Origin of the sequence: Xanthomonas sp. AM6 (assembly GCF_025665335.1) — a bacterium.
Lineage (GTDB): Bacteria > Pseudomonadota > Gammaproteobacteria > Xanthomonadales > Xanthomonadaceae > Xanthomonas_A.
Genome location: NZ_CP106869.1, coordinates 3,812,687 through 4,043,372 on the forward strand (window position 1 = coordinate 3,812,687; position 230,686 = coordinate 4,043,372).

The following is a 230,686-nucleotide window of genomic DNA, read 5'->3' on the forward strand; positions in this document are numbered from 1 at the left end:
TCGGCGGCCAGGTGCTGGACACCATGGCGATCGAGAACTTCATCTCGGTGCAGGAGACCGAAGGCCCGAAGATGGCCGCGGCGCTGGAGCAGCACGTGCGCCAGTACGACGTGGACATCATGAACCTGCAGCGCGCCGAGCAGCTGGTCCCGGCCGGCGCCGACGGCCTGGTCGAGATCCGGCTGGCCAATGGCGCGTCGCTGAAGTCCAAGACGGTGATCCTGTCCACCGGCGCGCGCTGGCGGCAGATGAACGTGCCCGGCGAGGACCAGTACCGCAACAAGGGCGTGGCCTATTGCCCGCACTGCGACGGCCCGCTGTTCAAGGGCAAGCGCGTGGCGGTGATCGGCGGCGGCAACTCCGGCGTGGAAGCGGCGATCGACCTGGCCGGCATCGTCAGCCACGTCACCCTGGTCGAGTTCGACGGCAAGCTGCGCGCCGACGAGGTCCTGCAGCGCAAGCTGCGCAGCCTGGGCAACGTGGACATCATCGTCAACGCGCAGAGCACCGAGGTGCTCGGCGACGGGCAGAAGGTCACCGGCCTGGTGTACAGGGACCGCGTCGGCGGCGACGTCCATCGCGTGGCGCTGGAAGGCATCTTCGTGCAGATCGGCCTGCTGCCCAACACCGAATGGCTGCAGGGCACGGTGGCGCTGTCGCCGCGCGGGGAGATCGTCGTCGACGACCGCGGCCAGACCTCGCTGCCCGGCGTGTTCGCCGCCGGCGACGCCACCACGGTGCCGTACAAGCAGATCGTCATCGCCATGGGCGAAGGCTCCAAGGCGGCGCTGAGCGCGTTCGACCACCTGATCCGCAGCAGCGCGCCGGTCAGCAGTTCGGTCGCCGAAGCGGCCTGAGCCGATTGCCCCGCGCCGCGACCCGGCGCGGGGTCTATGCTGTTCCGGGGCGACCGGCCCCGCGCTCGCGCCGACCGCACCGCCAAGGAACCTGCCGATGAACCTGCGTGATCTGAAGTACCTGGTGGCGCTGGCCGATCACAAGCATTTCGGGCGCGCCGCGGCGGCCTGCTTCGTCAGCCAGCCGACCTTGTCCACGCAGATCAAGAAGCTCGAGGACGAACTGGGCGTGCCGCTGGTCGAGCGCGCGCCGCGCAAGGTCATGCTGACCCCGGCCGGGCGCGAGGCGGCCAGCCGCGCGCGCGGCATCGTCGCCGAGGTCGAGCAGATGAAGGAGGCGGCGCGGCGCAGCCAGGACCCGGAAGCGGGCACGGTGCGCCTGGGCATCTTCCCGACGCTGGGCCCGTACCTGCTGCCGCACGTGATCCCGAGCATCCGCGCGCGCTTCCCGCAGCTGGAACTGCTGCTGATCGAGGAAAAGAGCGACGTGCTGCTGAGCCGACTGCGCGAGGGCCGGCTGGACGCCGCGCTGCTGGCGTTGCCGCTGCACGACGACCAGCTGCACAGCGAGTTCCTGTTCGAGGAACCGTTCGTGCTGGCGGTACCGGAACAGCATCCGCTGGCGCAGCGCGGCGATACGCTGAGCATGAGCGAGCTGCACCAGCAGCGGCTGCTGCTGCTCGAGGACGGCCATTGCCTGCGCGACCAGGCGCTGGACGTGTGCCACCTGTCCGGCGCGCTGGAAAAGGCCGAATTCCAGGCCACCAGCCTGGAGACGCTGCGGCAGATGGTCGCCGCCAACGTCGGCGTCACCCTGCTGCCGCTGCTGGCGGTGCAGCCGCCGGTGGCCAGCCCCTCCAATATCCGGCTGCTGCGGTTCGACGACGCCTCCGGCCCGAGCCGGCGCATCGCGATGCTGTGGCGCCGCAGTTCGGCGATGAACGATTTCCTGGAGCAGCTGGCGCGCCTGTTCAAGGCGCTGCCCGAAGCGCTGTTCGTGTTGCCGCCGCAGGCCCCTGTCGCGGCCCCGGCAAGCGGCAAAGCGGCGGCCTGATTCAGCCGCGGCATCGCATCGGCGCCGGCTTGCTTGCACAATGGGCCGGGGGCGGCAGGTGCCGCCTTCGTCTTGTGCCACTACCGGAGTTTTCCCATGTCTTCGCAACACCGCAGCGGCCTGCCGCCGTCGTTGATCGTTTCCAGCCACGACCTGGCCCGCCTCGAGGCCTTGCTCGAATCCCCTGCATTGCAGCAACACCCTGCCGCGCTCGCGCTCGCCGCCGAACTCGGCCGCGCCACCGTGATGGCGCCCGAACAGATTCCCGCCGGCATCGTCACCATGCACTCGCGCGTGGAGTGCGAGGACGAACTGCACGGCGAACGCCACCAGCTGACCCTGGTCTATCCGCACGAAGCCGATGCCGCGCAAGGCCGCATCTCGGTGCTGGCGCCGGTCGGCAGCGCCCTGCTCGGCCTGGCCATGGGCCAGTCGATCGACTGGCAGGCGCCCGGCGGCCGCGCCCTGCGCCTGCGCGTGACCGCGCTGCACTATCAGCCCGAAGCCGCAGGCGACTTCACGCACGCAGCGGGTTAACGTGCGCGGGCTTATCCTCCATTTCATCCGTTACGAGAACTGCCGATGATGTCTTCCGCTCCTTCCAAGCTGGCCCAGCTGCGCGAGTTGTCCGTGGTCGTGGCCGATACCGGCGACTACGATGCGATCAAGCGGCTCAAGCCGGTCGATTGCACCACCAATCCGACCCTGGTGAAGAAAGCCCTGGATCTGCCGGTCTACGCCGAGCTGATCGACGAGGCCCTGGCCTGGGCGCGCAGCCAGGACGGCGACCATGCCGCGCTGGTCGACGAGATCGCCGACCGCCTGACCATCGGCGTAGGCAGCAAGCTCAGCGCACTGGTGCCCGGGCGCGTGTCCACCGAGGTGGATGCCGACCTGGCCCACGACACCGCCGCGACCATCGCCAAGGCGCACAAGTTTGTGGCCATGTACGCCGAGCGCGGCGTGCCCAAGGACAAGATCCTGATCAAGGTCGCCGCGACCTGGGAAGGCATCGAGGCCGCGCGCCAGCTGCAGAAGGACGGCATCGACTGCAACCTGACGCTGATCTTCAACCGCACCCAGGCGCTGGCCTGCGCCGAGGCCGGCGTGTTCCTGATCTCGCCGTTCGTCGGCCGCATCCTGGACTGGTACGTGGCCAACGGGCAGACCCCGGCCACCATCGACGAGGACCCGGGCGTGCGGTTCGTGCGCGGCGTCTACGACGAGTTCAAGCGCCGCGGCTCGCAGACCGTGGTGATGGGCGCCTCGTTCCGTTCCACCGCGCAGATCGAGGCGCTGGCCGGCTGCGACCGCCTGACCATCTCGCCCGAACTGCTGGAGAAGCTCGACGCCGACCACGGCGAGCTGCCGCGCAAGCTCTCGCCCGGCCAGGCCGACGGCGCGCAGATCGTGCAGATCGACGCCAAGCAGTTCGCCGCCGACCTGGCCGCCGACCCGATGGCGACCGAGAAGCTGGCCACCGGCATCGACACCTTCGCCAAGGACCTGCAGGCGCTGCGCGACACGATCCGGCAGAAGTTGGCGGTCTAGCCGCCTGTCGCGGGTGCACCGATCTGGAGCGGCGGCGACGTCGCTCTTTTTTTTGGAAATGGGAACCGGGAATGGGGAATGGGGAACAGCGGTGGCCGCTTCGCTGCCGTTTGTTTCGCTTGCCGATCGATCGGGGACCGTCCAGGTGCGAGGGGTACGGCGCAGGTGCGGGTGCGTAGGCGCCGCGGAACGGTGCAGCCAAGCGCCGACGCGATGCGGCGCGCTGAGGGCGCCGGCCGCGCGACGTTGGCGCCGCCGCAACTTTTCGCCGGCTATGCTGCGCACTCCACAGCGCAAGGGGCGGCAATGGCAACGATCGCAGTCGTGATGGTCGACGGGGTGGCGGACTGGGAGATCGGCACCATCCTGCCGGCGGCGCGGGCCTGGTTCGGCGACGAGATCCAGGTCGCCAGCATCGACGGCAAGCCGGTCACCTCGATCGGCGGGCTGGACCTGCATCCGCAGTTCGCCTTGTCGGATCTGGCGCCGCTGGATGCGGACCTGTGGCTGCTGCCGGGCAGCGACCGCTGGCAGGCCGGCGAGATCCCCGGACTCAGCGCGCTGCTGCAGCAACGCATCGAGGCCGGCCGCGCGGTCGCGGCGATCTGCGGCGCGACCCTGGCGCTGGCCTACGCCGGGCTGCTCGACACGCGGCCGCACACCAGCAATTCCGAAGCGTTCCTGCGCGAATACGTGGGCGTCTACGCTGGCGCCGCGCATTACCGGGAGCAGAAGGTCGTGAGCGCGGACGGCCTGATCACCGCGCCCGGCACCAGTCCGGTCGGCTTCGCGGTGGCGTGCCTGCGCCAGCTGCATCCGGAGCGCGAGGAACAGATCGCGCAGATGCGGCAGACGTTCGCCGCCGAATTCGGGTGACAGCGCGCGCCGGCCTGGAGCCGGCGCGCGTGGCACTGCGGCGCACGGGCGCCGCGCCGGCTCAGGCCTCCAGGCCGAGCGGGCAGCTGACGCCGGTGCCGCCGAGCCCGCAGTAGCCGCCCGGGTTCTTGGCCAGGTACTGCTGGTGCTCGTCCTCGGCGTAGTAGAACGGCGGGGCCGGGAACAGGATCTCGGTGGTGATCTCGCCGTAGCCGGCCGCGCGCAGGCGCTGCTGGTAGGCGTCGCGGCTGGCGATCGCCGCGTCGTACTGTTCCTGCGTGCTGCAGTAGATCGCCGAACGGTACTGGGTGCCGGTGTCGTTGCCCTGGCGCATGCCCTGGGTCGGATCGTGGCTTTCCCAGAAGGTCTGCAGCAGCTGCTCGAAGCTCAGCGCGTGCGGGTCGTAGACCACCAGCACCGCCTCGGTGTGGCCGGTCTGGCCGGAGCATACTTCGCGGTAGGTGGCGTTGGGCGTTTCCCCGCCGGCGTAGCCGACCGCGGTGCTGAACACCCCCGGCAGCGACCAGAACTTGCGCTCGGCGCCCCAGAAGCAGCCCAGGCCGAACTGCACCTGCTGCATGCCGGCGAAGGCGTCGCGCAGCGGGTGGCCATTGACGAAATGGCGGTTGTGCAGCGGCAGCGGCTCGCTGCGGCCGGGCAGGCTCTCGCCCGGGCGCGGCAGGCGCTGCTTGAAGGCACCGATTCCCAACATGGCGCGGACTCCTGGCATCGAAAGGGATGCCTTGTGGATGGCGTTGCCGGGGGCCGGTTTCAAGGTGGCGGCCGGGATTCGGGATTCGGGAATGCAGCATGCGGACCAGGCAGGGCTCGGCGTCAGACGATTTGGCAAAAGCGTCGCCTGCCAAGGAGAGCGGGCTGTCTGTGGGAGGGGCTTCAGCCCCGACGCGCTACCGGTAAAGCGTCGGGGCTGAAGCCCCTCCTACAGAAGCCAGCCGCAGCGCACCTGCCAATCCCAATCCCGATCCCAATCCCGGCCCCTCACATCTCGCGCGTCACCCGCCCGCCCAGGCCCAGCGCCATCAGCACTTCCTGCGCCTTTTCCAGCAGTTCGTCGGCCACGCACACCTGCACCACGCCGAACGGCAGTTCGCCGGCGCCGCCGAGCAGCGCCTCGCCGAACACGAACGCGGTGATGCCGGCGTCCTCCAGCGCATGCTTGGCCAGGTGCGCGTCGATCAGGTGCTGGGCGCGATAGGCGATCTGCATGGCCCGCCCTCAGCCGCGCGCCGCGACTTCGGCGGCGGCGCCCACGCGCCATTCGCGCATGGCCGGCAAGGCCTCCAGGGCGGCCAGGTACTCGGCGGCCTGCGCCGGCACCTCCACGCCGTAGCCGGCGAAGCGCACCGCCACCGGCGCGAACATCGCGTCGACGATGCCGAACTCGCCGCACAGGAACGGGCCGCCGGCGCCATGCGCGCTGCTCAGCGTGTCCCACAGCTGCACGATGCGCTCGATGTCCTCCTGCGCCTCGGCGTCCCAGCGGCAGCCGTCGGGCCGGCGGCAGGCCTGCATCGGCAACTGCCGGCGCAGCGCCAGGAAGCCGGAGTGCATCTCGCACGCCGCCGCGCGCGCCTGCGCCCGCACCGGCAGCGCCGCCGGCCAGCCGCGGCCGTCCAGCCAGCGCTCGTTGGCGTACTCGCAGATCGCCAGCGAATCCCAGATCTGCAGCGCGCCGTCCCACAGCGCCGGCACCCGCCCGGTGGGCGAATAGTCGCCGATGCGTTCGGCGAACTCGGGCGTATCCAGCGGCAGCGGCACTTCCTCGAACGGCACCGCGAAGTGCCGCAGCAGCAGCCACGGGCGCAGCGACCAGGAGGACAGGTTCTTGTCGCCGATGACCAGACGGGGAAGCGGCATGACGAAAATCTCGGGCGTGGACGAACCGGCAGCGTACGCGGCGGGGCGGCGGCCGGCCAGCTCGGCTAAACTTGCGCTTTACTTATCTGCTGAAGCGCGCATGTCCGAGACCCCCGCCACCGACGCCACCGCCCCGGCCGAGAAGAAAGACTTCATCCGCCAGATCGTCCGCGAGGACCTGGCCAGCGGCAAGCACGCGGCCATCCGCACCCGCTTCCCGCCCGAGCCCAACGGCTACCTGCACATCGGCCACGCCAAGGCGATCTGCCTGGATTTCGGCCTCGCCGCCGAATTCGCCGGGCGCTGCAACCTGCGCTTCGACGACACCAATCCGGCCAAGGAAGACCCCGAATTCGTCGCCGCGATCCAGGACGACGTGCGCTGGCTGGGCTTCGACTGGGCCGAGCTGCGCCACGCCTCGGACTATTTCGAGGTGTACTACCTGGCCGCCGAGAAGCTGATCCGCGACGGCCACGCCTTCGTCTGCGACCTCTCCGCCGAGCAGGTGCGCGAGTACCGCGGCACGCTCACCGAACCGGGCCGCAATTCGCCCTACCGCGAGCGCAGCGTGGAAGAGAACCTGGACCTGTTCCGGCGCATGCGCGCCGGCGAGTTCCCGGACGGCGCGCGCACCCTGCGCGCCAAGATCGACATGGCCAGCGGCAACATCAACCTGCGCGACCCGGCGCTGTACCGGATCAAGCACGTCGAGCACCAGAACACCGGCGACGCCTGGCCGATCTACCCGATGTACGACTTCGCGCACTCGCTGGGCGATGCGATCGAAGGCATCACCCACTCGCTGTGCACGCTGGAGTTCGAGGACCACCGCCCGCTGTACGACTGGTGCGTGGACAAGGTCGACCTGGCCGCGCATCCGCAGCTGCTGCAGCCGCTGCTGGACAAGGGCCTGCCGCGCGAGGCGGCCAAGCCGCGGCAGATCGAGTTCTCGCGCCTGAACATCAACTACACGGTGATGAGCAAGCGCAAGCTGACCCAGCTGGTGGCCGAACAGCTGGTCGAGGGCTGGGACGACCCGCGCATGTACACGCTGCAGGGCCTGCGCCGCCGCGGCTACACGCCGGCGGCGCTGCGCCTGCTGGTGGACCGGGTCGGCATCAGCAAGCAGAACTCGGTGATCGACTTCTCGGTGCTGGAAGGCTGCCTGCGCGAGGACCTGGACGCGGCCGCGCCGCGGCGCATGGCGGTGATCGACCCGCTCAAGCTGGTGCTGACCAACCTGCCGGTCGGCCACGGGGAGACGCTGACGTTCTCCAACCATCCCAAGGACGAATCCTTTGGCCAGCGCGAGGTGCCGTTCTCGCGCGAGCTGTGGATCGAGCGCGAGGATTTCGCCGAAGTGCCGCCCAAGGGCTGGAAGCGGCTGGTGCCGGGCGGCGAAGTGCGCCTGCGCGGCGCCGGCATCGCCCGCGTCGACGACGTGGTCAAGAACGATGCCGGCGAGATCGTCGAGCTGCGCGGCTGGCTGGATCCGGAATCGCGCCCGGGCATGGAAGGCGCCAACCGCAAGGTCAAGGGCACCATCCACTGGGTCAGCGCCCCCCATGCGGTGCAGGCGGAAATCCGCCTGTACGACCGCCTGTTCTCGGTGGAGAAGCCCGACGACGAGTCGGAAGGCAAGACCTACCGCGATTACCTCAATCCCGACTCCAAGCGCAGCGTGCGCGGCTACGTCGAGCCGGCCGCGGCGCAGGCGGCGCCGGAGCAGGCGTTCCAGTTCGAGCGCAGCGGCTACTTCGTCGCCGACCGCTACGACCACCGCACGGACGCGCCGGTGTTCAACCGCAGCGTGACCCTGCGCGATACCTGGACCGGCGGCCAAGGCGCGGGGTGAGCGCCACCGCACCGCAGGCGGCGGCACCGTTCCCGGTGCTGCGCCATCCGCTCGTGCGCCTGGTCCTGATCGCCTCGGTCCTGGCCCTGGCGCATTACCGCTGGCTGCCGTTTCCATGGCGGATGCCCGCCGTGGGCCTGCTCGGCCTGGGCCTGGTCTGGCTGGAGACGCGCTCGCTGCAGGCGTGCGGCCTGCAGCGGCGCGCGCCGCGGGCATGGCTGGGATGGACGCTGCTGCTGTTCGCGCTGGTCGTGGGCGTGGTCGATCCGTGGCTGGAACCGCTGATCGACCGGCTCACCGGCACCGCCGCCGACTACAGCGGCTATGGCGCGCTGCACGGCAACCTGCCGGCGGCGGCGAAGCTGGTCGCGCTGGCCTGGCTCAGCGCGGCGATCGGCGAGGAACTGGTGTTCCGCGGTTTCCTGATGCACCAGCTGAGCGCGCTGCTGCATGGTTTCCGCGGCGCGCGCACGGTCGCCGCCCTGCTCGGCGGCATCGCGTTCGGATGGATGCACGCCAGCCAGGGCCTGTCCGGCATGGTGCTGACCGGCGTGGTCGGCAGCCTGTTCGGCTACGCCTACCTGCGTTCGGGCCGGCATCTGGGGGCGATGGTGCTGGCGCACGGCCTGATCGACAGCTGGGGCGTGGCCACCCTCTACCTGGGCTGGCATTGAGCGCCGGGCGGGCAAACGCGGAGACGCCGACGGCCCGGTCGCACAACGCCTCGCGGCATCGCGGCGCCGGGCGGCCAGCCGGCGCGGAGCGGTGCGTGCCGCGCTGAAGACCAATCGGAACGGGACACGGCATGCGCGAGCGTTTGTGGGCGGGAGTGGGCAGCGGCATCGCCGCCGGCGCGCTGTGGGGACTGGTGTTCCTGGCGCCGCAGGTGCTGGCCGGATTCTCGCCGCTGCAGCTGTCGGCATCGCGTTACCTGGCCTACGGCGCGGTGGCCGCGCTGGTGCTCGCTCCGCGCTGGCGCGCCGCCACCGGCACGCTCGGCGCCGCGGAATGGTGGGCGCTGCTGCGGCTGAGCCTGCTCGGCAACATCGTCTACTACGTGCTGCTGGGCTGCGCCGTGCAGTGGGCCGGCGGCCCTGCCACCGCACTGATCATCGGCCTGCTGCCGGTGACGGTCACCGTGTTCGGCGCGCGCGCGGCCGGCGCGATGCGGCTGCGCCGGCTGGCCGCGCCGTGCGCGCTGTGCGTGGCCGGCGTGGCGCTGGTGGCGGCGCAGACGCTGGGCAGCGCGCCGCATGCGCACGGCGGCGTGGGCACGCGCGCGGCCGGGCTGGCCTGCGCGAGCGGGGCGCTGGCGTGCTGGACGGCCTACTCGCTCAGGAATGCGCGCTGGCTTTCGCAGCGGCCCGACATCTCCGGCAGCGACTGGTCGCTGCTGACCGGCGTGGTCACCGGCACGCTGGCGCTGGCCCTGGCGATTCCCGCGTTCGCGTTCGACGCCACCGCGCACGCGGCCGCGGACTGGGCGCGCTTCTGGGGCATGGCGATGCTGCTGGCGGTGTTCGCCTCGGTGATCGGCAGCGCCTGCTGGAACCGCGCCAGCCGGCTGCTGCCGCCGACCCTGGTCGGGCAGATGCTGGTGTTCGAAACCGTGTTCGCGCTGCTCTACGGCTTCGTGTGGGAAACGCGCTGGCCCACACTGCTGGAAGCCGCGGCGATCGCCTGCCTGCTCGGCGGTGTGCTGTGGTGCACCTGGCTGCATGCACCGCCGGGCGCCGATCGCCGGCGCGGTCCTGGATTAAGACACGGCGCCTAGACTGGCACCGTCGTCCACCAGGATCGGGAAACCGCCGATGTCCGCTGTCTTCCGCACCTGCTGCGCCGGCCTCGCGCTGGCGGCGCTGCTTGCCGGCTGTGCCAGGGCGTAACCTCCGCCGCGGCGCAGGCAAGTGCGACGCCGTGCCCGACCAGGCCTACGACCTGCCCCTTGCGCGCTTCGACGAAACCGCGCAACGGCTGGCCCACGCCACCGGCTGCGGCATCGTCTACGACGATCCGTCGCTGTCGTCGATGCGGGTCGACGCGGTGCGAGGCCGGATCGGCATCCGCCAGGCGAACCGCCGAGCCCGCGGCGATACCGCGATCCGGATCGCGCAGGAGATCGCCGACACCATCGGCGTCGGCCCCCGCTGAACCGGGCCCGCGGCCATGCGCGCTACCATGGCGGCGTCTCTCGCACGGAAGGCCGCCATGTCCCGTCGTCTCGCGCCGTTGCTGTACTGCCTGTGCCTGTTCGCCTGCACCCTGCTGTTCAGCGCCTGCGCGCGCAGCGAAGGCGCCAGGCCCGCCGCCTCCGGCCTGCCGGTGAAGGTCGACGCCAGTTGCCGCAGCGACGCCGACTGCGCGGTGAAGAACGTCGGCAACTGCTGCGGCGCGATGCCGGCGTGCGTCAACCGCGACAGCCCCACCGACCCGCAGGGCGTGATGGCGCAATGCCAGGCCAGCGGCCGCATGAGCGTGTGCGGCTCGCCCGCGATCGCCGGCTGCCAGTGCGTGGCCGGGCGATGCAGCGCCCAGGGCGCGCAAGCCGATACACTGCGCGCCCCGCAGCCTGCCGAACCCGTCCGCTGATGCTCTACGCGCAAGTCCACCTCACCCTGCCCGCCTGGATCCACGACGCGGTCGATCCGCAGGCCGTCTATCCCGGCGATGCCGACAAGGTCGCGCTGGCGGTGGAACTGTCGCGATTGAACGTGGACGCCGGCAGCGGCGGGCCGTTCGGCGCGGCGGTGTTCGGCCCGGACCACCGCATCGTCTCGGTCGGGGTGAACCGGGTGGTGCCGCAGAACACCTCGCTGGCGCACGCCGAGAACATGGCCTACATGCTCGCCCAGCAGCGCCTGCAGACCCCGCGCCTGAACGCGGCGCTGTCGCCGGTGACCCTGGCGACCTCGGCGCAGCCGTGCTGCCAGTGCTACGGCGCGACCATCTGGGCCGGCATCGACCGCCTGCTGATCGGCGCCAGCGCCGAGGATGTGATGGCGTTGACCCCGTTCGACGAAGGCCCGCTGCCGGCGGACTGGATCGGCGAACTCGAGCGCCGCGGCATCGAGGTGGTGCGCGGCCTGCATCGCGACGCCGCCTGCGCGGTGCTGCGCCGCTACGGCGAGCTCGACAGCCCCCGCTACTGACGCCGCCCGGCGAAGGCTTTCTGCATGTCCTCCCTGAACGGCCTGCTGTGCTACTGCCGGCAAGGCTTCGAGCCCGAACTGGCGGCCGAACTCAACGACCGCGCCGCGCGCGCCGAGCTGCCGGCCTATGCGCGCACCGAGCGCAACAGCGGCTACGCATTGCTGGTCTGCGAGACCGCCTTGCCGCCGCGTGCGCTGCCGTGGCGCGGGCTGATCTTCGCGCGGCAGAAACTGCGCCTGCTGGCCGAGCTGCGCGAACTGGATCCCGCCGACCGCATCGGCCCGATGCTGCAGGCGCTGGCCGGGCACGGCCGTTTCGGCGACCTGTGGGTCGAGCATCCGGACTCGGACGAAGGCAAGCAGCTGTCCGGCCTGGCGCGCAGCTTCGGCAATGCGCTGCGCCCGGCGCTGCGCAAGGCCGGCCTGCTCAGCGACAAACCGCAGCCGGCGCTGCCGCGCCTGCACGTGTGCTTCCTCGCCGGCACCCACGCGCTGCTGGCCATCGCCGACAGCGACGACAGCGCGCCGTGGCCGCTGGGCATCCCGCGCCTGAAACTGCTGTCGGACGCGCCCTCGCGCTCGGCGCTGAAGCTGGAGGAAGCGCTGCTGGCGCTGCTGGCGCCGGACGAGCGCGAGGCGCTGCTCAAGCCCGGCATGCGCGCCGCCGACCTGGGCGCCGCGCCCGGCGGCTGGACCTGGGTACTGACCCGCCAGCACCTGCACGTGACCAGCGTCGACAACGGCCCGCTGCGCCAGCACGTGCTCGACAGCGGCCTGGTCGATCACCTGCGCGCCGACGGCTTCCACTGGAAGCCGCCGCAACCGCTGGACTGGATGGTCTGCGACATGGTCGAGCAGCCGCGCCGCGTCGCCGAGCGCATGGGCACCTGGTTGCGCGAGGGCTGGTGCCGGCACGCCATCTTCAACCTCAAGCTGCCGATGAAGAAGCGCTGGGACGAGACCCAGCTGTGCCTGGACCTGTTCGCCGAGCGCGCCGGGCGCCCGCTGCAGATCCGCGCCAAGCAGCTGTACCACGACCGCGAAGAGATCACCGTGCTGGCGATGCCGGCCTGAGGCGCTGCGCCGGTCGTCGCGATCACGCGTCGATGCGAAGCACACACTGAGGCTTCTAGCGCATTCGGCTCGGACGCTTACAGCTGGCGCGGTGTTGTGGGAGCGACTTCAGTCGCGACGGGCATTACCAGTAAAGCCCGTCGCGACTGAAGTCGCTCCCACAAAAGAAACTCGCGCTGGCCTTGGCCATCCGCGGGCACGGATCCACCGCGCCGCTACAGCACGATGCGCTTGCCGCCCTCGCGCGCCGAGCGGTGGATCGCATCGATCACGCGCATGTCGCGCAGGCCTTCCTCGCCCGGCGCGCGCAGCGGCGTGCCATTGAGGATCGCCAGCGCGTCCTCGTCCATCTGCAGCGCCTGCTGGTGGCGCACCGTCGCCTCGAACACGCGCCCGTCGCTGGCGCGGCCGCGGATGCCGTCGTAGCTCTGGAACGGCGCCAGTTCGTACCAGCCGCGCTCGCACTCGGCGCGCAGCCGGTTCATGGTGCGGCCGAAGCTGGTGGCGCAGTCGGCCACCACCTCGTGCGGGAATTCCAGCTTGAACTGCATGTGCTCGTCGACCTCGTCGAACAGCGCCGGGCGGTCGGTGCTGCGCGTGGCGCTGACCGCCAGCGGCTCGGCGCCCACCGTGTAGCGCGCCGCGTTGAGCGGATACACGCCCATGTCGTACATCGCGCCGCCGCCGAACTGCGCGCGCAGCCGCCACGGCCGCTGCGCCGGATCGGTGTCGCCGTAGCCGTTGTAGCCGGCCTCGGCGCGCACCGTGCGCATCGCGCCGAACGGGCGCTCGCCGGCCAGGGCGATGATCCGCCGCGTGTTCGGCTCGTGCTGCATGCGGTAGCCGATGCTCAGCCGCACCTTGTTGCGCGCGCAGGCGGCGATCATCGATTGCGCCTCGTCGGCGTGCATCGCCATCGGCTTCTCGCACCACACGTGCTTGCCGGCGGCGGCCGCGCGCAGGGTCAGCGGCGCGTGCAGATGGGTCGGCGTGACCACGTAGACCACGTCGATGTCCGGGTTGTCGGCGATGCGCTCCAGGTCGTCGTAGCTGTAGACGTTGCGATCGGGAATGCGATGCCGCGCCTGCCACTGCGGAATCTTGTGCGGCGAGCCGGTGACAATGCCGGCCAGCCGGCAATGCTTGGTCAGCGCCAGGCCGGGCGCCAGGCGGTTGCTGGCGTAGTCGCCCAGGCCAACCAGCGCCACCCCCAGCGGCTTGGTGCGCTTGCCGCGCGTGGTCGCCCACAGCGGCGATCCCAACAGGCCTGCGCCCACCCCGGACAGCCCGGCGAGCAGGACACGGCGACGACTCGGCGAGGACAGCGACATGCGGATCTCCCTGATGGCCGGACACGAAGTGCCGAAACCTTAACGCATCCCCCGCCCGGCGATGTGAGCGCTATCCCGGTGCCGCCGGTGCGTCTGGCACACTCCCCGGCCCCTGCTTCGCACCGGATCGCGCCATGCCCGCTCGCCTGCCGTTCCTCGCCGCCAGCGGTGCCGCGTTGCTGCTGGCCTGCACTGCGGCCGCAGCGGCACCGGCCGCGGACACCGCGTTGTTCCGCGCCCGCGACCTGATCGGCGACGGCGTGTTCACCCACGGCATCGAGGGCCCGGCCAGCGGTCCGGACGGCGCGCTGTACGTGGTCAACTTCGGCCACGACGGCAGCATCGGCCGGGTCGGCTTCGCTGCCGACGGCCACGCGACGGCGGCGCTGTTCGTGGACCTGCCCGCCGGCAGCATCGGCAACGGCATCCGCTTCGACCGCGCCGGGCGCATGTACGTGGCCGACTACGCCCGGCACCGGATCCTGCGCATCGCGCCGGACAGCAAGCGCATCGAGGTCTATGCCACGCTGCCCGGCGCGTTCCAGCCCAACGACATCGCCATCGCCGCGGACGGCACCCTGTACGCCAGTGACCCGGACTGGAAGGGCAGCGGCGGCCAGCTGTGGCGCATCGGCCGCGACCGCAGCGCGCACCTGGTCGAGACCGGCATGGGCACCACCAACGGCATCGAGGTCAGCCCCGACGGCACGCGCCTGTACGTCAACGAGAGCGTGCAGCGTAAGCTCTGGGTCTACGACCGCGCCGGCGACGGCACGCTGTCCAACAAGCGCCTGCTGCGGGCGTTCCCCGATTTCGGCCTGGACGGCATGCGCTGCGACGCGGCCGGCAACCTGTACCTGGCCCGCTACGACGCCGGCAAGGTGCTGGTGCTCGCTCCGGACGGCACGCTCCTGCACGAGATCGCGACCAAGGGCCGCAAGCCCACCAACGTGGCCTTCGGCGGCAAGGATGGGCGCGACGTCTACGTGACCCTGCAGGACCGCGGCGCGATCGAGACCTTCCGCAGCGATCTGCCCGGACGCGAACACGGGCGTTAGTTCGGGCGGCAGCGCATCGGAGCGCCGCTGCCGATTCCGCGCCAGGCGATCCTTCGGAGCGGGGATGCGGGATGGGAGATCGGGAATTGGGCGGAGCGGGGCGATCCGGGAAGCCAGACGGCGCACCGGACACGGCAAACCCGAAGGCCCTAGAATGCCGCTGGGATGCGCATCGCATCGCCGTCTCAGTCCGCGCAATCGGCGTCGGGCATCCTGCCTGCACTGACTGGAGGGCGCGCACATGCAGCCGATCGAACTGAAAGACCCGGCCGGCTTCGCCGACGAATTCCTGCGCCTGACCCTGTTGCAGGGTTTCCAGTCGTTGACCAAGCGCGACCTGGAGTTGCTGATCTTCGTGTTGCTGGAACGCGACGGCGCGATCTCGCGCAGCGATTCCAACAACGCGGTGGCGCTGCGCCTGCGGGTGACCCCGGCCAAGGTGAAAGGCCTGCGCCGCGACGGCTATGCGCGCTGGCGCGCGCTGGTGCCCGAGGACGGCGAGGCGGCGCTGGAGCGCATCGTGGCCACCGTGCTCACCGAGGACAACCTGCGCGCGGGGGCCAAGCACGTCAGCGAGCGCAGCAAGAAGGAAGGCTTCCTGGCCATCCGCATCGAGCACCCGGACGACCAGCAACGCTTCGAGCAGGCGATCGTCGACGTCGGCGCGATGCCGGTGTACGAGCGCAACCGCGACGTGGTCGCGGTGCGCTTCGACACCCTGCTGAAGATCGCCGAGCGCTGGGGCTACCTGCAACCGGAGCCGGACAAGGTGGTGCGCGAGTTGGAGAAGCTCACCCCCACCGCCGAGGAAGTGGCCGACCTGTTGAAGAAGGACGTGGGCAAGCTACGCTGGGAGGATGTGCGCCGCGCGCTCAACAGCCTCGGTGCCAAGGCCATCGCCAGCACCGCCGAGGGCGGGCTGAAGGGACTGCTGAAACTGGCGTTCCCGTTCATCCCCGGCTGAGCCTGCGGCGCTTTCCCACCATTCGCACCATCGGAGTCCGTTGTGTCCATGCCTCGCCGTTCGTCCCTGCTCCTCGCCCTCCTGCTCGCGGCCGCCACCGGCCCGGCCGCCGCGCAGAACCTGCAGTCCACCTCCAGCGCGGTCACCGAACCGTTGCGCGACGTCCCGGTCGGCGTGGTCTCGCAGCCGCTGAACAGCGGCGAGGTGACCCACCAGGTGCAACTGGACGTGCCGCAGGGCCAGGCGCCGGTCACCGTGCGCACCATCCAGCCCGACCGCGTCGCCGGCAACTACCGCATCGACTTCGACGCGCTGGACAGCGACCACGACGGCTACCTGAGCCGCAGCGAGGCGCAGGCCAATCCCGCGCTGGCCGACGAATTCGACGCACTGGACACCCGCCGCAGCGGGCGCCTGAGCCGCGAACAGCTGGCCGGCTGGCTCAAGTAATCCTCGCGGCCTTGTAGGAGCGGCTTCAGCCGCGACGAGCGAGCAGCGGACCTGCCGGCTGCGGATCATTGGGGCTGACGCCCCCGGTGCAACCGGCCGCTTCGCCGCAAGTTTCCTGTGGGAGCGACTTCAGTCGCGACGAGCGAAACATGCAGACCTGCTGGCACCGAACGGCATCGTCGCTGAAGTCCTCTCACAATGACTCAGCCGACGCTCCGCCGCACCTGCAGGAACGGCTGCAACCATGACCGCAGAGCGATGAAAACGCGGGCGCGCACTGGCCCATGGCCCCCGAAAGCGCCCCCTACGACAGCTGCACCTGTCGCTCCCCGCAGAAACGACGCAAGCCACTCTCACCCCGCTCCGAACCGCTACACCCCCGAAGCGCGCTTCCAGAACCCGTGCATCAGCATCGGCAGCTTGCCGGCCAGGCCCAGCAGCGGGCCGCGCAGCAGGGTCAGGTGCATCTCGTCGTTGGAGAACAGCCGGTTGATCGCATCGAATCCGTAGGCGGCCACGGTGTTGTCGCTGCGGCGGCCGCGCGCCCAGCGCGCCAGCCGGTGCGGCGCCGACCAGTCGACCCGCCGCGCCTGCGCCTGGCGCACCTGCGCGGCCAGCGCGGCGACGTCGCGCAGGCCGAGGTTGACGCCCTGCCCGGCCAGCGGATGCACCACGTGCGCGGCGTCGCCCAGCACCAGCAGGCGGCCGCGGTGGTAGTCCTCCACCAGTTGCCGGCGCAGCGGGAAACCGACCCGCGGCGACAGCGCGTGCACCGCGCCCAGCCGCGCGCCGAAGGCCTGGGTCAGCTCGGCGCCGAACGCGGCATCGTCCAGCGCCAGCACCCGCGCCGCCTCGGTCTCCGGCAGCGTCCACACGATCGAACTGCGGCCGTCGGCGAACGGCAGGAACGCCAGCGGCCCGCCAGGCAGGAAGCGCTGCCAGGCGGTGTCCTGATGCGGCAGGTCGGTCTGCACGAAGGCGACCACGCCGCGCTGGCCGTAGTCGTGCGCCGGCGCATCCAGCCCGGCCAGGCCGCGCAGGGTGGAATCGGCGCCGTCGGCGGCGATCGCCAGGCGCGCGTCGAGCCGGCTGCCGTCGTCCAGGCGCAGGCGCACGCGTTCGTCCGCCAGCTCCACCGCCTCCACCCGCGCCGGGCAGTGCAGCTGCACCCCGGCCGCCGGCAGCGCCGCCCACAGCTGCTCGACCAGCAGCGCGTGCTCGACGATCCAGCCCAACTGGTCGCGGCCCAGCGCGTCGGCATCGAAGGCCAGCTCGCCACCGCCGGCGGCGTCCCACACGCGCATGCGCCGGTAGGCCTGGGCGCGCCACGCCAGCACCTGCGGCCACACCCCGAGCGCCTGCAGCAGCGCGGCGTTGTCGGGCGCGAAGGCATAGACCCGCAGGTCCGGTTCGGCCGCCGACCAGCGCGGCGGCTCGCGGCCCTCGACCAGCGCCACCGCCAGGCCTTCGCCGGCCAGCGCCAGCGCGCAGGCGGCGCCGACCACGCCGCCGCCGACCACCACCACGTCCAGCACGCCGCGCCGGCTCATGGCGTCGCCTCCCGGCACAGCTGCGGCACGTCGCCGCGGAAGCCCATCGCGCCGCCGACCAGGAACGACTGCAGCGGCGCGGCCTGCGCGGCCGCCAGCAGGCCCAGGCTGCGCAGCGGGCGCAGCAGCGGCGCGGGGTTGGCGGTCAGCCGCGCCAGGCCGCCGGAGAAAGTCACGGTGCGCTGCCGGTCCTGCTCGCGGCGCTGCGCGTACTGCTGCAGTAACGCCGGCGCGCCCGGATCGGCGCGGTCGCGCTCGATCAGCTCGGCCAGGGTCAGCGCATCGCGCAGGCCCAGGTTGAAGCCTTGCGCGCCGAGCGGGTGCAGGGTCTGCGCGGCATTGCCGAGCAGCACCGCGCGCGCGTCCGTCAGGCGCTCGGCCAGCACCTGCACGATCGGGTAGGCGCTGCGCTCGCCGCTGCCCAGCAGGCGCCCGACGCGCCAGCCCAGCGCGTCCTGCAGGCGCTGCAGCCAGGCGGCCTCGTCGAGCGCGGCCACCGCGTCGGCGTCCTCGGTGGCGACGGCGTGGACCGCGCCGTAGTGACGGTCGCCGCGCGGCAGCAGCGCGGTCGGACCGTCGTCGCGGAACCGCTCGTAGGCGGTGCCGTCGGGCTGGCGGCTGCCGCGCACCCGCGCCACGAACAGGGTCTGGCGGAAATCGTGGCGGGCGGCATCGATGCCGAGCGCGCCGCGCACCGCGCTGGCGCTGCCGTCGGCGCCGACCAGCAGCCGCGCCTGCAGCACCTGGGTGGCGCCGTCCTGGACGATGCGCAGCTGCCGCAGCGACGCATCCTCGCCAGCTTCCAGCCCCAGGAACTGCGCCGGCCGGTACCGGCTGACGTGGGTCGCCTCGGCCAGCCGCGCCTCCAGCGCCTCGCCGAAGTCGCGCGCCACCACCACCTGCCCGAACGCCTCGCGCCCGTAGTGGGCCGCGTCCAGCCGCACCCGGCCGAAGTCGCCTGCGCGGCTGACGTGGATGCGCCGGATCGGCCCGGTCGGCGCACGCAGCCGCTGCATCACCCCGAGCGCGCCCAGCGCGTTGACCGTGGCCGCGGCGAAGCTGAGGTTGCGCTGGTCGAACACCGGCGGCAGCGCGCCTGGCGGCGCGGCCTCGACCAGGCCCACGTCCACGCCCAGCCGGTCCAGCGCGATGGCCAGGCTGGCGCCGACCAGGCCGCCGCCGACGATCACTACGTCATGTCGTTTGCTCATCCGGGCATGATACGACCGGCGCCCGGATCGTCGGTGATCGGAGCGCGCTGCGCCGACGCCGCCCGCCCGCAGCGCAGCGCCCGACCGGCCGGCGCCGCCGGTGCGGGCCGCGCCGGCCTCACTCCCGGGCGCGCGGCTTCCAGTAGAATCGGCGGTCTCCGTACCGGTGCCCGCCTGCCATGACGCCTTCCACCCACCGCCTTCCCGCCCTGCTCCTGCTGGCATCGCTGCTGGCCGCGACCCGCATCAACCACTTCGGCGCGATCCCGGATGCCTCGTGGGCGGTGTTCTTCATCGGCGGCTTCTACCTGCGCGGCTGGACCCGCTGGGCGTTCCCGGGGCTGATGGCGCTGGCGGTGCTGATCGACTACCTGGTGATCCGCAGCCAGGGCCTGAGCTTCTGGCAGCACTACTGCGTGTCGCCGGCCTACTGGTGCCTGATCCCGGCGTACTTCGCGCTGTGGGCGGGCGGCAGCTGGCTGGCGCGGCGCTATCGCGGCGCCGACTGGCGCGCGCTGGGCCTGGCCGCGGCCAGCCTGGTGGTCGCGGTGGCGGTGTGCCACCTGATCGCGCAGGGCAGTTTCTACTGGGTCAGCCGCAGCGTGCCGAACCCGACCGTCGCCGGCTGGTGGCAGAACTACGGCGACTGGCTGCTGCCGTACCTGGGCAGCGCGGCGCTGTACACGGCGCTGGCCGCGGCGATCCAGGTCGGCGTCGAGCAGTTGGCGCGGCTGGGCCAGCGCGGCCAGCCCGCCGGCCACTGAGCCTGGCAGGCCCTGACCGGCGATGGGCAACCGCCTTTCCAAGATCTACACCCGCACCGGCGACGACGGCAGCACCGGCCTGGGCGACGGCAACCGGGTCAGCAAGGATTCGGCGCGGGTGGCCGCCTACGGCACCGTCGACGAGGCCAACTCGGCGATCGGCGTGGTCCTGGCCTGTCCGCTGGCCGAGGACGTGCGCACCCTGCTGACCGCGATCCAGCACCAGCTGTTCGACCTCGGCGGCGAGCTGTGCATCCCCGGCCATGCGGCGATCCACGACGCCGACATCGACGCGCTCGAACAGCACCTGGACCGCTACAACGACACCCTGCCGGCGCTGAAGGACTTCATCCTGCCGGCCGGCGGCGAGGCCGCGGCGCGCTGCCACCTGGCGCGCACCATCGTGCGCCGCGCCGAGCGCGAGACGGTGGCGCTGTCGCGCCAGGACGCGGTGCGGCCGGAGGCGGTGCGCTACCTCAACCGCCTGTCCGACCTGCTGTTCGTGCTGGCGCGGGTGCTGGCGCGCGCCGACGGCCAGGGCGAAGTGCTGTGGCGCCACGACCGCCGCCAGGCCTGAGCGGCAGGCACGGCGCGCGCGGCGGGGGCAAGCATGTTGATCTACACCCACCCGGCCTGCCTGGGCCATGAACCGGGCCCGGAGCATCCGGAACGGCCGGAGCGCCTGCGCTCCATCACCGAGGCGCTGCGCGGGGCGTTCCCGGATCTGGAATGGCGCGAGGCGCCGCTGGCCAAGCTCGGCGACCTGGCCCGGGTCCACGAACGCGAGCTGATCGACAGCGTCCTGGCCGACATCGACGGCCAGCGCATGCTCGACGTGGACACGGTGATCTCGCCCGGCTCGCGCGCCGCCGCGCTGCGCGCCGCCGGCGCCGGGCTGGCCGCGGTGGATGCGGTGATGCGCGGCGAGACCGACACCGCGTTCTGCGCCGTGCGCCCGCCCGGCCACCACGCCACCGCCGCCACCGCGATGGGCTTCTGCCTGTTCAACAACGTCGCCGTGGCCGCCGCGCACGCCCGCGACACGCACGGCCTGGAACGCATCGCCATCGTCGATTTCGATGTGCATCACGGCAACGGCACCCAGGCGATCTTCGAGCGCGACCCGCGCGTGCAGTACCTGAGCACCCACCAGTCCGGGCTGTTCCCGCACTCGGGCGGGGTCCACGACCGCGGCGTCGGCAACCTGCACAACGCGCTGCTGCCGCCGGGCAGCGGCGGCTTCCGCTTCCGCAACACCTGGGCCGACCAGATGCTGCCGCTGCTGGACGCGTTCAAGCCGCAGCTGCTGCTGGTCTCGGCCGGCTTCGATGCGCACATGCGCGACCCGCTGGCCGACCTGATGCTGGACGCGGAGGACTTCGCCTGGCTCACCGCGGAACTGCGCGCGCTGGCCGAACGGCATGCGCGCGGGCGCGTGGTGTCGCTGCTGGAAGGCGGCTACGACCTGCAGGCGCTGCGCGAATGCAGCGTCGCCCACGTCGACGCGCTGCGCTGACCGCGCCCGGGCGGATGGCCCGGGCGGATGAACCCCGTCCCCCGCCCCGGGGACGCCTTCATTGCCCCTATGCATGGGATGGGGCAAGCTAGCGGTCGTTTTAGCCCGATACCTGACGCGCGTGCGCCGAGCCCTCCGCCTGCTACCCCTTCCGTTCAGTATCGCCCTCTGCCTGCCGGCGATGGCGGCCGACAAGCCACCGAACTGGGGCCTGTGTCCGACCCCGGACGTGCTGCCCAAGTTCGACGACGCGCCCCGGGCCGACCCGAAGCTGGCGGCGATCCGCAACCAGCAGCCGACCAACATCGAAGGCGACCAGTTGTCGGGCACCACCGCCATCCCGAACTACACCGGCAACGTCGCGCTCAAGCGCGGCGACCAGTTCATGGGCACCGACAACCTGCGCGTGGACACCGAGACCGGCAATTACATCGCCGAGGGCCACGTGCGCTACCAGGACTCCTCGATCCGCATGGTCGCCGACCGCGCCGAGGGCAACCAGGACACCGACACCCACAAGATCAGCAACATCCGCTACCAGCTGATCGAACGCCGCGGCAACGGCAAGGCCGACTCGGTCGACCTGCAGGGCGCGCTCGGGCAGATGCACCGCTCCACCTACACCACCTGCGATCCCTCGCAGCAGGTGTGGGAACTGCATGCGCCGGAGATCGACGTCGACAACGACGAGGGCTTCGGCACCGCGCGCAACGCGATCCTGAAGATCTACAACGTGCCGGTGCTGTACGCGCCCTGGTTCAAGTTCCCGATCGACGATCGCCGCAGCAGCGGCTTCCTGTTCCCGGCCGTCGGGTTCTCCGGTCGCAACGGCTTCGACTACATGCAGCCGTACTACCTGAACCTGGCGCCGAACTACGATGCCACCCTGTATCCGCGCTACATGAGCTCGCGCGGCTTCATGCTGGGCAGCGAGTTCCGCTATCTGTACGAAGGCGGCAAGGGCGAGCTCGAGGCCGCGTACCTGCCTTCGGACAAGCTGCGCGACAAGGACCGCGGCAAGTTCGAATACCAGGGCTACCACAACATCGATTCGCACTGGCAGGCGCGCGCGTCCGTCGCCTGGGTCAGCGACGAGCGCTACACCGAGGACTTCTCCAACCGCCTGCTCGGCAACGCGATCTCCAACCTGCAGAGCACGGTCGGCGTCTACGGCACCGGCGAGACCTGGACCGCCGGGCTGATGGCCGACCGCTGGCAGCTGACCGACTACACCCTGACCGAAGCGGCGCTGCCGTACAACCGCCAGCCGCGCGCCTTCTTCAACTGGGACCAGTCGTTCGGCAACTGGTTCGAGGCCGGCGTCTATTCCGAAGCGGTGCGCTTCGTGCACGACGACATCCACGTCAAGGACGCCGAGTTCGAGCGCACCGGCGTGGTCACCGAGATGCCGGGCGGCACCCGCCTGGACCTCAAGCCCTACCTCTCGATGCCGCTGGCCGGCGCGGCGTGGTTCCTGAAGCCGACCGTGGCCTGGCGCTACACCGCCTACCAGCTGGACAAGGACCTGGCGGCGACGCTGAACGGCGACACCTCGCCCAGCCGCAGCCTGCCGATCACCACCGTCGATGCCGGCCTGTACTTCGATCGCGACGCCAAGTTCGGCGGCACCAGCTATCTGCAGACCCTGGAACCGCGGCTGTTCTACCTGTACACGCCGTACCGCAACCAGGACAACCTGCCGATCTTCGACACGCGCGAATTCACCTTCAGCTGGGGCCAGCTGTTCCGCGACTCGCGCTACACCGGCGCCGATCGCCAGAACGACGCCAACCAGCTGACCATGGCGCTGAGCTCGCGCCTGCTGCGCCAGGGCGACGGCAAGGAGAAGCTGTCGGTCAGCTTCGGCCAGATCCTGTACTTCAACGATTCCAGGGTCAGCCTGCCGGGCAGCAACACCACCATCGAGCAGGGCAAGTCGGCATGGATCGCCGACGCCAACTACATGATCAACGACCGCTGGACGATGGGCGCCACCTACCAGTGGGATCCCAAGTACCGGCGCAAGGACCTGGCCAGCTTCCGCACCCGCTACCTGCTGCCGGGCGACGGCATCATCAACGTGGGCTACCGCTTCCGCCGCGACCTGCTGGAACAGACCGACGTGTCGTTCCTGTACCCGATCAACCCCACCTGGAGCGTGGTCGGCCGCCACTACTATTCGCTGGAAGACAAGAAGCCGCTGGAAGTGATCGCCGGCGTGCAGTGGGACAGCTGCTGCCTGGCCGTGCGCGCGCTGGCGCGGCGCTACGTGCGCAACCGCGAAGGCGACCTGGACACCGCGCTCCAGATCGAGTTCGTGCTGAAGGGGCTGTCCTCGCTCGGCCAGGACACGGACCGCGTTCTGCGCCGTGCTATTCTCGGCTACAACCGCGACGACCTGTACTTGGTCCCGCCCAGCAACACCACGACCGATCCGGACGATTACGATCCGAACCTGATTCCATGACCAATACCTTCTCTGCTTTCCTCGCCACCTTGCTGGCGATCGCCGGCGTGTCCGCTCCGGCCGCCGCGCAACAAACCCAACCGCTGGACCGCATCGCCGCGGTCGTCGACGAGGATGTCGTGCTGCAGAGCGAACTGGATCGTGCCGTTCGCAACGTGAAGGGGCAGTATTCCGGCCGCGAGGCGCAGCTGCCGCCGGACAACGTGCTGCAACGCCAGGTGCTCGAGCGCCTGGTGCTGGTCAAGCTGCAGGTGGCGCGCGCCAACAGCACCGGCATCCGCGTCGGCGACGACGAACTGAACCGGGCCATCGGCAGCATCGCCCAGCAGAACGGCACCGACGTGGACGGCCTGCGCAAGAAGCTCACCGCCGACGGCATGGCGTTCGACGACTTCCGCAACTCGGTGCGCGACGAGATCACCGTGCAGCGTCTGCGCCAGAGCTTCGCGCAGAGCCGCATCAACGTCAGCGAGAGCGAAGTGGACGCAGCGCTGGCGCAGCAGGCCACCACCGGCGCGCAGTACCACCTGGCGCACATCCTGGTCGGCCTGCCGGACGGCGCCACCGCCGACCAGATCAAGACCGGCCAGAGCAAGATCGAAGGGGTCAAGAACCTGATCGACAAGGGCGAGATCGACTTCAGCGCGGCCGCGGTGCGCTATTCCGACAGCCCCAACGCGCTGGAAGGCGGCGACCTGGGCTGGCGCAGCCTGGACGAGATCCCCAACGCCTTCGCGCAGCTGATCCGCGACATGAAGCCGGGCCAGGTCGCCGGCCCGCTGCGCGGCCCCAGCGGCTTCCAGCTGCTGAAGCTGGTCGAAGTGCGCGACGCCTCGGCCAACCCGGAAAAGAAGACGGTCACCGAATACCACGCCCGGCACATCCTGATCCGGGTCAACGAGGCGCAGCCGGACGCGGCCGCCAAGGCCAAGATCGAGACCCTGCGCGCACGCATCACTGGCGGCGCCGACTTCCAGGCCGTGGCCAAGGAATCCTCCGACGACGCCAACAGCCGCGGCCAGGGCGGCGACCTGGGCTGGTTCCCGGCCGACGCGTTCGGCCCGGACTTCGGCCGCCAGATCGAAGGCCTGAGCGACAACCAGGTCTCCACGCCGTTCCGCACCGAGGCCGGCTGGCACATCGTGCAGCGCGTGGCCACGCGTCAGACCGACGTCACCAGCGACACCCAGCGCGCCCAGGTCCGCGAGACCATCGGCCGCCGCAAGCTGGAAGAGGAATACAACCGCTTCCTGCAGGAAATGCGCGGCGAAGCCTACGTGAACCTGCGCGTCGGCGGCGACAGCGCCGCCGCGCCGGCCGCCGACGCCAGCGCGCCGGCGACGCCGGCACCGGCCGCCACCAAGCCGTAGGCCGTGCTGCCCGCGCTCGCGCTGGTACCGGGCGAGCCGGCCGGGATCGGCCCGGAGTTGTGCGTGCGGCTGGCGCAACAGCCGCGCCGCGACTGCCAGCTGCTGGCCTTCGCCGATCCCGACACCCTGCGCGCCGCCGCCGCGGCGCTGGCGCTGCCATTGCGGCTGCTGCCCGAATCCGCCCCCGCCGTCGCCCCCGGCGACCTGCGCCTGCGCGCGGTCGGCAATGCCGTGCCCAGCCGGTTCGGCCGCACCGATCCGGCCAATGCCGGCGCGGTGATCGGCGCGCTGACCCAGGCCGCCGACGCCTGCCTGCGCGGCGAACTCGCCGGCCTGGTCACCGGCCCGGTGCACAAGGCCGCGATCAACGACGGCGGCATCGCCTACACCGGCACCACCGAACTGCTCGCCCGCCACGCCGGACGCGAGGTGGTGATGATGCTGGCCAACGACATCGTGCGCGTGGCCCTGGCCACCACCCACCTGCCGCTGCGCGCGGTCGCCGACGCGCTGACCCCGGCCCTGCTGGAGCGCAGCCTGCGCATCGTCCACGCCGCGCTGCGCAGCGAGTTCGGCATCGCCGCGCCGGTGATCGCGGTGCTGGGGCTGAACCCGCATGCCGGCGAGGACGGCCATCTCGGGCGCGAGGAGCTCGACGTCATGCGCCCGGTGCTGGACGCCCTGCGCGCCGAAGGCATGCGCCTGCTCGGCCCGCTGCCGGCCGACACCGCGTTCCTGCCGCAGAAGCTGGCCGGCGTCGACACGGTGCTGGCGATGTACCACGACCAGGGCCTGCCGGTGCTCAAGTACAGCGGCTTCGAGCAAGCGGTGAACCTGACCCTGGGCCTGCCCTACCCGCGCGTGGCGGTCGACCACGGCACCGCGCTGGAGCTGGCCGGGCGCGGCGTCGCCGACCCCTCCAGCCTGTTCGCCGCGGTCGCGCTGTGCGCGCAGCTGGCCACGCGCAAAGCACCCCTGTAGGAGCGGCCTCAGCCGCGACCTTGGCCTTACCGGTAGAGCCAGGTCGCGGCTGAAGCCGCTCCTGCAGGGCGCCGCGCGCGCCATCCGATAAGATGCACGCATGACTTCTCCCCACGGCTTCAGCGCCCCGGCCAAGAAATCGCTTGGCCAGCACTTCCTCAGCGACCGCGACTACATCGACAGCATCGTGCGCGCGGTGAACCCCAAGCCGGACGACCTGCTGGTCGAGATCGGCCCCGGACAGGGCGCGATCACCTTCCCGCTGCTGCGCCGACACGGCCGCCTGACCGTGATCGAATTCGACCGCGACCTGATCGCGCCGCTGACCGCGGCGGCGGCCGGCGTCGGCGAACTGACCATCCTCAACCGCGACGTGCTGTCGGTGGATTTCGCCGAACTGGCCGCCGGCGGCCGCATCCGCCTGGTCGGCAACCTGCCCTACAACATCTCCTCGCCGATCCTGTTCCATGCGCTGGACCACGCCGCGGCGATCGCCGACATGCACTTCATGCTGCAGAAGGAAGTGGTCGACCGCATGGCCGCCGCGCCGGGCAGCAAGGTCTACGGCCGGCTCAGCGTGATGCTGCAGGCGTACTGCGAGGTGACCTCGCTGTTCGTGGTGCCGCCGGGCGCGTTCCGGCCGCCGCCGAAGGTGGACTCGGCGGTGGTGCGGCTGGTGCCGCGTGCGCCGCAGGACATCGGCATCGCCGACCCGCGGCGCTTCGCCGACGTGGTGCGCGCGGCCTTCGGGCAACGCCGCAAGACCTTGCGCAACGCGCTCGGCGGCGTCTGCGATGCGGCCCAGTTCGAGGCCGCCGGGGTACGCCCGGACGCGCGCGCCGAACAGCTGGAAGTGGCCGATTTCGTGCGCCTGGCCAACGTGCCGGCGAGCGCCTGAGCGGCACCGGTATCGGCATCGGGCCGTCCCGCGTGCCGGCCTCGGCCGGATTGCCGCGGGATGCACCCGCACCTCGGCCTGCGCTCCGGTCGAACCCGATCATCGGCGGCACCGGCACCAGCAAGACTACGATCCTCGAAGCCATGCGCCCGATGCATGGCCGCCGTTTTCCGCGCACGGGTCCGGCGCGTTTCCTGCCGCGACGCCGGACCGCCTCGGCAGCGGCCGCGGCCGGACCGCGCGCGATGTCGGCGCGAGCGTCCTCCCGTCGCACGCAGCATGCCGGGCCGCCTGCGCTGCATTGCCGGTGCGGCGATCGGCGCAGGTTACTGGTCCCTTCCTGCACCGGCTTTGCTTACACTGTGGGCATGAACGATGACGCCCCCTACAGGATCGAGGTCGAAGTGTCGCCCCGGTTCCTCGACGACCAATCGGCGCCGGAGGACGGACGCTACGCGTTCGCCTACACGATCCGCATCCACAACCGCGGCCGCGTCGCCGCGCGGCTGATCGCCCGGCACTGGGAAATCACCGACGGCAACGGCCGCGTGGAGCGCGTGGACGGCGACGGCGTGGTCGGCGAACAGCCGCGGCTGCGCCCCGGCGAGGATTTCCGCTACACCTCCGGGCTGATGCTGGAAACCGAGCACGGCACGATGCGCGGCCACTACGACATGGAGGCCGACGACGGCACCCATTTCGTCGCCCCGGTCGCTCCGTTCGTGCTGACCGTGCCGCGGACCCTGCACTGATGGCGCCCGCATGAGCGTGTGGGCCATCGGCGACCTGCAGGGTTGCTACGACGTCACCCAGCGGCTGCTGGAGAAGATCCGCTTCGACCCGGCGGTGGACCGGCTGTGGTTCTGCGGCGACCTGGTCAACCGCGGCGGGCAGTCGCTGGAGACCCTGCGCCTGGTGCACTCGCTGCGCGCGCACAGCGAGGTGGTGCTGGGCAACCACGACCTGTCGCTGCTGGCGATCGGCGAACGCAGCCCGGACGAGCAGCGCAAGGTCAATCCGGACCTGCAGCGCATCGTGCTGGCCGAGGACCGCGACGAGCTGCTGACCTGGCTGCGCATGCAGAAGCTGCTGCATGCCGACCGCGAGCTGGGCTGGATGATGATCCACGCCGGCCTGGCGCCGAAGTGGACCACCACCCTGGCCGAGAAGCACGCGCGCGAGGTCGAGCAGCAGCTGCACGGCAGCGGCTACCGCAAGCTGTTCCGCAACATGTACGGCGACCGCCCGGCATGGTCGCCAGGCCTGACCGGCTACGACCGCTCGCGCGCGATCATCAACCTGTTCACCCGCGCCCGCTACTGCACCCCGCGCGGGCGCATCGCGATCGAGGAGAAAGGCACGCCCGGCACCCAGGCGCAGGGCCTGTACCCGTGGTACGAAGTGCCCGGCCGCGCCGAGCGCGACCTGAAGATCGTCTGCGGGCACTGGTCCACGCTGGGCCTGACCATCACCCAGGGCGTGCACGCGATCGACACCGGCGCAGTGTGGGGCGGCAAGCTGACCGCGCTGCGGCTGGACAGCGAAGACCTGCAGGTGGTGCAGGTGCCGGGACGCCCGGTCGAAGGACCGGCGCCGGTGCCGCGCGCGCGGCCGCCGCGGCGTCGCTCGAGTGGTGGACGCGGTGCAGGCGGTGGTGGTTCGCCGCCGCTTGCTCAGGACTGACGGCACCGTCCGAAGCGTTCCGGCCGCGACGGCATCATTTGTGGGAGCGACTTCAGTCGCGACGGGCGTTACCGGTAAGGCCCGTCGCGACAAGTCGCTCCCACAACGCTTCGCCGGCTGCAACTACCCGGCCGGAAATGCTCCGAGCAAAGGTTTCGCCTGGCGCGATGCCTGCTGTGGAAAAAATCCTGATGGCTTCAGGCCATCGCCTCCATCGGCGCAACATCGGCCACCAACGCCGTTCCGCTACGGCGCGCTGCTCCTGCGCCGGTAATCGACGAACTCGAACGCCAGCGCATGCTTCGCGTCGGCCGCGTGCGCCTGCCGCGCCACGACCTCCCACTGCGCCGGATCGAACGCCGGGAAATGCGCATCGGCGCGCTCGACCAGCGTGTCCAGGTGGGTCAGGTACAGCATCTCGGCTTGCGGCAACGCCAGCGCGAAGATGTCGCCGCCGCCGATCACCGCCAGTTCCTCGGCTCGGCTGGCCTGGGCCACCGCGATCGCCGCCTGCAACGAAGCCACCGCCTGCATGCCCTCGAACGGCACCTGTCCCGAACGCGTCATCACCAGGTTCAAGCGCCCCGGCAGCGCGCGTCCCAGCGACTGCGCGGTCTTGCGCCCCATCAGCACCGGCTTGCCCAGGGTCAGCGCCTTGAAGCGCTTCAGATCGTCCGGCAGCCGCCACGGCAGGTCGTTGTCGCGGCCGATGGCATTGCCGCGATCGAGCGCGGCGATCAGGGTCAGCCGGGGCTCGCGACCCGGGACCCCGGATCCGTCCACATCCGCCCCCGCCGATACCGCGGCGTTTCCCGACTCCCGATTCCCCATTCCCGATTCCCCGCCGCTCACACCGCCACCGGCGCCTTGATCGCCGGATGCGGCTCGTAGCCTTCGATCGCGATGTCGTCGTAGGTGAAACCGAACAGGTCGGTGACCGCCGGATTCAGGCGCAGCGTCGGCAGCGGCCGCGGCGTGCGCGACAGTTGTTCGCGCGCCTGGTCGTAATGGTTCGAATACAGGTGCGCGTCGCCCAGCGTGTGCACGAAATCGCCCACGCCCAGGCCGGTGGCCTGCGCCACCATGTGGGTCAGCAGCGCGTAGCTGGCGATGTTGAACGGCACGCCGAGGAAGATGTCGCCGCTGCGCTGGTACAGCTGGCAGCTGAGCTTGCCGTCGACCACGTAGAACTGGAACAGGCTGTGGCACGGCATCAGCGCCATCTGCGGCAGCTCGGCCACGTTCCAGGCGCTGATCACCAGCCGCCGCGAATCGGGATTGCGCTTGATCTCGTCCACCAGCCATTGCATCTGGTCGATCTCGCGGCCGTCGGCGCCGGTCCAGCGCCGCCACTGCTTGCCGTACACCGGGCCGAGTTCGCCCTGCGCGTCGGCCCATTCGTCCCAGATGCTGACCTTGTTGTCCTTGAGGTAGGCGATGTTGGTCTCGCCCTTCAGGAACCACAGCAGCTCGTGCACGATCGAGCGCAGGTGCAGCTTCTTGGTGGTCACCAGCGGGAAGCCGGCGTTGAGGTCGAAGCGCATCTGCCAGCCGAACACGCTGCGCGTGCCGGTGCCGGTGCGGTCGGCCTTTTCCGCGCCGTGCTCGAGCACGTGGCGCAGCAGGTCCAGGTAGGCCTTCATGCCTTGCCCCCGGCCACCGCCGGCGCCGGCTGCAGCACCGGCGCATTGCGCGAGCGCCACAGCAGGAACAGGCCGAGCAGGATGAGCGGCGTGCTCAGGATCTGGCCCATGGTCAGCCAATGGAACGCCAGGTAGCCGATCGGCGCATCCGGCACGCGCACGAATTCCACCGCGAAGCGGAACACGCCGTACAGCAGCGCGAACATGCCCGACACGGCATAGCGCGCGCGCGGCCGCAGCGAGAACGCCCACAGCGCCACGAACATCACCAGTCCCTCGAGCACCGCCTCGTACAGCTGCGACGGATGCCGCGCGAACCTGTCCAGCGCGCCACTGGCGTACTGCGCCTGGATCTGCGCCAGCGGCCAGTCCTGCAGTTCCGGCGTGCGCGGAAAGATCACGCCCCAGCCGGCGTTGGTGAACTTGCCCCACAGCTCGCCGCCGACGAAATTGCCGACGCGGCCGAAGCCCAGCCCCAGCGGCACCAGCGGCGCGACGAAATCCATCGTGTCGAAGAAGTGCAGGCGCGACTTGCGCGACCACCAGGCCGCAGCCACCAGCACGCCGATCAGGCCGCCATGGAAGCTCATGCCGCCGTCCCAGACCTTGAAGATCAGCAGCGGATTGCCGAGGAAATCGCCCAGCGCATAGAACAGCATGTAGCCGATGCGCCCGCCGAGCACCACGCCGAGCATCGCGTAGAACAGCAGGTCGGAGAACCCGTCCATGTCCACGCCGGGGAGGCGGCCGGCGCGGATGCGGCGGCGACCCAGCCACCAGGCCGACGCGAAGGCGGCCAGGTACATCAGCCCATACCAATGCACCTTCACCGGGCCGAGCGAGAAGGCGATGGGGTCGATCTGGTGGAGATAGGTCATGCGGGGGCGTCGGCCGGAGGGCGAAGGTCGCCTATTCTGCCATCGGCGCCGGTCCCTGCCGTGGTCTGGCCGACGTGGACGGCGCCAGGCTTCATCTGCCGGCAGGCGCAAGCGTCTGCCACCGGCGCCGGTCCCTGCCGTGGTCTTGGCCGACGTGGACGGCGCCAGGCTTCATCTGCCGGCAGGCGCAAGCGTCTGCCACCGGCGCCGGTCCCTGCCGTGGTCTGGCCGACGTGGACGGCGCCAGGCGTCATCAGCCGGCAGGCGCAAGCGTCTGTCATCGGCGCCGGCCGCTGCCGCGGTCGCGATCGACAAGCGCGACGCTACGCTTCCATGTGTGCGGTCAGGCGCGAGCATCTGGTTCGGCGCCAGCGCTCGCCCCGGGCGCGGCCGGAGCAGACGCCTCGCGCTTCGGCGCTGGCCAGGCACGGCCACACCGCGACGGCGGCATGCCGCAGCGGCGCTCAGTCCAACCGCTGCGGCCGGTTCGGCAGTTCGTCGTGCCCGGCTTGCCCGGGCTGCGCCGGGAAATGCGCGGCCAGCAGCGCCGAGACCGCCGCCACGCCGGCGATCACCGCCTGCTCGGGCTGGCCGGCGCGCATGTCGCGTTCGATCAGCGCGCAGACCTCGCGCCACTGCGCTTCGTCCACGCGCGCGTGCAGGCCGCGGTCGGCCACGATCTCGATGCGATGGTCGGCCAGCAACAGGTAGATCAGCACGCCGTTGTTGGCCTCGGTGTCCCAGGTGCGCAACTGCGCGAAGGCCTGCTCGGCGCGCGTGCGCGGCGCCATGCCGCGCAGCAGCGCCGCCGGCGCCAGCGCCGATTCGACCGCGAACATCACCTGCCCGCGGTGCAGCCGCTCGCCGTCGGCGATCGCCGCGCCGATGCGCTCCAGGCTGGCGTCCGGGAACAGGCTGCGCGCCGACGGCGCGAACAGATGACGAAGCAGGCGCATCACCAACTCCCCGAGGCGCCACCGCCTCCCGAACTGCCGCCGCCACCGCCCCAGCCGCCACCGCCGCCGAAGCCACCACCTCCGCCGCCCCCACCGAAGCCTCCGAAGCCGCCACCGAAACCGCCGCCGCCCCAGCCGCCGCCACCCCAACCACCGCCGCCGCCGCCGACCGAGCGGCCGGGAGAGATGCCCGACAGCAGCCCCAGCACCAGCCCGATCGCGCCGGTCAGCGCGCCGACGAACAGCGACAGGCTCAGCAGCAGACCGACGCCGCCGCCGGCGACCGCCGCCAGCACGCCGCGCAGCGGCCGCGGCGCGCGCGCGAACAGCACCTGCGCGACGAACGCGGCGAACAGGCCGCCGAAGAAGCCGAGCGGCAGCTTGCCGCCGGAGCGCCCTTCGGCGACGTGGGTGCTCACCGGCGCCGGCAGCTGTTCGCCGTCGATCAGCTTGACCAGCATCGCGGTGGCCTCGGCGATGCCGCCGGCGTAGTCGCCGGCCCGGAAGCGCGGCGCCAGGTACTCCTGGATGATGCGGTTGGCGGTGGCATCGGGAATGGCGCCTTCCAGGCCGTAGCCGGGCTGGATGCGCACGCGCCGGTCGTCCTTGGCCACCACCAGCAGCACGCCGTCGTCCACGCCCTTGCGGCCGATCTGCCACTGGTCGAACACGCGCTGGGTGTATTGCTCGATCGTCTCCGGCGCGGTGCTGGCGACCACCAGCACCTGCAGCTGGCTGCCCTTGCGCTGCTGCAGCTGCACCGCCTGCTGCTCAAGTTGCAGGCGCTGGGTCGGCTGCAAGGTGCCGGTGGTATCGACCACCGGCGTGTCCAGCGGCGGGATCGGCGCCTCACCGGCCGCCTGCGCCCAGGCCAGCAGCGGCAACAGCGCCAGCAGCAGCGCCCCGAACCAGGCATGCCGGCCGCGGCGCGCGTGGCGCTGGCGGATCGTCGCATCGTTCATTGCGGACTCCTGCCGACGCATTCGCGCGCGGCATCGAAGGAAAGGAACGCAGCGGCGGCGTGAGCGGGCACGAGAGCGACACCGCGCGCCGCTGGCCCGCCCGCCGCCGTCCAGCCGTAGCCGCAGCGCAGGCAGAGTGCAGCGGTGCCGTCGTCGGCGCCGCTGCGCGCTGCTTACTGCGCGGGCGCGGGCTGCGGCGGCTGCTGTGACGCTGGCGGTTGCGGCGCCTGCTGCGGCTGCGCCTGCGGCGCGGTCTGCGCCGGCTGGCCGCCGAAGTTCACCGCCGGCGCCTCGGAGATCTGCGCTTCGTTGGCCACGCTGAAGTTCGGCTTTTCCTTGTAGCCGAAGATCTTCGAGGTGATCACCTGCGGGAACGAGCGGATGTAGGTGTTGTAGTCCTGCACCGCCTGGATGTAGCGGCCGCGCGCCACGGTGATGCGGTTCTCGGTGCCTTCCAGCTGCGCCTGCAGGTCGCGGAACGACTGGTCGGACTTGAGGTTGGGATAGTTCTCGGTGACCACCAGCAGCCGCGACAGCGCGCTGGACAGCTCGCCCTGCGCCTGCTGGAACTGCTGCAGCGAGGCCGCGTCGTCGGCGTTGACCTGGACCTGGCCGACCCGCGCGCGCGCATTGGTCACGTCGGTCAGCACCTGCCGCTCCTGGTCGGCGTAGCCCTTGACCGTGTTGACCAGGTTCGGGATCAGGTCGGCGCGGCGCTTGTACTGGTTCAGTACCTCCGACCAACTGCCCTTGACCGCCTGGTCCTTCTGCTGGATCGCGTTGTAGCCGCAACCGGACAACAGCGCCACCACGGCGGCGAGAAACAAGGAACGGGACAACAGGCGCATGGCGCTCTCCGGCGTGAAGACAGGGCGCAGCTTGCCACGCCCCCTGTGAAAACGCAGCCCCGCCGGGCTCAGCCGTTCACCATTGGCCGGCGCCGGGCACGTGGTGGGCGGCGGCGCGGCGGCGCATCAGCAGGTTCAGCCACTCCACCAGCACCGAGAAGCCCATCGCCGCGTAGATGTAGGGCTTGGGCACGTGCACGTCCAGGCCGTCCAGGATCAGCACCACGCCGATCATCAGGATGAACGCCAGCGCCAGCATCTTCACCGTCGGGTTGGCGTCGATGAAGCGGCCCAGCGGGTTGGCCGCCAGCAGCATCACCGCCACCGCCAGCAGCACCGCCGCCACCATCACCGGGATATGCTGGGCCATGCCGACCGCGGTGATCACCGAGTCCAGCGAGAACACGATGTCGATCACCGCGATCTGCGCGATCACCATCCAGAACACGCCCGAGGCCTTGCTGGTGGTGGGATCGGCATCTTCGCCGCCGGTGATCATCTCGCGGATCTCCATCGTGCCCTTCACCAGCAGGAACAGGCCGCCGACGATCAGCACCAGGTCGCGCACCGAGATGCCCATGCCGGCGACGCGGAACAGTTCGCCCTGCATCCGCGCCAGGAACGCCAGCGACACCAGCAGCGCGATGCGGGTCAGGCACGCCACCGCGATGCCGAACTTGCGTGCCGCCGGGCGCTGCGCCTCCGGCAGCTTGCCCACCGCGATGGAGATGAACACCAGGTTGTCGATGCCCAGCACGATTTCCAACGCGCTCAGCGTCAGCAGCGTCAGCCAGGTGTTGGGATCGGCGAGAAACTCGAAAGCCATGGGGTCGAATCCTTTAACGATAAGAAAGACAAGCGGTCACAGCACGCGCGGCAGCAGGATCAGCCCCCAGCACAGCACCACGTTGGCCAGCATCAGCAGCACCGCGGCCGAGCCCATGTCCTTGGCGCGGCCGGCCAGTTCGTGGTGCTCGGGCCCGTAGCGCTCGATCACCGCCTCGATCGCGGAATTGAGCAGTTCCACCGCCAGCACCAGCAGCAGCGAGCCGATCATCAGCGCCTGCTGCACCGGCCCCTGCCCCAGCCACAGCGCCAGCGGCGCCAGCAGCACGCACAGGCACACCTCCAGCCGGAACGAGGACTCGTGCAGCCAGGCCGCGCGCAGCCCCTGGCAGGACCAGCGCAGCGCCATCAGCATCCGGCGCGGTCCGCGCGGCAGGTGCCCGAATTGGTCGGCCATGCGTCAGGCCCGGCCTGGGGAGCGAGGACGCGACGGCGACGGCCGGAAGGGAACGGTCATGGGCGATGGCGAAGCGGGCTAGGCGCCAATTTTGCCACAAGCCCCCGCCCGCCGCTGCGCGCGGCCGGCGCCGGCGTCGATTTGCCTGCGGTGCGGCGCCTGCGGCACCATCGCCGCTCCCGTCGCATCTGGAGGCGCCCCATGCCCCGTTCGCCGCTGCGCGCCGCGCTGCTCGCCACCTGCCTGTTCCTGCTGGGCCCGCATTCGGCACTGGCGCTCACCCCGCCCGCTCCGCCGCAGATCCCCGAGCAGGTCTCCAATCCGGCCTGGGAAGAGGACATGGCGCGCTTCGCCCAGGCCGACGCCGCGCATCCGCCCAAGCCCGGCGGCGTGCTGTTCGTCGGCAGTTCCTCGATCCGCTTCTGGCAGTCGCTGGCCAGCGACTTCCCCGGCGTGGACACGCTCAACCGCGGCTTCGGCGGCTCGGAGATCCGCGACAGCACCTGGTACGCCGACCGCATCGTGGTGCCGTACAAACCCCGCCTGATCGTGTTCTACGCCGGCGACAACGACCTCAACAGCGGGCGCAGCCCGCAGCAGCTGCGCGCCGATTTCCTGGCCTTCGTGGCGCGGGTGCGGCGCGACCTGCCCGGCGTGCGCATCGCCTACATCGCGATCAAGCCCAGCCCGGCGCGCGCGGCGCTGCTGCCGAAAGTGGCCGAGGCCAACGGACTGATCCGCAAGGCCGCCGCCGGGCTGAAGCAGGTCGAGTTCATCGACGTGTACACGCCGATGCTCGGCAAGGACGGGCAGCCGCGCGCCGAGCTGTTCGGCCCGGACCACCTGCACATGAACGCCGCCGGCTATGCGCTGTGGCGCGACATCGTGCGGCCCTACCTGAAGCGCTGAGGCACCGCGCCGGCGCGGCGCACGCCGCTGCGCGCCGACCGCTCCGGCCGGTTCACCTGGCCGGATCGAACCTGACCGTGGCGGTGGTGCCGCCGCCCTCGGCGCTCTCCAGCCCGATCCGCCAGCCGAAGCGCTCGCACAGCCGGCGCACGATCGACAGGCCCAGCCCGGTGCCCTGCGGGCGGTCCGGTTCGGCGCGGAAGAACGGTTCGAACGCGCGCTGCAGCGCTTCGGCGGACATGCCGATGCCGGTGTCGCGGATGCTGATGCGGTCGGTGCCGATCTCGACCTCGATGCTGCCGGCATCGGTATAGCTGCAGGCGTTGCGCAGCAGGTTGCTGACCACCACGTGCAGCACCCGCGGCGGCGCGTGCAGGCGGGCGACGGTGAGCGCCTTGACGGTCAGGGTCACCGGCTTGCCGGCCAGCAGCTCGCGCGCGTGCTCCGCCTCGTACTCGACCACCTCGGCGACGTCGAACGTCTCGCTCTGCGGCACCACGTCGGCTTCGCGCGCCAGGATCAGGAACGCGTCGATCACCGCCTCCATGTCGCGCCCGGCGCGCTGGATGCGCTGCAGGCTGCGGCCCAGCCGCGGCGGCAGGTCCGGATCGGTCATCGCGATGTCGCTGGCGACGCGGATCACGGTCAGCGGCGTGCGCAGCTCGTGGCTGGCGTCGCGGGTGAAGTTGCGCTCGCGCGAGACGTGGTCGGTGACGCGCAGGGCCAGCGCATGCAGCGCGGCGGCCAGCTGCCGCGATTCGCCCTGTACGTCGGCCGGCAGGTTTTCCGGCGCCAGGTCGGCGGTGGACGGATGCCGCGGATCCCACTGCGACACGCGCCGCGCCAGCCAGTTCACCGGCGACAGCAGGCGCCGCGAGGCGCGGTGGGTCAGCCAGCCCACCACCACCACCGCGACCAGGGTCAGCAGCGCCGGCACGATGCCGAACCAGAACGCCAGCCGCTGCGCCTGCGCACGCAGGAACACCAAATACAGGCGCCCCTGCTCGGTCTCGTCGACCAGCACCATCTCCCCGCCCGGGCGGTTCTCGTGCATGCCGCGGGACAGGCCGCGCAGGTTCGCCGGCAGCGCCGCCTCCGATTGCCCGGCCGGCAGCAGGTAACCGCGCAAGGTATGGCTGTTGGGCGGCGGCTGCGTCGGCGATTGCGCGTGTAGGCGCCAGTAGTGCGCGGCTTCCTGGCGCATCACCGAACCCACCAGCGAATGCTGCACCACCGCCACCACCACGTAACTGCCCAACGCGACGATGCAGCCCGCGAACAGGATGCGGGCGATCAGGGCAAGGCGGATTTTGCGCGGCAACCCGTGCGGCATTACAGCTTCCGTGTTTCTTCGCCGCGATTATAGGAGGGCGGATCGTGAATCAGCCGTGCAAGCAGGCCCCGTTCCTGGGGCCTGTTGCGCAGCAAACGCGGCGTCGCTCAGCTCATCGGCTGGGCGATGTCGGCGATGCGGTAGCCGGCGCTCTGCACGGTGTGCAGCAGCGGCCGGTCGAACGGCTTGTCGATGATCTTGCGCAGGTTGTACAGGTGGCTGCGCAGCGTGTCCGAATCCGGCAGGCCGTTGCCCCAGATCTCGCGCTCGATCTCCTGGCGGGTGACCACGCGCGGCGATTCGCGCATCAGGATGGTCAGCAGGCGCAGGCCGATCGGCGACAGCTGCAGCTCGGTGCCGGCACGGGTGGCGCGCATGCTCACCGGGTCCAGCACCAGGTCGGCCACCTTCAGCACTTCCGAGCCGACCTGGCGCCGCTCGCGGCGGATCAGCGCACGCAGGCGCGCTTCCAGTTCCTGGATCGCGAACGGTTTGGTCAGGTAGTCGTCGGCGCCGAAGCCCAGCCCGGTGAGCTTGTCGTCGAGCGTGTCGCGCGCGGTCAGCATCAGCACCGGCGTGGACTTGCGCGCGTCGTTGCGCAAACGGCGGCACACTTCGATGCCGTCCAGGCGCGGCAGCATCAGGTCCAGCACCACCACGTCGTAGCTGTTTTCCGCCGCCAGGCGGTAGCCGTCCAGGCCGTCGCAGGCGTAATCCACTTCGAATCCGCGGCCTTCCAGATACTCGCCGATCATCTCGGAGATGTTGCGGTTGTCCTCGACGACCAGAACGAGTCCGGAGGTTTCCTTGGTCTGACGCATAGAGCTTCCTCAGTCTTCAGCTTTGTGAAACATGCCGGAAGCGGGGTGGTGACGGCGTGAAGAACGCTTCATGTGCCTGACGGGTTCGAAAATCACCCGCCGATCAAGGGTTTGAGCTTGGGCCACACGTTGTCCAGGACCTTCGGCTGGCCGGCGGCGGTGGGATGCAGGCCGTCGTCCTGCATCAGCGCCGGGTTCAAGGCCACGCCTTCCAGCAGGAACGGCAGCAGCCCGGTCTGGTACTGCTTGGCCAGGTCCGCGTAGACCGCCCGCAGCCGCTGCCGGTAGGCCGGCCCGTAGTTCGGCGGCACGTCGATGCCCAGCAGCAGCACCTTGGCGCCGGCGTTGCGGCTGAGCACGATCATCTTTTCCAGGTTGCCGCGCAGCTCCGCCGGGGTCAGCCCGCGCAGCGCGTCGTTGCCGCCGAGTTCGATCACCACCACCGCCGGGCGGTGCTTGAGCAGCAGCGCCGGCAGCCGGGTCAGCGCGCCGGAGGAGGTCTCGCCGCTGATGCTGGCATTGACTACGGCCGGTGGCGCCTGCATCTGTTGTTGCAGGCGCCGCTCCAGCAGCGCCACCCAGCCGGCCTGGACCGGGATGTTGTGCGCGGCGCTGAGGCTGTCGCCGACCACCAGCACCGGGCCGGGCGCACCTTTGGCACAGGCGATGGCGGGCAGCAGCAGGCACCATGCCAACCAGGCCCATGCCCAGGCGCTGTGCGTCCAGGCCGGCGTTCCTTTCGTTTCGTTGCCACGCATCCGGAGATTCCTCATCGACAGTCTGGCCCCCACTCCCCGCACCGGTATCGCGATCGACGTCCGCGATGTCGGCAAATCCGTCAGCGGACCGGAGGGCACGGTCCACATTCTCGACAAGGTCGGATTGACCATCGGTGAAGGCGACAGCGTCGCCATCGTCGGCGCCTCCGGGTCGGGCAAGACCACCCTGCTCGGCCTGCTCGCCGGGCTGGACCTGCCGACCCAGGGCGAGATCGTCCTGGCCGGGCAATCGCTCAACGCGCTGGACGAGGAGGCGCGCGCGGCCCTGCGCGCGCGCGAAGTCGGCTTCGTGTTCCAGAGCTTCCACCTGCTGCCCTCGCTGACCGCCGCGGAAAACATCGCGCTGCCGCTGGAACTGGCCGGGCGCGAGGACCCGGCGCGGGTGCGCGAGGTGCTGGAGGCGGTGGGCCTGAGCGCGCGGGCGCGGCACTACCCGCGGCAGCTGTCCGGCGGCGAGCAGCAGCGCGTGGCGCTGGCGCGCGCGTTCGTGGCGCGGCCGCGGATCCTGTTCGCCGACGAACCCACCGGCAGCCTGGACCAGGCCACCGGCCAGCAGATCAGCGACTTGCTGTTCGCGCTCAACGCCGGCAGCGACACCACCCTGGTGCTGGTCACCCACGACCTGCGCCTGGCGCAGCGCTGCGAGCACCGCTACCGGCTCGACCGCGGGCGCCTGGGCCCGGCCGAAGCGGTGGCCGCGGCATGAACGTGCTGCGCCACGCCGGGCGCGCGCTGCGCCGCGAACTGTTCGCCGGCGACCTGCTGACCGTGTTCGCCGCGCTGGTGCTGGGCGTGGCGGTGATGACCGCGGTCGGCACCCTGGTCGACCGCGTCACCCTGGCGCTGACCGGCAGCGCCGCCGAGGTGATCGGCGGCGACCTCGGCGTCACCGGGCGCCAGGACATCCCCGCCGCGTTCGCCGAGGAGGCGCAGCGCCGCGGCCTGCGCAGCGCGCGCCTGGTCAGCTTCCCCAGCGTGCTGTTCCACGGCGAGGCCAGCCAGATGGCCAACATTAAGGCGGTCGGCGCCGGTTACCCGTTGCGCGGCGAATTGCGGGTGGCGCGCGACGCCGCCGGAGCCGGCAGCGAACGCGCCGGTCCGCCGCCGCGCGGCCAGGCCTATGCCGACCCGCGCCTGCTCGAGGCGCTGGGGCTCAAGCTCGGCGACGACCTGGAATTCGGCGCCGGCACGCTGCGCGTGACCCGGGTGCTGCGCGCCGAACCGGACGCTTCCGGCGAACTGATGCAGCTGTCGCCGCCGTTGCTGGTCAACCGCGCCGACGTCGACGCCGCCGGCCTGCTCGGCCCCGGCAGCCGCGCCTCGTACCGGCTGATGTTCGCCGGCGCGCCGGGCGAGATCGCCGCGCTGCGCGAATGGCTGGCGCCGCGCGCCAAGGCGTTCCGCCTGGTCGGCATCGAGGACACCCAGCGCGGCGTGCGCGGCGCCTTCGACCGCGCCGGCCGCTTCCTGGCCCTGGCCGCGCTGCTGGCGGTGCTGCTGGCCGGCGTGGCCACCGCGCTGGCGGCCAACCGCTTCGCGCTGCGCCGCATCGACACCGTCGCGGTGCTGCGCTGCCTGGGCGCGCGCCAGCGCGACATCCTCGGTGCGCTGGCGCTGCAGTTGCTGCTGCTGGCGATCCCGGCCTGCGCGCTCGGCGTGGGCCTGGGCATGCTGGCGCAGATCGGCCTGGTCGAGGCGCTGGGCAGCCTGATCCCGAACCGGCTGCCGCTGCCGCAGGCGACCCCGGCGCTGGCCGGCGCCGGCATCGGCCTGTTGCTGCTGCTCGGCTTCGGCCTGCCGCCGCTGCTGCGGCTGCGCGACGTGCCGCCGATGCGCGTGCTCAACCGCAGCTTCGCCGCGCTGCCGCCGACCTCGCTGCTGGTCTACGCCGCCGCGCTGGTGGCCACCGTGGTGCTGGCGGTCTACGCCACCGGCGACGGCCTGCTCGCGGCCTGTGTGCTGGGCGGGCTGACCCTGCTGGCCGCGCTCGCCGCGGCGGTCGGCGCGCTGCTGCTCGCCCTGCTGCGGCGGCTGCAGTCGCGCCTGCGCGGGCCGTGGAAACTGGGCCTGGCCGCGCTGACCCGGCGCCGCGCGCTGAGCGTGGTGCAACTGGTCGGGCTGTCGCTGTCGCTGTGCGCGTTGCTGCTGCTGGCGGTGATCGGGCCGGGCCTGCTCGGCCAGTGGCGCGACCGCCTGCCGGCGGACACGCCGAACTATTTCCTGATGAACATCCAGCTCGACCAGGCCGAGCACGTGCTCGGCACGCTGCGCGGGCTCGGCGTGCGCGACGCGGCGGTGGAACCGTTCAGCACCGGCAAGCTGGTGGCGATCAACGGCAAGCCGCCGCAGCGCCAGGACCAGGGCCCGGAAGACGACGGCGACGGCGTCGACCGGCCGATCAACTTCTCCTGGCGGCATGCGTTTCCCGCCGCCAACCGCCTGCTGTCCGGACGCTTCTGGGCCGCCGACAGCACCGCGGCGGAAGCCTCGGTGGAGGAGGCCTGGGCGCAGCGCTACGGCCTCAAGCTCGGCGATCGCATCACCCTGCTGCTCGGCGAACAGCAGCGCAGCTTCACCGTGACCAGCGTGCGCAAGGCCGACTGGGATTCGTTCCGGGTCAACTTCTTCCTGCTGCTCAACGCCGGTGCGGTGCAGGATGCGCCGTACAACCTGATCTCCGCGTTCCACCTGCCGCGCGGTTCCGCCGCGCAGCTGAGCGGGCTCAGCCGCACCTACCCGAACGTGTCGCTGCTGGACATCGACGCGATCCTGGGCCGGGTGCGCGAAGTGATCGACCGCGTGGCGCAGGCGGTGCAGCTGGTGATGGGCTTCAGCCTGCTGGCCGGCGCGCTGGTGCTGCTGGCGGCGCTGCAGGCCACCGCCGGCGAGCGCCGCTACGACAGCGCGGTGCTGCGCACGCTGGGCGCGCGCCGCGGCCAGCTGCGCGGCGCGGTACTGGTGGAATTCGGTGCGCTCGGCCTGCTTGCGGCGATCCTGGCGGTCGGCGCGGCGGCGGGCATCGGCGTGGTGGTGGCCAAGCAGGCGTTCGAGCTGACGCTGTCGCCGCCGTGGCCGGCGTTGCTGCTGGGCGGGCTCGGCGGCGTGCTGCTGAGCCTGCTGGCCGGCTGGTCGGGCACGCGCCGCATCCTGCGCACGCCGCCGGCGCTGGCGCTGCGCGAGAACTGAGCGCGTTGCGGCCCGGCGCGCCGGGCCGCCGCACATATGCCGGTTGCGTATAAGCACCATCCGAATCGTTGCTTCAACGCGCGCCTGGCGCTGCCTACAGTGGAATCGACGCCGCGTGCCGTGCGCGCGGCGTCGATTCCTCCGCAGACGAGGCCAGACGCATGGCGCGCGCATCCACCGCAACACGGCCTGCCCCCACCGCGGCACCGGCGGTCCGCATCGAACCGTTCGCCGCGCCGCTGGGCGCGCAGGTGCTGGGCCTGGACCTGGCGCAGCCGCTGGACGCGGCCACCTTCGCGCTGCTGCACCGCGCGCACCTGCACTACCACGTGCTGGTGTTCCGCGACCAGCGCATCACCCCGGCGCAGCAGGTCGCCTTCAGCCGTCGCTTCGGCCCGCTGCAGATCCACGTGCTGCGCCAGTTCCAGCTGCCCGAGCAGCCGGAAGTGCTGGTGGTGTCCAACATCAAGGAGAACGGCCAGCCGATCGGGCTGGGCGATGCCGGGCACTACTGGCACTCGGACCTGTCGTACAAGCCGACGCCGAGCCTGGGCTCGATGCTGCTGGCGCAGGAACTGCCGGCCGAGGGCGGCGACACCCTGTTCGCCAACCAGCACCTGGCCTGGGACACGCTGCCGCCGGAGCTGCAGCGCGCGGTCGACGGGCGCCTGGCCGAGCACAGCTACCTGGCCAAGTACGAGGAGCTGCGTGCGCGCAATCCGTGGCGGCCGGCGCTGACCCAGGCGCAGATCGACGAGGTGGCGCCGGTGCGCCACCCGATCGTGCGCACCCATCCTGAAACCGGGCGCCGCGCGCTGTTCGTCAGCGAACATTTCACCACCCGCATCGTCGGCCTGCCGCAGGACGAAAGCGACGCGCTGCTGCAGGCGCTGTTCGCGCACAGCAGCGCCGATCCGCTGGTCTACCGGCATCGCTGGCAGGCGCACGACATGGTGTTCTGGGACAACCGCTCGGTCACCCACCTGGCCGGCGGCACCCCGGACCACCTGCGCCGGCGCCTGCACCGCACCACCATCGAAGGCGACGTGCCGTTCTAGGCCGGCGCCAGCACACCGCATTGCCCCGCAACGTAGCCCTCCCCCCGCAACGGAGCGACGCATGACCGCTTTCGATTCGCCTGCTTTTTCCCCGGCCGCAGCGCCGTCCGTTGCCACGCCGCGGCGCCGGACGCTCTGGTGCGCCGCCGCGCTGCTGGTTGTCGCGCTGTTGCACAGCCTGCCCGCGCGCGCCGAAGGCCGGCTGCGCATCGCCAAGCAGTACGGCATCGTCTACCTGCTGCTGGACGTGGCCCAGGCGCAGAAGCTGATCGAGAAGCACGGCAAGGCGGCCGGCATCGACATCCAGGTCCAGACGCTGCAGCTGTCCGGCGGCGCGGCCGCCAACGATGCGCTGCTGTCCGGCTCGATCGACGTGGCCGGCGCCGGCGTCGGCCCGCTGTTCACGCTGTGGGACCGCACCCGCGGCCGCCAGAACGTGCGCGGCGTGGCCTCGCTGGGCAACTTCCCCTACTACCTGATCAGCAACGATCCGCGGATCAGGACCCTGGACGACTTCGGCCCGCGCGACCGCATCGCGGTGCCGGCGATCGGCGTGTCGGTGCAGTCGCGGCTGCTGCAGCACGCCTCCGCGCAGCGCTGGGGCGAGAAGGCCTACAACCGGCTGGATGCGCAGCAGGTGGCGTTGCCGCATCCCGACGCGGCCGCGGCGATCATCCGCGGCGGCACCGAGATCACCGCGCACTTCGCCAGCCCGCCGTTCCAGGAACAGGAGCTGGCGCGCAATCCGAAGGCGCACATCGTGCTCGATTCGTACGCGATCGAGGGCGGCCCCACCTCGGCCACGGTGCTGTACGCCACCGAGAAGTTCCGCCGCGACAATCCCAAGACCTACCAGGCCTTCGTCGCCGCGCTGGCCGAGGCGGCGGTCTTCGTGCAGCGCCAGCCGGAACAGGCGGCGGACCTGTTCGTGCGTGCCAACGGCGGCAAGATCGACCGCGCGCTGGTGCTGCGCATCCTCAAGGACCCGAAGGTGCAGTTCAAGACCGCGCCGCAGAACACGCTCAAGCTCGGCCAGTTCCTGTACCGGATCGGCGCGATCAAGCAGGCGCCCGGCGCGGTCAAGGACTATTTCTTCGACAGCGCGCACGTCGCCGGGGGCAGCTGAGATGAGCGCATTCGCCTTGGCGCCTGCGCCGCTGCTGCAGGTCGATCGGGTCAGCCTGGAATACGCCGGCGGGACGCGCGTGGTGCGCGCCACCCACCAGGTCAGCTTCGACGCGTACGCCGCCGACCGCCTGGTGCTGCTCGGCCCGTCGGGTTGCGGCAAGTCGACCCTGCTCAAGGCCATCGCCGGCTTCGTCGCGCCCGTCCAGGGGCAGATCCGCCTGGACGGGCAGACGCTGCGCGCGCCGGGCCCGGACCGGGTGGTGGTGTTCCAGGAATTCGACCAGCTGGCGCCGTGGAAGACGGTGCGCCAGAACGTCGCCTTCGGCCTGCGCGCGGCGCGCAAGCTGGGGCGGCGCGAGGCGGCCGAGCGCGCGCAGCATTACCTGCAGAAAGTCGGGTTGTCTGCGTTCGCCGACGCCTATCCGCACACCTTGTCCGGCGGCATGAAGCAGCGCGTGGCGATCGCGCGGGCGCTGGCGATGCAGCCGCGCGTGCTGCTGATGGACGAGCCGTTCGCCGCGCTCGACGCGCTGACCCGCCAGCGCATGCAGGAGCAGCTGCTGGAGCTGTGGGACGAAGCGCGCTTCACCCTGCTGTTCGTGACCCATTCGATCGACGAGGCCTTGCTGGTCGGCAACCGCATCGTGCTGTTGTCGGCGCATCCGGGCCAGGTCCGCGCCGAACTCAACAGCCATGGCTTCGGCCCCGCCAGCGTCGGCAGCGCGCCGTTCCAGCAGGCCGCGCAGCGCATCCACCGGCTGCTGTTCGATCCGCCCGGCGACAGCGGCGCCGACACCGCGGCCGCGGCCGCGGCGGTCGCCGGCAACGTGGCGCCGTTGCGCCGGCGCGCGCCGCTGCGCGAGGCCGCGCCATGAGCGCCGCCGCGCCGCTGCGGCCGCCGATCCGCGCCGAGTACGAGCGCCCGGTCGTTGCCTACGTCGCGACCGCATCGGCGCCGGCGCTGCCGCAGCGGCGGATGCCGGACTGGCTGCGCCAAACGCTGATCCTGCTCGCGCTGGCCGGATTGTGGGAGGCGGCCGCGTACTGGCTCGACGACGACCTGCTGCTGCCGGGCTTCATGCAGACGGCACGCGCGTTCGCCGACGGGCTGTGGTCGGGCGAACTGCTGGGCCGCGTCGGCGCCTCGCTGCGCATGCTGGCGCAAGGCTATGCGCTGGGCGTGGTGCTGGCCTTCGCGCTGACCGCGCTGGCGGTCTCGACCCGGATCGGCCGCGACCTGCTGGGCACGCTGACCGCGATGTTCAATCCGCTGCCGGCGATCGCCCTGCTGCCGCTGGCCCTGCTGTGGTTCGGCCTGGGCAACGGCAGCCTGGTGTTCGTGCTGGTGCACGCGGTGCTGTGGCCGCTGGCGCTGAACACCTATGCCGGCTTCCAGGGCGTGCCGGAGACGCTGCGCATGGCCGGGCGCAACTACGGCCTGCGCGGCCTGCGCTACGTGGTCGCGATCCTGGTGCCGGCCGCGCTGCCGGCGATCCTGTCCGGGCTGAAGATCGCCTGGGCCTTCGCCTGGCGCACGCTGATCGCCGCCGAACTGGTGTTCGGCGCCACCTCCGGCCAGGGCGGCCTGGGCTGGTACATCTTCCAGAACCGCAACGAGCTGTACACCGACCGCGTGTTCGCCGGGCTGGCGATGGTGATCCTGCTCGGCCTGCTGGTGGAAGGCGCCGGCTTCCGCGTGCTGGAGCGGCTTACCGTGCGCCGCTGGGGCATGCAGCGCTGAGGCTGGAGACGGCCGGGGCTGGAGGCGGCTGCGAGAACGAGGTCGCCGCCCTGCTGCGCGCCGCGGAGATCGCCCGGCTAAGCCACTGCTGGCAGCGCGGCCTGATCGAATCGTTTAGCTTGACCTGAGCGGGTTGTCGATCGGCTTGCCGTTCATCGTCACCCTGCGCGAGCGCAAAGGCCTGGGCTATCACCCGGTGACCGACCTGCAAGGCCGTCGCCGCGGCGCGGCGCATGCGCCGGGGTGCATGCGCGGCCAGTGACGAAAAAAGGAAGGCGCGACGCCGGCCGCCTTCCCACCCTGGTTTCGCGCCGGCGCTTGCGCTCAGCGTTCGGCGGGCGCCGGTTCCACCCATTGCGCGAACACTGCGGCGATCTTCGCATCGGCCACGGGCTTGCCCTGCTGCACCGCCTCGGCCTGCTCGAACAGCGGCATGATCATCGCCATGCCGTCGAGCTTGGTCTTCAGGCGCACGCCCGGCGGCTTGCCGAGGAAGGCGTCCCAGTGCGCGCGCACCTTGGCCCAGTAGCCCTGCGTCGCCTTCCAGTAGGCGTAGGCCGGGGCGAAGTCGACCTCATTGGTCTTGACGTAGTCGTTGAAGCCGAATTCGCGCGCGATCGGCTGCTGGCTGCCGTCGGGCTTGCGCAGCACCTTGGTGTTGAACTGCTCGTGGGTCCAGCCGGCGGGGGTCAGCGTGTGCCGGTTGATCACCGCCAGCGCGTTGTAGTCGCTGCGCTTGGTGTACTCGCGCCGCGGCAGCGGACGCCAGCTCAGGTCGCTGGTCCAGGTCGGGTGGCCGTCGGCGTAGTCCCAGCGGCCGGTGCCGCAGTAGCGCGGCGCATCGCTGACCTCGTACACGCACTGGGTCCAGGCGCCGCGGGTGGCCGCCGCGGCGAGCGGGCGCACCTGCCAGGTCTGGTCGGCGCTGAACTCGAACCGCTGCGGCGCCTCGTAGTTCCAGTCCTGGCGCCAGTGCTTGGTCACGTGGCCGCTCTTGGTGTCGACCAGCAGATGCTGCAGCACCACCTTGCGCGGGCTGTCCTCGACCACGATCACCACTTCGTTGGCGCCGCTGCGCATCGCCGGCGCGCGCTCATAGCCGGGCTTGAGCAGCACGGTCTCGTCGAAGGCGAAATCCACCAGGTACTCGCCCTGCATCGCCAGGATGCTGGCGCGGTCGCGTTGCGGATCGGCGTCCTGGGCTTGGGCCAGGCCGGTAGCGGCGAGCAGGAGCAGCAGAAGCGGTGATTTCATCGTCGTGGTCGGTCGCGGTAGCTGAGGAAGAAAGGAGAAATACGCCCTACAGGCGCAGCAACGGCCAAGGCCGTTGCGGATCGTGGCGCGCGGCCGGCTGGCCGGTGCGGGCGCAGCAGCAGTCGTCGACCAGCACCTCGCCCTCGGCCGCTTCCAGCCGCGCGATGCGCCGGGCGATGCTGGCGCCCAGCGGCGAGACGCTGGCGACGCTGGCCGCCAGTTCGCCGTCGCTGGCGTGCAGGCGCAGCGCCCGCGCGCGCCAGCCGTCGCCGCTCAGGCGCCCGGCCACGCGCCGCCACAGGCGCTCGGCGACGCCGGCCTCGGCGCCGCCGCCGTGGATCGCCGGCAACGCCGACAGCAGCGCGTCCCAGGCGACGAAATCGCTGTCCGGCAGCAGGTACAGGCGCCAGCAGCAGCGTTCGTTGCGGTCGTAGAAGCACAGGCTCTCGAGCAGGCCGTCGCTGTCCACGCCCAGCTGCGCGCCGACCCGCCACGCATGGTTCCAGCCCATCAGTTCCGCGCCCAGCTGGGCGCGGTACAGGCACAGCACGGTGCCCAGCGCCGCCAGCTGCGCCGGGCGCGGCAGCGGCGCGGCTGCGGCGATCCGGGCCGCGTCGGTGGTCGCTGGCGCCGCCTTGCCCATACGCCGCTACCAGTCCAGCGCCAGGCTGACCGAGACGTTGCGCCCGGCGCCGGTATAGCGGTCGAGCACCGCGCTGCTGGCCAGGGTCGCGCTGGGCAGGGTGTTCCAGTCGATGTAGCGGCGGTCGGCCAGGTTGAACACGCCGACGTTGAGCCTGGCGCCGGGAGTGAAGTTCCAGTGCGCGAGCAGGTCCAGCGTCGCGTAGCCGGGCGGCGTGTAGTAGGTCGCCGACGCCGGGCGCTTCTTCTTCGCCACGACGGTGCCGACCAGTTGCGCGCCCCAGGTCTCGCGGTCGTAGGCCAGGCCGAGCACGCCGCGCAGCGGGTCGATCGTGTTCAGCGGTGCGTCGTCGGTCTTGTTGTCGCCGCGCGCATAGGCGGCGCTGGAATGCAGCGACCAGCCTGCCCAGCGCTCGGAGAGCGCGCCGAAGTCGACGCCGGCCTTGGCCTCCACGCCCTTGATCACCACATGATCGACGTTGCGCGACTGGTACAGCATCAGGCCGTCGGCGTTGAAGCCGACGAAGCTGTAGGACTCGATGAAGTCGCGGTAGTCGTTGTAGTAGCCGCTCAGGCCGAAATAGCCGGCCGCGGCGGTGTAGCGCAGGCCGAGTTCGGCGCCCTTGCTGGTTTCCGGCTTCAGGTCCGGATTGGCGATCGCGGTGTAGCCGACCACCAGGTTGGTGAACCCGATGTTGACGTCGTTGTACGGCGGCGCGCGGAAACCGTGCGCGTAGTTGGCGTACAGCGACCAGGCGTCGTCGATGCGCCAGATCGCGCCGAGCTTGGGCGAGACGTTGCTGTCGGTGACCTTCTTCGCCGCCACGCCGGGATTGTCGGCGGCGAAGATCGCGTCCACCTGCGGCGACAGCCGGTAGTAGTCCACGCGCAGGCCCGGGATCAGGCTGAAGCGGCCATCGGCCAGGCGCATCTCGTCCTGCAGGTAGGCGCCGGCCTTGGTGGTCTCGGTGACCGGGAAGTCGCGCACCGGGAACGTCTCCAGGCCCACCGTCTTGCTGATCGCGCCGGTGCCCAGGTTCTGCGTGTAGCCGTCGCGCTTTTCGTGGGTGTCGCTCCACGACAGGTCGATGCCGTAGCTGAAATCGTGGACCACGCGGCCCTGGTCCACCTGCTTGTGCAGGTTGGCCTGCAGCCCGTACAGGCGCTGGTCGAAGTTGTGTTCGGTATGGCGCAGGGTGTTGTTGCTGCGGCGCTCGTCGGTGCGCTGCAGGCTTTCGCTGTCCTGCCGGTACAGCTGCCACTGCAGGTCGTCGGCGAACGCGGCGTCGAGCTGGTCCACTTCGTGCGCCAGCGACACGCGGGCGCGGGTCTGATGGTCGCGGCCGCGCTGCGACAGGATGCTGGCGGTGACGTTGCTCAGCGCATCGATGCGGGAATAGTCCTCGTTGCCGTCCACGGTCAGCTTGAAGCGCTGGTTCGCGCTCGGCGCGTAGACCAGCTTGCTGAGCAGGCTGCGGCCGTCGCTGCTGAGCGGGTTGGGCGCGGTGCGCGCCGCGCCGGTGCTGCGGTTGTCGCCCTGGGTCTCGCTTTCCTGGCCCTGGCGGTGGCTGACCGCGGCCATGCCGCTCCAGCGCTCGCCGCCGAAGGCGACCAGCGCGCCGCCGAACAGGCCGTCCCATTCGCTCTCGTAGCCGAACTTCAGCCCCACGTAGCTGTGCTTGCCCGGCGCCAGGTAGTCGGCCGGATCCTTGGTCACGTAGGCGACCACGCCGCCGAGCGCGTCCGAGCCGTACAGCGAGCTGGCCGGGCCGCGCACGATCTCGACCCGCTTGAGCGTTTCCATGTCGACGAAGTTGCGGTTGGCGTTGAGATAGCTGCCGAAGCTGAAGCTGTCCGCGACCGGGATGCCATCGGTCTGGATCAGCACGCGGTTGCCGTCCAGGCCGCGGATGCGGATGCCGCCGATGCCGCTGAAGCGGCCGCTGTTGCCGGTGACCGAGACGCCGGGCGTATAGCGCAGCAGGTCCTTCAGGTCGTGCACCAGCTCCTGGTCCATCTGCTCGCGGTCGATCACCTCGACGCTGCTGGGCACGTCCACGATCGCGCGCTGGGTGCGGGTGGCGGTGACCTGCAGGCGGTCGAAATCGCGCGGGGTGGCGGCATCGGCAGGCGCGGCAGCGTCTGCGGGGGCGGGAGCGGCATGCGCGCAGGCGGCCAGGGCCAGCCACAGCGCGCCGGTGAGCGGAGCGGTACGGATCATGGAAGTCATCGGTGGGTCGCGAAAGACCCGGCCACGCCGGCACACAGGCCGGCGCAAGGGCCGGGGGAGAGAAACGGTCGCGACTGCGGGCGGCCGCGGCGGACGCAGCGGTCCGGCCAGGTGGCGGCAGTGTCGAACGGGTGGCCTGGCCGCGCGTTGCGCGGCCGGGCGGGTCACTTGGTCAGGATCAGCTTGTCGTTGCTGGTATGGCGCAGGCGATAGACGCGGTCGCCATGCTGGATCAGCACCTCGCGGCGCCCTTTCAGCAGCGCCTCGCTGCTGATCGTCTCTTCGGCCGGCACTGCGCGCGGCAGCGCGCGCTCGCGCAGGCTCAGGGTCTCGGGATGACGCAGCAGGACGGGTTGAGCGGTCATGGTCGGGCTCCGTACACAGGGGTCGATACGGATGATAATGATTCTCAATAATTAAGCAAGAGCCGTTCTCGTTTGCGTCGATTCAAGCTACGGATCGAAATTCGGTCATCGAAAGTCAAAACGAATCGCCTGCCCCGCTCGGCGCCTTCCCACTCGACCGCCGCCGACGGCGCGCCCGCTCAGGCCACCGCCGCCTCGACCTGCGCCCACCACGCCGGGTCTTCGCGCTCGGCCAGCGGCAGCGCGTCGAAGTTCTCCAGCAGCTGCGCCACGCGGCTGGCACCGAGGATCACCGTGGACACGTGCGGATTGCGCAGGCACCAGGCGATCGCCAGCGCCGCCGGCGCCACGCCCTCGGCGGCCGCCAGCGCGGTGAACGCGCGCGCGCGCTCGACGCGGCGCTGCGCCGGCGGCCCGATCACCTCCTCGTGCAGCCAGGCGTTGCCGGCCTGGCCCAGCCGCGAGGCCGGATCGATGCCGTCGTTGTACTTGCCGGTCAGCAGGCCCGAGGCCAGCGGCGACCAGATCGTGGTGCCCAGGCCGAGTTCGGCGTACAGCGGCGCGTACTCGCGCTCCACGCGCTGGCGATGCAGCAGGTTGTACTGCGGCTGCTCCATCGACGGCCCCTGCAGGCCCAGCGCCTGCGCCAGCTGCGCGGCCTCGCGGATGCGTTCGGCCGGCCATTCGGAGGTCCCCCAGTACAGCACCTTGCCCTGCCGGATCAGCGCGTCCATCGCGCGCACGGTTTCCTCCACCGGCGTGTCGGCGTCGGGGCGGTGGCAGTAGTACAGGTCCAGATAGTCCACCCGCAGCCGCTTGAGCGCGGCGTGGCAGGCGTCGGTGACGTGCTTGCGCGACAGCCCGCGCTGGGTCGGGCGCGGCGCGTCGACCGCGCCGAAGTAGACCTTGCTGGACACGCAATAGCCATCGCGCGGCAACCGCAGGTCGGCGATCACGTCGCCCATCACCTGTTCGGCGCGGCCGCGCGCGTAGACCTCGGCGTTGTCGAAGAAGTTGACGCCGTGGTCCCAGGCGGCGGCGATCAGGTTGCGCGCTTCGTCGCGGCCGATCTGTCCGCCGAAGTTGATCCAGGCGCCGAACGACAGCGCCGACAGCTGCAACCCGGTGGCGCCGAGGCAACGGTAGTGCATGGCTACTCCTCCTGTACGGGCCGGCACCATGGCCGGCGGGCGGCCGCACAGTGTAGCGGGGCCGGGGCGCGCGCCCAGCGTCGCGCGGCGCCTCGATCGGCCAGCGGTTTCCCGCGCTGAACGGGGTTTGCCTTGCCGCCCGTCACCCCCTGCACTAGGCTTCCTCTCTTTGGTCCGGCGATCCAGGGGAAGCAGATGGTCGAGGGTTTGGGGAGGATCGGCTTCGGCCTGTTCGGGTTGGCGGTGTTGATCGGGATCACCTGGCTGTTCTCGAACAACAAGCGCGCGGTCGATTGGAAGCTGGTCGCGACCGGCCTGATCCTGCAGATCGGCTTCGCCTCGCTGGTGCTGCTGGTGCCGGGCGGACGCGAGGTCTTCGACTGGCTGGGGCAGCTGTTCGTGAAGGTGCTGAGCTTCGTCAACGAAGGCTCCCGCTTCATCTTCGGCGGCCTGCTGGACACCAAGACCTACGGCTTCATCTTCGCCTTCCAGGTGCTGCCGACGATCATCTTCTTCTCCGCGCTGATGGGCGTGCTCTACCACCTGGGGGTGATGCAGGCGGTGGTGCGGGTGATGGCCTGGGCGATCACCAAGGTGATGCGCGTGTCCGGCGCGGAGACCACCAGCGTCTGCGCCAGCGTGTTCATCGGCCAGACCGAGGCGCCGCTGACGGTGCGCCCGTACATCCCGAAGATGACCGAGTCCGAGCTGCTGACGATGATGATCGGCGGCATGGCGCACATCGCCGGCGGCGTGCTGGCCGCGTACGTGGGCATGCTCGGCGGCACCGACCCGGTGGAGCAGGCGTTCTACGCCAAGCACCTGCTGGCGGCGAGCATCATGGCCGCGCCGGCGACGCTGGTGGTGGCCAAGCTGCTGATCCCGGAGACCGGCACGCCGCTGACCCGCGGCACGGTCAAGATGGAAGTGGAGAAGACCACCAGCAACGTCATCGACGCCGCCGCCGCCGGCGCCGGCGACGGCCTGCGCCTGGCGCTGAACATCGGCGCGATGCTGCTGGCCTTCATCGCCCTGATCGCGCTGGTCAACGCGCCGCTGACCTGGCTGGGCGACGCCACCGGCCTGGCCGCGGCGATCGGCCGCCCGACCAACCTGTCGACCATCTTCGGCTACCTGCTGGCGCCGATCGCCTGGGTGATCGGCACGCCGTGGGCGGACGCGACCACGGTCGGTTCGCTGATCGGGCAGAAGGTCGTCATCAACGAATTCGTCGCCTACAGCGAGCTGGCGCAGATCGTCAAAGGCCAGGTCCCGGGCATGAGCCTGAGCGCCGAGGGCCGGCTGATCGCCACCTACGCGCTGTGCGGCTTCGCCAACTTCAGCTCGATCGCGATCCAGATCGGCGGCATCGGCGGCCTGGCCCCGGAGCGCCGCCACGACCTGGCGCGGTTCGGCCTGCGCGCGGTGCTGGGCGGCTCGATCGCCACCTTCATGACCGCCACCATCGCCGGCGTGCTGTCGCACTTCGGCTGATGCCGTTCCCCTTCCCCCAGTACCCGTTGAGAAGCAGCACATGCCTATGAGTTCGGTCATCGTCGTCGGTTCGTTCAATGTCGACCACGTCTGGCGCTGCGACACCCTGCCCGCCCCCGGCGCCACCATCGCCGGCCGCTACAGCACCGGCCCCGGCGGCAAGGGCTTCAACCAGGCGGTGGCGGCAGCGCGCGCCGGCGCCCGCACCACCTTCGTCTGCGCGCTCGGCGACGACGCCGGCGGGGCGATGGCGCGCGCGCTGGCCGCGCAGGACGGCATCGACCTGGCCGCCGAGGCCAGCACCGAGCCGACCGGCACCGGCGGCATCTACGTCGACGGCCACGGCCGCAACACCATCGTCATCGGCGCTGGCGCCAACGCCGCGCTGAGCCTGGACTTCGTGCAGGCGCAGCGCGCGCTGCTGGGCTCGGCGCGGGTGCTGCTGGCGCAGCTGGAGTCGCCGATCGAGACCATCGAGGGCACCCTGGCGCTGGCGCGCGAGACCGGCCTGACCACGGTGCTCAACGCGGCGCCGGCCAATGCGCAGACCAGCATCGGCCTGCTCAAGCTGGCCGACGTGCTGACCCCGAACGAGACCGAGTTCGTCGCGCTGCTGGCGCGCCACGTCGGCGAGCGCGTGGATGCCGACGACGTCGCCGCCGTCGATGGCGGCAGCCTGCACGCGCTGTGCCGCAAGCTGCTGCCGGGCGGCACCGTGGTGGTGACGCTGGGTGCGGTGGGCGCGTTCATCTCGCACCCCGACGAGCGCATGCGCGGCGATACCCAGCCGTACTACCGCATCGGCGCCGAGGCCGCGCAGACCGTGGACACCACCGGCGCCGGCGACGCCTTCAACGGCGCACTGGCGGCCTCGCTGGCGCAATCGCCCAACGCCGCCTTCGCCACCCACGTGCGCTTCGCCAACCACTACGCGGCGCGTTCGACCGAGGCCGAGGGCGCCGCGGCGTCGATGCCCGCGCTGGTGCCCGAGCTGGGCTGAGCGCGCGCCGGCCGCCGCCCAGCCGTCCCGCTACAGCGCCCGTCGCCGCGACGGGCGCGCATCCGACAAGGAGTTCCCGATGCCACGTTCTTCCGTCATGTCGTTCGTCGCGCTGTGCCTGTTGCTGGCGCCGCTGTCCGCGCTCGCCGCGCCGCGCTGCGACTGGAACAGCATCGCCGCCGATGCCGACCGCGCCACGGCCACCGTGTCCGTGCGCACCCTGCAGCAGGCGATCGCGCCGAGCTACGAGGACGCCGACATGGAGGCCGGCGCGGCGCTGGCCCGCACCCTGCTGCAACGCGCGCAGGCGCCGCAGGCGCCGGGCACGCTGGACGGCCGCTGGAAGGTGCGTTCGATCCAGGTCGACCGCCGCTTCGCCTACGCCTATCCCTACTTCAAGGCCGAGATCGGCGCCGATCCCTGCGGCTACCGCCTGCGCAAGACCAGCGGCTCGCAGCGCAGGAGCGGCACGCTGTATCCGCTGGCCGCCGGCAGCCGCGAATTCGCGTTCCTGGGCGCCAGCACCGTCAACGACGAGCCGGAAGGCCGGTACGCGCCCGGCAACGTCTCCGACGGCACCCACGGCAACAGCGTCGGCCGCCTGGTCGCGCTGGGACCGGACGAGCTGCTGCTGATCCTGGACGGCAACGCCGACGGCTTCGAGCTGTACCAGCTGATCCGCTGAGCCGTTGCGCCGCTGGGCGGCGCCCGGCGCGCAGTTGGCAGCGGCCGCCGCGGCGGCGACAATGCCCGCATGCGCATCGGCCCCTACACGATCGAACCGAAGGTGATCCTGGCGCCGATGGCCGGGGTCACCGACAAGCCGTTCCGGCTGCTGTGCAAGCGCCTGGGCGCCGGCCTGGCGGTGTCGGAGATGACCATTTCCGACCCGCGCTTCTGGCAGACCCGCAAATCGCTGCAACGCATGGACCACGCCGGCGAGCCGGACCCAGTCAGCGTGCAGATCGCCGGCACCGAGCCGCAGCAGCTGGCCGAGGCCGCGCGCTACAACGCCGACCACGGCGCGCAGCTGATCGACATCAACATGGGCTGCCCGGCGAAGAAGGTGTGCAACGCCTGGGCCGGCTCGGCGCTGATGCGCGACGAGGCGCTGGTGGCGCGCATCCTCACCGCGGTGGTGAACGCCTCGCCGGTGCCGGTGACGCTGAAGATCCGCACCGGCTGGGACTGCGACCACCGCAACGGCCCGGCCATCGCCCGCATCGCGCAGGACTGCGGCATCGCCGCGCTGGCCGTGCACGGCCGCACCCGCGACCAGCACTACAGCGGCCAGGCCGAGTACGCCACCATCGGCGAAATCAAGGCCGCGCTGCGCATCCCGGTGATCGCCAACGGCGACATCGACTCGCCGCACAAGGCCGCGCAGGTGCTGGCCGCGACCGGCGCCGATGCGGTGATGGTCGGCCGCGCCGCGCAGGGCCGGCCGTGGATCTTCGGCGAGATCGCGCACTACCTGGCCAGCGGCGAGTTGCTGCCGGCGCCGTCGCTGCCGTTCGTGCGCGACACCCTGCTCGGCCACCTGCAGGCGCTGCACGCGTTCTATGGCGAGGCGCAGGGGGTGCGCATCGCGCGCAAGCACCTGGGCTGGTACGCCAAGGACCGCCCCGAGAACGCGGCGTTCCGCGCCGTGGTCAACCGCGCCGAGACCGCGCAGGCACAGCTGGCGCTGACCGCCGACTACTTCGACGCGCTGATCGCCGGCGTGGCGCCCGCTTTGCCCGCGGCGGCCTGAGCGCCGCCGCCAGGAGCCCGCCATGAGTACGCCCGAAGCCCCCACCTATCTGCATGGCTTTTCCGGCACCGAGCAGGCGCGGCTGCTGAAGCAGGCGCGCCTGCTCGAAGCCACGCTGTTCAACCAGATCGACTACACCGGCGCGCGGCGCCTGCTGGAAGTGGGCAGCGGCGTCGGCGCGCAGACCGAAGTCCTGCTGCGCCGCTTTCCCGACCTGCACGTGACCGGCGTGGACCTCAGCGAGGTGCAGCTGCAGGCCGCGCGCGACAATCTGCAGCGCATGCCGTGGTGCCGCGAACGCTACACCCTGCAGCAGGCCGATGCCGGCGACCTGCCGTTCGAGCCGCGCAGCTTCGATGCGGCGTTCCTGTGCTGGGTGCTGGAACACGTGCCGTCGCCGGCGCGAGTGTTGAGCGAAGTGCGGCGCGTACTGGCGCCGGGCGCGCCGGTGTACGTGACCGAGGTGATGAACGCCTCGTTCCTGCTGCATCCGTATTCGCCCAACGTGTGGCGCTACTGGATGGCGTTCAACGACTTCCAGTACGACCACGGCGGCGATCCGTTCGTCGGCGCCAAGCTGGGCAACCTGCTGCTGGCCGGCGGCTACCGCGACGTCAGCACCGAGATCAAGACGCTGCACCTGGACAACCGCGAACCGGCCCGGCGCAAGACCATGATCGCCTTCTGGGAAGAAGTGCTGCTGTCCGCCGCCGAGCGGCTGCTGCAGGCCGGCGCGGTCGGCGAGGACACCGTGGCCGGCATGCGCCGGGAGATGGCGCAGGTGCAGAGCGACCCGGACGCGGTGTTCTTCTATTCGTTCGTGCAGGCGCGCGCGACGGTCTACTGACCGCCGCCGCGGTGGACCCGCAGGACAGATGTCCGCCCGGCGCGCTCAGCGCGCGGCAGGCGGCGGCGCGCCGACCGGTGTGGCCGCTGCCGGTTCGGTCCAGATCCGCCGCCACATCTTCGCCAGCGCCGCGCCGATCTGCCCGCGCGCCACCGGCGCGCGGTACGCGGCCTGCAGCTGGCGCGGTTCGATCGCCTGCCAGCCGTCGCCCTGCCGCCGCGCCACCACGAAGTTGAAGTTGTAGTCCGGCTCCAGGCCCATGCGCAGGTCGCTGAGGACCAGCTCGCCGTCCTTGACCTGCGCGCGCATGAAGCCGCGGTTGAACCAGCGCAGCCGCTGCACCGCCGGCAGCGCGCGCGCTTCGCCCAGCGCCTGCGTGTTGGAGGGAAAACCCTGGAAGCGCATCGGCCCGCGGTCGGCGACCAGCGAGCGCTCGCCGATCACGTAGCCGCCCGGCGTCATCGCCACCACCCGCCACAGCAGCGTGTTGAACGGCATCGGCACCGAGAAGCGCGGCGCATGCTGCAGCCCCATCGCCGCCAGCGCGCGGTCGGCTTCGCGATCGACCAGATGCTTGGCCAGCAGCGACCAGCCCAGGTAGGCGCTGCTCAGGATCAGCCCGGCCAGCAACGCCTGTTGCGCCACGCGCCGCGTACGCCCCCACCAGGCGATGGCGCAGGCCAGGATCAGCCACAGCGTGTAGCCCGGATCGATGATGAAGACACTGGACCACATCGCCGGCGGCGGCCGCAGCGGCCACCACAGCTGGGTGCCGTAGACGGTGAACGCATCGAGCAGCGGATGGGTGATCAGCGCCAACTGGATCGCCCAGAACCAGCGCTGCGGCGCTGCGGCGACGCGGCCGTGACCGAAGCGCCGGAACAGCCACCAGATCAGCCAGCCGAGCAACGGCAGCACGAACAGCGAATGGCTGAAGCTGCGATGCACCGTCATCAACGTGACCGGGTCGCGGGTCAGCGGCAGCAGGAGCAGCGAATCGAGGTCGGGCAGCGTGCCGAGCGCGGCGCCGGCGAGCAGCGCGGCGCGGCGATGCGCCGCGGGGGTGATGACCGCGGCGATGGCGCCGCCGAGTACGATCTGGGAAAGGGAATCCATCGGCCGATGCTAGCAGCGATAACGCGACGGGTGCGCGGCGGTGGCGGTGCTGGTGGCGGTCGCCGTGATTTTGCTCTGTTTGCGTGACCGCAGCGGCGAGCGGTTGCAGTGCAAGCGGCTGCGGCGCTCGGCCGGGATGCCTCTTTTGCCAAGCGGAGTCATGGGAAAGCGCCGTCGCGACAGCGACGACCCGCCAGCTCGCGGTCGGCGAAACGCAAAAGAAAGGCGCCCCACCGGGACGCCTTCCCTTCCCATGCGCCGCCCGGATCAGAATCCTTCGAAGAAGAGGGTATGGGCATCGTCGGAGGAGGTGGCCGCCGTGGCGGGGTTTTCCGATTGGAAGTAGCTGATCACATCGGCCGCGATGACGCCCAGCCACTTCCAGAACCGCCCCTTCTTCTTCGCCGTGGCGCTCTCGGCCGCGAATTGACCGCTCGCGGCCGCCTGCTTGGACCAGTACCGCGTGGAGTGCCTGGCCACGCTCAGCCCGCCCAGGATCAGCGCGCCGTTCTTGGAGGTGGGATCGAGCCGCGCCAAGGCGTCCCGCTCCAGTTCCTCGAACTGTACCGCCGCCGCATCCAGGTCCTCGGCGTTCTCGACAATCTGATCGATCTTCACGATGAACGCGAATTCCTCGGCACTGAACCGCTGGCGCAGCCCGTCCAGATTTTCCGTCAACGGCCGCGTCGGATCGATCGCATCGATGATCGGCTGCTGCGTGGCGATGAACTGCTCCAGCGGCATGCCGGGGTCGTAGCCGCACTTCTTGACCAGCACGGTCAGGGCCTCGTCGTGCGACACGTTCAGGTCCATCAGGCAGCCGAGATACATATTGTGCTGGATGCCTGCCTGGTCCACGGGGTTCTCGGCCGCCAGCGCGGGGAGAGCGAGGGCACTGCCGACCAGCAGGGCGGCGGTTGCGACAAAGCGCTTCTTGTTCATGAGCATTCTCTTGCAATGGATGGGTGAGGTGACTCGGGTCCATGCGCAGACCTGGGCATGTGCTCACCGATGCATCGGCGCGGCGCGATGCGGTGCGGATGACGGTGGCGCATGGGACGGCGGCCGTGTCAGAACACGATGTCGTAGACCGTGCTGGAGGTGGTGGCCGCGGTGACGGGGTTTTCGGTGAGCAGGAAACCGACCACGTCCGACCCGACCACGGCCAGCCATCTCCAGAACCGCCCTTTCTTCTTCGCGGTGGTGTCGCCAGCGGCGGCCTCACCGCTCTCGGCCGCGTACTTGGACCAGTAGCGGTTGGAGTGCTTGGCCACGCTCAGCCCGCCCAGGATTAGCGCGCCGTTCTTGGACCTGGGATCGAGCCGCACCATGGCTTCCTTCTCCAGTTCCTCGAACTGCAGCGCCGCGGCGTCCATGTCCTCGGCGTTCTCGACGATCTGGTCCATCCGCACGATGAACGAGAATTCGTAGGCGCTGAGCTGCTGGCGCAGCCCGGCCAGGTTTTCCGCCATCGGCCGGGTCGGGTCGACCGAGTCGACGATGGGCTGTTGCGTGGCGATGAACCGCTCCAGCGGCATGCCGGGGTCGTAGCCGCACTTCTTGACCGCGACGGTGAGGGCCTCGTCGGGCGAGGCATTGGCGTCCATTAGGCAGCCGAGGTACATGTTGTGCTGGATGCCTGCCTGGTCCACGGGGTTCTCGGCCGCCAGCACGGGGGCGGCGAAGGCACTGCCGGCCAGAAGGGCGGCCGTTGCGACAAAGAACTTCTTCTTCATGAACGTCTCCTGCAATGGATGGGTTGAGCTGGCCTGGTTTCCCGACGTCCCTGCACAGGCCTTCGGGCAATGAGGACAGCGCCGCATCGGCACGCGGTGCGATGCGGCGGCTTCAGGCTAGGCAGGGCTGCGGCGAGGCACGAGGGCGAAACCGGGTCGCCGCAGGAGCGAACCGGGTCGAATTGGCGAACCCAAGGGCGGGGCCCTCCCGTTGCGATCATGCGTGTCCCGGCCTGCGGCGCGGATGCCGCCATCGGAGAATCAATGCGTTACGCGGATTTGTTCCCGGTCTATACCCGCGGACGCGCTGGCCCCCGCGTCGCCGCCGCTCTTACGCTGCAGGTCCCGTCGCTCATGTGCCGAGGCTCCGATGCTCGCCTGCCGTTCCGTCCATGCCGCCATCGTCGCGGCCCTGCTGACCTTGCCCATGGCCGCCCACGGCCACGACACCCTGCCGCCGAACTGGTGCCTGGAGGAAGACCGGGAGCCGGAGATCGTCGTGAAGTTCGATTTCAACGGCGGGCAACTGCGGGAGCTGATGGACAAGTGCGGCGTGGTCGACCACGAGCAGCCGTACATGAATGCGCTGGAAACCATTGGCGCCTACTGCGACATCGTGGCGCCGTCGAAATCGGCGAAGCCGTTCATCCTCGGGCCCGATACCTTCCTGGCCAGGGACCACCACACCGCGTACCGCATGGAGCAGGGCCTGAAGGGTGCCTGTGTGGTCTGCCCGGCCAAGCGCGGACGCTGACCGGCCGGTGAGGAACGCCCCGCCGTCAGACGAGCGCGTCCCGGCGGGTATAGGCCAGCACCGCGTCGACCCGGGACTGCAGCGCGGCGCGCGTGTCCGCCGGCAATCCGTCGCAGTGCGCGAGCACGAAATAGGCCGAACGCAGCACATCCCGCCAGCGCGGGTTGCTTGGCAACTTGGAGACGGCCAGATAGCGCTCCATCGCACGCGCGCGCAGGCGGCCGTCGTCGATGTTCACGCGCCAGATCCGGCTGCGCTCGGCCAGTTCCAGCCGGCCGGTCCCGGTGGCCCGTTCCCAGGCGTCGATGACCGCCAGCATGAGTTCGACCAGCGTGCGCCGGAACGCGTCGCGCATCGCAGGCGCGGCGGCGCCCTCCTCCTGCTCCGCGGCCTGCCCGGTGTCCGCGGCCGCATCGCTGCCGCGTTCCTGCAGGGCGAGGACGACCAGGCCGTCGCCTCCCGTCCAGGGTTCGAGCGTTGCGAGCAGCGCGCCGCCATGCTGGGCGACGAACGCGATGCGCTGCCCCGCGCTGTCCTCCATCCGCTCCAGCGCCGACTGCAGCGCGGGACGATCGGCTTCGGCCGCGAAGGCGGACACCGCCTGTCCCACTGGCTCGGCATCGTCTGCGCCGCCGAGCCGAAGGCGTCCGGCGCGATTGGCGACCAGGACCTGCCCTTCGGCATCGAGCAGGCACACCGCATCCTCGCGGCTGTCGAGCAGCGTCTGCAGCAGGTTGCGATCCTCGGCCAGCGCGTCCGCCTCGCGCCGGTAGCGGGCGAGCTTCTCCTCGTGGCGGACCCGCCGCGCAGCTTCCAGCAGGCGTTCGCGTTGCCGGCGCCGCTGCAGCAACAGCCACACGCCGAGCGCCGCCGCGACGCCGGACACCAGCACGAGCCAGAGCAGCAGCGTGCGTTGCCGCAGCTGGGCCTTGCGCAGGCGGTTCTCGCTTTCCAGCTGGGCGATGGTGCGCTGCTGTTCCGCGGTTTCGAAGCGGATCCGCAACCAGTCCAGCTGGCGGTCGTGCTGCGCGCGCACCAGCGCGGTGGCTTCCGCGTTCGCGCGCCGCAGCGTGGCGTTGGCCGCCACCGCGTCGCCCGTGCTTTCCTGCAGCCGCGCCAGCTCCTCCAGCAGCGGCACCCGCACCGGATCGCCGCTGGCGGCCGATGCCAGCGCCTCGCGCAGCCGCGCCGCGGCGGCGGCGGCGTTGCCTTCGAGCCGCGTCGTGCGCGCCATCTGCAGCTGCAACGCCGAAGGCAGCGGCAGCTTCCACGCATCGGCCAGCGCCAGCGCGCTGGAACTCCAGCGCCGCGCCTGCGGCACGTCGCCCAACGCCAGCGCCGCGCGGATCAGGCCGTCATGGACCCGCAGCTCATAGACCCGGCGGCCCTTCTCGCGGTAGACGGCCAGAGCCTCCTGCAGCCAGGCCAGCGCCTGGCGCGTCTCGCCGCCGTCGAGCGCCAGCTCGGCCATGGTCTCCTGCACATGCGCCGCCTCGATGGCGTCGCCCTTCGCGCGGTTGGCGGCGAGCGCATCGCGGTAGTAGCGCATCGCGGTGCCGGGCTCGCGCAATTCGCGATACACGTCGGCGATGTTGTTGAGCACGGACGCCGCGACTTCGCCCTGGGTACGCTGGATCCCGAGGCTGACCGTCATATTGCGCAGGGCGCCGCGGAAATCGCCGAGACGGCGCAGCGCCGCGCCCACGTTGTTCAGATCGCGCGCCTCCGCCCCGCGATCGCCGAGCCCCCTGGACAGCGTGGCCGCGCACTCGAACCGCTCGAGCGCCTGCGCAATGCGTTCGCGGCGAAATTCGAGAATGCCGCGGCGGCGCGTGAGTTCGTAGCGCAAGCGCTCGTCGCCGTCGCCGCCTTCGCCGATGGTGGCGTCGGCGCAGTCCAGCGCCTGCTCGGCGGCCTCGAAGCGGCCAGCGTCGAGGCGGTCCTTGGCGTGCGCGAACAGCGCTTCCACCCGCGCGCCGCGCGCTGTTTCCGACGGCGAAAGCCCGACATGCCGGATGCAAAGCGCCGCATCCGGAAGCGTGCGCGCCGCCCTGTCATCCGGGCAGCCGGACACCGTGTTTCCCGCGATCGAGGTACCGTTCGCCACGAGCAGGATGAGCGCGCAGCACAGTCCGAGGCTTGCCTGGCGCCGCGCGCTTGCAGTCGCGGCGGGCGTATAGACGACGATGCCGGAAGGGGCTGGCGCGATCGGGCTCAACCCGTTCCACGCGGACCGCAACGACCGGCCGGACGACTCCTTCCCTGGCTTCACTTTCTCCATGACCCCCGACGTGATCGAGATGCGACGCGCTTGCGCGGCGGCGCCGTTGGTCAGTGCGGGCAACCAGGCCCGATCGTGGAGTCCTGACCGGGTTTGCCGCTCCGAAGGAACGCAGTAGACCCGATGGAGTGCATGCCGATCAAGCGCATGCCGCGCTCACGGCTGCGGCGCGTCGATTGCGGAATGTCCATCACACCGCGATGTTCGACGTCCTTCCAGCGCGCGCACCGGCTGGCCAATCTGGCGGTCGGCCGCGGCGGCACCCGCCGCCGGCGCAAGCGCTCGGCAAGAAGCGCGCAGGTTCGGCCGCATGCGCCGCCGAAGCACTCATCCGGCACTGCGTCGTATCGCGGGAACCGCCGGCGTCAGGCCGCCCGCGGCCAGGCGCTCTCCTGGGCCAGCCGCAGGCGCGGCGGCAGTTCGGTCAGCACCTCGCCGCGATGCGAAAGCAGGCGCAGGGTACCGTCGGCCTCTTCCGCGAGCGCGGTGAGGCTTTCGACCCAGTCGCCGTCGTTGGCGTAGACCAGGCCGTCGCGCTCGAACAGGCCGGCGCGGTGCACGTGGCCGCAGACCACGCCGTCCAGGCCGCGGCGGCGCGCGTCGGACAGGCCGGCGTCGACGAAGCGTTCGATGTAGCGTTCGGCGGCGCTGCTCTGCCGCTTCAGGTAGTCGGCCAGCGACCAGTAGCGCATGCCGAAGCGGCGGCGCACGCGGTTGGTCAGCTGGTTGCCGGTGAGGATGCGGTAGTACAGCCAGTCGCCGAACTTCTCCTGCAGGCCGCCGAACTGGGTGACCGCGTCGTAGTCGTCGCCGTGCACCACCAGCAGCCGGCGCCCGTCGGCGGTCTCGTGCACCGCGCGCCGGCGCACCTGCATCGCCGGCAGCGCCAGGCCGCAGAAGCGGCGGATCGGGCGGTCGTGGTTGCCGGGCACGTAGATCAGTTCGGTACCGCTGCGCGCCAGCGCATGCAGCGCGTCGATCACGCGCTGGTGCGCTGCGCCCCATACCGCGCGGCGCTGCGCCATCCACCAGAAGTCGACGATGTCGCCGACCAGGTACAGCTGCCTGCAGTGCAGGCCGCCGAGGAAATCGGCCAGCTCGCGCGCATGGCAATGCGGCGCGCCCAGATGCACGTCGGACACGAACACCGCGCGGCGCGGGGACAAGCTGCTCACCTTGTTCATGCCATCACCTCTGCTTCGCTGCGGGGCCGTTCCAGGTAGCGCATGCGCTTCTTGCTGCGGATGCGCTGCAGATCCAGTTCGATCAGGCCGTCGACCGCGTCGTTGAACGCCGGGTCCACGCCGAAGGCGAGGAAGCGCGCGCCGCCGGGCTCGCACAGTTCGGTGTATTGCTTGTAGAGCATCGGCACCGCCGCGCCGAGCGCGTCGAGGTTGCCCTTGAGCACCTTGAACGCGGTGTCCGCGTCCAGCGCGTCGAACGCCGGCGGCGCCTGCGAATAGTCGAACGGCCGCGCCGAAGCGGCCTCGCCCAGCGCATCGCCGTAGTAGCGCGCGTAGTAGGCCACGATCTGCTCGCGCGCCTGCCGCGGCAGCGCCGCGCTGATCGAGACCGCGCCGTACAGGTAGCGCACCTGCGGGTAGTCGCGCAGGTAGGCGCCGATGCCCTGCCACAGGTAGTCGATGCTGCGGCTGCCCCAGTAGTCGGGCACCACGAAGCTGCGCCCCAGTTCCATGCCGGCGGCGATGCGCGGCAGCAGCGCTTCGCCGTAGCGGAACAGCCCGGCGGTGTAGAAGCCGGCCAGGCCGCGTTCGGCCAGCACCGGCGCGCCGCGGGCCACGCGGTAGGCGCCGACCACGCGCGCGGCGGCGCCGTCCCACAGCACGATGTGGTCGTACCAGGTGTCGTAGTCGTCCAGGTCCAGGCGCCGGCCGGTGCCCTCGCCCACCGCGCGGAAGGTCAGCTCGCGCAGGCGGCCGATCTCGCGCAGCAGCGCCGAGCCGGCGCGCAGCCGCCCGACCCGGATCTGCTTGCCGTCCAGGGTCTGGCCCAGGCTGCGCAGCGTGGCGAACTCCGCCGCCACCGCGGCCGGGTCCTCCGCCTGCACCAGCGGCTCTTCGCTCGGCGCGGGCGCGCTGGCGCCGGCGCGGCCCAGCGCGTACAGCTCGCGGCGCAGGCCGCGCATCAGTTCGGCGTCGGACTGGCCTTGCGGCAGCGCGCGGGCACGGCCCAGGCTCAGGCCGATGCGGCGCTCGCGGCGGGCGAACATCTCGCGCGCCAGCAAGGCGGTGCCGGCCGGCTTGAACAGCGCCGAGGCGCCGTAGAACAGCGCCGAGTTGCGCGCGTGGATGCGCACCGGCAGCACCGGCGTGGCGGTGCGCAGCGCGAAGCGGGTGAAGCCGCGGCGCCAGCGCCCGTCGGCCACCCCGCCCCAGCCCAGCCGCGACACTTCGCCGGCCGGGAACACGATCACGCACTGCTCCTGCTCCAGCGCCTGCTCGATCGCGCGCACGCTGGCCGGCGACGGCGCGCCGCCGAGGATGCGCACCGGCAGCAGCAGCTCGCGCAGGCCTTCCAGCGCCCACAGGAAATCGTTGGCGACGATCTTGACGTCGCGGCGCACCTGGCCCACGCAATCCAGCAGCGCCAGCGCGTCGAGCGCGCCGGAAGGGTGGTTGGCCACGATCAGCAGGCGCCCGCGCGCCGGGATGCACTCGGCCGGGCTCGGCGCCACCGCGTAGCGCGCCTGCAGGAAATCCAGCCCGGCCTGGACCAGGGCGAAGCCGCGCAGCTCGTGGCTGGCGTCCAGGAATGCGTCCAGCGCGTCCAGGCCCGACCACTTCTGCAGGCCGCGCAGCAGCGGCCGCACCAGCCGCGAGCGGCGGCCGGCGAACCAGTGCGGGTAGCGATCCTGCAGACGACGTTCGAGTGCGAGCACGGCAAGCCCCCTTGCTGACTGCGCACAGCTTCGGCGCCCGCGGCGACACCGATCTTGCAATATGACTACGGCAAGGTGACGGCGGCGGCCCCGCCGGCTGACCGGTTAACCTTGCCCAACCCCGCCAGGGGCACAATGCACAGCGCCCCGCGCCCGTGTATTATGCGCGTCCATCTTTTCATCCGAATACAAGGATATAGCCGCGATGTCCAGCTATCTCTTCACCTCCGAGTCGGTCTCCGAAGGCCACCCGGACAAGATCGCCGATCAGATTTCCGACGCGGTGCTCGATGCCATCCTGACCCAGGACAAGCGCGCGCGCGTGGCCTGCGAAACGCTGGTCAAGACCGGCGTGGCGATCGTCGCCGGCGAAATCACCACCAGCGCCTGGATCGACCTGGAGGCGCTGACCCGCAAGGTGATCCTGGACATCGGCTACAACAGCTCCGAGGTCGGCTTCGACGGCGAGACCTGCGGCGTGCTCAACCTGATCGGCAAGCAGTCGCCGGACATCAACCAGGGCGTGGACCGCAAGAAGCCCGAGGAACAGGGCGCCGGCGACCAGGGCCTGATGTTCGGCTACGCCACCCGCGAGACCGACAGCTTCATGCCGGCGGCGATCCACCTCTCGCACCGCCTGGTCGAGCAGCAGGCCAAGGTCCGCAAGAAGAAGAACTCGCCGCTGGCGTGGCTGCGCCCGGACGCCAAGAGCCAGGTCACCCTGCGCTACGAAGACGGCGTGGCGACCGCGATCGACGCGGTGGTGCTGTCCACCCAGCACGACCCGGACATCAAGCAGAAGCACCTGATCGAGGCCGTGCGCGAGGAAATCCTCAAGCCGGTGCTGCCGGCCAAGTGGCTGCACAAGGGCACCAAGTTCCACATCAACCCGACCGGCAAGTTCGTGATCGGCGGGCCGGTGGGCGACTGCGGCCTGACCGGGCGCAAGATCATCGTCGACACCTACGGCGGCTGGGCGCGCCACGGCGGCGGCGCGTTCTCCGGCAAGGATCCGTCCAAGGTCGACCGTTCGGCCGCCTACGCGGCGCGCTACGTGGCCAAGAACGTGGTCGCCGCGGGCCTGGCCGACCGTTGCGAAGTGCAGGTCTCCTACGCCATCGGCGTGGCCGAGCCGACCTCGATCTCGGTCACCACCTTCGGCACCGGCAAGATCGCCGACGACAAGATCGAGAAGCTGATCCGCAAGCACTTCGACCTGCGTCCGTTCGGCATCATCCAGATGCTCGACCTGATCCACCCGATGTACCAGCAGACCGCCTCGTACGGCCACTTCGGCCGCACCCCGAAGGCGTTCACCTACACCGACGGCACCGGCGCGCAGCATGCCGCCACCGCCTTCTCGTGGGAGAAGACCGACCGCGCCGACGCGCTGCGCGCGGACGCGAAGCTGAAGTAAGCCGGCTCGCCCGCGCTTGCATGGAAACGGGCCGCATTGCGGCCCGTTTTTTTTATGCAGGTCCAGTTTGCGCTGCGACCTGCCGAGCGCTCCTGTGGGAGCGACTTCGGTCGCCACGCGAAATGGGGTCAGTCCCCGGCGTCCGGCTTGCAGCCTGTCGGGGCCGAAACCCCTCCTCCAGTGCACCCAACGCGTCGGCGTGCGTTTTTGCGGCAGTGGCGCGCCTTTGCGGGAGCGGTTTCAACCGCGACGAACGAAGCCGGAAACGCAGCGGCTCCGGCGGACGCTGTTGACTGGAATCCTCTCAGTGCACTCAGCCAACCCGCCGCAAATCCCCGTGGAAGCGACCGCGGGTGGACTCCGGCCGTCAATCGCCGCAGGGGCCTGTCGGTAGAGCCCGTCGCGACTGAAGTCGCTCCCACAAGTGACCGTACAGCGACAGCGCGCCGTGCCAGTCCAGCTCAGCCGCGCCGCTGCAACGCTGCCTGCAGCACCTGCTGGAACTGCTGCAGCGTGCACAGCTGCGTCCTGGCGTCGCTGCAGCCCGGTACGTGCAGGGTCTGCAGCAGCGGCGGCGTGCGCAGGCCCAGCGGGGTCAGTTCGCGCAGTTGGTCCAGCGATTGCGCCTGGTAGCGCAGGCGCACGTAGCGCTGGCCGCTGCGCACGTCGCGCACCTGCTCCAGCACCAGCGCGCCGCCCGGCGGCGAATCGTCCAGGCCGTAGCCGGGCAGATGGAAGTGCAGGTCGAGCAAGCCGCTGAGCGCGGCGATGTGGGTGTCGCTGGCGACCAGGACGGTCAGCGCGGGCGCGCCGTCCGCGCCCAGCGTGTCCAGCACCCGGTGCGCCAGCGGCGCGCCGGCGCGCGCGGCCATGTACTGCGGGCGCGCATAGATCTCGAACAGCAGCGCATGCAACCGCGATACCACGCCGAGGCGTTCGCGGGTGGCGCGGCCCCAGCCGACCTGGTCCAGCGGCAGGCCTTCGGCGTATTGCAGGATGAACACCTCCGCGGTGCCCGAGGTCAGGTCCAGCGGGCCGTGCAGGGCGATGCCGCGGCCGTTGGCGCCGGGCGCCAGCGACGACGGCATGCGCGCGAAATCGCAGTCCTGGTTGTTCGGCGCGCAACCGAGGATCCGCTGCATGGTGCGCAGTTCCCTGGCGTAGGGCGCGAGCACCGCGCCGGGGCCGCCGGTCTGGCGCTGGATCGACGCCACCGCGGCGGCGGCGTCGAAGTCCACCGCGCCGGCCTCCACCGGGCGGAACAGCGGATCGTCGCTGCCTTGCGCCTGATGCCCGGCCTGCAGCCCGCAGCCGGGCGCCAAGGCCTCGGCCAGGATGTCGGCACTGACGATGGTGCGCTGGTCGGTGTTGGCGTACACGCTGACCGTGCCGGCGCCGGGGCAGCCCGTCGCCGGCAGCACGCCGTCGCGCACCAGCCATTGCCGGGTGTAGTCGCCGCTCAGCTGCACAGCGGCGCGGCCGTGCGCCGTGAGCAGGCTCGCCGGCGTATCCCACACCGGCCAGGGCCGGTCGGCGAGCGCGGCCGCGGCGGCCTCGCCCTGCAGCGGCGCGCGCACGCCGTGGCGGAACAGCATCAGCACCTGCTCGACCTGCAGTTGCGGCGCCGTCGCCCGCTGCGGCGGGCGCGCCTGCGCGCCTGCCGTCGCCGCCGCCAATCCCACCCACAGCATCCAGCGCATGCGCTTGCTCATCGTCGTTCCAGGAAAAGAAAAAAAGAAAAGAAAAGGCTCACTGCCCGGCGCCATCGCAGCGCGCGCTGACCGGGTCGCAGCGCAGGCCCGCGGCGATCCCCAGCCAATAGCCCAGCCCCTGCGGGTCGGGCGCGCCGGCGTAGTAGTCGGTGCTGATCCATTGCGCGCCGGCGTCCAGCGCCGCCTGCGCGCGGCGGCGATCGTGGGTGCGCGCCTGCACGCCGTCCACGTCGGCGCGGGTGCGCACGATGTAGCCCTGCGCGACCCGCGCGCGGATCAGCGCCGCGTCGGCCTGCGGATCCTCGATCGACAGCACCGCGGCCTCCGCGGCGTCGGCCGGGTACCAGCCGAACATCATGCGTCCGGCCAGCGACGGATGGCCCTGCCGGTACAGCGCCTCGTGCCGCGGATTGCCGTCGAGCACGAACAGCAGCCGCCCGCGCGCCTGCGCCAGGGTCGGCCAACGCTTGCCCAGCACCGCCGCACGCAACGTCGGCGCAGCGCCGCGCACGTCGTCGGGCACGATCAGCCGCGCGCGGCCGACGACCCCGGCGATGTCGCGATCGAGCGAATCCAGGCTGGCCGCATCGAAGGCGGTGCGGTGCGGCCACACGCCCGGCAGCGGATCGAAATCCACCGCGTTGACCAGCACCACCAGCGGCGCGTGCCGCGGATGCGCCCGCGACCAGCGCGCCAGGATCGCCAGGCAATCGCGGAACCGCAGGCAATGGCTGGCGTAGTCCAGCCCCGGCTGGTGCAGCACCTTGGCGCCCGGCGTGCGCATCGCCGCCAGCGCCGCCGCGTTGCGGCCATGCGCATACGGCGCCGCGTACAGGCCGCCGCGCGGATCGGCGGCGACGTCGAGTTCGAACTGCAGCAGGCCCAGCGCCAGCTGCGCCTGCAGCGACGGGTGGCCATAGGCCAGCGCCGGCCACTCGGACGGCGCATGCGCCCGCAGCCGCCGGCGCACCCGCGCCGACGGATACGGCCGGTAACTGTTGTGCGAACCGAGCAATTGCAGCTGGTCGATCCGCAGCGATTCGGAGGGCGCAGGAATTTCCTGCGCGCCACCATGCAGGGCCGGCAACGCGAGCAGCGCGCCGACGCATACGAGCCACCGCACGCGCCGCGGCAGGCGGCCGCGACGCGCGAGGGAAGCGAGTCTGAGCAGCGCCCGCCGGTTCAGAACGTGTACTTCACGGTCAGCAGGCTGGTGCGCCCGGCATCGACGATGTCCGAGATCGCGGTGCTGTTGCGGCCCACGTGCGCCCAGTAGCTCAGGCGGTTGGTCAGGTTGGCCACCGACAGGTCGGCTCGCAGGTGCTCGTTCACCGCATAGCCCACGTGCAGGTCGATGCGGGTGATCGGCTTCACCCACAGATCGTCCCAGCTGGCGCCCTGGTCCAGGTAGTCGTAGACCGACACGTACTCGCCCGAGTAGTGGTAGCTCAGGTTCACCGACAGCGGCCCCTTCTCGTAGAACAGCTCGGCGTTGGCCATCAGGTCCGGCGCGTTCTGGATGCGCTCGTCGTGGAACCCGGTCATGCCCAGGTCGACGCGGGTGGACTGGCGGGTGACGTTGGCGCCGATGCCGAAGCCGTCCAGCGGCGCCGGCATGCCCTGCAAGGTCTGCCGCACCGCCGCCTCCACGCCCAGCACCTTGCCGTCGCCGCCGTTCTGCGGGCGCACGTAGCGCACGTTGCCGCTGGTGCTCGCGCCGGCATTGGCCGCGTCCGAGCCGTTCTCGTAGATGTAGTCGGACAGGCGCTTGTAGTAGCCGGCCAGCATCGCGTGGCCGCCGGCGCCGTTGTCCCATTCGCCGGACACATCGACGTTGAGCGCCTTGATCGGCTTCAGGTCGGGGTTGCCCTCGGTGATGGTGGTGACGCCGTCGCTGGACACGTCGTAGTTGGAACCGCCGCCGAGCTGCACGAACGCCGGGCGCGTGTAGCTGGTCCACACCGAGGCGCGGTACACGGAACGGCCGTCGCCCGGGCGGTAGTTCAGGAACACGCTGGGCAGCGGCTCCTCGTAGCGGGTGTGGTTGTTCTGGAAGTAGCCGGCCAGCTCGTTGCCGCCGCTGTCCTTGGGCATCGTCCAGTAGGTGTTGCGGATGCGGGTCTGCTCGAAGCGCAGGCCGGGGATGATCTCCAGGTCGCCGGTCCTGAACGTGGCCATCGCGTAGGCCGCGGCCACCGCTTCGGTGCCGCGCATCGTCGCGCAGTTCTGGTTGTTGACCGCCAGGCTGCCGCAGGTGTCGAAGGCCTCCGGGGTCATGTACTGGGCGATCGAGGCCTTCAGCGCCGCGTTGCTCAGCTTGACCGTCGGGTAGTCGTACTTGCCCGGATACACCGAATCGTATGCGCCGTTGACCAGGCCGGTGTTGGCGAGCAGGGTGCCGTCGGTGAACTTGGCGGTGGTCCAGTCGCGCGAGGTGAACTCGCGCGAGCTGTCCACGTACTTCACGCCGAACTGCACGCTGCTCAGCGCGCCCTGGTCGAAGTCGTAGCGCGCGTCGAACTTGGCGCCGCCCTTCTTCTGCCCGCTGTAGGACTTGGTCAGCTGGCCGTGGCGGCGCGCGTACAGGCTGCCGATGTCGCCGGCCTGGTCGCGCATCGCCGCGGTCAGCTGCGGCACCGGGAAGCCTTCGCTGTCGTAGCCGATGAAGCTGTTGGCGCCGTACGGGAACTGGGTGGAGGTGTACTGGTCCACGCGCGCGGAGACCTCGATGTGGTCCGGGCGATCGTTGTCGCCGTAGCCGTAGAACAGGTTCGGCGACAGCGTCCAGTTACCCAATTGCTTGTCGGCGCCGAACTGGAACGTGGCCAGGTCGGCCACTTCCGGGTTGGTCTCGTACCAGTAGCGCACCGCGACGCGGTTGATCTGCGGCTGGTACACGCCGGTGCTGCCGATCTGGGTGTAGCCGACGCTGGCCGGCACGAACTGCGTATACCCGGTGTTCTGCTCGGTCTTGGCGTAGGCGTAGGTGGCCCGCGCGTACAGCTGCAGGGTCGGGTCCACGTGCCAGTCGAAGGAGACGTTGCCGCCGTAGCGCTTGGTGTCGCCGCCGGAGTAGCCGATGTTGGTGCCGGTGGACTGCAGCGCGTCCTCCGCGTCGTAGCCGGCGGCCAGGTCGCCCTTGGCGGTGGTGCGCGCGAATTCCCACGAACCGTCGTTGCGCGCGGCGGAGGCGCTGGCCACTTCGCTGTTCACGTAGTGGCGCTCGTCGTAGTAGGCGCTGGCGTAGAGGCCGAACTGCCTGTCGCTGCCGAACTTGGCGTGGAATTCGCCGGCCACGCCCTTGCCCAGGCCGCTCTCGTCGTAGTCGCGCGCGCGGCTTTCCATGCGCCCGCTGGCGGTGATGCTGCCGCCGAGCGCATCGCTGTAGTCGAAACCGCTGGGCGTGCGGTAGTCGATGGTGCCGCCGATCGCGTCGCCGTCCATCGCCGCGGTGGAGGTCTTGTTCAACACGATGGTCTGCAGGCCCGACGGCGGCAGCAGGCTCAGCTGCACGCTGCGGCTGTACGGCATGCCCTGGGCGACGTTGACGCCGTTGATCAGGTTGACGTTGTACTCGGCGTTGAGTCCGCGCACCGAGGCGAACATGCCCTCGCCGCGCGCGGCGCCGTCGACGCCGCCGAAGTACGACTGCCCGGTGTTGACCACGTTGACGCCCGGCAGCAGGCCCAGCGCCTCGGCGATGTTGTGCACGGCGGTGTACTTCAGGTCGTCGGCCGACAGCACGTTGGCGGTGTTGCTGGCCGCCATCTGCATGTCGGCGGCGTTGTAGCGGTTGGCCGCGACGGTCACCGCCGACAGGGTCGTGGCGTTCTTGTTGGCCGCGGCCGGCGCGGTGTCGTCGCCGACGCCGGCCTGCGCCTGCGCGGGATCTTCGGCGTGGGCGGCGGCGGCGAGGGCCAGGCTCAGCGCCAGGGCGATGGAACCGGCAAGCCGATGCGGCCTGGCGCGGTGCGATGCGTGGTTCATGGGGATTCCATCAGGACGTGGGGTGGTGTCCCGGCGCGCAACGGCATTGCGACCGGAGAAGGCACAGCGGCGCCCGTATCGCCGGGTCGAGCCGGCAACTGGGCGAACATCTGGGGGAGGTTCCGTGTCGGAGCCGGACCGCGAACTGACGGGCCGTTAACAACTGCGGCGCATTGTGTGCGGCGATGTTTGCAGATGCGTGACGGAGTTCATAGGTGAACGCCGAGGCGCTGCGTGGGCGAATCAGCTGACCACCAAGTCCCTTGTAGGAGCGACTTCAGTTGCGACGAGCGAAGCGATGGACCTACCGGCGTCGGATCCAGTCGGGGCTGAAGCCCCTCCCACAGTGCACCCATCCGGCTCGACGCAAGTTCCTGTGGGAGCGACTTCAGTCGCGACGAGCGAAGCGATGGGACCTACCGGCGTCGGATCCAGTCGGGGCTGAAGCCCCTCCTACAGTGCACACAGCCGATTCGACGCAAGTCCCCTGTAGGAGCGACTTCAGTCGCGACCCTGACGGCTTCGATCGAGTTGGGGCTGAAGCCCCTCCTCCAGTGCACCGGGCCCGCACGCGGCCGGATGCAACCTCACAACCTCATTCCGACGCGATCTGCGCGTGCAGGATGCGGCGGATTTCCAGGATCGCCTGCGGCGTCTCCTGCACGCTGTGCCCGGAAGTGACCACCAGTTCGGACGCGGCGCCCTGCAGGTGCGCGCTGCGGTACGGCACCAGGCCGTCGTCGGCGTCGGCCAGCGGTACCGACGGTTTGCGCCGGGCGATGATCGAGTGGTAGCGCACGGCCGGCGAGATCGGCAGGTCGGCGGCGGCGCGCACGAACGGATCGGTATCGCGCAGGTTGTCGATGCCATTGGGCAGGCGTTGCGGCACGCCGTCGTCGCCGCCGATGTCGCGCATCACGTCGGCGAAGCGCGCCAGCAGGGTCACCGGCAGCCGGATCAGCCTGCCGACCAGCCGGCCGATGCTGCTTTCGGCGATGGCGGTGCCGCGGTGCGGCGCGGCGATGAAGATGGCGCGGTCGACCTGCGGCAGCGGGGCGAAGCGCAATAGCGGCTGCAGGCGCTCGCGGACCCGCACGCCGCGTTCGCCGCTCAGGTCGCGGCCGGCCAGCAAGGCGTCCCAGATGCGGTCGCCGGACGCGCTGACCAGCAGCCGCGCGATCACCCCGCCCATGCTGTGCCCGACCAGCACCATGTGCCGCGAGGCCGGCGCCTGCCCCTGCGGATCGAAGTGGTGCAGGGTCTGCAGCAGCAGCGTCTCGATCTGCGCGCGGTTCCAGGCGATCGGCATGTTGGTCGGGTAGTAGACCTGCCAGATCTGGTAGTGGCGGCGCAGCTGCTCGTCGCCCAGGATCTCGTTGGCGACGTTGACCCAGGCCTCGGGGCTGCTGCCCAGGCCGTGCAGCATCAGCACGATGCGCCGGTTCGGGTCGTAGGGCTGCATCAGGTACAGGTGCGGCTGCTCGATGCCGTAGCGGCTGCCGAGCATCGAGCGCAGCGACTGCTTGGCGAAGCCCGAGCGCGCCAGCCACAGGCCGTAGGCGGCGGTGAAGTTGGCGGCCAGCGGCAGCCGCTGGCCGTGCACCACGATCTCGTTGTCGCGGTACGGATCGTAGGGCGCGATTACCACGTTGCGCGTGTCCAGCACCTGCGCCAGGCTGTCGCCGTCGAAACGCAGCAGCACGGTGGTGGTCGCGTACGGCATTTCGCTGAAGGCGGGCGTGTCCTGCGCCGGCCGTGCGGCCGTGCCGTCCGCCAGCAGCGCGGTCGGGTCGCCGACCTGCGCCGGCGACACTTCCGCCACCAGCTCGGCGCCGAAGCCGTCGCGCCGGTAATTGCTGCGCAGCCCGTCGAAGTGCAGCGCGGCGGCCGGGACCATCGCGCTCGGGCGCGACACGCCGCCCGGCAGGCGGAAACTGTCCAGCTGCGCGCGCACCTGCCAGCCGGCGGTGGCCAGCGCTTCGTCGTCGTGCAGTTCGCCGCTGGCGCTGCCGGCGCGCCACCGCTCGAACAGGCCGCCGACCGCTTGCTGCACCGCGTAGTTGTAGTAGTCGCGCACCTGCGTCTGCCGGTCCTCGAAGGCACGCGCGCTGGCCGGGCGCTCGGTGAAGAACAGGTAGGCATAGGCGTAGCGCGCCGTTTCCAGCCACGCCTGCAGCGCCGCATCGTCGAGCGCGGCGGCGCGCTTGGGCGTGCGCTGCGTCGCCGCGCGCAGCCACAGTTCCGACAGCGTCGCCAGGCGCCGCTCCTCGCCCAGCCCCTGCACCGCGCGCAGTTGCGCCGCGCAGGCGGGAATGTCCGCTTCGCAGGCCTTGCGCTCGATCGCCACCACGCGCAGCGTTTCCTGGCTGGCGTCGCTGAGTTCACCGGTGCTGAGCACGTCGCCGCGCTTGGTCGCGACGTAGTCGCCGGCCGCGCGCGACTGCACGGTGACCATGGCGCAGCCGGACCCGGCGAGCAGGCCCAGCGCCAGCAGCGCGCGCGCCGCCAGCGGCCACCCGGCGAAGGCGCGCATCAGGGCGCCGCCCCGGGCGGTCGTTCGCCGGGAACGCCCTCGCGGATGCGCCGCGAGAAATCGGCGCTGTCACCGGCGTGGCGCGCGCGCTCGCCGATGCGCCCGCGCGCCTGCAGCGTGGCCAGCGCGTAGCCCGGCACGAAGCCGTGTTGCGCGTACACGTAGGACGGCAGATAGCCGGACAGCAGCAGCCGGTAGTCCAGCGGCAACTGCGGTTCGAACTTGCGCACCAGTTCGAACACGATGGTGGTGCAGTTGCTGGTGGCGGTGTTGTAGAACGCCGGCCGGCGCAGCAGCTGCTGCGCCCGCGCCACGTAGCCCAGGAACAGCTGGCGCAACTGCGCCGGCGGGATGTTCAGCCGGTACAGGTAGACGTCCTCGCCGCGCACGTTGCTGCGCACCGCGAGGATGTCGCGTTCGTCGGCGGCGATCATCGCCTGCTCGAAATTGCGGAAGAACCCGGCCAGCGCCGAGAACGCTTCGCCACGCTCCTTGCGGATCTCCAGCGAGAACACCACCCGGCGGCCGTCGTCGAAGCCGAACGAGACCAGGGTGTGGGCGATCGCCGGCCCCATCCAGTAGGACAGCACCAGGTCCGCCGAGACCAGCCGGTCCAGGTCGTACTGGCGGGTCTCCCAGCGCGGCGTGTAGTCGCTGTCGCTGCGCCAGGCGAAGTTGCGCACGTTGTGCAGGGTGACGATGTGGCCGTCCACCTGCGGCTGCAGCGGCTGCGCCACGTCGTCGGCCCAGTCGCGGTCCTGCTCGGGCCGCAGCTGCGACCAGCCGAACACCAGGCCGGCGCAGGCGATGGCGAAGATCAGCGGCAGCACGCGGTAGTCGCGGGGATGGCGCAGCCCCCACAGCGCCGCGCCGCCCATCGCCGCCCACAGCAGCGCCGAGACGTAGCGCACCGGCGCGCCGGTATGCGGCAGGAAGGCCAGGAACAGCGCGCCCCAGAGGCAGGCCAGCACGATCGCCAGCGCCGCCGCGGCGTGTGCCACGCGGGCCGGCCAGCGCCGCGGCGCGGCGCCCTGCGCGGCCACGCCGGCGGTCGCGGCATCGCCGCGGCCCTGCCCTCGCCCGCGCCGCGCGCTCATAGCGCCGCGGCCGCCGCCGGCGTGGCCAGCGCATGGCACAGCAGCCGCCAGCCGCGCAGCGCCAGCGCCTTGCGCTGCGCTTCGTCGTTGCCGCGCTGGCAGGCGCCGAGCATGTCCATCAGCAGGCCCAGGTCGGCGTCGTCCAGCTCGGCGCGGCACAGCCCGGCGCCGATCGCGCGTTGCAGGAACGGCAGCAGGATCGCCATCAACCGGCCATGCGCCGCTTCGATGGTGGGATGCTCGCGCGGCATCGAGCGCCAGTAGTCGGTCAGCGGCGAGGACATCGCGATGTGCTCGGCGACGTCGCGCAGCAGCAGGAACAGGCCGTCGGGTCGCTCGCCGATGTCGCGCGCGCAACTCTCCAGCCCGTCCAGGCCGCGCTGCAGCAGCGCCGTCATCAGTTCGGCGCGGTCGGCGAAATTGCGGTACAGGGTGGCCCGGCCCACGCCGGAACGCTCGACCACCAGTTCCAGCGGCGCCAGCACGCCGTGCTCGCAGAACACTTCGTCGGCCGCGTCGAGCAGCAGACGGCGGCGGTGGGCGGCATCGGCACGGAGGTCCATGCCGGGATTATCGGACAATTTTGTCCGCTTGCGATAGGGCCGCTGGTCCGCCCGGGTTCGGGCGCCCCGACGGGCCGGCGACGCTGGGGGCCGGTGCCGGCCCCCAGCCGCGATCAGCCGGTGTTCTGCACGCCCTGCGAGACGCCGTTGACGCAGGCCACCAGCGCGCGCAGCAGTTCCTCGTCCTCGCCCTCGGTGGCCCGCCAGCGCTGCAGCAGGTCCACCTGCAGCACGCTGATCGGGTCGATGTAGGGATTGCGCAGGCGGATCGACAGCGCCAGGCGCGGGTCGTGCAGCAGCAGCGTGGACTGCCCGGTCAGCGCCTTGACCCAGCCCTTGGTCAGCGCCAGCTCGTCGCGGATGCGCGGGAAGAAGCGCTCGTGCAGCGGCCCGGCCAGGCGCGAGAACATCTCGGCGATGTTGAGGTCGCCCTTGGACAGCACCATCGCGATGTCGTCGAGGAAGGTGCGGAAGAACGGCCAGTCGGCCGCCATCTCGCGCAGCGCGTCCTCGTGGCCGGCCTCGATGGCCGCGCGCAGGCCGCTGCCGACCCCGTACCAGCCGGGAATCACCGCGCGCGCCTGGCTCCACGCGAACACCCACGGGATCGCGCGCAGGTTGTCCAGCGCCGCGTCCTGGCCCAGCCGCCGCGACGGCCGCGAGCCCAGGGTCATCCGCTCGATCACGTCGATCGGCGTGGCCAGGCGGAAATAGCGCATGAACTCGGCATCGCCGACGAAGCTGCGGTAGGCGCGCGTGCTGTGCTCGGCGACGATGTCCATCACCGGCCGCCACGCCTCCTCGCGCGCGTCCGGCGCGCGCGGGCGCAGGCTCGACAGCAGCACCGCGCCGGTCATCTGCTCCAGCGAACGCAGCGCCAGCGCGCGGATGCCGTACTTGCGGTGGATCACCTCGCCCTGCTCGGTCACCCGCAACCGGCCATCGACGCTGCCGCGCGGCGCCGCCTCCAGCGCGCGCGTGGTCTTGCCGCCGCCGCGCACGATCGAACCGCCGCGGCCGTGGAAGAAGGTCAGGCGGATGCCCAGTTCGGCGGCCGCCTCCAGCAGTTCCACCTGCGCGCGCTGCAGGCCCCAGCGCGAGGCGGCGATGCCGCCGTCCTTGCCGCTGTCCGAATAGCCGAGCATCACCATCTGCACGTCGTGGCGCGCGGCCAGGTGGCGGCGGTAGACCGGATCGGCGAGCAGGTCGCGCAAGGTGGCGGTGCCGCCGCGCAGGTCGTCCACGGTCTCGAACAGCGGCACGATGTCCAGCGGCACCGCGCCGTCGGCGTCGACCAGGCCGCCGCGCCGCGCCAGCGCCAGCACGGTCAGCACGTCGGCGCGGTTGTGCGCCATGCTGATGATGTAGCTGCCCAGCGCATCGGCGCCGTGCCGCGCGCGCGCATCGGCGAGCGCGGCGAACACCGCGTCCAGCCGCGCGTTGCCGGCATCGTCGGGCGCCGCCGGCAAGGCCTGCTCGCCGCCGGCATAGGCGCCGAGCGCGGCGGCGCGCGCTTCGGGCGAGCGCGCATCCCACCCGGCCTCGCCCAGCGCCGCGGCGACCGCGCGCGCATGCACGCTGGATTCCTGGCGCACGTCCAGCCGCGCCAGGTGGAAGCCGAAGCTGCGCACCCGCCACAGCAGCCGGCGCACCGCGAACCAGCCGGCGTGCAGGCCCTTGTTGGCCTGCAGGCTGTCCAGGATCAGCTGCAGGTCCTGTTCCAGTTCGGCCGGCGCGGCGTAGGCGCCGGGCGCGTCGTCCAGCGTCGCCTGCAGGCGCGCGCGCATCAGGTCGTTGAGCAGGCGGTACGGCATGTCGCCGTGGCGCGGCCGCGAGCGCGCCGCGGCCTCGGGCAGCAGTTGCCGGTAGCGTTCCAGCTGCGCCAGCAGCGCATCGCTGACCGCCACCAGCGTAGTCGACTGGCTGAGCAGGCTGGCCAGCTGCCACAGTTCCTTCAGATAGCGGTCCAGCACCGCGCGGCGCTGCGCGTCGAGCGTGGCGGTGATGGTGCCGGCGTCCACGTTCGGGTTGCCGTCCATGTCGCCGCCGACCCAGGTGCCGAAGCGCAGCAGCCGCGGCAGCGGCACCGGCTCGCCGTAGGTTTCCTCGATCGCATGCTCCAGGGTCTCGTACATCACCGGGATCACCCGGTACAGCACCTGGGTCAGGTAGAAGCCGACATGCTCGCGCTCGTCCTCCACGGTCGGCCGCACCGGCGAGGAATCGGCGGTCTGCCACGACGCGGTCAGCGCCATGCGGAAGCGCGCCGCGTCGGTGGCGCGCTCGCCGGGCGTGCGCATGCCGTCGAGGTTGTCGACCAGGCTGGCCACCATCAGCTGTTCCTTCTCCAGCAGCGCGCGGCGCACCGCCTCGGTCGGGTGCGCGGTGAACACCGGCTCCACGTCGATCCGCGGCAGCCACTGGCCCAGCTCCTGCGCGCTCACGCCCTGTGCCTTGAGCCGCTGCAGCGCATCGTGCAGGCCGTCCGGCTGCGGCGTGCCGGCGCTGTTGCGCTGGTAGTCGCGGCGGCGGCGGATGCGGTGCACGCGCTCGGCGATGTTGACCACCTGGAAGTAGGTGCTGAAGGCGCGCACCAGCGCCTCGGCATCGCGCGGCGCGCGGCCGGAGAGCTGTTCGCTCAGCGAGGACGGCGGCGCATCGCTCTCGCGGCGCGCGATCGCGGTGGTGCGGATGGTTTCGATCTCGTCCAGGAACTCCGCAGACACCTGCTCGGCGAGCAGGTCGCCTACCAGCGCCCCCAGTCGGCGGACGTCGTCGCGCAGGGGAATGTCGGGCGTGGCAAACACGATGCTGCTGCGGTACTCGTTCATCGGAAAACGCATGGCTCGGCGGTGGGGGCGCCGCAAGACTAACCCAAAAGTATTAGTCGCCCGGCCCGCGCGGCGACGGTTTCAATGCGAACCATCACGGACCCGCGGCGTTCCACCACCTGTGGGAGCGACAGCACCATCCGGAACCCTGCGACTGCGTTGCTCCGCACAGGCGCGGCCGCTCGGCACCGCAGCCGAGTGCCACCGGACAGAAACAAGCGGGCCTCGGCAGGCCCGTCGCATCGCGTCGCGGGCGGCGCCAACGCGCACCGCATCCCAGCCCGGGCGCCGCCCATTCAAGCAGCCCGCGCCACAGCCGCTATACTTGGCTGTCCCTCCGCCGAGGGGCGCTGCGACCGTGTCGATGCGGGGCTTCCGCCCCCAGACCCGGCCAGGCTCGGCGGCAGGCTTGAGCGACAACGGCGCCCGGACCTTCGCGAGTTTTCTCGCCATTGACCGGAGCTTTACCGATGAACGCTGCACTCAAGAGCTTTTCCACCGAGGGCGACTACAAGGTCGCCGACATCTCCCTGGCCGATTGGGGCCGCAAGGAGCTGGACATCGCCGAGCACGAGATGCCGGGCCTGATGTCGATCCGCCGCCAGTACGCCGCCGCCAAGCCGCTGGCCGGCGTGCGCGTGACCGGCTCGCTGCACATGACCATCCAGACCGCGGTGCTGATCGAGACGCTGAAGGACATCGGCGCCGACGTGCGCTGGGCCTCGTGCAACATCTTCTCCACCCAGGACCACGCCGCCGCGGCGATCGCCGCCACCGGCACCCCCGTGTTCGCCTGGAAGGGCGAGACCCTGGAGGAATACTGGGACTGCACCCTCGACGCGCTGACCTTCACCCTGGCCGACGGCACCCAGACCGGCCCGGAGCTGGTGGTGGACGACGGCGGCGACGTCACCCTGCTGATCCACAAGGGCTACGAGCTGGAGAACGGCTCCAAGTGGGTGGACGAACCGGCCTCCTCGCACGAGGAGCAGGTGATCAAGAACCTGCTCAAGCGCGTGGCGGTCGAGCGCCCCGGCTACTGGACCCGCGTGGTCAAGGACTGGAAGGGCGTGTCCGAGGAAACCACCACCGGCGTGCACCGCCTGTACCAGCTGGCCGAGGCCGGCACCCTGCTGGTGCCGTCGATCAACGTCAACGACTCGGTGACCAAGAGCAAGTTCGACAACCTGTACGGCTGCCGCGAGTCGCTGGCCGACGGCCTCAAGCGCGCGATGGACGTGATGCTGGCCGGCAAGGTCGCGGTGGTCTGCGGCTACGGCGACGTCGGCAAGGGCTCGGCGCACAGCCTGCGCGCCTACGGCGCCCGCGTCATCGTCACCGAGATCGACCCGATCTGCGCGCTGCAGGCGGCGATGGAAGGCTTCGAGGTCAACACCGTCGAAGACAGCCTGGGCCAGGCCGACATCTACGTCACCACCACCGGCAACAAGGACATCATCCGCATCGAGCACCTGACGCAGATGAAGGACCAGGCCATCGTCTGCAACATCGGCCACTTCGACAACGAGATCCAGGTCGATGCGCTGTACAAGTACCCCGGCGTGCAGAAGATCAACATCAAGCCGCAGGTGGACAAGTTCGTGTTCCCGAACGGCAACGCGATCTTCCTGCTGGCCGAAGGCCGCCTGGTCAACCTGGGCTGCGCCACCGGCCACCCCAGCTTCGTGATGTCCAACAGCTTCGCCAACCAGACCCTGGCGCAGATCGACCTGTGGCAGAACAAGGACAGCTACGAGAAGCAGGTCTACCGCCTGCCGAAGAAGCTGGACGAGGAAGTGGCGCGCCTGCACCTGGAAAAGATCGGCGTGAAGCTGACCAAGCTCAGCGACGACCAGGCCGCCTACCTGGGCGTGTCGGTCGACGGTCCGTACAAGCCTGAGCACTACCGCTATTGAGTGGTCGGCGGGTTTGCCGCCGGACGCGAAGAGCTGACAGAACGGGCGCCGGAAGGCGCCCGTTTTTTGTTGCGCGGGCGGGCATCGGCGCCTTGACCGGCAATCGAGCCAGAGCCGTGTCGCAACGCCGTCCACTCAAGCGTCGGATGCTGGGTGCTCCCTGCTATCCGACATCTGCAGCCTGTCCGATGCCATTACCGGGCAGCTTCGCAGACCGGCTAAACTCCGGCAGCAGGCCGCGCAAGACGGCAGTTCGAGGACCACGATGCCGTACGCGCTGATTCTTCCAATGGCCGCGCAAGTCGCACTTGCCGCAAGCCTCTATGTACTGCTTACCGTTGCGCGCGCTCCCGCAGTGTGGGGCATCGGCAGGCATGCGGACGGCAGCAACCCTTGGGCGGCTGTCGAGCCACGCATCAGCGCCAACCTGTCCAATCAATTCGAGTGGCCACTGTTCTTCCATGTTGGCTGCCTGATTCTGCTCCAGCTTCATGCGACAACCTCGGCCGCCGTGGTTCTGGCCTGGATCTTCGTGCTGGGCCGCATCCTGCACAGCGTCGTGCAGATCTTCACCGCCAACGTCCGGCTCAGAGGCACCGTGTTCACCGCCAATTTTCTCGCGGTGCTTGGCCTTTGGATCTTGGCGGTGGTCGCCGCGGGCAAAGCGGCCGCGAGCTGACGCGCGACCGAGCGCTCGCTGCATCTCGGTCCCTGTTTGACTGCGCGCGCTCCACAGAAGGTCGCAGCCCGCCGGCATTGGTTGGACGCTACATCCTGGTCTCGCCTCCCTGACTATCTCCGTCCTCTGTCGTCGCTCGCGCTGCTGGTGCCTGGATGTATCACGCAATGGAGACATGCTTGCCCGGCAGAGGCACAGTGACCCTATCCCCCACACCTAACGCAAAGGCTTATGTCGAAACCTCGCCTACTGCTCATTGGCCTGGGCTGTATCGCCGCGCTGGCGGTCGCCGTCATCGCAGGCTACAAGCCGCTGGTGATCTGGTTGATGCACACGCACCCGTTCTCCGCTGAAACGTTTGACGCCGCTCGTTGGCGCGTTGGCCTCCCGGCGTCGGAGGGCGGCGAATGCGTGCGTGGCCGCATGGCGAACGACATCATTGCCAGGATCGCGCGCCCGGGTCTGCCGAGGTCTGCCGTGGAGGCTGCGCTCGGCGTTCCGCAGGACATGCACGGCGAGATTGCCGATTACGAGCTTGGCATGTGCAGCGGGCTCAGGATCGATTTCGATTCGCTGTATGTGGAGTACGCCGATGGCAAGGTGCTGCGGGCTTATCACGTGCAGCACTGAGGGTCCGACGATTCGCCCAGGCTGGGCGCCGCGGGAGCTGAAAAGCAAACGCTCGAGCTAGTCCAGCAATGCGCTTGGGGCCGGACCCTCACCCAAACCCCTCTCCCGGTGGGAGAGGGGCTAAGGCATGGCCCTCTCTGCGAATGCCCGGAACCGCAGGCTGATGTTCAGAACCGCAGGCTCAGGCCCAAGGTGAACGCGCGGCCGTAGCGGTTGTAGCCCTGCGACAGCAGCGGGTTGCCGTTGATGCTGTAGGTCTGCTCGTCGTCCAGCAGGTTCTGGCCTTCCAGGCTGAGACTCAGCATGTCGTTGACTTCGTAGGACACGTGCGCGGTCAGCCAGGTGATCTTGTCGGCCTGTTCGTTGTAGCCGGCGCCCAGGACGTTGACCGCGGTGACGAAGCCGTCGGTATGGTCGGCGGTGGCGCCGATCGACCACGGTCCCTTCTCGTACATCACGCCGAGCGAGTACACCGCCGGCGCGATGCCTTCCAGCGGGCGCTCCTCGCCGTTGACCCAGCTGCGCGACCAGTTGCGGGTGTACTGCGCGCGGAAGCCCAGGCCGTTTTCCCAGAAGTGCTGCAGGCCGGCCTCGATGCCGCGCACCTTGGCGTAGTCGCCGTTGATCGGCCGCATCACGTTGAACAGGTGGCCCGGCACGCCGATGTCCTGGCCGGGCTCCCAGCTGGTGGTGATCTGGTTCTCGATGCGCTTGTAGAACACCGCCACGTTGGCGATGGACTGTTCGGCGAAGTACCACTCCAGCGACAGGTCGCCCTGCTTGGCGCTGTAGGGCTTGAGGTTGACGTTGCCGCCGTAGATCTGGGTGAAGTCGCCCCAGGACACGCTGGCGGTGGTGTTGGTCGGCGCCAGCTTGTCCACCGACGGGCGCGCCATGGTCTTGGCCGCGCCCACGCGCAGCAGCAGGTCGTCAGTGAAGCGCCAGGTGAAGTTGCCCGACGGCAACACGAAGGTGTAGTCGCCGTCCTGCACGATCGGGGTGGGCTCGGCGTATTCGGCGGTGTAGTTGAACGCGCCGTTCTCGGTGATGCTGAGGATCTTCGCGTCCCAGGCCTGCGCGCGGGTGCGGGTCTTGACCAGGCGCACGCCGACGTCGGCGTTCCAGCGCTCGCCGGACAGGTCGGCCTGCACGTAGAAGGCGTTGGTCTTCTCCTCGACGCGGTAGCTTTCCAGCGGATTCCATTGCGGCGCGGCCAGCGCGTAGTCGTAGGTGGTGCCGTCCGGGCGCGGCTGGCCGTCGTAGGCCTGCAGGCGGGCCAGGTAGTTGGGCACGTCGAAGGCCAGGAAGGTGCGCGGGAAGGTGGAGCCGACCTTGTCCATGAAATGGGTCAGGGCGAAGGTGTGGTCGAGCACGTTGCCGCCGAGCGCGCCGACGTTGATCGCGTTGGCGCCGGAATAGTAGTCGGCGCCGCCGTTGAGGGTGTTGTTGACCAGGTCGCGGCGCTTGCTGCGTTCGGTGCGGGTCACCCCGAAGTGCAGGTTGTCCACGCCCCACTGGCCGACGTACAGCTTGCCGCCGATGGTGCCGCCGGTGATCTCGTCGGCGATGTTGTCGCCGCGCAGTTCCATGTAGTGGGTGTTGAAGTCGGTGTCGGTGAACTGGCCGTTGGCCAGGCCGGTGGCGAGGTCGCGGCCGTCGTCGAAGGTGGCGGTGACGTTGGGCACGGCATTGCGGCCGACGGTGATGCGGGTGGTGTTGGGCTGGTTCATGCGCAGCACCACGTAGGTGTCCTGGCCGCCGGAATAGCGCTTGGAGGTGGAGCGGTACAGGTCGCCGGTCAGGGTCAGGCTGTCGCTGGCCTTCCATTGCCCGTTGATGCCGTACAGGTCGGTGTCCACCACCCGGTGCTCGGTCTGGTTGAGCAGTTCCGGGTTCAGGCGCAGCTCCGGATCCGGGTTGTCCAGGGTCAGCCCGGTGACGATGCCGTTCTGCACGGTGATGTCCGACCAGCGCCCCGGCGCGAACAGCGGGTAGTAGGACTGCTGGTAGGACACCTGCGGCGAATCGAGCCGGGTCTTGAGGCCGTCGACGACGATGCGCACATCGTCGTTCGGCCGCCACTCGAACTTGCCGGAAAACGCGCGGCGCTTCTTGTCTTCCAGGGTGGAACCGACGCGGAACTGGCCCGGCGCGATCAGCCCGTATTCGTCCGGGTCCAACTGGCCGTTGCCGTTGGGATCGATGTTGCCGCCCCAGGCGTTGCCGCTCCAGGTCGGGTCGTTCGGGTCGGGGTTGCGGGTCCAGCCGCCGTCGTTGCCGGCGATGTCGGTGCGGTCCTTGCGCGCGGCATAGACCACGCCCAGCAGCACGCCGACGGTGTCGTCGAGAAAGGTGTTGCTGTAGGCGGCCGAGAACTTGCGGCCGTTGAGTTCGGACATCTGGTTGCGGTCGCCTTCGGCGCGGACGATCGCGTGCTGGCCCTTCTGGTCGAACGGGCTGGCCGAGCGCAGGTTGATCAGGCCGCCGATCGCGCCTTCGCTCAGCACCGATTGCGCGCCCTTGACCACGTCGGCGCCGCTGATCACGTCCGCCGGCAGCACGTCGTAGGCGAAGTCGCGCCCGGCGCCGTCGGTGGCCAGGATGCGGCCGTTGAAGGTGGTGAGGGTGTATTCCGGGCCGAGCCCGCGCACGCTGACCTTCTGCCCTTCGCCGCCGGCGGTGCGGCTGATCGATACGCCGGTGATGTGGCTGAGCGAGTCGGCCACGTTGTCGTCGGGGAATCGGCCCAGTTCCAGCGCGCTGATCGAATCCTGCACCGTGGCCGCGTCGCGCTTGAGCTCGGTGGAGCGCGCCAGGGCGGCGCGCACGCCGGTGACCTGGATCGTTTCCAGGTCGACCGGATTCTGGCTCGCCTCGGCGTTGCCGCTGGTGGCGCTGCCCGGCGCCGGCTGCGCCTGCGGCGAAGCCGGGACGGCCTCCTGGGACCAGGCGGTGGCCGGCATCAGCAGGGCAAGGGCGATGGCGTGGAACAGGCTGTGGCGGTGCGGACGGACGGCGTTCACGGGCGGTCTCCTGAGGCTGGCAGCGTAGGACGGCGGTGCGGGGGCCAGATAAGCAACGAAACCGAGCCTATATTATGTTTCGTTTTGTATCAATAGCGAAATGTAACGAACTGTCGCATACTCTGGATCGTTTGCAAGGAGCCCCCATGTCCGCCACCCGCGACACCAGCCAGCGCCGTCTCCAGATCAGCGAACTGGTGCGCCAGCACGGTAGCGTGCAGGTGTCCGCCCTGGCGCAGCAGTTCGGGGTGAGCCTGCAGACGGTGCGCAAGGACCTGCGCTACCTGGCCGAGCGCGGGGTCATGGCGCGCGCCTACGGCGGCGGCATCGACAGCAGCGCGGTCAACGCGGTGCCGGCCGAGCCGCACTACGACGCCAAGCGCACCGTGCACCTGGAGGAAAAGCGCCGCATCGGCCGGCGCGCGGCGGCGATGGTGCAACCGGGCAACACCATCGCCATCGATTCGGGCACCACCGCGATCCAGTTGGCCGAAGCGCTGCCGGACATCGAGGTGACCGTGGTCACCAACGACTTCGGCGTGCTGACCGCGCTCAGCCCCAAGACCCACATCAACCTGGTGATGCTGGGCGGCGAACTGCGGCGCAAGAACATGGCCTTCTACGGCGGGCTGACGGTGGAAGCGCTGGATGCGCTGCACGTGGACCTGCTGTTCCTGGGCGTGGACGGCTTCGACCTGGAGCGCGGCATCACCACGCACTACGAGCCCGAGGCGATGCTCAACCGCAAGATGGTGGAGGCGGCGCGCGCGGTGGTCGCCATCACCGACAGCTCCAAGTTCGGCAAGATCTGCCTGCACCGGATCATTCCGGTTTCCGGCCTGGACGCGCTGATCACCGACACCGGCGCGCCCGAGGACGTCGCCCAGGCCTGCCAGGCGCTGGGCGTGGAGCTGGTGCGCGCCTGATCCGGGCCTAGTTCGCTGCGGCCTTGGGCGCGGCGAATTCGCGCACCGCGTTGCGGTAGTAGATCTTGTCGATCACCGCGCGCGGCAGCGCCAGGCCACGCACGTCGGCCTCCAGCACGGCGACGCGCTGGGTTTCGCCGGTGGCCAGGTAGCGCCAGTCCGATTGCCACACGCCATGCGCCTCGGCGCGGAACTGCGCCGCGTCCGCGCCCGGCGCGTGGGTCAGGTCGGTGCCGTACAGCAGGCGGTCCTGGTAGCGGACGAAGAAATCGCGCACCTTGGCGCGGTCGCGGTTGGACTGGTACTGCACCTGGCTCATGCGCGCGGCCAGGTCGACCGTGGCGTTGGGAAAGCGGTCCAGGAACTGCGCCAGCCGATCGACGTCGTATTCGAGGCTGGCCATGTGCGCGCCGACCACGCGCAACTGCGGATGCGCGGCGACGAAGCGGTCGCGCGCGGCCATCAGCGTGGCGTGCGAGGGCATCTCCGGGTGCAGGTACATGTGGTACTGCGGATGCTTGGCGAAATACTCGCGGTCGTTGTTGGTGGTCATCTGCTCCAGCGGCAGCCAGCAGTTGTAGGGCTCGCCCTGGTGCGCGATCAGCGGCACGCCCAGGGCGCGGATGTGCTCGGCCACCGGCGCCAGGCCAGGATCGTCGAGCATGATCAGCTTGCCCTGCGCGTCCTTCTCGACCATGCCGATGTTCTTCCACACCTTCACCGCGCGCGCGCCTTCGCGCACCGCCTGGTCCAGGCCGGCGTCGACGCGCTTGCGCCATCCGGGCGTGGCATAGCCCTTCATCGAGAACGTCGCCGCCCAGTGGAAGCGCGCCGGATCGGCCTTGGCCAGCAGCAGCGCAGCGCGGTGCTGCTGCTCGATGCCGGGGAAGTCCGGGTAATCGACGTTGATCGAGAGCAGCTCGAAGTTGTCGGCGCGCGCCTGCTCCAGGAACGCGTGGTCGGCGGTGTTGGCATGGACGTGCGCGTCGTACTTGCGGACCTTGGCGAAATCGTCCATCGCGTAGGGCGCCTCCGTCGCCGCGGCGGCCTTCGACACGGATTGCGCATGCGCCGCCGGCACGCCGCCCAGCAGGGCGGCGACCAGCGGAACGGCGAACGGAACCAGGACTGTCTTCATCACCCCACCTCGCGTTATCGAAACAAGTAGCAACATAACGAAACAAAACGCTTGCATCAATCGACAGGCCACGCGCAGAATGCCCGGCAACGCCACCGGACCCGTTGCCCATGTCCCCGATTGGACGTCGCAGTGTCTTGAAGTATGTCGTCGGCAGCGCGGCCGGCGCCGCCGCCTGGAGCGTGGCGCCCTGGGCGCGCGCGGCCGGGCCCGTCGACGCGGCGGCCACCGGCGGCAAACCGGCGATCGCCGATGCGGTGCTGGCCATCGCCTTCGACCGGCGCATGCACACGCGGCTGTCCTTCCGCGGCAAGCCGCTCACCGCCTACCAGCCCAGCGAAGTCCTGCTGCTGGCCGACGGCAGCGCCGTGTCCGACTTCGCCCTGGCCGGCCAGCAGGCGCATGCGCTGGACGATCCGCGCCATGGCCGCGGCCGGCAGACCGTGTTCACCGGCCGCGACGCCAGGACCGGGGTGGAGAAGCAGGTGGCGGTCAGCCTGTTCGACGCCCTGCCCGGCCTGGCGCTGCTGCAGGTGCGCTACCGCAACCTGGGCGAGACCGCGCTGGAGGTGGCCGGCTGGCGCAACGGCGCGCACGAACTGCCGGCGGTGGCCGGCGGCTTCTGGAGTTTCTCCGGTGCCACCCACACCGACCGCCGCGACTGGGTGCAGCCGCTCGGCGACGGCTTCGCGCAGCGCAACACGCTGGCGATGGATTCCTCCGACTACGGCGGCGGCACGCCGGTGGCCAACCTCTGGCGCCGCGACGTGGGCATCGCCGTGGGCCACGTCGAGCTGGTGCCGCGGCCGCTGGACATGCCGGTGCGCCGCACCGCCGCCGGCGCCGCCATCGCCATCGAATCGGCGCAGGCGACGACGCTGGCGCCCGGCCAGGAACTGGTGACCGAGCGCACCCTGCTGGCCGTGCACACCGGCGATTTCTTCGCGCCGCTGCAGCAGTACCAGGCGTTCATGCGCGCCGAGGGCATCGAAGGCCCACGCCCGCCGGACTCGGCGTTCGCGCCGATCTGGTGCGCCTGGGGCTACGAGCGCGATTTCAGCGTGCAGCAGATCTTCGCCACCCTGCCCAAGGCGCGCGATCTGGGCTTCGAGTGGGCGGTGCTGGACGACGGCTGGCAGACCAACGAGGGCGACTGGAAGATCGACCGGCGCAAGTTCCCGCGCGGCGATGCCGACATGCGCGCGTTCACCGCCGAAGTGCGCAAGCACGGCATGCGCCCGCGCCTGTGGCTGGCGCCGCTGGCCGCCGATCCGGGCAGCGACGTGCTGCACGACCACGTGGACATGCTGCTGCTGGACAAGGACGGCGCGTTCCAGATCGTGACCTGGTGGAACGCGCTGACCCAGTGCCCGGCCTACCAGCCGACCATCGATTTCTACGTGGCGCTGGTGAAGAAGGCCATCGGCGACTGGGGCTTCGAAGGCATCAAGCTCGACGGCCAGCATCTCAACGCCGTCGCCCCCTGCTACAACCCGGCGCACCACCACGCCAGCCCGAACGATTCGGTCGTGGGCCTGGCCACGTTCTGGAACGCGATCTACCGCGCCGCGCACCAGGCCAATCCGCAGGCGGTGGTGGAACTGTGCCCATGCGGCACCGCGTTCGCGTTCCACAACCTGCCCGCCACCGACCAGTACCCGTCCTCGGACCCGCTGTCGTCGTGGCAGGTGCGCAGCAAGGGCAAGTCGATCAAGGCGATGATCGGCGCGCGCAGCAGCTACGCCGGCGACCACGTGGAGCTGGCCGACAACCGCGACGATTTCGCCTCCAGCGTCGGCATCGGCGCGGTGATCTCCAGCAAGTTCACCTGGCCCAAGGACACCGACCATCCGTCGGTGCCGCTGCCGCCGGGCGGTTTCGTGCTGACGCCCGAGCGCGAGACGCTGTGGCGCAAGTGGGTGGATCTGTACAAGACCCACATGCTGCCCAAGGGCGAGTACCTGGGCACGCTGTACGACATCGGTTTCGACAAGCCCGAGGCGCATGCGATCCGCAAGGACGGCGCGCAGTACTACACGTTCTATGCGCCGCAGTGGGACGGCACGGTCGAACTGCGCGGCCTGGCGCCCGGCCGCTGGCGGGTACGCGACCTGTTCAACGACCGCGAACTCGGCGTCGTGGATGCGGCGCAGGCCTTCCTGCCCGCGCGCTTCGAGCGCTTCCTGTTCCTGCAGGCCACGCCGGCCAGGGACCCGGCATGAGCGCGGACGCGACCGCCGCCGCGCGACGCCGGCCCTGGCTGGTCTTCGCCCTGACCACGGTGCTGCTGTGGGGGTTCTGGGGCGCGCTGTCGCCGCTGTCGGCGGCGCACGGCTTTCCCGACACGCTGGTGTACTGCGTGTGGGCGCTGACCATGCTGCCGCCGGCGCTGTACCTGCTGTGGCGCAACGGCTGGCAGCTGGAACGCTCGCCCAGGGCGATCGGCTACGGCCTGACCATCGGCCTGCTCGGCGCCGGCGGGCAGATGCTGCTGTTCCACACGCTGACCATCGGCCCGGCCTATTTCGTGTTCCCGATCATCTCGCTGTCGCCGGTGGTGACCATCGCGCTGTCGTTCCTGCTGCTGCGCGAGCGCACCGGCTGGCAGGGCACGCTGGGCATCGTGCTGGCGCTGCTCGCCCTGCCCCTGCTGGACCTGTCGTTCGGCCGCGGCAGCGGCGGCGGGCTGGGCTGGTTCCTGCAGTCGCTGCTGATCATGCTGGCCTGGGGCGTGCAGGCCTACTTCATGAAGCTGGCCAACGACAGCGTGCGCGCGGAAAGCATCTTCGCCTACATGACGCTCGGCGCCCTGCTGCTGGCGCCGGTGGCGCTGGCGATGACCGACTGGCGGCAACCGCTCAACACCGGCCTGGACGGGCCGTGGATGACCGCCGCGATCCAGCTGCTCAACGCGGTGGGCGCGGTGACCCTGGTCTATGCCTTCCGCTACGGCAAGGCCATCGTCGTGGCGCCGCTGAGCAACGCCGGCGCGCCGCTGGTCACCGCGGCGCTGGCGCTGCTGTTCGCCGGCGTCGTGCCGGGTCCGCTGAAGGCGATCGGCCTGGTGCTGGCGCTGATCGCCTCGCTGCTGCTGGTGCTCGAACCCGAGCGCGCGCCGCAACCGCCTTCTCCCCCCTGACTGGATTTTCCATGCACGCTCTGCTCGATCTGATCGCGCGGCATCGGCAAGGCCACGCCATCGGCGTGACCTCGATCTGCTCGGCCCATCCCCTCGTCGTCGAAGCCGGGCTGCGCCATGCGCAGCGCAGCGGCCAGGCGCTGGTGCTGTTCGAGGCGACCTGCAACCAGGTCAACCAGGACGGCGGCTACACCGGCATGCGCCCGGCCGACTTCGTCGCGTTCGTGCACGCCATCGCCGACCGGGTCGGCTTCGAGCGCAGCCGCATCGCGCTGGGCGGCGACCATCTCGGCCCCAATCCGTGGACGGCGCTGGACGCCGCCGCGGCGATGGACAAGGCCGAGGTGATGGTGGCCGCGTACGTCGCCGCCGGCTTCCGCAAGATCCACCTGGATTGCTCGATGGCCTGCAGCGGCGACCCCGAGCCGTTGCCCGAAGCGGAGATCGTGCGCCGCGCGGTGCGCCTGTGCCGCGCCGCCGAGGACGCCTGGGCGCAGGCGGGCGGCGAAGCGCCGGTGTACGTGATCGGCACCGAAGTGCCGGTGCCCGGCGGCGCCACCGAAGCGATCGACGGCCTGGCGCTGACCACGCCGGAGGCGGCGCTGGCCACCATCGAGGCGCACCGCAGCGCGTTCGCCCAGGCCGGGCTCGGCGATGCCTGGAACCGGGTCATCGCCTCGGTGGTGCAACCGGGCGTGGAATTCGACCATCACGCGGTCATCGACTACGACAGCGCCAAGGCGCGCGCGCTGAGCCAGGCGGTGGCCGGCGTGCCGGGCATGGTGTTCGAGGCGCACTCCACCGACTACCAGACGCGCGCCGCGCTGGACGCGCTGGTGCGCGACCACTTCGCCATCCTCAAGGTCGGTCCCGGGCTGACCTTCGCCCTGCGCGAGGCGCTGTGGGCGCTGGACGCGATCGAGCACGAATGGATCGACGCCGCGCAACGCGCGAACCTGCGCGACGTGACCGTGCGCCGCATGCAGGCCGCGCCCGGCTACTGGCAACGCTATTACCACGGCCAGGGCCGCGGCCTGGCCATCGACCTGCAGTACAGCCTCAGCGACCGCATCCGCTACTACTGGCCGGATGCGCAGATCGAGCAGGCGCGCGTGCGCCTGTTCGACAACCTGCGCGCCGACCCGCCGCCACTGCCGCTCGTCGGCCAGTATCTCCCCCACGCATTGCACGCCATCCGCACCGGGACCGCGACGCGCGATCCGCAGTCCCTGGTCATGGCCCACGTCAGTGCCGTTCTCGACGACTACCACCATGCATGCCATGCCCATGACCCCTCCTGATGCCCTCGGCATTCCCGAATCCGACCTGGACGCCAGCGGCGCGCTGTGGACCGCGCGCGAGATCGCGCAGCAGCCGCGCATGCTCGAACGCACCCACGCGCTGGTGGCCGAACTGCACGCGCAGCTGCAGGCCTTCGCCGCGCCGATCGCCGGCGACCCGCGCGCGCGGGTGATCCTCACCGGCGCCGGCACCTCCGCCTACATCGGCCAGTGCCTGGCGCCGCTGCTGGACCGCGTGCTGGCCGCGCGCGTGGACGCGGTGCCCACCACCGACATCGTCTGCGCGCCTCAGCTGTACCTGGATCCGGCGCAGCCGCTGCTGCTGGTGTCCTTCGGCCGCTCCGGCAACAGCCCCGAGAGCCTGGCCGCGGTGGACCTGGCCGAAGCGCTGGTCGCCGACGTGCGCCACCTGGTGGTGACCTGCAACCGCGACGGCGCCCTGGCGCGCGCGCCGGTGGCCAAGGCCGTGACCCTGTTGCTGCCGCCGGAAACCCACGACGTCAGCTTCGCGATGACCTCCAGCTTCAGCTGCATGATGTACGCCACCCTGGCGGCGCTGCTGCCGGCCGGCGCGCTGGATGGCCGCATCGGCCCGATCGCCCGCGCGGTCGAGGCGGTGCTGCTGCAGGCGCGACCCTTGCTGGACACGCTGGCCCGCGGCGGCTTCGAGCGCGTGGTGTACCTGGGCAGCGGCCCGCTGCAGGGCCTGGCGCGCGAGGCCACGCTCAAGCTCGGCGAACTCACCAACGGCGCCGTGGCCACCTGCTACGACTCGCCGCTGGGCTTCCGCCACGGACCCAAGACCTTCGTCAACGACCGCACGCTGGTGGTGGTGTTCGTGTCCAACGATCCCTACACCCGCCGCTACGATCACGACCTGCTCGACGAACTGCGCCGCGACGGCTGCGCCGCCCGCGTCGTCGAGATCACCGCGCAACCGCGCCCGGGCCTGGACGCAGACACACTCGCGGTTCCCGGCATGCACGCGGCCGCAGACGCGGACCTGCTGTGGCCGTATATCGCCGCCGCGCAGCTCTTCGCGTTCCTGACCTCGCGCGCGCTGGGCGTGACCCCGGACAATCCGAATCCGTCCGGGGTGGTCAACCGCGTCGTGCAGGGCGTGCGTCTGTACGCGCTGGACGCATGAGCGCAGCGCTCTACCTCGGCGTCGACGGCGGCGGCAGCAAGACCCGCTTCGCGGTGATCGGCGCGGACGGCGCGTTGCTGGCCGAAGCGCAACTGGGCACCACCTATCATCCGCAGGTGGGCCTGGACGGCGTGCGCGCCACCCTGGCCGACGGCGTCGGCCAGGTGCTGGCGCAACTTCGGCGCACGCCGGACGACGTCGCCCAGGCCTTCTTCGGCCTGCCCGCCTACGGCGAGGACAGCCGCGCCACCGCCGCGCTGCAAGGCATCCCGGCGCAGGTGCTGGGCCACGGCCGCTACGCCTGCGACAACGACATGGTGTGCGGCTGGGCCGGCTCGCTGGCCTGCGCCGACGGCATCAACATCATCGCCGGCACCGGCTCGATGGGCTATGGCCGGCGCGGCGCCGCCGCCGCGCGCTGCGGCGGCTGGGGCGAGGCGTTCTCCGACGAAGGCTCGGCCTACTGGATCGCGATCCAGGGCCTGAACGCGTTCTCGCGCATGAGCGACGGACGCCTGCCGCGCGGCCCGCTGCATGCGCTGCTGCGTGCGCATTTCCAGCTGGGCGACCACGACCTGGACATCTGCGCGCACGTCTACGGCGACGGCGTCGGCACCCGCGGCGACCTGGCCAGGCTGTCGCCGCTGGTCGCGCGCGCGGCGCAGGCGGGCGACGCGGTGGCCGCGGCGATCTTCGCGCGCGCCGGCCAGGAACTGGCGGCGATCGCGGTGGCATTGCACGCCGCGCTCGGGTTCGAGGCCGGCGAGCCGGTGCCGGTGTCGTATTCCGGCGGCGCGTTCAGCGCCGGCGAACTGCTGATGCATCCATTCCGGACGGCACTGGCCGCGGCCGAGCGCGGTTTCGAACTGCGCGCGCCGCTGCACGCGCCGCACTACGGCGCCGCCCTGTATGCGCGGCAACTGGCCGGAGTTCCCTCCCGCTGACCCATCGCTGCGGACGCGACCGCATCCGCCAAGGACACGCCGATGAAGCGCCTGCTGCTCGCCGCCCTGCTCTGCACCGTCACTGTTGCCGCATCCGCGGCGCAGCGGCACGACGTCCTGCACCCCAGCGGCCGCTTCAGCGTGTACGGCCATGGCGCGGCCGCCACCCCGCCGATGGGCTGGAATCCCTGGAATGCCTTCCGCACCGAGGTCGACCAGGCGCGGATCCTGTCGGTGGTCGACACCATCCAGCACAGCGGCCTGCAGCGGGCCGGCTACCGCTACATCAACATCGACGACGGCTGGTGGCTGCAGCGCCGCGCCGATGGCGAGATCGCGATCCGCACCGCGATGTTCCCCATCGCCAGGACCGCCGATGGCGGCAGCAGCTTCCGGGCCTGGACCGACCAGTTGCACGCGCGCGGCTTCAAGGCCGGCCTGTACACCGACGCCGGGCGCAACGCCTGCTCGCAGGCGTTCGACCGCAGCAGCCCCAACCTGCCGGTGGGCAGCGTGGCCGAGCGCGAGATCGGCTTGCAGGGCTTCGAAGCCTCGGACCTGAAGACCATGTTCCAGGACTGGGGCTTCGACTACCTGAAGGTGGACGCCTGCGGCCTGGCCGATTTCGCCGCCGACAGCGTGCCGGTGCGCGAATCGGCCCACCGCGCGTTGCGCCCGCTGATCGTGCGCGGCGACGCGCTGCGCAGCGACCGCGATGCGGTGGAGACCCACTACGCACGCATCGGCCGGCTGCTGGCCGAGCTCAATCCCGACGACGACTACGTGCTGTCGATCTGCCCATGGGGCGAGGCCGGCGTGCGCGACTGGGGCGGCAACCATGGCCACCTGTGGCGCACCAGCCCGGACATCGAGCCGACCTGGGACAGCATGCTGCACAACTTCGATTCGGCGTCGCGGCGCGAGCTGTACGCCGGCCCGGGCCGCTGGAACGATCCGGACATGCTCGCGGTCGGCCTGGGCGCGTTCGATGCCGCGCACCTGACCGAAGCGCGCACCCATTTCTCGCTGTGGGCGATGCTGTCCGCACCGCTGCTGCTGGGCTTCGACCTGACCCGCGCGCCGGATCCGCTGCTCGAACTGCTGCGCAATCCCGAGGTGATCGCGGTCGACCAGGATCCGGCCGGCAACCAGGCCACATTGGCCGTCGACGACGCGCCGGTGCAGGTGCTGGTCAAGCCGCTGTCGGCGCGCGGCGAACGTGCGGTGCTGCTGTTCAACCGCGGCGACGCCCCGGCCGTGGCGCAGGTCGATGCGCGGCAGATGAAGCTGGCCGCCGGCACCGCGTTCGCGGTTCGCGACCTGTGGCGCCGCCGCGACCTGCCGCCGCAGCGGGGACCGCTGCGCTATTCCCTGGCGCCGCATGCTGCGGTGATGCTCAAGGTCAAAGGCGCGCCGGTCGAAGCGGACGCGACGCTGCTGAGCGAAATCACCGGGCGCATCCACGTCGCCGCCGATGGCCTGCCGACCTACGCCACCAGGCTGGAGGCCGCCTCCGGCACGCCGCGCGCCGACGTCACCCCGTATGGCCAGCCGCTGAGGATCGCCGGCAACACCTACGCGTACGGTATCGGCGCGCACGCCGACTCCCGCCTCGAGGTCCTCGTGCGCGGCGAATTCGCGACGTTCAGCGCATCGCTCGGAGTGCAGGAAAGCGCCGCGCGCGACACCGGCACGACCGTGTTCCGCATCTACGGCGACGCCAGGCTCCTGTACGAGAGCGCGCCGATGACCGCCCGCGATCCGCCGCTGCCGGTGGATCTTCCCATCGGCAACGTCGGCGTCCTCGAACTGGTGGCCGCCGCAGGCGATGTCCCCGCCGGCGAACTGCCGCCGCTGGTGGTCTGGGGACACCCGTTGCTGCACTGAACGCGCAGACGGCAAGGTCTCACCCGCCTGCCCGTTCGACGGCAGGTTGCTGGCCGTCACGCTCACCGATTCATCGACCTGATCCGCGCGCTGGTCAGGCGGGGCCATGCCCGCGCCGGACCGCATCGCCGCGGCTTGCGGCAGTGCGGCGCGCTGTTTGGGCGCAGCGCACACGGCACCGCAGGTCTATCGGATGCCGGTACCGCGCGTGCCGTCGCGGGCACACGCTACGGCCTGCCGCATGCGGTTACGGCCGCCAGTTCGCGTTGCGCTCCCAGAACGCCACGCTGCGCCGGTAGGCCTCGCGATCCAGCGCCACGCCCGAGCCGCCCTCCTCCACGCCCAGCGCATTGCGCAACATCGTGATCGGCGCCATCGGGATCTCCTGCGGCTCGGCGGTGTAGAGGCAGCCGACCACGCCCCACTCCGCCTCGATCGGCGCGCCTTCCTGCGCCAGTTGCGCGCGGCTGTAGAGGATCGGCAGCAGATACTCGGCGACCGGCGGCTCGACGCCTTCGAACCAGCGCACCAGCACCGGCAGTTCCTCCTTGCTGCGCGCCTCGTAGCCGGAGCGCAGCAAGTGCCGGTTGGCCTCGGTGATCGGCGCGGTCAGGCAGCGGGTCGAGGTCCAGTTGCGGTGCACGTGCAGCTTGCAGAACGGCGCGTAGCCGTCCAGCACCTGCAGCGGCGCGCTGTCGTTGAGGTGGCGCTCGAACTGCTCGGGCGTGCAATCCTGGATCGCGTTGCGGCGGCGGTCGCGCGGGAACAGGCGGGTGCGGGCGAAGGGCGTGAGGACGATGGACATGGCGGGGGAGGGACGCGAGGAAGTGCAAGCGTAGCGTGCCGGGCACGCGATGGACATCGCGGCCCGCGCCGTGGAAACGGCCGGCATCGCCGATTTTCCGCTTCACTTTCAGGTGGGAGTTCAACCCGACGCCTTGCCGGCGAAACCTCGGGGTCGAAGCCCCTCCTACGAAAGCCGGCGCGGTGGCGCCTGCCACCGCGCAGGCATTACAGCCAACCTCGTGGGAGCGACTTCAGTCGCGACACGACTGCGCTGGGTGCGCCAACGCATAGTCGATCGCCGCGCGGATCGCCGCCACCTGCGCGGCATTGCATTGCCCCGGCGTCGCCGTCGGACTGTCGGGGTAGACCTCGGTGGTGGTGACATAGCGCGCGTCGGTGATGCCTGCGCACAGACCGAGCCGTTTCACCGGGTAGTTGATCACGCCATGCGCCACCACCGGCGAGCCGATGATGTTGCCATCGGCATCGGCCGGCGCGATGTGCGTGACCTGCGCGACCGCCGCGATCACCGCCTGCTGGAACGCCGGCTGCGGATTCTCGCTGTCGCCGACCAGATAGAAGCCATCGGGAATGCCGCCGGGTACGTAGGCGACGCCGTCGCGCGCCGCCAGCGCCGGGCGGAACTCGGATTCGTCGCTGTCGGTGGTCTCGTGCAGGTCGATATGCATCGCGATGCGCGCGCGCAGCGGCGCGACCAGCCGCAGCAGCGCGGCCGATTCCTGCGCCGGGCTGTCCTCGCGGAACGAGCGGTTGGGATCGATCGCGTCCGCGTTCCAGCGATGGATGCGCTCGTAGGCCCAGGGACTCACACACGGCGCCACCAGCAGGTTGGCGCGCCCGGCGTAGTCGGCCGCATGGCGCACGGCGAACTGCAGCGCGCCGTGCACGCCGCTGGTCTCGTAGCCGTGCACGCCGCCGGTCACCAGCATGCACGGCAGCGCCTCGTCCCATGCGCGGCTGCGCAGCGCCAGCAGCGGATAGCGCTCTTCGGCGTACGCCAGCATGCCGTATTCGACGACATCCCAAATCCCGCGCAGGCGTTCGACCGTCGCCACGACGTCCGCCTGGTAGCTGCGCTGCCGGCGCTGCAGCGACAGCCACGCCGTCTTTTCCGCCGCCCCCCAGGGCGTGCCGGGCGTACCGATCGGATAGAAGGCTTCGAATGTCATGACGCAGTCCGCTTGTGCAGGTGAAGCGGCGGACTTTAGCACCGGAAGCCGGTCGCCTTGCATGCGCAGCGGCAAGGCGGACGGTGGACGAGCGAAGCCTGTCTGTGCCGCTGCGCCGAGCCGCATCCGTGCGTTCGGAGCGCTGCAACGCCGATCGCCGCGCCGCTGCGTGCCATGCAAGGCCCCACGGCCCTGGCCCGGCCGGAGCACCGGCATCGAACCGCTCTCCAGCGACGCAACGCGGCTTCTTGCGACACAGCGCAATGCGCCGGGTTGGCACGCGCCCCCCCCACGCATCCATGGGCCCGCCGAACGCAGGGCACGCAGGCCACCTGCGCGCAACCTCGGCACTGCATCGCAGCAGCACGCTCCACCGCACCTGACAGAACCGGAAACCGATCCCGCTTTGCATCGGCCGATGCACTGAATACGTATGTAGCCCATGCATGCTGCGCCGCGATGCGCGCTTAGCATCCACGCAGCGCCGCACGCCACGTGCTGCGTTTTCCGGACGGGGACCGGATCCCTCGACGCCACGCATCGCGCCCGGCCCGCGCGGCGTCCCGACCCAAGGAGACCTGTGATGCGCGCACTGCCCACCGCTGCAACCGTCCCATTGCATCGCCACCGCTGGCGCATGGTCCTCGCCGGCCTGTTGCTGGCCCTGGCCACGGCCAGCGCCCAGGCCGACGTCATCCTGCACGCCTTCAACTGGCCCTACGCCACCGTGGAAGCGCGGGCGGCGCAGATCGCCGCGGCCGGCTACCACAAGGTGATGGTGGCGCCGGCCTATCGCTCGCAGGGCAGCGAATGGTGGGCGCGCTACCAACCGCAGGACATGCGCGTGATCGACAACCCGCTCGGCGACACCGAGGACTTCGCCAGCATGGTGCAGGCGCTGGCCGACGTCGGCGTGGAGACCTACGCCGACGTGGTGCTCAACCACATGGCCAACGAGGCGGCGACGCGCCCGGACCTGAACTACCCGGGCAGCGCGGTGTTGGCGCAATACGCCGCCGACCCGTCGCGCTACGCCGCGCTGCGGCTGTTCGGCGACCTGTCGGTGAACGTGCTCGGCGGCGGCGATTTCGGCCCGGCGCAATGCATCACCGACTACGCCGACGCCTACCAGGTCCGTACCTACCGCATCTGCGGCGGCGGCAGCGATCCGGGCCTGCCCGACCTGCTCGGCAACGCCTGGGTGGTGCAGCAGGAGCGCAACTATCTGCAGGCGCTGAAGGCGCTGGGCGTCACCGGTTTCCGCATCGACGCGGCCAAGCACATGCCCTTCGACCACCTCAACGCGGTACTCGACGCCGGCATCCGTTCCGGGGTGCACGTGTTCGGCGAGGTCATCACCACCGGCGGCGCCGGCACCGCCGACTACGACCAGTTCCTCGCGCCCTACCTGCAGGCCACGCCGCACGCCGCCTACGATTTCCCGCTGTTCAATGCGATCCGCACCGCCTTCGCGTTCGGCGGCAGCATGGACGGCCTGGTCGATCCCGGCGCCTACGGCCAGGCATTGCCCGCCGGCCGCGCGGTGACCTTCGCGGTCACCCACGACATCCCGAACAACGCCGGCTTCCGCTACGCCATCCTCGACCCGGTCGACGAGACCCTGGCTTACGCGTATCTGCTCGGCCGCGACGGCGGCGTGCCGATGGTGTACTCGGACAACAACGAGAGCGGCGACAACCGCTGGGTGAACGCCTACCAGCGCGACGACCTCAAGCGCATGATCGGCTTCCACAACGCCGCGCAGGGCAGCGACATGCAGGTGCTGTCGCACGACGCCTGCCATCTGCTGTTCCGCCGCGGCGACCTGGGCATCGTCGGCATCAACAAGTGCGGCACCGCGGTCACCGCCACGGTGGCGATGAGCGGCAGCGTGCTGCGCTGGAACGTGGACTACAGCGACGCGCTCGGCTCGGGCAGCGTGGTGCGCATCTCCAGCAGCAGCTACACCTTCAGCCTGCCGCCGCGGCAGGCGCGGATGTGGAAGCGCTGACCTTTGGGTTGCGCTGCGCGTCCGTGCGGCTTCCTGGCAGCGATGCGCTGCGCGGCAGGCTGGAGGAGGACGTGGCCTGCCGCGCGATCGGCCAGTGCCGCTGGCCGCGCGCGGGTTGCTCGATCGCGCGCTCGCCAGGGGCCACGGTGTCGATGCCGGCAGGCGCATAACGGCATGGGGCGAGCGCGAGCCGGCGGTGAAGACCCCTTGTCGTGACGGGCACTCATGCGTCGAAGCGGCACAGGCGCGACCGGAGGGCGGGCCGCACTGCGAGGCGATGGAAGAAGCGAAGGCAACCGCGCCCGCGGGCGCGCGCCAGCGACCGACATCCTGATCCGGCCATGGGACCGCTCTGCCGGTGCATACCGCAGCCCAGCCGCGCCGGGTAGGCGCGCACAGGCGAGCCCCGCACATTTGCACATCCATCCGGATGGAGAGATATACTCACCCCATCACCTGACGCGCCGTGCCCATGACCGCCATCAGTTTCGAGTTCTACCCGCCCAAGACCGACGAACAGCGCGCGCAGCTGGACCGTACCGCCGCGCGCCTGAAGGCCTACGCGCCGGAATACGTGTCGTGCACCTTCGGCGCCGGCGGCTCGACGCTGAGCTATACCTCCGAGACCGTGCGCCACCTGAAGCAGCACCATGGCTTCGAGGCGGCGCCGCACCTGTCGTGCGTCGGCGGCAGCCGCGAAGAGATCCGCGAACTGCTCAAGCTGTACCGCGCGATCGGCTGCCGGCGCCTGGTCGCACTGCGCGGCGACCTGCCCTCGGGCATGGGCCATCCCGGCGACCTGCGCTACGCCGCCGACCTGATCGCCTTCATCCGCGCCGAGCACGGCGACGCGTTCCACCTGGAGGTCGGCGCCTATCCGGAGACGCATCCGCAGGCCAGCGACGCGCTGAGCGACCTGCGCCACTTCAAGGCCAAGGTCGACGCCGGCGCCGATGCCGCGATCACCCAGTACTTCTACAACGCCGACGCGTACTTCCATTTCGTCGATGCGGTGCGCAAGCTCGGCGTGCAGATCCCGATCGTGCCGGGGATCATGCCCATCGCCAATTTCAGCCAGCTGCGGCGGTTCTCCGAACAATGCGGCGCGGAGATCCCGCGCTGGATCGGCAAGCGCATGCAGGCCTACGGCGACGACGCCGACGCGATCCGCGAGTTCGGCGCCGATCTTGTCGCCGCATTGTGCGAACGCCTGATCGCCGGCGGCGCACCGTCGCTGCACTTCTACACGCTGAACCTGGCCAAGCCCACCGTCGGCGTGCTGTCGCGCCTGAAGTGAGCGCTTGCGCGTCCGGCGGACGCACGGCAGTGCGACGTCGGCGGCAATCGGCGTGGCGGCCGGCGGCCCTGCGCCGGATAGCGGCGAGCGCTGACGACCCGGCCATCCTGCATCCCTCGCGCAAGCAGCCTGGGCGCTTGGCCTCGCCAAACCCCCTGTAGGAGCGGCTTCAGCCGCGACGAGCGGAGACGGAAGCCCGCTCGGCTTCGGAACCTTTCGGGGCTGAAGCCCTGCCACAGTTCACCCGGATTGCCGCAAGCCTTTCGCAGCAATGCTGGGTGGGCCATCAATCGCGACGAGCAACGCAATCACGCATCCCGGCGTCGCAGAAGCCCGGGACCGATGCACCCCGCAACGACGCGACCTGACGCCGCACCCAGGCAACCACCGGCGCCTTCCATTGCTTCCCAGATAACGGACCTGCCGCTAGGCTGAGCCGATGCGCACACGCCCATCGCTCCTCCTGTTGCTATGCCTGTGCGCCGCGCCTGCCGCCGCGCAGCAGGTCAATCGCTGCACCGGCGCCGACGGCGCCACCGTGTTCAGCGATCGCCGCTGCGAGGACCTGGGCGCGATCGACCGGCTGCCGCCGCGCGTCGCGCCCAGCGCCGCCAACGAAGGCGCCAGCGGCCTGTACCGGCCGCAGTGCGTGCGCCGGCTCAGCGAACTGGCGCAGCAGATCCGCACCGCGGTGGACGCGCGCGACGTCAATCGCCTGTCCACGCTGTACTGGTGGAACGGCGTCTCCGACGCGGCGGCGCGGCGCATCCTCGACCGTCTCGATGCGATCACCCAGCGGCCGCTGGTCGCGATCGTGCCGGTGCTGCCGCAAGCACCGGCGCAGATGGAATCGCTGCCCGCCATGCCGCCGGCGGCGGACGCCGCGCCCGGCGCCGAACCGCACCCTGTCGCCGCCGACGCATCGGCAGCCACGCCAACGCCGGCCAGCACGGTACCCGGCGATACGGCGACACGGCCGCGCCCGCGCGCGACCGCGTTGCGCCTAGAGCAGACCCTCGGCGGCAGCGCGACGCCGACCTCGACGGTGCTGGGCCTGCGCCGGCAGTACAACTGCTTCTGGATCAGTTTCTAGCGCTTGCGCGAACGGTTCCGGCAGTCGACGCGACCGTGTAGGAGCGACTTCAGTCGCGACACGCGTTACCAGGAAGGCCTATCGCGACTGAAGTCGCTCCCACAGGTGGCGATAGCCCGACCGGAAGCCTTGTACGCAGCGCACGTACAAAGAGCCGCTGCGAGATCGGCGTGCATGCGTCGCAACGCTTCGCCTCGCGCAACAGGCCGCGATCGGCGCACGCCCGCATCATGCCGTGCGTCGGCGCCTACACCCCGCGCTCAGGCCACGTCCACGTCCACCGGCCACAGCCCGCGGATCGCGGCGATGCCCTGGCCGCCATGGCGGCGCGCTTCGGCGATCTGGCTCGGCAACAGACCGCCGATCGGGTACAGCGGCAGCGCCACTTCCTCGCGCAGCCGCTCGAACGCGTCCCAGCCCAATGCCGCCGCACCGGGATGGCTGGCGGTGGCCGCCAGCGGGCCGACCACCGCGAAGTCGCAGCCCAGCCGCTGCGCCGCCTGCAGTTCCTCGACGCTGTGGCAGGACGCGGCCACGCAGTGCCCCGGTGGCAGCGGGCGCGCATCGAACTGCGGCAGCTGCTCCGATCCCAGGTGCACGCCGATGCCCAGTTCCTGCGCCAATGCCAGATCGCGGTTGACCAGCACCTGCACGCCGCGGGCCGCGCACAGCGCCGCCGCGGCCCGCGCCAGCGGCGGCCAGCGCTCCGCCGGCAGGCTGCGCGCGCGCAGCTGCACGCGCTGCACGCCGCCCTGCAGCGCGCGCTCCAGCGCCGCCAGCCAACGTTCTGGCTCGACCGGCTCCGGCGTCACCAGATAGCGATCGGGCTGGCGCAGCATCGCCACCACCGGCTGGTCGGCCGGCGGCATCGCGTAGCGGCCCAGCTTGTCCGGCGCCACCCAGGTCAGCGCCTGGCCCTCGCGGCCGCGCGCGGTGCCCTTCCACGCCAGCACCTGGCGCATCTCCAGCCGCAGCCGCTTGTCCGGGTAGCGCTGCGGCACCTCCATCAGCTGCGCGCCGACCGTGGCCTCGATGCCCAGCTCTTCCTGCAGCTCGCGCACCAGCGCCTGCTCGGAGGTCTCGCCCGGCTCGCGCTTGCCGCCAGGGAACTCCCACAGCCCGGCCAGGTCGCGGCCCTCGGTGCGCCGGGCCAGCAGGATGCGGCCGCGGGCATCGGTGATCACCCCGGCGACGACATGAATCGATCTGAGCGGTTCGGACATGGCGCAAGCTTGCCGTCTTCGGCGGTGCCAACGCAATGAACTGGGTTCACATCGCCGCCGATCCGCGCACAACGGCCGCGATCCGCGCGCGGCACAGGCGCGACCCAGGCAGTGGGAACGCTGCGCCGGCAACGGCGAAGCGTGCATCGGCGCGCAGCGCCGACGCGTCGCTCATTTCCCGCACAGCCTTGCTAAGCGGAGACTGCCTCCGTATCATAAGTGGAGAACACCTCCATTTCCTGCACAGGCATTCGGATGACTAGGCGATTTGAAAACAAGGTCGTGGTGATTACCGGCGGAAGCGACGGTATCGGCCTGGCAACGGCAAAACTCTTCGCAGAGGAAGGCGGCCACGTCTACATTACCGGGCGCCGGCAGGAACTGCTCGATGAAGCGCTGAAACATATCGGCCACGGGGCTGTCGGCGTGCAAGGCGACGTCACCAACCCCGCCGACCTGACCAGGCTCTACGCACGTATCGAGCGTGACCACAACAGGGTCGATGTTGTGTTCGCCAATGCCGGAATTCACGAAGTCGTTCCGCTCGAGGCGATCGACGAAACCCACTTCGACACCGTGTTCGGCCTAAACGTCAAGGGTTTGGTCTTCACCGTGCAGAAAGCGCTGCCGCTGATGACCGACGGAAGTACGATCGTCCTCAATGGCTCGATCGCCGGCGCTAAAGGAATACCGGGCCAGTCGCTCTACAACGCCAGCAAGGCGGCGGTTCGCTCGTTCGCGCGAAGCTGGACGACCGACCTCAAGGAGCGGGGCATTCGCGTCAACGTCGTGGCACCTGGCGGCACCGAGACACGCCTTATCCGCAGCTATCTTGATGCGCGACCGGGAGCGGAAGAGGCCCTGGCGCAAGGGGTGCCGCTTGGGCGATTGGGACAGCCGGACGAAGTGGCGCGAGCAGTGCTCTTCTTGGCATCCAAGGACAGCAGCTTCGTCGCCGGCCACGAACTCTTCGTGGATGGTGGCGTCGCCGCTGTCTGACAGGAAAGACCATTCGGAGCAATCACTTTCGGGAGTGGTCGCTCCGTCCGGCAGCGGAAGAACATGCTTCGTTGATCGAATGACAGCCATCCGACTCAAGAGCGGAAAAGCTGCCGGTCCTGTTCCCATGAGGGTCACGCCATAGCGCCATCGCATGAATACCGATTTTTGCGACGCACCGGCCTTCCCTGATGGCACCTGGGAATTTCGCCGCGAAACGCTGCCGCAAGCGCTAGAGTTTCGCGACGGTTTCCTGCGCCGAGCAGCGACCGGTTTGGCCGAATCCGGACATCAGCCGTTGCCGTGATCTCGCGCCGTCCGGAACCAGCATCTGCGACTCGGCGTACGACGCGCCTTGCGCCCCCGTTTGCCCGCACCAGTTGCTTCTCCCCACCTGTGGCCGGATCTCTCCTCCCGGACCAACGGACCGATAGCCGGCCTGTCTCGTTATCCCGAGTTCGGCGCACAGCTCGCCAATCCCGGCTTCCGGCTTCCGGCTTCCCCTTCGCCGCCCGTGCAAGCCGAAGCTTTGCAGGTCATCTAAAACGGTCGGCCGGCCGCCGTTGCGTCCCCGCGCTCGCGCGCCTCAAGTCGGCCGTTGTCGGCTCGATAATCAATGACCGTCGAATTCGGCCAACGCCGCAAATATGCCGGACACCAGCCTGCCATTGGCAGTGTTCTGACCAATCACCGCGCCCCATCTGGAGCCATGGCCCCCTTTAGCAAAGGGGGCGCGCCGACAGGCGTGGGGGTTTGGGAAGCGCTTGGCCTGCGCCCATGTTTTGCGAAGCAAGATCGATGAGGCCGTTGCGCGGTTGCGCACCAGCGCTCCTAGCTCAACTGCCCATGGCAATGCTTGTACTTCTTGCCGCTGCCACACGGGCACGGATCGTTGCGGCCGACCTTGGGCGCCTCGCGGGTGACCTGCGCCACCGCTGGCGCGTTGGCGCCCAGCGCCACCTGCTCGGCTTCTTCGTCGGCGCTGTAGCCGCCGGCGTCCTGGTGCTGGAACTGCGCCTGGCGCAGCTGCGCCTCCATCTGCTGCCGCTCCTGCGCCTCCAGCGCCGCCACCTCTTCCTCGCTGCGGATGCGCACGCGCGCCAGCAGGGTCACCACCTCGCGCTTGGCGTGCTCGAGCATTTCCGAGAACAGCTCGAAGGCTTCCTTCTTGTATTCCTGCTTGGGCTGCTTCTGCGCGTAGCCGCGCAGGTGGATGCCCTGGCGCAGGTAGTCCATGCGCGCCAGGTGCTCCTTCCAGCTCTGGTCGAGCACGGTCAGCATCACGTGCTTCTCCAGCGCGCGCATGGTCTCGCCGCCGATCGCCGATTCCTTCTCCTGGAAATGGCGATCGACCTCCTCGCGCACCTTCTCGGCGATGCCGGCCGCGTCCAGTTCCTCGTGGCGCTTGACCAAGTCGGTCAGCGACAGCGGCAGGCCCAGGTCGCTGGCCAGGGTCGCCTCCAGGCCCGCCAGGTCCCACTGCTCGTCGACCGAGTTCGGCGGCACGAAGCGCGCCACCAGGTCGTAGATCACGTCGTCGCGGATGCCGTCGACGTTGTCCTTGACCGACTCGGCGTCGAGCAGCTCGTCGCGCTGGGCGTAAATCACCTTGCGCTGGTCGTTGTTGACGTCGTCGAAGTCGAGCAGGTTCTTGCGGATGTCGAAGTTGTGCGCCTCGACCTTGCGCTGCGCCTTCTCGATCTGGCGGCTGACCAGCTTGTCCTCGATGACGTCGTCTTCCTTCATGCCCATCATCCGCATCGCCTTCTGCACCCAGTCCGAGGCGAAGATGCGCATCAGGTTGTCTTCCAGCGACAGGTAGAAGCGCGAGGAACCCGGGTCGCCCTGGCGCCCGGAACGGCCGCGCAGCTGGTTGTCGATGCGCCGCGATTCGTGGCGTTCGGTGCCGATGATGTGCAGGCCGCCGGCGGCCTTGACCGCGTCGTGGCGCTCCTGCCAGGCGGCCTTCAGCCGCGCGCGCTCGTCCTCGCTCAGGTCCTCGCCCAGCGCATGCAGCTCCGCTTCCAGCGAGCCGCCGAGCACGATGTCGGTACCGCGGCCGGCCATGTTGGTGGCGATGGTCACCGCGCCCGGCTGGCCGGCGTTGGCGACGATCTGCGCCTCGCGCTCGTGCTGCTTGGCGTTGAGCACCTCGTGCTTGACGCCCGCCTTGCGCAGGTGCTCGGACAGCATCTCCGAGGTCTCGATCGAGGTGGTGCCGACCAGCACCGGCTGGCCGCGTTTGGCGCAGTCCTCGATGTCGGCGAGCACCGCGTTGAACTTGCCCTGGCGGTTGAGGAACACCTGGTCCGGCCAGTCCTTGCGGATGGTCGGGCGGTTGGTCGGGATCACCACCACTTCCAGGCCGTAGATGCTCTGGAATTCGTAGGCTTCGGTGTCGGCCGTGCCGGTCATGCCGGACAGCTTCCTGTACATGCGGAACAGGTTCTGGAAGGTGATGCTGGCCAGCGTCTGGTTCTCGCGCTGCACCGGCACGCCTTCCTTCGCTTCCACCGCCTGGTGCAGGCCGTCGGACCAGCGCCGGCCCGGCAGGGTGCGGCCGGTGAACTCGTCGACGATGACCACCTCGCCATCGCGCACGATGTAGTCCACGTCGCGCTGGTAGATCGCATGCGCGCGCAGCGCGGCGTTGAGGTGGTGCACCACGCTGAGGTTCTGCGCGCCGTACAGGCGGTCCTCCTCGTTGGTCAGGATGCCGGCGGCGCGCAGCAGCTCCTCGGCGTGTTCCATGCCGGCCTCGGACAGGTGCACCTGCTTGCCCTTCTCGTCGACCCAGAAATCGCCCTCGCCTTCTTCGGACTCCTGCTTGGTCAGCTGCGGCACGATGCGGTTGACGCGGATGTACAGCTCCGGCGAATCGTCGGCCGGGCCGGAGATGATCAGCGGGGTGCGCGCCTCGTCGATCAGGATCGAGTCCACTTCGTCGACGATGGCGTAGTTCAGGCCGCGCTGGTAGCGGTCGGCCTTGGACAGCGCCATGTTGTCGCGCAGGTAGTCGAAGCCGAATTCGTTGTTGGTGCCGTAGGTGATGTCGGCGGCGTAGGCGGCGTGCTTGTCGCTGTGCGGCATGCCCGGATAGACCACGCCCACGCTCAGCCCCAGCCAGTTGTACAGCTTGCCCATCTGCGCGGCGTCGCGGCGCGCCAGGTAGTCGTTGACGGTGACCACGTGCACGCCCTTGTCCTCCAGCGCGTTGAGGTACACCGGCAGCGTCGCCACCAGGGTCTTGCCTTCGCCGGTGCGCATTTCCGCGATCTTGCCCAAGTGCAGGACCATGCCGCCGATCAGCTGCACGTCGTAGTGGCGCATGCCGAGCACGCGGCGGCTGGCCTCGCGGCACACCGCGAACGCTTCCGGCAGCACCTTGTCCAGGCTCTCGCCGCCGGCGATGCGCCCACGCAGTTCCGGGGTCTTGGCCTGCAGCTGCGCGTCGGAGAGCTGCTCCATTTCCGGTTCCAGCGCGTTGACCTTGGCGACGATACGGTGGAGCTGACGCAGCTGGCGCTCGTTGCGGCTACCGAAAACGCGAGTAAGCAGACTGTTGATCATTGAAGGAACCGGTTGGAAAGGAACGCCCGTACGGCCCGATCCCCCAGGGAAGCGGTGGGCCGCAAACGAAACAGGGCGCGAGGCGCCCTGTCGTGGCAAAGCGTATTGTAGCTTGGGGCGGGCTCCGGCGATTCAAGCGCCGGCCGCGCCGCCCCAGCTCGGATCAGCCGCGGCCGCGGCGGCCCACCGGGGTGGCGCCGTCGCCGAGGAACTTGGCCGGGTTCATCACCACGCCGTCCTTCCACACCTCGAAATGCACGTGCGCGCCGGTGGAACGGCCGGTGGAGCCGGCCTTGGCCACTTCCTGGCCGACCCGCACCAGATCGCCGACCTTCACCGACAGCCGCGAATTGTGCGCGTAGCGGGTGACGTAGCCGTTGCCGTGATCGACCTCGACCACGTTGCCGTAGCCGCCGCGCACGCCGGAGTAGCTGACCACGCCGTCGGCCACGGCCAGCACCGGGTCGCCGACGTTGGCGTGGAAGTCGATGCCCTTGTGGTTGCCGGCGCCGCCGCCGAACGGATCGGCGCGGCCGCCGAAGCCGGAAGTGATGTAGCTGTTGCGGATCGGCATCTGCGAGGGCACCGCGTTCTGGTCGAGCTGGTGGTCGAACAGCAGCGACTCGAGCACCGACAGCTGCTGGCCAGAGGTGGCGAACTGCTGGTGCAGCCCGTCCAGTTCCTTGCCCAGCTGCTGCGCCGGCATGTCCTGGCTGACCTCGTCGTCGCCGCCACCGACGCCGACCGGCTGGTCGAAGTCGAATTCGCCGTCCTGCAGCTTGCCCATCCGGGTCAGGCGCTCGCCGAGCGCGTTCAGCCGGGTGGCCTGCGCCTGCAGTTCGCCCAGCCGCGCGGCCAGCGCGTTGACCTGGGTCTGCGCGTCGCGGCGCACCTGCGCCAGTTCCGCGTCCTGCCGTTCCACCTTGGCCCGCAGCTGCGCCGAACCGGCCAGGCCGGTCGCGGCGCTGACGCCGATGCCGAGTACCATGCCCACGCCGAGCACCGCGCCCAGCACGGCCAGGGGACGCCGGTCCGCGAACTCGCGCAGACGCCACGGCAGGTCCTTTATCCCCTTTTCACGCGAATTGATTACGATCTTCTTAAACGCCATATGAGTTTTCATGTCTAAGCGAAAGTCCGGCGAGGGCCATACCACCGCGCCGATGCCGGCGTTGGACGCGGCACTGGCGGACAAGGTGGGCGACCCGTTGCGGCGTGCCTTGTGGCTCGACGCGCTGGATCGGCAATTGCGCCCCCATCTGCCGCCGAACCTGGCCTCCCGTTGCCGGTTGGCCAATGTGAACGGCGAACAGCTCGTTTTTCTCGTTGACTCTCCGGTCTGGCACGCCCGGGTCAGGCTTGCCGAGGCCGATCTCCTCGCTGCGGCCCGGTCCCTCGGGCTGAAGGCCACCAGGGTGACCGTCAAGATTGCGACTGTATCCGCGCATTCCCCAATGCAACAGGCAAGAAGCAAGCCAGCACCGGTATCCGCGGCGACGCACAAGGGTTTGCGCGACGCGCTGGCGTCCTTGCAGGACGTCGACTCCGCGACGCCTGAAGCAGCGACGGCCTCCGGCCGGCGCGGTCTGCGTACGTAGACACGCACGTCACGACCCGACGCATCCTAGCGGGCGCCGGCCTCGAGGTCGTTACCGATTCGTTAAATAGAAGTTAAGGAAGGCCGAAGGATGGGACGGATCGCCCCATTTCGTGACCGCCAACCGCCCCGGCTGCGGGGCGCCGAACTTTAGGCGTAGGCCACGGCCCCGTAGGCCACCGGCGCCGATTGCGCGGCCGAATCGAAGCTCACCCACTCCCAGGCGGCCTGCTCGGCGAGCAGCGCGCGGACCAGCTTGTTGTTCAGCGCGTGGCCGGATTTGTAGCCTTCGTAGGCGCCGAGGATGGCGCCGCCGGCCAGGTACAGGTCGCCGATCGCGTCGAGGATCTTGTGCCGCACGAACTCGTCGGCGTAGCGCAGGCCGTCGTCGTTGAGCACGCGGAACTCGTCGAGCACGATGGCGTTGTCCATCGACCCGCCCAGGCCCAGGTTGCGCTCGCGCATGTACTCCAGGTCGCGCATGAAGCCGAAGGTGCGCGCGCGGGAGATTTCCTTGATGTAGGCCATGGTCGAGAACTCGATCTCCTGGCGCGACTGCTTGGCCGGGATCATCGGGTGGTCGAACTGGATGGTGAAACCGAGCTTGTAGCCGTCGTACGGCTCGAAGCGGGCGATCTTGTCGCCGTCGCGCACTTCCACCGGGCGCTTGATGCGGATGAAGCGCTTGGGCCTGTCCTGCTCGACGATGCCCGCGGACTGCAGCAGGAACACGAACGGGCCGGAGGAACCGTCCATGATCGGCAGTTCGGCCGAGGACAGCTCGACGATGGCGTTGTCCACGCCGAGGCCGGCCATCGCCGACATCAGGTGTTCCACGGTCTGGATCTTGGCCTCACCGCGGCTGAGCCCGGTGCACAGCGTGGTCTCGGTGACCAGTTCGGCATCGGCCGGCACTTCCACTGCCGGTTCCAGGTCGACCCGGCGGAACACGATGCCATGGTCGGCGGGCGCCGGACGCAGCGTCATGTACACCTTGTCGCCACTGTGCAGGCCCACGCCGGTGGCGCGGATCGTGTTCTTGAGGGTGCGTTGCTGGGTCATGGGAGACAGTCTGGGAACGTCCGCTCAGACGGGAACTGAACGGAATTGAGAATATCACGCGTTTAGCCAAATTTTAACAAGACGGTCACAGCGTCCTATTTGCGCAACGCTGGCGCAGCCGGCGTCGCGGTCGCAAAAACCTGCCGGGTCGAGGCGACCCGGCAGCAAAGGACACGGCGCACCGCTCGGGCGGACACTCCCGAACGGCGGTGTTGCGGCCGGCGCATGGCCGGCCTTGGCGACGTCAGTCGGCCTGGCGGCGCAGGAACGCCGGGATGTCCAGGTAATCGTTGGGCAGATCGGCCGCGGCCGGCGCCGGTGCGGACGACCCCATCGCATCGCTGCTCGGACGGCGCAGGCCCAGGCCCATCGCCCCGCCGACCGCCTTGGACACGGCGTCGCCGCCATGTTCGAAGTCGCCGAATTCCGGCTGGCCGGTGGTGGCGTTGCGGACCAGCTTGATCGGCGCGCGCTGCTCCGGACGCTGCGCCTGGCGCGACACCGCACGGTTCAGGCCGGTGGCGACCACGGTGACGCGGACCTCGTCCTGCATGTCCGGGTCGAGCACGGTGCCGACCACCACGGTCGCGTCTTCGGAGGCGAAGCCTTCGATGGTGCGGCCGATCTCGTCGAACTCGGACATGGTGAAGTCCGGGCCGGCGGTGATGTTGACCAGGATGCCGTTGGCGCCGGCCAGGTTGACGTCGTCCAGCAGCGGGTTCTGGATCGCCGCCTCGGCCGCCGCCTGCGCGCGGTCGTCGCCGCGGGCCGAACCGGTGCCCATCATCGCCAGGCCCATTTCCGACATCACCGTGCGCACGTCGGCGAAGTCGACGTTGATCAGGCCCGGACGCACGATCAGGTCGGCGATGCCCTGCACCGCGCCCTGCAGCACGTCGTTGGCGGCGCGGAACGCCTGGATCATGGTGGCGTTGCGGCCGAGCACGGTGATCAGCTTCTCGTTGGGGATGGTGATCAGCGAGTCGCAGTGCTGGCTCAGTTCCTCGATGCCCTTCAGCGCGACCTGCATGCGCCGGCGGCCCTCGAACGGGAACGGCTTGGTGACCACGGCCACGGTCAGGATGCCCATCTCCTTGGCCAGCTGCGCGACCACCGGCGCGGCGCCGGTGCCGGTGCCGCCGCCCATGCCGGCGGTGATGAACACCATGTCCGCGCCCTGCAGCGCGTCCATGATGCGTTCGCGGTCTTCCAGCGCGGCCTGGCGGCCGACTTCCGGGTTCGCGCCGGCGCCCAGGCCCTTGGTGACGTTGGTGCCGAGCTGCAGCTGCAGCTTGGCGCCGCAGTTCTTGATCGCCTGCGAGTCGGTGTTGGCGGTGATGAATTCCACGCCGTCCACGCTGCTGCTGACCATGTGCGCGACCGCGTTGCCGCCGCCGCCGCCCACGCCGACCACCTTGATTACCGCGTTGGGTGCCATCTTTTCAATCAGTTCGAAATGCGCCATGTCCGTGTCCTCTTTGAGCCGGGATTCGGGATCCGGGATTGGGGATTCGGAACAGCTCCGATCCTCGTTCCCGCCTCTCCGTCCGGCGAGTGTTGTTGTTTGGAAGCCGGGATCGGGGATCCGGATCGGGCACGATCGCCCTTACTCCGTTGCCCGCTCCGCGGCGGAAATCACTACAAAAGTATCGCCTGCCTTCTCTCCGCTCTCCGCTCTACCGCTGTCTTGCTGTCGCTGTTGCTCTTACGAATCCCAAATCCCGAATCCCGGCTCCTCAAAACTCGCCGCGATACCAGTTCTTCAATTTCTTGAACAAACTGCCGGCGCGCCCGGTCGGCAGCGACGGGCGGCGCGGGTGTTCGATCTGGCTGCCCATCAGCAGCAGGCCCACGCCGGTGGCGTGCACCGGGTTGCCGACCACTTCGCCCAGGCCGGTGACGTGCTGCGGGATGCCCACGCGCACCGGCATCTGCACCATTTCCTCGGCCAGTTCGACCACGCCTTCCATCTTCGAGGCGCCGCCGGTCAGCACCATGCCGGCACGCACCAGCTCCTCGAAGCCGGAGCGGCGCAGTTCGGCCTGCACCATCTCGAAGATCTCCTCGTAGCGGCCCTGCACCGCCTGCGCCAGCGAGTGGCGCGGCATGCGCCGCGGCGGGCGGTCGCCGACGCTGGGCACCTGGATGCTTTCCTCGGCGGTGGCCAGCTGCGCCAGCGCGCAGGCGTAGCGCACCTTGATCTGCTCGGCTTCCGGGGTCGGCGTGCGCAGCATGTGCGCGATGTCGTTGGTGACGTGGTCGCCGGCGATCGGCAGCGAGGCGGTGTGGCAGATCGCGCCCTGCACGAACACCGCCAGGTCGGTGGTGCCGGCGCCCATGTCCACCAGCACCACGCCCAGCTCGCGCTCGTCGGCGGTCAGCACCGCCACCGAGGACGCCAGCGAGGACAGGATCAGGTCGTCCACCTGCAGGCCGCAGCGCTGCACGCACTTGCTGATGTTGGCTGCGGCCGACTGCGCGCACACCACCAGGTGCGCGTGCACCTCCAGGCGCACGCCGGTCATGCCGACCGGGTTGCGGATGCCTTCCTGCGAATCGTCGAGCACGTACTCGCGCGGGATCGCGTGCAGGATGCGCTGGTCGGCCGGGATCGCCACCGCCTTGGCCGCTTCCAGCACCCGGTCCAGGTCGTTCCAGGTCACTTCGCCGTCGCGGATCGGCACGATGCCGGGGGAGTTCTTGCACTGCACGTGGTTGCCGGAGATCGACGCGTACACCGAGCGGATCTCGCAGCCGGCCATCAGCTCGGCTTCCTCGACCGCGCGCTGGATCGACTGCACGGTGGATTCGATGTCCACCACCACGCCGCGCTTGAGCCCGCGCGATTCGTGCGAACCGATGCCGATCACCTCGATCGGGTTGCCGGGCGAATACTCGCCGACCAGCGCGACGACCTTGGAGGTGCCGATGTCCAGTCCAACGATGAGGGATTTGTCGCCTTTGCGGTTCATGTCTTGGAGCCGGGATTTGAGATTCGGAATTGGGGATTGGTCGAAGCGACGGGGCGTGGAATGCGGGGAAGGTCGGCGGAGGCGGAGCGTTGCGGAGCCGGTTTCTTTGCCGATCCCGAATCCAATCCCTGCCGTTCGACCGTGAACCCATTCGTGTAACGCAGATCGGCGCGGGCCAGCGGCGCCTGGTCCGGTTGCAGCAGTTGCGGCAGCACGCGGGCGAAGCGGGCCAGGCGGGCGCGGGCGTCGTCGCGGCCAACCACGATCTGCACGCCGTCGCCCAGCTGCAGCGACCAGCTGCCGCGCGCGTCCATCGCCACGCCGTTGACCGGCAGCCCCGCCGGCGCGAACAGCGCGCGCGATTCGTTGTACAGCGCGACCACGTCCTGCGCCTTGGCATCCGGCCCGGCCAGCTGCGGCAGCGCCATGCCGCGCAGCTCGCTCGGCAGCGCGAAGATGCGGCCCTGCTCGGACAGCATGCGATCGCTGCCCCAGCGCGCGAACGGGCGGTGTTCGGTGACGCGCACTTCCAACACGTCCGGCCAGCGCTTGCGCACCCGCGCGCTCTCCACCCACGGCAGCCGCTCGATCGCGTCCTGCGCGTCCTGCAGGCGCACCGCGAAGAAGCCGCGGCGCGCGTACGGCAGCACCACCTGGCGCAACTGTTCGGCCGGCACCCGCTTGAAATCGCCGCTGACCTGCAACCGGCTCAGCGGCCAGCGCTCGGCGCCGACCCAGCCGTTGAGCACCGCCACCACCGGCAACGCCACCAGCGCCAGCGCCAGCAGCCAGGCGAGGATGCGCAGGAGGGCGCTCATGCGGCACTCCGTGCCGCGGGATTCGGGATTGGGAATTCGGGATTCGCGCAAGACACGCACGCGAGCGCACCGGCAGCGCGACGCTGCCGCTGTGCGACTCCCCAATCCCGAATCCCGAATCCCGGCTTCACAGCGTCTGCTCCAGCACCCGCCACACCAGCTCTTCGAAACCGATGCCGGCCTGGCGCGCGGCCTTGGGCACCAGCGAGTGGCTGGTCATGCCCGGGGCGGTGTTGGCTTCCAGCAGCGCGAAGTCGCCGCTGGTGCCGTCGCGCATCACGTCCACGCGGCCCCAGCCGCGGCAGCCGGCGGCGCGGAACGCGGCCAGCGCCAGTTCGCCCAAGGCGCGCTCGGCGTCGCCGTCCAGGCCCGGGCACAGGTACTGGGTGTCCTCGGCCACGTACTTGGCGTGGTAGTCGTACCACTGGCCCTTGGGCACGATGCGGATCGACGGCAGCGCGGTGTCGCCGAGGATCGCCACGGTCAGTTCGTCGCCGACGATCATCTGCTCCATCAGCAGCTCGCCGTCGTAGCGCGCGGCCAGCGCCACCGCCTCGTCCAGCTGCGCCGGCTCGAACACGCGGGTCACGCCGACGCTGGAGCCTTCGTTGGCCGGCTTGACGATCACCGGCAGGCCCAGCTGCGCGGCCGCCGCATGGATCGCATCGGCCTGCGCGGTCGCCGCCAGGCGCACGTAGCGCGGCGTCGGCAGGCCGAGCGACAGCCACACCTGCTTGGTGCGCACCTTGTCCATGCTCAGCGCCGAGCCGAGTACCGGCGAACCGGTGTACGGCACGCCGAACGCCTCCATCAGGCCCTGCACGATGCCGTCTTCGCCGCCGCCGTTGTGGCCGTGCAGCACGTTGAACACGCGGTCGAAACGCTTGTCCACCAGCGCCTGCGCCAATGCCGGGATGCCGTCCACCGCGACCGCGTCGACGCCGCGCGCGCGCAGCGCCTCGAGCACGTTGCGGCCCGAATCCAGCGACACCTCGCGTTCGCTGGAGGTGCCGCCGAGCAGCACCGCGACGCGGCCGAACACGGCCGGGTCGGTGTGGCGCGGCGGCGCGAAGGTCGGCGCGCTCATGCCTTCGCCTCCGCGACGAAACCATCCTGGGCGATGTGCTGGGCGACGTAGCCGATGTCGCCGGCGCCCATCATCAGCAGCAGGTCGCCGTCCTGCAGCACGTCCGGCAGCACGTGGCTCAACTCGGCGACCTGGCCCACCACCACCGGCTCGCTGCGCCCGCGCGCACGGATCGCGCGCGCCAGCGAGCGCGCGTCGGCGCCGGGGATCGGGGTTTCGCCGGCCGGGTAGACCTCGCTGAGCACCAGCGCGTCGACTTCCGACAGCACCGCAGCGAAGGCGTCGAACTGGTCGCGGGTGCGGCTGTAGCGGTGCGGCTGGAACGCGACCACCAGGCGCCTGTCCGGCCAGCCGCCGCGCGCGGCGGCGAACACGGCGGCCAGTTCGCGCGGATGGTGGCCGTAGTCGTCGACCAGGCGCACGCGCGCGCCGCTGGCGGTGACCACGTCGCCCAGGTCATTGAAGCGACGGCCGATGCCGGCAAAGCTCTGCAGCGCGCTGGCGATCGCCGCCGGCGCCACGCCCAGCTGCCAGCCGATCGCGGCGGCGGCCAGCGCATTGAGCACGTTGTGCCGGCCCGGCAGCGCCAGCGTCACCGGGGTGCTGCTGCCCTCGGGCAGGCGCAGGGTGAAGCGCATGCGCGGGCCGTCCTGGACCACGTCCTCGGCGCGCACGTCGGCGTTCTCGCTGAGCCCGTAGCTCATCACGTGGCGCGGGGTCTTGGCGGCCAGCGCGGCCACTTCCGGATCGTCGATGCACAGCACCGCCAGGCCGTAGAAGGGCAGGCGCTGCAGGAACTCGGCGAACGCGGCCTGGACCCGGGCGAAGTCGTTGCCGTAGTTCTCCAGGTGATCGGCGTCGATGTTGGTGATCACCGCGATCAGCGGGTTCAGGCGCAGGAAGCTGCCGTCGCTCTCGTCGGCCTCGGCCACCAGCCACTGGCCGCCGCCGAGCTTGGCGTTGGCGCCGGCGGCGAGCAGCTGGCCACCGATCACGAAGGTCGGGTCCAGCCCGCCTTCGCTGAGCACTGCCGCGGCCAGGCTGGTGGTGGTGGTCTTGCCGTGGGTGCCGGCCACCGCGATGCCGCGGCGGAAGCGCATCAGCTCGGCCAGCATCGCCGCGCGCGGCATGATCGGGATGCGCTGGCTGCGCGCCTCCATCAGTTCCGGGTTGTCGTCGCGGATCGCGCTGGACACCACCACGCAGTCGGTGCCGAGCACGTTGGCCGCCGAATGCCCGCGCATCACCCGCGCGCCGAGCTTTGCCAGGCGCCGCGTCGCCGCGTTGTCGGCGTTGTCCGACCCGGAGACCTCGTAGCCCAGGGTCAGCATGACCTCGGCGATGCCGCTCATGCCGGTGCCGCCGATGCCGACGAAGTGCACGCGCGGGAACGCACGGACCAGGTCGCCGGTGTCGTGGAGACGGCGGATCATTGGGCACCTCCTGCGGAGGTGCCGGGATTGGGGATTCGGGATTCGGGATTGGCGGCGTCGGCGGCACGTTGCCGCGGCGCATCGCCCTGTACGGATGTCTGCATAGTGTCCTGCTGGTGCTCCTGCTCGTTGCGAATCCCCAATCCCGACTCCCGACTCCCGGCCTCTTCCAGAATGATGTCCGCGATCCGCTCGGCCGCATCCGGCTTGGCCAGGCGGCGGGCGGCGTCGGCCATCGCCAAGCGCTTGCCCGGGTTGCCGAGCAGGTCGCGCAGCACGCCCTGCAGGTTGGCGGCCAGGGCGTCGTCCTGCTTTAGCAGCACGGCGGCGCCGCGCTCGACCAGGTATTCGGCGTTGCGGGTCTGGTGGTCGTCGACCGCGGCGGCGAACGGCACCAGCACGCTGCCGATGCCGGCCGCGCACAGTTCGGCCAGGGTCGAGGCGCCGGCGCGGCACACGGTCAGGTCGGCCCAGGCGTAGGCGGCGGCCATATCGCCGATGAAGGCTTCGACGCTGGCGGCGACGCCGGCGTCGGCATAGGCCTGGGCCGCTTCGTCGCGCAGCTTTTCGCCGCACTGGTGGCGCACTTCGACCTGCGCGCCGAGCGCGGCCAGCGCGCGCGGCAGCGCCTGGTTAAGCGCGCGCGCGCCCTGGCTGCCGCCCAGCACCAGCAGGCGCACCGCGCCCTCGCGCCCGGCGAAGCGCTGCGCCGGCAGCGGCAGCGCCGCGATCTCGGCGCGCACCGGGTTGCCCACCGCTTCCTCGCGGGCGGCGAAGCTGCCCGGGAACCCGGTCAGCACGCGCCGCGCCACGCGCGAGAGCACCTTGTTGGTCAGGCCCGGGGCGCGGTTCTGTTCGTGCACCAGCAACGGCAGTTTCAGCAGGCGCGCGGCGATGCCGCCGGGGCCGGCGGCGAAACCGCCGAAGCTGACCACCGCGCGCGGCGCGCGCCGGCGCAGCACGAAGCCGGCGGCGCGGATCGCGCGCATGACCCGTACCGGCGCACCGAGCAGCGCCAGCGCACCCTTGCCGCGCAGGCCGCCGATCTCGATGGTGTCGATCTCGATGCCGTGCTGCGGCACCAGTTGGGTTTCCATGCGCCCAGCCGCGCCCAGCCACACCACCGGCACGCCGCGCGCGCGCAGCACCTTGGCCACCGCCAGCGCCGGGAAGATGTGCCCGCCGGTGCCGCCGGCCAGGATCATCACCGGGCGCAGCGCGGCATCCGCAACGGATGCGGTCGCGGTGGCGGCCAGCGGCGCGGTCGCGCTCATCCCAGCCTCCCGAAGGTCGGTTCGACCCGCGGCTGCATGCGGCTGGTGCCGCGCGCCGGGGTGCCGGCCTGGATCGCCGCGGCCACCGCGCTGGCGCTGGCCTCGCGCGCGGCCTGCAGGTCCTCGGCGCTGTCCACGGTCTGCTTGACCGCCGGTGCCGCCTCGCCGCGCACCTTGGCCACTTGCCGCTCGGCGCGGTCCAGCTCGTAGGACACGCGCAGCAGCAGGCCCATCGCCACACAGGTCATCAGCACGCTGGAGCCGCCGGCGGAGATCAGCGGCAGGGTCAGGCCCTTGGTCGGCAGGATGCCCAGGTTGACGCCGACCGAGACGAAGCTCTGCAGGCTGATCCACAGGCCGATGCCGAAGGCGATGTAGCCAGAGAAATGCCGCTTCATCTCCACGCAGCGCATGCCCAGCCAGAACGCGCGCCCGACCAGCAGCGCGTACAGCGCGATGATCAGGCACACGCCGGTGAAGCCCAGTTCCTCGGCGATCACCGAGAAGATGAAGTCGGTATGCGCCTCGGGCAGGTAGTTGAGCTTCTGCACCGAACCGCCCAGGCCGACCCCGAACAGCTCGCCGCGGCCCACCGCCATCAACGCGTTGGACAGCTGGTAGCCGGAGCCGAGCTGGTCGGCCCACGGGTCCAGGAACGAGGTGATGCGGCGCAGCCGGTAAGGCTCCAGGATCGCGATGAAGGCGAACACCGGCAGGCCGATCACGATCGGCATCGACATCCGCGGCAGGTTGACCCCGCCCAGCACCAGCATGCCGGCGGTGATCGCCAGCAGCAGCGTGGAGGAGCCGAAGTCCGGCTGCATCAGCAGCAGCGCGACCAGCGCCACCGCCACGCCCAGCGGCTTGAGCATCGCCGGCCAGGTGGCGTTGACCTCGTCGCGGAAGCGCACCAGGTAGCTGGACAGCCACACGATGTACAGCACCTTCACCGCTTCCACGGTCTGGAACTTGGAGATGCCCAGGTTGATCCAGCGCCGCGCGCCGTTGACGCTGCTGCCCAGCCCGGGCACGAACACCACGATCAGCAGGCCGAAGCACGCCAGCAGCAGCAGCTGGTTGTACTGCTCGATGTTCTTCAGCTCGGTGCGCATGGTCCAGATCGCCAGGCCGATGCCGCCGGCCAGGAACAACAGATGCCGGGTGAGGTAATAGAACGGGCTGACGGTCAGCTCGATCGAGCTGGAGCCGACCATCACCACGCCCAGCGAGGCCAGCGCCACCACCGCGCCGAGCAGCCACGGGTCGTAGCGGCCGCCGATGGCCTCCAATCGGGTTGCCTGGCGTGCGGCGTCGTTCATCAGCGCACCTTCAACGTGGCCAGGCCGACCAGCACCAGCACCACCGAGATGATCCAGAAACGCACGATCACCCGCGGCTCGGGCCAGCCCTTCAGCTCGAAATGGTGGTGGATCGGCGCCATGCGGAACACGCGCTTGCCGGTGAGCTTGAACGAGGCGACCTGGATCATCACCGACAGCGTCTCGATCACGAACACGCCGCCCATGATCACCAGCACCAGTTCCTGGCGCACGATCACCGCGATGGTGCCGAGCACCGCGCCCAGCGCCAGCGCGCCGATGTCGCCCATGAACACCATCGCCGGGTAGGTGTTGAACCACAGGAAGCCCAGGCCCGCGCCGGCGATCGCCGCGCAGATGATGATCAGTTCGCCGGCGCCGGGGATCGAGGGGATCTTCAGGTAGGCCGAGAACACCGCGTTGCCCGAGGCGTAGGCGAACACGCCCAGCGCGCAGGCGACCAGCACCGTGGGCATGATCGCCAGCCCGTCAAGGCCGTCGGTCAGGTTGACCGCGTTGGAGAAGCCGACGATCCAGAAGTAGGCGATGGCGACGAAGCTGATCCCGGCCAGCGGCAGCGCGATCGACTTGAACATCGGGATGTAGAAGGTGATCGCCGCCGGCACGTCGGCGGTGTAGTAAAGAAACAGACCCGCGGCCAGGCCGAAGATCGACTGCAGCAGGTACTTCCAGCGCGACTTCAGCCCGTTCGGGTCGCGGCGCACGATCTTGATCCAGTCGTCGTACCAGCCGATCACGCCGAACGCCAGCATCACCGCCAGCACCAGCCACACGTAGCGGTTGCGCAGGTCGCCCCACAGCAGCACCGACAGCAGCACGGTGAGCAGGATCAGCGAGCCGCCCATGGTCGGCGTGCCGGCCTTGGAGAAGTGGGTCTGCGGGCCGTCCTGGCGGATCGGCTGGCCGCCCTTGAACTGCGCCAGCTTGCGGATCATCGCCGGGCCCAGCCACAGCGACAGGAACAGCGAGGTCAGCGCCGCGAGGATGCCGCGGAAGGTGAGGTAGCCGAACAGCCCGAACAGGCTCTCCAGCTGCTGCAGCCAGCGGGACAGTTCAAGCAGCATGCGACGCCTCCTCACCCTGCGCCAGCAACGCGCTCACGATCTTGTCCATGGCGCTGCCGCGCGAGCCCTTGACCAGGAGGGTGGCCGGGATCGGGGATTCGGGATTCGGGATTGGGAGGGGCGCAACGCCAGCGGACGCCACACCGGTGCTCTCATGCATGTGTTCTGTTTCCTGCTCTTGATCCTGCTTTTCCCGGGTCCCGCGTCCCGCGTCCCGCGTCCCGGCCACCGCGTCCAGATCGCGGCGCAAGGCGGCGATCAGCGCCGCATGGCTGTCGAACACGCGGCCGTTCTCGCCGAACGCCTGCGCGGCGATGGCGCTGAGGGGGCCCAGCGCGTACAGCCGGGTCAGCCCGGCGTCGCGCGCGCGGCGGCCGCCGCTGGCGTGCAGCGCCTCGGCGCCGTCGCCGAGTTCGCGCATGTCGCCCAGCACCAGCCAGCGCTCGCCGCCGGCGGCGGCCAGCGCGTCGATCGCCGCGGCCAGCGAACCGGGGTTGGCGTTGTAGCTGTCGTCGATCAGCACCGCGCCGCCGCGCAGCGTGTGCGCGATCTGCCGGCCCGGCACCGGCTGCACCTGCGCCAGGCCGGCGGCGATCAGCGCCGGCGCGATGTCCAGCGCCAGCGCCAGCGACGCGGCGGCCAGCGCGTTCATCAGGTTGTGGCGGCCGGGCAGCGGCAGCGTCGCCTCGACCTCGCCGTGCGGGGTGACCAGCACGAACTGCGAACGGTCCGCGCCCACCCGCAGCTGGGTGGCGGTGACCTCGGCGCTGGCCTGCAGCCCGAAGCGCAGCACGCGCGGGGTCAGCGGCGCCGGCAGGTGCTGTTCGAACCACGCGCCGAACGCGTCGTCGGCATTGATCACCGCGGTGCCGTCGGCCGGCAGCGCGGCGTAGATCGCGCCCTTGGTCCGGGCCACGCCGAGCAGGCTGCCCATGCGCTCCAGGTGCGCCGGGGCGATGTTGTTCACCAGCGCCGCGTGCGGGGCGACGATGTCGGTCAGGTAGGCGATGTCGCCCGGCTTGCCGGCGCCCATCTCGTAGATCGCGTAGTCGGCCGCGTCCGGCGCCTCGATCACCGCCAGCGGCAGGCCGATCTCGTTGTTGCGGTTGCCGGGGTTGGCGTAGACGCTGCCGCCGCCGACCCGGCAGGCGTGCTGCAGGATCGCCAGCAGCAGTGCCTTGACGCTGGTCTTGCCGTTGCTGCCGGTGATCGCGGCCACCCGCGTGGCGCGGCCGCGCTGCATGCCGGCGGCGATCCGCGCCAGCGCCAGCTGGGTGTCGGCGACCAGCAGCTGCGGCAGTTCGATCTGCGGCTGCAGCAGGTCCACCAGCAACGCGCTGGCGCCGCGCGTGGCGGCGTCGGCGGCGAAGTCGTGGCCGTCGAAACGCTCGCCGCGCAGCGCCACGTACAGGCTGCCCGGCGCCAGCGTGCGGGTGTCGTGGGCGATCGCGTCGATCGCCACGTCGTCGCCGTGCAGTTCGGCGCCGGCCCAGTGCGCGAGCATCGACAGCGGCAGGCGCTTCATCGCGCGCCCTCCATCGCCGGGGCGGCGCGCGCCTGCAGCGCCTGCGCGGCGATCTCGGTGTCGTCGAACGGATGCTGCACGCCGGCGATCTCCTGGTACGGCTCGTGGCCCTTGCCGGCGATCAGCACGATGTCCTCGCTGCCGGCCTCGGCCACGGCCTGGGCGATGGCCTGCGCGCGGTCGCGCTGCACGCGTACCGCCTGCAGGTCGCTGAAGCCGGCCAGGATGTCGGCGACGATGCGGTCGCCGTCCTCGCCGCGCGGGTTGTCGTCGGTGACGATCACCACGTCGGCCAGGCGCTGCGCGATCGCCGCCATCTGCGGGCGCTTGCCGGTGTCGCGCTCGCCGCCGCAGCCGAACACGCACAGCAGGCGGCCGTGCGCGTGGCCGCGCAGGCTGTCCAGCGCCTGCTCCAGCGCGTCCGGGGTGTGCGCGTAATCGACCACCAGCAGCGGCTGCGCCCCGGTGCCGCCGAGGCGGTTCATGCGCCCGCGGATCGGCTGCAGCTGCGACAGCGTCGCGGCGATGCGCGCCGGCGCCACGTCCAGCGCATGCAGCGCGCCGGCTACCGCCAGCAGGTTGTCGACGTTGAAACGGCCCAGCAGCGCCGACTGCACCGGATGCCGCGCCTCGCCGATCAGCAGGTCGAAACCGATGCCGCGCGCGTCCAGGCGCAGCGCCTCGGCGCGCAGCGCGGCGCCGGCCTGGCCGCGCGAGCTGACGCCGATGCGGCGCAGGTGCGGCTCCAGCGTCGCCAGCAACTCGCGGCCGAACGCGTCGTCGAGATTGACCACCGCCGCCTTCAGCCCCGGCGTGGCGAACAGGCGCGCCTTGGCCGCGCCGTAGCCGGCCATGTCGCCGTGGTAGTCCAGATGGTCGCGGGTGAGGTTGGTGAACACGGCCACGTCGAAGTGCACCGCATCCACGCGGCCCTGGTCCAGCGCATGCGAGCTCACTTCCATCGCCACCGCCTGCGCACCGGCGTCGCGCAGCTGCGCCAGCAGCGCGTGCGTCTGCAGCACCAGCGGCGTGGTGAACCCGGTCGGCACCACGTCGCCGTACAGGCCCACGCCGAGCGTGCCGATGCTGCCGCTGCGCGTGCCCAGGCACTGCCAGGCCTGCGCCAGCAGCTGCACGGTGGAGGTCTTGCCGTTGGTGCCGGTGACCCCGATCATGGTCATCGTCTGCGACGGATGGCCATGGAACTGGTCGGCCATCGCGCCCATGCGCGCGCGCAGGCCCGGCACCGCGATCGCGTCGGCCGGGGCCGGCAGCTCGGCCGGCGCCGGCGGTTCGAACAGGATCGCCGCGGCGCCGTTGGCGCGCGCCTGCGCGGCGAAGCCCAGCCCGTGCGCGCCGAACCCGGCGATCGCCACGAACGCATCGCCGGGGCGCACCGCGCGGCTGTCCATGACCAGCCCGGACACCTGCACGTCGCGCGCCAGCGCCAGGTCCGGCAGCAGCTTGGACAGCGGCAGCGCGCGGCTCACTGGCGGGTCTCCTGCAATGGCGTCGGCAACGCGGCCGGCGCCGGCGCGACGGCGTGCACGCTGGGCAGCGCGGCATCGACCTCGGCGGCCGCATCGGGCACGGTGGCCGGATCCGGCTCCACCGGCGCCGGCGGCGGCGCATGGCCGCTCTTGCCGGCGGCCTGCGCCGCCAGCCACGCCTGGATGTCGTCCGGCGGCACGTCCATCAGCCGCAGCGCGCCTTCCATCACGTTGTGGAACACCGGCGCGGAGACCAGGCCGCCGTAGTACTTGGCGCCCTGCGGATCGTTGATCACGATGACCGTGGCGAAGCGCGGATTGGTCGCCGGCACCAGGCCGGCGAACAGCGCGTTGTAGTGGCCGCGGATGTAGCCGCCCGGACCGTTGAGGCGCGCGGTGCCGGTCTTGCCGGCGACGTGGTAGCCGAGCACGGCCGCGCCCTTGGCGCCGCCCTGGGTGACCACGGTCTCCATCATCGCCACCACTTCCCGCGCCACTTGCGGGCTGATCACCTCGCGCGCTTCCTGGTGCTGGCCCTTGACGAAGGTCGGCTGCATCAGCTTGCCGTTGTTGCCCAGCGCGGTGTACGCGGTGGCGATCTGCAGCGGCGTCACCGACAGGCCGTAGCCGTAGGACATGGTGGTCTTGGTGGTGCCGTACCAGCTCGGGCTGCCCGGATGCGACACCACGCCGGCCGACTCGCCGGGGAAGCCGCTGTGCGGCGCGCTGCCGTAGCCGAACTTGCGCACCGACTGGTAGAACGCCTGGTCGTCCAGCTTGGCGACGATCTTGGCCGCGCCGATGTTGGAGCTGCGGGTGATCACGCCGGTGACGTTGAGCACGCCGTTGTTGCGCGGCACGTCGCGGATCGTGTACCGGCCCAGGGTCATGAAGCCCGGATTGGTGTCGATCACGGTATTCGGCGTGACCACGCCGGCCTGCAGCGCGGTGGCCACGGTCAGCGGCTTCATCGTCGAACCCGGCTCGACCAGATCGGTGACCGCGCGGTTGCGGCGCGCGTCGGAATTGACCCCGCTGACCGCGTTCGGGTTGTAGGTCGGCAGGTTGACCATGGCCAGCACTTCGCCGCTGTTCACGTCCACGATCACGATCGAGCCGGCCGCGGCCTTGTTCTCTTCCAGCGCCTTGCGCAGTTCCTTGTAGGCCAGGAACTGGATGCGGCGGTCGATGCTCAGGGTCAGGTCCTTGCCCGGCTGCGCCGGCTTGACCAGGTCGATGCTCTCCACGATCGCGCCCTTGCGGTCGCGGATCACGCGCTTGGAGCCGGGCTTGCCGCGCAGCCACTCGTCGAACGCCAGCTCCAGCCCTTCCTGGCCGCGGTCGTCGATGTTGGTGAAGCCGAGCACGTGCGCCATCGCTTCGCCCTGCGGGTAGAAGCGGCGGAACTCGCGCTGCGAGAACACGCCCGGGATGCCCAGCGCGACCACCGCATGCGCCTTGTCCGGATTGATCCGGCGCTTGAGGTACATGAACTCCTTGTCCGCCTTCTGCGACAGCTTGGCGGTCAGCTCGTCGCTGGGCAGCTCCAGCGCCTGCGCCAGCTGCGGGATGCGGTCGGGATTGCGCAGCAGCTCCTGCGGGTTGACCCAGATCGACTCGACCGGCGTGGACACCGCCAGCGGCTCGCCGTTGCGGTCGGTGATCATGCCGCGCGAGGTCGCGATCGGCAGCTCGCGCAGGTAGCGCGCCTCGCCCTGGCGCTGGTAGAAATCGCTGTTGATCAGCTGCACGTAGGCGGCGCGCCCGATCAGCGTGACCGAGCACAGGCTCAGCGCCGCGCCGACCAGGACCAGGCGGCCGCGGAGATTGAAGTTGCTGCGCGGGCGGTTGCGGCCGGTCTTGCTCATGGCCGCACCACCACGATGTCGCCGGTTTCCGGGAACTTCATGCCCAGCCGCTCGCGCGCGACCTGGTCGACGCGATTGCTCTCGGCCCAGGTCGCCTGCTCCAGCTGCAACCGGCCGAACTCGATGTTCAGCTCGTCGCGGTCGTGCTCCAGCCGCGACAGCTCCACGAACAGCTGCCGGTGGCGATGGCGCATGTACACCACCCCGATCGCCGAGGCGATGGTGCAGGCGAGCAGGACGATGAGCAGCAGCCGGCTCATCGGGCGCCTCCTGTCGGAGACGCCGGGATTGGAGATTGGGGATTGGGGATCGGGCGAGCGCTCTTCTCCAATCCCGAATTCCCAATCCCCAATCCCAGCTTCTCGGCCACCCGCAACACCGCGCTGCGCGCGCGCGGATTGACTGCCAGTTCGGCGCTGTCGGCCTTGATCGCGCCGCCATGCAGCCGCAACGTCGGCACGAACGGCTGCGCCTCGGGCAGGCGGCGGTTGCTCGGCGGGGCCTTGGCGTGGCGGTTCATGAACTGCTTGACGATGCGGTCTTCCAGCGAGTGGAAGCTGATCACCGCCAGCCGGCCGCCCGGCTTGAGCCTGGCCAGCGCCGCGTCCAGCCCGGCCTCGAGGTCGGCCAGCTCGCGGTTGATGTGGATGCGGATCGCCTGGAAGCTGCGCGTGGCCGGGTGGGTCTTGCTGTCGCCGCGCGGCATCACGCTGGCGATCAGTTCGGCCAGCTGCGCGGTGCGGGTCAGCGGCTGCTCGGCGCGGCGCGCCACGATCGCGCGGGCGATGCGCCGGCTCTGGCGCTCGTCGCCGTAGGTCCACAGCACGTCGGCGATGTCGCGCTCGTCGGCGCGCGCCAGCCACTGCGCCGCGCTCTCGCCGGCGTCCGGGTCCATGCGCATGTCCAGCGGGCCGTCCTTGCCGAACGAGAAGCCGCGCGCGGCCACGTCCAGCTGCGGCGAGGAGACGCCCAGGTCGAACAGCACCCCGTCCAGGTCGGCGGCGGCGTCCCACTGCCCCAGCTCGGCGAAGCTGCCGCGGCGGATGCGCACGCGCGCGTCGCCGCCGAACGCATGTTCGGCTTCGGCGATCGCCTCGGGATCCTTGTCCATCAACAGCAGCCGGCCTCCTGGGCCGAGTTTGTGCAGCACCCCGCGCGCGTGTCCGCCACGCCCGAACGTGCCATCCAGATAGATTCCGTCTTCGATCACCTGCAGCCCGTCCATGACCTGCGCGAACAACACCGGCACGTGCGCCGCCGGCGGTTGCGACACCGGAAGGTGACCGGCCTGCGCCTGTCCGCGCATCCGGACACCCCGGCTCACAACTTCAGATCGAGCAATCCATCGCCCAGATCCTCGTCAGACAAGGTCTGCTGGATCAATGCGCGATGAGCCTGCTCGCTCCACAATTCGAACTTGTCGCCCATGCCCAACAGCACGGCGCGCTTTTCAATGCCCACCGCGGCGCGATGGCTCGGCGGAATGGTGATGCGGCTGTTGGCGTCCAGTTCCAGCGCGGCCGAGGAACCCACCAGCTTCTGCTGCAGGATCCGCACCACGCGCTGGGTGTTGGGCTTGGCCATGACGTCGTCACGGACCCGCTCCCATTCCTTCTCCGCATACAGCCACAGGCATCCGGCTTCGAACGGGTTGTAGGTCAGCACCAGCCGATTGCCGCTCGCACGCGCGACGAGGTCGCGGTACGCGGTGGGAACCGCCATACGCCCCTTGTCGTCCACTGTGATTGCGGTCTCGCCTTGAAACACGACGCCTACACCTTTCCGAATCCGCCTGGGCGGTCATTGAACCACGAAAAACCACAAAAAACCCGGTTTCCCCTCAGGTGCCCACCTTAGCAGCGCGCAAAAGGTTGTCAACAACTTTGCGAGCGATAAATCGCTAGCCACATCAATGGCTTGCGCCATTCTTTAGAGACTTGTTCAAAGCTTATCCACAAGTTGCTGTTTCGTCTCATATTTTGAGATTGAGCGGAAATTCAGCCCTGTGCACGAGGCGTTAAGACAGCCGGCCGTCGCCGCCCCGGCGGCCGGCCGGCTCGCGCGCCACTGCGCAAGGCCGCACAATCGGCGGCCTATGTGCCTGGTCGCCCTCGCCCTGGAATCGCACCCGCGCTGGCGCCTGCTGCTGGTCGGCAACCGCGACGAATTCCACGCCCGTCCGACCGCCCCGCTGCAGCGCTGGGCGGCGCCGGCGCAGCGCGTGCTGGCCGGGCGCGACCTGCGTTCCGGCGGCAGCTGGGTCGGCCTGGACGACGCCGGCCGCTGCACCGTGGTGACCAACGTGCGCGACCCGCTGGCGTCGATGTCCGGCGCCTCGCGCGGCGCCCTGGTCGCCGACTACCTGGCCGGCGCCGCGCCGGCGGCCGCCTTCGCCGATGCCCTGGCGCTGCGCGCCGACGCCTACCCGCCGTTCAACCTGTTGCTGGCCGACGCCGACGGCGCCCAGTACCTGGGCAACCACCCGCTGGCCCGCCAGCACCTGGCGCCGGGCATCCATGGCATGTCCAACGGCGCGCTGGACGCACCGTGGCCGAAGACCGCGCGCCTGTGCGAGGCCGTGGCCGACTGGATCGCGGCCGGCGACGAGGATCCGGCGCCGCTGTGGCGGGCGCTGGTCGACGAGACCGTCGCCGACGACGCGCAACTGCCCGACACCGGCGTGGGCCTGGAACTGGAGCGGCGCCTGTCGCCGGCCTTCATCCGCGGCCACGACTACGGCACCCGCGCCAGCACCATCGTGGCGGTGGACGAGAGCGGACGCGGCTGGATCCACGAGCGCCGCTTCGGCGCGAACGGCGTGTTTCTGGGAGAGACGCGGCTTGAAGGGCTCAGGACCGGGGACTCGGGACCCGGCAAGAGCAACAGCAAAAGCGAGACGTAAGGCGGCAAGGCGCGGCGTAAACAGCGCCCACCGGCGGATCGGCCCTGCAATCGGGACTGAAGTCCCTCCCACAACAGCCGAGCCAGCTGGCAGCCACGGCAGCGGGAAGAACCAAAGCAGCAGCGCGGCTACATCTGAGCAGAGCGATCTGGGCAGAGTCCGCCGTGCATCTGGAGCAAAGCCCCCTTTGGTAAAGGGGGCGCAGCGAAGCCGCGGGGATTTGGGGGGCAAAGAGCCCGGAGCCCAAACTTTTGCTGCGCAAAAGTTTGGGGCTTTATTTGTGCGGCGCGCAAACAAAGTGGCGGAGCCGGCCGATAAGCCGGGTTCTGTCGTGGACAGTCATTCTTCTAGGCGCACCGTCACCGGTACGCTCGAGCAACCTACCCGGACCCGACGCGGGCAGCGCCATGAGGTCCCTATTTGGTCTTGCTCCAGGTGGGGTTTGCCGTGCCGGTCCGTTACCGGACTCGCGGTGCGCTCTTACCGCACCATTTCACCCTTACCGGCCTGCTTGCGCAGACGTAGGCGGTATCTTTCTGTTGCACTAGTCCGTCGGCTCGCGCCGCCCAGGCGTTACCTGGCACCTTGCCCTATGGAGCCCGGACTTTCCTCGGCATCCCGCCGCACCGAAATGCACCGGGATGACGCGACTGTCTGGCCGACTCCGCCGCGCGCATTGTCGCACGTGCGAGGGAACATTGTTCCCTGCCCGCCAGGCGCAACCACCGACCGCGCCTTTGCCGCCGCCTCAGCCCCCGTACAACGCCTTGCGCGGCGCGCCGGTGATTTCCGCGGCGAGCTTGGCGGCGGTGGACGGCGGCAGGTGTTCGTTGAGCTTGGCGTAGACGCGGCGGCCTTCGGCCAGCTGCGCGTCGGCGTCGTCGCCAGCGCCCTGCACGATCAGCACGAACTCGCCCTTGCGTTGGTTGTCGTCGGCTTCCACCCGCGCCTGCAGCTCGGCCAGGCTGCCGTCGAGCACGGTCTCGAACAGCTTGGTCAGTTCGCGCGCCAGCACCGCCGGGCGCGCGTCGCCGAACGCGGCGCGGCAATCGGCCAGGGACTCGACGATGCGGTGCGCCGATTCGTAGAACACCAGGGTGCGCGGCTCGCTGGCCAGGCGCAGCAGGCGCTCGCGGCGGGCGGAGGCCTTGGCTGGCAGGAAGCCTTCGAAGCTGAAGCGGTCGCTCGGCAGGCCGGCCACGCTGAGCGCGGCGATCGCCGCGCAGGCGCCGGGCACCGGGCTGACCCGCACCCCGGCCTCGCGCGCCGCGCGCACCAGCCGGTAGCCCGGGTCGCTGACCAGCGGGGTGCCGGCGTCGCTGACCAGGGCCAGCGAATCGCCGCCGAGCAGGCGCGCGACGATGCGCTGCGCCAGCGCCTCCTCGTTGTGCTCGTGCAGCGCCAGCAGCGGCCTGTCGATGCCGAAATGGCTCAGCAACTGGCCGCTGCGGCGGGTGTCCTCGGCGCAGATCGCCGCGACCGTACGCAGCACCTCCTGCGCGCGCGGCGTCAGGTCGGCGAGATTGCCGATCGGCGTGGCGACGACGTGCAGGGTTCCGGGCTGGGCGCTCATCTACGGCTTTCCATGGTCAAGGGTAGAATCGTAGCGGTTTTCCCCGGCGCGCCCGGCGTGCCCTGCCGAATGGACCAGAAATGAACAAGCGATTCGCAAGGATTTCCGCCCTGTCGCTGCTGGCGCTGCTGTTCGCCGGCTGCGCCACCACCAGCGTCACGCAGAGCGCGTCGCCGGCCCAGTCCGCGGCGCTGGCGCTGCTGGACCAGGGCAAGCCGCGGGAAGCGGCGCAGCAGCTCGAGGCGCAGGCCGCCGGCGCCACCGGCAGCGAGCGCAACCAGTTGCTGGCCGACGCCGCGTTCGCCTGGTACGAGGCCGGCGACGTCGCGCGCGCGCGCAGCCTGGTGGCGCAGGTGCAGCCGCGCCAGCTGTCGGGCCTGAGCAAGGTGCGGCTGGCCCTGGTCAACGCCGAGCTGGCGCTGGCCGACCGCCAGCCGGCGCAGGCGCTGCAGGCGCTGGGCAGCGATCCGCAGGCGGTGCCGCAGAACCTGCGCGCGCGCTGGCACCTGGCCCGCGCGCAGGCGCTGGAAGGCACCGGCGACGGCAACGCGGCGCTGGACGAGCGCGCCCGCGCCGACCTCGGCCTGAGCGGCCAGGCGCGCACCGACAACCAGCGCGCCATCGTGCGCCTGCTGGCGGCGTTGAACGACGCCACGCTGCAGGCGCGCGCCGCCGCGCTGCCGGCCGGCGACCCGCTGTACAACTTCGCCGGGCGCGCGCTGATCAGCCGCGGCCTGCCGCTGCCGCGGCCGTTCGACCGTGGCGCGCAGTGGGGCTTCGACACCAGCAAGCGGCCGCCGGCCGAGCGCGACGGCTACCGCCCGCCGGCCAAGCTGGCGGTGCTGCTGCCGCTGAGCGGCAGCCTGGCCACCGCGGCCGCGCCGGTGCGCGACGGCCTGCTCGCCGGCTACTACGGCGAGACCCGGCGCCGGCCGGAGATCAACTTCATCGACACCACCGGCACCGCGGCCGGCGCGCTGGCCGCCTACCAGAAGGCGATCGACGGCGGCGCCGACTTCGTGGTCGGCCCGCTCGGCCGCGACGAGGTCAGCGCGCTGTTCGCGCGCGATGCGCTGCCGGTGCCGCTGCTGGCGCTGAACCGCGGCACCGCCGCGCCGCCCGCCGGCAGCGCCGGCTTCTCGCTGGCGCCGGAAGACGACGGCATCGCCGCGGCCGAATACCTGCTGGCGCACGAGCGCCGCAACGCGCTGGTGATCGGCAGCAACGACGACAACGGCCGCCGCGCGGTGGCCGCGTTCCGCGAGCGCTTCAGCGAGCGCGGCGGCAAGGTCGTGGCCAGCGTCAGCGTGGCCGAGACGCCGGGCGACGTCGGCGCGCAGCTGCGCAACGCCGGCGCCGCCGACGCGGTGTTCCTGGCGGTCAAGGGCGGCACCGCGCGCGCGCTGGCGCCGCAGCTGGCGCTGGCCGGTTTCGCCGGCAAGAGCCGGGTCGCGACCTCGCAGCTGGTGCTGGGCACCGGCAAGGCGGAGGACGACCTGGTGCTGGACGGCATCGCCTACCCGAGCGAACTGTGGAACGTGCGCGGCGTCGGCGGCCTGCCGGCGGCGACCAGCGTGGCCGAGACCCTGCCGACCGCGCGCGGCCCGGCCGGGCGCCTGTTCGCGTTCGGCTACGACGCCTGGCAGATCAGCGCCTACCTGGAGAAGCTGGCCACCGGCGCCGAGGCCAACCTGCGCGGCGCCACCGGCGTGCTGCACCTGGACGGCTTCGGCAACATCCTGCGCACCCCGGCCTGGTCCACCTTCAGCGGCGGGCGCGCGACGCCGCTGCCCGATGGGCGTTGACCGCCGGCAACGCGGCAACGACATGGAAGCGGCGGCGCGCGCCGAACTGGAGCGCGCCGGGCTGCACCTGATCGCCGCGAACGTGCGCTATCGCGGCGGCGAACTGGACCTGGTGATGCAGCACGCGCAGTGCCTGGTGTTCGTCGAGGTGCGCTACCGGCGCACCGACGCGTTCGGCGGCGGCGCCGCCTCGGTCGACCTGCGCAAGCGCCGCCGCCTGGTGCTGGCCGCGCAGCTGTTCCTGGCCGCGCATCCGCACTACGCGAACCGGCCGTGCCGCTTCGACGTGGTCGAGGCCGAAGGCGAGCCGCCACGGCTGACCTGGCTGCGCGACGCGTTCCGCGCCGACGACTGCTGACGTGCCCAGCATCTTCACCCACGCCGCGGTGCCGCTGGCGCTGTGGGCCGCCGCCGAGCGCGGGCGCATCTCCGGGCGCCTGCTCGGCGCCGGCATCGCCGCGTCGATGCTGCCGGACCTGGACGTGGTCGCGTTCGCCCTGCACATTCCCTACGCCGATGCGTTCGGCCACCGCGGCGCCAGCCATTCGCTGCTGTTCGCCGCGCTGCTCGGCGTGTTCGGCGCGCTGCTGCACCGGCCGTTGCGTGCCGGCGCGCTGCAGGCGGCGACGTGGCTGTTCGTCTGCACCGTCTCGCATCCGCTGCTCGACGCGCTGACCTCCGGCGGCCTCGGCGTCGCCCTGGCGTGGCCGTGGAGCGAGCAGCGCTGGTTCGCGCCGTGGCGGCCGATCCGGGTGTCGCCGTTCGCCAACGGGTTCTTCGGCGCGCGCGGCGTCGCCACCCTGCTGTCCGAACTGCGCTGGGTGTGGCTGCCGCTGGCGCTGGCGGTCGGCACCTGGAAACTGCTGCAGCCGCCCTCCTCTCCCGCACCGCGTTCGCCATCATGATCACACCCTTGCCCGCCGCCCTGGCCGACACCCTCGCCGCACTGCTCGGCGCCGACGGCTGGCGCACCGACGCCGCCAGCCGCCGCAGCTACGGCGAGGACGATTCGCGGCGCTGGGCGCTGGCCGACGCGGTGGCGCTGCCGCAGACCCGCGAGCAGGTGCAGGCGATCGTGCGCGCCTGCCGGGCGCATCGCGTGCCGATCGTCGCGCGCGGCGCCGGCACCGGCACCGCCGGCGCCGCGGTGCCGTTCGGCGGCGGCGTGGTGCTGTCGTTCGCGCGCATGAACCGCATCGTGCAGCTGCGCCCGCAGGACCGCTGCGCGGTGGTCGAACCGGGTGTGCTCAACGGCGACCTGCAACAGGCGCTGGCGCCGCATGGCCTGTTCTGGCCGCCGGACCCGTCCAGCGCCGAGATCTGCAGCATCGGCGGCAACCTGTCGACCAATGCCGGCGGCCCGCGCGCGGTGAAGTACGGCGCCACCCGCGACAACGTGCTCGGCCTGGTCGCGGTGACCGGCGCCGGCGAGCTGATCCGCTGCGGCGGCGCCTACACCAAGGACGCCACCGGCTACGACCTGACCCACCTGCTGGTCGGCAGCGAAGGCACCCTGGCGCTGATCGTGGAGGCCACGCTGAAGCTGTCGCCGCGGCCGCTGGCGCAGGCCGGGCTGCGCGCGTTCTACCGCGATGCCGGCAGCGCCGCGGCGGCGGTGTCGCGGCTGATGGCGCAGCCGACCACGCCAGCGATGCTGGAATTCATGGACCGCAGCGCGATCGCGCTGCTGCGCCGCAACGGCAGCGACGTGCCCGAGGCCGGCGCGATGCTGCTGATCGAGGCCGACGGCGACCACGACACCCTGCCCTACGCCCTGCAGGCGCTGGGCGCGGCGGCCGAGGGCGAGGGCCTGCTGTCGCTGGACGTGGCCACCGACGGCGCCGCGCGCGACCGGCTGTGGGCCGCGCGCCGCGCGCTGTCGCCGGCGCTGCGCACGATCAAGCCGGGCAAGATCAACGAGGACGTGGTGGTGCCGGTGTCGCGCATCCCCGAGCTGGTCGCCGGGGTCGAGGCGCTGGCGGCGGAATTCGACCTGCCGATCGTCGCCTTCGGCCACGCCGGCAACGGCAACCTGCACGTCAACATCATGTACGCGCCCGACGACACCGCCGAGACCGCCCGCGCACACGCCGCGCTGCCGCGCCTGTTCGCGCTGGTGCTGGCGCTGGACGGCACGCTGTCGGGCGAACACGGCATCGGCGTGGCCAAGCGCGACTACATGGCCCAGGCCTTCGACGCGGCCACGCTCGACGCGATGCGCGCGGTGAAGCGCGCGCTGGACCCGGACGGCATCCTCAATCCGGGGAAGGTGTTGCCGGACAGATAGCGGGGACTCGGGAATCGGGAATCGGGAATCGGGAATCGGGAATCGGGAATCGCAAGCATCGGCCTGGCTCCGCTTGCAGGCAAGCTGCAATCGCTTTTGTAGGAGCGGCTTCAGCCGCGACGAACGAAGCGGACAAGGCTGACGACTCCGTAACCTGTCGGAGCTGAATCATCCTGCGGCACACGGGACCGGCCCACCCTGGCCACGTTTGCGGGAGATGCCCAGTCGTCAGCCGCGACTCGCGTCGTCGGTCGTGCCTGCGCGGCCGACGTCGCCTCGCCGGCATCGAGGCATGACCATCCGGCCATGCGGCCGAGGCATGAATGCACGATAGTGCCGCGATGCGAACGGGGACGTGCGGCGCATCCGTGCCGCGACCCGAGCGCCTGCACCAGGAACGACTCGGCATGACGATCAGATTCGGCCTCGCGGCCGCCTTCATATGGCTGGCCGTCAGCGGCGTCGCGGCGGCGCAGCCGATCGACGAGCGCTCGATCGAGACAGCGACGCTCTCTGCCACCCTGTACACCCCCCAGGACGCCGCAGCGCACCCGGCGGTGCTGGTATTGGGCGGCGCGGAGGGCGGACGCGCCTGGGCCAAGCGCATCGCCAGGCGCCTGGCCGAGCAGGGATATGTCGCGCTTGCGCAGAGTTACTTCAATGGACCTGGCCTGCCGTCGCAACTCAGTGCGATCCCGCTGGAACGGCTGCAGGCCGGCATCGACTACCTGGCGCAGCAAGGCCCGGCAGCGCCGCCGCGGATCGCCGTGCTGGGATTGTCCAAGGGCGCCGAAGCCGCGCTGGCGCTGGCTGCGCACGATACGCGCGTGGCTGCGGTGGTCGCCGCATCGCCATCGGACGTGGTGTGGCAGGGCATCGACCGCAGCGGCGGCGCAGCGGCCAGCTCGTGGACCTTGGCCGGCACGCCACTGGCCTACGTGCCCTTCGCGCCCTGTCCCGATTGCAAGGGCTTGCTCGATCTCTACACGCACAGCAGCAAGGCGGTCGCCGCCGACAGCCCTGCCAGGATCGCGGTCGAACGCATCCACGGCCCGGTGCTGCTGATCGCCAGCGCGCAGGACCGGGTGTGGCCGTCCGCACAGATGGCCGATGCGATCGCCGAGCGGCTGCGGCGGCGCCAGTTCGCCCACCGGGTCAGCGTGCTGCAATACCCGCAAGGCGGACATTTCGCCTTCGGCCTGGCGCCGACCGAGACCACGCTGCAGGAAGACATCGGCTTCGGCGGCGGCACGCCGTCGGGACTGACCGAAGCGCGCGCGGACAGCTGGACGCGGACGACGGCGTTCCTGGATGCCGCGCTGCGCGACACCGGCGATACGCGTCCGGCGGCATCCGCGCACTGACCCGGCAACCTGCACGTCAGCACCAGCACGCCCCGCGCCACCCGCGCAGATGCATAGCCGCAGCTGTTTCGCAGACAACTGGCTGCCGCTTTTTGTAGGAACGGCTTCAGCCGCGACGAACGAAGTGGACAAGGCTGACGGCTTCGGAACCAGTCGGGGCTGAAAGCCACCTACTGCGGACCCAGTCGGCATGGCTTCAGCTGGCCACGCGGCTCATGCGATGCGTTCGCTCACCCCGATGAAACGCAAGCCCACGCCCGGCTCGGTGGCGATGTAGCGCGGCGCCACCGCGCTGTCGCCGAGTTTCTGGCGCAGCTTGCCGACCAGGATGCGCAGGTAGTGGGTGTCTTCCTGGTGGGTCGGCCCCCACACTTCGCGCAGCAGTTGCGGCTGGGTGAGCACGCGGCCGCTGTGGCGCAGCAGCAATGCCAGCAACGCGTATTCCTTGCGGCTCAGCGGCAACGGTTCGCCGTCCAGGCGCACTTCGCGCAGGCCCAGGTGGATGTGCAGGTGGCCGTCGTCGAATACCGGCTCGGCTTCGCCGGCGGCCGGCTGCATGCGCAGCAGCACGCGGATGCGCGCCATCAGTTCCTGCACGCCGAACGGCTTGGTCACGTAGTCGTTGGCGCCGGCGTCCAGCGCCTGCACCTTCTCCGCTTCGCCGGCGCGCACGGTGAGCATGATCACCGGCACCGTGGACCACTGCCGCAGTTCGCGCAGCACACTGTGCCCGTCCTGGTCGGGCAGGCCGACGTCGAGCACCACCAGTTCGGCGCCGTGCGCGGCCAGTTGCGCCAGGCCGTCGCCGCCGCTGGCCGCCTGCAGCACGCGGTAGCCCTGCGCGCGCAGGCTGATGTCCAGGAAACGGCGGATCTGCGGCTCGTCGTCGATGACCAGCACGCGCGGCGGCGGAATCGGATCGGCGTGGGACTCAGTCGGCATCGGGGCGCGGCGGCGGGGCGGGAGGTTCGATCAATGGCAGGGTAATGCGGATCGTGGTGCCGCGGCCATCGGCGCCGGGCAGCGCCTCGACGCTGCCGCCGTGCGCGCCGATCATGCCCTGGCAGATGGTCAGGCCCAGGCCGGTGCCGTGGCGGCCGCGGTCGCCGCGCTCGACGCTGTAGAACATGTCGAAGATGCGCGCGCGCTCGTCCTCGGGGATGCCCGGGCCGCGGTCGCTGATGTCGATGCGCAGGCGCTCGTCGACCATCGCCGCGCGCACGTCGATCGCCTCGCCCGGCGGCGAGAACTTGGCCGCGTTCTCCAGCACGTTGAAGATCGCCTGTTCGACCAGCGCCGGGTGCACCCACAGCGTCGGCAGCCCGGCGGCCAGGGCGATGTCCAGGCGCACCTGCGGCTGGTAGCGCTGCAGCCGCCGCGCGGCCGAGCCGATCAGTTCGTCCACGTCGATCCAGTCGCGGTTCAAGGTCAGCCCGGTGTGGCCGAGCCGGGTCATGTCGAGCAGGTTCTGGATGTAGCGGTCCAGGCGCTCGCCTTCCAGTTGGATGGTCTCCAGCAGGCTGCGGCGGTCGTCGGCGTCCATCGCCTGGCCGTAGCTGGCCAGGCTGCTGGCCGCGCCGATCATCGCCGCCAGCGGCGAGCGCAGGTCGTGCGAGACCGAGGACAGCAGCGCCGAGCGCAGGCGTTCGGTCTCGCCGCTGACCCGCGCGCTCTCAAGATCGGCCACCAGGCGCGTGCGCAGCGCGGCCTGGCCGATATCCTCCACCATCGCCTCGGCCAGGCGCTGCTGCTCCAGCCCGGGGCGCTGCACACCGGCGGCGAACTTCAGCCCGACCACGCCGATCGCGCCGCGTTCGTGGCGCACCGGCAGGAACCACCAGCTGGCGCCGGCCAGGGTGTCGGTGAAGCGGCCGGTGGCCTGGCCGTGGCGCTGCGCCCAGTCGGCGGCGCTGCGGTCCACCGCGGCCATCGACGGCGCGTAATCGTGCGCGCCACCCTGCGCGGCGGCGTGCGCCGCTTCCAGCGGCTGCAACCTTACCCAGGCCTCGGCCTCGAGCGTGGCGGCCAGCGCGCGGCGACCGGCCTCCAGCACCTGCCCCAGGTCGGCGGCGCTGGTCAGTTCGCGGCCCAGCCGCTGCAGCGCGGTGGTCTGCGCGTTGGCCGCGCGCAGCGCCAGCACCTGCATGCGCAGCCGCGAGGCCAGGCGCCCGGCGACCAGCGCGGCGACCAGGAACAGCAGCACCGTGACCACGCCCTGGCGCGCGCCGATGTGCAGGGTGTAGCGCGGTTCGATGAAGAAGAAGTTGTAGGCGAGAAAGCTCAGCAGCGCCGACAGCACCGCCGCGGCCATGCGCGTCCTCGCCGCGACCATCACCACCGCGACGATGAACACCATCGACAGGTCGTCGATGCCGACCCAGCGTTCGGCGACCCAGCCCACCGCCACCGCCAGCAGCGAGGCCACCGTGGCGAACGCCAGGTCGTCGCGCGACAGCCAGTGGCCGGGGCTGCGCCAGCGCCTCCGCGCGCGTGCGCGCGCCTCCGGCGAACTGATGATGACCAGCTCGTAGTGCGCGCCACGCTGCAGCAATTGCTGGGTGAGCGTGCGGTTGATCATCCGCGCCAGCGGCCGCTCGCGGGTGCGCCCGAGCAGCAGCGTGGACACGCCGTTGTGCGCGGCGTGGTCGAGCAGCGCGTCGGCGACGCTGGCGCCGTGCAGCAGCGCGGCGTCGCCGCCGAGCCGACGCGCCAGCGCGAAGGCGCGGTCGATCTCCAGCAGCCAGGCTTCGTCGGGCTGCGCGCGGGTCTGCACGGTGACCACGCTCCACGGCGCGCCGCGGCGTTCGGCCACGCGCCGCGCCACCCGCACCAGGTAGTCGGACTGGCCGCAGCCGTCGATCGCCACCAGCACCCGCCGCCGCAGGGCCACCCCGGTGCGGCCCTGCGCGGCCTGCACGTCGCGCAGGTCGCTGTCGACGCGGTCGGCCGCGGTCTGCATCGCCAGTTCGCGCAGCGCGGCCAGGTTCGACGGCGAGAAGAACGCCTGCAGCGCCTGCCCGGCCTGCTCGGGCAGGTACACCTTGCCCTGCTGCAGGCGTTCGATCAGCTCGCGCGGCGGCAGGTCGACCAGCACGATGTCGCGCAGGCGGTCGAAGATCGCGTCGGGCACGGTCTCGGCCACGCGCACGCCGGTGATGCGATGGACCACGTCGTTGAGGCTTTCCAGATGCTGGATGTTGACCGTGCTGTAGACGTCGATGCCGGCGTCGAGCAGTTCCTGCACGTCCTGCCAGCGCCGCTCGTGGCGGCTGCCGGGCGCGTTGCGGTGCGCGAGTTCGTCGACCAGCACCAGCGGCGGGCGCCGCGCCAGCAGCGCGTCCAGGTCCATTTCCTCGAGCGTGCGGCCGCGGTACTCGATGCGCCGCCGCGGCTGCATCGCCAGCCCGTCGAGCAGCGCGGCGGTCTCGGCGCGGCCATGGGTCTCGACCACGCCGACCATCACCTCGCTGCCCTGCTGCTGCAGCTGCCGCGCGCGCGACAGCATCGCGTAGGTCTTGCCGACGCCCGGCGCCGCGCCCAGGAACACGGTCAGGCGCCCGCCGCGTTCGCGCTGGAGCGCGCCGATCAGGGCGTCGGCTTGTTGGGTGCGGGGGTCGGGCATCGGGTGGCCGGGATTGGGGATTCGGGAGTGGGGATTGGCAAGAGCGTACCGCGCGAGCCGTCGGCTTATTGCCTTTGCTTGTCCCCGGTCCCGCGTCCCGGGTCCCGGGTCCCGGCCTCATCCAACGCCAGGTTCAACGCCAGCACGTTCACCCGTGGCTGGCCGAGGACGCCGAACTGGCGGTCCCGGGTGTGCGTGGCGACCAGCGCCGCGACGCGGGCGTCGGGCAGCGCGCGCGCCTTGGCCACGCGTGCCACCTGCTGCTGGGCGGCGGCCACGCTGATGTCCGGATCCAGGCCGCTGCCGGATTGGGTGAGCAGGTCGTCCGGGACCTGCGCCGGGTCCACGCCGTCGCGTGCGGCCAGCGCCGCGCGCGCGTCGGCGATGCGCTGCTGCAGGTCGGGATTGCTTTGCGCCTGGTTGCTGCCGGCCGCGGCCATCGGGTCGAACTTGGCCGCCGACGGGCGCGGCTGGAAATAGCCGGGCGCGGCGAACGGCTGCGCGACCAGTGCCGAGCCGAGCACGCGCCCGTCGCGTACCAGCAGGCTGCCGTTGGCCTGCGCCGGGAACAGCGTGCCGGCCAGCAGGGTGGAGACCAGCGAATACAGCGCGGCGCAGGCCAGCACCAGCAGCGGCAGCAGCACCGCGCCGCGCCAGCGCAGCGGTTCGCGGCAGGAGGAAGAAGCCGGGGAAACGTTCATTGCGGGATGTCCGGAAGGAAGCGGAAGATCGGCGCTGGGGCTCAGCCCAGCGCCACCAGCAGCAGGTCGATCAGCTTGATCCCGACGAACGGCAGCAGCACGCCGCCGACGCCGTAGATCAGCATGTTCCGGCGCAGCAGCGAGGTCGCCGTGGCCGGGACGAAGCGCACGCCGCGCAGCGCCAGCGGGATCAGCGCCGGAATCACCAGCGCGTTGAAGATCAGCGCGGCCAGCACCGCATGCACGGGGCTGGACAGGCGCATCACGTTCAACGCCGCCATCTGCGGGATCGAGGCGGCGAACAGCGCCGGCAGGATCGCGAAGTACTTGGACACGTCGTTGGCCAGCGAGAAGGTGGTCAGCGCGCCGCGGGTGATCAGCTGCTGCTTGCCCACCTCCACCACCGCCAGCAGCTTGGCCGGATCCGAATCCAGGTCGACCATGTTGCCGGCTTCCTTGGCCGCCTGCGTGCCCGAGTTCATCGCCAGGCCGACGTCGGCCTGCGCGAGGGCCGGCGCGTCGTTGGTGCCGTCGCCGACCATCGCCACCAGCCGCCCGCCGGCCTGCTCGGCGCGGATGCGCGCGAGCTTGTCCTCCGGCGTGGCCTCGGCGATGTAGTCGTCCACACCGGCCTCGGCGGCGATCGCCGCGGCGGTGAGCGGGTTGTCGCCGGTGATCATCACCGTCTTGACGCCCATCGCGCGCAGCCGCGCGAACTTCTCGCGCACGCCGTGCTTGACCACGTCCGACAGTTCGACCACGCCGAGCACGTGCCGGCCCTCGGCCACCACCAGCGGCGTGGCGCCGCTGCGCGCGACCTGCTCCACGCGCCCCTTCAGTTCCGCCGGCACCTGCCCGCCGAGCGCGGCGACGTGGCGGATCAGCGCATCGGCCGCGCCCTTGCGGATCGAACGCGGCGGCTGCTGCCCCTGCGCGGGCAGGTCGACGCCGGACATGCGCGTCTGCGCGGTGAAGGCGACGAAGCTGGCGCCGTCCGGATCGGCCGGCGGCAGGCCCTGCTCGCGCGCCAGGCGCACGATCGACTTGCCTTCCGGGGTCGGGTCGGCCAGCGAGGACAGCATCGCCGCCTCGCGCAGCTGCGCCGCATCCACGCCGCTGAGCGCATGGAACGCGGTGGCCTGACGGTCGCCGTGGGTGATGGTGCCGGTCTTGTCGAGCAGCAGCACGTCGACGTCGCCGGCCACTTCCACCGCCTTGCCCGACTTGGCCAGCACGTTGGCCGACAGCGCGCGGTTCATGCCGGCGATGCCGATCGCCGGCAGCAGTCCGCCGATGGTGGTCGGGATCAGGCACACCAGCAGCGCGATCAGCAGCAGCGGATCGATCTGCACGCCGACGAAGCCGGCGATCACCGGCAAGGTCGCAACCACGATCAGGAAGGTCAGGGTCATCGCCGCCAGCAGCATGGTCAGCGCGATCTCGTTCGGAGTCTTCTGCCGGTTGGCGCCTTCGACCAGCGCGATCATCCGGTCCAGGAAACTGTGGCCCGGCTCGGCGGTGACCTTCACCACGATCTGGTCGGACAGCACCTTGGTGCCGCCGATCACGCCGGAGCGGTCGGTGCCGGCCTCGCGCAGCACCGGCGCCGATTCGCCGGTGACCGCGGCCTCGTTGATCGTGGCCACGCCGTGCAGGATCTCGCCATCGGCCGGAATGAGCTCTCCGGCGGCGATCACCACCAGGTCGCCCGGCTTGAGTTCGGCGGCGGGAATGCTGGTTTCGCCATCCAGTTGCGCGCTGCGCACCCGGCGCGCCACCAGGTCCTTGCGCGCGCGCCGCAGCGAGGCGGCCTGGCCGCGGCCGCGCGCCTCGGCCACCGCCTCGGCGAAATTGCCGAACAGCACGGTGAGCAGCAGGATCGCGGTCACCGCCCAGCCGAACGCGGGCGCGCCCTGCCCGGCTACGGTGATCAACGCCGACAGCAGGGTGCCGGCGAACACCACCGCCATCACCGGGCTACCGAGCAGGTGCCGCGGCGAGAGTTTCAGCACGCTGGCGCGCAGCGCCGCGCGCAACGTGGGGCCGTCGAGCAGGCCAGGCTTGTGGACCGAGGAAGAAGTGTGCGGAAGCGGGGTGCTCATGGTCGTGGTCTCAGTGCGCGGCAAGCGTCAGGTGATCGGCGATCGGGCCCAACACCAGTGCCGGCGTGAATTGCAGAACGGTCAGGACCGCGATCACCGCGATCAGGGTCAGCGCGAAGGTCGGGGTTTCCACCTGCAGGCTGCCGCCGGTTTCCGGCGCCACCCGCTTGCGCGCCATCTGCGCGGCCACGATCAGCGGCACGATCAGCGCCGGATAGCGGCCCAGGATCAGCACCAGCGTGCAGGTCAGGTTCCACCACGGAATGCCGTCGCCGAGGCCTTCGAACCCCGAGCCGTTGTTGGCGAACGCCGAGGTGTACTCGTAGAACACCTGGCTGATGCCGTGGAAGCCGGGATTGGAGGTGGCGGTGATCGCCGCCGGCATGGCCAGGGTCAGCGCGGTGAAGCCGAGCAGCACCAGCGGCTGCAGCAGCACCAGCAAGGCCAGCAGGCGCACTTCGCCGGCCTCGATCTTGCGGCCGAACAGTTCCGGCGTGCGCCCGGTCATCAGCCCGGCCAGGAACACGCTCAGCAGCAGGTACACCAGGAACTGCTGCAGCCCGCAGCCGATGCCGCCCCAGATCGCGTTGACCAGCATGTCGACCATGGCCACGCCGCCGGTCAGCGGCGCCAGCGAATCGTGCATCGCGTTGACCGAGCCGTTGGAGCTCTGCGTGGTCAGCGCCGCCCATGCCGCCGACGCATCGGCGCCGAAGCGCACCTCCTTGCCTTCCATCAGCGCCGCGCTCGCGGCGCCGGGCGCATGGCCTTCGGACCACACCGCCACCGCGGTGGAGGCCAGCGACATCGCCAGCATGCTGCCGAACACCAGCGCGGTGAACTTGTGGCGCCCGGTGAACGGCCCGACCATGAATGCGATCGCGACCGGGATCAGCACCAGCGCCAGCATTTCCAGCAGGTTGGAGAACGGCGTCGGGTTCTCCAGCGCCATCGCGCTGTTTGGGCCGTACCAGCCGCCGCCGTTGGTGCCGAGCTGCTTGATCGCCACCATCGCCGCGACCGGGCCGAGCGGGATCTTCTGCGTCGCCATGCCGGCGCTGGCGTCCAGCGGCGTCGCCACCGGGCCGGCCGCCAGCGTCGACGGCACGCCCTGCTGGGTCAGCAGCACGGTCCACAGCAGGCACAGCGGCAGCAGAAAGCGCAGCGTCGGCCGGATCACGTCGGCCCAGTAGTTGCCGACGTCGGCGTCGTCGGCGCCGAGCGTGGTGGGCTGCGCAGCCGTTGCGGCGAGCGCAGGTTGCCGTGCCTGGCGCATCGGCTCCGCATCGTGGGGCGCTGAGGCGGCCGCTGCCGGCAACGCCTCGACCGCTCGCCCACCGAACAGCGCGCGCAGCGTCGCCGCCACCAGCGCCAGGCCCATCATCGGGGTGATGAACTGCAGGCCGACCACGCCCACCGCCTGCGACAGGTACGACAGCTGCGCCTGGCCGGAGTAGTGCTGCTGGTTGGTGTTGGTCAGGAACGAGACCATGGTGTGCAGCGCGGTGTCCCAGCGCAGGTTCGGCACCGCATCGGGATTGAGCGGCAGCCACGCCTGGGTCACGAACAGGGCGAACACCAGCACGCCCAGCACCAAGTTGCTGGCCAGGAACGCGGCCGCGTAGCCGCGCCAGCTCATGCCGCGCGCCGGATCGGTGCCGAGCAGGCGGTACAGCGGCCGTTCGATCCAGCCGAACAGGGCGTCGCCGCGCATCGGCGCGCCGCGCATCACCTTGGCCAGGTACAGGCCGAGCGGCCAGCCGAGCAGCAGCGCCAGCGCATAGACAAGCAATGTATCGATCATGGAAGCGGTACTCGGCTCAGAAATCTTCGGGACGCAGGATCACGTACAGCAGGTAGCCGGCGGCGAGGATCACCGCCACGCCGCAGATCAGCGATAGCCAGGTCGGCATGTCATCTCTCCTAGGGAATCAGAACGTGGCTTGCAGCGCGGCTTCCACGCGCCCGCCGGCCATGCCGGGGAACAGCCGCTCGGCGGCGCGATCGCTGTCGTGCGCGGTCAGCCGCAGCTCCAGGCCGGGGCCGCCCGGGCGGCCGCCGGGCAGGGTGAACACCGCGCTGACCAGGCCGTGGCTGTAGCTGTCGGCGTAGCCGCGCGCGAGCCAGTAACGGCCCACTGCCGCCTCGACGCGCACGCGTTCGTTGAACGGGTAGCGCGCGCCGAGCTGCGCATAGGTGCCGGTACTGTCGCTGGCCAGCGCGTCGTCGGACCAGCCCAGCTGCGCCCAGACGCGCTGCTTCCAGGTCACGGTCGCGCCCAGCTCGGTCCAGTTCAGCGCGGCGGCCGAGGGGTACTGGTAGCGGGTCAGGTTCGCGTCCCAGGCCCAGTCCGGGCTCCACTGCCCGCGCCAGCCGAGCACGCCGTCGATTTCGGTGCTGGCCTGCGGCGTGCCGTCGAAGCGGATCGACGACGCCCACAGCGACGCGTACGCGCCGTTGTCGGCGGCCAGCGCCAGGCCGGCCTGGACGGCGGGATCGCCATCGCTCTGGGTGCTGCCGCGCCACACGTAATCGCTGGTGAGCGTGGCATTGCCGCTGACGCTGGCGGCGTGCGCGGAGGCGGCGCCGGCCAGCAGGGAAAGCGCGAGCGCGCCGCGCGACACGGGCCGGCGGGCGATGCGGGAAAGCGGGGAGAACATGACGGGAAGTCCAGGGCGGAACCGTTCCGCCGACCTGGTCATGTTCCGGCGCGGGGCCGTAAAGTCGCTATCGGCCGACGCCACCAGCGGCGTAAATTCCGCGTAATTTCTGCCGCCGCACGTCGACGGCGTGGTGCAGGGAAGGCCGGCGTTGCACCGGCCTCCCCCGTCGAACGCACCCTCAGTGCAGCGGCACGCTCAGGCGCGACGGCGCCGCCGCCGGCGAACCGAAGCTGACGCTGCCGCCGAAGCGGCTGGCCGAGGTGTAGCGCGGATCGGTGGTGTCCACCACCAGCACCAGGCGGTTGCCGGCCGGGATCTCGGCGGCGGTGGCCTGCAGCGGCAGATCGATCGTGGTCGCCACGCCCGGGGCAGCGTTGCGCAGCGTGTACGGCGCATGGCTGAGCAGTTTCCCCACGCCGAGGCCATCCACGCTGTAGAGGTAGGCGAACAGCGACACGTTGGCCTGGCTCGGGGTCACGGTCACGCGCAGCGACGGGCTGCCGACCAGGCGCTTGGCGCTGGCGTACGCCGGGCCGGCCCAGACCGCGGCGCCGCTGCGGGTCACCAGCGGGATCGAGGTGGTGACCGGCTGGCCGAAGCCCTGCAGCAGGCCGCTGACCAGCAGCACGCCCGAATCGGCCAGGGTCGGCACGCCGGTGGCGATGCGATGGCTCCAGCCGTTGCTGGCGCCGCTGCTCAGCGCGCCGGTCGCGACCAGGCCGCTCGGGCGGGTCAGGGCGTAGGTGGTCGCGCCGGCCTGCACGCTGTTCCAGTCGGCATAGCGCAGCCAGCTGCCGCCGAGGGTGGACAGCTGCACCGGCAGCTCGCTGTCCACGCCGTTGGCCTGGCCCTTGAGGTAATGGTCGAACCAGCGGGTGGTCTCGGTGTAGATCTCGTTGGGCAGACCGAGCGCGCCCGGCAGTTCGGCGGTGGCGTGGTCGCCCTGGCTGAACATCAGGTGCTTGGGCACGCTCAGGCGGTTGTACAGGTCGATGTACTGGTTCGGCGGGAACAGGCCGTCGTTGAACGCATTGGCCAGCAGCACCGCCGGGCCGTTGCGGTTGAGCGCCTGCAGCTCGTTGATCACGCCGCGCTCGGCGGCCTTGGGCAGGAAGCCCTGCACCGCGCCGTCGTAGTCGCCGACCGCCACGCGCGCGCTGATCTGCGCCAGGTCCGGGCCGGGCCGGCCGGTGATCGCGCCGGACGCGACCAGCAGGCCGACGCCCTGCTCGCTGACCGTCGTGTTCGCGTACAGCGAGGCCTGCAGGTCGGCCCAGCCGCTCAGCGCGGCGACCGCCTTGATCCGCGGATCGCGCGCGGCGGCGAGCAGGCTGGTGCCGGCGCCGTAGGAGATGCCGGACACGCCGATCGCCTTGGGATTGGCCGGCGTGTTGGCCAGCGCCCAGTCGATCACCGTGCTGACGTCCTCCACCGTCGCCGCGCCGGCGATGTCGATCTGCCCGGCCGAATCCCAGAACCCGCGCGAGGTGTAGCTGACCACCACGTAGCCGTTGCTGGCCAGTTCGCTGGCGCGGCCCACGTATTCCAGGTTGGGCAGCGACCAGCTGGCCGGCATCACCACCAGCGGAAAGGGTCCGGCGCCCTGCCCCTGCGGCACCAGCACCAGCGCGCCGAGCTTGGTGCCGTCCCAACTGGGGATGGTCTGGTACTGCTTGCTGAAGCCGCCGGCGAACGCAGCGGCGGAGAACAACAGCATCGCGCACAGGGCGATGCAGCGGGACAAGGACTTACGCATGAACTGCCTCCCAGACAGCGCCGGGCCGGAATGGCCCAGCTGCCAGAAACGGTTACGGGGCACGCGACGCGGGCATCGCGTCTGGCGCACCGTACCAGCGGGTACGGACCATTTCACGCCGCAGTGCGGCACAGTATGGTGGCGCCTTGTGGCCGTCCATGGACCTGCGGGTTCCTTAGTGGGAGAAGGGACAGCTGCGGCGCACATAGCCCCTCTCCCGTCGGAGAGGGTTGGGGTGACGGATGGCGCGAAAGCGCCTCGCTGATCTGGATGCGCGAGGCTTCGCCCGGACCCTCATCCGGCCCTGCGGCCACCTTCTCCCGACGGGAGAAGGAACAGCCGCGTGCGCTTTAGCCCCGCTCCCACCGGGAGGGGGTGGGGTGAGGGTCCGGCGCGAAGCGCCTCGCGGATCCCGCTACCCGGCGAAATGCTCGTAGCCGCGCCGCGGCGGCTGCCAGGGCTGGCCGTCGGCATCGCGGACCACGATGCCGGCGCCGGCCACGATGCGGCCGATGGGCGTGGCGTCCACGCCGATCGCCTGCAGCGCCTGCACGATGGCCGCGCGCTGCGCCGGGGCGGCGGTGAAGCACAGTTCGTAGTCGTCGCCGCCGCCCAGTTGCCACGCGTGCACCTGCGCGGCGCTGGCCTGCGCCGGGGCGGCGGCGGCCGGCAGCGCGGCCAGCCACAGTTCGGCGCCGACGCCACTGCGCACGCAGATGTGGTCCAGGTCGGCCAGCAGGCCGTCGGAGATGTCGACGCAGGCGTGCGCCAGCCCGCGCAGGCGCAGCCCGGCCTGCACCCGTGGGGTCGGCCGCAGCAGGCGCTGGCGCAGGTGCTCGTGGACCGGGTCGGCGGCGGCATGGGCCACGTCCAGGCGCCCGGCCTGCCACAGCGCCAGTGCCGCGGCGGCCTCGCCCGGATGTCCGGTCACCCAGACCTCGTCGCCCGGCTGCGCGCCGTCGCGGCGCAGGGCGACGCCGGGCGCCACGCTGCCGATCGCGGTGACCGACAGCGACAGCGGCCCGCGCGTGGTGTCGCCGCCGGCCAGCACGATGGCGTGCGCGTCGGCCAGCGCGAAGAAGCCGTCGGCGAAGGCGTCGGTCCAGCCCGCGTCCTCGTGCGACAACGACAGCGACAGCGTGCACCAGCGCGGCTGCGCGCCCATCGCGGCGAGGTCGGACAGGTTCACCGCCAATGTCTTCCAGCCCACGTCGGCAGGCGCCGTCTCGACCGGGAAGTGCACGCCGGCATTGAGCGTATCGGTGGTGATCGCCAACTGCTCGCCCGGCGGCGGCTGCAGCAGCGCCGCATCGTCGCCGATCCCCAACGGCACGTCGTCGCGCGCCCCGATCCGGGCACGCAGGCGATCGATCAGGTCGAATTCGGGCATTGGGGGGCCGGGATTGGGGATTCGGGATTCGGGATTCGCAACAGCCGGATGACCGGCCATTCGCGCAAAGAGCGTCGCGTTCGAGGTCGAGACTTACTGTTGGCAAGCATGGCCGCGAATGCCGTTGCCAGGAACCAGCATTCCTTCGCAATCAACGATGGTTGCCGGGATGCCGCCCTTGCGAATCCCCAATCCCGCGCCGTCAGGCGCCCGCGCCGCCCGACTCCACCGTGCGCCATTCCAGCGCGGCGCGGTCGAGCACGCCGTTGACGTAGGTGTGGCCGTGTTCGGAGCCGAAGCGCTTGGCGGTCTCGATCGCTTCGTTGATCACCACGCGGTACGGCACGTCCTGGCGGTGCAGCAGTTCGTAGGCGGCCAGGCGCAGCACGGCGCGCTCGATCGCGTCCACTTCCTCGACCGTGCGGTCCAGGTAGCCGACCAGCGCCGCATCCAGTTCGGTGCGGTGCTTGAGTACGCCTTCGACCAGGTTCTCGAAATAGATCAGGTCGGCGACTTCGTGCGCCTGCTCGTGGGCGAACTGCGCGATCACCTGCTGCGCGGTGCCGCCGGCGATCTGCCAGGCGTAGATCGCCTGCAGCGCGCGCCGGCGCGCGCGCGAGCGCAGCACCGGATCGACGCCATCGCGGCGGACGTGCTTGTGGCCAGCGGACTTGTTCACGGCAGCAGCTCCAGAAGATTGACCATTTCCAACGCGGTCAGCGCCGCTTCCTCGCCCTTGTTGCCGTGGCTGCCGCCGGCGCGCGCCTCGGCGTCCTCGACCCGCTCCACCGCCAGCACGCCGTTGAGCACCGGGATGCGGAAATCCAGCGACACCCGCAGCAGGCCCTCGGCGCAGCCGTCGGCCACGTGTTCGTAGTGGCGGGTGTCGCCGCGGATCACGCAGCCCAGCGCGATGATCGCCGCGTGCTTGCCGGCGGCGGCCAGGCGCGCGGCGGCCAGTGGCAGTTCCCAGGCGCCGGGCACGCGGATCACGTCCACCGCATCCTCGGCGATGCCGTTGCCGGCCAGGCTCTCGCGCGCACCGGCGACGAGCACGTCGGTGATGCGTGCGTTCCAGCGGCTGGCGATGATCGCGAACCGGGCCGCGTCGGGAGCGCGGAGGTCGCCTTCGTAGTGGGTCATGGCGGTGGTGGGTTCAGGGGGTTGGAGAGTTTAGCAGGCGGCCCGCCCGGGACTCGGGAGAGCTTAGAGCACGGCGCGCGCCTGCCAGCAAGGGCATCAGCCTTTTCCGAATCCCGAATCACGAATCCCGGATCCCGGCCCCACCTCCACATGCTCCACCACCTCCAGCCCGAACCCGGCCAGGCCGACCTGGCGGCGCGGGGTGCCCAGCACGCGCAGCTTGCCCAGGCCCAGGTCGGCCAGGATCTGGCTGCCGGCGCCGTTGCGCCGCCACTGCCCCACGTCCTTGCTGTTGGCGGCCACGTCCGGCTGCTTGCGCAGCCGCGCCAGCAGCGCCTGGCTGTCGCGCGGCGCCGACAGCACCACCATCACCCCGCTGCCGGCGGCGGCGATCGCGCGCAGCGCGTCGCTGGCGGCCACGCCGAAGTCGTCGCGGCGCCAGTGCAGCAGGTCGGCCAGCGGGTTCTCCACCTGCACCCGCACCAGGGTCGGCGTGGCCGCGTCGGGGGTGCCGCGGACCAGCGCGAAATGCAGGTCATGGGCGATGCGGTCGCGGTAGGTGACCAGGGTGAAGCCGCCGAACTCGGTCTCGATCGGGCGCTCGTCGATGCGCTCGACGGTGTGCTCGGTGGCCAGGCGGTAGGCGATCAGGTCGGCGATCGAGCCCATCTTCAGCCCGTGCAGGCGCGCGAATTCCTCTAGCTGCGGGCGCCGCGCCATGCTGCCGTCGGGGTTGAGCACCTCCACCAGCACCCCGGCCGGCTCCAGCCCGGCCAGCAGCGGCAGGTCGCCGGCGGCCTCGGTGTGGCCGGCGCGGGTCAGCACGCCGCCGGGCTGGGCGATCAGCGGGAAGATGTGGCCGGGCTGGCTCAGGTCGTGCGGCTTGGCGTCCGGCTTGACCGCGGTGCGCACGGTATGTGCGCGGTCGTAGGCCGAGATGCCGGTGGTGACGCCTTCGGCGGCCTCGATGCTGACGGTGAAATTGGTGTGGAACTGCGCGGTGTTGTGCTGGACCATCGGCGCCAGCCCGAGCTGCGCGCAGCGCTCGCGGGTCAGCGACAGGCACACCAGGCCGCGCGCGTGAGTGACCATGAAGTTGATGTCCGAGGGCTTGACCAGCTCGGCGGCCATGATCAGGTCGCCCTCGTTCTCGCGGTCCTCGTCGTCGACGATGACCACCATGCGGCCGGCGCGGATTTCCTCCAGCAGCTCGGGGATCGGGGCGAAGTTCAGGCTCGGGGTGGTGGACGGTGACATGGGGTCTCGCAGGATTCGCATGAGGTGGCGCCGCGGCGCCGGCAGCGCGGGCTGCGGCGGCGACACGGCCATCGGGAGCAGGACGGCGTTGGCGTCAGCCGTCGCGGCCGTGCAGCAGGCGTTCGACGTAGCGCGCGACCAGGTCGATCTCCAGGTTCACCGCCGCGCCGACCGCGGTCTGCGCGAACGCGGTGTTGGCCACCGTGTGCGGGATCAGCGCGACCTCGAAGCCGGCGTCGTCCACTTCGTTGACGGTCAGGCTGACCCCGTCCACGCAGATCGAGCCCTTCTTGGCGATGTAGCGCAGCAGCGCCGGCGGCGCGGCGAAACGCCAGCGCTGCGCACGCGCGTCCTCATGGATCGACAGCACCGTGCCGAGGCCGTCGACGTGGCCGCTGACCAGGTGCCCGCCGAGCCGGTCGCTCGGGCGCATCGCCCGTTCCAGGTTCAGCGCCGCGCCTTCGGCGAGCGCGCCGAGCGTGGTCAGCGACAGGGTCTCGGTGGACGCATCGGCCTGGAAACTGGCCGCGTCGAAGGCCACCACGGTCAGGCACGCGCCGTTGACCGCGATGCTCTCGCCGAGCTGCACGTCGGCGAACGGCAGGTTGCCGGTGGAGAAGGTGAAGCGGATGTCGCCGCCCTGCGGCTGGCGCGCGGCCAGGCGGCCGACGCCTTCGATGATTCCGGTGAACATAGACAACGTTTCTCGCAAGGAAGGTGAGCGAAAAACGCCACAAGGCAAACAGGCGCACGCACAGCCGCGAGGCTGCGCGAAGGCCGTCTTCTTTCATCCGGACTATACCGTCGGCTCCGGCATCGGACCGGATCTGCTGACCTTGGCCGCGGCACCGCACAGGCCGTGCCGGTTCCGTTGCCAAGCGCTCGCGGGCTCGTGCTTGCGCACCTACCGCCGGTGGGGAATCGCACCCCGCCCTGAAGACGTTTGTGGTTGCCGGCGAACCGGCGTGCGCATTCTAGCAGCGGCGCGCACCGCGGCGCGGCCGCCAGGCGCCACACCGGCAGGACGCTGCGTCGTGTCGGGAAATTCCCGATAGCCGGCGATGTGAAGAACAAGTTAAGGTTCGCGCCGCGACAGGAGACGTCGCTTTTTTCGCCTCGCAACGAGGCGAAGACACGGACATCAATTCGGAGAGAAGTACCCAATGCGCAACACCCTGATTCTGGCTGCCATGCTGGCGGCCGCACCGTTTGCCGCCCACGCCGAAGGCCTGAGCTACAGCTACGTCGAAGGCGGCTGGAACCGCACCGACATCAACGTCGACGCGGCTTCCGAGGACATCGACGGCGGCTACCTGCGTGGCTCCTGGCAGATCGCCGAGCCGGTGTATGTGTTCGCCGGCTATCAACGCGCCAGCGACGACTACACCATCGCCACGTTCTACTCCAGCAAGGTCACCGTGCAGCAGGGCAGCCTGGGCATCGGCTACCGCCAGGAAATGACCGAGCGCGTGGACTTCACCGCCGACGTCAGCGTGCTGCGGGTGAAGGCCGAGGCCGACCTGCGCGAAGACGGCCGCCGTCTGGCGCGTGCCTCCGACTCCAACACGCTGGGCACGATCAACGTCGGCCTGCGCGGCAAGCCCTCCCCGCGCACCGAAGCCTGGGTGAAGGCCGGCTACATCGACGGCAGCGACGTGGACCAGGGCGAGTTCGTCGGCACCCTCGGCGGCCAGGTCAACTTCACCCGTACCTGGGGCCTGGTCGGCGAAGTGGAATTCATCGACAACGCCAACCAGTACAAGGTCGGCGTGCGCGCCAGCTTCTGATCCGGCGCGTCGCGATGTGATCGCGAAGGGCACGCATGCGCATACCGCATGCGTGCCCTTCGTGTTTGCGGGCCCGCCGCGCAGCGCTCAGCGCGGCACGGGCGTGTAGCGCAAGCGAAGATCGTGCCCCAGTTGCGCCACATCGTGCAGCTGCAGTTCCTGGCGCTGCGCCATCGTGTCGATGCCCAGCCCGGCCAGCAGCGGGCGGGCGGCGTCGCCGAGCAGCACCGGCGCCAGGTACACCAGCAGTTCGTCGACCAGACCGGCGCGCAGCAGCGCGCCGCCCAGGGTCGCGCCGGCTTCCACCTGGACCTCGTTGACGCCACGCCCGGCGAGCAGGCGCAGCACCGCGTCGAGGTCGAGCCGGCCGGACGGCGCTGCGACCGCGGCGAACTCGGCGCCCGGCAGCGGCGGTGGCGCCAGTCCCGGCGCATGCAGGTACAGCGTCGGCGCGGCGCCATCGCGGACCTTGGCCTGCCGCAGCGTGCGCAGCTGCGCATCCAGCACCACGCGCAGCGGCGGCACGACCTCGATAGCGTCGTCCAGGCGCACGCTCAGCGACGGGTCGTCGGCCAGGACGGTGCCGGCACCGCTCAGGATCGCCCCGGCGCGCGCGCGCCAGCGCTGCACGTCCTGGCGCGCGGCCGCGCCGGTGATCCACTTCGATTCGCCGCTGGCCAGCGCGGTGCGCCCGTCCAGGCTGGCGCCGAGCTTGACCCGCAGCCACGGCCGGCCGCGCTCCACCCGCGACAGGAAGCCGCGATTGAGCGCGCGCGCCTGCGCCTGCATCAATCCCGAACGCACCTCGATGCCCGCCGCGCGCAGCAGCGCGAAGCCGCCGCCGTTGACCTGCGGAAACGGATCGGCCATCGCCGCCACCACGCGCGCCACCCCGGCCTCGATCAGGGCCAGCGCGCACGGCGGCGTGCGCCCGTGGTGCGCGCACGGTTCCAGGGTCACGTAGGCGGTGGCGCCGCGCGCGCGCGCGCCGGCGGCGCGCAGCGCGAACACTTCGGCATGCGGACCGCCGGCACGCTGGTGGAAGCCCTCGCCCACCACCTCGCCGTCGCGCACCAGCACGCAGCCGACCATCGGGTTGGGCCGCGTGGTGTAGGCGCCGCGCTCGGCCAGGCGCAGCGCCTGCGCCATGTGCGCATGGTCGGCGGTGGAGAACTCGCCCATGTCGCCGGCACGCATCTCGCCCATGCTCATGCCGCCAGCGCGCCGGCGTCGATGCGCATCACCGTCACCTGCAGCGGCCCCAGCGGCAGTTCCACGTGCCGATGCCAGCCCAGGCGCTGGTAGAACGGCACCAGCTGCGGCTGGCAATACAGGTACAGATAGCCGACCTGCAGCCGCGCCGCGGCCTGCACGCAATGCGCGACCAGTTGCGCGCCGAGCCCGCCGCCGCGCGCCTGCGGGCGCACGTACAGCGTCGCCAGCCACGGCGAGAACTGGCGGATGCGCGCGTCGTCGTTCTGCAGCAGGCTGACCGAACCGAGCCAGTCGTCGCCGTCGAGCGCGATCCAGGTGGTCGGGATGCGGCTGTCGCAGCGGTGGCTGCGCAGGTCGGCCTCGGCCTCGTCCACCGCCCATTCCGGCAGCATCGGGCCGAACGCCTGCAGGTGTTCGCTGGCCAGCGCCGGGATGTGCTGCGGCGCCTCGGCCACGCAGACGATGCGCATCGCCGTCAGCGCTTGCCGGACCTGTCGCCCGGCTTGTCGGCGCGGACCAGGTCCAGCAGCGGCAACTGCTCGCTGCCCACCGGCAGCTCGCGCTCGAGCTTCTCGATCTCCTCGCGGAAATCGGCCACGTCCTGGAAGCTGCGGTACACCGAGGCGAAGCGCACGTAGCCGACGTGGTCGAGCTTGCGCAGCTCGGCCATCACGTATTCGCCGACCCGGATCGACGGCAGCTCGCGCTCGCCGGACATGCGCAGCTGGTGCACCACCGCGCGCACCGCCGCCTCGATCTGCTCCTCGGCCACCGGCCGCTTCTGCAGCGCGCGGTCGAAGCTGGTGCGCAGCTTGCGCGCATCGAAGGCCTCGCGGCCGCCGTCGCTCTTGATCACCGTCGGCAGCTTCAGCTCGATCGTCTCCAGCGTGCTGAACCGCTCGCCGCACGCCTCGCACTCGCGCCGCCGACGGATCGTCGCGCCGTCCTCGGACACGCGCGAATCGATCACGCGGGTATCGGTGTGCTGGCAGAAGGGGCAGTGCATTCAGAGCGCCGGGATTGGGGAATGGGGATTGGGGATTCGGAAACGCAGGGCGCCGCGGGAATGGCCGTTCGCCAATCCCGAATCCCCCATCCCGAATCCCCGCCGCTCAGCCATACACCGGATACTTCCTGCACTGCGCCGTCACCGCCTCGCGCACGCGGGCGATGACCGCGTCGTCGGCCGGGGCGTCGAGGACGTCGGCGATCCAGTTGGCCAGGTCGATGCTGTCCTGCTCCAGGTAGCCGCGGGTGGTGATGGCCGGGGTGCCCAGGCGCAGGCCCGAGGTCACGAACGGCGAGCGCGGGTCGTTGGGCACCGAGTTCTTGTTGACGGTGATGTGCGCCTTGCCCAGCGCGGCCTCCGCGTCCTTGCCGGACACGTCCCTGCCGATCATGTCCACCAGCATCAGGTGGTTCTCGGTGCCGCCGGAAACGATCTTGTAGCCGCGCGCGATCAGGGTCTTGGCCATCGCCTGCGCGTTCTTCACCACCTGCTGCTGGTAGTCCTTGAACTCCGGCTCCAGCGCTTCCTTGAACGCCACCGCCTTGGCCGCGATCACGTGCATCAGCGGGCCGCCCTGGATGCCGGGGAACACGATCGACTGCAGCTTCTTGACCAGCTCCTCGCTGGCGCCCTTGGCCAGGATGATGCCGCCGCGCGGGCCGCGCAGGGTCTTGTGGGTGGTCGAGGTGACCACGTGCGCGTGCTCCAGCGGGCTCGGGTACACGCCGGCGGCGACCAGCCCGGCCACGTGCGCCATGTCCACGAACAGCACCGCGCCGACCTTGTCGGCGATGGCGCGGAAGCGCGCCCAGTCGATCTTCTGCGAGTACGCCGAGAACCCGGCCACCACCATCTTCGGCTTGTGCTCCAGCGCCAGCCGCTCGACCTCGTCGTAGTCGATCAGGCCCTGCTCGTCGACGCCGTACTGCACCGCGTTGAACAGCTTGCCGGAGGCGTTGACCTTGGCGCCGTGGGTCAGGTGGCCGCCATGGGCCAGCGACATGCCCAGGATGGTGTCGCCCGGCTGCAGCAGCGCGAAGTACACCGCCTGGTTGGCCTGCGAGCCCGAATGCGGCTGCACGTTGGCGTAGTCCGCGCCGAACAGTTGCTTGACCCGGTCGATCGCCAGCTGCTCGGCGATGTCGACGAATTCGCAGCCGCCGTAGTAGCGCTTGCCCGGGTAGCCCTCGGCGTACTTGTTGGTCAGCTGGCTGCCCTGGGCCTCCATCACCCGCGGGCTGCAGTAGTTCTCGCTGGCGATCAGCTCGACATGGTCTTCCTGGCGGCCGGCTTCGGCGGCGATGGCCTGGGCCAGTTCGGGATCGTAGGTTTCGATGCGGGCGTCGCGCGGGAACATCGGGTCTCCGGGGGGCATGGACAGAAGGCAGACCGCTAGTTTAAGCCCCGCGCAGCGCCGGCGGCGAACCAAACGACGACGGCCTCCCGCAGGAGGCCGTCGAAACGTGCGGTGCGGCCCGATCAGCGGCCGTTGAGCACCAGGTCGGCGATGATGCCGCTGGCGATGGCGACCATCAGCAGGTTGCCGCGGTCGTCGCGGACCCAGCGGTAGCCGTACGGCGGGCGCCGCACCTGGTAGCGGTCGTAGTCGTAGACCACGTAGTTGGGGCCGTAGTAGCGCTGGCCGCGCGCCCACGGCGGCGGGCCCGGGTGGCCGTAGTAGACGACGTCCGGGCGGCGCCGGTAGCCGTCGCGATAGCCCTGGCTGTAATAGCGGCGGTCGTCGCGGCGCTCGCGCTCGCGCCAGTAACGGGCACGATCGCGATCGCGGTCGTGCCAGTCGCGGTCGCGGCCGCGGTCGTGGTCGTTCCAACCGTGACGGTCGCGGTCGCGATCGCCCCAGCCGTCGCGGGCGAAGGCCGGCGGCGCCATGAAACCCAGCGCCAGCAGGGACGAAAGGGCAAGGGTGGCAATGCGTTTGGTGTTCATGGCAACTCCGTCACTTTTGGTGTCACGACTGCATTAATGCGCTTGCCGTCTGAACCGCTTCCTGCTGGAAACGGTTACGTATTCAGCTTTCCGGAAACGAGTAAGCGGGCATTACTTTTCGGCAGGTTCCCGTGCACGCCGGCGTACCGGCGCGAGCGTTGCAGTCAGTGGCGCTGCGCCGCTTCGCCGCGGACCGGCGCGGCAGCGTCGGACGACTGCGCGTGCAGCCGCAACAGCGCCATCCGCGCCGTCTCGTCGGCCGGCAGGTAGACCACCAGCCGGTTGCCGTTGCGCGGCGCCGACCACCAGTTGACCTGCTGCAGGTGCAGTTCGCCCGCCTGCGGATGGTGGAAGCGCTTGAGCTGGTTCTCCACCCCGCGCACCTCGCGCCGTTGCCGCCACAAGGCGTCGAACTCGGGCGAGGCGCTGCGGTAGCGCGCCAGCAGGCGCTCCCACGTCGGCTCGCCCAGGTGCTCGCCCATCGCGGCGCGCAACAGCGCCACCATGTGCTGCAGCACGGCGTCCCGATCGCCCAGGCGCGCGCGCCAGCGCGGGTTGGTGAACGCCTGGTAGACGCAGTTGCGATCGGCCTCGGGCAGATCCACCAGGGTCACCCCCATCAGCCGCTCGAAGGCCGGGTTGGCGCCGAGGATGTCGAAGCGCGGGCTCTGCAGCATCGCCGGCCACGGACCGAGCTGGTCGAGCAGCATGCGCCCCGTGTCGGTCAGGCGCTCGCACGGCTGCAGCCGCGGCGTGGCATCGCCCAAACCGGCCAGCGCCAGCACGTGGCCGGTTTCCACCTCCGAGCACTGCAAGGCGCCGGCGATGGCGGTCAGCACGCGCGCGGAGGCACGCACCGGGCGCCCTTGTTCGAGCCAGGTGTACCAGGTGACGCCGACGTCGGCGAGCGCGGCCACCTCCTCGCGGCGCAGGCCCGGGGTGCGGCGCCTGCCCGCACGCGGCAGGCCCAGCCGCGCCGGGTCCAGGCTCTCGCGGCGCGCGCGCAGGAACGCGCCCAGCGCGCGGGCACGTTCGACCGCCAGCGCAGGGCCGGGCGCGGCGACGCCGCCTCCGCCGGGCGCAGCGCCGGTGGGATGCAACCGGTCATTCAGCATGCTCGTTCTCCTCGCTCATCCGCTGCGCCGCGACGCAGGCGGGAAGCGCCAGTACCAGGATAAATCACTCCTTGTACCAGTTTAGACAGTTCGCATACTGCGCGCCATGAACACTTCACCCTCCTCCCCCACCTGCCCTGCCGCGCCCACGCCTCGCGATCGCCTCGACCGGCACCCGCCGCCGGGCGCCCATCCCAGTGCGGCGCCGACGCTGGGCGCCCGCGGGCTGGCGATCCTGCTGATCGGGCAGATGCTGCCGCTGATCGACTTTTCCATCATCAACGTCGCCCTCGGGTCCATCGCCGACACCCTGCACGCCTCGGCGATGGCGCTGGAACTGATCGTGGCGGTGTACGGCGTGGCCTTCGCGGTCGGCCTGGCCGCGGGCGGGCGGCTGGGCGACAACCTGGGCCGGCGCCGGGTGTTCGCCGCCGGGGTGCTGCTGTTCGGCCTGGCCTCGCTGCTGTGCGGGGCGGCCGGCTCGGTGGCGGCGCTGCTGGCCGGGCGCGTGCTGCAGGGCCTGGGCGCGGCGCTGGCGGTGCCGCAGATCCTCGCCACCATCCACGTCAGCCTGCGCGGCGAGGCGCATGCGCGCGCGCTGGCGCTGTACGGCTCGCTGGGCGGGATCGCGTTCGTCATCGGCCAGGTGCTGGGCGGCAGCCTGGTCAGCGCCGACATCGCCGGGTCCGGCTGGCGCGCCATCTTCCTGATCAACCTGCCGTTCTGCCTGCTGGCGCTGGTGGGACTGCGCACCGTGCCGGAGACGCGCGCGGCGCGGCGCACTCCGCCCGACCTGGCCGGCGCCGGCCTGCTGGGGCTGTTCCTGGCCTGCCTGCTGCTGCCGCTGGCGCTGGGTCCCACGCTGCACTGGTCCGCACCGTGCCTGGCGGTGCTGGCCGCGACGGTGCCGTTGCTGGCGGCGCTGGCCCGCACCGAGGCATGGCAGGAACGCCGCGGGCGCCAGCCGCTGTTGCCGCCGGCGCTGCTGCGCCTGCCCAGCGTGCGCTTCGCGCTGCTGGTGGGCGCGCTGTTCTTCACCTGCTGGAGCGGCTTCATGTTCGCGCTCGCGCTGACCTTGCAGGCGGGCGCGGGGCTGCCGCCGCTGCAGTCGGGCAATGCCTTCATCGTGCTCGGCGCGGCGTACTTCTGCTCGGCGCTGCTCAGCGCGCGCGCGGTGGCCCGGTTCGGGCTGCTGCCCACGTTGCTGCTGGGCTGCGCGGTGCAGATGCTGGGCCTGCTGGCGCTGGCCTGGACGTTGCACGCGGTCTGGCCGCATCCCGGCTGGACGAACCTGGCCGCGCCGACCGCGCTGATCGGCGCCGGGCAGGCGTGGATCGTGGCCTGCTTCTACCGCATCGGCCTGTCGCAGGTGCCGACCGAGCACGCCGGCGCCGGCAGCGCCATGCTCTCCACCATCCTGCAGGCGGCGATGGGCCTGGGGCCGGCGGCGCTGGGCGCGGTCTACGCGCATGCGCGCGGCGGCGGCAGCCTGGCGGCGATGCAGGCGGCGCTGGCCAGCGAATGGCTGGCGATGGCGCTGCTGGTGGCCTGCACGCTGCTGTACTGGCAGCGCCAGCGCCGCGCGGGCCAGGCGCCGGCCGCGCGACGCTAGTCCGCCGCGGCCGCGCCGGCACGCGGCGCGCGCGGGCCGGCAGGGACGCGCCAACCCGGTACCGCTATAATCGAGGGCATCCCTTTCGCCGCCTTCCGGCCCCGGCCGGCGGGCGTCCTGCGCCTACGGAGACCCCATGTCGCAATACATCTACACCATGAACGGCGTCAGCAAGACGGTGCCGCCGAAGCGCCAGATCATCAAGGACATCTCGCTGTCGTTCTTCCCCGGCGCCAAGATCGGCCTGCTCGGCCTCAACGGCGCCGGCAAGTCGACGGTGCTGAAGATCATGGCCGGCGTGGACACCGACTTCAGCGGCGAAGCGCGCCCGCAGCCGGGCATCAAGGTCGGCTACCTGGCCCAGGAGCCGGAGCTGGACCCGACCAAGACCGTGCGCGAAGCCGTCGAGGAAGGCGTCGGCGAAGTGCTGCAGGCGCAGGCCGCGCTGGACAAGATCTACGAGGCCTACGCCGAGGAAGGCGCCGACTTCGACAAGCTCGCCGCCGAGCAGCAGCGGCTGGAGGCGATCCTCGCCGCCGGCGACGCGCACATGGTCGAGCAGCAGCTGGAAGTGGCCGCCGACGCGCTGCGCCTGCCGCCGTGGGACGCCCTGATCGGGCCGCTGTCCGGCGGCGAGAAGCGCCGCGTGGCGCTGTGCCGGCTGCTGCTGCAGAAGCCGGACATGCTGCTGCTCGACGAACCGACCAACCACCTCGACGCCGAGTCGGTGGAATGGCTGGAGCAGTTCCTGGCGCGCTACACCGGCACCGTGGTGGCGGTGACCCACGATCGCTACTTCCTCGACAACGCCGCCGAGTGGATCCTGGAACTGGACCGCGGCCGCGGCATCCCGTGGAAGGGCAACTACACCGACTGGCTGATGCAGAAGGAAGAGCGCCTGAAGCAGGAAGACAACCAGGAGAAGTCGCGGCAGAAGGCGATCCAGAAGGAACTGGAGTGGTCGCGGCAGAACGCCAAGGGCGGCCGCACCAAGGGCAAGGCGCGCCTGGCGCGGCTGGAAGAGCTGCAGTCGGTGGACTACCAGCGCCGCAACGAGACCAACGAGATCTTCATTCCGCCGGGCGAGCGCCTGGGCAATGCGGTGCTCGAGTTCAAGCACGTCACCAAGAAGTTCGGCGACCGCCTGCTGATCGACGACCTCAGCTTCCTGGTGCCGTCCGGCGCCATCGTCGGCATCATCGGCCCCAACGGCGCCGGCAAGTCGACGCTGTTCAAGATGATCACCGGCAAGGAGAAGCCCGATTCGGGCGAGATCGTGCTCGGGCCGACGGTGAAGCTGGCCTACGTGGACCAGAGCCGCGACAAGCTGGAAGGCAACCACAACGTGTTCCAGGAAGTCTCCGGCGGCCTGGACATCCTCAACATCAACGGCGTGGAGATCCAGTCGCGCGCCTATATCGGCCGCTTCAACTTCAAGGGCCAGGACCAGCAGAAGCTGGTCGGCACGCTGTCCGGCGGCGAGCGCGGGCGCCTGCACATGGCCAAGACCCTGCTGCAGGGCGGCAACGTGCTGCTGCTCGACGAACCGTCCAACGACCTGGACATCGAGACCCTGCGCGCGCTGGAAGACGCGCTGCTGGAGTTCCCCGGCAACACCTTCGTGATCTCGCACGACCGCTGGTTCCTGGATCGCATCGCGACCCACATCCTGGCCTTCGAGGGCGATTCGCACGTGGAGTTCTTCCAGGGCAACTACCGCGAGTACGAAGCCGACAAGCGCCGCCGCATGGGCGACGACGCCGGCCCGAAGCGGTTGCGCTTCAAGGCGCTGAAGTAAGCGGCGCGCCTGCTGCGCAAACGGCCGCGCCCTGCGCGGCCGTTTGCGTTCTGGGGTTCGGCGTGACGCGTGGCGTTGCGGCATCGGCAACGGGCATAACGACTGCGCAGGCACGCGGTGCGCCGGACGGCGCCATGCTCCCCCACAAGCGCGACGCCCAGTTGCGAAACATGTCCGCTGCAGCCGCATGCACATCCGTGCGCGCCGAACCACTGGCGGCGAACCGCATCGGCAGCATGACCGGCGGCCTGCCCGCGCGCGCCGCGCGACGCGATCTTTCGCGGCGATGGTGTAGAAACATGGCTGGACCTCGCCGCCCGCGGATGCAATGAACGACGCTCGCCCCGGATCCCGCCCCTTCTCACTCAGCCGGCGCGACCTGCTGCGGCTGGCCGTGCTCGCGCCCGCCGCGGTCGGCGTGAGCATGCTGCCGGGCTGCGCCAACCCGCCGCGTTTCGATGGCGGCTTCATCCAGCCGTGGCGCAGCCACCTGGAACTGGGCGCGCAGGACTGGCAACGGCACATGGCGCTGGCCCAGCGCATGGGCTGCCGCCAGATCGTGGTGCAGTGGGCCGGGCTGTACGGCGGCGGCGGCGATGCGGACTGGGACGTGCCCGACAGCGTGATGCAGCTGATCTTCTCCACCGCCGCCGCCGCGGGCCTGCGGGTGCGCGTCGGCCTGCCCTACCACAGCGGCTGGTGGAAGGCGCTGCAGGCGCCGGAGCCGGCCACGCTGGAGGCGTTCCTGGCGCTGACCCTGGACAACGCCCGCGCCTACCTGCAGCGCGCGCCGTGGAGCGCGCAGGGCAACTTCGACGGCTGGTACCTGCCCTACGAACTTGAGCAGTTCCATTGGGCGCAGGACGCGCGGCAGCAGCGCCTGTGCGCGTGGCTGGCCGCGCTGTGCGCGGCGGCGGGCGCCGGCACCGCGCAGCCGACCGCGATCTCCACCTATTTCAGCCGGCTGCAGACCGACGGCTCGCTGGCGCAGCTGTGGACCCGCATCCTCGACCAGGCGCCGCTGCGGCCGATGGTGCAGGACGGCGTCGGCGTGGCCGGGCTGGACAACCTGGACGGCGTGAATCCGCTGCTGGCGCTGCTGCGCGCGCGCAAGGTCGATTTCGACGTGGTGGTCGAACTGTTCGAGCAATTGCCGAGCTCGGCCGCCGACGGCAGCAACTTCCAGGCGCAGACCGCCGACGCCGCGCGCATCGCCAAGCAGCTGGCATGGGCGCGCGGCAGCGGCGCCGCCGGCATCTTCGCCTTCGCGCTGGATCCGTGGCTGTCGCAGGACACGCCGCGCGCGCAGGCGCTGCGCCGGCAGTGGCGCGCCGGGCGCCAGTAGGCGCCTGTCGGCAAACCCGTCGGCGCGCCTACAGCGCGCGGCCGATGATCTCGCGCAGGATCTCGCTGCTGCCGCCGAAGATGCGCAGCGCGCGCGCGTCGGCCCAGGCGCGGCCGATGCCGTATTCGCTGCTGTAGCCGTAGCCGCCGTGCAACTGCAGCAGCGCATCCAGCACCTGGCCCTGGGTCTCGGTGGCGTTGAGCTTGGCCATCGCCGCGGCGGTGGCCTGCAGCCGGCCCTGCATCTGCTCGCCCAGGCACTGGTCGAGGAAGCTGCGCAGCATCGCCAGCCGCGAGGCCGCGTCGGCGAGCACGAAGCGGGTGTTCTGGTGGTCGATCAGGTGGCGGCCGAACGCCTTGCGCTGGCGCACGTAGGCGATGGTCTGCTCGAGCATGCCTTCGGCCGAGGCCGCCGCGCGCAGCGCGATCGCCAGGCGCTCGGCGGCCAGTTGCTCGCCGAGGTAGTCGAAGCCGCGCTGTTCCTCGCCGAGCAGGTGCGACACCGGCACCGCCACGTCCTGGAAGAACAGCTCGCTGGTGTCCTGCGCGTGCTGGCCGATCTTGGCCATCGGCGCGCCGCGGGTGACGCCGGGCAGCGCGGTGTCCACGCAGAACAGGCTCAATCCGCGCGCGCCCAGTTCCGGCGCCACGGTGGCCACCACCACCGCCACGTCGGCGTTGCTGCCGTTGGTGATCCAGGTCTTCTGGCCGTTGAGCAGGTAGTGTTCGCCTTGCCGTACGGCGCGGGTGCGGATCGCCTTGAGGTCGCTGCCGGCGCCGGGCTCGGTCATCGCGATCGCGCCGATCGCCTCGCCACGCGCCATCTTCGGCAGCCACGCCTCGCGCACCGCGTCGCTGCCGTAGCGCATCAGGTACGGCGCGACCATGTCCGAATGGATCGAGAAGCCGATGCCGAGGAAATTGGCCCGCGCCAGTTCCTCGATCACGCAGGCGGCATGCCCGTCGTCGCCGCCGAGGCCGTAGGGTTCGGGCAGCTGGCAGTTGAGCAGGCCGGCCGCGCCGGCCGCGCGCCACAGCGAGCGCGGGGTGATGCCGTCGCGCTCCCATTGCGCGTAGTGCGGGGCGATCTGCGCCTCGATGAAGCGCCGCACCTGGTCGCGGAACAGGGCGTGATCTTCGCGGAAGACGGGGCGCTCGCGCACGCTCAGCGGCCGACCGGATCGGTGCCACTGAGCTGGCCCTGCAGCACCGGCGCGGCGGCGCTGCCGCTCAGGAACAGGCTGTAGTGGTCGCCGGGCTGCAACGGCGGCAGCGCCAGCGGCGCGCTGTCCTTGCCGCCGCATCCGGCGACCAGCTGCGCCTTGACCGGGTTGATCGCACGCGCGCTGCTGGCGCCGGCGGCGACCGCCGGGAACACCACCGGGCCGTTGCCGGCCATCGCCAGCCGCGCCTGGCCGCAGCCGCTGGCCAGGTTGTAGAAACGGATCTCGGCCTTGAGCGCATCGCTGCTGCCGCCGCCGTCGGCCAGCACCGCCAGCGGCCGCGACGGTGCGGCCGGGTCCAGCACCAGCGTAGTGAAGCTGCCGGCGGCGACCTGCGCCTGCTGGCGCGCCTTGCCGGCCACGTGCACCGCGAATGGCTTGCCGCCTTCGACGATGGCGTAGCGAGTGGCGCGGATGGCCGGGCCGATGCGCTGCTCGGCACCGTTGCCGACGCCGACCGTGAGCGCGACGCTGCCCGGGTTGAGCACGCGCACGAACGCCGAGCCGGCCGGCGGGCGGGCGGCGTACAGCTGCGCGAGGCGGCCTTCCGAAGCGCCCTGCTGGGCGCTGGCGGCCAGCGGCGCGAGCGCCAGCACGGCAGTGGCGAGCAGGGTCATGATCGGTCTCATCATCGTTTCGGTTCCTGGCTGCGGAGCGTGCGCGCCAGTGCGTAGCGCTGCTCCAGTTGTTTGCGATCGACCTTGTGGGTGGCGCCGGTGGGCAACGCGTCCACGGCGATCAGTTCGGAGGGAATCATGTACGGCGGCACGCGCTGGCCGAGCTGCCGCTTCCAGTCGTGCAGCGCGTCGGGCAGCGGCTGCACCGCGCCGGCGCCCGGCGCGGCCGGTTCGACGAAGCCGATCATCCGCGCCAGGCTGCCGTCGGGCCGGCGCAGCACCACCGCCGCGCCGGCGACCACGCCATCCAGGGTGGACAGCGCCGCGTCCACTTCGGCCAGTTCGATGCGGTAGCCGTTGAGCTTGATCTGGTCGTCCTTGCGGCCGCGGAAGTAGATGCGGCCCTGCGCATCGACGTCGCCGAGGTCGCCGCTGCGGTAGGCGCGCTTGCCGTCGTGCTCGAACAGCACGCCCTGGTCCAGGTCCGGGCGTTCCAGGTAGCCGCGCATCACGTGGTCGCCGGCCATGCAGATCTCGCCGTCGTCGATGAACACCTGCGCATAGGGCTTGGCCACGCCGATCGGGAACGGGTTGGGCGCGGCCGCGCGCAACGCCGGATCGATCTCCACCCAGGTGGTGGAACAGGTCGCCTCGGTCGGGCCGTAGGAGTTGACGATGCGCGCGCGCGGGAAGCGCGCCCACAGTTCCTCGGCCACGCGCGGGGTCAGCGACTCGGCGCCGAACACGAACACCTGCAGCGTGGGCAGGTGCTCGGCGCCGAAGCGCGGGTTGAGCAGCTGCTGGCGCACGAACGAGGGCGTGGACGCCCACACCGCCACGTCGGCATCGCGCAGGTGTTCGACGAAACGCGCGCTGTCGGCGATCACCTCGCGCGGGCACAGCACGCAGCAGCCGCCCAGGCCGAGCGCGCCGCACAGGTCGAACAGCGAGAAATCGAAGCTGAACAGCATCTGGTTGAGGAACGCCGGCGCCGGCCCCAGCGCCAGGCAGTCGCGGATCCAGCCGGCGAACAGCGCCACGCTGTCGCGACCGATCTGCACGCCCTTCGGGTCGCCGGTGCTGCCGGAGGTGAACATGATGTAGGCCAGGTCCGGTACCGCCAGCGCGCGCGCCTCGTCGGCGCCGGGGCCGAACGCATCGGCCGCCGCGTCGTAGACCGCGGCGGCATGCACCAGCGCGGTGATGCGCTGCAGCCGCGCCGGCGGATTGATGGTGTCCACCGGCACGTAGGTCACGCCCAGCTGCAGGCAGCCGAGCATGGCCACCACGAACGCGGACTGCTTGTGGCCCCAGATCACCAGCGCATGGCCCGGCCGCACGCCGGCCTGCTGCGCGCGCGCGATCCAGTCCTGCGTGGCCTGGTACAGCCCGGCCCAGTCCAGCACCCCGGCGGCATCGTGCAACGCGGGCGCATGCGGCGCGCGGTCGCGTTCGACGAAGCGGCACTGGTCGAAATCAAAGCGCATGGAGGCGGCTCCGGCCGTGGTCCAGGATCAACGCCGGTGCGCGGCGACGTACTCGGCCAGCACCTGCACCGATTCGACCAGCGTGTCGATCTCGTCGATCGGCAGGGTCACGCCGAGGCGGTCCTTGACCTCGACCATCAGCTGCACCTTGGACATCGAATCGAACAGCGATTCCATGTACTCGTCGGGCTGCACGCGGGTGCCGATCACGCTCTCGACGATGTCGGTCAGCTGGGTCTGGAGGGTCTGCATGTCCATGGGATTCACCTTGTCAGAACTGGAAATAGAGGAAACGCGATTCTTTGTGCAGGCTCGCCAGGCACAGCGCGAGCAGCGACAGCATCGCCAGCAGCCACGGCAGGTTCGGCTGCCAGCGCATCCACGCGCGCGGCGCCGGGCTCGGCTTGGCCAGCGCCGGCGAGTACACGCCCATGATCTGGTGCGCGTTGGGCGCCAGCCACACCACCGCCAGCAAGGCCGCGATGTACAGCAGCTGCAGGTGGTGGCCGGCGAGCAGGCGCCAGCCGTCGGCCACGCCCATCCCGGCGACGTGGCCGAGGTTGTCCAGGCGTTCCCAGCCGCGCAGGCCGGCCATGCCCTGCACAAGTTGCCATGCCGCATGCACGCCGTCGGCGCGGAAGAACGCCTGCGCGAACAGCACCGCGACGAAGGTCAGCAGCAGGTAGCCGGCATGCTGCAGCGGGTTGAGCGTGCGCAACGCCGCCGGCTTGCGCCCGCCGACGAAGATGCGCCAGGCGTGGTTGATCGCCAGGTAGGCGGCGTGCAGCAGGCCGAAGATCAGGAACTGCAGGCCGGCGCCGTGCCAGATCCCGGCCAGGCCCATCGCCCACACCGTGGGCAGCACGATCATCGAGGCGAAGCCGCCGGCCGAGGCCACCGCGGCCGGGCCGGTGGCGCGCCCGTGGCGGGTGCGCCAGCGCGTCACCGCCATCGCCACCGGGTAGTACAGGTAGGCGGTGATGTAGCGGGTCAGGGTCATGTGCCAGCGCGCCCAGAAGTCGATCACGCTGGTCGCCTTGTACGGCGAGTTGAAGTTGAGCGGGAAGCGGATGCCGAACATCCGCGCCAGGCCCAGCGCCATGTCCGAATAGCCGGAGAAATCGAAGTACAGCTGCAGCGCGTAGCTCAGCGCGGTGGCCCACGCGCCCCAGAACTGCACCTCGCCGGTACTGGCGAAACCGGCGTCGGCGTACGGCGCGATGCTGTCGGCCAGCAGCACCTTCTTGGCCAGGCCGATCACGAACAGCATGCCGCCGACCGACAGGTTGTCGGCGTGGAAGCGGTAGGTCTCGCGCCTGCTGAACTGCGGCATCATCTCCTTGTGGTGGAGGATGGGGCCGGCGATCAGGTGCGGGAAGAAGGTCACGAACAGCACGTAGCTGAGCGGGCTGCGGTCATTGACCACGCCGGCGCGGCAATCGAGCAGGTAGCCGATCTGGGTGAAGGTGAAGAAAGAGATGCCCAGCGGCAGGATCAGCGCGTCCATCGGGCCGACGTTGAAGCCCACCTCGTGCGCGAAGGTGAGCATCGCCGCGAAGTACTTGTAGTGCACCAGCAGCGCCAGGTCGGCGGCCACGCCCAGCGCGGTGGCCAGCAGTTGCAGCCGCGGCCGCCCGGCCAGCGACAGGATCGCCAGGCTGACCAGGTAGTTGAACACGATCGAGCCGCCCAGCAGCACCACGAACTGCGGGTTCCACCAGCCGTAGAACACGATCGAGGCCACGCACAGCCACAGCGCGGCCAGGCGCGGCTGCAGCGCGCCCAGCAGGTAGTGCACGCCCAGCGCGACCGGCAGGAAGATCAGCAGGAACAGGAAGGAGTTGAACAGCATCGTCGTCGGCGCTCAGTCGGTCTCGGCCAGCGCCGCGCGTTCGCCGTCGGTCAGCGGCAGGGACAGGGCCATTTCCGAGAATTCCCAGACCACCAGCTTCAGGCTCGGCGGCCATTGCGCGCGCTGCGGCCAGGCCGCCAGCAGCGCGCCGGAGAACTGGCCGCCGTCCAGGCTCTGGTTCCACACCTCGCGGCCGAGCGCATGGCCCAGGCGCTCGGCGAACAGGCTGCGGCGCCCGTTGGAACTGCCCAGCAGCAGTACTTCCACCGGCGGCGTGTCGTCCAGCAGGCCGCCGCTGCGCAGCGGCGCGATGGCCTGCTCCGGTTCGCGGTCCAGCGCCGGGCGCCAGGCCGGCGGCGCGTGCTCCAGCCCGGCCAGCACGATCAGGTCGCCCATCCGCGGTTTCGGCGCGCCGGGCGCACCGACCTCGAACGCCTGCCCGCCACGCCCGCCGAGCAGCGGCAGTGCCGACGCGGCCACCGCGTCGGCGGCGCGCTGCGCGCCAATGCGGTTCATGTGCACGTCGGTGCGGAAGAACACCGGTTCCTGCCCGGCCTGCAGCACCGGCAGCAGGTCGGTCGAGGCCACGCCGGCGGCGGCCAGCGCCTGCTGCCACTGCTCCAGCCGCGCGCGCATCGGCGCCGAATGGCGCAGGCCGCAGGTGTGCGCCTGCTCGATCCGCGCCTTGTCCGGCACCGCCACCACCAGCAGCTGCACGCCCTGCGCCTGCAGCTGCCGCGCCCAGTGCCGCATCAGGCGCACGCGCTGGGCGAACACCGCCTCGCCCACGCCCGCGGGCGGGCGCAGCCCGTCGCGGTAGAACAACCAGCCCGGGCAACCCAGCGCGACCTGCGGCCCGGCATCGCCGAGCAGCCGGTAGCGCAGCGCCGCGCCGGCCAGATCGGCCTGCGCCTGCAGCGGCAGCTTCAGCGCCTGGTTGATCGCGCGGCCGGCCTCGCCGTCGGCCCAGCGCGCCGGCGCCAGCGACGCCGCCGGCAGCTGCGCGCGGCCCAGCATCCAGCCGCCGGACAGCAGCCCGGCGACCAGCAGCACCACCACCACCACGGCGGTGGCCACGTGCGCGCGCGCAGGCGCTGCCGCAGGCAGGGGCGCAGGCGCGCCGGGACGTGCGCTCATCGGCTTACTTTCCCAGGGCCTTGTGCAGGCGCGCCTGCCACTGCGGCGCGCTCATGATCGAGGCGTTGTCCCATTGGCCGCGCGCATCCGGGCCCTGCACATAGGACGGCTCGAACATCTGCCACACCAGCACCTGCGGCTTGGTCTTCTGGAACTCGGGCGATTCCAGGTATTCCAGCAGCATCACCCACGGGCCGACGTTGCCGGGCTTCCAGTTCACCGACACCGGGCGATCGAGCAGGTTGGACAGCTTCTGCGGGAAACCGAAATACGGCTGCACCATGCTGTGCCCGGTGACATGCACCGGCGCCGGCGCGTCGTCCAGCAGCGCTTGCTGCTCGGACTGGCGACGCACGGTGAAGGTGTCGCGGCCCACCGCCTTGCGCTGCGCGTCGGTCAGGAACAGCTCGGCCAGGTCGCCGAAGCGGCGCTCCTTGATCTCGCTGCCCAGGGCCATGCCGGTGCCGTCCTGGCCCTGCAGCCGCGGCACCTGCTGGCGGACCTGCGCGGCCACGGCCACGGCCACCGCGTCGGCGGCCGGCTGGGTCCAGTGCTGGTCGCTGCGGTAGAACACCTCCTGCCCGCCCTGCTTGACCTGGCGCAGCACCTGCAGCGCGTCCACCGCCGGCACCTGCGCCTTGCCCAGGCTGTCGTGGATCAGCGCGTAGCGGCCGCGCACGGCATCGCTCATGCGCTTGCCGTCGGGCAGCTTGTCCTCGTAGAACAGGGCCTTGTCCGGCAGCACCAGCACTTCCAGCCTGACTCCGGCCGCCGCCAGCGCCGCGCGCGCCTCGGCGATCAGCGCGGTGTTGCGGGCGATCGCGGCGCCGTCGACGTCGGTCAGGCTGCCCCATCCGGGGAACAGCCAGCCGTCCTTGCCGACCATCACGATCGAGGAGTCCTGCGCAGCGCCGGCGGCGGCAGGCGGCGCCTGGGCCAGCGCCGGCGCGACGGCGAAGGCGAACAGCAGGCCCAGCCACAGGGCGCGGGCCTGCGCACGCGGGGGCGGGAAGACAGCAGCGGTCATGGCGGTTCCTTGCATGATCAGTAGTAGAAGGTGGCGGTGGCGAACAGGCCCTTGGCGCGCTGGGTATCCCCGCCGCCGAGCGCGAAGCGGTACTGCACGCTCAGGTCCAGCGAGGAGCGCGCCGCGTTGTAGTGGTCCTCGCGGAACCAGTAGCGCACGCCGAGCCCGGGGCCGGCGCCCAGCGACCAGCTGCGGTCGGTGTCGGACAACGCGAACGCCTGCTCGCCGATCAGCGGATAGGCGATGCCGCTGACCCGCGAGCGCTGGTCGAGCCAGTCCGCGCCCACCACCACCGACGGCGTCAGCACCCAGCGGGTCTGGTCGGCGCCGAACCGGTAGCTGCGCCCCAGGCGCAGCTCGGCGGCGGCGAACCATTGCGAGCGGTGCAGGCGGCCGTCGGAGTCGAGCAGGCTTTCGACCGGGGCGCCGGTGGCGTCCAGCCGGTCCACGCTGAAGCGCGCGCGGTTGTCGTCCCAGCTGTAGCCGGCCTGGGCATAGCCGCTCAGCGTCCACCACTGGTTCACGTCGGTACGCACGCCGGTGCCGTGGTAGAAACCATAGGTCAGGTACGACATCCAGCCGCCGGCGTCGCTGTCCAGGCGGTAGCGCGCCAGCGTGTTGACCTGCAGCGGCTGGTTCGAGTCGCGCTGGATGCGGCACTGGACCGCGGCCGCGTCCGGATAGACGCCGCCGTTGCGGGTGGCGGTGCCGAGGAACTGGCGGCGCTCGATGCCCGCGCTCAGGCCGGTGCGGCCGAACGCGTAGCGCACGCCGAACGATCCGATCGTGGAAGGCCAGCCGGCGATCGAGCGCGAACGGCTCAGGCGCTCGGCGCGGGCGCGCGCGTCCTCGGTGGCTTCGCCGGTGCACGGATCCACCGCGCGCACCGATTCGAACGTGCCGCCTTCGTCGTACAGCGTGTTGGCCACGCGGGCGTAGGCTTCCAGCGTGCCATGTCGGTCGTTGAGCGCCTGCGGCCGCCAGAACGCCTCCAGGGTGCCGAAGGCCGAGTCGCCCGGGGTGCTGATCGCCGATCCGCCCAGGTTGGTCGCGGCCTGGCGCGCGCCGCGGTAGCCGGCCGAGGCGATCAGGCCCCACTCGCGCGAGAGGTTGGCGATCGAACTGCGGGTGTTGTAGCGCTGCGCCTTGTCCAGCGGCAGCCGGCCCTGGTCGGCGCGATCGATCGCGCTGCGCAGCAGCGCCACGGCCTGCGGGTTGTCGCCATTGGCTGCGCTGGCATAGGCCTGGTCGAGCACCACGCTGGGCGGTGCTTTGCCGGTGGCGTCGGCGGCGCGGAAATCGTCGAGCGCCTGCGCCGGTTCGCCGGCGCGCAGCTGCAGATACCCGCGCTGCATCAGCAGTCCGGCGTCGGCGGGGCGCTGGCCCAGCGCGCTGTCCAGGCGTTGCCGCGCCTGCGCCTGCTGGGCGCGGTCGCCGGCGGCCAGCGCGGTGGTGAGCAGGTTCTGCAGGCTGGCGTTGTCCGGGCTCTCCTGCAGCGCGCGCTGCGCTTCGCGGATGGCCTCCTGGTAATCCTGTCGCCCGTACGCGGCGTAGGCGCGTTGCGCGGCGCTGCCGCTGCCCTGCAGGTCGGCCGGGGTCAGTTCGCACTGGGTGCCGTAGGGCGTGTCGCGGCACTGCTGGAACGGCGCCGGGTACGACGCCAGGGTCAGCGCCGGTGCCGGGCGCGCCTTGCGCAGCGCCTTCTCGCGCTGGGCGATGGCCTGGCCGATCTGCTTGCGCGCGGTCTCGTCCGCATCGGCCAGCGGGTCGGCCTGCAGCGGCTGCAGCAGGCGCGCGGCACGCTCGCGATCGCCGGCGGCGATCGCCGCATCCACCGCCAGCAGGCGCACGTTGCGCTGCTGTTGCGCATCCAGCCAGTCCTGGCGCAGGGCGGCGTCGAAATCGGCGTTGGCCTCGGCGCTGCGCAACTGGCGCTGGCGCAGATACCCGCGCATGACCAGCGCCACGGTGTCTTCGCTGTCGTTGGCCAGCGCCTGGTCGGCGGTGGCCTCGGCGGCGGGCAGTTGCCCGTCCAGCAACTGCACGGTCATCAGCAGCAGGCGATGCGACGCCACGTCCGGCGCATACGCCACCGCTTGCCGGGCGAACCCGGCGGCGGCGCCGAAGTCCTGCTCGATCAGCGCCTGGTAGCCCTCCTGCGCCGGCTTGACCGCGCGCTGGCGGCCCAGCGCCACGCGCTTGGCCTGCAAATCGGCGACATTCGGCGCGCCCAGCTGGATCGCCGTGGCGGCCGCGGCTTCGGCCTGTTCGAACTGTTGCTGGACCTCCAGCGCCGACACCCACAGGATCGCCCATGCGCCCTGCTGCGGCTGCTGCCGGAACGCCTGTTCGGCCTGCTCGGCGGCCTGCGCCATGCGGTCGTTGTTGTAGGCCTCGTAGGCCTGGGTGGCCAGCGCGAAGGCGCGCTGGTAGGCCTGTTCGGCCGCGCTCGGACGCGCGGTCGCGCGCGGCGCGGGGGCGCCGCCGGCGCGCGCGGAGGCCGACGCCGGCGCCGCCGCGGCCAGCCCCGGCAGCGCCGGATCGCGCAGCCCTTCGGCCAGCGCGCGGCGGGCCTGCGCGCGCGCTTCGTCGCCGCGGCCCAGTTTCTGCAGCGCGTAGATCTGCAACAGGCGCAGGCGCACCACGTCCGGGCGCAGCCGCGCCGCTTCGGCCGCCTGGCGGCTGGCCTGCTGGTAGTCGCCGCGCGCGTAGGAGGCGTAGGCATCCTCGGCGATGCGGTAGGCGGCGCCGGCCAGCGGCAGTTGCTGCGCGTGCGCGGTGGCGCTGCCCAGGCCGAGCAGGCCCAGGACGATGACGCCCGAAAGCAAGGTGGTTCTCATGCCTGCAGTTCTCCGCCGGCGCTGTATCGGGGTAGGCCGGCACGGCGATGCTGCTCGCGCACGGCGGTGGCGATCGCCGCCTGGGTGGCGACGCCCTGCTTGACCAGGTGGTCGCCGATGCGGCCGTCGCGCTGCGGCCTATATTCGTCCAGCACGCGCTCGAACTGATCGCGCGCGATCAGGCGCATTTCCACCAGCAGGTCGCCCAGCAGCGGCACCGCGTCGATGCGGTAGCTTTCGCCGCTGATCAGGCGCAGGCCGGCATTGATTTCGCTTTCGCGCGCGATCGACTGCCTGAGCACGCTGGCGTGCGCGTCCTGCAGCAGCCGCGCCTGCTCGGCCTCGGACAGCGCGTTGGACACCGCGACCGCCAGCTCGCCGGGCGCGCCCGGCGGCAGCGGCAGCAGGCGCCACTGCACGCAGGCCTCCACCGACAGCGGGAACTGCCCGGCCTGCAGGTAGTCCACGTCGATCGCCGCGCGCGGCAGGTCACCCTGGAAGGCGATCGCTTCGGCCAGGGTTTCATCGTCCAGCCAGCCCTGCGCGACCAGGATCCGCCCCAGCGGCTGCTGGCGCCCGCCCTGCTGTTGCTGCAGCGCCTGCTGCAGGCGCTCGGGCTCGACCGCTTCCCAGATGGACAGCAGTTCGCCCAGGCGCCGGCGCGTGTGCACCAGCTGCGCGGCGGAGGGGAAATCGTGCATGGTCTTGTCCCACACCATGCGCTTGCCGAACAGCAGGTACAGCAGGAACATGCGCCAGGCGCGCGCGGTGGCCATGAAGTTGATCATGTTGCCGACCACCATGCGCGGGATCGACATCAGCGCATGTTCCCAGCCGTACAGGCGGTTGACGAAGTAGAAGCGCTGCGCCACGCGCGTGGCCAGCGCCGCGGTGGTCAGCAGCGCCACGTTCATCTGCCAGGTACCGCTCTGGAAGATGGTCGGGAACTGGGTGCTCCACGCGCCGGTCACCTTGAGCACCCAGAACAGCATCAGCTGCAGGAAGATCAGGTAGGCGAAGACGCTGATGAACGAGGTGACGATGCCCTTGCGGTCGCGCGCGAGCAGGTACTTGGTCGCCAGCGAGCCGCGCCAGCCCAGCGTCTCCCAGCTCTGCAGGCCGATGCCCAGCACCCAGCGCGCCTTCTGCCGGTACGAGGCGCGGAAGTTGTCCGGGAAGTATTCGCGCACGCACAGCGCCATGCGCAGGGTGCGCTCGCGCACCGGGCCCCAGCCGAACCACGACGGGCGGCGCACGCGGAACTGCACCGGGAAGCGCGCGAAGATCGAGTGCATGCCCATCGCCGCCAGCCGCGCGCCGACGTCGTAGTCCTCAGTCAGGCTGTCGGTGTTGAACGGCTGGTTGCCGGTGGCCTCGCTCAGCGCCACCAGCGCCTTGCGCGAGAAGCAGGTGCCCACGCCGGCCGAGGGCACCATGCCGGACACGCTTTCGCGCACCACCAGGTCCTTGGCGTGCCATTCGGCGAACTCGTCCATGTACACGCCGGCGACCAGTTCGTACCACTCGCGGTCCAGCGAGGTCACCGGCAGCTGGATCATGTCCTTGCGCGGCAACAGGTAGTTGAAGAACCGCAGTTCCATCGGGTGCAGCACGTCCTCGCTGTCGTGCAGGACCACGCCGGCGAATTCGATGCCGTGGCGCTTCTCGTAGTCGAAGATCGCCAGGACCAGCCAGTTCAGGCAGTCGGCCTTGCTGGTCGGGCCGTCGTGCGGCACCTCGACGCGGCGCATGCGCTTGTAGCGCCGGCACATGCGCTCCACTTCGGCGATGGTCTGCGCGTCGTTGGGATAGGTGCCGACGAAGACCACGTAGTCGTGGTAGTCGAGCACGTCGATCATGTTCTCGACCATCTGCCCGATCACGTCGTACTCGGCCCAGGCCGGCACCATGATCGCCAGCGTCTGCTCGGGCCGCTGCAGCAGGTCCTGCTGGGTCAGCGGCCGGTACTGGCTGCGCTGCTTGAGGATCAGGGTGCGCCAGATCTCGCGCACCCAGTACCAGGCATCGATGAACAGGTCGTCGATGCTGGAGATCAGGATCACCACCGCCACCACCACTGCCGCCGTCTCCAGGAAGGCGTAGTAGTTGGCGAGGTGGATGTTCCAGTACAGGCCGTCCACAGGCGGTCAGTGCCCGGACTGGGCGGACTTGCGGCGACGGCGGACCTGGGTCACGCGCGCGGCCAGCAGCATGAACACGATCACCCCGACCAGCACCAGCAGCCACACCATATGCTGCTGCCACACCGGCTGCGGGTCGGCCTGCTCGGCCAGCTGCGCGCCGGTCGGGTCCTGGCCGTCGAAGTCCTGCACCACGCCGCGCGCATCCAGCAGCGCCAGGTTGCCGCGGATCAGCCGGAACGGCGCGTCGAGCTGCGGGCCCTGCGCGCCCAGCTCGCGGTAGATCACCCCGGTCCTGGCGCCGCTGCCGACCACTTCGACCAGCGCGGCGCGGTCGAGCCCGGCCACGTCCAGCAGCACCTGGTTGCCCGGGCCGGACACCACCAGCTTGCCGCCGCGCAGCGCGCCGGTCTGCTCCAGGCCCTGCGGGGCCAGCATGAAGCTCAGGTAGGCGCCGTTCGGCGCGATCGCGGTCTTCGGGTCGCCGAGCTTGAGCGTGGCGGCCATCGGCGAGGCGCCGGTCGCGCTGGCGAGGTGGATCACCTTGGCCAGCGTCGCCGGCGCATCCTGCAGCCAGCTCGACGGCACGAACACCTCGTGCGCACCGGCCAGCTGCGAGGCGGCGCCGACGAAATCGCCGCCGAGGCTGCGCTCGCTCAGGCGGATGTGGCTGCTGGGCAGCACCGACACCGGGTAGCCGGTGGCCGGATCGTGGCAGTACGGGCGCGCCGGCTGGCGCAGGAAGCTGATCCGCACCTGGTTGCGCGCGGCCAGCGCGTAGCCCGGCACCTTGGCGACCAGGCGCTGCGGCTTGCCGTCGCTGTTGAGGACCTTGGCGCCCACCAGGTAGTCGTTGAAGAAGATCGAGGCGACCGCGCCCTGCCCGGCCGGATTCGGCGCGGCGGAGACGTCGACCACCACTTCGCTGGGCAGGCGCCCGTCGCTGGACAGCGCGCCCAGGTCGAAGCTGGCGGTGCGGTCGCCGCGCGCGACGATGTCCAGGGTCCCGGCCATGTTGCCCAGGCGGTTGAGCAGCACCACGCCCTTGTCGGCCGGCGGCTGCAGCGCCGTGCCGACCAGCAGCGAGCGGCCCAGCGCGTAGGCGCGCCACTGCTCGGTCAGCAGGCCGGCGACCTTGGCGCCGGCGCCGGTGGCGACCAGCAGGGTCGGACGCCCGCCGACCAGCGCCACCTGCACCGAGGCCTTGGCGGCCGGCTGTTCGAACCCGGCCATGTCGGCCTTGCGCCACGCGGCGAACGCGCTGGCCGCGTCCGGCGACGCCGCGCCGACCTCGCCGGCCAGCGCATCCAGCGCGGCGCGCACGCCGGCGCGCAGCGGATCGCTCAGCACCGCCACGTCCACCGCGAGCGGGCCGGCATCGCCCAGCGACAGCAGCGCGCCGACCTCGGCCAGGCTGCCGATGCGGTGGCTGGCGCTGCCGTCGGCCAACGCCGCATAGGCGGGAATGCCGGCCAGGCTGGCCGGGATGCTCAGCCCGCGCAGGTCCACGCTGCCGCCCACCGCCGGCAGCGCGACCACCTCCACGCGCTTGCCGCCGTTCTCCAGCGCCGCGCCCACGCGCCATGCGGCGTCGTAGCTCTCCACGCTGGTGGCACGGCCATCCACCAGCAGCCGCACCTTGGCCGGCAACGCGCCCCAGGCCTTGGCCACGGTGTCGATCGCGCGGCCGTCGAAGCGGTAGCTGAAACGCGACTCCGGCGACAGCCGCAGCACGTTGGCCGGCGCGCTCTGGTCGGCGCACTCGTATTCGGACACCACCGACCACCAGCCCACGCCGAAGCGCACGAAGCCGTTGGCGCGGGCGAACCCGTCGATGCCGATCAGCTGGCTGGCATCGCCCTGCGCGTCGGTGATCGAGCGCGCCGCCACCGGGTCGCCGTCGATCGACAGCAGGCTGGAGGTGCGCCCGGTGTGTCCGCGCATGTAGCGCGCATCGACCTGCAGTTTCGCATCGTGGGTCGGCACGCCGGCCGGCACCGGCAGGTAGATCTCGCGCTGGCTTTCCTGGCCGCTGAGCACCAGCGGCTGGGCGAAGCCCAGGTCGCGCAGGGTCATCGAGCGCTGCACCGTGGTCTGGCCGGCCCATTCGCCGAACTGGCCGGCGACGGAGTCGGCGGCGGCGGCGGGCGCCAGTGGGGCCAGCAGGACCAGGGCCAGCGGCCATCCCTTGGGGAAGCGTGCGGTACGACGTCGGGTCTGGGTCATGGCATCAGGTCTGAAGAGAGGGAATGGGAAACCGCCGCGGCACGGCCGGGGACGAACGGGTCGAATGGCAGGCCGCGCAAGGCGGCCACGATCCGCGCCGAGGCGCGGCCATCGCCGTAGGGGCTGGCGTCGGGCAGGAACTGCGCCGGTCGCGCCGGCTGGTCGCAGGCGGCATGCACCGCGGCCACGATCCGCGCCGGATCGGTGCCGACCAGCTTGACCACCCCGGCCTGGACCGCTTCGGGGCGCTCGGTGACCGCGCGCATCACCAGCACCGGCCGGCCCAGCGCCGGCGCTTCTTCCTGCACCCCGCCCGAATCGGTCAGCACCACGTGCGCGCGCTGCATCAGGCGCACGAAGGCGAGGTAGTCCTGCGGCGCGATCAGGTGCACGTTGTCCAGCCCGCCCAGCTGCGCGCGGACCGGGCCCTGCACGTTCGGATTCAGGTGCACCGGGTAGACGATCTGCAGGTCCGGGCGCTGCGCCAGTTCGGCCAGCGCCCGGCAGATGTTGGCGAAGCCGTCGCCGAAGCTCTCGCGGCGGTGCCCGGTGACCAGCAGCAGCTTGCGCTCCGGCAGCAGGAACGGGAACTGCGCATCGACCGCGCCGCGCAGCGCGGCATCGCGCTGCAGCCGCTCCACGGTCTGTTCCAGCGCATCGATCACGGTGTTGCCGGTGACGCTGATGCGGCCGGACAGGTGTTCCTGCTCCAGGTTGCGGCCCGAGCTGTCGGTGGGCGCGAACAGATGGTCGGCGACCACATCGATCACCCGCCGGTTCATTTCCTCCGGCCAGGGCTGCTCCAGGTTGCCGGTGCGCAGGCCCGCCTCGACGTGGCCGACCGGGATGCGCCGATGGAAGGCGGCCAGCGCCGCGGTCATCGCGGTGGTGGTGTCGCCGTGCACCAGCACGCGGTCCGGCTGCACCTGCTCGTACAGGGCGTCGAGCCTGGCGAACAGCCGCGAACACAAACCGTTCAGGGTCTGGTTGGCTACCATGACGTCCAGGTCGTGGTCGGGCTGGATCTCGAACAGCGACAGCACCTGGTCCAGCATCGCCCGATGCTGGCCGGTGATGCAGACCAGGGAGTCGATGTCCGGCGCGGCGTGCAGCGCGCGCACCAGCGGCCCCATCTTGATGGCTTCAGGGCGCGTGCCAAAAACGGAAAGAACCTTCACCAACCCGCTCCATGTGGTCTGAATAGCGTGATGCTCGTCACACTATAGTACCCCAAACGGGCAGGTGCCACCCGGCGCGGCGGGCGGGAGCTTCCTTGGGCGCTCGCTGCGGGCAGTCCCGGCGCCAGCCTTTCAGCGGAGTTTTGCGGGTTTTCCCGGATGAAAACCGCCAGTTGCCTACCGGACCGGCAGGGCCGGCGCCGTTGTAGACAGATGCTTGCCCAGCGCATCGCCAGCCTGGCAGCGGCCGGCGGTCTGCGTCCCGGGCACGATTCCCCTGCTGGCATCGCGCTGCCGCAGCCGACTCCCACGACCATCTGGCGCCTGTCCTGGCCGCTGCGCTGGAGCGCGCGACGTGGGCATCGCCCATGCAATCCGGTTCCGGGTCATGCTGGGCATCGCGCCGCTGCAGCCAACCTGCGACCACGGCCATCTGGCCCGTCCTGGCGCTGCGCTGCGGAGCGCGCGCGACGTGGGCATCGCGCAGGCGATGTGGCGTGCGCCGCCGGTCCGACGCCGCGGCGCGCCGAGACGCCGGAAATGCGCCAGGCAATCACTGCCCGGCTCCTCGCATCGTCGGAACGCTGCCGCTGCGTGCGCCATCGTCAGGGGGATAGCCGGGACCGTGGTCGATCGCCGCGGGCAGATCATCCATGCCCCAGCACCCGCCCGCCAAGCGGACTTGGCTGTGGGCCGCGCTACAGCTCGTAGGACAGCACGTCCTCGAAGCCGAACTTGCCGAAGTCGCGGATCCGCGACGGGTACAGCCGGCCGATCAGGTGGTCGTGCTCGTGCTGCACCACCCGCGCATGGAAGCCTTCGGCCTCGCGCACCACCGCGGCGCCATCCGGGTCCACGCCGCGGTAGCGGATATGGCGGTAGCGCGGGATCACCGCACGCAGCCCGGGAATGGACAGGCAGCCTTCCCAGCCGTCCTCCAGTTCGTCGGACAGCGGCTCGATCTGCACGTTGGCCAGCGCGGTGCGCGGCACCGGCGGCGCGTCCGGATAGCGCGCGTTGCTGTCGAAGCCGAACACCATCAGCTGCAGGTCCACCGCGATCTGCGGCGCGGCCAGGCCGACCCCGCGCGCGGCATCCATGGTCTGGAACATGTCGGCCACCAGGGCATGCAGCGCTTCGCTGCCGAAGTCGTCGACCGGCTGCGCGATGCGCAGCAGGCGCTGGTCGCCCATACGGATGATGTCGCGGATCATGGCCCTGCTCCTGTCGCCGGATGCGGCCCGATTATCCGCCGACCGGGGCCGACCTGCAGCCGCGGCCGCACAGCGCGGGCGCTCCATGGCCGCTGCAGTCGGGGCTGAAGCCCCTCCCACAGCGCATCCAGCCAACCATCCGCAAGCCCACTGTAGGAGCGACTTCAGTCGCGACGAACGAAGCCGCAGACCTGGCCGCGCCGGATGGTGTCGAGGCCGAAACCCCTCCCCACAGTGCCCCAGCCCCCAAGCGCAAGCGCCTGCACAGCCCCGCCCTACTCCCCCGCGTACGGCGAGGCCAGCACCTGCGGGCGGCGGCCGAGGCCGGCGCCGAGGCGGTCGAGCACGAAGCGCACGTAGACGTTGGTGCTGAACTGGTTGTAGTCGCGGGCATTGTTGAAGATCAGCCGCCCGCCCAGGAACAGTTGCGGCGCCAGCTGCCATTCGGCTGCGCCGGCGATGTTGTAGGACACGCCGGTCTTGCTCTGCCCGGCGTAGACCGGCGCGGTGTAGGTGTCGACCAGGCCGAGCAGCGCGGCCAGCGAGGCGGCGTCGTAGGCGGCCTGCTGCATCTGCGCGCTGGTCGGGAAGTAGGGGCTGTCGTCGCTGCGGAAATGCTGCACGCCGACGCTGGCGTCCACGCTCCAGTTGACCTTGCGCCCGGACGAACGCCCGCTCCAGTGCACCGGGAAGCCGAGGTCGACGTAGTCCTGCGGGCTGAAGTAGCCGCCCTGGCCGTAGGTGTAGCCGCTGAGGTTCTTGTCGTACTGCATCGCGGTCAGGTTGAGGCCGGCGGTCAGCGACTGGTTCTCGGTCTCCAGCGCGTGCACGTACACACCCAGGTCCACCTGGCGGTGGTCGTTGTCGGCGACGTTGCGCCCGACCAGGCGGTCGGCGGTGAGGTTGGCGTAACCGCCGAGCAGGCCGTTGTCGAGCGTGGCCGACAGGCGCACGCCGTTGCTGGTCACGCCGCCCCAGCCGAGCCCGGCGCGGCCGTCGTCGACGCCGGCGAAGGACAGCAGGCTGTCGCTGACCGCGCGCCGGAACACCTGCCCCGAATAGGTCAGGGTGTCGCCGATCTGGCCGCGGTAGCCGGCGCCGCCGACGATGCGCTGTTCGGGGAAACCGACCGGGGTGCTGCCGAGGTCGGCGGCGAAACCGCCGTTCCGGTACTTCACCGCGACGCCGACGCCGCTGGCGTCCTGGTCCAGGCGCCGCGCGCCGGCGCCGTTGGCGGCCATCGTGTACAGCGCCTGGCTGAAGCCGGCCGGGGTCAGGCTGGCCGCGGTGGTGTTGGCGGCCAGCGCGCGGAAGCGCGCCACGTCGGCCGCGCTCAGGTCGGCGCTGCGCGAGGCGTCGCCGAGGATGGCGCTGGCCAGGGTACCGATCGACACGTCCGCGGCGACGTTGCCGAGCAGGAACGCCGACAGCGGTTCGGCATACAGCGCCTGCAGCGCCGCGGCCTCGCGCTGCGCGTTGGTCAAGGTGGCGTCGGTGTCGTTGTACAACGCGTTGTACAGGCCGGTGTTCACCGCGTAGGCGCGCAATGCGTTGCGGGTGGCGTTGCTGTCGCCTTCGGTGAGCAGCAGCTGGTACAGGTCGCTGCCGATCAACGCGTCGATCGGCGTGCGGTCGGCGGCCAGCGCATCGCCCAGCGCCGCGTTCGAGCCGGCGCCGAAGCGGCTGGCGGTGGAATAGGCGGTGTCGAGCGTGCCGGCGTCGAGCAGGGTCGGGGTGACGTCGACGCTGAGCTTGCCCTCGCCGACCGCGAACTCGCCGTGCAGCGGCACTTCCAGGTCGTTCAACTTGCCCAGCCCGGCCTCGCCGTCGCGCGCGCGGTACAGGGCGCCGGCGGCCAGGCTGTCGCTGTTCTCCGCCTGCACTTCGCGCAGTTCGTCGAGCACGCTGCCGCTGCGCGCCGGCGCGGCCTGCGCCTGGCGCGCGGCGCCGGTCGCCACAACGCGGTCGTCGGGAGCGTAGGCCGGGGCCAGGCGCGCGGCCGGTGCGCGCTGGCCCGGCACCGGCAGCGCCGCCAACTGCACGGCCGCGGCGCTGGCGCTGGCCGGCGGCGGCAGGTCGTCGCCGGGATAGGCGGATGCGGAGGCGCTACCGCCCGCCGCCAGCGCGGCCGGCGACGCGGCGCGTGCGTCGGTGGCGTAGGACGGCGCGGAATAGGCGCCGCCGAGACTGTCGGAGACCACCGCCGCGCTGCGCGGCATGCGTCCGCTCATGCCGGCGAACGGATTCAGCGGACGCCCGGCGCCGGCGGAGGACGCCGGACCGTTGGCGGCCGGCAGGCCGTTGTCGTACTGCCCGGCCTCGCGCGCCTGCGCCGCCAGCGCGGCGCGGAAATAGGTTTCGGCCTTGCGGTTCTTGCCGGCGCTGCGGTACACGCGGCCGGCCGCGCTCAGCACCGCCGGCGAATCCGGCGCCTGCGCCAGCGCGCGCTGCAGGTAGTCCTCGGCGCTGTCCAGGTCGCGCAGCGCGGCGGCGGTGTTGGCCGCGGCGATCAGCGTGTCCAGGTCGTTGGGCGATTGCTGCAGCTGCTGCTGGTACAGCACCAGCGCCTGGCGCTGGTCGCCGGCGCCGGCGTACAGCCGCGCCAGTGCGGCCACCGCCTTCGGGTCCTGGGTCTGTTGCGCCAGCAGCGGCGCCAGCGCGTCGTACGCCGCTTCCAGGTTGCCCAGCTCGCGCAGCGCGTCCACTTGGCGCAGCGTGTAGCCGCTGCGCAGCGCCTGGTAGCGGCGCTGCTGCTCGGCGCTCATGTCGGTGTCGCGCAACTGGCGCAGGGTGGCGGCCAGTTCGGCATCCTGCTGCGCGCGCAGCAGCACGCTGGCGTACTGCAGCCGCGCCTCGGTGTTGGGATTCTGCGCGACCAGGCGCTGCGCCAGGGTCAGCGCGCGCGGGTTGCTGCCGATGTCGGCATAGGCGCCGGCCATCGACGCCAGCAGCGCCGGCTGCTCCAGCGCGCCGCCGAGCGCGGCCTCGGTGCGCGCCAGCAGCAACTGCGCTTCGCCGGCGCGGCCCTGCTGTTGCAGCAGCCGCGCCTGCGCGGCCTGCTGCTCGACCCAGGCGGTGTTGCGCAGCGCACTCATCTCTGCGGTGCGCGCCGCGGTCGGGATGCGTTCCAGGCTGGCGTAGGCGCTGGCCCAGTCGCCGCGCTCCTGTGCCAGCAGCGCGTTGGCGTACAGCGCCTCGGGCATGTCGCCGTGCACCGCGAGCAGGCCGTCCATCACGCTGCGCGCCTGGTCCGGGCGCCCGGCCTGCTGGTACAGCCGGGCCAGGTCCAGCCGCACCCACGGATCGCCGGGGCGCTCGACCATCGCCGCTTCCAGTTCGCTCTGCGCGGTGACGGTGTCGCCGGCCTCCAGCGCCTGCTTGGCGCGGGCGCGCTGCACGTTGGAACGCAGCGCGGCTTCGCCGCCGGCCTTCTCGCGCTGCGCCGGGCTGAGCCGGGCGAACAGCGCACTGGCCTCCTCGGCGCGGCCCTGGCGGCTGTACAGGCCGATCAGGCCCTGCAGCGCGCCGGCGTCGTCGGCGCTCAGCGCCAGCGCCTGGCGGTAGCTGCGTTCGGCCGCGGCGGCGTCGCTGGCCGCCTGCAGGTCGCCGAGCAGCACGTGGCCGGCGGCTTCGCCGGGTTGCAGCTTCAGCGCCTGCTGGGCCAGGCGCAGCGCGTCGTCGCTGTCGCCGCGGCCGCGTGCGGCCTGCGCCTGTTGCAGCTGCAGCCAGTAGCGCGCGCTGTCCAGCGCCGACCGCCACTTGCCGTTGCCGGCCGCGGCCGGGCGCAGCAGCTCCTGCGCCTCGCCGAAGCGCTGCTGGCGCAGGCGGATCGAGCCCAGGCCGCCGAGCGCGTCGGCATCGCGCGGACGCGCGCGCAGCACCTGGGTGAAGCGCTGCTCGGCCACGGCGAGGTTGCCGGCGTTGAGCGCCTTGAACGCCTCGCCGAGCTGCTCGCCGGCCGGGTCGGCGGCCTGCGCGGCGCGCTGCTGGCGCAGTTGCGCGGCCTTGTTGGCCACTTCGGCATCGTTCGGGTTGGCCGCCAGGAACGCCTGGTACAGCGGCGCATCGGCGCTGCCGGCATTGAGCCACAGCAGCGCCTGGCGCCAGGCCGCGCGCGCCGGACCGCCGACGTCGGCACGCTTGCTCATCGCGCCGAGCTGGGCGATGCCTTCGCGCCGCGACGGTTCGCGGTAGGTCAGCACCTGCGCCAGCGCCAGCGCCGCGGCGCTGTTGCTGGGCTGCGCGGCGGCCAGCCGGCGCAGGCCGTCGCGCGCGCCTTCCCAGCCCTGCGGGGTGCCGGCCAGGGCCTGGTAGTACTCCAGCGCCAGGTGCTCCGGCGGCGCCTTGCCGGCGAACAGCGCCTGGTATTCGCGCACGGCGTCCACGTAGCGTCCGGCCGCGGCGGCGCGGCGCGCGTTGCGCAGGTTGAGGCTCTCGCCGGTGCCGCCGATCGCCTGGCTCAGGCGCTGGGTCTGCGGCGCCTGCGGATGCGCCTTCTGCAACTGCTGCAGGCGCTTGCGCGCCTCGCCCTGGCGGCCTTGCGCCAGGTCGATCTGGGCCAGGCCGAGCAGCGCGTCGGGCTGGTTCGGGTCGGCCCGCAGCAGCTTGCGCCAGGTGTCGGCGGCGAGGTCGTCGCGGCCCTGGTCGTGCCAGTAGTTGCCCTGGCTGACCAGTTGCTGGGTGGCGTTGCCGGACTGCGCGTGCGCGGTGCCGGCGAGCAGGCACAGGTCGATCATGCCGGCCAGGTACAGGGGCTTGAGGGTCATGCGGAACATTGGGTTCTCCAGGCGGGCTGCAGCAGGCCGTCTGCGGAAAAGCGATAGCGGTTGTCGAGCCAGCCGCGGCCGAACAGGATCAGCACCCGATCGTAATAGGGAAGCCTGGCCGCGGCGGCGTCGCCGGGCGCGGGAATCTGTTGCGCCTGCGCCTTCAGCAGCGCCGGCTCGCGCAGCGCGCTCAGGTACGGCAGCAGCGCGGCGGCGAAGCCGGCCGGCGCGGTGCCGCTGCCCACGCCCAGGCGGGTGTCGACCTTCTCGCTGAACTGGCCTTGCGCCTGCAGTTGCCGCAACGGCCCGGACAGGTCGGCGAGCAACGCCTTGCGCAGCGGCTCGCCGGCGTCGAGCATGCCGGCCCACAGGTACACGCGGATCGCGTCGTAGCTGCCCAGCGCGCCCTTGTCCGGATCGGCGACGAACGCGCGGCCGTCCCAGGCGATCCAGTCCGGGGCGAAGCCGACCGGCGCGCTGTCGCGCAGCAGGCGCGCGCTGCGCTGCGCCAGCCCGGCCCACGGGCCCTTCGGATCGGCGGCGGCGAAACGGCGCAGCAACTGGATCGGCAGGTAGCTGGGATTGAGCGTCCAGCGCTGCGGCTTGACGAAGCCCTGCAGCGCCGGCAGCAGCATGCCGCCGAAGCCGGGCAGCTCGGCCAGTTCGTGGCGCCGCACCAGCGCCAGCATCTGCATGCCGGCCTGGGTGTAGCCGGGGCGCTTCCACAGGCGCCCGGCTTCCAGCAGGGTGTAGGCGATCCACAGGTCGGCATCGCTGGCGGTGTTGGCGTCGAGCACGCGCCAGCTGGCGTCGCCGGCGCGGCCCCACAGCCAGGCCGGCAGCACCTGCTGCGGGCGGCCGCCGCTGAGGTTGTGCCGGGTCCAGCCGAGCAGCCGTTCGAACAGCACCTGGTCGTTGGCCACCAGCGCGAAGAACAGCGCATAGGACTGGCCTTCGGAGGTGCTGCGCTGGTCGGCGTTGCTGAAATCGATCACCCGCCCGCCGTCGTCGATGTGCTTGTCGACGAAGCTCGCCCACTCGCGCCACGGCGCGCACGCCGCCGCGGCGACGGCCTGCGCCGGCGGCAGCAGCGCGGCCGCGCCCGCGGCGAGCGCGCCGCCGAGCAGACGGCGGCGCTGTCGCGCGTGCGGGGTCATTGCCCTTCCCGCAACCGTTGCGCCGAGTGCCGGCGCAGCACCACGCGCGCGGCCAGCGCCAGCAGCAGGCTCAGCAGCACCACCGCCAGGCCCAGCAGCAGCGGATGCTGCGAGAAGTACCAGCGCGCCCAGGTCGGCAGCGGCAGGTGGCCGACGTAGTAGGTCTGGTTGCCGGCCAGGCTGCGGATCTTGCCCTGCTGCAACAGCACCACGCTGCCCTGGAAATCCTTCAGCGTGGCCGGCTCGAACCAGGCCTCGAACAGCTCGCCGACGCTGGCCGGGTCCTCGGCCAGCAGCGCGACCACGCTGCGCCCTTGCTTGAGCGGCGATTCGAAGCCCATCAGCACCACGTCGCCCGGGGCCGGCTTCACCGCCACCTCGGCGGTGGTCGGCAGGTCGGTGCGGCGCGCGTCGAAGGACAGGAAGCCGGGCAGCTTGTCCATCACCCAGTCGCTCATCGAGAAGCGCCGGCCGCTGGCGCCGTCGCCGATCGGCAGGTGCTCGCTCCAGCGCTGGAACAGCGGCTGCGAGCGCGAGGACCCGAACACCAGCAGGTCGCTGTCGGCGTGCTGGTCCACCTCGCCGGCATGGATCAGCGTGGCGCGCAGCGCCGGGTAGCCGGTGGACGCGCCGAGCTTGCCGAGCAGGGTCAGCAGGTTGGCCACGTCCTGGTCGCTGGCCTCGTCGGGCACCACGATGGTGGATTCGGACAGGTCGGCCAGGCGCGTGAACGGGTAGCCGGCATTGCCGAACGCGGCCAGGTTCGGCATCGCCATGTAGTGGTGGAACGAACTCAGGTCCACGCTCGAATCGGCGTCGATCGCGCCGGACACGTCGGGGAAGGTGTTCTTGCACGCCTCGGCCTGCGGCCGGTCGAAGAAGAAGTGGAAGCGCAGCTGGCTGTTGGCCGAGAACGGGCCGGTCGGCAGCAGCAGCTTCTGCTCCACCGGCATCGCGCCCTTGGCCTTGAGGTCGTGCCACCACTGCAGCGGCAGCGATTCGGCGTACGCGCGCCCGCTCAGCGGCAGCGTGGTGACGAAGGCGTCGTTGATGCTGACGTTGAGCGCGGACTTGTTCTGCGCGTCCGGCACCGTGTAGCGGTAGCGCAGGTTGACCGGGATGCCGTCGCGCTGCCACACGAACAGGTCCGGCGGCAGCTGCAGGCCGACCCGGATCAGGTCCGGGTGGTAGCCGCTGACGTTGAGCTGCGCGGTCTGCGCGACCAGCTCGGCGAAGCGCACCGGGCCGTCGCTGGAGATCCAGTTCGGCGCGTCGTAGGGCTTGCGCGGCTGCGCCTGCTTCAGCTCGCCGATCCTGGCCACGGCGCCGTTGAACGGCGTGCCCAGCGCCAGCGCGGTGGCCGCCTGCTGCAGGTCGGCGTCGTTGCGGCCGAGCACCAGCAGCAGCTTGCCGGCCGGATCGCGCGGATTGGTCAGCACCGCCAGGGTCGGGCCGGCGATCTCGCCCAGGCCGTTCTCGGCGGTGACCAGCTCCGCCGGCAGCGTGTTCGCGGTGGCGAACAGCACCGCGTTGCCGGTGGCCGGCAGCTCACCGACGGAGACGTTGAACAGCGCGCCGCGGTAACCGGCCTGCGCGCCGAACCACGAGGACACGATGCCGGCGCTGCGCAGCGTGGCCAGGCCAGGACGCTGCAGGAACACGAACGGCAACTCCAGCCGGCGCGTGTCGCGCTTGTCGTAGAACGGCACCGGCAGCAGCGCCAGGTCGTTGGCCAGCACCAGCGGCGTGGTGCTCAGCGACAGCCGCGTGGCCGGGTCGATGTTCGCCCACAGGCTGGTGTGGTCGGGGTCCTCGCATTCGCGGGTGTAGTGCCCGATCAGCTGCAGGTTGAGCTGGTTGTAGTCGCTGACCAGGCGCGGATCGATCGGCACCTCGGTCTGCTGCAGCTTGCCGGCGTTCTCGCGGCTCACCGGCAGGGTCGCCACGGTGACGCCGTTGACGGTGACCTTCAGGTGCGACAGTTCCGGCAGCAGCGCCGGCGAGTAGCTGTAGCGCAGGTGCAGCGTCGCCGCCTCCACCACTTCGTCGGTGCGCGTGCTGAAGGCCACGCCGGCGTTGCCCTGGATGCCGCGCAGGGTGACTTCGTAGTCCATGCCGAGCTGTTTCAGCGTCGCCGACCGCTCCTGCACGCCCAGCGTCGGCGCGGCCGGCGCCGGCGCGCCGGTGTCGGCGGGCGCTGCCGGCGCAGCGGCCGGCAACGTCGGCGCCTGCGCCAGCGCCAGGCCGGACAGGAAGGTGAGGCAGCACGCGGCCAGGGCAGGTAGACGCATCGAGGGCAACCGGGGAAAAGAGGAAAGAAGAGACGGGCGGCTCACGGCGCGGATTCCTCGCCGGCCGGGCGCGCCGGGCGGAAGCCGCCGCGCACGCTGTCGCCGATGTGCTGGCCCAGGCGCTTGAAGCCGCGCATGCTCGCCGCGAACACCTGGCCCATCGACTTCCAGAAGTGGTCGCGGTCGTGGCGGCCCCACTGCGACACCCAGATGTCGGCGCGGGCGAACGTGCAGGCGACCAGCCAGCGCTCCTGCTCGATCGACATGGCACGGAACTGCACGCTGACATGCCCGTCGCGGTCGTGGCGCACGATCGCCGGCAGGCGCTTTTCGACATTGCGGTGCGACAGGCCCACGTCGACCAGCGTCTCCGGTTCCACCGGCGCGGTTTCGACCAGCTTCAAGGCCATGCCGCCGGTGGAGAAGTTGGCGGTGCGGCAGGCCAGCTGCTGGCCGTCGGGCAGGTACAGCGTGGCCGGGATGTCCAGCGGCACGCGGTGCGAGCGGCGCACCTGGCGCATCTCGCTGGCGGTGGCGATGGTGGCGCCGAGCAGCAGCACGTTGTAGACGGTCCACACCAGGTTGAACCAGATCGTCTGCGCCTCGCCGGTGGCGTCGGTGTAGATCAGGCGCATCGCCCCGGCGGCCAGGCCGGCCAGGTTCAGCACCAGCAGGAACAGGTAGGGCTTAGCGATCTGCCGGTCGAAATAGCTGCGCGTGACCAGGCCGCCCTTGGGGGTGACGTTGAACTTGCCGAGCTTGGGATTGAACAGCGCCACCAGCGTCGGGCGCAGGATGTACCAGGCCAGCGTGGTCTCGTAGACCTCGTTCCACAGCAGGTGGCGGAACTTGCCCTGGGTGCGCAGGTTGGTCAGGTTGGCCTGCAGGATGTGCGGCAGCGCGTAGGCCAGAATCATCAGCGCCGAGGCGTGGATCACGTGCGCGCCGAAGAACAGGAACGCCAGCGGCGCGGTCAGGTAGATGATGCGCGGCAGCCCGTAGAAGAAATGCAGCATCGCGTTGGCGTAGCACAGCCGCTGCGACAGGCGCAGGCCCTTGCCGAACAGCGGGTTGTCCAGCCGCGCGATCTGCGCCATGCCGCGCGCCCAGCGGATGCGCTGGGCGACGTGGCCGGACAGGCTCTCGGTGGCCAGGCCGGCGGCCTGCGGCACGGTGATGTAGGCGCTGCGGTAGCCGCGCCGGTGCAGCTTCAGCGCGGTGTGCGCGTCCTCGGTGACCGTCTCCACCGCCACCCCGCCCACCTCCTCCAGCGGCTTGCGCTTGATCACCGCGCACGAGCCGCAGAAGAACGTGGCGTCCCACTGGTCGTTGCCGTCCTGCAGCAGGCCGTAGAACAGCTCGCCCTCGTTGGGCACCTTGCCGTGGTTGCCGAGGTTGCGCTCGAACGGATCGGCCGAGAAGAAGTAGTGCGGCATCTGCACCACCGCCAGCATGCGGTCGCGCAGGAACCAGCCCATCGCCACCTGCAGGAACGAGCGGGTCGGGATGTGGTCGCAATCGAAGATCGCCACGTATTCGCCGCTGGACTTCTTCAGCGCGGCGTTGATGTTGCCGGCCTTGGCGTGGAAGTTGTTGGTGCGGGTGAGGTAGTGGATGCCGGCCTGCGCGCAGAACGCGCGGAACTCCTCGCGGCGGCCGTCGTCGAGCAGGTAGATGTTGAGCTTGTCCGCCGGCCAGTCCATCACGCTGGCGGCCAGGATGGTGGAGCGCACCACCGACAGCGGCTCGTTGTAGGTGGGAATGAACAGGTCCACCGTCGGCCATTCGGCCTGGTCGGCGGGCAACGGCACCGGGCGCCGGTTCAGCGGCCACAGCACCTGGAAATAGCCCAGCACCAGGATGGTGAAGGCATACACCTCGGCCAGCAGCAGGCCCAGGCCCAGGCTGAGATCGACCGCGCTGCTCACCCCCACGGTCTGGGTGATGCGCCACCAGATGTAGCGCGAGGACACCGCCAGCGACAGCGCCATCATGACCAGCACGGCGAGCCGGCTGCCGCTGCGGCGCAGCAGCATCGCCGCGGCGAACACCACCAGCGAGAACAGCAGTTGTTGCGGCACGTCCATCGGGATGGCGACCACGAACACCAACAACAAGGCGCCCAGCGCCCACAGCGACCAGGTGGCCAGCGTGTGCATGGGTTGACCGGTACGCGATGCGGGCGCAGCGCTCATCAGCGATTCCTAGCGAGGGAGGCGACGCGCCGCGCGCTTTCCCCTTCGCGCGACGCCAGGACTAACGATACGCGGCGCCAGCGGCGCGCGCACGCGTCAGCGGATCTGGAACCGCTTGAGCGGGCTGTCGGGCGTCGGCACGCGATCGCGGCCGGTGTCGAGCAGGCGCTGGAACAGATGCGTGAGCGGCGTGGCCACGCTGGCCGACGCTGGCGGCGCGACTTCCTGCACCGCCGCGGTGGCCGGCTCGGCCGCCGGCCTGGCCGCGGACAGCGCCACCACCGGGTTGGACTCGGCCGGCGCACGCACCACCGACAGCGTCGGCACGGAGGCCGGCGCAAGCTGCGGCAGCGGTTCGGCGAGAGGCGGCGCCTCGGCGGCCACCGGCTCCGGCGCGCTCAGCCGCGCCCCGGAAAAATCCTGGTAGGCGCTGGCGCCCTGGCTGCCGAGCTTGGCGAACAGGCTGGAAATGTCGTCGGCCGCATCGGCGACGGCGTGGTCGGTCTGCTTGGACATCGATCACCCCCTAAGATGATTTTTGCAACTGGTGAAATCGAGTACCCACGTCAGGCCACCCGGCACAGCACGAAACGGCGCACGTCCTCGTCGGCCACCGGCACCGCGCGGATCCCCAGACCCGCCAACATGCCGGCCTGCTCGAACCAGGCGTGGTACACCCCTTCCAGGAACCCATCGGCCCCGGCCGTCTCCCCGGCCAGGGCGATCTGCAACGGCGAGCCGACGTGGTGCAGGTCGACCCGGTCGGCCTGCTCCTCGAAACGCACGTAGCCCCACTCGGCCCGCTCCCAGACCCGGTTGGCCGCGGCCTGGAGCTCCTCCAGCGTCGCGCAGGCGCCGAGCGGGTGTTCGGCGGCGAACCGGCGGCCGATCCGCGCCATCAGCAGCGCCATGTCCTCGGCCGCCAGCTCCGCCGCGAACTCCTGCGCCAACGCACGCAGGAAGCCGCGCCACTGCCGCGAGCAGGCCTGGGTACGGAAATGCGTCTGGGGCTCGGAAGAGCTCATCGGATGCGGCCTGCGTTGGAAAAATGGCACGGCGGATGCCGCACGAGGGTACTCAGCAAGCTTGATGCCAATATGGCCGACCCTGCCACCAACGCGACACGTATCTCACTTTCCCAGCCCATCATAGCCAAATGCTGCACCACAGCAAAGTGGCTGCCGGCGCGACTCGCGTCCTCGTTTCGCGGTCCCAGGCCCGACAGCGGCCGTCCACGTCTCAGTCCTGACGATCGGCCGCCACGTCAAAGACTTGGCGCAGATAGGCCAGGTAGGCCGGGTCGTCGCACAGGGTCTTGCCCGGCGAATCGCTGAGCTTGGCCACCGGCTGGCCGTTGCAGCGGACCATCTTGATCACGATCTGCAGCGGCGCCGGCCCCAGGTCGTTGGTCAGGTGCGTGCCGACGCCGAAGGCGAGCATGCAGCGATCGCGGAAATGCGCGTACAGCCGCATCACCTTGTCGATGTCCAGGCCGTCGCTGAACACCAGGGTCTTGCTGCGCGGGTCCACCCGGTGCTGCTGCAGGTGCGCCAGCACGCGCTCGCCCCATTCGAACGGGTCGCCGGAATCGTGGCGCATGCCGTCGAACAGCTTGCAGAAATACAGGTCGAAGTCGCGCAGGAACGCCTCCAGCCCGACCACGTCGGACAGGGCGATGCCCAGGTCGCCGCGGTACTCGCGCGCCCACGACTCCAGCGCGGCCGCCTGCGAATCGCGCAGCCGCGGGCCCAGCGCCTGGAACGCCTGCAGGTATTCGTGGGCCATCGTGCCCAGCGGGGTCAGCCCGTAGCGCCAGGCGAAGTACACGTTGCTGGTGCCGACGAACTGCGCGCCCAGGGTCTGCTGCAGCACCGGCAGCAGCTCGCCGTGCCAGGCCCGCGAATAGCGGCGGCGGGTGCCGTAGTCGGCGATCGCGCAACCGCCGTAGCCGCCGCTGTCGCGCAGCAGCGCGATCTTGGCCTGCAGCCGGCGCAGGCCCTCGGCATGGTCGTCGCCGCCGGTGTTGCGGAACCAGACCTCGTTGATGATCGCCAGCAGCGGCACCTCGAACAGGATGGTGTGCAGCCACGGCCCGCGGATGCGCAGCTCGATCTCGCCCGGCACCGTGGCCGAGGCGTGCAGCTGCAGGTACTTGCGGTCCAGGTGGAACAGCGCCAGGAAATCGGCGAAGTCGGGCTTGATGAAACGCAGGCCGCGCAGGTAGTCCAGCTCCTCGGCGCGGAAGCGCAGCGCGCACAGCGCGTCGATCTCGGCCGAGATCTGCTCCAGGAACTGCGCCAGGTCGATGCCCGGTGTGCGGCACTTGAAGCGGTATTCCACCTGCGCGCCGGGATGCTGGTGCAGCACCGCCTGCATCATCGTGAACTTGTACAGGTCGGTGTCGAGCAGCGAATCGATGATCATCGCGGCATTATGCGCCACCGCGTCAGCGGCTCGCCCTCGTAGGAGCGGCTTCAGCCGCGACGGGCGCCACGGCGATGCCTGTCGTGGCTGAAGCGGCTCCCGCAGGAAGCGTCAGCGCGCGGCGCCACGCGCCAGCACCGCCTGCGCCGGCTTGTGCTGCACGGTGAAATCGCTGTCGTGCGCGCCGCCCGCGTCCGGATCGGTGTACCAGCACCACAGCGCGATGCCGGCGATGCGCCGTTCGCCGAGCACGCGCCGCCAGTCCTGCAGCACCTGCGCCTGCAAGGCGGTGTCCACCGCGGCGCTGCGCTGCTCGGGACTTTCCCAGGGCGCGGCCAGGCTGCCGCGCGCCGAGCGCAGCCCCAGTTCCGCCACCCACACCGGACGCCCGCTGCGCGCGCCTAGCGCCTGCACCCGCTCGGCCGCCGCGCGCATCTGCGCCAGCCGCTGCGCCGGCGACGACGACAGCGCCGGGTACAGGCTGGTGCCGACGAAGTCGAAGCGGTCCCAGTAGCCGAAGCGCTCGGCCTGTTCCAGGCCGTCGGCCACGTAGCCGAGCGGGCCGCGGTAGGCCTCGCGTACCGCCGCCACCAGCGCCGGCCACTGCGGCGCGTCCTGCAGGCCGCGCAATTCGGTGCCGACGATCAAGGCCTCTGCCCGCTCTTCGGCGGCGACCTGCGCCAGCTGCAGCAGCGCGCGCCGGTAGGCGGCGAACCAGGCCGCGCGATCGGCCGGCGCGGCGTCGCCGGCCCAATGGCCCGGGATCCACAGGTGCACCTTCAGCACCGGCTGCAGGCCGGCCGCGCGCATCTGCCGCAGCCCGGCGCGCACCTGTTCCACGCTGCTGTCGCTGCCCAGCACCGGATCGTCGGACTGCGGCGTGGCCTGCCAGACGAAGGCGACCAGCAGCGCGCGTTCGGCGCCGGCGGCAGCCAGCTGCCGCAGCGAGCGCTGCGCCGCGGCGCTACCCCACGGCGCCTGCGCCGACACCTTGACGTTGGCGCCCATCCACGGCGTAGATGCCGGCGCGGGCGTGGCCGCGCCGCAGCCGCACGCGCTCATCGCGAACAGCAGGCCGGCCAGCCATCTCACGGCAATCGACGCCATACCCGGTAGGTCCCTTGTCGGTAGACCAGACTGTAGCCCGGCAGGCCCTGCTGCCACAGCTGCGGCAGGCGCCGGTTGACGCCGTCCAGGGCACCGGCCCGGCTCGCCGGGTCGGCCACCACCACCTGCGCCGGCATCTGCCGCGGGTCGTCCAGCGCGCGCTTGTAGCGCGGGTCGAACGGCAGGACGAGGCCTTGCGCGTCGCCACGCGCCACGATCACCGCGTAGCCGGCGCGATCGTCGAGCAGGGTCGGCAGCCGCGCTTCGGCCAGCCAGGCGCCCAGCCGCGCTTCGTCCGGATGCCGCGGCGCCACCGGCGCGCGCAGCGCCGCGGCCCAGTCGCGGGTGGTCGAGGCCGCGGTTCGGGCGATGACCCAGCCGCTGGCGATCGCGCCGAGCAGCAGCAGCGCCAATGCCAGCCAACGCAGCTCGCGGCGCACGTCGCCCAGCACCAGCGCCGTCGGCACCACCATCAGCGCCAGGAAATCCAGCGGCTGCGCGCTGAAGCGCGCCCACGCCGCCAGCGTGCCGGCGCCGATCACGGTGACGGTCGCCACCAGCACGCAGCGCCAGGTGCTGGTCAGGCGCGTGCGCCGCACCAGCAACAGCAGCGGCGTGGTGACCAGGCCGGCCAACGCCAGGTACAGCGGCGGCCACCACGGCCGCGCCAGCGCCTGCTGCAGCCACGGCTGCAGCGCGGCCTGCGCATAGCTGCCGCGGAACGCCGAATGTTGATCGCGCACGAACAGCAGCGCGTCGCCGAAGAACAGGTAGTTCAGGTACATCCAGGTCGCGACCGCGAACAGGAACGGCAGGTAGCAGACCAGGTAGAACGACAGCGGCGCGCGCCGCAGCATGCCCTGCGGCGCGATCAGGCCCAGCCACGGCGCCATCGCCACGGCCAGGAAGCAGGCGCGCTCGTCGACGAAGAACAGCAGGCACAGGCCCAGCGCCAGGCGCAGGTAGGCGAAGGCTTCCGGATCGCCGCGCAGATGGCGCAGCGCGCGGCAGGTCAGGTAGAACACCAGCAGGCCCAGGCCCTGGTTGTTGCCCGACAGCGTCGGCCACAGGAAGAACGGCTGCAGCACCAGCGCCGCGCACAGGCCCCAGGCCCAGGCGCGGCCCAGGCCGGCGGCGAGATCGCGCCACAGCAGCGTCACCAGCGCCGCGCCGGCAAGCACGTCCGCCAGGTACGGCAGCAACGGCGTGGACAGCCCCGGCACGCTGCCGATCAACAGGCCCAGGTACAGCGAGGCCTGCGCGTAGAGGAAACCGAGATACTCGGTGCGGAAGCCGGCCGCGTCGCGCAACAGCAACAGCTTGGCGTACTGCGCCATCGCGTCGTCGCTCATGTAGCCGTGCGCGAGCAGCCGGTGGCACAGCAGCGCCAGCAGCGCGGCGGTGGCCACGAACACCGGCACGCCGCGGTAGCGGCGCGGCGTCTCAATCGTCGAGTGCGGCGCGGCGCTCTTCGGCCATGTGCTTGCTGATGCCATGGGTGGTCTTTTCCCAGTAGAACGGATTGCGGATGAGCTGCCAAAGCCCCTTGTAGGCGGCGATCGATTGCAGCAGCCAGTACAGCGGCACGGTCAGCGCGTACGGCGCAAGCCGGAAGTAGTCGCGCTTGAACGCGGCCACCAGTGTCATGTAGATCAGGAAGCCGTTGCCCAGCAGCAGGTTGAGCAGGCTCAGGTACAGCAGCGCGGGCGGGAACACCGGATCGAACGCGCGCGTGCCGGTCAGCGCCCAGACGCCGTAGACCAGCCACATCGGCGGCGCGATCAAGGCGGTGAAGAAGGTGCCGCCGACGAAGAACTGGAAGCCCCAGAAGCCGCGGAAACCGACCGAGCGGTACAGCTGCAGCGGATCGCGCATGTGCACCAGCCAGGTCTGCATGTAGCCCTTGAGCCAGCGCGAGCGCTGCCGGATCCAGTTGGGGACGCTGACGTTGGCTTCCTCGAACGTGGTCGAGTTGACCACGCTGACCCGGTAGCCCTGCTGGGTCAGGCGCACCCCCAGGTCGGCGTCCTCGGTGACGTTGTACGGGTCCCAGGCGTGGACCTTGCGCAGGATGTCCAGGCGGAAATGGTTGGAGGTGCCGCCCAGCGGGATCGGGATGCGCAGGGTTTCCAGCGCCGGCAGGTAGAAGTCGAACCACAGCGTGTATTCCAGCGTGAACATGCGCGTGAGCCAGTTCTCGTCGGCGTTGTAGTAGTTCAGCCGCGCCTGGATGCAGGCCACGTCGGCCGGCGACTTGCGGAACGCGGCGACCGCACGCTTGAGCTGGTCCGGCTCCGGCTTGTCCTCGGCGTCGTAGATGGTGAGCATCTGCCCGCGCGCGAACTGCAGCGCGTAGTTGCACGCCTTCGGCTTGGTCTTGGGCTGCGACGGCGGCACCCGGATGATCTCGAAGAACGCCTCCAGGCCCAGCGCCTTGGCCGCCTCGATGGTCTCGATGTCGTCGGCCTCCAGCACCAGCTTCACGTCCAGCTTGGAGGTCGGGTAGTCGAGCCGGCGCAAGGCGTTGGCAAGGATCGGCAGCACGTCCGGTTCCTTGTACATCGGCACCAGCACGGTGTAGACCGGCAGGTCCTCGTCGTCGAGCGCGGCCACTTCCGCATCGGTGACCTTGATGTCGATGCGGCGGCGCGCGCCCAGCCAGGCCAGCGTGAACTTGAGCAGGAACGTCGCCATGAAGGCGATACCGATCACGCCGTTGATCGCGACCAGCGTCGGCACCGGCCAGATCGCCAGCGCCAGCAGCAACAGCGCCGCCAGCGTGCACAGCGACCCCACCTGCCTGCGCGTGACCACCTGCTTGGCCGAATGCTCAGGCGCATGCTCGGCGAGCAGGTTCAGCGCGTCGTGGGTGAGCTGCGCATCGGCCTGCTGCTGCAGGCCCCACACGATGTCGAACTTGGAGGTGCCGACGAAGCGCACGTCCGCGCCGTACAGGTTGCGCGCCCAGGCGAAGGTCTCCGGGCCGGGGTCGGCCACCGCCAGCACCAGCCGGCCCTCTTCGCGGCGCCATGGCAGCACCAGGCGCTGCGCGTACTCGGCCAGCCGCTGCGGCTCGAACAGCGCCGGGTCGATCGGCTGCTGCATCAGGTTGACGAAGTTCAATCCGAAATGCGCGGACAGCACCGTATAGAAACGCAGCGCGGTGACCCCGCGCTGCGCCAGCACCACGTCGCCCAGGCGCGAACGCCAACGCGCCTGCAGCGCCAGCGCGTCCTGCAGCTGCGCCGCGTCGATGACCCCGGCCTCGACCAGCGCGGTGCCGATCGGGGTCTGCCAGCCGCGCGGCTCGGGCACGCTGCCGAGCGGGCCGATCGCGTCGCCAGTGGCGCTTGCCGCAGCGCCGTTCACCGCCGCCACCGCTAGAACCGCCACCAGGCGGCCACGAACGGGCCGCCGGCGCCGCCGGTGTTGCGCCCGGCCACCGGCTGCTGGTAGCCGAGCTGCACCTGGGTGCCGCCGGGCAGCGTGTGCAGCAGCGAGGCCTGCAGCTTGGTCAGGTCGTAGTTGTTGCCGCGGATCGGGGTGCCGGGCGCATAGACCGGATTGGGCCCGTTGCCGTTGCCCAGGCCCTGGATCACGTTGAGTTCGCCGATCAGCATCCAGCGCGGCGCCAATGCCAGGCCGCTGCTGATGTCCAGCCGCGCCTCGTCGGCGGAATCGCCGCCGCGCAGGCGCACCGCCGCGCCGAGGTCCACGTAGCCGTCGCGGCTGCCGGCCCGGTAGCCGCGGCCGACGCTGTAGCGCAGCTCGGCGCCGTAGTCGCCCTGCCCCAGCGCCGGGCGGTCGCGGTCGTCGGCGCCCTGCCGGCCGTAGCCGGGGAGCAGCGCCAGCACCTGCACCGCGCCCTGCCAGGGGCCGTCGCGGCCATCCGGGTCCAGGCGGTAGCGCAGGCCGATTTCCTGGTCGGCCCAGCCGGTCGTGTGCTGGTTGCCGTAGCCGCTGTCGTTGCGATAGCCGACCTTGCTGAAATAGAAGTTGCCGACCATGGTCAGGTCGGCGCTCAGCCCGTACTCGGCATAGAGGTTCAGCTGGTCCTGGCGGCTGCGCCCGGCATCGGGGAAATTCTGGCTCTGGCCGTGGCTGTTGTAGACCGCGCCGCCGTCGCTGTGGCTGGCCTTGAGGATCGCCAGCGCGGCGCCCTCGTCCTGTACCCAGGCGCCGGCGAAGCACGGTCCGGCCGTTACCGCGGCCAGGCCCAGGGCCAGTGCCGACAGCGCGCGTGCGCGCCGGCCCGGCCGCGGCCGCACGCAACCAGCATTCGCCATGGAAAGGGATGCCGCACATGCGTGCGACCACGAGCGCGCACGCTCGCCGTAGGGCTGGTTCATCGCTGTTGTTTCCTGGTGGGGGCCCCTGGAACAGGGAGCAGGAAACGATCCCGGTTCCGGAATCGCGACTGGAACGTAGCACCTTTTCTGCGTGCTTCACATCACGCAATAAATGAACTGCTCATCACGCATACAGCCTGAGGCGGCGCATGCACCAGCCTGGTGCTGCGTTCAGCCGGGACGGCGCCAGCACAGCCTGGCGAAGGTCACCCAGGCATGCAGCCAGATCACCGCCCACACCGCCGCGCGCACCGGCGCGCTGCGCGCGGGCGCCTCGAACTTGCGGAAATAGCGCCACAGCCCGCGGTGCTTGTGCCACTCCACGAACCATGGCCGCTTGCGGCTGGACACCCCGCGCACGTGCAGCACGCGCAGGCCGTTGGCCACCGCCACCGTGGCCCCGGCCTGGCGCGCGCGGCGGCACAGGTCCAGGTCCTCGGCATGCAGCCGGTAGCCGGCGTCCCAGCCGCCGATGCGGTCGAACAGCGCGCGCGGCAACAGCATCAGCGCGCCGGAGATCGCGTCCACGCGCTGCAGCGGCTGCGCCGGATCGGCCGCAACCGCCAGCCGCGAGCCGGCCAGCGGATGCCGCAGCATCGCCGCGAAGTCCGGATCGCGGCGGCGCACCGCCGCGTCGGCGCGGCCGTGCTCGTCCACCTGCTCCACGCCGAGCAGCGCATCGCCGAGCGCGGCGACCTGCGCGCGCAGCAGCGCCAGCGTGTCGGCCTCCACCAGCAGGTCCGGATTGACGAAGGCCAGCCACGGCGCATCGCTGGCCGCCGCGCCCTGGTTGCAGGCGGTGGCGAAGCCGGGATTGTCGGGATTGGCGATGAAGCGCACCCGCCGGTCCTCCAGCGCGTGGCGCTGCACGATCGCCAGGGTGTCGTCGCGCGAGGCGTTGTCGACCACGCGGATCTGCGCGACCTGCGCCGCCGCGCGCAGCCGCTGCAGGCAGGCGTCGATGGTGCTGCCGCTCTCGTAGGTCACCACCACCACGGCCATCTGCTGTTCGCTCATGCGCCGATTATCCGGGCAAAGCGCTGTGCGCAGAAGGCGCCGTGCCTGCGCGGCCGGCGAACGCGGCGCGCCTGCGCCGCCGGCAGCGCGCGCGAACGCGGTAGAATCGCCCGTCCCACGTCCTTCGCGGTGTAGATGACGGCTAGCGCCCACTACGGCGCGCTGCCGCCAGGATCGCTACGCATCGGCCGCCCCCTGCGGTGGCCGTGCATGCAGACGCCCCGGCAGCGCCGCCCTGCGACCGACCTCGCCGTCGGCCGCCGCCGCAGGACCCCGCGACACTGGTCTAGACCAACTCCCGAACGCGCCTCGACGGTCGCGCATCGCCACACCGTCGCTGCGGACCTGCGCCCAGGGCAGGCGCGATGAGCGCGCACCAGATCCACGGCATGAGCCTGGCCCCGGCCACGGCGGACTGGCCGCCCCTGCGTGGCGACGAGGTGGACGCGCTGTTGCGGCGCATGGGCCTGCCCGACGCGGTCCGCGCCCTGCGCTGGCACAGCCCGCGCCCGTTCTCCGCCGCGGCCGAGGTCGACAGCGCGGCCGGCCGCCTGTTCGTCAAGCGCCATCACCACAGCGTGCGCGATGCGCGCACCCTGGGCGAGGAACACCGCTTCATCGACCACCTGCGCGCGCGCGGGATGCCGGTGCCGGTGCTGCTGCGCGCGCCCGACGGCGCCAGCGCGGTGGCGATCGGCGACTGGACCTACGAGGTGCAGCGCGCCGCCGCGGGCGAGGACCTGTACCGCGACACCGCCTCCTGGCAGCCCTTCGCCGGCACCGCCCACGCACGCGCCGCCGGGCACGCGCTCGCGCTGCTGCACCGCGCCGCCGCCGGCTACGTGGCGGCGCCGCGCAGCACCGCGCTGCTGGTCGCCAACCTGCGCCTGTTCGGCCGCGCCGATCCGCTGCAGGCGCTGCAGCGCGACCTGCGCGGACGGCCGGCGCTGGCGGCGTGGCTGCAACGGCACGACTGGCACGGCGACCTGCACCGGCACCTGCTGCCCTGGCACGCGCGCGCCTGGCCGCTGCTGCAATCGCCTCCGCCGCCGATGTGGACGCATGGCGACTGGCACGCCTCCAACCTGCTGTGGCGCGACCGGGGCACGGCGAGCGAGGTCAGCGCAGTGTTCGATTTCGGCCTGGCCGACCGCAGCTTCGCGCTGTTCGACCTGGCCACCGCGATCGAGCGCAACCTGGTGCCGTGGCTGGAGCTGGACGTCGGCGGCCGCGCCGCGGCCGACCTCGACCAGCTCGATGCGTTGCTGCACGGCTACGCGCAGGTGTTGCCGTTGGGCGCGGCGCAGTTGCGCCTGCTGGCCGCGCTGCTGCCGATCGCGCATGCCGACTTCGCGCTCAGCGAGATCGACTATTTCGCCGGCATCACCGGTTCCGACGCCAATGCCGACATCGCCTATCGCCGCTACCTGCTCGGCCATGCCGACTGGTTCGGCGGCGAGGAGGGCCAGCGCCTGCTGCGGCGATTGCAATGGCACGCGGAGGCGGCGCGATGAGCGCGCTGCGTCCGCCCCGCGCAGTGTCCGCACGCGCCGTGCGGCGATGCCGATGCGGCGTCGCCCCCGCTCCCCGATCCCGCCGCTGCCCATGCACAGCGGCGTCCGTCCTTTCCGTCCCGATTCCCGCCTAGAGGTCATCATGTCCCATACCTTCCCCGCGCTCGCGCCGCTCGCCCTGGCGCTGGCGCTGGCCGCCACCGCCGCACCAGCGCGCGCCACCGATGCGGACACGCGCACGCCGGTCGACCTGGACGCGGTCAACGTGCAGGCCGAGCGGGCGCGCAACCGCTCCGAGCTCGGCGGCTACGGCGATGCCGCGCTGCTGGACACGCCCGCGGCGATCGGGACGATCGACCGCGCGCAACTGGACGACCGCCAGGTGCGCGTGCTCAGCGAAGTGCTGCGCGCCGACGCCTCGGTCGGCGACAGCTACGCGCCGATCGGCTACTACGAGAACTTCGTGGTGCGCGGCTATTCGCTCAATGCCGCCAACAGCTACCGCATCAACGGCCTGACCATCGCCGGCGAGCAGAACGTGGCGCTGGAGAACAAGCAGCAGGTGCAGGTGCTCAAGGGCCTGTCCGGGCTGCAATCCGGCCTCAACGAACCAGCCGGCGTCGTCGACTACCAGACCAAGCGCCCGCAGCAGGTGCGCACGCTGGTGCTCGGCAGCGACGACGAGGGCGGCCGTTATGCCGCGGCGGACCTGGGCGGCTGGTTCGGCCGCGACCGCCGGTTCGGCCTGCGCGTCAACGCCGCGCACGAGGACATCCGCAGCTACGTCGAGCATGCCGACGGCCACCGCAATTTCCTGTCGCTGGCCGCGGACTGGAACATCGACCCGCGATCGACGCTGCAGCTGGACGTGGAGTACCAGGACCGGCAGCAACGCTCGGTGCCCGGCTACCAGCTGCTCGGCGGCGAGCGCCTGCCCGGCGACGTGTCGGTGCACCGGCTGCTGGCGTACCAGCCGTGGTCCCGGCCGGTCGGCATCGATTCGCTCAATGCGCAGCTGCGCTATCGCTACCGCTTCAACGACGCCTGGAGCGCGCAGCTGGCGGCCGCCCACAGCCGCGCGGTGATCGACGACTATTCCAGCTTCGCCTGGGGCTGCTACGGCGCGGCCAGCTGCGCCGGCGACGCGATCCCCAACTACTTCGGCCGCGAAGGCGACTACGACGTCTACGACTACCGCAGCCCCGACGACACCCGCCGCAACGATCAGGTGCAGGCGACCCTCTCCGGCAGCTTCGCCACCGGCCCGCTGCAGCACCAGCTCAACGTCGGCGTGGACTATCTGCAGCGCAGCATCGACCGCCACGGCTCGATCAACGAATGGATCGGCACCGGCAACATCGGCGCCGATCCGCCGGTCTTCGCCCAGACCGACGTCCAACTGGATCCCAAGCGGCGGCGCCTGGACAGCGCGCAGACCGCGCTGCTGGCCAGCGACCGCATCGGCATCGGCGAGGCCTGGCAGCTGCTGCTGGGCGCGCGCCAGGTGCGCTACGACGAGCGCGCCTGGGACCGCGACGGCGCGCTGACCCGCCACACCCGCCGCTCGGAACTGCTGCCGCAGGCGGCGCTGCTGTTCAAGCCGCAGGACACGCTGTCGCTGTACGCCAGCTTCGCCAAGGGCCTGGCGCCGGGCGGCACCGCGGCATGGTTCGCCAGCAACGCCGACGCGATCCTCGCGCCGACCAGCGCCTACCAGACCGAGGCCGGCGTGAAATACGAGCGCGACGGCCTGGCGCTGGGCGCGGCGCTGTTCGACATGCGCCAGGCCTACCAGTACGCGCAGCCGCAGGCCGACGGCAGCTTCCTGTACCTGCAGCAGGGCCGCCTGCACAACCGCGGCATCGAACTGTCGGCCGACGGCGCGATCGGCGAACGGCTGCACCTGCAGGCCAGCGTCGCCGGCATTCGCGCGCGCGCAGAGGACACCGGCACGCCGGCCTACGAAGGCCACCAGGCATTGAACGTGCCCAGGCTGCGCGCCAGCGCCCAGGCCAGCTGGGACGTGCCCGGCGTGGCCGGCCTGGCACTGCTGGGCGGCGCGCAATACAGCGGCGCCAAGTACGCCGACCGGATCGGCCGCACCGCCGTCGGCGGCTACACCGTCTACAACGCCGGCGCGCGCTACGCGACGCGGCTGGGCGCAGTGCCGACCACGCTGCGGCTGAGCGTGGACAACCTGGCCAACAAGCGCTACTGGCGCGACGTCGGCGACTACCAGGGCGACGACTACCTGTTCCTGGGCGCGCCGCGCACGGCGCGGCTGGCGGTGCAGTTCGATTTCTGAGGGCCGGGATTGGAGAGACGGGATTGGGGATTCGCAAAAGCAGGATGTCGGCGCCGAAAGCACGACCTTGTAGGAGCGGCTTCAGCCGCGACGCGTTACCGCTCCCGTGTCGCGGCTGAAGCTGCTCCCGAGAAAAGCGCCACGCCATGCATTCACAGAGTGTCCTGATCGCTGATTCGACATTGACCGATTACCCAGCCTAGCCTTTCAACCGTCTCGCCATGCTTTCCGCCGATGTGGGAGCGGCTTCAGCCGCGACGCTTTGACGGTAAAGCGTCGCGGCTGAAGCCGCTCCTACAGAAGAGCGCAATGCGGCGAATTCGCGAACCGCTCCCAATCCCGAATCTCCACTCCCCAATCCCGGCCTTCCAACAATGTCCCCCCTCGAACTCCTCGCCGTGCTGGTCAACGTGCTCGGCGTGTGGCTGACCGCGCGCCGCGTGCGCTGGTGCTGGCCGGTCAACGTCGTCGCGGTGCTGCTCTATGCGTGGCTGTTCTACCAATGGAAGCTGTACTCGGACATGTTGCTGCAGGGCGTGTACGTGTTCCTGCAGGGCTACGGCTGGTGGCGCTGGAGCCAGGGCCGGCTGGACCACGGCAAGGTCCATGTCGGTCCGCTGCCGCGGCGCGAAGGCGCGCTGTCGCTGCTGGCCGGCGCCGCCGGCGCGGCGCTGCTGGGCTGGCTGATGCATCGCCATACCGACGCCGCGTTGCCGTGGCTGGACGCGGCGCTGTCCGCCTTCAGCGTGGTCGCCAGTTTCTGGGCGGCGCGCAAGCGCATCGCCAACTGGGGCCTGTGGATCGTGCTCGACTGCGTCTACGTCGGCGTGTTCGTCTACAAGGGGCTGTATCCCACCGCGGCGCTGTATGCCGGCTTCGTGGTGCTGGCCGTGTACGGGCTGCGGCTGTGGCAGGCCGACCTGCGGCGCGCCACCGCGCCGCCGTTGTCGTGAACCGGCGCATCCGCGTGCGCTGCAACCGATGCGGCATGCGCCGCTGGCGCGCCAGCCGGCGCACCCGCGGCGCCACGGGCACAACCGGTATCGCGATGCTCGAGCATGCTCGACCCTGGCATTGGCAGTGAGCGCAGCGCCGTGGGAGTGGCCTCGGTTGCGGCCGGATTTACAGGCGGGGCCTGGCGCGACCGATGGCCCGCGACCAGCCAACGCGCCCTTCCCTTGCGTTGTCTGCAACCATAGGCAGGCAAATCGCCGCGCCGCGATGGAGAACGCATGCCCACGCCATTGAATCCCGCCGCCGGTTTCGGCCAACGCATCGTCGATGCGCTGCTGGCGCGCATCGCCGCCGGCGAATGGGCCGCGGACCAGCGCCTGCCGGTGGAGCGCGAACTGGCCACGCTGTTCGGCTGCACCCGCATCACCCTGCGCGAGGCGTTGCAGCAGCTGGAATCGGAAGGGCACGTCTATCGCGAGAACCGCCGCGGCTGGTTCGTCAGCGCGCCACGCGTGCGCCACGACCCCACCAGCATCGCCGGCTTCATGCAGTACGTGGCCGCGCAGGGCGGCGTGCCGCGGACCGAGCTGCTTGGCGCGCGCCGCCAGCCGGCCGGCGCGACGCTGGCGCGGCACCTGGAACTGGACGACGCCGCGGCGGAGGTGTTCGTGCTGCAGCGCCGGCGCTGGATCGGCCGCCGCGCGGTGCTGCTGGAGACCAACGCGATCCTGGCCGCCTGGGCGCCGACCCTGCTCGACTACGACCTGGCCGCATCGCTCAGCGCGGTGCTCGGGCAGCGGCTCGGCCTGCACCAGGCGCGCAGCCGGCTGTCGATGTATCCGGCCACGCTGGGCGCCGAGCAGGCCGCGCTGCTGCAGTCCACCGCCGGCACGCCGTGCTTCCGGCTGCAGCGGGTGAGCTACGCCGCCGACGGCCGCGCGGTGGAATTCGACATCGAGTCCTGGCGCCACGACGTGCTGGAGGTGACGGTGGAGGTGCAGGCGCCGGCTGAGTGAGGCCGGGGCGATCGCACTGGCGCGCATGGGATGCCGACGACGCTTGTCGTTCCGCTCTTTGCATGCAGGCGCGCGGCATCGGGATGCGCCGGGCTGGTTGGAAGCATCGAGGCTCGGCACGGATAGCGTGCGGAACCTGGGGCCAGCGCTTCGTTCGTCGCGGCTGAAGCCGCTCCTACAGGGATTTGCGACAAGTTGGACGGCGGTTCTGTGGGAAACTTGAGTGGCCGTGGGCCATCGCTTCTCGACGGTGTCCGACATCGGCAGGCTCCCTGCTTCGTTCGTCGCGACTGAAGTCGCTCCTACAGGGGCTTGCGGTAAGCCACTGCGGTTCTGTTGAAGGTTAGGTGGCCTTTGGCCGTCGGTCCTCGACGGCGTCCGACATCGGCAGGCTCCCTGCTTCGCTCGTCGCGACCGAAGTCGCTCCTGCGGGAGCGCGGGGAATGGGCTGGTGCGGCTGCGGGCTAGGCGTCGAACAGCGCGCGTTGCGGGTCCGGCGGCGGCAGGTCGGCGTACAGGCGCTGCAGCTCTTCGCGGCAGGCGCGCAAGGGATCGTGCATCAGGAACCCGGCCAGGCGCGCGTGCCAGGCCGGCCAGCGCGTAGCCAGCGCGTCCATGTCGCCGTCGGCGGCGCGGCCCTCGCCGCTGCGCGCCACGTAGGCGGTTTCGCACAGCACGTTGCGCCAGCCGAGCCCGGCCATGCGCAGCGACAGGTCGGTCAGCGCCGCGTACCAGGAGCCGTAGCTGCTCGCGTCCAGGCCGCCGGCGCGCTGCCGCGCCGCGCCGCGCAGGGCCACCGCGTGGCACACCGCCGCCGGCAGTTCCGGATGCAGCGGCGGCAGCGCCGCGCACGCGCGGGCCAGGCGCTCGCCGTCCTCGGGCACGGGATTGATCTCGCCCAGCCGCGGCCAGGCGCAGGCTTCGCCGGCGTTGCTCCACGGCGTGGCGCTGGCGATGGCGGCATCGCGCGCCAGGCAGGCGGCCAGTTGCGGCAGCCAGCCGGGCAGCGGCTGCGCGTCGGCGGCCAGCACCACCACGTCGGCATCGGCGCAGGCGCGCAGCATCTCGTCCAGGTGCGCGACCTCGCCGAGCATGCGCGGGCGTCGGGTGTAGTCGGCCTGCAGCCGGGTGCGCGCCAGCCAGGCCTCGACCACGCGCTGGCCGCGCGGCCCGGCCTGGGCGTCGTCGGCCAGCCACACGCGGGTGCCGGCCGGGGTGTGCGCCTCCAGCGCGCCCAGGCACGCGTCCAGCGCCGCGTCGTCGACGCCGACCGGCAGCAGCACGATGGGCAGCGCCATCCGCGCCTACTTCTTGCCCGACGCCGGCAGCGGCTCCATCGCCTTGAACTTCTGCCCGTACTCGTCGGTGAGATTGCGCGCTTCCTGCGGGTTGCGCACGATGGTCGGGGTCAGCAGCACGATCACTTCGTTGCGGCGCTTTTCCTGAGATTTCTGTCCGAACAGCGCGCCGACCACCGGCAGCTTGCTCAGCAACGGCACCCCGGAGCTGCCATCGCTGGTGCTGTCGTTGATCAGGCCGGCCAGCATGATGGTGTCGCCGCTCTGCACCGCCGCCTCGGTCTTGATCCGGCGCGTGTTGATGTCCACGTTGCAGGCGGAGCTGTTGACCACGGTGGTGCCGGAGGTGCACGCGGTCGGACGCGAACCGGGCGTGCTGACTTCCTGCACGATGTCCAGGAACACCATGCCGTCCTTGGTCACCCGCGGGCGCACCTTCAGGATCACGCCGGTGTCGATGTACTGCACCGACGAATAGCTGGTGTCGGTGCCGATGCCGGTGTTGATCGACGTGGAGTTGATCGGGATGCGCGTGCCGACGTTGAGCGTGGCCTCGGCGTTGTTGCGCACGAACACCGACGGGGTCTGCAGCAGCTTGAGGTTGGTGACCTTGTCCAGCGCGCTGATCACCGCCGCGGCGTTCTTGCCGAGGAAGGTCCAGCCCAGTCCGGTGCTGCCGGTGACCTTGCCGGCGATGTCGCCCCAGATGTCGCGCCCCGCGGCGCTGGGCAGGTTGGCGCCGCCGCCGATGCCGATGTTGGTCGCGTCGGCGGCGGCGCTCACCGCGTTCTCGAAGAACCAGTTGACGCCGTACTGCAGGTCGCCGGTCAGGCTGACCTCGGCCACCTGCGCCTCGATGTGCACCTGCATCGGCATCACGTCGAGCTTCTCGACCACGTCGCGGATCGAGCGCCACGACTGCGGCGTGGCGCGCACCAGCAGGGTGTTGGTCTCCTCCACCGCCGACACGCCGACCTTGTCGCCCTGCACTTCCAGGGTCACGCTGCCGTTGCCGGAAGTGCGCGGCGACAGCTGCAGGCTGCCGTTGCCCAGGCCGCCACTGCTGCCGGACGAAGAACTGCTGCTGCCCGAGGAGAAGCTGTCGCTGCCGCTGCTGCCGCCCAGCCCGCTGCTCCCGCCCAGGCCGCCGTCGCCGCTGCCGTTGAAGCCGCCGCTGCCCATCTGGCTCAGCTGCGTGCCCGGCATCAGCGAGGCGCTGGAATCGCCGCGGTTGCCGCCGGCGCCGAACACCTCGGCCAGGCGGTCGGCCAGGTCCTTGGCCTTGATGTATTTCAGCTCGTAGGAGAACAGCCGGCTGCCGCCGCCGGCGCTGTCGATGCGGTCCAGCCATTCCTGGATCTGGTCCAGGTAGCGCGCCTGCGGGGTGATCACCAGCACCGCGTTGGCGTTCTCCAGCGGCATGAAGCGGAACATGCCGGCGCTGGGGGTCTTGCTGTTCTCGCCGAACACCTTTTCCAGGTCGGCGGCGACCTGCTCGGCCTTGCCCGACTGGATCGGGAACACGCCCACCGACATGCCCGACAGCCAGTCCACGTCGAAGATCTGCACCGTGCGCAGGTAGTTCTCCAGCTCGGCGCGGGTGCCGCCGAGGGTGATGACGTTGCGCGAGCCGTCGATGCCGACGATCGCGTTCGGCCGCGCGTACGGTTCCAGCACCTTCTTCATCTCGCTGGCGGAGATGAACTTCAGCGGCACCACCCGCACCTCGAAGCCGCGCGCGCTGGCCGGCGAGGCGGTGCTCGGCGCGACCGTGCCGGCCAGGGCCTGGTCGGCGGGCACGATGTTGTAGCGGCCGCCGTTGTAGACCATGCGCGCGTTGTTCCAGCCCAGCACCATCTCCAGTAGGTTCAGCGCCTGCGCCGGCGACACCGGCTTGGGCGTGGCCAGGGTCACCGTGCCCTGCACGCCCGGCGCGATCACGTAGTTCTGCCCGAGCATGTCGCCGAGGATCGCCTTGACCACCGCATGCACCGACTCGCCTTCGAAGTTGAAGGTGGCGCTGCCGCTGCTGGCGTTGCCCAGCGACGGCGCCGGCGCGGCCGCGGCGCCGGAGTTGATCATGGTGCCGCTGCCGCGGCGGATCACCGGGGCCACGCGGTCCGGCGCGCCGTCGGGATCGGCGTTGCCGGCCGGCGCGCCGGCCGTGCCGCTGGTGCTGCCGGCGGCGCCGACGTTGGGATTGATCGCGGCGCCGCGGCGGACGTCCGGCGAGGGCGTGGTGGCGCAGCCGGCCACCAGGCCGATCGCGAGGAACAGGGAAAACAAGCGCGGCGTCATGCGATCACTCTAAGGGTTCTGGCCGGGGGGAGTGCCGTTCTGGCGTTGCTGCTGCAACTGCCGGCGGCGGGCTTCGATACGTTCGCGGATGGCCTGCAACTGCTCCGACGACGGCGCCGGCGCGGCCGCCGGTTCGCTCGGCGTCGGCGCGACGGTCGCGGCGGACGCGGCCGGTGGGCGCGGCGCGACGGCGTTGGCGTTGGCGGGCGCATTGACCGCAGGCGCAGGCGGCGGCCCCAGCAACGGCGGCACGCCCTGCGCACGCGCGCCCTGGCCGAGCACCGTCGGCGGCTGCCCGCCCTTGCCGTCGAACACCTGCAGCTCCAGGGTCTGCGGGCCGCCGCTGCCGCTGACCACCGCCCGCCGCGGTTCCAGCGACACCAGCCGCCAACCCTTCACCGGGTCGCCGCCCTGCTGCAGGCGCAGCGATTCACCCTGCTCGGTGGTCAGCGTGGCCATCTTGAAGCTGTCGGTGAGCAGCACGCCGGTCAGACGCACGCTGGGCGCGGCGGCCTGGCCGTTGTCGGCGCTGAGGAAGAACGGGTGCGGCCGGCGGTCTTCGGCGAACACCGGGCGCGCGGCGATCTCGGCGTAGCGCGAAAACGCGCCCAGGCGCTCGCCGGCCGCCGCCGGCAACGCCGGCAGGCGCTGGGTCATGGCCGGGTCGTCGGGCAGCGGCTCGATGCGCTGGCCGAGGCCGGCCAGGCCCAGCACCCAGATCAGCAGGCCCCACAGCGCCAACGTCGCCAGCCACACGCTGCGCAGGCCGATCGCTTCAATGCGCATTCGTGCCCTCCCCTTGCTGCGGCGGCGTGGGCATGGCGGCATCGCCCACCGCCGGCGGCGCTGGCGCCGCCGGTTCGCTCGGCCCGGGGCCGGCGGAGGTGCCGGCCTGCAGCACCGGCGCGCCCGGCGGCGGCGCAGCGTTGCCCGGCGGCGCCATGCCCGGCGCCGCGGACGGCGCCGGCATCGCGTTCGGGCGCAGATAGCCGGCCAGTTCGAAGGCCACGTCCAGGCCGTTGCCGCTCTCGCCCGGCGACAGCTGGTAGCGCTGCGCCATCACGTTGAGATTGTCGACGAACAGCGCCGGGGTGCCGCTCTCCAGCGCGTGCAGCACCGCCGCCAGTTCCGGGGTGCCGCAGCGCAGCCGCACCTGCACCGCGACGCGGGTGAAGCGGTCGCGGCGGTTGTCGGCGGCCAGCGGCGAACGGTTGCTGATCGCGCAGCTGCGGTTGCCGGGGCTGGCGGTGGCCACCGCGCTTTCCAGGCGCTGCACCAGCCCGGCCGAGGCCAGCTCGGCCGAGCTCTCGCGCAGGAAGCCAGGGCGCGTGGCCAGCTCGCGTTGCGCCTGCTGCAGCCGCTGCGCCACCTGCGGCGCCTGCTGCAGCTGCATGCGCACGCGCAGGTCGCGCTGGCGCAGTTCCTGGATCTGCGTCTCGACCTCGCGCATCGGCAGCGTCCACCACGGATGCACCAGCACCAGGTAGCCCAGCCCCAGCGCGGCCAGCAGCAGGCCCAGCGCCAGCCAGCGGTCGCGCTTATCGACCTGCACCGGCATCGGCGGCCTCCTTGCGCTTGGTCCCAGCCAGTTCGGCGGTCAGGGTGAAACGGTCGCGGTGGCTGCCCGGGTCGGCCTGCAGCACGCCGGTCAGCGACGGCGTGCGCCACAGCGGCGAGCCTTCCAGCCGCCCGACCAGCGAGGACGCTTCGCTGCTGAGCCCGATCAGCTGCAGCTGGTCGCCCTCGATCGAGAATTTTTCCAGGTAGGTGCCCTCGGGCAGGCGCTTGCTCAGCTCGTTCCAGATCTCCAGCGCGGTCGGGCGCTCGGCGCGCAGCTGGTCGAAGAACGCCGCGCCTTCGACCAGGTCGAGCAGTTGCTGGCGTTGCGCGGCCACGCCGCGCGCGCGCTGCGCGCCGCTGTCCACCTGCGCGCGCAGCTGTTCGAGCGCGTCGCGGCGGTTGTCCAGCAGCTGCCAGCCGGCGGCGAACAGCGCCAGCAGCGCGGTCGCGGCGAGGATCGCGTTCCAGCGCCGCATCGGATCGGCGCGGCGATGGCGCTGCTCCGGCGGCAGCAGGTTGACGCCCAGCGGCGTGCCGTCGGCGCCGACGACGTCGACCCCGGCCAGGGTCGGGCGCAGCGCGCCGGCGCTGGCGTGCAGTTCGTCCAGCACCCGGCGCGGCGCCACCACCAGCTCGGCGTCGAGGTGCGCCGCGTCGCGGCGCGCGCCGACGCGCACGTCGTAGACCACCTGGTCGGCCTGGAACGGCGTCTGCCGGTCGATCTCGAACCTGACCACGTCGCGCAGGTGCTCGGCGGCGGCGGCAGGCAGGCGCAGGGTGCGCTGCAGCGCCGACTGCGCCGGCAGCAGCCACGCCCGCGGCAACGCCGCCAGCCGCGGGCCGAGCACGGCGTCCAGGTCGGCCGGCGGCAGCGGCCACGGCAACGCCAGCGGCGCGCCCAGCTCGGCGCCGAGCTGGCGCGCGACGAGCAGCTGCTCGCCTTCGCGCCACAGCAGCAGCCGCGCCTGCGACCAGCCCAACTGCAGTTGCCAGCGCGGCGGCAGCCACGCCATCAGCGAACGCTGCCACCAGGCCAGCAGGCCGCCGGCCCCGGGCGCCGTGCGCACGCCGAACTTCTCCATTGTGTCGCGCCACGCAGTCATCGAACGGTCGATCCTTCTTCCCATCGCAGCACAGTGTAGGCGGAGCCCGGCAGTGCCGACGAGCCTGGGCGCACCACCGCGCGCAGCACCCCTTCGCGCCCGGCCGCCAGCCGCGCGCGGCTCTCGATGCTGTAGGTGCCGCCGCCCCCGCCGATGGGCGCGGCCTGCGCCGGGTCGTCGCGCTCGCGTTGCGCCAGCACCTGCTGCGCGTCCAGGCCGAGCGCGGTCAGCACCGGCGCCGGCGCGAACTCCGGCGCCGGGCGCGAGATGCCGCTGTACAGGGTGAGGTTCGGCAGCAGCTTGGCGTACAGCTCCGGATCGATGCCCAGCACCAGCTGCAGTTCGGCCAGGCTCTCGAACGGCGCGTCCTTGGCGCCGTACGGGCGGCCTTCGGCGGCGTAGTCCGGATCCTCGGCGCCGCCGTTGGGCTGGCTGAGGTTGTCCGGATCGCGCCAGTCCACGATCGCCGCGGCGATGCGCTCGGCGCGCTGCGGATCGCCGCCGACCGCGCGCACCAGCGCCGCCAGCAGCGGCGCGTCGGCCAGGTTCAGGTCGACCTTGCCGCTCTCGTCGGTGACCCGCAGGTCGATCGTGGCGTCTTCGTACTGCCAGCGGTAGCGGCGCCCGTCGGCGCGCCAGCCCGGCTGGGTCGGCGTGCCGGCGAGGCGGGTCAGCGCGTATTCCAGCCCGGCGCGGGCGCGCTCCTGCGCCGCCGCGCCGTCGCCCAGCACCTTGCCCTGCAGGCCTTCGGTGCGCGCGGTCAGCGCGAACGCGCCGATCAGCGCGGTCAGCAGCGCGATCAGCCACAGCACCAGCACCAGCGCCGCGCCGCGCGCCCGTCCCGGCGCCGCGCTCATTGCCGCGCCTCCACGCCGCCGGCCTGGCGCAGCGCCACCACCAGCGGCGGCCACACCGTGCCGTCGTCGCTGCGCAGCTCGATCGACACCAGCAGCGGCAACTGGTCGGTCTTCTCCCAGCGCTCCTGCCAGGGGCCGATGCTGCCGCGCTCCGGATCGATGCCGCGGTAGCGGAAGCGCACCTCGCGCAGGCCGTCGGCCAACGGTTCGGGCGGACGCGGTTTTTCTTCGGTGATCTGCTTGCCGGCCTGCACCTGCACCAGCGCGATCGCCAGGCGCTGCTGGCCGCCGTCGCCGCTGACGCCGAGGTCGTGCAGATAGGGACCGCCGCGGCCCAGGTAGTCGGGCAGGTCGGCCACGAACTGCATGCGCTGCGGCTCGCCGACGAAGCGCACCGGCTGCAGGGTGCGGCTGTCGATCTCCAGCGCCATCGCCTGCGCGCCGCTCAGGCGCCGGCGCAGGAAGCCCTCGACCGCGCGCATGCGCTCGCTGCGCCCGGCGATCGCCTCGCCGCGGCCGCTGATCGCGGTGGCCGAGCGCAGCGTGGCGAAGGCCAGGGTCAGGCCGCCGACCAGCAGCACGGTGGCCAGCAGCACCTCGATCAGGGTGAAGCCGCGCGCGGCGGCGCGGCCCGGCGCACGGCTCATGGCGGCACCCCGTTGTCCTGCGCGCTGACCAGGCGCAGCGTCTTCCACTGCAGCGCCTGCGCCGGCGCCTCGCCCCAGCGCACCTGCAGGTTCAGTTGCAGCAGGGTCGGCGCGCCGGGGGTCATGGTCGCGTCCGGCGGCCGCCGCGCATCGACGTACGGCGCCACGTCCAGGGTCCAGCGATAGCGGCCCTGCTCGAAGCTGCCCTGCTCGCGGCCGGGCTGCAGCGGCTGCTCCACGCCCTGCGCGGCCAGCAGCGATTGCGCGTACAGCGTGGCGCGGCTGAGCTGGTCGGCGCGCTGGACCTGGCGCGCGGCGCCGGACAGCGAACCGAGCAGCAGGGTCAGCGCCAGCGCCAGCAGCGCGAACGCCACGATCACCTCGATCAGCGTGTAGCCGCGCTGCGTCTTCATGGCGCGGCCTGCTGCGGCGGCCGCCCGACCCTGACCTCGCCGGTCAGCCAGGCCACGTCGATGCGCCAGCTGGCCTTGCGCGCCTGCAGCTCGATGCGCCCGCCGGTGGCGGCGCCGTCCTCGAAGAACTGGATCGCGCCTTCGTCCTGCCGCCGCTGCGCCTGCCGCGCGCCGCTGAAGCGGATCGCCAGCGACGGCGGGATCTCGCCGTGGCGGCCGTTGGGCGCCTGCCAGCGGTGCGCCTGCGGATCGATCAGGAAGCGCTGCGGCTGGCCGGTGGCGATCGCCTGCGCCCGCGTGTAGCGCAGTTGCGAGGCGATCTCCTTGGCCGACGAACGCAGGCGCATGCCGTCGATGCCGCCGGTCAGCACCGATGCGGCCAGCACCGCGGCGATCGCGATCAGCCCCACCACCAGCAGCATCTCCAGCAGCGACACGCCGCCCATGCGCGCACGCGCTGCGCCGGCGCGCGCGGGCGCACCGCAGCCGAGCGCGCGGGCGTGGACGTGGATCACGGCGCCGGGATCACTCGTACTTGATGTCGGCGTCGTAGCTGCTGCCGCCGGGCTGGCCGTCCTTGCCCAGGCTGATCAGGTCGAACGGCTTGCCGTCGCCGGGCACCTTGTACTCGATCGGGTGGCCCCACGGATCGTTCAGTTCGCTGGCCTTGGCGTACGGCCCCAGCCAGCCGCTGACCCCGCCCGGCGCGGTGACCAAATCGTCGAGCTTGGACGGCAGCTTGCCGGTGTCGAGCTGGTAGTTGTCGACCTTGCCGGCCATGGTCTGGATCTGCGACTTGGCCAGGTTGGCCTTGCCGCGATCGGCGCCGCCGAGCACGCGGCTGCCGACCAGGGTCAGCACCGCGCCGATCAGCACGATGACGATGATGATCTCCAGCAGGCTCATGCCCGACTGGCGCGCGGCGGAGGGGGAACGGGTCAGGGAGCGGATAGTGCGCATTGCATCGGATCCTTGCGGTGAAAAACCTTATGTAGCCGAACGCGGCGACGCTGGCGGTCGGCGCGTGCGGGTCGTGCAGCTGCGCTTCATGCGCGGAAAGCTCGGCGTGGCACAGGCCATGGTGCGGGCTGGGGATGCCACTGTCATGTCAGCAGCCGCGGCCCTGCGTGGCCGGGCGTTCGGCGCCACATGCGCCATGGCGCGGTGCGTGGATACCGCCGGCATGGCCGTTGCCGTCCATGGCGCGACAGGGCTGCACCCGGACAGACCGGCCCGGCCATCCATGGCCGGGCGTTCGGCCATGCGCGAACCAGTGGTTCGCAAACGCATGGCCTCCTTCAATCCGGCAATTCGCTGCGCCTTGGGCTCATGCCGCCATCCCTGGCGCGGCACCACGTGCGCCGGAACCACCTGCCCGGCCATCCGTGGCCGGGCGTTCGGCGCCACATGCGCCATGGCGCGGTGCGTGGATACTGCCGGCATGGCCGTTGCCGTCCATGGCGCGACAGGGCTGCACCCAGACAGACCGGCCCGGCCATCCATGGCCGGGCGTTCGGCCATGCGCGAACCAGTGGTTCGCAAACGCATGGCCTCCTTCAATCCGGCAATTCGCTGCGCCTTGGGTTCATGCCGCCATCCCTGGCGCGGCACCACGTGCGCCGGAACCACCTGCCCGGCCATCCGTGGCCGGGCGTTCGGCGCCACATGCGCCATGGCGCATGAGCGTGGCGCCTCACCCAATCGCATTGGTGAGGTCGTACAGGGGGACGAGGACGGAGATGATCACCAGGCCGACCACCGAGGCCAGCACCAGGGTGATCAGCGGGACCAGCGCGGCGAGCAGGCGGTCGATCGCCTGCGCGGTTTCCTGCTCGAAGGTATCGGCGGTCTTCAGCAGCATCGTGTCCAGCGCGCCGGATTCCTCGCCGACCTGGATCATCTGCAACGCCAGGCGCGGGAAGCGCTTGCCCTTGGACAGCGACGCCGACAGGCCGTGGCCGTTCTTGACGTCGTCGGCGGCGGCGCCGACGTCGGCGGTCAGCGCCAGGTTCGACAGCACGTTGCGCGAGATGCCCAGCGCCGCCAGCAGCGGCACGCCGTTGCGCAGCAGGGTGCCCAGGGTGCGGGTCAGCCGCGCGGTTTCCAGCCGCGCGATCAGCACGCCGATGAAGCGCTGCCTGAGCAGCCAGGCGTCGAAACCGGCGCGAAACGCCGGGTCGCGGCGCTTGCGGTCCAGCGCCAGCAGCGCCAGCCCGGGCACCACCAGCAGCAGGATCCACCAGTCGCGCACGAACAGGCCCACGCTCAGCACCGCCTGGGTGAACCACGGCAGCTGCACGTCCAGGCTCTCGTACATCTGCGCGAACTGCGGCACCACGTAGCCGAGCAGGAACAGCAGCGCGCAACCGACCACGCTGACCAGGATCGCCGGATAGATCAGCGCGTTGATCACCCGGCCCTTCAGTTCGCGGCTGCGCTCCAGGTAGTCGGCCAGGCGCTGCAGCGTGTCGTGCAGGCTGCCGCCGGCCTCGCCGGCGCGGACCATGTTGATGTACAGGCGCGAGAACAGCCCGTGCTGGCGCTCCAGCGCGACCGACAGCGGCGCGCCGCCGCGCACCGCGTCGCGGATGTCGCCGACGGTGCGCTTGGAGCGCTCGTCCTCGGGCAACTCGAGCAGGATCGACAGCGCGCGGTCCAGCGGCTGGCCGGCGCCGAGCAGGGTCGCCAGCTGCTGGGTGAACTGCACCAGCGCCGCGCCGTCGAACGGCTTGGGCCGGAACAGGCCGCGCAGCGAGGTGCCGCCGCCCTGCGCGGCGAGCCTGGCCTCCATCGGCATGTGCCCCTGCTCCTGCAGGCGCAGCGCCACCTCGGCGTCGCTGGCGGCCTCCATCTGGCCTTCCAGGATCTCGCCGTGCGGGTCGAGGGCCTTGTAGCGGTACAGGGGCATCAGGGCCGGGAATCGGGAATGGGGAATGGGGAATCGGAAAGCGGGTTCCGCGCATGCCGGCGCGCTTGCCGCAGCGCCGCAGAGCCGCTGCGCATTGCCGCGCTTACGCTGCGTGCCGCGCGCATCAGGTTTCCTCCGTCACGCGCAGCACTTCCTCGATCGTGGTCTGGCCGCTGAGCGCCTTGCCCAGGCCGTCCTCGTACATCGTGCGCATGCCGGCCTCGCGCGCCAGCTGTTCGATCTCGCCCATGCCGGCGTGGCGCATCACCGCGCGGCGCAGCGCGTCGTTCATCACCAGGAATTCCATGATCGTGGTGCGGCCCAGGTAGCCGGTGGGCGCGATCGCCGAGGGCCGCGGGCGGAACAGGAAGATCTCGCCCTCGGGTTGCAGTCGGCGCAGTTCGAACTTCTCGATCTCCTCCGGCGAGGCGGCATAGCGCTCGGCATGCGTCGGCTCCAGCCGCCGCACCAGGCGCTGGGCGAGGATGCCGTTGATGGTGGAGGTCAGCAGGTAGTCCTCCACGCCCATGTCGAGCAGGCGGGTGATGCCGCCGGCGGCGTTGTTGGTGTGCAGCGTGGACAGCACCAGGTGGCCGGTCAGCGCCGACTGGATCGCGATGCGCGCGGTTTCCAGGTCGCGCATTTCGCCGATCATGATTATGTCCGGGTCCTGGCGCACGATGCTGCGCAGCGCGTGCGAGAAATCCAGCCCGATCTGCGGCTTGGCCTGGATCTGGTTGATGCCCTCGATCTGGTATTCGACCGGGTCCTCGACGGTGATGATCTTGACGTCGGCGGTGTTGAGCTGGCTCAGCGCGGTGTACAGCGTGGTGGTCTTGCCCGAGCCGGTGGGACCGGTGACCAGCAGGATGCCGTGCGGCTGCTCCAGCACCTTGCGGAACTGCGGCAGGAACGCATCGGTGAAGCCGAGCCGGTGGAAGTCGAACACCACCGTCTCGCGGTCGAGCAGGCGCATCACCACGCTCTCGCCGTGCGCGGTGGGCACGGTGCTCACGCGCAGGTCCAGTTCCTTGCCCTGCACGCGCAGCATGATGCGCCCGTCCTGCGGCAGGCGGCGTTCGGCGATGTTGAGCTTGGCCATGATCTTGACCCGGCTGATCACCGCCGCGGTCAGGTTCGCCGGCGGGCTCTCGCCGTCGATCAGCACGCCGTCGACGCGGTAGCGCACCTTCAGCCGGTTCTCGAACGGTTCGATGTGGATGTCCGAGGCGCGCAGTTCCACCGCGCGCTGGATCACCAGATTCACCAGCCGGATCACAGGCGCCTCGGAGGCCAGGTCGCGCAGGTGCTCGATGTCGTCGGTGGCCGTGCTGTCGCCGTCGGCGGTCTCCACGATCGCGCCCATCGCGCTGCGGCCCTGGCCGAACCAGCGCTCGATCAGGTCGTCGATCTCCGAGCGCAGGCCGACCCGCGGCAGCACCTGCAGGCCGGTGGCCAGGCGCACCGCGTCGGCGGCGTAAGCCTCGTGCGGATCGGACATCCACAGTTCCAGCGTGCCGTCGCGCTCGCTCAGCGGGCACACGTGGAACTGCTTGAGGAAGCGCAGCGACAGCGGCTGCGCCTCGGGCAGGCTCTCCGGCGCGGTGGCCGGCAGTTGCTTGGCGTCGAGCAACGGCAGGCCCAGCACGTCGGCGCTGACCTCGGCATGGTCGCGTTCGGAGACCAGGCCCAGGCGCGCCAGCAGCGACAGCAGGCCGCCGCCGGATTCGCGCTGCAGCTGGCGCGCGCGCAGCAGGTCGCCTTCCTTGAGCCGGCCCTTGGCCAGCAACGCAGCGACGATCCGCGCCTCGGGCGTATCGGCGGCGGCAGCAGTGTCCTTGACGAGCGCGTTCACACAATCCCTCCAGAGCGTGCGGCGACTTTAGCAGTTCGGCGCGACCTGCCGCCCGCCTGCGCGGCGCCGGCCGGCGCGACTGTCTACGAGGCCGTGGCAGCACTGCGTGCGGTCATCGGCATGACATGGGTGGCGCGCAGCATGGCCGGCTGCCGCGGCATCCGCACGTCGGCGTGCGCCCCGCGCTGCGTCGCGCCGGCATCGCGCGCGCCGCCGCACCGGCCGATCGGCCGCTGGCGTGCCTGCGCAGTGCGGCGATGCGTTTGCGCCGCCGTAACGCAGGAAACCCGGCCGAAGCCGGGTTTCCTGGTTGCCTCAGGCGCCGTTTCCGGCGCCGTCCGTCGCACCCTTACTGGCGTGCGACCAGGCTGACGCCGCTGTACGCCGAGGTGCCGACCAGCTTGACGTAGTAGGTGCCGGCCTTGGGCGCGGTGAAGCGCACCGTCTCGTTGTTGCCGGGACGGGCCGACTTGGCGTCGTAGCTGCTGCTGGTGGGCTCCTTGTCGAAGCTCACGTACAGCGACACGTTGCCGCTGCCGCCGTAGGTGAGGAAGCTCAGCACCGCGCCGGCCTCGGCCTCGAAGCTGTACAGCGCCTCGTTGCCCGCCGCACCGGCCAGGCCGGCCACCGCGACCTTGTTGGTCAGGGGCGTGGCCGGCGGCGCGCACTCTTCGGTCTGCGGGTCGCACGGCACTTCCAGCGCCTTGTCCAATGCGGCCTTGGCGTCGACGATGCCGGTGCCGATCGGGGTGCTGGCCGGGATCGACACCGGGAACGGACGCGCGGTCTGCTTGAGCAGGGTTTCCAGCGCGGCCGGGGTCAGCGGCGCGTTGCCGGCGGCGATCACCGCGCTCTGCACCAGTGCCGCCACCGCCGCCACGTGCGGCGAGGCCATCGAGGTGCCGCCCTTGCCCAGGTAGGTGTAGGTGCCCGAGCTCGGCGTGGTCGCGCCGGACGAGCCGGCCTGCCAGATGTAGCCGCCCGGGTTGCCGTCGACGCTGCCGCCGCCGCCCGGGCCGGACAGGTCCACCGCCGCGCCGTAGTTGGAGTAGTAGGCGATGCCGCCGGTGATGCGGGTGGCGCCCACCGCGACCACGTTGGCGCAGTTGGCCGGACGGAAGTTGGCCGCATTCGAGGCCTCGTTGCCGGCCGCCACCACCACCGTGGTGCCGCGCGCCACCGCGCCGTTGATCGCTTCCTGGTACAGGGCGTCGCAGGCGCCGCCGCCGCCCAGGCTCATGTTGATGATCTCGGCCGGGTTGGCGTTGGCCGGGATGCCGGCGACGGTCCCGCCGGAGGCCCAGGTGATCGCGTCGGCGATGTCGGACAGGTAGCCGCCGCACTTGCCGAGCACGCGCACCGGCAGCACCGTGGCGTTGGGCGCGACGCCGGCCATGCCGATGCCGTTGTTGGTGGCCTCGGCGATGGTGCCGGCGACATGGCTGCCGTGCCAGGAACTGTCGTCGGCGACCGAGCCGGCATAGCACTCGTTGTCGTTCTCGACCCAGTCGCCGTAGTCCAGCGCGCCGGGCACGCGCGCGTCGGTCGGGCGCCGCGAGGTCTCCGCATCGGAGATGAAGTCGTAGCCTTCCAACAGGTTCACCGCCACGTCCGGATGGTCCGGCAGGATGCCGGTATCGAGCACCGCGACGACCACGCCGTCGCCCTTGGACACGTCCAGCGCGGCCGGCGCGTTGACGCCGCCGGTGGGGTTGCTCAGGTGCCACTGGTACTGCGCGTACAGCGGATCGTTGGGCACCAGCTGCGGCTGCTCCAGCTTCGCCCTGGGCAGGTCGACGGCCTGCAGCTTGACGTCCACCTGCGCGTACTTGACCGCCGGATCGGCGGCGATTTCCGCGACCACCTTGTCCACGTCGGCCTTGCTCAGCTTGCCCGACAGGCGGATCAGGTCGGCGCCCACGCCCAGGCTGCGCACGTAGTCGGCGCGCACGCTGGCCGCGGCCGCGCGCGAGATGCCGTTGCTGCCGCCGAGGCTGGCGCGGGTCACCGCCGACTGCACCGCCGACAGCTTGGCGCTGCGGTCGCTGGCCGCGGCGCTGCCGGTCTTGTAGCGCACCACGATGCGGTTGGAAGTCAGCGCGTCGGCCGGCGCGGACTTGCTCGGCTGCTTCACCGGCAGCGGCGACGCGGCACCGCCCGCGAACGCGCTGGAGGCGCCCAGCGACATCATCAGCATGGCGGCGGCGATGGCATTGATACGGAGATTTTGCTTGTCGATCACGTTGACGTCCTCTTCAAAGTTTCGTGGATCAGGCGACAGTTGCGGCCGTAAAAAACTCCTTTTTCCCGAATCCGTTGGCCGGCCCAGCCAAGGTCCTTTGGTCTGCCCCCTCAGGCCATGTCTTGGCGGGCGGCGGCACCTGCCGCCGCCCGCGATGGCTCACCAGCCGAAGCCGGCGCCGATGCCGACCGAGCTGTCGTCGCCGCTGAACGCGCCGCCGATGGTCACCGTGGCGCGATCGCTGAAGGCGCGCTGGTAGCCCACCGACAGCGCCGATTCGCCGTTCTGGAAACCGACGCCGGCGCCGACCCGGTTCTGGGTGCGGATGCCCGCGGCGCTGGTGGCCATGTTGAGCATCGCCGCGCTCATCGCGCCCTGCCGGTCGATGCGGCGGTCCTGGTCGCGCAACCGCGCATCGACGTCGCCGCGCAGCACGTCGAAGCTGTCGGCCATCGTGTTGAAGCGCGTGTCGGTGTAGGACTTGGCCGTGGCCACGCCGCTGTCGAGCTGGCTCTTGTTGACCGCGTCGGTGGCCTGGGTGCCGGCGGCGACGTTGGCGACCTGGCGCTCGTTGCCGGCGCTGCCCACCGACACCGTGTTGGCGCGGTCGGCGACCGAGCCCTGGCCCAGCGCGACCGCCCCCTGCGCCGTGGCGCTGGCGCCCTGGCCCAGCGCGGTGCCCGAGGCCGCGCTGACGCTGGCGCCCTCGCCCATCGCCACCGCATTGGTCGCCACCGCGGCGATGTGGCTGTTGGCGCCCACCGCGGTGCTGCCGTCGGCGTTGACCTTGGCGTTGCTGCCGATCGCGGTGTCGTTGGGGCCGTGCGCATAGGCGCTGCCGCCGATCGCGGTACCGGTGACGTCGTTGGCGCGCGCCGCGGTGCCGACCGCGGTGGAACCGCCCGCCTCGACCGCGACCGCCTCGCCGACCTGCGCGGTGGACGCGGTACCGGACACGGTGGCCGACTCGGGCACCGCCTGCGCGGTACTCGCCGTCGCTGCCGGTTCGGCGACCGAGGCCACGCTGGCGATACGCGCATTGCGCGACACGGCAGCGGTGCCGCCGCGCGCATCCAGCTCGCTGACCTTGCCGTCCAGCGCCGCCAGCGCATCGCCGACGTTGCTGTAGCTGGCGCCCTGGATCACGTAGGTCGGCGCCACGAACAGGCCTTGCGCACCCAGGCCGGCACCGCCGCCCAGGAACGTGGCCATGTTGCTCAGCGACTGGTACAGCTGGCTGCCGTTGATCGCCTCGGTGCTGCCGGCGGCGACGCTGCCCGCGGTCAGGTTGACGATGCGCCGCGTGGCCGGGCCGCCGCGGCCGTTGCCGCTGCCCAGCGACACCGTGTCGGCCTCGTAGACGCGCGAACCGGCGCCGAGCGCGACCGCGTTGTCGGCCGACACACCGGCATTGGCGCCGATCGCCACGCCGTTGCTGCCGCTGTTGCGGACGAAGCTGTTGTAGCCCAGCGCCACGCCGTTGTCGCCGATCGCATTGGTCTGCAGGCCGACCGCGGTGCTGCGCGCGCCGCTCGCCGAACTGCCGGCGCCCGATGCGGTCGCGCCGGCGCCGCTGGCCACGCTGGCCACGCCCAGCGCCGTGCTGCGCAGGCCGCTGGCGGTGGCCCCGGCGCCGGCGGCGGTGCTGTCCGCGCCGCTGGCGCTGGCCACCCCGGTGCCCGAGCTCTGGAAGCTGGCGCTGGTTTCGCCGGCAGCCGCGGCCACCGCGTCGAGCTGGGTCTTGTTCACCGCATCGGTGCCGTTGAGCCCCGCGCCGACGTTGGTGATGCGGCGCGTGGCCGGAGCGCTGACGCCGTTGCCGCCGCCGACCGACACCACGTTGGCCTCGCTGGCGCGCGCACCTGCGCCCAGCGCGACGCTGTTGGCGCCGTTGGCCCAGGCGCTGGTGCCGAGCGCGGTGGCGTTGATGCCGCTGTAGGCGTAGGCGTCCTGGCCGATCGCGGTGCCGCCCTGCACGGTGGCCCAGGCGAACTGGCCGACCGCGGTGGTCTGCGCCGCCGTGGCCCAGGCCGAGGCGCCGAGCGCGGTGGCGTCCTCGCCGGTGGCGCGCGCGCTGTGGCCCAGCGCCGAGGCGTAGGCGCCGGACGCGATGCTGCCCCAGCCCAGTGCCGAGGCGTTGCCGCCCGACGCCTCCGCGCCGTAGCCGAACGCGCTGGTACGGGAGCCGCTGGCGCTGCTGAACGCGCCGACCGCGGTGCTGTAGTCGGTCGCCGCCTCGCTCTTGTAGCCGTTGGCGGTGGACTGCAGGCCGCCGGCCGTGGCGCCGGCGCCGCTGGCGCTGCTGAACGCGGCGGTGGCCTGGGCCCCCGCGCCGAGCGCGGTGGCGCCGACCTCGCTGGCGGTGGTGGTGCCGTCGAGCAGCACGTTGCCGGCGTCGTCGGTGTAGTACAGCGAGCCGCCGATCGCGGTGCTGGACTCGCCGGTGGCGGTGGCGTTGTAGCCGGACGCGGTGGCGTACTGCGCGCCGGCCAGCGCGCCGCTGCCGAACGCCGAGGCGCCGGTGCCGTAGGCGTTGGACGCCTCGCCGGCGGCGGTGGCGTAGTTGCCCTCGACGTAGCTGCCGACGTCGTCGGCCGGATCCTCGCCGCCGCTGGCCTTGAACTGCTTGCCGGTGGCATCGGCCGACTGCTTGACCTCGTCCAGCTGCGCGACATTGACCGCATCGGTGGCCTCGGTCCCGGCGGCGACGTTGGTGATCTGCCGCTCGTTGCCGGCGCTGCCCACCGACACGGTGTTGGCGCGGTCGGCCTCGGACAGCGCGCCCAGCGCCACGCTGTTGCTGGCCGAGGCATAGGCGCCGTAGCCGAAGGCGCTCGCGTCCTCGGCACTGGCGTAGGCCAGGCTGCCGATGGCGGTGCTGAAGTCGGCGGTGGCGCCGGCACCGGCGCCGAACGCGGAGGAATTGGCGCCCGAGGCTTCGGCCGGAATCAGCCCGAAGAACGAGGTGCCGCCGACGGCGACGCTTTCCTCGCCGGATGCCACGCTGGACTCGCCCAGCGCCACGCTGCCGGTGCCCGAGGCGGCCGCGCCGACGCCGACCGCGGTGCCGTAGTCGCCGCTGGCCAGCGCGCCGTAGCCCAGCGCCGAGGACAGGTAGCCGGTGGCTTCGCTGTAGCCGCCGAGCGCGGTGGCACCGACGTTCGAGGCGCTGCTGCGGAAACCGGTGGCGGTGGCCTGGTTGTCCGAGGCGACCGCTTCGCTGCCGCTGGCGGTGGAGTAGGTGCCGCTGGCCTGCGCGCCGGCGCCGCTGGCGGTGGCGCCGATCTCCCCGGCCAACGCGCCGTTGCCGATGGCGATGCTGTCCTGGCCCAGCGCCTGGCTGTCGCTGCCGAGCGCGACCGCGTCGCTGCCGCTGGACACCGCGTTGAAGCCGATCGCGGTGGCGCCGGCGGCCAGCGCATTGGCGCCGCCGCCCAGCGCGGTGCTGCCGTCGCCGATCGCATTGGCCGCCTCGCCCGCGGCCAGCGCGTTGTCGCCTTCCACCAGCGCGCCGGCATCGCTGGCGTCGCTGCCGCTGGCCTGGAAGTACTTGCTGGTGGCTTCCGCCGCCTGCTTGACCTCGTCCAGCTGCGCGACGTTGACCGCGTCGGTGGCCTCGGTGCCGGCGGCGACGTTGGTGATCTGGCGCTCGTTGCCGGCGCTGCCCACCGACACGCTGTAGGCGCGATCGGCCACGGCGCCCGCGCCCAGCGCCACCGTGTTGGAGGCGGTCGCCTCGCTGCCGGCGCCGATCGCCACCGCGCTTTCCGCATCGGCCAGGGTGTTGGTGCCCAGGGCGATGGTGTTGACCTGGTTGCCCAGCGCCTGGAAGCCCATCGCCACGCTGTAGTTGCCGTAGCCGAACGCGCCGCGGCCCACCGCGGTGGCGCTCAGGCCCGGCGCCCAGCTGTTGAAGCCGATCGAGGTGGCGCCGCTGCCGCTGGCCCACGCGCCGGTGCCGAACGCCGAGGCGTTGGTGCCGGTCGCCCACGCCGAGGCGCCGAACGCCGAGGCGCCGTCGGCGGTGGCCCAGGCATAGGCGCCGCTGGCGGTGGCGTCGTCACCGCTGGCCCAGGCGTTGTCGCCCTGCGCCAGGCTGTAGTCGCCGGTCGCGCGCGCCTTGTAGCCGCCGGCGGTGCTGTGGTCGCCGGTGGCCTGCGCGCCGTAGCCGGTGGCGGTGGCCTGCGCGCCGGTGGCCTGCGCGCCGGCGCCGAGCGCGGTGGCGCTCTCGCCGGCGTTGGCGCCGATCATCTGCGCATTGCCGTCGGCATCGGTGATCGGCTGGTTGTACTGGTCGAACGCCTGGCCCTGGCCGCCGATCGCGGTGCTGCCAACGCCGCCGGCGGTGCTGCCGTTGCCGAGCGCGACCGCATCGCTGCCGATCGCCGCGGCGCCGCTGCCGTAGGCGGCCGCGCCGTTGCCGTAGGCGTTGGCCGCATCGCCGGCGGCCACCGCGCCCTCGCCGTCGGCGTAGGCGCCGACGGTGCCGCCGCCGCTGCTGGTGAAGAATTTGGCGGTGGTGTCGGCGGTCGTGCGCACCGCATCCAGTTGCGCCACGTTGACCGCGTCGGTGGCTTCGCTGCCGGCGGCGACGTTGGCGATCTGCCGCTCGCTGCCGGCGTCGCCGACCGAGACCGTGTTGGCGCGGCGCGCGACCGAATTGGCGCCCAGCGCCACGCTGTCGGCGGCCAGCGCCGTGCTGTAGTAGCCAATCGCGGTGCTGTTGGCGCCGCTGGCCCAGGACTCGGCGCCGAGCGCGCTGGCGAAGGCGCCCGGCGCGTAGGCGAAGTAGCCCAGCGCGGTGCTCTCCAGGCCGGAGGCCTCGCTGAGGCTGCCGTTGGCGACGCTGAAATCGCCCGAAGCGATCGCGCCGGCGCCGAATGCCGCCGCGCTCTCGCCGCTGGCCTGGGTCTGCACGAACAGGCCCAGCCCCGGAATCAGGTCGGCCGGGCCGCCGACGGCGACGCTGCTGGTGCCGGTCGCCGCGCTCTGCGTGCCGACCGCGGTGGCGTAGTCGCCGGTGGCATTGGCCACCGCGCCGAACGCCGACGCCTGCGCGCCGCTCGCATAGGCGCCCACGCCCACCGCCGAGGCGGCGAAGCCGCCCGCGTCGGCGCTGGCGCCCAGCGCGGTGCCGCCGACCCCGGCGCTGGTCGCGCCGGTGTCCACCGCCACCCCGCCGTTGGTGATCAGCGGGTCGCCGTTCTCGTCCACCGCCACGCCGCCCACGGCCACCGCCGCCGGCCCGGTGGCCTGCGCGTTGGTGCCGAACGCGGCGCTGTTCTGCCCCGACGCCAGCGCGCCGCTGCCCACCGCGGTGGCGCCGCTGCTCAATGCGTCGGCGCCGCCGCCGAGCGCGGTGCTGCCGTCGCCGATGGCATTGGCGGCCTCGCCCGCGGCCAGCGCGTTGGCGCCTTCGACATAGGCGCCGGCATCGCTGTCGGCGCTGCCGCTGGCCTGGAAATGCTTGGCGGTGGCGTCGGCGACGCCGGCGACCGCGTCGAGCTGGTCCAGGTTCACCGCATCGGTGCCCTCGGTGCCGGCGGCGACGTTGGCGATCTGGCGTTCGTTGCCGGCGCTGCCGACCGACACCGTGTCGGCGCGATCGGCGGTGGAACCCTGGCCGAGCGCGACGCTGCCGGTCGCCGACGCCTTGGCGCCGTAGCCCAGCGCGGTGGCGTCGTCGGCCTGCGCCCAAGAGGCGCCGCCGAGTGCGGTGCTGGAGTCGCCGTCGGCCGAACTCAGCCAGCCGATCGAGGTCGAGAACGCCCCGTTGGCCCAGGCGCCGGCGCCGAACGCCGAACCGCCCTCGCCCTGCGCCTCGGTGGCGAACAGGCCGAGCACGCTGCCGCCGACCGCAGTGCTGGATTCGCCGCTGGCCAGGCTCGATTCGCCGAGCGCCACGGCGCTGCCGCCGCTGGCGTTGGCGCCATAGCCGAACGCGGCGCCGAAATCGCCGCCGGCCTGGCTGAAGCCGCCGTTGGCGGTGCTGGCCAGGCCGCTCGCCTCGGCGGAGAAACCGGTGGCCGTGCTCTGCAGGCCGTCGGCGCGCGCGGCGCTGCCCAGCGCGGTGGAGAACGCGCCATTGCCCTGCGCGCCGGCGCCGAACGCGCTGGCGCCCTGCGCCGCGGCGCTGGTGGTGCCTTCCAGCAGCACCGTGCCGTCTTCGTCGACGATGGACAGCGCGCCGCCGACCGCGGTCGCCGAGGCGCCGGTCGCGGTCGCGTTGCTGCCCACCGCGGTGGCGTTGCCGCCGATGCCGGTGGCGCCGCTGCCGAGCGCGCTGCTGCCGTTGCCGATCGCGTTGGCGCCTTCGCCGGCGGCCAGCGCGTTGTCGCCTTCGACGTAGGCGCCGGCGTCGCTGTCGGCGCTGCCGCTGGACTGGAAATACTTGGCGGTGGTGTCGGCGGTCTGCTTGACCGCGTCCAGCTGCGCCACGTTGACCGCATCGGTGGCGTCGGTGCCGGCGGCGACGTTGGTGATCTGGCGCTCGCTGCCGGCGCTGCCGACCGAAACGCTGTTGTCGCGATCGGCGAGCGCGTCGGCGCCCAGCGCCACGCTGTTCTCGCCCTGCGCCACGGCGGCATTGCCCAGCGCGGTGCTGTTGCGGCCGCTCGCGGTGGCGAAGCCGCCGATGGCGGTGGCGTAGTCGGCATCGGCGCTGGCGGCCAGGCCGACCGCCGCGGTGGCCAGGCCGTCGGCGACGCTCTCGGCGCCCAGCGCGGTCGCGCCGATGCCGCTGGCGGTGCTGTAGTAGCCCAGGGCGGTGGATTCCAAGCCGGTCGCTTCGCTGAGCACGCCGCTGGCCACGCTGCCGTCGCCGCTGGCGTTGCTGGCCGCGCCGGTGGCGGTGCTCTGCTCGCCGCTGGCGTTGCTTTCGGCGCCGACCGCGGTGGCGTAGTCGCCGCTGGCGCTGGCGCCGTCGCCGATCTGCAGCGCCTGCGCCTGCGCGGCCGAGGGCAGCATCGCGCCGCCGGCGCCCAGCGCCATGGCGATCGCGGCCGACAGCGCCAGGCCCTGCGCGCGCCCCGACCTGCCTTCGCGGACCAGCTGTCCGCGGGAATCGCCGCTGGCCAGTTCCGAGGCCACGGTCCACATTCCCAATGCCTTGTTCCAGACCTTGCGATAAATCCGATTCATCGACTGCTGCTCCTCAAGTAGGCTGGTTTTTGGTCAAAAAGCCACCCTCGCCCGGCATTCCAGCCGGCCGACCCCCTGTCGGTATTTGGCGCCGCATGCCCCCTGGAACGTCAGGGCGCGAAAGGCTTGCGCCTGTCGCCGCTCGTGTTGCGTTGATGAACCGAGACGAAATGCGGAACTGTCTCGAGTGTTAACCCCGTATCTTGAGTACGTCAAGTTTTTGACTTGAAACGGCACGAACAGGGATGGAAATCCCATATTTGAAACTTAATTGTTAATTTTTAGACAAAATTCAATCAAAACAAGACATTCCGCCAATTTCCCGGCACGCCACTTGCCATGTGTTGACGCATGGTTGTAACGCTACCTGCTGCTGCGCCAAGGGTTTGACGTGCAGCGTCCGCTTGGCCGGCAGCGACCAGACGAAGGCGCTTCCGCCCCAGGGGAGCCGCTTGCGTGCCGCCGTGCACAAGCGCAATTGCGCAGGCCGCGGCCGTTGACCGGCAACGGAAGGCGTCGGCCAGGCGGCCTTCGGCAGGACCGAATCGGATTCTTCGAACGTTTGCAGGCTGCGGCAGCGGCGTGGGCGGCCCCTGGCGACCAGGGGCGTTGGCAGCCCTGTGGCTTCGCCCGTAGCGCTGACAGTGCTCTGGCTGGAAGAGCGCGGCCGGCTTGCCGGGGGTACCGCAGGAACGCCTCCGGCTCCGACAGCTCGCCGAGGCGTTGCCCGATCCCCTTCATCCGCCCCTGCGGGGCACCTTCTCCCGATCCGAGAAAGGAACAACCGCGGCGGCTTTAGCCCCTCTTCCACCGGGAGAGGGGTCAGGGTGAGGATCCGGCGCGAAGCGACTCGCTGGGGTGTGAGTGCACGAACTTTCGCCCGTGCCCACACCCGCTCCTGCGAGGCCCTTTCTCCCGACGGGAGAAGGGAACAGCCGAGGTTGCCTTAGCCCCTCTCCCGCCGGGAGAGGGCTTGGGGTGAGGGTCCGGCGCGCAGCGTCTCGTGGCGTTGATGCGCGACGCCACAGCGGTTCCCGACCCCGATCCGTCGCGACCGAAGTCGCTCGCACAAGGACTGGGATCAAGCGCCGACCGACACGACCCAGCGCGCACGGCAACGGACCTTGCGCCGGACCGGCGCAAGGCGTGCTCGCCTGCAGGATGCCGCCGCGCCCGCCAGCGGCGGACGCGGCAGGCGCGCGCTCAGCCCACCCACACCCGCGCGTTGCGGAACATGCGCAGCCACGGCGAGGCGTCGGCCCAGCCTTCCGGGTGCCAGCTGAGGTTGAGCGAGCGCGGGGTGCGCTCGGGATGCGGCATCAGGATCGTGACCCGGCCATCGTCGCTGGTCAGGCCGGTGATGCCGTCGGGCGAGCCGTTCGGATTGAGCGGGTAGCGCTGCGCGACCTCGCCGTTGCCGTCGACGAAGCGCAGCGCCACGCGCGCGGCGGCCTGGTCCACGGCGCTGTCGAACTCGGCGCGGCCTTCGCCGTGCGCCACCGCCACCGGGATCCGCGAGCCGGCCATGCCGCGCAGGAAGATCGACGGCGATTCCACCACCTCCAGCAGGCTGGTGCGCGCCTCGAACTGTTCGCTGCGGTTGCGCAGGAAGCGCGGCCAGTGCTCGGCGCCGGGAATGATGTCCTTGAGCTGGCTGAGCATCTGGCAACCGTTGCACACGCCCAGCGCGAAGGTGTCCGGGCGCGCGAAAAACGCCGCGAACGCATCGCGCAGCGCAGGCCGCTCCAGGATCGAGGTGGCCCAGCCGCGGCCGGCGCCGAGCACGTCGCCGTAGCTGAAGCCGCCGCAGGCGGCCAGGCCGACGAACCCGGCCAGGTCCACGCGCCCGGCGATCAGGTCGCTCATGTGCACGTCGAAGGCGCGGAAGCCGGCGCGCTCGAACGCATTGGCCATCTCGATCTGGCCGTTGACGCCCTGCTCGCGCAGGATCGCCACCTTCGGCCGCTGGCCGCTGGCCACGAACGGCGCGGCCACGTCCTCGGCCGGGTCGAAGGCCAGCTTCGGCCTCAGCCCCGGCGCGGCGAAATCGCGCGCCACGGCGCGCTCCTCGTCGGCGCTGTCGGGGTTGTCGCGCAGCTTCTGCATGGCGTGGCTGACCGACCACCACGCGTCGAACAGCTCCTCCCAACGCCACTCGACCAGGGTCTTGCCGGCCAGCCCCACGCGCACCACCGCGGCGGTGCTGGGCCGGGCGATGCGCTGCGCGCATTCGGTCAGCGCATGGCGCTCGACCAGGTCGGCGAACGCGGCGCGGTCTTCCTTGGCGATCTGCACCACCGCGCCCAGTTCCTCGTTGAACAGGCTGCGGAACGGATCGTCGCCCCAGGCGTCGAGGTTGATCTCCAGGCCCTGGCGCGAGGCGAACGCCATCTCGCACAGGGTGGCGAAGGCGCCGCCGTCGCTGCGGTCGTGGTAGGCCAGCAGCAGCCCGGCCTCGCGCGCATCACGGATCAGCTCGAAGAACGCGCGCAAGCGCTGCGCATCGTCCAGGTCCGGCACCGGCCCGCCGAACGCCGGCAGGCCGCCCTCGGCATGCACCTGCGCCAGCACCGACCCGCCCAGGCGCTGCTTGCCGCCGCCCAGCCCGATCAGCCACAACTCGCTGTCGGCCTCGCGCGCCAGCAACGGCGTCAGCTGCGCGCGCGCGTCGGCCACGGGGGCGAACGCGGAGACGATCAGGGAGACGGGGGAGACGCTTTTATGCGTGGCAGTGGAGCCGGGATTGGGGAGTGGAGATTCGGGATTGGCAACGGCACTGTCCGTTTCCCTCGACCCGCTTCCACCAATCCCGAATCCCGAATCCCGAATCCCGGCCACATTCCACTGCGCCTGCATCGACAACGAATCCTTGCCGACCGGAATGCTCAGGTCCAGCTGCGGGCACAGTTCCATGCCCACCGCCTTGACCGCGGCGTACAGCCGCGCGTCCTCGCCGGCGTGGTTGGCCGCGGCCATCCAGTTCGCCGACAGCTTGACCTGGGCCAGCGCCTCGACCGGCGCCGCGCACAGGTTGGTGATCGCCTCGCCGACCGCCATGCGCGCGGCGGCGGCGGCATCGAGCAGCGCCAGCGGGGTGCGCTCGCCGATCGCCATCGCTTCGCCGGCGTGGGTGTCGAACCCGGCCAGGGTGATCGCGCAGTCGGCCAGCGGCAGCTGCCACGGACCGATCATCTGCTCGCGCGCGGTCAAGCCGCCGACGCTGCGGTCGCCGATCGTGACCAGGAAGCTCTTGGCCGCCACCGCCGGATGCGCCAGCACGCGCAACCCCGCCTCGCGCAGGTCCAGCGTGTCGGTGTCCAGCTCCGGCCAGCGCGGCGCCGGCGGCTGCCGCGCGTCGCGATGCATCTTCGGCGGCTTGCCGAAGAGCACGTCCATCGGCAGGTCGATGGGGTGCCGGGATTCGGGATTCGGGATTCGGGATTCGTTGGAGGCGGCCGGCGCAGCGCCGTTGCCAATCTCCACTCCCGAATCCCCAATCCCGGCCCCTAGGACGCCGTAGCCCACCACCAGCCGTTCCTCGGCGGTCGCCACGCCCACCGCGGCGAACGGGCAGCGCTCGCGTTCGCAGATCGCGGCGAATTCGGCCAGGCGCGCCTGCGGCACGCCGAGCACGTAGCGTTCCTGCGATTCGTTGCACCACAGCTGCATCGGCGACAGCGACGGGTCGTCGCTGGGCACGCGCTCCAGGTCGACGATGCCGCCCACGCCCGAGTCGTGCAGCAGTTCGGGGATCGCGTTGGACAGGCCGCCGGCGCCGACGTCGTGGAACCAGCGGATCGGGTTGTCCGCGCCCAGCGCCACG

At 71.2% G+C, this 230,686-nt stretch carries 185 protein-coding genes, 1 other RNA gene, 1 pseudogene and 2 riboswitches (2 of these 189 cut by a window edge); of the genes and pseudogenes, 69 read left to right on the top strand and 118 right to left on the bottom strand.

The genetic code is table 11. From position 1 onward, the window contains the following. From ahpF to OCJ37_RS16345, 5 genes are all read left to right on the top strand, one after another. Positions 1-857: the 3' portion of an alkyl hydroperoxide reductase subunit F gene (gene ahpF / locus OCJ37_RS16325; protein WP_263110749.1), read on the top strand. The gene continues 733 nt to the left of window position 1, outside the view; 857 of the gene's 1,590 nt are visible here — the last part of the coding sequence; its start codon lies off the left edge, out of view; the stop codon is at positions 855-857. Between the two features lie 97 nt (positions 858-954). After that, entirely contained in the window at positions 955-1,911 is a 957-nt protein-coding gene (locus OCJ37_RS16330) for a LysR substrate-binding domain-containing protein (RefSeq protein WP_263110750.1), read from the top strand. 96 nt (positions 1,912-2,007) lie between these two features. Further along, on the top strand, positions 2,008-2,448 hold the full coding sequence (gene rnk, locus OCJ37_RS16335) for a nucleoside diphosphate kinase regulator (RefSeq protein WP_263110751.1): 441 nt from the start codon (positions 2,008-2,010) through the stop codon (positions 2,446-2,448). 48 nt (positions 2,449-2,496) lie between these two features. After that, positions 2,497-3,462, top strand: coding sequence for a transaldolase (gene tal / locus OCJ37_RS16340; RefSeq protein WP_263110752.1), 966 nt, complete (start codon positions 2,497-2,499; stop codon positions 3,460-3,462). Between the two features lie 306 nt (positions 3,463-3,768). Further along, entirely contained in the window at positions 3,769-4,338 is a 570-nt protein-coding gene (locus OCJ37_RS16345) for a type 1 glutamine amidotransferase family protein (protein WP_263110753.1), read from the top strand. A 61-nt stretch (positions 4,339-4,399) separates the two neighbouring features. Here the strand turns inward: OCJ37_RS16345 and msrA are convergent, their stop codons facing one another. From msrA to OCJ37_RS16360, 3 genes are all read right to left on the bottom strand, one after another. After that, entirely contained in the window at positions 4,400-5,050 is a 651-nt protein-coding gene (msrA, locus tag OCJ37_RS16350) for a peptide-methionine (S)-S-oxide reductase MsrA (protein WP_263110754.1), read from the bottom strand. Between the two features lie 287 nt (positions 5,051-5,337). Beyond that, complete coding sequence (locus OCJ37_RS16355; RefSeq protein ID WP_263110755.1) at positions 5,338-5,565, bottom strand: putative signal transducing protein; 228 nt, start codon at positions 5,563-5,565, stop codon at positions 5,338-5,340. Positions 5,566-5,574: 9 nt separating this feature from the next. Continuing rightward, positions 5,575-6,216, bottom strand: coding sequence for a glutathione S-transferase family protein (locus tag OCJ37_RS16360; RefSeq protein ID WP_263110756.1), 642 nt, complete (start codon positions 6,214-6,216; stop codon positions 5,575-5,577). A 100-nt stretch (positions 6,217-6,316) separates the two neighbouring features. Between OCJ37_RS16360 and OCJ37_RS16365 the strand changes: the two genes are divergently transcribed. The 7 genes from OCJ37_RS16365 to rlmM all read left to right on the top strand — a co-directional run bounded on the left by OCJ37_RS16365 (position 6,317) and on the right by rlmM (position 12,294). Beyond that, positions 6,317-8,071, top strand: coding sequence for a glutamine--tRNA ligase/YqeY domain fusion protein (locus OCJ37_RS16365; protein ID WP_263110757.1), 1,755 nt, complete (start codon positions 6,317-6,319; stop codon positions 8,069-8,071). Between the two features lie 122 nt (positions 8,072-8,193). After that, positions 8,194-8,745 carry a CPBP family intramembrane glutamic endopeptidase gene (locus tag OCJ37_RS16370; protein WP_263113714.1) on the top strand — a complete coding sequence of 184 codons (552 nt, stop codon included), beginning with the start codon at positions 8,194-8,196 and terminating at the stop codon, positions 8,743-8,745. A gap of 131 nt (positions 8,746-8,876) precedes the next feature. Then, a complete protein-coding gene (locus OCJ37_RS16375) occupies positions 8,877-9,845 on the top strand; it encodes a DMT family transporter (protein ID WP_263110758.1) in 969 nt (322 codons plus the stop codon). A gap of 143 nt (positions 9,846-9,988) precedes the next feature. Further along, on the top strand, positions 9,989-10,222 hold the full coding sequence (locus OCJ37_RS16380; protein ID WP_263110759.1) for a hypothetical protein: 234 nt from the start codon (positions 9,989-9,991) through the stop codon (positions 10,220-10,222). A 57-nt stretch (positions 10,223-10,279) separates the two neighbouring features. Beyond that, positions 10,280-10,660, top strand: a complete 381-nt coding sequence (locus OCJ37_RS16385; RefSeq protein WP_263110760.1) for a hypothetical protein — start codon at positions 10,280-10,282, stop codon at positions 10,658-10,660. Then, positions 10,660-11,220: a nucleoside deaminase gene (locus tag OCJ37_RS16390; protein WP_263110761.1), complete on the top strand. Its 561-nt coding sequence runs from the start codon at positions 10,660-10,662 to the stop codon at positions 11,218-11,220. Before OCJ37_RS16385 ends, OCJ37_RS16390 begins: the two co-directional genes overlap by 1 nt. Before the next feature lie 33 nt (positions 11,221-11,253). Further along, positions 11,254-12,294: a 23S rRNA (cytidine(2498)-2'-O)-methyltransferase RlmM gene (gene rlmM, locus OCJ37_RS16395; protein ID WP_263113715.1), complete on the top strand. Its 1,041-nt coding sequence runs from the start codon at positions 11,254-11,256 to the stop codon at positions 12,292-12,294. Positions 12,295-12,509: 215 nt separating this feature from the next. Here the strand turns inward: rlmM and OCJ37_RS16400 are convergent, their stop codons facing one another. Continuing rightward, complete coding sequence (locus tag OCJ37_RS16400) at positions 12,510-13,625, bottom strand: Gfo/Idh/MocA family protein (RefSeq protein WP_263110762.1); 1,116 nt, start codon at positions 13,623-13,625, stop codon at positions 12,510-12,512. Between the two features lie 134 nt (positions 13,626-13,759). Between OCJ37_RS16400 and OCJ37_RS16405 the strand changes: the two genes are divergently transcribed. From OCJ37_RS16405 to OCJ37_RS16415, 3 genes are all read left to right on the top strand, one after another. Beyond that, the gene (locus OCJ37_RS16405; RefSeq protein ID WP_263110763.1) at positions 13,760-14,683 is read left to right on the top strand and encodes an SMP-30/gluconolactonase/LRE family protein; all 924 of its coding nucleotides are present in this window, start codon (positions 13,760-13,762) and stop codon (positions 14,681-14,683) included. 241 nt (positions 14,684-14,924) lie between these two features. Further along, a complete protein-coding gene (locus OCJ37_RS16410; RefSeq protein ID WP_263110764.1) occupies positions 14,925-15,647 on the top strand; it encodes a hypothetical protein in 723 nt (240 codons plus the stop codon). 48 nt (positions 15,648-15,695) lie between these two features. Further along, positions 15,696-16,097 carry an EF-hand domain-containing protein gene (locus tag OCJ37_RS16415; RefSeq protein ID WP_263113716.1) on the top strand — a complete coding sequence of 134 codons (402 nt, stop codon included), beginning with the start codon at positions 15,696-15,698 and terminating at the stop codon, positions 16,095-16,097. A 371-nt stretch (positions 16,098-16,468) separates the two neighbouring features. Here the strand turns inward: OCJ37_RS16415 and OCJ37_RS16420 are convergent, their stop codons facing one another. Continuing rightward, positions 16,469-17,647: a UbiH/UbiF family hydroxylase gene (locus tag OCJ37_RS16420; protein ID WP_263110765.1), complete on the bottom strand. Its 1,179-nt coding sequence runs from the start codon at positions 17,645-17,647 to the stop codon at positions 16,469-16,471. Further along, positions 17,644-18,858, bottom strand: coding sequence for a 2-octaprenyl-6-methoxyphenyl hydroxylase (gene ubiH, locus OCJ37_RS16425; RefSeq protein ID WP_263110766.1), 1,215 nt, complete (start codon positions 18,856-18,858; stop codon positions 17,644-17,646). Before ubiH ends, OCJ37_RS16420 begins: the two co-directional genes overlap by 4 nt. A gap of 179 nt (positions 18,859-19,037) precedes the next feature. Here ubiH and OCJ37_RS16430 point away from each other — a divergent pair, with 179 nt between their 5' ends. From OCJ37_RS16430 to OCJ37_RS16470, 9 genes are all read left to right on the top strand, one after another. Continuing rightward, positions 19,038-19,622: a hypothetical protein gene (locus OCJ37_RS16430; protein WP_263110767.1), complete on the top strand. Its 585-nt coding sequence runs from the start codon at positions 19,038-19,040 to the stop codon at positions 19,620-19,622. 22 nt (positions 19,623-19,644) lie between these two features. Next, positions 19,645-20,199, top strand: coding sequence for a cob(I)yrinic acid a,c-diamide adenosyltransferase (locus OCJ37_RS16435; protein ID WP_263110768.1), 555 nt, complete (start codon positions 19,645-19,647; stop codon positions 20,197-20,199). 33 nt (positions 20,200-20,232) lie between these two features. After that, complete coding sequence (locus OCJ37_RS16440; protein WP_263110769.1) at positions 20,233-21,138, top strand: histone deacetylase family protein; 906 nt, start codon at positions 20,233-20,235, stop codon at positions 21,136-21,138. 73 nt (positions 21,139-21,211) lie between these two features. Beyond that, positions 21,212-23,605, top strand: coding sequence for an LPS-assembly protein LptD (gene lptD / locus OCJ37_RS16445; protein WP_263110770.1), 2,394 nt, complete (start codon positions 21,212-21,214; stop codon positions 23,603-23,605). After that, positions 23,602-24,975, top strand: a complete 1,374-nt coding sequence (locus OCJ37_RS16450) for a peptidylprolyl isomerase (RefSeq protein WP_263110771.1) — start codon at positions 23,602-23,604, stop codon at positions 24,973-24,975. Before lptD ends, OCJ37_RS16450 begins: the two co-directional genes overlap by 4 nt. A 3-nt stretch (positions 24,976-24,978) precedes the next feature. After that, entirely contained in the window at positions 24,979-25,956 is a 978-nt protein-coding gene (gene pdxA / locus OCJ37_RS16455) for a 4-hydroxythreonine-4-phosphate dehydrogenase PdxA (protein WP_263110772.1), read from the top strand. Positions 25,957-26,056: 100 nt separating this feature from the next. Further along, complete coding sequence (gene rsmA, locus OCJ37_RS16460) at positions 26,057-26,854, top strand: 16S rRNA (adenine(1518)-N(6)/adenine(1519)-N(6))-dimethyltransferase RsmA (RefSeq protein ID WP_263110773.1); 798 nt, start codon at positions 26,057-26,059, stop codon at positions 26,852-26,854. Positions 26,855-27,222: 368 nt separating this feature from the next. Continuing rightward, a complete protein-coding gene (apaG, locus tag OCJ37_RS16465) occupies positions 27,223-27,606 on the top strand; it encodes a Co2+/Mg2+ efflux facilitator ApaG/CorD (protein WP_145705570.1) in 384 nt (127 codons plus the stop codon). Positions 27,607-27,616: 10 nt separating this feature from the next. Further along, positions 27,617-28,537: a symmetrical bis(5'-nucleosyl)-tetraphosphatase gene (locus tag OCJ37_RS16470; protein WP_263110774.1), complete on the top strand. Its 921-nt coding sequence runs from the start codon at positions 27,617-27,619 to the stop codon at positions 28,535-28,537. A gap of 246 nt (positions 28,538-28,783) precedes the next feature. Here OCJ37_RS16470 and OCJ37_RS16475 read toward each other — a convergent pair whose 3' ends face one another. From OCJ37_RS16475 to OCJ37_RS16510, 8 genes are all read right to left on the bottom strand, one after another. Next, the gene (locus tag OCJ37_RS16475) at positions 28,784-29,284 is read right to left on the bottom strand and encodes a dihydrofolate reductase (protein ID WP_263113717.1); all 501 of its coding nucleotides are present in this window, start codon (positions 29,282-29,284) and stop codon (positions 28,784-28,786) included. 101 nt (positions 29,285-29,385) lie between these two features. Beyond that, positions 29,386-30,180, bottom strand: a complete 795-nt coding sequence (locus OCJ37_RS16480; RefSeq protein ID WP_263110775.1) for a thymidylate synthase — start codon at positions 30,178-30,180, stop codon at positions 29,386-29,388. Further along, entirely contained in the window at positions 30,177-31,058 is an 882-nt protein-coding gene (lgt, locus tag OCJ37_RS16485; RefSeq protein ID WP_263110776.1) for a prolipoprotein diacylglyceryl transferase, read from the bottom strand. The genes OCJ37_RS16480 and lgt overlap by 4 nt, the downstream gene beginning before the upstream one ends. A 464-nt stretch (positions 31,059-31,522) precedes the next feature. Further along, the gene (locus OCJ37_RS16490; protein ID WP_263110777.1) at positions 31,523-32,014 is read right to left on the bottom strand and encodes a TPM domain-containing protein; all 492 of its coding nucleotides are present in this window, start codon (positions 32,012-32,014) and stop codon (positions 31,523-31,525) included. Next, a complete protein-coding gene (locus OCJ37_RS16495) occupies positions 32,014-32,976 on the bottom strand; it encodes a TPM domain-containing protein (protein ID WP_263110778.1) in 963 nt (320 codons plus the stop codon). Before OCJ37_RS16495 ends, OCJ37_RS16490 begins: the two co-directional genes overlap by 1 nt. A 173-nt stretch (positions 32,977-33,149) precedes the next feature. After that, entirely contained in the window at positions 33,150-33,824 is a 675-nt protein-coding gene (locus tag OCJ37_RS16500) for a LemA family protein (RefSeq protein WP_263110779.1), read from the bottom strand. A gap of 76 nt (positions 33,825-33,900) precedes the next feature. Continuing rightward, positions 33,901-34,650, bottom strand: a complete 750-nt coding sequence (locus OCJ37_RS16505; RefSeq protein WP_263110780.1) for a TerC family protein — start codon at positions 34,648-34,650, stop codon at positions 33,901-33,903. Between the two features lie 36 nt (positions 34,651-34,686). Then, complete coding sequence (locus tag OCJ37_RS16510) at positions 34,687-35,067, bottom strand: diacylglycerol kinase (RefSeq protein ID WP_263110781.1); 381 nt, start codon at positions 35,065-35,067, stop codon at positions 34,687-34,689. A gap of 201 nt (positions 35,068-35,268) precedes the next feature. Here OCJ37_RS16510 and OCJ37_RS16515 point away from each other — a divergent pair, with 201 nt between their 5' ends. Beyond that, the gene (locus tag OCJ37_RS16515; protein ID WP_263110782.1) at positions 35,269-35,976 is read left to right on the top strand and encodes an SGNH/GDSL hydrolase family protein; all 708 of its coding nucleotides are present in this window, start codon (positions 35,269-35,271) and stop codon (positions 35,974-35,976) included. A gap of 52 nt (positions 35,977-36,028) precedes the next feature. Here OCJ37_RS16515 and OCJ37_RS16520 read toward each other — a convergent pair whose 3' ends face one another. The 3 genes from OCJ37_RS16520 to OCJ37_RS16530 all read right to left on the bottom strand — a co-directional run bounded on the left by OCJ37_RS16520 (position 36,029) and on the right by OCJ37_RS16530 (position 38,942). Continuing rightward, positions 36,029-37,309, bottom strand: a complete 1,281-nt coding sequence (locus tag OCJ37_RS16520) for a sensor histidine kinase (protein ID WP_263110783.1) — start codon at positions 37,307-37,309, stop codon at positions 36,029-36,031. Positions 37,310-37,416: 107 nt separating this feature from the next. After that, entirely contained in the window at positions 37,417-38,130 is a 714-nt protein-coding gene (locus OCJ37_RS16525) for a response regulator transcription factor (RefSeq protein WP_003481607.1), read from the bottom strand. 92 nt (positions 38,131-38,222) lie between these two features. After that, on the bottom strand, positions 38,223-38,942 hold the full coding sequence (locus tag OCJ37_RS16530) for an arylesterase (RefSeq protein WP_263113718.1): 720 nt from the start codon (positions 38,940-38,942) through the stop codon (positions 38,223-38,225). 70 nt (positions 38,943-39,012) lie between these two features. Between OCJ37_RS16530 and OCJ37_RS16535 the strand changes: the two genes are divergently transcribed. From OCJ37_RS16535 to OCJ37_RS16565, 7 genes are all read left to right on the top strand, one after another. Continuing rightward, entirely contained in the window at positions 39,013-39,615 is a 603-nt protein-coding gene (locus OCJ37_RS16535) for an ABC transporter ATP-binding protein (protein WP_263110784.1), read from the top strand. Further along, a complete protein-coding gene (locus OCJ37_RS16540) occupies positions 39,612-42,095 on the top strand; it encodes an ABC transporter permease (RefSeq protein WP_263110785.1) in 2,484 nt (827 codons plus the stop codon). The genes OCJ37_RS16535 and OCJ37_RS16540 overlap by 4 nt, the downstream gene beginning before the upstream one ends. 161 nt (positions 42,096-42,256) lie before the next feature. Further along, entirely contained in the window at positions 42,257-43,153 is an 897-nt protein-coding gene (locus tag OCJ37_RS16545) for a TauD/TfdA dioxygenase family protein (RefSeq protein ID WP_263110786.1), read from the top strand. Positions 43,154-43,214: 61 nt separating this feature from the next. After that, positions 43,215-44,279 (top strand): ABC transporter substrate-binding protein, encoded by a 1,065-nt coding sequence (locus OCJ37_RS16550; protein WP_263110787.1) that lies wholly within the window; start codon positions 43,215-43,217, stop codon positions 44,277-44,279. A 1-nt stretch (position 44,280) separates the two neighbouring features. Next, the gene (locus OCJ37_RS16555; protein WP_263110788.1) at positions 44,281-45,156 is read left to right on the top strand and encodes an ABC transporter ATP-binding protein; all 876 of its coding nucleotides are present in this window, start codon (positions 44,281-44,283) and stop codon (positions 45,154-45,156) included. Continuing rightward, positions 45,153-46,022: an ABC transporter permease gene (locus OCJ37_RS16560; protein ID WP_263110789.1), complete on the top strand. Its 870-nt coding sequence runs from the start codon at positions 45,153-45,155 to the stop codon at positions 46,020-46,022. Before OCJ37_RS16555 ends, OCJ37_RS16560 begins: the two co-directional genes overlap by 4 nt. A 133-nt stretch (positions 46,023-46,155) precedes the next feature. Further along, positions 46,156-46,284, top strand: a complete 129-nt coding sequence (locus OCJ37_RS16565) for a hypothetical protein (protein WP_263110790.1) — start codon at positions 46,156-46,158, stop codon at positions 46,282-46,284. A gap of 62 nt (positions 46,285-46,346) precedes the next feature. On the opposite strand, the gene OCJ37_RS16570 is transcribed toward OCJ37_RS16565, so the two are convergent. The 5 genes from OCJ37_RS16570 to OCJ37_RS16590 all read right to left on the bottom strand — a co-directional run bounded on the left by OCJ37_RS16570 (position 46,347) and on the right by OCJ37_RS16590 (position 51,664). After that, positions 46,347-47,276, bottom strand: a complete 930-nt coding sequence (locus tag OCJ37_RS16570; RefSeq protein ID WP_263110791.1) for a DUF6607 family protein — start codon at positions 47,274-47,276, stop codon at positions 46,347-46,349. Between the two features lie 46 nt (positions 47,277-47,322). Further along, positions 47,323-47,919 carry a Hemin transport protein gene (locus OCJ37_RS16575; protein ID WP_263110792.1) on the bottom strand — a complete coding sequence of 199 codons (597 nt, stop codon included), beginning with the start codon at positions 47,917-47,919 and terminating at the stop codon, positions 47,323-47,325. A 6-nt stretch (positions 47,920-47,925) separates the two neighbouring features. Then, on the bottom strand, positions 47,926-50,139 hold the full coding sequence (locus tag OCJ37_RS16580; RefSeq protein WP_263110793.1) for a TonB-dependent hemoglobin/transferrin/lactoferrin family receptor: 2,214 nt from the start codon (positions 50,137-50,139) through the stop codon (positions 47,926-47,928). Between the two features lie 173 nt (positions 50,140-50,312). Further along, the gene (locus OCJ37_RS16585; RefSeq protein WP_263110794.1) at positions 50,313-50,513 is read right to left on the bottom strand and encodes a hemin uptake protein HemP; all 201 of its coding nucleotides are present in this window, start codon (positions 50,511-50,513) and stop codon (positions 50,313-50,315) included. 179 nt (positions 50,514-50,692) lie between these two features. After that, positions 50,693-51,664 (bottom strand): aldo/keto reductase, encoded by a 972-nt coding sequence (locus OCJ37_RS16590; protein ID WP_263110795.1) that lies wholly within the window; start codon positions 51,662-51,664, stop codon positions 50,693-50,695. A gap of 195 nt (positions 51,665-51,859) precedes the next feature. On the opposite strand from OCJ37_RS16590, the gene OCJ37_RS16595 reads away from it, so the two are divergent. The 5 genes from OCJ37_RS16595 to OCJ37_RS16615 all read left to right on the top strand — a co-directional run bounded on the left by OCJ37_RS16595 (position 51,860) and on the right by OCJ37_RS16615 (position 56,758). Beyond that, entirely contained in the window at positions 51,860-53,158 is a 1,299-nt protein-coding gene (locus OCJ37_RS16595) for a NupC/NupG family nucleoside CNT transporter (RefSeq protein WP_263110796.1), read from the top strand. 46 nt (positions 53,159-53,204) lie between these two features. Then, complete coding sequence (locus OCJ37_RS16600; RefSeq protein ID WP_263113719.1) at positions 53,205-54,158, top strand: ribokinase; 954 nt, start codon at positions 53,205-53,207, stop codon at positions 54,156-54,158. A gap of 79 nt (positions 54,159-54,237) precedes the next feature. After that, on the top strand, positions 54,238-54,843 hold the full coding sequence (locus tag OCJ37_RS16605; RefSeq protein ID WP_263110797.1) for a DUF4893 domain-containing protein: 606 nt from the start codon (positions 54,238-54,240) through the stop codon (positions 54,841-54,843). Positions 54,844-54,912: 69 nt separating this feature from the next. Further along, positions 54,913-55,911: a tRNA dihydrouridine synthase DusB gene (dusB, locus tag OCJ37_RS16610; RefSeq protein ID WP_263110798.1), complete on the top strand. Its 999-nt coding sequence runs from the start codon at positions 54,913-54,915 to the stop codon at positions 55,909-55,911. Between the two features lie 22 nt (positions 55,912-55,933). Beyond that, positions 55,934-56,758: a class I SAM-dependent methyltransferase gene (locus OCJ37_RS16615; RefSeq protein WP_263110799.1), complete on the top strand. Its 825-nt coding sequence runs from the start codon at positions 55,934-55,936 to the stop codon at positions 56,756-56,758. Positions 56,759-56,803: 45 nt separating this feature from the next. Here OCJ37_RS16615 and OCJ37_RS16620 read toward each other — a convergent pair whose 3' ends face one another. From OCJ37_RS16620 to OCJ37_RS16630, 3 genes are all read right to left on the bottom strand, one after another. Beyond that, entirely contained in the window at positions 56,804-57,874 is a 1,071-nt protein-coding gene (locus tag OCJ37_RS16620; protein WP_263110800.1) for a metal-dependent hydrolase, read from the bottom strand. A gap of 267 nt (positions 57,875-58,141) precedes the next feature. Continuing rightward, positions 58,142-58,816 carry a hypothetical protein gene (locus OCJ37_RS16625; RefSeq protein ID WP_263110801.1) on the bottom strand — a complete coding sequence of 225 codons (675 nt, stop codon included), beginning with the start codon at positions 58,814-58,816 and terminating at the stop codon, positions 58,142-58,144. A 128-nt stretch (positions 58,817-58,944) separates the two neighbouring features. Continuing rightward, positions 58,945-59,610 carry a hypothetical protein gene (locus OCJ37_RS16630; RefSeq protein ID WP_263110802.1) on the bottom strand — a complete coding sequence of 222 codons (666 nt, stop codon included), beginning with the start codon at positions 59,608-59,610 and terminating at the stop codon, positions 58,945-58,947. Positions 59,611-59,980: 370 nt separating this feature from the next. On the opposite strand from OCJ37_RS16630, the gene OCJ37_RS16635 reads away from it, so the two are divergent. Beyond that, complete coding sequence (locus tag OCJ37_RS16635; RefSeq protein ID WP_263110803.1) at positions 59,981-60,364, top strand: hypothetical protein; 384 nt, start codon at positions 59,981-59,983, stop codon at positions 60,362-60,364. A gap of 25 nt (positions 60,365-60,389) precedes the next feature. Here OCJ37_RS16635 and OCJ37_RS16640 read toward each other — a convergent pair whose 3' ends face one another. The 3 genes from OCJ37_RS16640 to OCJ37_RS16650 form a co-directional block, all read right to left on the bottom strand. Next, positions 60,390-62,708 (bottom strand): tetratricopeptide repeat protein, encoded by a 2,319-nt coding sequence (locus OCJ37_RS16640; RefSeq protein ID WP_263110804.1) that lies wholly within the window; start codon positions 62,706-62,708, stop codon positions 60,390-60,392. Between the two features lie 302 nt (positions 62,709-63,010). Then, positions 63,011-63,829, bottom strand: coding sequence for a UDP-2,3-diacylglucosamine diphosphatase (locus OCJ37_RS16645; protein ID WP_263110805.1), 819 nt, complete (start codon positions 63,827-63,829; stop codon positions 63,011-63,013). After that, on the bottom strand, positions 63,826-65,544 hold the full coding sequence (locus OCJ37_RS16650) for a bifunctional ornithine lipid synthase OlsF (RefSeq protein WP_263110806.1): 1,719 nt from the start codon (positions 65,542-65,544) through the stop codon (positions 63,826-63,828). Before OCJ37_RS16650 ends, OCJ37_RS16645 begins: the two co-directional genes overlap by 4 nt. Positions 65,545-65,749: 205 nt before the next feature. On the opposite strand from OCJ37_RS16650, the gene metK reads away from it, so the two are divergent. Continuing rightward, positions 65,750-66,961 (top strand): methionine adenosyltransferase, encoded by a 1,212-nt coding sequence (gene metK, locus OCJ37_RS16655; protein ID WP_263110807.1) that lies wholly within the window; start codon positions 65,750-65,752, stop codon positions 66,959-66,961. A 461-nt stretch (positions 66,962-67,422) separates the two neighbouring features. Here metK and OCJ37_RS16660 read toward each other — a convergent pair whose 3' ends face one another. The 7 genes from OCJ37_RS16660 to ppc all read right to left on the bottom strand — a co-directional run bounded on the left by OCJ37_RS16660 (position 67,423) and on the right by ppc (position 79,684). Continuing rightward, the gene (locus OCJ37_RS16660) at positions 67,423-68,673 is read right to left on the bottom strand and encodes a histidine-type phosphatase (RefSeq protein WP_263110808.1); all 1,251 of its coding nucleotides are present in this window, start codon (positions 68,671-68,673) and stop codon (positions 67,423-67,425) included. A 37-nt stretch (positions 68,674-68,710) separates the two neighbouring features. After that, positions 68,711-69,796, bottom strand: coding sequence for a Ca2+-dependent phosphoinositide-specific phospholipase C (locus tag OCJ37_RS16665; RefSeq protein ID WP_263110809.1), 1,086 nt, complete (start codon positions 69,794-69,796; stop codon positions 68,711-68,713). Positions 69,797-69,855: 59 nt separating this feature from the next. After that, on the bottom strand, positions 69,856-72,660 hold the full coding sequence (locus tag OCJ37_RS16670) for a TonB-dependent receptor (protein ID WP_263110810.1): 2,805 nt from the start codon (positions 72,658-72,660) through the stop codon (positions 69,856-69,858). A 595-nt stretch (positions 72,661-73,255) separates the two neighbouring features. After that, entirely contained in the window at positions 73,256-75,193 is a 1,938-nt protein-coding gene (locus OCJ37_RS16675) for an esterase/lipase family protein (RefSeq protein WP_263110811.1), read from the bottom strand. After that, positions 75,193-76,290, bottom strand: a complete 1,098-nt coding sequence (locus OCJ37_RS16680) for an Lnb N-terminal periplasmic domain-containing protein (RefSeq protein ID WP_263110812.1) — start codon at positions 76,288-76,290, stop codon at positions 75,193-75,195. Before OCJ37_RS16680 ends, OCJ37_RS16675 begins: the two co-directional genes overlap by 1 nt. Further along, positions 76,287-76,853: a TetR/AcrR family transcriptional regulator gene (locus OCJ37_RS16685; protein ID WP_263110813.1), complete on the bottom strand. Its 567-nt coding sequence runs from the start codon at positions 76,851-76,853 to the stop codon at positions 76,287-76,289. Before OCJ37_RS16685 ends, OCJ37_RS16680 begins: the two co-directional genes overlap by 4 nt. Before the next feature lie 113 nt (positions 76,854-76,966). Beyond that, positions 76,967-79,684, bottom strand: a complete 2,718-nt coding sequence (gene ppc / locus OCJ37_RS16690; RefSeq protein ID WP_263110814.1) for a phosphoenolpyruvate carboxylase — start codon at positions 79,682-79,684, stop codon at positions 76,967-76,969. A gap of 336 nt (positions 79,685-80,020) precedes the next feature. After that, a riboswitch (S-adenosyl-L-homocysteine riboswitch) is annotated at positions 80,021-80,119 on the top strand. Positions 80,120-80,154: 35 nt separating this feature from the next. Here ppc and ahcY point away from each other — a divergent pair. The 3 genes from ahcY (at position 80,155) to OCJ37_RS16705 (ending at position 82,909) form a co-directional block, all read left to right on the top strand. After that, complete coding sequence (gene ahcY / locus OCJ37_RS16695) at positions 80,155-81,600, top strand: adenosylhomocysteinase (RefSeq protein WP_263110815.1); 1,446 nt, start codon at positions 80,155-80,157, stop codon at positions 81,598-81,600. Positions 81,601-81,865: 265 nt separating this feature from the next. After that, entirely contained in the window at positions 81,866-82,279 is a 414-nt protein-coding gene (locus tag OCJ37_RS16700; protein WP_263110816.1) for an MAPEG family protein, read from the top strand. Between the two features lie 231 nt (positions 82,280-82,510). Next, on the top strand, positions 82,511-82,909 hold the full coding sequence (locus tag OCJ37_RS16705) for a hypothetical protein (RefSeq protein WP_263110817.1): 399 nt from the start codon (positions 82,511-82,513) through the stop codon (positions 82,907-82,909). Between the two features lie 167 nt (positions 82,910-83,076). Here OCJ37_RS16705 and OCJ37_RS16710 read toward each other — a convergent pair whose 3' ends face one another. Next, on the bottom strand, positions 83,077-85,932 hold the full coding sequence (locus tag OCJ37_RS16710; protein WP_263110818.1) for a TonB-dependent receptor: 2,856 nt from the start codon (positions 85,930-85,932) through the stop codon (positions 83,077-83,079). A 146-nt stretch (positions 85,933-86,078) separates the two neighbouring features. Between OCJ37_RS16710 and OCJ37_RS16715 the strand changes: the two genes are divergently transcribed. Further along, positions 86,079-86,858 carry a DeoR/GlpR family DNA-binding transcription regulator gene (locus tag OCJ37_RS16715; RefSeq protein WP_263110819.1) on the top strand — a complete coding sequence of 260 codons (780 nt, stop codon included), beginning with the start codon at positions 86,079-86,081 and terminating at the stop codon, positions 86,856-86,858. A 7-nt stretch (positions 86,859-86,865) separates the two neighbouring features. Here OCJ37_RS16715 and OCJ37_RS16720 read toward each other — a convergent pair whose 3' ends face one another. Continuing rightward, the gene (locus OCJ37_RS16720; protein WP_263110820.1) at positions 86,866-87,996 is read right to left on the bottom strand and encodes an amidohydrolase family protein; all 1,131 of its coding nucleotides are present in this window, start codon (positions 87,994-87,996) and stop codon (positions 86,866-86,868) included. A 137-nt stretch (positions 87,997-88,133) separates the two neighbouring features. Here OCJ37_RS16720 and OCJ37_RS16725 point away from each other — a divergent pair, with 137 nt between their 5' ends. From OCJ37_RS16725 to OCJ37_RS16750, 6 genes are read left to right on the top strand one after another with little or no spacing between them, the layout of a single operon-like run. Next, positions 88,134-90,218 (top strand): glycoside hydrolase family 36 protein, encoded by a 2,085-nt coding sequence (locus OCJ37_RS16725; protein WP_263110821.1) that lies wholly within the window; start codon positions 88,134-88,136, stop codon positions 90,216-90,218. Then, positions 90,215-91,135 carry a DMT family transporter gene (locus OCJ37_RS16730; RefSeq protein ID WP_263110822.1) on the top strand — a complete coding sequence of 307 codons (921 nt, stop codon included), beginning with the start codon at positions 90,215-90,217 and terminating at the stop codon, positions 91,133-91,135. The genes OCJ37_RS16725 and OCJ37_RS16730 overlap by 4 nt, the downstream gene beginning before the upstream one ends. Before the next feature lie 11 nt (positions 91,136-91,146). Then, on the top strand, positions 91,147-92,436 hold the full coding sequence (locus tag OCJ37_RS16735) for a D-tagatose-bisphosphate aldolase, class II, non-catalytic subunit (protein WP_263110823.1): 1,290 nt from the start codon (positions 91,147-91,149) through the stop codon (positions 92,434-92,436). Beyond that, positions 92,423-93,583, top strand: a complete 1,161-nt coding sequence (locus tag OCJ37_RS16740) for an SIS domain-containing protein (protein ID WP_263110824.1) — start codon at positions 92,423-92,425, stop codon at positions 93,581-93,583. The genes OCJ37_RS16735 and OCJ37_RS16740 overlap by 14 nt, the downstream gene beginning before the upstream one ends. Next, positions 93,580-94,527 carry an N-acetylglucosamine kinase gene (locus tag OCJ37_RS16745; protein ID WP_263110825.1) on the top strand — a complete coding sequence of 316 codons (948 nt, stop codon included), beginning with the start codon at positions 93,580-93,582 and terminating at the stop codon, positions 94,525-94,527. Before OCJ37_RS16740 ends, OCJ37_RS16745 begins: the two co-directional genes overlap by 4 nt. A 42-nt stretch (positions 94,528-94,569) precedes the next feature. Beyond that, positions 94,570-96,414: an NPCBM/NEW2 domain-containing protein gene (locus OCJ37_RS16750; RefSeq protein WP_263110826.1), complete on the top strand. Its 1,845-nt coding sequence runs from the start codon at positions 94,570-94,572 to the stop codon at positions 96,412-96,414. Between the two features lie 247 nt (positions 96,415-96,661). Here OCJ37_RS16750 and OCJ37_RS16755 read toward each other — a convergent pair whose 3' ends face one another. Together OCJ37_RS16755 and OCJ37_RS16760 are read right to left on the bottom strand one after the other, a co-directional pair. Further along, positions 96,662-97,219, bottom strand: coding sequence for a DUF3228 family protein (locus OCJ37_RS16755; RefSeq protein ID WP_263110827.1), 558 nt, complete (start codon positions 97,217-97,219; stop codon positions 96,662-96,664). 232 nt (positions 97,220-97,451) lie between these two features. After that, positions 97,452-98,390, bottom strand: a complete 939-nt coding sequence (locus OCJ37_RS16760; RefSeq protein WP_263110828.1) for a M14 family metallopeptidase — start codon at positions 98,388-98,390, stop codon at positions 97,452-97,454. A gap of 583 nt (positions 98,391-98,973) precedes the next feature. Between OCJ37_RS16760 and OCJ37_RS16765 the strand changes: the two genes are divergently transcribed. From OCJ37_RS16765 to OCJ37_RS16775, 3 genes are all read left to right on the top strand, one after another. Continuing rightward, positions 98,974-100,401: an alpha-amylase family protein gene (locus OCJ37_RS16765; RefSeq protein WP_263110829.1), complete on the top strand. Its 1,428-nt coding sequence runs from the start codon at positions 98,974-98,976 to the stop codon at positions 100,399-100,401. Between the two features lie 472 nt (positions 100,402-100,873). Then, the gene (gene metF / locus OCJ37_RS16770) at positions 100,874-101,698 is read left to right on the top strand and encodes a methylenetetrahydrofolate reductase [NAD(P)H] (RefSeq protein ID WP_263110830.1); all 825 of its coding nucleotides are present in this window, start codon (positions 100,874-100,876) and stop codon (positions 101,696-101,698) included. Between the two features lie 439 nt (positions 101,699-102,137). Next, the gene (locus tag OCJ37_RS16775) at positions 102,138-102,791 is read left to right on the top strand and encodes a DUF4124 domain-containing protein (RefSeq protein WP_263110831.1); all 654 of its coding nucleotides are present in this window, start codon (positions 102,138-102,140) and stop codon (positions 102,789-102,791) included. Positions 102,792-103,051: 260 nt separating this feature from the next. Here OCJ37_RS16775 and OCJ37_RS16780 read toward each other — a convergent pair whose 3' ends face one another. Next, entirely contained in the window at positions 103,052-104,014 is a 963-nt protein-coding gene (locus OCJ37_RS16780; RefSeq protein ID WP_263110832.1) for a Nudix family hydrolase, read from the bottom strand. Positions 104,015-104,060: 46 nt separating this feature from the next. Continuing rightward, positions 104,061-104,189 carry a hypothetical protein gene (locus tag OCJ37_RS16785; RefSeq protein ID WP_263110833.1) on the bottom strand — a complete coding sequence of 43 codons (129 nt, stop codon included), beginning with the start codon at positions 104,187-104,189 and terminating at the stop codon, positions 104,061-104,063. A gap of 80 nt (positions 104,190-104,269) precedes the next feature. Between OCJ37_RS16785 and OCJ37_RS16790 the strand changes: the two genes are divergently transcribed. Beyond that, entirely contained in the window at positions 104,270-105,013 is a 744-nt protein-coding gene (locus OCJ37_RS16790; protein ID WP_263113720.1) for an SDR family NAD(P)-dependent oxidoreductase, read from the top strand. 154 nt (positions 105,014-105,167) lie between these two features. Next, entirely contained in the window at positions 105,168-105,320 is a 153-nt protein-coding gene (locus OCJ37_RS16795) for a hypothetical protein (protein ID WP_263110834.1), read from the top strand. Positions 105,321-105,844: 524 nt separating this feature from the next. Here OCJ37_RS16795 and secA read toward each other — a convergent pair. Together secA and OCJ37_RS16805 are read right to left on the bottom strand one after the other, a co-directional pair. Further along, the gene (secA, locus tag OCJ37_RS16800) at positions 105,845-108,583 is read right to left on the bottom strand and encodes a preprotein translocase subunit SecA (RefSeq protein ID WP_263110835.1); all 2,739 of its coding nucleotides are present in this window, start codon (positions 108,581-108,583) and stop codon (positions 105,845-105,847) included. A 163-nt stretch (positions 108,584-108,746) separates the two neighbouring features. After that, positions 108,747-109,694: a M23 family metallopeptidase gene (locus OCJ37_RS16805; protein WP_263110836.1), complete on the bottom strand. Its 948-nt coding sequence runs from the start codon at positions 109,692-109,694 to the stop codon at positions 108,747-108,749. Between the two features lie 10 nt (positions 109,695-109,704). Between OCJ37_RS16805 and OCJ37_RS16810 the strand changes: the two genes are divergently transcribed. Next, positions 109,705-110,181 carry a DciA family protein gene (locus tag OCJ37_RS16810; RefSeq protein WP_263110837.1) on the top strand — a complete coding sequence of 159 codons (477 nt, stop codon included), beginning with the start codon at positions 109,705-109,707 and terminating at the stop codon, positions 110,179-110,181. A 149-nt stretch (positions 110,182-110,330) separates the two neighbouring features. Here OCJ37_RS16810 and lpxC read toward each other — a convergent pair whose 3' ends face one another. The 15 genes from lpxC to OCJ37_RS16885 form a co-directional block, all read right to left on the bottom strand. After that, positions 110,331-111,242: a UDP-3-O-acyl-N-acetylglucosamine deacetylase gene (gene lpxC / locus OCJ37_RS16815; RefSeq protein WP_263110838.1), complete on the bottom strand. Its 912-nt coding sequence runs from the start codon at positions 111,240-111,242 to the stop codon at positions 110,331-110,333. Positions 111,243-111,486: 244 nt separating this feature from the next. Continuing rightward, positions 111,487-112,707, bottom strand: a complete 1,221-nt coding sequence (gene ftsZ, locus OCJ37_RS16820) for a cell division protein FtsZ (RefSeq protein WP_263110839.1) — start codon at positions 112,705-112,707, stop codon at positions 111,487-111,489. A 271-nt stretch (positions 112,708-112,978) separates the two neighbouring features. Next, positions 112,979-114,214 (bottom strand): cell division protein FtsA, encoded by a 1,236-nt coding sequence (gene ftsA, locus OCJ37_RS16825; RefSeq protein ID WP_003465508.1) that lies wholly within the window; start codon positions 114,212-114,214, stop codon positions 112,979-112,981. Further along, positions 114,211-115,032 carry a cell division protein FtsQ/DivIB gene (locus OCJ37_RS16830; protein ID WP_263110840.1) on the bottom strand — a complete coding sequence of 274 codons (822 nt, stop codon included), beginning with the start codon at positions 115,030-115,032 and terminating at the stop codon, positions 114,211-114,213. Before OCJ37_RS16830 ends, ftsA begins: the two co-directional genes overlap by 4 nt. Before the next feature lie 127 nt (positions 115,033-115,159). Beyond that, complete coding sequence (locus OCJ37_RS16835) at positions 115,160-116,119, bottom strand: D-alanine--D-alanine ligase (protein ID WP_263110841.1); 960 nt, start codon at positions 116,117-116,119, stop codon at positions 115,160-115,162. After that, a complete protein-coding gene (gene murC / locus OCJ37_RS16840) occupies positions 116,116-117,552 on the bottom strand; it encodes a UDP-N-acetylmuramate--L-alanine ligase (protein ID WP_263110842.1) in 1,437 nt (478 codons plus the stop codon). The genes OCJ37_RS16835 and murC overlap by 4 nt, the downstream gene beginning before the upstream one ends. Beyond that, positions 117,549-118,826: an undecaprenyldiphospho-muramoylpentapeptide beta-N-acetylglucosaminyltransferase gene (gene murG / locus OCJ37_RS16845; protein ID WP_263110843.1), complete on the bottom strand. Its 1,278-nt coding sequence runs from the start codon at positions 118,824-118,826 to the stop codon at positions 117,549-117,551. The genes murC and murG overlap by 4 nt, the downstream gene beginning before the upstream one ends. Then, a complete protein-coding gene (ftsW, locus tag OCJ37_RS16850; protein WP_263110844.1) occupies positions 118,823-120,145 on the bottom strand; it encodes a putative lipid II flippase FtsW in 1,323 nt (440 codons plus the stop codon). Before ftsW ends, murG begins: the two co-directional genes overlap by 4 nt. Continuing rightward, complete coding sequence (gene mraY, locus OCJ37_RS16855) at positions 120,145-121,230, bottom strand: phospho-N-acetylmuramoyl-pentapeptide-transferase (RefSeq protein ID WP_263110845.1); 1,086 nt, start codon at positions 121,228-121,230, stop codon at positions 120,145-120,147. Before mraY ends, ftsW begins: the two co-directional genes overlap by 1 nt. Further along, on the bottom strand, positions 121,220-122,755 hold the full coding sequence (gene murF / locus OCJ37_RS16860; RefSeq protein ID WP_263110846.1) for a UDP-N-acetylmuramoyl-tripeptide--D-alanyl-D-alanine ligase: 1,536 nt from the start codon (positions 122,753-122,755) through the stop codon (positions 121,220-121,222). Before murF ends, mraY begins: the two co-directional genes overlap by 11 nt. Further along, positions 122,752-124,245 carry a UDP-N-acetylmuramoyl-L-alanyl-D-glutamate--2,6-diaminopimelate ligase gene (locus OCJ37_RS16865; protein WP_263110847.1) on the bottom strand — a complete coding sequence of 498 codons (1,494 nt, stop codon included), beginning with the start codon at positions 124,243-124,245 and terminating at the stop codon, positions 122,752-122,754. Before OCJ37_RS16865 ends, murF begins: the two co-directional genes overlap by 4 nt. Then, entirely contained in the window at positions 124,242-126,113 is a 1,872-nt protein-coding gene (locus OCJ37_RS16870; RefSeq protein ID WP_263110848.1) for a peptidoglycan D,D-transpeptidase FtsI family protein, read from the bottom strand. The genes OCJ37_RS16865 and OCJ37_RS16870 overlap by 4 nt, the downstream gene beginning before the upstream one ends. After that, positions 126,110-126,373: a cell division protein FtsL gene (ftsL, locus tag OCJ37_RS16875; RefSeq protein ID WP_263110849.1), complete on the bottom strand. Its 264-nt coding sequence runs from the start codon at positions 126,371-126,373 to the stop codon at positions 126,110-126,112. The genes OCJ37_RS16870 and ftsL overlap by 4 nt, the downstream gene beginning before the upstream one ends. Beyond that, positions 126,370-127,419 (bottom strand): 16S rRNA (cytosine(1402)-N(4))-methyltransferase RsmH, encoded by a 1,050-nt coding sequence (rsmH, locus tag OCJ37_RS16880; protein WP_263113721.1) that lies wholly within the window; start codon positions 127,417-127,419, stop codon positions 126,370-126,372. The genes ftsL and rsmH overlap by 4 nt, the downstream gene beginning before the upstream one ends. A gap of 14 nt (positions 127,420-127,433) precedes the next feature. Beyond that, complete coding sequence (locus OCJ37_RS16885) at positions 127,434-127,835, bottom strand: division/cell wall cluster transcriptional repressor MraZ (protein ID WP_263110850.1); 402 nt, start codon at positions 127,833-127,835, stop codon at positions 127,434-127,436. A 373-nt stretch (positions 127,836-128,208) separates the two neighbouring features. On the opposite strand from OCJ37_RS16885, the gene OCJ37_RS16890 reads away from it, so the two are divergent. Further along, positions 128,209-129,015, top strand: a complete 807-nt coding sequence (locus tag OCJ37_RS16890) for an NRDE family protein (RefSeq protein ID WP_263110851.1) — start codon at positions 128,209-128,211, stop codon at positions 129,013-129,015. A 299-nt stretch (positions 129,016-129,314) separates the two neighbouring features. Here the strand turns inward: OCJ37_RS16890 and rnpB are convergent. Both rnpB and rsmI read right to left on the bottom strand, forming a co-directional pair. Further along, positions 129,315-129,681: RNase P RNA component class A (rnpB, locus tag OCJ37_RS16895), an RNA gene on the bottom strand. Positions 129,682-129,763: 82 nt separating this feature from the next. Then, positions 129,764-130,588 (bottom strand): 16S rRNA (cytidine(1402)-2'-O)-methyltransferase, encoded by an 825-nt coding sequence (gene rsmI / locus OCJ37_RS16900; RefSeq protein WP_263110852.1) that lies wholly within the window; start codon positions 130,586-130,588, stop codon positions 129,764-129,766. Between the two features lie 80 nt (positions 130,589-130,668). Here rsmI and OCJ37_RS16905 point away from each other — a divergent pair, with 80 nt between their 5' ends. The 5 genes from OCJ37_RS16905 to OCJ37_RS16925 all read left to right on the top strand — a co-directional run bounded on the left by OCJ37_RS16905 (position 130,669) and on the right by OCJ37_RS16925 (position 136,044). After that, positions 130,669-132,393 (top strand): penicillin-binding protein activator, encoded by a 1,725-nt coding sequence (locus tag OCJ37_RS16905; protein ID WP_263110853.1) that lies wholly within the window; start codon positions 130,669-130,671, stop codon positions 132,391-132,393. Beyond that, positions 132,383-132,751: a YraN family protein gene (locus OCJ37_RS16910; RefSeq protein WP_263110854.1), complete on the top strand. Its 369-nt coding sequence runs from the start codon at positions 132,383-132,385 to the stop codon at positions 132,749-132,751. Before OCJ37_RS16905 ends, OCJ37_RS16910 begins: the two co-directional genes overlap by 11 nt. Position 132,752: 1 nt before the next feature. Next, positions 132,753-133,298, top strand: a complete 546-nt coding sequence (locus OCJ37_RS16915) for a metal-dependent hydrolase (RefSeq protein ID WP_263110855.1) — start codon at positions 132,753-132,755, stop codon at positions 133,296-133,298. Then, entirely contained in the window at positions 133,295-134,680 is a 1,386-nt protein-coding gene (locus OCJ37_RS16920) for an FAD-binding oxidoreductase (RefSeq protein WP_263110856.1), read from the top strand. Before OCJ37_RS16915 ends, OCJ37_RS16920 begins: the two co-directional genes overlap by 4 nt. Positions 134,681-135,087: 407 nt before the next feature. Further along, a complete protein-coding gene (locus OCJ37_RS16925) occupies positions 135,088-136,044 on the top strand; it encodes an acyl-CoA thioester hydrolase/BAAT C-terminal domain-containing protein (protein WP_263110857.1) in 957 nt (318 codons plus the stop codon). A 213-nt stretch (positions 136,045-136,257) separates the two neighbouring features. On the opposite strand, the gene OCJ37_RS16930 is transcribed toward OCJ37_RS16925, so the two are convergent. From OCJ37_RS16930 to OCJ37_RS16990, 13 genes are all read right to left on the bottom strand, one after another. Beyond that, positions 136,258-136,986, bottom strand: coding sequence for a response regulator (locus tag OCJ37_RS16930; protein ID WP_263110858.1), 729 nt, complete (start codon positions 136,984-136,986; stop codon positions 136,258-136,260). Then, positions 136,976-139,666: an ATP-binding protein gene (locus tag OCJ37_RS16935; protein WP_263110859.1), complete on the bottom strand. Its 2,691-nt coding sequence runs from the start codon at positions 139,664-139,666 to the stop codon at positions 136,976-136,978. The genes OCJ37_RS16930 and OCJ37_RS16935 overlap by 11 nt, the downstream gene beginning before the upstream one ends. A 65-nt stretch (positions 139,667-139,731) precedes the next feature. Then, positions 139,732-140,367: a potassium-transporting ATPase subunit KdpC gene (gene kdpC, locus OCJ37_RS16940; protein WP_263110860.1), complete on the bottom strand. Its 636-nt coding sequence runs from the start codon at positions 140,365-140,367 to the stop codon at positions 139,732-139,734. Positions 140,368-140,408: 41 nt separating this feature from the next. Then, positions 140,409-142,469 carry a potassium-transporting ATPase subunit KdpB gene (gene kdpB / locus OCJ37_RS16945; protein WP_263110861.1) on the bottom strand — a complete coding sequence of 687 codons (2,061 nt, stop codon included), beginning with the start codon at positions 142,467-142,469 and terminating at the stop codon, positions 140,409-140,411. 10 nt (positions 142,470-142,479) lie between these two features. Next, positions 142,480-144,273 (bottom strand): potassium-transporting ATPase subunit KdpA, encoded by a 1,794-nt coding sequence (gene kdpA, locus OCJ37_RS16950; RefSeq protein WP_263110862.1) that lies wholly within the window; start codon positions 144,271-144,273, stop codon positions 142,480-142,482. 16 nt (positions 144,274-144,289) lie between these two features. Further along, positions 144,290-144,382, bottom strand: coding sequence for a potassium-transporting ATPase subunit F (locus tag OCJ37_RS16955; RefSeq protein ID WP_263110863.1), 93 nt, complete (start codon positions 144,380-144,382; stop codon positions 144,290-144,292). A gap of 18 nt (positions 144,383-144,400) precedes the next feature. Further along, positions 144,401-145,129 (bottom strand): TorF family putative porin, encoded by a 729-nt coding sequence (locus OCJ37_RS16960; protein WP_263110864.1) that lies wholly within the window; start codon positions 145,127-145,129, stop codon positions 144,401-144,403. 181 nt (positions 145,130-145,310) lie between these two features. After that, on the bottom strand, positions 145,311-146,888 hold the full coding sequence (locus OCJ37_RS16965) for a CocE/NonD family hydrolase (RefSeq protein WP_263110865.1): 1,578 nt from the start codon (positions 146,886-146,888) through the stop codon (positions 145,311-145,313). Between the two features lie 415 nt (positions 146,889-147,303). Then, positions 147,304-148,278 carry a thiamine-phosphate kinase gene (gene thiL / locus OCJ37_RS16970; RefSeq protein WP_263110866.1) on the bottom strand — a complete coding sequence of 325 codons (975 nt, stop codon included), beginning with the start codon at positions 148,276-148,278 and terminating at the stop codon, positions 147,304-147,306. Positions 148,279-148,480: 202 nt separating this feature from the next. Beyond that, positions 148,481-148,957: a transcription antitermination factor NusB gene (gene nusB / locus OCJ37_RS16975; protein WP_263110867.1), complete on the bottom strand. Its 477-nt coding sequence runs from the start codon at positions 148,955-148,957 to the stop codon at positions 148,481-148,483. Further along, the gene (ribH, locus tag OCJ37_RS16980) at positions 148,954-149,421 is read right to left on the bottom strand and encodes a 6,7-dimethyl-8-ribityllumazine synthase (RefSeq protein ID WP_263110868.1); all 468 of its coding nucleotides are present in this window, start codon (positions 149,419-149,421) and stop codon (positions 148,954-148,956) included. Before ribH ends, nusB begins: the two co-directional genes overlap by 4 nt. Before the next feature lie 96 nt (positions 149,422-149,517). Beyond that, a complete protein-coding gene (gene ribB / locus OCJ37_RS16985; protein WP_263113722.1) occupies positions 149,518-150,654 on the bottom strand; it encodes a 3,4-dihydroxy-2-butanone-4-phosphate synthase in 1,137 nt (378 codons plus the stop codon). 118 nt (positions 150,655-150,772) lie between these two features. Then, complete coding sequence (locus OCJ37_RS16990; protein ID WP_263110869.1) at positions 150,773-151,372, bottom strand: riboflavin synthase; 600 nt, start codon at positions 151,370-151,372, stop codon at positions 150,773-150,775. 81 nt (positions 151,373-151,453) lie between these two features. Next, positions 151,454-151,623: riboswitch (FMN riboswitch) on the bottom strand. Positions 151,624-151,841: 218 nt separating this feature from the next. Between OCJ37_RS16990 and OCJ37_RS16995 the strand changes: the two genes are divergently transcribed. Continuing rightward, the gene (locus OCJ37_RS16995) at positions 151,842-152,465 is read left to right on the top strand and encodes an outer membrane beta-barrel protein (RefSeq protein WP_263110870.1); all 624 of its coding nucleotides are present in this window, start codon (positions 151,842-151,844) and stop codon (positions 152,463-152,465) included. A gap of 87 nt (positions 152,466-152,552) precedes the next feature. Here the strand turns inward: OCJ37_RS16995 and ribD are convergent, their stop codons facing one another. The 6 genes from ribD to OCJ37_RS17025 all read right to left on the bottom strand — a co-directional run bounded on the left by ribD (position 152,553) and on the right by OCJ37_RS17025 (position 157,751). Beyond that, positions 152,553-153,647: a bifunctional diaminohydroxyphosphoribosylaminopyrimidine deaminase/5-amino-6-(5-phosphoribosylamino)uracil reductase RibD gene (gene ribD / locus OCJ37_RS17000; RefSeq protein ID WP_263113723.1), complete on the bottom strand. Its 1,095-nt coding sequence runs from the start codon at positions 153,645-153,647 to the stop codon at positions 152,553-152,555. Positions 153,648-153,673: 26 nt separating this feature from the next. Then, the gene (locus tag OCJ37_RS17005) at positions 153,674-154,159 is read right to left on the bottom strand and encodes a GNAT family N-acetyltransferase (RefSeq protein ID WP_263113724.1); all 486 of its coding nucleotides are present in this window, start codon (positions 154,157-154,159) and stop codon (positions 153,674-153,676) included. Next, positions 154,156-154,686: a transcriptional regulator NrdR gene (gene nrdR / locus OCJ37_RS17010; RefSeq protein WP_263110871.1), complete on the bottom strand. Its 531-nt coding sequence runs from the start codon at positions 154,684-154,686 to the stop codon at positions 154,156-154,158. Before nrdR ends, OCJ37_RS17005 begins: the two co-directional genes overlap by 4 nt. A gap of 106 nt (positions 154,687-154,792) precedes the next feature. After that, the gene (glyA, locus tag OCJ37_RS17015) at positions 154,793-156,046 is read right to left on the bottom strand and encodes a serine hydroxymethyltransferase (RefSeq protein WP_263110872.1); all 1,254 of its coding nucleotides are present in this window, start codon (positions 156,044-156,046) and stop codon (positions 154,793-154,795) included. A gap of 122 nt (positions 156,047-156,168) precedes the next feature. Then, entirely contained in the window at positions 156,169-156,636 is a 468-nt protein-coding gene (locus tag OCJ37_RS17020) for an RcnB family protein (RefSeq protein WP_263110873.1), read from the bottom strand. A gap of 164 nt (positions 156,637-156,800) precedes the next feature. Continuing rightward, the gene (locus OCJ37_RS17025) at positions 156,801-157,751 is read right to left on the bottom strand and encodes a helix-turn-helix transcriptional regulator (protein WP_263110874.1); all 951 of its coding nucleotides are present in this window, start codon (positions 157,749-157,751) and stop codon (positions 156,801-156,803) included. Between the two features lie 106 nt (positions 157,752-157,857). Between OCJ37_RS17025 and OCJ37_RS17030 the strand changes: the two genes are divergently transcribed. From OCJ37_RS17030 to OCJ37_RS17040, 3 genes are all read left to right on the top strand, one after another. After that, positions 157,858-159,363, top strand: a complete 1,506-nt coding sequence (locus OCJ37_RS17030; protein WP_263110875.1) for an MFS transporter — start codon at positions 157,858-157,860, stop codon at positions 159,361-159,363. A gap of 136 nt (positions 159,364-159,499) precedes the next feature. Continuing rightward, positions 159,500-161,161, top strand: coding sequence for an energy-dependent translational throttle protein EttA (ettA, locus tag OCJ37_RS17035; RefSeq protein ID WP_263110876.1), 1,662 nt, complete (start codon positions 159,500-159,502; stop codon positions 161,159-161,161). Between the two features lie 328 nt (positions 161,162-161,489). Then, on the top strand, positions 161,490-162,506 hold the full coding sequence (locus OCJ37_RS17040) for a DUF4434 domain-containing protein (RefSeq protein ID WP_263110877.1): 1,017 nt from the start codon (positions 161,490-161,492) through the stop codon (positions 162,504-162,506). Between the two features lie 28 nt (positions 162,507-162,534). Here OCJ37_RS17040 and OCJ37_RS17045 read toward each other — a convergent pair whose 3' ends face one another. The 24 genes from OCJ37_RS17045 to OCJ37_RS17160 form a co-directional block, all read right to left on the bottom strand. Next, a complete protein-coding gene (locus OCJ37_RS17045; RefSeq protein ID WP_263110878.1) occupies positions 162,535-163,668 on the bottom strand; it encodes an acyl-CoA dehydrogenase family protein in 1,134 nt (377 codons plus the stop codon). 2 nt (positions 163,669-163,670) lie between these two features. Beyond that, the gene (locus OCJ37_RS17050) at positions 163,671-164,360 is read right to left on the bottom strand and encodes an alginate O-acetyltransferase AlgF (protein ID WP_263110879.1); all 690 of its coding nucleotides are present in this window, start codon (positions 164,358-164,360) and stop codon (positions 163,671-163,673) included. Further along, positions 164,357-165,832: an AMP-binding protein gene (locus OCJ37_RS17055; protein ID WP_263110880.1), complete on the bottom strand. Its 1,476-nt coding sequence runs from the start codon at positions 165,830-165,832 to the stop codon at positions 164,357-164,359. Before OCJ37_RS17055 ends, OCJ37_RS17050 begins: the two co-directional genes overlap by 4 nt. Before the next feature lie 27 nt (positions 165,833-165,859). Beyond that, positions 165,860-166,090, bottom strand: a complete 231-nt coding sequence (locus OCJ37_RS17060; RefSeq protein WP_263110881.1) for an acyl carrier protein — start codon at positions 166,088-166,090, stop codon at positions 165,860-165,862. A gap of 13 nt (positions 166,091-166,103) precedes the next feature. Beyond that, positions 166,104-167,684 carry an MBOAT family O-acyltransferase gene (locus OCJ37_RS17065; RefSeq protein WP_263110882.1) on the bottom strand — a complete coding sequence of 527 codons (1,581 nt, stop codon included), beginning with the start codon at positions 167,682-167,684 and terminating at the stop codon, positions 166,104-166,106. A 12-nt stretch (positions 167,685-167,696) separates the two neighbouring features. Next, positions 167,697-168,821 carry an alginate O-acetyltransferase AlgX-related protein gene (locus OCJ37_RS17070; protein WP_263110883.1) on the bottom strand — a complete coding sequence of 375 codons (1,125 nt, stop codon included), beginning with the start codon at positions 168,819-168,821 and terminating at the stop codon, positions 167,697-167,699. Between the two features lie 4 nt (positions 168,822-168,825). After that, a complete protein-coding gene (locus OCJ37_RS17075) occupies positions 168,826-169,848 on the bottom strand; it encodes an alginate O-acetyltransferase AlgX-related protein (RefSeq protein WP_263110884.1) in 1,023 nt (340 codons plus the stop codon). Between the two features lie 17 nt (positions 169,849-169,865). Beyond that, positions 169,866-172,688 carry an NfrA family protein gene (locus tag OCJ37_RS17080; protein WP_263110885.1) on the bottom strand — a complete coding sequence of 941 codons (2,823 nt, stop codon included), beginning with the start codon at positions 172,686-172,688 and terminating at the stop codon, positions 169,866-169,868. After that, positions 172,685-174,829, bottom strand: a complete 2,145-nt coding sequence (locus tag OCJ37_RS17085) for a glycosyl transferase family protein (RefSeq protein ID WP_263110886.1) — start codon at positions 174,827-174,829, stop codon at positions 172,685-172,687. Before OCJ37_RS17085 ends, OCJ37_RS17080 begins: the two co-directional genes overlap by 4 nt. 6 nt (positions 174,830-174,835) lie before the next feature. After that, positions 174,836-177,055 carry a cellulose biosynthesis cyclic di-GMP-binding regulatory protein BcsB gene (locus tag OCJ37_RS17090; protein ID WP_263110887.1) on the bottom strand — a complete coding sequence of 740 codons (2,220 nt, stop codon included), beginning with the start codon at positions 177,053-177,055 and terminating at the stop codon, positions 174,836-174,838. Then, positions 177,052-178,233, bottom strand: coding sequence for a non-hydrolyzing UDP-N-acetylglucosamine 2-epimerase (gene wecB, locus OCJ37_RS17095; protein WP_263110888.1), 1,182 nt, complete (start codon positions 178,231-178,233; stop codon positions 177,052-177,054). The genes OCJ37_RS17090 and wecB overlap by 4 nt, the downstream gene beginning before the upstream one ends. 698 nt (positions 178,234-178,931) lie before the next feature. Then, positions 178,932-179,447, bottom strand: coding sequence for a peptide deformylase (gene def, locus OCJ37_RS17100; RefSeq protein WP_263110889.1), 516 nt, complete (start codon positions 179,445-179,447; stop codon positions 178,932-178,934). A gap of 275 nt (positions 179,448-179,722) precedes the next feature. Next, entirely contained in the window at positions 179,723-184,222 is a 4,500-nt protein-coding gene (locus tag OCJ37_RS17105; RefSeq protein ID WP_263110890.1) for a cellulose synthase subunit BcsC-related outer membrane protein, read from the bottom strand. Further along, complete coding sequence (gene bcsZ / locus OCJ37_RS17110) at positions 184,210-185,370, bottom strand: cellulose synthase complex periplasmic endoglucanase BcsZ (protein ID WP_263110891.1); 1,161 nt, start codon at positions 185,368-185,370, stop codon at positions 184,210-184,212. Before bcsZ ends, OCJ37_RS17105 begins: the two co-directional genes overlap by 13 nt. After that, positions 185,367-187,661, bottom strand: a complete 2,295-nt coding sequence (gene bcsB / locus OCJ37_RS17115) for a cellulose biosynthesis cyclic di-GMP-binding regulatory protein BcsB (protein ID WP_263110892.1) — start codon at positions 187,659-187,661, stop codon at positions 185,367-185,369. The genes bcsZ and bcsB overlap by 4 nt, the downstream gene beginning before the upstream one ends. Before the next feature lie 41 nt (positions 187,662-187,702). Further along, positions 187,703-189,856: a UDP-forming cellulose synthase catalytic subunit gene (gene bcsA / locus OCJ37_RS17120; RefSeq protein ID WP_263110893.1), complete on the bottom strand. Its 2,154-nt coding sequence runs from the start codon at positions 189,854-189,856 to the stop codon at positions 187,703-187,705. Positions 189,857-189,952: 96 nt separating this feature from the next. Next, positions 189,953-190,372 carry a hypothetical protein gene (locus OCJ37_RS17125; protein ID WP_263110894.1) on the bottom strand — a complete coding sequence of 140 codons (420 nt, stop codon included), beginning with the start codon at positions 190,370-190,372 and terminating at the stop codon, positions 189,953-189,955. A 50-nt stretch (positions 190,373-190,422) separates the two neighbouring features. Then, positions 190,423-190,881 carry a cellulose biosynthesis protein BcsD gene (locus OCJ37_RS17130; protein WP_263110895.1) on the bottom strand — a complete coding sequence of 153 codons (459 nt, stop codon included), beginning with the start codon at positions 190,879-190,881 and terminating at the stop codon, positions 190,423-190,425. A 214-nt stretch (positions 190,882-191,095) separates the two neighbouring features. Further along, entirely contained in the window at positions 191,096-192,280 is a 1,185-nt protein-coding gene (gene pncB / locus OCJ37_RS17135; protein WP_263110896.1) for a nicotinate phosphoribosyltransferase, read from the bottom strand. A gap of 111 nt (positions 192,281-192,391) precedes the next feature. After that, positions 192,392-193,387, bottom strand: coding sequence for a glycoside hydrolase family 113 (locus tag OCJ37_RS17140; protein WP_263110897.1), 996 nt, complete (start codon positions 193,385-193,387; stop codon positions 192,392-192,394). Beyond that, positions 193,369-194,883, bottom strand: coding sequence for a hypothetical protein (locus tag OCJ37_RS17145; protein WP_263110898.1), 1,515 nt, complete (start codon positions 194,881-194,883; stop codon positions 193,369-193,371). The genes OCJ37_RS17140 and OCJ37_RS17145 overlap by 19 nt, the downstream gene beginning before the upstream one ends. Further along, on the bottom strand, positions 194,831-196,720 hold the full coding sequence (locus OCJ37_RS17150) for a glycosyltransferase family 2 protein (RefSeq protein ID WP_263113725.1): 1,890 nt from the start codon (positions 196,718-196,720) through the stop codon (positions 194,831-194,833). The genes OCJ37_RS17145 and OCJ37_RS17150 overlap by 53 nt, the downstream gene beginning before the upstream one ends. 47 nt (positions 196,721-196,767) lie before the next feature. Then, complete coding sequence (locus tag OCJ37_RS17155) at positions 196,768-197,736, bottom strand: hypothetical protein (RefSeq protein ID WP_263110899.1); 969 nt, start codon at positions 197,734-197,736, stop codon at positions 196,768-196,770. Positions 197,737-197,907: 171 nt separating this feature from the next. Then, positions 197,908-198,753, bottom strand: coding sequence for a glycosyltransferase family 2 protein (locus tag OCJ37_RS17160; protein WP_263110900.1), 846 nt, complete (start codon positions 198,751-198,753; stop codon positions 197,908-197,910). A gap of 365 nt (positions 198,754-199,118) precedes the next feature. Between OCJ37_RS17160 and OCJ37_RS17165 the strand changes: the two genes are divergently transcribed. From OCJ37_RS17165 to OCJ37_RS17180, 4 genes are all read left to right on the top strand, one after another. Beyond that, entirely contained in the window at positions 199,119-200,267 is a 1,149-nt protein-coding gene (locus tag OCJ37_RS17165) for a phosphotransferase enzyme family protein (RefSeq protein ID WP_263110901.1), read from the top strand. A 142-nt stretch (positions 200,268-200,409) separates the two neighbouring features. Further along, positions 200,410-202,572, top strand: coding sequence for a TonB-dependent siderophore receptor (locus OCJ37_RS17170; protein WP_263110902.1), 2,163 nt, complete (start codon positions 200,410-200,412; stop codon positions 202,570-202,572). Between the two features lie 374 nt (positions 202,573-202,946). After that, positions 202,947-203,525, top strand: a complete 579-nt coding sequence (gene pnuC, locus OCJ37_RS17175; RefSeq protein WP_263110903.1) for a nicotinamide riboside transporter PnuC — start codon at positions 202,947-202,949, stop codon at positions 203,523-203,525. Between the two features lie 279 nt (positions 203,526-203,804). Continuing rightward, the gene (locus OCJ37_RS17180; protein WP_263110904.1) at positions 203,805-204,542 is read left to right on the top strand and encodes a UTRA domain-containing protein; all 738 of its coding nucleotides are present in this window, start codon (positions 203,805-203,807) and stop codon (positions 204,540-204,542) included. Between the two features lie 464 nt (positions 204,543-205,006). Here OCJ37_RS17180 and OCJ37_RS17185 read toward each other — a convergent pair whose 3' ends face one another. The 15 genes and pseudogenes from OCJ37_RS17185 to purL all read right to left on the bottom strand — a co-directional run. Then, positions 205,007-205,840 (bottom strand): glycosyltransferase family 2 protein, encoded by an 834-nt coding sequence (locus OCJ37_RS17185; protein WP_263110905.1) that lies wholly within the window; start codon positions 205,838-205,840, stop codon positions 205,007-205,009. Between the two features lie 6 nt (positions 205,841-205,846). Further along, on the bottom strand, positions 205,847-208,138 hold the full coding sequence (gene gspD, locus OCJ37_RS17190) for a type II secretion system secretin GspD (protein WP_263110906.1): 2,292 nt from the start codon (positions 208,136-208,138) through the stop codon (positions 205,847-205,849). A 9-nt stretch (positions 208,139-208,147) separates the two neighbouring features. Then, positions 208,148-208,924 (bottom strand): type II secretion system protein XpsN, encoded by a 777-nt coding sequence (gene xpsN / locus OCJ37_RS17195; protein WP_263110907.1) that lies wholly within the window; start codon positions 208,922-208,924, stop codon positions 208,148-208,150. A gap of 148 nt (positions 208,925-209,072) precedes the next feature. Next, positions 209,073-209,696 (bottom strand): annotated as a pseudogene (gene gspM / locus OCJ37_RS17200) (type II secretion system protein GspM); the annotation flags it as partial. Continuing rightward, entirely contained in the window at positions 209,677-210,801 is a 1,125-nt protein-coding gene (locus OCJ37_RS17205) for a PilN domain-containing protein (RefSeq protein ID WP_263110909.1), read from the bottom strand. The pseudogene gspM and the gene OCJ37_RS17205, both read right to left, overlap by 20 nt. Next, the gene (locus tag OCJ37_RS17210) at positions 210,798-211,658 is read right to left on the bottom strand and encodes a type II secretion system minor pseudopilin (RefSeq protein WP_263110910.1); all 861 of its coding nucleotides are present in this window, start codon (positions 211,656-211,658) and stop codon (positions 210,798-210,800) included. Before OCJ37_RS17210 ends, OCJ37_RS17205 begins: the two co-directional genes overlap by 4 nt. Continuing rightward, the gene (locus OCJ37_RS17215; protein ID WP_263110911.1) at positions 211,655-212,305 is read right to left on the bottom strand and encodes a type II secretion system protein J; all 651 of its coding nucleotides are present in this window, start codon (positions 212,303-212,305) and stop codon (positions 211,655-211,657) included. The genes OCJ37_RS17210 and OCJ37_RS17215 overlap by 4 nt, the downstream gene beginning before the upstream one ends. Further along, a complete protein-coding gene (locus OCJ37_RS17220) occupies positions 212,302-212,718 on the bottom strand; it encodes a type II secretion system protein XpsI (protein WP_263110912.1) in 417 nt (138 codons plus the stop codon). The genes OCJ37_RS17215 and OCJ37_RS17220 overlap by 4 nt, the downstream gene beginning before the upstream one ends. Beyond that, positions 212,715-213,164, bottom strand: a complete 450-nt coding sequence (locus OCJ37_RS17225) for a type II secretion system protein XpsH (protein WP_263113726.1) — start codon at positions 213,162-213,164, stop codon at positions 212,715-212,717. Before OCJ37_RS17225 ends, OCJ37_RS17220 begins: the two co-directional genes overlap by 4 nt. A gap of 79 nt (positions 213,165-213,243) precedes the next feature. Next, positions 213,244-213,678: a type II secretion system major pseudopilin GspG gene (gspG, locus tag OCJ37_RS17230; RefSeq protein WP_263110913.1), complete on the bottom strand. Its 435-nt coding sequence runs from the start codon at positions 213,676-213,678 to the stop codon at positions 213,244-213,246. Positions 213,679-214,411: 733 nt separating this feature from the next. After that, positions 214,412-215,626, bottom strand: a complete 1,215-nt coding sequence (locus tag OCJ37_RS17235) for a type II secretion system protein XpsF (RefSeq protein ID WP_263110914.1) — start codon at positions 215,624-215,626, stop codon at positions 214,412-214,414. A 124-nt stretch (positions 215,627-215,750) separates the two neighbouring features. Then, positions 215,751-217,481 carry a type II secretion system ATPase GspE gene (gene gspE / locus OCJ37_RS17240; protein ID WP_263110915.1) on the bottom strand — a complete coding sequence of 577 codons (1,731 nt, stop codon included), beginning with the start codon at positions 217,479-217,481 and terminating at the stop codon, positions 215,751-215,753. Positions 217,482-217,830: 349 nt separating this feature from the next. Beyond that, complete coding sequence (locus OCJ37_RS17245; protein WP_263110916.1) at positions 217,831-219,723, bottom strand: S8 family peptidase; 1,893 nt, start codon at positions 219,721-219,723, stop codon at positions 217,831-217,833. 159 nt (positions 219,724-219,882) lie between these two features. After that, on the bottom strand, positions 219,883-226,863 hold the full coding sequence (locus OCJ37_RS17250; RefSeq protein WP_263110917.1) for an ESPR-type extended signal peptide-containing protein: 6,981 nt from the start codon (positions 226,861-226,863) through the stop codon (positions 219,883-219,885). 1,203 nt (positions 226,864-228,066) lie between these two features. Further along, on the bottom strand, positions 228,067-230,686 hold the 3' portion of the coding sequence (purL, locus tag OCJ37_RS17255; protein WP_263110918.1) for a phosphoribosylformylglycinamidine synthase. 1,433 nt of this gene lie beyond the right edge of the window; 2,620 of the gene's 4,053 nt are visible here — the last part of the coding sequence; its start codon lies beyond the right edge, outside the window; the stop codon is at positions 228,067-228,069.

Bases quoted from the DNA above. Each gene is read 5' to 3' on its own strand.
- OCJ37_RS17050 (WP_263110879.1), bottom strand. From the start codon at position 164,360: ATGATGAGACCGATCATGACCCTGCTCGCCACTGCCGTGCTGGCGCTC.
- pnuC (WP_263110903.1), top strand. From the start codon at position 202,947: ATGTCCCCCCTCGAACTCCTCGCCGTGCTGGTCAACGTGCTCGGCGTG.
- ettA (WP_263110876.1), top strand. From the start codon at position 159,500: ATGTCGCAATACATCTACACCATGAACGGCGTCAGCAAGACGGTGCCG.
- OCJ37_RS16965 (WP_263110865.1), bottom strand. From the start codon at position 146,888: ATGCGTAAGTCCTTGTCCCGCTGCATCGCCCTGTGCGCGATGCTGTTG.
- OCJ37_RS16525 (WP_003481607.1), bottom strand. From the start codon at position 38,130: ATGCGTCAGACCAAGGAAACCTCCGGACTCGTTCTGGTCGTCGAGGAC.
- OCJ37_RS16580 (WP_263110793.1), bottom strand. From the start codon at position 50,139: ATGATCCGTACCGCTCCGCTCACCGGCGCGCTGTGGCTGGCCCTGGCC.
- lpxC (WP_263110838.1), bottom strand. From the start codon at position 111,242: ATGACCCAGCAACGCACCCTCAAGAACACGATCCGCGCCACCGGCGTG.
- rsmI (WP_263110852.1), bottom strand. From the start codon at position 130,588: ATGAGCGCCCAGCCCGGAACCCTGCACGTCGTCGCCACGCCGATCGGC.
- OCJ37_RS16955 (WP_263110863.1), bottom strand. From the start codon at position 144,382: ATGCCGACCTGGCTATCGCTGATCTGCGGCGTGGCGGTGATCCTCGCC.
- OCJ37_RS16685 (WP_263110813.1), bottom strand. From the start codon at position 76,853: ATGGACCTCCGTGCCGATGCCGCCCACCGCCGCCGTCTGCTGCTCGAC.
- OCJ37_RS16600 (WP_263113719.1), top strand. From the start codon at position 53,205: ATGAGTTCGGTCATCGTCGTCGGTTCGTTCAATGTCGACCACGTCTGG.
- OCJ37_RS17030 (WP_263110875.1), top strand. From the start codon at position 157,858: ATGAACACTTCACCCTCCTCCCCCACCTGCCCTGCCGCGCCCACGCCT.
- OCJ37_RS16795 (WP_263110834.1), top strand. From the start codon at position 105,168: ATGAATACCGATTTTTGCGACGCACCGGCCTTCCCTGATGGCACCTGG.
- OCJ37_RS16555 (WP_263110788.1), top strand. From the start codon at position 44,281: ATGAGCGCATTCGCCTTGGCGCCTGCGCCGCTGCTGCAGGTCGATCGG.
- OCJ37_RS16590 (WP_263110795.1), bottom strand. From the start codon at position 51,664: ATGCACTACCGTTGCCTCGGCGCCACCGGGTTGCAGCTGTCGGCGCTG.
- OCJ37_RS17185 (WP_263110905.1), bottom strand. From the start codon at position 205,840: ATGGCGCTGCCCATCGTGCTGCTGCCGGTCGGCGTCGACGACGCGGCG.
- OCJ37_RS16560 (WP_263110789.1), top strand. From the start codon at position 45,153: ATGAGCGCCGCCGCGCCGCTGCGGCCGCCGATCCGCGCCGAGTACGAG.
- OCJ37_RS16495 (WP_263110778.1), bottom strand. From the start codon at position 32,976: ATGAACGATGCGACGATCCGCCAGCGCCACGCGCGCCGCGGCCGGCAT.
- OCJ37_RS16995 (WP_263110870.1), top strand. From the start codon at position 151,842: ATGCGCAACACCCTGATTCTGGCTGCCATGCTGGCGGCCGCACCGTTT.
- OCJ37_RS16355 (WP_263110755.1), bottom strand. From the start codon at position 5,565: ATGCAGATCGCCTATCGCGCCCAGCACCTGATCGACGCGCACCTGGCC.
- OCJ37_RS16790 (WP_263113720.1), top strand. From the start codon at position 104,270: ATGACTAGGCGATTTGAAAACAAGGTCGTGGTGATTACCGGCGGAAGC.
- kdpC (WP_263110860.1), bottom strand. From the start codon at position 140,367: ATGAACGTTTCCCCGGCTTCTTCCTCCTGCCGCGAACCGCTGCGCTGG.
- OCJ37_RS16410 (WP_263110764.1), top strand. From the start codon at position 14,925: ATGCAGCCGATCGAACTGAAAGACCCGGCCGGCTTCGCCGACGAATTC.
- pncB (WP_263110896.1), bottom strand. From the start codon at position 192,280: ATGATCATCGATTCGCTGCTCGACACCGACCTGTACAAGTTCACGATG.
- OCJ37_RS16890 (WP_263110851.1), top strand. From the start codon at position 128,209: ATGTGCCTGGTCGCCCTCGCCCTGGAATCGCACCCGCGCTGGCGCCTG.
- OCJ37_RS17075 (WP_263110884.1), bottom strand. From the start codon at position 169,848: ATGACCGCTGCTGTCTTCCCGCCCCCGCGTGCGCAGGCCCGCGCCCTG.
- OCJ37_RS16585 (WP_263110794.1), bottom strand. From the start codon at position 50,513: ATGACCGCTCAACCCGTCCTGCTGCGTCATCCCGAGACCCTGAGCCTG.
- OCJ37_RS16510 (WP_263110781.1), bottom strand. From the start codon at position 35,067: ATGGCCGACCAATTCGGGCACCTGCCGCGCGGACCGCGCCGGATGCTG.
- OCJ37_RS16490 (WP_263110777.1), bottom strand. From the start codon at position 32,014: ATGCGCCTGCTTCGTCATCTGTTCGCGCCGTCGGCGCGCAGCCTGTTC.
- OCJ37_RS17215 (WP_263110911.1), bottom strand. From the start codon at position 212,305: ATGAGCCGTGCGCCGGGCCGCGCCGCCGCGCGCGGCTTCACCCTGATC.
- apaG (WP_145705570.1), top strand. From the start codon at position 27,223: ATGAACGATGACGCCCCCTACAGGATCGAGGTCGAAGTGTCGCCCCGG.
- def (WP_263110889.1), bottom strand. From the start codon at position 179,447: ATGATCCGCGACATCATCCGTATGGGCGACCAGCGCCTGCTGCGCATC.
- OCJ37_RS16830 (WP_263110840.1), bottom strand. From the start codon at position 115,032: ATGAGCGCCCTCCTGCGCATCCTCGCCTGGCTGCTGGCGCTGGCGCTG.
- OCJ37_RS17155 (WP_263110899.1), bottom strand. From the start codon at position 197,736: ATGAACCAGCCCTACGGCGAGCGTGCGCGCTCGTGGTCGCACGCATGT.
- OCJ37_RS17080 (WP_263110885.1), bottom strand. From the start codon at position 172,688: ATGAGAACCACCTTGCTTTCGGGCGTCATCGTCCTGGGCCTGCTCGGC.
- OCJ37_RS17130 (WP_263110895.1), bottom strand. From the start codon at position 190,881: ATGAGCTCTTCCGAGCCCCAGACGCATTTCCGTACCCAGGCCTGCTCG.
- dusB (WP_263110798.1), top strand. From the start codon at position 54,913: ATGCGCATCGGCCCCTACACGATCGAACCGAAGGTGATCCTGGCGCCG.
- OCJ37_RS16430 (WP_263110767.1), top strand. From the start codon at position 19,038: ATGACGCCTTCCACCCACCGCCTTCCCGCCCTGCTCCTGCTGGCATCG.
- tal (WP_263110752.1), top strand. From the start codon at position 2,497: ATGTCTTCCGCTCCTTCCAAGCTGGCCCAGCTGCGCGAGTTGTCCGTG.
- OCJ37_RS17235 (WP_263110914.1), bottom strand. From the start codon at position 215,626: ATGCCCCTGTACCGCTACAAGGCCCTCGACCCGCACGGCGAGATCCTG.
- OCJ37_RS16905 (WP_263110853.1), top strand. From the start codon at position 130,669: ATGAACAAGCGATTCGCAAGGATTTCCGCCCTGTCGCTGCTGGCGCTG.
- metF (WP_263110830.1), top strand. From the start codon at position 100,874: ATGACCGCCATCAGTTTCGAGTTCTACCCGCCCAAGACCGACGAACAG.
- OCJ37_RS16480 (WP_263110775.1), bottom strand. From the start codon at position 30,180: ATGAAGGCCTACCTGGACCTGCTGCGCCACGTGCTCGAGCACGGCGCG.
- OCJ37_RS17040 (WP_263110877.1), top strand. From the start codon at position 161,490: ATGAACGACGCTCGCCCCGGATCCCGCCCCTTCTCACTCAGCCGGCGC.
- OCJ37_RS16635 (WP_263110803.1), top strand. From the start codon at position 59,981: ATGCTCGCCTGCCGTTCCGTCCATGCCGCCATCGTCGCGGCCCTGCTG.
- OCJ37_RS16605 (WP_263110797.1), top strand. From the start codon at position 54,238: ATGCCACGTTCTTCCGTCATGTCGTTCGTCGCGCTGTGCCTGTTGCTG.
- OCJ37_RS16920 (WP_263110856.1), top strand. From the start codon at position 133,295: ATGATCACACCCTTGCCCGCCGCCCTGGCCGACACCCTCGCCGCACTG.
- OCJ37_RS17220 (WP_263110912.1), bottom strand. From the start codon at position 212,718: ATGAAGACGCAGCGCGGCTACACGCTGATCGAGGTGATCGTGGCGTTC.
- kdpB (WP_263110861.1), bottom strand. From the start codon at position 142,469: ATGAGCACCCCGCTTCCGCACACTTCTTCCTCGGTCCACAAGCCTGGC.
- OCJ37_RS16810 (WP_263110837.1), top strand. From the start codon at position 109,705: ATGTCTAAGCGAAAGTCCGGCGAGGGCCATACCACCGCGCCGATGCCG.
- OCJ37_RS16405 (WP_263110763.1), top strand. From the start codon at position 13,760: ATGCCCGCTCGCCTGCCGTTCCTCGCCGCCAGCGGTGCCGCGTTGCTG.
- OCJ37_RS17210 (WP_263110910.1), bottom strand. From the start codon at position 211,658: ATGAGCGCGGCGCCGGGACGGGCGCGCGGCGCGGCGCTGGTGCTGGTG.
- OCJ37_RS16515 (WP_263110782.1), top strand. From the start codon at position 35,269: ATGCCCCGTTCGCCGCTGCGCGCCGCGCTGCTCGCCACCTGCCTGTTC.
- murG (WP_263110843.1), bottom strand. From the start codon at position 118,826: ATGAGCGCGACCGCGCCGCTGGCCGCCACCGCGACCGCATCCGTTGCG.
- OCJ37_RS16670 (WP_263110810.1), bottom strand. From the start codon at position 72,660: ATGAACCACGCATCGCACCGCGCCAGGCCGCATCGGCTTGCCGGTTCC.
- OCJ37_RS16575 (WP_263110792.1), bottom strand. From the start codon at position 47,919: ATGGGCAAGGCGGCGCCAGCGACCACCGACGCGGCCCGGATCGCCGCA.
- OCJ37_RS17065 (WP_263110882.1), bottom strand. From the start codon at position 167,684: ATGCTGTTCAACTCCTTCCTGTTCCTGCTGATCTTCCTGCCGGTCGCG.
- OCJ37_RS17020 (WP_263110873.1), bottom strand. From the start codon at position 156,636: ATGAACACCAAACGCATTGCCACCCTTGCCCTTTCGTCCCTGCTGGCG.
- OCJ37_RS16645 (WP_263110805.1), bottom strand. From the start codon at position 63,829: ATGAACAAGGTGAGCAGCTTGTCCCCGCGCCGCGCGGTGTTCGTGTCC.
- OCJ37_RS16935 (WP_263110859.1), bottom strand. From the start codon at position 139,666: ATGCCCGACCCCCGCACCCAACAAGCCGACGCCCTGATCGGCGCGCTC.
- OCJ37_RS16870 (WP_263110848.1), bottom strand. From the start codon at position 126,113: ATGAGCAAGACCGGCCGCAACCGCCCGCGCAGCAACTTCAATCTCCGC.
- OCJ37_RS16775 (WP_263110831.1), top strand. From the start codon at position 102,138: ATGCGCACACGCCCATCGCTCCTCCTGTTGCTATGCCTGTGCGCCGCG.
- OCJ37_RS16420 (WP_263110765.1), bottom strand. From the start codon at position 17,647: ATGAGCCGGCGCGGCGTGCTGGACGTGGTGGTGGTCGGCGGCGGCGTG.
- OCJ37_RS16390 (WP_263110761.1), top strand. From the start codon at position 10,660: ATGCTCTACGCGCAAGTCCACCTCACCCTGCCCGCCTGGATCCACGAC.
- OCJ37_RS16505 (WP_263110780.1), bottom strand. From the start codon at position 34,650: ATGGCTTTCGAGTTTCTCGCCGATCCCAACACCTGGCTGACGCTGCTG.
- OCJ37_RS16450 (WP_263110771.1), top strand. From the start codon at position 23,602: ATGACCAATACCTTCTCTGCTTTCCTCGCCACCTTGCTGGCGATCGCC.
- OCJ37_RS16570 (WP_263110791.1), bottom strand. From the start codon at position 47,276: ATGAAATCACCGCTTCTGCTGCTCCTGCTCGCCGCTACCGGCCTGGCC.
- OCJ37_RS16675 (WP_263110811.1), bottom strand. From the start codon at position 75,193: ATGCGCGCCTTCGCCGGGTGGCCGCTGGCGGCGCGCGCGCTGCTGGCG.
- OCJ37_RS16365 (WP_263110757.1), top strand. From the start codon at position 6,317: ATGTCCGAGACCCCCGCCACCGACGCCACCGCCCCGGCCGAGAAGAAA.
- OCJ37_RS16620 (WP_263110800.1), bottom strand. From the start codon at position 57,874: ATGGATTCCCTTTCCCAGATCGTACTCGGCGGCGCCATCGCCGCGGTC.
- gspG (WP_263110913.1), bottom strand. From the start codon at position 213,678: ATGCGCACTATCCGCTCCCTGACCCGTTCCCCCTCCGCCGCGCGCCAG.
- OCJ37_RS17145 (WP_263110898.1), bottom strand. From the start codon at position 194,883: ATGGCATCAGCAAGCACATGGCCGAAGAGCGCCGCGCCGCACTCGACG.
- OCJ37_RS16835 (WP_263110841.1), bottom strand. From the start codon at position 116,119: ATGAGCGCGCCGACCTTCGCGCCGCCGCGCCACACCGACCCGGCCGTG.
- OCJ37_RS17180 (WP_263110904.1), top strand. From the start codon at position 203,805: ATGCCCACGCCATTGAATCCCGCCGCCGGTTTCGGCCAACGCATCGTC.
- secA (WP_263110835.1), bottom strand. From the start codon at position 108,583: ATGATCAACAGTCTGCTTACTCGCGTTTTCGGTAGCCGCAACGAGCGC.
- OCJ37_RS16715 (WP_263110819.1), top strand. From the start codon at position 86,079: ATGTCCGCCACCCGCGACACCAGCCAGCGCCGTCTCCAGATCAGCGAA.
- msrA (WP_263110754.1), bottom strand. From the start codon at position 5,050: ATGTTGGGAATCGGTGCCTTCAAGCAGCGCCTGCCGCGCCCGGGCGAG.
- ftsZ (WP_263110839.1), bottom strand. From the start codon at position 112,707: ATGGCGCATTTCGAACTGATTGAAAAGATGGCACCCAACGCGGTAATC.
- bcsZ (WP_263110891.1), bottom strand. From the start codon at position 185,370: ATGACCCCGCACGCGCGACAGCGCCGCCGTCTGCTCGGCGGCGCGCTC.
- OCJ37_RS16540 (WP_263110785.1), top strand. From the start codon at position 39,612: ATGAACGTGCTGCGCCACGCCGGGCGCGCGCTGCGCCGCGAACTGTTC.
- ribH (WP_263110868.1), bottom strand. From the start codon at position 149,421: ATGACCCACTACGAAGGCGACCTCCGCGCTCCCGACGCGGCCCGGTTC.
- OCJ37_RS16990 (WP_263110869.1), bottom strand. From the start codon at position 151,372: ATGTTCACCGGAATCATCGAAGGCGTCGGCCGCCTGGCCGCGCGCCAG.
- OCJ37_RS17170 (WP_263110902.1), top strand. From the start codon at position 200,410: ATGTCCCATACCTTCCCCGCGCTCGCGCCGCTCGCCCTGGCGCTGGCG.
- OCJ37_RS16745 (WP_263110825.1), top strand. From the start codon at position 93,580: ATGAGCGCAGCGCTCTACCTCGGCGTCGACGGCGGCGGCAGCAAGACC.
- OCJ37_RS16435 (WP_263110768.1), top strand. From the start codon at position 19,645: ATGGGCAACCGCCTTTCCAAGATCTACACCCGCACCGGCGACGACGGC.
- rsmH (WP_263113721.1), bottom strand. From the start codon at position 127,419: ATGCGCGGACAGGCGCAGGCCGGTCACCTTCCGGTGTCGCAACCGCCG.
- OCJ37_RS16375 (WP_263110758.1), top strand. From the start codon at position 8,877: ATGCGCGAGCGTTTGTGGGCGGGAGTGGGCAGCGGCATCGCCGCCGGC.
- OCJ37_RS16765 (WP_263110829.1), top strand. From the start codon at position 98,974: ATGCGCGCACTGCCCACCGCTGCAACCGTCCCATTGCATCGCCACCGC.
- lptD (WP_263110770.1), top strand. From the start codon at position 21,212: ATGGGATGGGGCAAGCTAGCGGTCGTTTTAGCCCGATACCTGACGCGC.
- OCJ37_RS16370 (WP_263113714.1), top strand. From the start codon at position 8,194: ATGCCCGCCGTGGGCCTGCTCGGCCTGGGCCTGGTCTGGCTGGAGACG.
- OCJ37_RS16740 (WP_263110824.1), top strand. From the start codon at position 92,423: ATGACCCCTCCTGATGCCCTCGGCATTCCCGAATCCGACCTGGACGCC.
- ftsW (WP_263110844.1), bottom strand. From the start codon at position 120,145: ATGAACGACGCCGCACGCCAGGCAACCCGATTGGAGGCCATCGGCGGC.
- OCJ37_RS16660 (WP_263110808.1), bottom strand. From the start codon at position 68,673: ATGAGCAAGCGCATGCGCTGGATGCTGTGGGTGGGATTGGCGGCGGCG.
- OCJ37_RS17165 (WP_263110901.1), top strand. From the start codon at position 199,119: ATGAGCGCGCACCAGATCCACGGCATGAGCCTGGCCCCGGCCACGGCG.
- OCJ37_RS17205 (WP_263110909.1), bottom strand. From the start codon at position 210,801: ATGACTGCGTGGCGCGACACAATGGAGAAGTTCGGCGTGCGCACGGCG.
- OCJ37_RS16680 (WP_263110812.1), bottom strand. From the start codon at position 76,290: ATGAGCGCGCGGCGCGGGCGAGGGCAGGGCCGCGGCGATGCCGCGACC.
- ahcY (WP_263110815.1), top strand. From the start codon at position 80,155: ATGAACGCTGCACTCAAGAGCTTTTCCACCGAGGGCGACTACAAGGTC.
- OCJ37_RS16415 (WP_263113716.1), top strand. From the start codon at position 15,696: ATGCCTCGCCGTTCGTCCCTGCTCCTCGCCCTCCTGCTCGCGGCCGCC.
- OCJ37_RS17125 (WP_263110894.1), bottom strand. From the start codon at position 190,372: ATGTCCAAGCAGACCGACCACGCCGTCGCCGATGCGGCCGACGACATT.
- OCJ37_RS16330 (WP_263110750.1), top strand. From the start codon at position 955: ATGAACCTGCGTGATCTGAAGTACCTGGTGGCGCTGGCCGATCACAAG.
- metK (WP_263110807.1), top strand. From the start codon at position 65,750: ATGTCCAGCTATCTCTTCACCTCCGAGTCGGTCTCCGAAGGCCACCCG.
- lgt (WP_263110776.1), bottom strand. From the start codon at position 31,058: ATGACCTATCTCCACCAGATCGACCCCATCGCCTTCTCGCTCGGCCCG.
- OCJ37_RS16360 (WP_263110756.1), bottom strand. From the start codon at position 6,216: ATGCCGCTTCCCCGTCTGGTCATCGGCGACAAGAACCTGTCCTCCTGG.
- OCJ37_RS16520 (WP_263110783.1), bottom strand. From the start codon at position 37,309: ATGCCGCACGGGTTGCCGCGCAAAATCCGCCTTGCCCTGATCGCCCGC.
- gspD (WP_263110906.1), bottom strand. From the start codon at position 208,138: ATGACGCCGCGCTTGTTTTCCCTGTTCCTCGCGATCGGCCTGGTGGCC.
- OCJ37_RS16440 (WP_263110769.1), top strand. From the start codon at position 20,233: ATGTTGATCTACACCCACCCGGCCTGCCTGGGCCATGAACCGGGCCCG.
- OCJ37_RS16345 (WP_263110753.1), top strand. From the start codon at position 3,769: ATGGCAACGATCGCAGTCGTGATGGTCGACGGGGTGGCGGACTGGGAG.
- OCJ37_RS16755 (WP_263110827.1), bottom strand. From the start codon at position 97,219: ATGTCCATCGTCCTCACGCCCTTCGCCCGCACCCGCCTGTTCCCGCGC.
- OCJ37_RS16750 (WP_263110826.1), top strand. From the start codon at position 94,570: ATGAAGCGCCTGCTGCTCGCCGCCCTGCTCTGCACCGTCACTGTTGCC.
- OCJ37_RS16470 (WP_263110774.1), top strand. From the start codon at position 27,617: ATGAGCGTGTGGGCCATCGGCGACCTGCAGGGTTGCTACGACGTCACC.
- OCJ37_RS16925 (WP_263110857.1), top strand. From the start codon at position 135,088: ATGACGATCAGATTCGGCCTCGCGGCCGCCTTCATATGGCTGGCCGTC.
- ubiH (WP_263110766.1), bottom strand. From the start codon at position 18,858: ATGAGCAAACGACATGACGTAGTGATCGTCGGCGGCGGCCTGGTCGGC.
- OCJ37_RS16805 (WP_263110836.1), bottom strand. From the start codon at position 109,694: ATGGCGTTTAAGAAGATCGTAATCAATTCGCGTGAAAAGGGGATAAAG.
- OCJ37_RS17225 (WP_263113726.1), bottom strand. From the start codon at position 213,164: ATGGGCGGCGTGTCGCTGCTGGAGATGCTGCTGGTGGTGGGGCTGATC.
- bcsA (WP_263110893.1), bottom strand. From the start codon at position 189,856: ATGAGCGCTGCGCCCGCATCGCGTACCGGTCAACCCATGCACACGCTG.
- OCJ37_RS17055 (WP_263110880.1), bottom strand. From the start codon at position 165,832: ATGCGCTTTGATTTCGACCAGTGCCGCTTCGTCGAACGCGACCGCGCG.
- OCJ37_RS16630 (WP_263110802.1), bottom strand. From the start codon at position 59,610: ATGAAGAAGAAGTTCTTTGTCGCAACGGCCGCCCTTCTGGCCGGCAGT.
- OCJ37_RS16760 (WP_263110828.1), bottom strand. From the start codon at position 98,390: ATGACATTCGAAGCCTTCTATCCGATCGGTACGCCCGGCACGCCCTGG.
- ppc (WP_263110814.1), bottom strand. From the start codon at position 79,684: ATGAACGAGTACCGCAGCAGCATCGTGTTTGCCACGCCCGACATTCCC.
- OCJ37_RS16595 (WP_263110796.1), top strand. From the start codon at position 51,860: ATGGTCGAGGGTTTGGGGAGGATCGGCTTCGGCCTGTTCGGGTTGGCG.
- OCJ37_RS16705 (WP_263110817.1), top strand. From the start codon at position 82,511: ATGTCGAAACCTCGCCTACTGCTCATTGGCCTGGGCTGTATCGCCGCG.
- OCJ37_RS16700 (WP_263110816.1), top strand. From the start codon at position 81,866: ATGCCGTACGCGCTGATTCTTCCAATGGCCGCGCAAGTCGCACTTGCC.
- rsmA (WP_263110773.1), top strand. From the start codon at position 26,057: ATGACTTCTCCCCACGGCTTCAGCGCCCCGGCCAAGAAATCGCTTGGC.
- OCJ37_RS16730 (WP_263110822.1), top strand. From the start codon at position 90,215: ATGAGCGCGGACGCGACCGCCGCCGCGCGACGCCGGCCCTGGCTGGTC.
- mraY (WP_263110845.1), bottom strand. From the start codon at position 121,230: ATGCTGCTTGAACTGTCCCGCTGGCTGCAGCAGCTGGAGAGCCTGTTC.
- OCJ37_RS17105 (WP_263110890.1), bottom strand. From the start codon at position 184,222: ATGTTCCGCATGACCCTCAAGCCCCTGTACCTGGCCGGCATGATCGAC.
- OCJ37_RS17140 (WP_263110897.1), bottom strand. From the start codon at position 193,387: ATGGCGTCGATTGCCGTGAGATGGCTGGCCGGCCTGCTGTTCGCGATG.
- nrdR (WP_263110871.1), bottom strand. From the start codon at position 154,686: ATGCACTGCCCCTTCTGCCAGCACACCGATACCCGCGTGATCGATTCG.
- xpsN (WP_263110907.1), bottom strand. From the start codon at position 208,924: ATGCGCATTGAAGCGATCGGCCTGCGCAGCGTGTGGCTGGCGACGTTG.
- OCJ37_RS16930 (WP_263110858.1), bottom strand. From the start codon at position 136,986: ATGCCGACTGAGTCCCACGCCGATCCGATTCCGCCGCCGCGCGTGCTG.
- OCJ37_RS16625 (WP_263110801.1), bottom strand. From the start codon at position 58,816: ATGAACAAGAAGCGCTTTGTCGCAACCGCCGCCCTGCTGGTCGGCAGT.
- OCJ37_RS16400 (WP_263110762.1), bottom strand. From the start codon at position 13,625: ATGTCGCTGTCCTCGCCGAGTCGTCGCCGTGTCCTGCTCGCCGGGCTG.
- OCJ37_RS17070 (WP_263110883.1), bottom strand. From the start codon at position 168,821: ATGAGCGCACGTCCCGGCGCGCCTGCGCCCCTGCCTGCGGCAGCGCCT.
- kdpA (WP_263110862.1), bottom strand. From the start codon at position 144,273: ATGATCGATACATTGCTTGTCTATGCGCTGGCGCTGCTGCTCGGCTGG.
- OCJ37_RS16785 (WP_263110833.1), bottom strand. From the start codon at position 104,189: ATGAGCGACGCGTCGGCGCTGCGCGCCGATGCACGCTTCGCCGTTGCC.
- OCJ37_RS16720 (WP_263110820.1), bottom strand. From the start codon at position 87,996: ATGAAGACAGTCCTGGTTCCGTTCGCCGTTCCGCTGGTCGCCGCCCTG.
- OCJ37_RS16780 (WP_263110832.1), bottom strand. From the start codon at position 104,014: ATGTCCGAACCGCTCAGATCGATTCATGTCGTCGCCGGGGTGATCACC.
- OCJ37_RS17090 (WP_263110887.1), bottom strand. From the start codon at position 177,055: ATGACCCAGACCCGACGTCGTACCGCACGCTTCCCCAAGGGATGGCCG.
- OCJ37_RS16735 (WP_263110823.1), top strand. From the start codon at position 91,147: ATGCACGCTCTGCTCGATCTGATCGCGCGGCATCGGCAAGGCCACGCC.
- ribD (WP_263113723.1), bottom strand. From the start codon at position 153,647: ATGGGCGAGTTCTCCACCGCCGACCATGCGCACATGGCGCAGGCGCTG.
- OCJ37_RS16885 (WP_263110850.1), bottom strand. From the start codon at position 127,835: ATGGCGGTTCCCACCGCGTACCGCGACCTCGTCGCGCGTGCGAGCGGC.
- rnk (WP_263110751.1), top strand. From the start codon at position 2,008: ATGTCTTCGCAACACCGCAGCGGCCTGCCGCCGTCGTTGATCGTTTCC.
- OCJ37_RS16960 (WP_263110864.1), bottom strand. From the start codon at position 145,129: ATGTTCTCCCCGCTTTCCCGCATCGCCCGCCGGCCCGTGTCGCGCGGC.
- OCJ37_RS17060 (WP_263110881.1), bottom strand. From the start codon at position 166,090: ATGGACATGCAGACCCTCCAGACCCAGCTGACCGACATCGTCGAGAGC.
- OCJ37_RS17250 (WP_263110917.1), bottom strand. From the start codon at position 226,863: ATGAATCGGATTTATCGCAAGGTCTGGAACAAGGCATTGGGAATGTGG.
- bcsB (WP_263110892.1), bottom strand. From the start codon at position 187,661: ATGCGTCTACCTGCCCTGGCCGCGTGCTGCCTCACCTTCCTGTCCGGC.
- OCJ37_RS17025 (WP_263110874.1), bottom strand. From the start codon at position 157,751: ATGCTGAATGACCGGTTGCATCCCACCGGCGCTGCGCCCGGCGGAGGC.
- OCJ37_RS16385 (WP_263110760.1), top strand. From the start codon at position 10,280: ATGTCCCGTCGTCTCGCGCCGTTGCTGTACTGCCTGTGCCTGTTCGCC.
- OCJ37_RS16615 (WP_263110799.1), top strand. From the start codon at position 55,934: ATGAGTACGCCCGAAGCCCCCACCTATCTGCATGGCTTTTCCGGCACC.
- OCJ37_RS16550 (WP_263110787.1), top strand. From the start codon at position 43,215: ATGACCGCTTTCGATTCGCCTGCTTTTTCCCCGGCCGCAGCGCCGTCC.
- OCJ37_RS16910 (WP_263110854.1), top strand. From the start codon at position 132,383: ATGGGCGTTGACCGCCGGCAACGCGGCAACGACATGGAAGCGGCGGCG.
- ftsL (WP_263110849.1), bottom strand. From the start codon at position 126,373: ATGAGCCGGCTGCTGCTCATCGTCCTGCTCGCCTGCACCATCGCCTCG.
- murF (WP_263110846.1), bottom strand. From the start codon at position 122,755: ATGAAGCGCCTGCCGCTGTCGATGCTCGCGCACTGGGCCGGCGCCGAA.
- OCJ37_RS16500 (WP_263110779.1), bottom strand. From the start codon at position 33,824: ATGCGCCTGTTGTCCCGTTCCTTGTTTCTCGCCGCCGTGGTGGCGCTG.
- glyA (WP_263110872.1), bottom strand. From the start codon at position 156,046: ATGTTCCCGCGCGACGCCCGCATCGAAACCTACGATCCCGAACTGGCC.
- OCJ37_RS16545 (WP_263110786.1), top strand. From the start codon at position 42,257: ATGGCGCGCGCATCCACCGCAACACGGCCTGCCCCCACCGCGGCACCG.
- OCJ37_RS17160 (WP_263110900.1), bottom strand. From the start codon at position 198,753: ATGAGCGAACAGCAGATGGCCGTGGTGGTGGTGACCTACGAGAGCGGC.
- thiL (WP_263110866.1), bottom strand. From the start codon at position 148,278: ATGCCCGAATTCGACCTGATCGATCGCCTGCGTGCCCGGATCGGGGCG.
- ftsA (WP_003465508.1), bottom strand. From the start codon at position 114,214: ATGAACCGCAAAGGCGACAAATCCCTCATCGTTGGACTGGACATCGGC.
- murC (WP_263110842.1), bottom strand. From the start codon at position 117,552: ATGATCCGCCGTCTCCACGACACCGGCGACCTGGTCCGTGCGTTCCCG.